196 protein-coding genes, 2 pseudogenes, 1 riboswitch and 1 other annotated feature (2 of these 200 running past the window's edge) are annotated in these 230,686 nt (G+C 35.8%); of the genes and pseudogenes, 30 read left to right on the forward strand and 168 right to left on the reverse strand.

The genetic code is table 11. From position 1 onward, the window contains the following. The 4 genes from PGC35_RS01125 to PGC35_RS01140 form a co-directional block, all read right to left on the reverse strand. Positions 1-818, reverse strand: partial view of an ATP-binding cassette domain-containing protein gene (locus PGC35_RS01125; protein ID WP_053590249.1) — the 5' portion only. It extends 130 nt beyond the left edge of the window; 818 of the gene's 948 nt are visible here — the first part of the coding sequence; the start codon lies at positions 816-818; its stop codon lies beyond the left edge, outside the window. Then, entirely contained in the window at positions 815-1,822 is a 1,008-nt protein-coding gene (locus PGC35_RS01130) for an ABC transporter ATP-binding protein (RefSeq protein WP_269432290.1), read from the reverse strand. Before PGC35_RS01130 ends, PGC35_RS01125 begins: the two co-directional genes overlap by 4 nt. A 524-nt stretch (positions 1,823-2,346) precedes the next feature. Then, the gene (fabF, locus tag PGC35_RS01135; protein WP_053590251.1) at positions 2,347-3,579 is read right to left on the reverse strand and encodes a beta-ketoacyl-ACP synthase II; all 1,233 of its coding nucleotides are present in this window, start codon (positions 3,577-3,579) and stop codon (positions 2,347-2,349) included. A 28-nt stretch (positions 3,580-3,607) separates the two neighbouring features. Then, positions 3,608-4,543 (reverse strand): beta-ketoacyl-ACP synthase III, encoded by a 936-nt coding sequence (locus PGC35_RS01140; protein ID WP_275784490.1) that lies wholly within the window; start codon positions 4,541-4,543, stop codon positions 3,608-3,610. Between the two features lie 162 nt (positions 4,544-4,705). Between PGC35_RS01140 and PGC35_RS01145 the strand changes: the two genes are divergently transcribed. Continuing rightward, entirely contained in the window at positions 4,706-4,897 is a 192-nt protein-coding gene (locus PGC35_RS01145) for a YjzD family protein (RefSeq protein ID WP_053590253.1), read from the forward strand. Positions 4,898-5,191: 294 nt separating this feature from the next. Here PGC35_RS01145 and PGC35_RS01150 read toward each other — a convergent pair whose 3' ends face one another. Further along, positions 5,192-7,318, reverse strand: a complete 2,127-nt coding sequence (locus tag PGC35_RS01150) for an ATP-dependent Clp protease ATP-binding subunit (protein WP_375217849.1) — start codon at positions 7,316-7,318, stop codon at positions 5,192-5,194. 153 nt (positions 7,319-7,471) lie between these two features. Between PGC35_RS01150 and PGC35_RS01155 the strand changes: the two genes are divergently transcribed. Continuing rightward, on the forward strand, positions 7,472-8,167 hold the full coding sequence (locus PGC35_RS01155; RefSeq protein ID WP_375217850.1) for a Crp/Fnr family transcriptional regulator: 696 nt from the start codon (positions 7,472-7,474) through the stop codon (positions 8,165-8,167). 37 nt (positions 8,168-8,204) lie between these two features. Here PGC35_RS01155 and PGC35_RS01160 read toward each other — a convergent pair whose 3' ends face one another. Both PGC35_RS01160 and PGC35_RS01165 read right to left on the reverse strand, forming a co-directional pair. Further along, the gene (locus tag PGC35_RS01160) at positions 8,205-8,513 is read right to left on the reverse strand and encodes a metal-sulfur cluster assembly factor (RefSeq protein WP_053590255.1); all 309 of its coding nucleotides are present in this window, start codon (positions 8,511-8,513) and stop codon (positions 8,205-8,207) included. 50 nt (positions 8,514-8,563) lie between these two features. Beyond that, the gene (locus PGC35_RS01165) at positions 8,564-9,322 is read right to left on the reverse strand and encodes a prolyl oligopeptidase family serine peptidase (protein ID WP_375217851.1); all 759 of its coding nucleotides are present in this window, start codon (positions 9,320-9,322) and stop codon (positions 8,564-8,566) included. 132 nt (positions 9,323-9,454) lie between these two features. Between PGC35_RS01165 and PGC35_RS01170 the strand changes: the two genes are divergently transcribed. From PGC35_RS01170 to PGC35_RS01180, 3 genes are all read left to right on the forward strand, one after another. Further along, a complete protein-coding gene (locus PGC35_RS01170) occupies positions 9,455-10,267 on the forward strand; it encodes a Cof-type HAD-IIB family hydrolase (RefSeq protein ID WP_056827568.1) in 813 nt (270 codons plus the stop codon). Between the two features lie 16 nt (positions 10,268-10,283). Then, positions 10,284-11,135: a DegV family protein gene (locus PGC35_RS01175; RefSeq protein ID WP_056827569.1), complete on the forward strand. Its 852-nt coding sequence runs from the start codon at positions 10,284-10,286 to the stop codon at positions 11,133-11,135. 133 nt (positions 11,136-11,268) lie between these two features. Then, entirely contained in the window at positions 11,269-11,781 is a 513-nt protein-coding gene (locus PGC35_RS01180; RefSeq protein WP_275784804.1) for a DUF3231 family protein, read from the forward strand. Between the two features lie 54 nt (positions 11,782-11,835). On the opposite strand, the gene PGC35_RS01185 is transcribed toward PGC35_RS01180, so the two are convergent. The 9 genes from PGC35_RS01185 to PGC35_RS01225 form a co-directional block, all read right to left on the reverse strand. Next, positions 11,836-13,272 (reverse strand): alpha-amylase family glycosyl hydrolase, encoded by a 1,437-nt coding sequence (locus tag PGC35_RS01185; RefSeq protein WP_375217852.1) that lies wholly within the window; start codon positions 13,270-13,272, stop codon positions 11,836-11,838. A gap of 416 nt (positions 13,273-13,688) precedes the next feature. Further along, complete coding sequence (locus PGC35_RS01190; protein ID WP_375217853.1) at positions 13,689-13,874, reverse strand: hypothetical protein; 186 nt, start codon at positions 13,872-13,874, stop codon at positions 13,689-13,691. Positions 13,875-13,916: 42 nt separating this feature from the next. Then, on the reverse strand, positions 13,917-14,279 hold the full coding sequence (locus PGC35_RS01195; RefSeq protein WP_053590260.1) for a DUF1516 family protein: 363 nt from the start codon (positions 14,277-14,279) through the stop codon (positions 13,917-13,919). A gap of 54 nt (positions 14,280-14,333) precedes the next feature. After that, positions 14,334-15,230, reverse strand: coding sequence for a fumarylacetoacetate hydrolase family protein (locus PGC35_RS01200; RefSeq protein WP_275784501.1), 897 nt, complete (start codon positions 15,228-15,230; stop codon positions 14,334-14,336). Positions 15,231-15,457: 227 nt separating this feature from the next. Beyond that, entirely contained in the window at positions 15,458-16,630 is a 1,173-nt protein-coding gene (locus PGC35_RS01205; protein ID WP_375217854.1) for a DUF418 domain-containing protein, read from the reverse strand. 11 nt (positions 16,631-16,641) lie between these two features. Next, positions 16,642-20,343 (reverse strand): helicase-exonuclease AddAB subunit AddA, encoded by a 3,702-nt coding sequence (gene addA / locus PGC35_RS01210; RefSeq protein ID WP_375218264.1) that lies wholly within the window; start codon positions 20,341-20,343, stop codon positions 16,642-16,644. 1 nt (position 20,344) lies between these two features. Continuing rightward, positions 20,345-23,839, reverse strand: a complete 3,495-nt coding sequence (gene addB, locus PGC35_RS01215) for a helicase-exonuclease AddAB subunit AddB (RefSeq protein WP_375217855.1) — start codon at positions 23,837-23,839, stop codon at positions 20,345-20,347. A gap of 544 nt (positions 23,840-24,383) precedes the next feature. Continuing rightward, complete coding sequence (lepB, locus tag PGC35_RS01220; protein ID WP_375217856.1) at positions 24,384-24,935, reverse strand: signal peptidase I; 552 nt, start codon at positions 24,933-24,935, stop codon at positions 24,384-24,386. After that, a complete protein-coding gene (locus PGC35_RS01225) occupies positions 24,928-25,569 on the reverse strand; it encodes a TVP38/TMEM64 family protein (RefSeq protein WP_375217857.1) in 642 nt (213 codons plus the stop codon). The genes lepB and PGC35_RS01225 overlap by 8 nt, the downstream gene beginning before the upstream one ends. A 114-nt stretch (positions 25,570-25,683) precedes the next feature. Here PGC35_RS01225 and PGC35_RS01230 point away from each other — a divergent pair, with 114 nt between their 5' ends. The 3 genes from PGC35_RS01230 to PGC35_RS01240 all read left to right on the forward strand — a co-directional run bounded on the left by PGC35_RS01230 (position 25,684) and on the right by PGC35_RS01240 (position 28,252). Beyond that, entirely contained in the window at positions 25,684-26,412 is a 729-nt protein-coding gene (locus tag PGC35_RS01230; protein WP_375217858.1) for an AzlC family ABC transporter permease, read from the forward strand. Between the two features lie 4 nt (positions 26,413-26,416). Beyond that, positions 26,417-26,725, forward strand: a complete 309-nt coding sequence (locus PGC35_RS01235; protein ID WP_275784513.1) for an AzlD domain-containing protein — start codon at positions 26,417-26,419, stop codon at positions 26,723-26,725. Positions 26,726-26,799: 74 nt separating this feature from the next. Beyond that, positions 26,800-26,907: riboswitch (SAM riboswitch) on the forward strand. Positions 26,908-27,016: 109 nt separating this feature from the next. Then, positions 27,017-28,252 carry a M20 family metallopeptidase gene (locus PGC35_RS01240; protein ID WP_375217859.1) on the forward strand — a complete coding sequence of 412 codons (1,236 nt, stop codon included), beginning with the start codon at positions 27,017-27,019 and terminating at the stop codon, positions 28,250-28,252. Positions 28,253-28,468: 216 nt separating this feature from the next. On the opposite strand, the pseudogene PGC35_RS01245 reads toward PGC35_RS01240, so the two are convergent. The 18 genes and pseudogenes from PGC35_RS01245 to PGC35_RS01330 all read right to left on the reverse strand — a co-directional run. Next, a pseudogene (locus PGC35_RS01245) lies at positions 28,469-28,722 on the reverse strand (transposase); the annotation flags it as partial. A gap of 350 nt (positions 28,723-29,072) precedes the next feature. Further along, a complete protein-coding gene (locus PGC35_RS01250; protein WP_053590268.1) occupies positions 29,073-29,330 on the reverse strand; it encodes a CsbA family protein in 258 nt (85 codons plus the stop codon). 9 nt (positions 29,331-29,339) lie between these two features. Continuing rightward, entirely contained in the window at positions 29,340-30,512 is a 1,173-nt protein-coding gene (locus PGC35_RS01255) for a PDZ domain-containing protein (protein WP_375217860.1), read from the reverse strand. A 75-nt stretch (positions 30,513-30,587) separates the two neighbouring features. Continuing rightward, positions 30,588-32,015 (reverse strand): S41 family peptidase, encoded by a 1,428-nt coding sequence (locus PGC35_RS01260; RefSeq protein WP_375217861.1) that lies wholly within the window; start codon positions 32,013-32,015, stop codon positions 30,588-30,590. Positions 32,016-32,086: 71 nt separating this feature from the next. Next, on the reverse strand, positions 32,087-32,665 hold the full coding sequence (locus tag PGC35_RS01265) for a peroxiredoxin family protein (RefSeq protein WP_053590270.1): 579 nt from the start codon (positions 32,663-32,665) through the stop codon (positions 32,087-32,089). Positions 32,666-32,890: 225 nt separating this feature from the next. Beyond that, positions 32,891-34,198, reverse strand: coding sequence for a murein hydrolase activator EnvC family protein (locus PGC35_RS01270; protein ID WP_375217862.1), 1,308 nt, complete (start codon positions 34,196-34,198; stop codon positions 32,891-32,893). A gap of 44 nt (positions 34,199-34,242) precedes the next feature. Further along, a complete protein-coding gene (ftsX, locus tag PGC35_RS01275; protein ID WP_375217863.1) occupies positions 34,243-35,130 on the reverse strand; it encodes a permease-like cell division protein FtsX in 888 nt (295 codons plus the stop codon). Continuing rightward, positions 35,120-35,806 carry a cell division ATP-binding protein FtsE gene (gene ftsE / locus PGC35_RS01280; protein WP_053590273.1) on the reverse strand — a complete coding sequence of 229 codons (687 nt, stop codon included), beginning with the start codon at positions 35,804-35,806 and terminating at the stop codon, positions 35,120-35,122. Before ftsE ends, ftsX begins: the two co-directional genes overlap by 11 nt. A gap of 301 nt (positions 35,807-36,107) precedes the next feature. Then, on the reverse strand, positions 36,108-36,452 hold the full coding sequence (gene cccB, locus PGC35_RS01285; RefSeq protein WP_375217864.1) for a cytochrome c551: 345 nt from the start codon (positions 36,450-36,452) through the stop codon (positions 36,108-36,110). Between the two features lie 50 nt (positions 36,453-36,502). Continuing rightward, positions 36,503-37,372: a YitT family protein gene (locus tag PGC35_RS01290; RefSeq protein WP_056827589.1), complete on the reverse strand. Its 870-nt coding sequence runs from the start codon at positions 37,370-37,372 to the stop codon at positions 36,503-36,505. 573 nt (positions 37,373-37,945) lie between these two features. Then, positions 37,946-38,120 (reverse strand): annotated as a pseudogene (locus tag PGC35_RS01295) (transposase); the annotation flags it as partial. Between the two features lie 460 nt (positions 38,121-38,580). Next, entirely contained in the window at positions 38,581-40,044 is a 1,464-nt protein-coding gene (locus PGC35_RS01300) for a methyl-accepting chemotaxis protein (RefSeq protein WP_375217865.1), read from the reverse strand. Positions 40,045-40,129: 85 nt separating this feature from the next. Beyond that, positions 40,130-41,231, reverse strand: a protein-coding gene (gene prfB / locus PGC35_RS01305; protein ID WP_156350728.1) for a peptide chain release factor 2 whose coding sequence is annotated in 2 segments (ribosomal slippage) — positions 40,130-41,158 and positions 41,160-41,231 — 1,101 coding nt in all. Because the reading frame shifts where the segments join, the coding sequence is not laid out codon by codon here. Between the two features lie 109 nt (positions 41,232-41,340). Continuing rightward, on the reverse strand, positions 41,341-43,851 hold the full coding sequence (gene secA / locus PGC35_RS01310; protein ID WP_375217866.1) for a preprotein translocase subunit SecA: 2,511 nt from the start codon (positions 43,849-43,851) through the stop codon (positions 41,341-41,343). A 276-nt stretch (positions 43,852-44,127) separates the two neighbouring features. Continuing rightward, positions 44,128-44,685, reverse strand: a complete 558-nt coding sequence (gene hpf / locus PGC35_RS01315; RefSeq protein ID WP_053590278.1) for a ribosome hibernation-promoting factor, HPF/YfiA family — start codon at positions 44,683-44,685, stop codon at positions 44,128-44,130. Positions 44,686-44,793: 108 nt separating this feature from the next. Next, positions 44,794-45,174, reverse strand: coding sequence for a PilZ domain-containing protein (locus tag PGC35_RS01320; protein WP_375217867.1), 381 nt, complete (start codon positions 45,172-45,174; stop codon positions 44,794-44,796). Positions 45,175-45,321: 147 nt separating this feature from the next. Further along, entirely contained in the window at positions 45,322-45,816 is a 495-nt protein-coding gene (locus PGC35_RS01325; RefSeq protein WP_375217868.1) for a C40 family peptidase, read from the reverse strand. A gap of 219 nt (positions 45,817-46,035) precedes the next feature. Further along, a complete protein-coding gene (locus PGC35_RS01330) occupies positions 46,036-47,724 on the reverse strand; it encodes a methyl-accepting chemotaxis protein (RefSeq protein ID WP_375217869.1) in 1,689 nt (562 codons plus the stop codon). Positions 47,725-47,881: 157 nt separating this feature from the next. Between PGC35_RS01330 and PGC35_RS01335 the strand changes: the two genes are divergently transcribed. Beyond that, positions 47,882-48,673, forward strand: a complete 792-nt coding sequence (locus tag PGC35_RS01335; RefSeq protein ID WP_375217870.1) for an SDR family oxidoreductase — start codon at positions 47,882-47,884, stop codon at positions 48,671-48,673. 154 nt (positions 48,674-48,827) lie between these two features. On the opposite strand, the gene PGC35_RS01340 is transcribed toward PGC35_RS01335, so the two are convergent. The 14 genes from PGC35_RS01340 to PGC35_RS01405 all read right to left on the reverse strand — a co-directional run bounded on the left by PGC35_RS01340 (position 48,828) and on the right by PGC35_RS01405 (position 66,772). Beyond that, entirely contained in the window at positions 48,828-49,676 is an 849-nt protein-coding gene (locus PGC35_RS01340; RefSeq protein ID WP_375217871.1) for a VOC family protein, read from the reverse strand. 273 nt (positions 49,677-49,949) lie between these two features. Further along, positions 49,950-50,846 carry a threonine/serine dehydratase family protein gene (locus PGC35_RS01345; RefSeq protein WP_375217872.1) on the reverse strand — a complete coding sequence of 299 codons (897 nt, stop codon included), beginning with the start codon at positions 50,844-50,846 and terminating at the stop codon, positions 49,950-49,952. A 147-nt stretch (positions 50,847-50,993) separates the two neighbouring features. Beyond that, entirely contained in the window at positions 50,994-51,578 is a 585-nt protein-coding gene (gene leuD / locus PGC35_RS01350) for a 3-isopropylmalate dehydratase small subunit (RefSeq protein ID WP_375217873.1), read from the reverse strand. Between the two features lie 12 nt (positions 51,579-51,590). Next, the gene (leuC, locus tag PGC35_RS01355) at positions 51,591-53,000 is read right to left on the reverse strand and encodes a 3-isopropylmalate dehydratase large subunit (protein ID WP_375217874.1); all 1,410 of its coding nucleotides are present in this window, start codon (positions 52,998-53,000) and stop codon (positions 51,591-51,593) included. 19 nt (positions 53,001-53,019) lie between these two features. Next, positions 53,020-54,120: a 3-isopropylmalate dehydrogenase gene (gene leuB / locus PGC35_RS01360; protein WP_375217875.1), complete on the reverse strand. Its 1,101-nt coding sequence runs from the start codon at positions 54,118-54,120 to the stop codon at positions 53,020-53,022. Between the two features lie 18 nt (positions 54,121-54,138). Further along, positions 54,139-55,683, reverse strand: a complete 1,545-nt coding sequence (locus PGC35_RS01365) for a 2-isopropylmalate synthase (RefSeq protein WP_375217876.1) — start codon at positions 55,681-55,683, stop codon at positions 54,139-54,141. After that, positions 55,670-56,704: a ketol-acid reductoisomerase gene (gene ilvC / locus PGC35_RS01370; RefSeq protein ID WP_056827613.1), complete on the reverse strand. Its 1,035-nt coding sequence runs from the start codon at positions 56,702-56,704 to the stop codon at positions 55,670-55,672. The genes PGC35_RS01365 and ilvC overlap by 14 nt, the downstream gene beginning before the upstream one ends. Before the next feature lie 193 nt (positions 56,705-56,897). Continuing rightward, positions 56,898-57,410, reverse strand: a complete 513-nt coding sequence (ilvN, locus tag PGC35_RS01375) for an acetolactate synthase small subunit (RefSeq protein WP_053590288.1) — start codon at positions 57,408-57,410, stop codon at positions 56,898-56,900. Further along, positions 57,407-59,110, reverse strand: a complete 1,704-nt coding sequence (gene ilvB, locus PGC35_RS01380) for an acetolactate synthase large subunit (RefSeq protein ID WP_375218265.1) — start codon at positions 59,108-59,110, stop codon at positions 57,407-57,409. Before ilvB ends, ilvN begins: the two co-directional genes overlap by 4 nt. A gap of 335 nt (positions 59,111-59,445) precedes the next feature. After that, positions 59,446-59,702 (reverse strand) — a binding site (T-box leader). Between the two features lie 10 nt (positions 59,703-59,712). Beyond that, positions 59,713-61,380, reverse strand: coding sequence for a dihydroxy-acid dehydratase (gene ilvD, locus PGC35_RS01385; protein WP_056827614.1), 1,668 nt, complete (start codon positions 61,378-61,380; stop codon positions 59,713-59,715). A gap of 355 nt (positions 61,381-61,735) precedes the next feature. Then, positions 61,736-62,167 (reverse strand): hypothetical protein, encoded by a 432-nt coding sequence (locus tag PGC35_RS01390; RefSeq protein ID WP_375217877.1) that lies wholly within the window; start codon positions 62,165-62,167, stop codon positions 61,736-61,738. A gap of 303 nt (positions 62,168-62,470) precedes the next feature. Next, positions 62,471-64,153: a methyl-accepting chemotaxis protein gene (locus PGC35_RS01395; RefSeq protein WP_375217878.1), complete on the reverse strand. Its 1,683-nt coding sequence runs from the start codon at positions 64,151-64,153 to the stop codon at positions 62,471-62,473. Between the two features lie 155 nt (positions 64,154-64,308). Next, positions 64,309-66,000, reverse strand: coding sequence for a methyl-accepting chemotaxis protein (locus PGC35_RS01400; RefSeq protein WP_375217879.1), 1,692 nt, complete (start codon positions 65,998-66,000; stop codon positions 64,309-64,311). A 22-nt stretch (positions 66,001-66,022) separates the two neighbouring features. Continuing rightward, positions 66,023-66,772 (reverse strand): NlpC/P60 family protein, encoded by a 750-nt coding sequence (locus tag PGC35_RS01405; RefSeq protein WP_375217880.1) that lies wholly within the window; start codon positions 66,770-66,772, stop codon positions 66,023-66,025. Between the two features lie 280 nt (positions 66,773-67,052). Between PGC35_RS01405 and PGC35_RS01410 the strand changes: the two genes are divergently transcribed. Then, a complete protein-coding gene (locus tag PGC35_RS01410) occupies positions 67,053-68,741 on the forward strand; it encodes a flagellinolysin (protein WP_375217881.1) in 1,689 nt (562 codons plus the stop codon). Between the two features lie 43 nt (positions 68,742-68,784). Here the strand turns inward: PGC35_RS01410 and fliT are convergent, their stop codons facing one another. Genes fliT through PGC35_RS01430 form a run of 4 tightly spaced genes read right to left on the reverse strand, consistent with a single transcriptional unit; the run spans position 68,785 to position 72,043 of the window. After that, on the reverse strand, positions 68,785-69,135 hold the full coding sequence (fliT, locus tag PGC35_RS01415) for a flagellar protein FliT (protein WP_375217882.1): 351 nt from the start codon (positions 69,133-69,135) through the stop codon (positions 68,785-68,787). Then, a complete protein-coding gene (fliS, locus tag PGC35_RS01420; RefSeq protein WP_375217883.1) occupies positions 69,135-69,533 on the reverse strand; it encodes a flagellar export chaperone FliS in 399 nt (132 codons plus the stop codon). The genes fliT and fliS overlap by 1 nt, the downstream gene beginning before the upstream one ends. Positions 69,534-69,576: 43 nt before the next feature. After that, positions 69,577-71,643, reverse strand: coding sequence for a flagellar filament capping protein FliD (gene fliD, locus PGC35_RS01425; RefSeq protein WP_375217884.1), 2,067 nt, complete (start codon positions 71,641-71,643; stop codon positions 69,577-69,579). Positions 71,644-71,662: 19 nt separating this feature from the next. Then, the gene (locus PGC35_RS01430; RefSeq protein ID WP_375217885.1) at positions 71,663-72,043 is read right to left on the reverse strand and encodes a flagellar protein FlaG; all 381 of its coding nucleotides are present in this window, start codon (positions 72,041-72,043) and stop codon (positions 71,663-71,665) included. Between the two features lie 142 nt (positions 72,044-72,185). On the opposite strand from PGC35_RS01430, the gene PGC35_RS01435 reads away from it, so the two are divergent. Beyond that, a complete protein-coding gene (locus tag PGC35_RS01435; protein ID WP_375217886.1) occupies positions 72,186-72,995 on the forward strand; it encodes a flagellin N-terminal helical domain-containing protein in 810 nt (269 codons plus the stop codon). Between the two features lie 53 nt (positions 72,996-73,048). Here PGC35_RS01435 and PGC35_RS01440 read toward each other — a convergent pair whose 3' ends face one another. The 44 genes from PGC35_RS01440 to PGC35_RS01655 form a co-directional block, all read right to left on the reverse strand. Next, on the reverse strand, positions 73,049-74,137 hold the full coding sequence (locus tag PGC35_RS01440) for a DUF2920 family protein (protein ID WP_375217887.1): 1,089 nt from the start codon (positions 74,135-74,137) through the stop codon (positions 73,049-73,051). Between the two features lie 18 nt (positions 74,138-74,155). Continuing rightward, complete coding sequence (gene pseC / locus PGC35_RS01445; RefSeq protein WP_375217888.1) at positions 74,156-75,310, reverse strand: UDP-4-amino-4,6-dideoxy-N-acetyl-beta-L-altrosamine transaminase; 1,155 nt, start codon at positions 75,308-75,310, stop codon at positions 74,156-74,158. Next, on the reverse strand, positions 75,307-76,596 hold the full coding sequence (locus PGC35_RS01450) for a DUF4910 domain-containing protein (RefSeq protein ID WP_375217889.1): 1,290 nt from the start codon (positions 76,594-76,596) through the stop codon (positions 75,307-75,309). The genes pseC and PGC35_RS01450 overlap by 4 nt, the downstream gene beginning before the upstream one ends. A gap of 7 nt (positions 76,597-76,603) precedes the next feature. Continuing rightward, positions 76,604-77,374 carry an AAC(3) family N-acetyltransferase gene (locus PGC35_RS01455; protein ID WP_375217890.1) on the reverse strand — a complete coding sequence of 257 codons (771 nt, stop codon included), beginning with the start codon at positions 77,372-77,374 and terminating at the stop codon, positions 76,604-76,606. Further along, complete coding sequence (gene pseI / locus PGC35_RS01460) at positions 77,371-78,417, reverse strand: pseudaminic acid synthase (protein WP_375217891.1); 1,047 nt, start codon at positions 78,415-78,417, stop codon at positions 77,371-77,373. The genes PGC35_RS01455 and pseI overlap by 4 nt, the downstream gene beginning before the upstream one ends. Beyond that, positions 78,414-79,400, reverse strand: coding sequence for a UDP-2,4-diacetamido-2,4,6-trideoxy-beta-L-altropyranose hydrolase (pseG, locus tag PGC35_RS01465; RefSeq protein WP_375217892.1), 987 nt, complete (start codon positions 79,398-79,400; stop codon positions 78,414-78,416). Before pseG ends, pseI begins: the two co-directional genes overlap by 4 nt. 4 nt (positions 79,401-79,404) lie before the next feature. After that, positions 79,405-80,127 carry a cytidylyltransferase domain-containing protein gene (locus PGC35_RS01470; protein ID WP_375217893.1) on the reverse strand — a complete coding sequence of 241 codons (723 nt, stop codon included), beginning with the start codon at positions 80,125-80,127 and terminating at the stop codon, positions 79,405-79,407. Then, positions 80,124-80,666: a UDP-4-amino-4,6-dideoxy-N-acetyl-beta-L-altrosamine N-acetyltransferase gene (pseH, locus tag PGC35_RS01475; protein ID WP_375217894.1), complete on the reverse strand. Its 543-nt coding sequence runs from the start codon at positions 80,664-80,666 to the stop codon at positions 80,124-80,126. The genes PGC35_RS01470 and pseH overlap by 4 nt, the downstream gene beginning before the upstream one ends. A gap of 1 nt (position 80,667) precedes the next feature. Continuing rightward, positions 80,668-81,864 (reverse strand): acyl-CoA reductase, encoded by a 1,197-nt coding sequence (locus PGC35_RS01480; RefSeq protein ID WP_375217895.1) that lies wholly within the window; start codon positions 81,862-81,864, stop codon positions 80,668-80,670. Beyond that, complete coding sequence (locus PGC35_RS01485) at positions 81,864-82,922, reverse strand: LuxE/PaaK family acyltransferase (protein ID WP_375217896.1); 1,059 nt, start codon at positions 82,920-82,922, stop codon at positions 81,864-81,866. The genes PGC35_RS01480 and PGC35_RS01485 overlap by 1 nt, the downstream gene beginning before the upstream one ends. Continuing rightward, positions 82,919-84,268, reverse strand: coding sequence for an AMP-binding protein (locus PGC35_RS01490; protein WP_375217897.1), 1,350 nt, complete (start codon positions 84,266-84,268; stop codon positions 82,919-82,921). Before PGC35_RS01490 ends, PGC35_RS01485 begins: the two co-directional genes overlap by 4 nt. A gap of 33 nt (positions 84,269-84,301) precedes the next feature. After that, positions 84,302-85,039 (reverse strand): SDR family NAD(P)-dependent oxidoreductase, encoded by a 738-nt coding sequence (locus PGC35_RS01495; protein WP_375217898.1) that lies wholly within the window; start codon positions 85,037-85,039, stop codon positions 84,302-84,304. 9 nt (positions 85,040-85,048) lie between these two features. Next, positions 85,049-85,288 (reverse strand): acyl carrier protein, encoded by a 240-nt coding sequence (locus PGC35_RS01500; RefSeq protein WP_375217899.1) that lies wholly within the window; start codon positions 85,286-85,288, stop codon positions 85,049-85,051. 72 nt (positions 85,289-85,360) lie between these two features. Continuing rightward, positions 85,361-86,716, reverse strand: a complete 1,356-nt coding sequence (locus PGC35_RS01505; protein ID WP_375217900.1) for a sugar phosphate nucleotidyltransferase — start codon at positions 86,714-86,716, stop codon at positions 85,361-85,363. Positions 86,717-86,758: 42 nt separating this feature from the next. After that, entirely contained in the window at positions 86,759-87,913 is a 1,155-nt protein-coding gene (locus PGC35_RS01510) for a glycosyltransferase (protein WP_375217901.1), read from the reverse strand. Positions 87,914-87,934: 21 nt separating this feature from the next. After that, positions 87,935-89,089 carry a glycosyltransferase gene (locus PGC35_RS01515; RefSeq protein ID WP_375217902.1) on the reverse strand — a complete coding sequence of 385 codons (1,155 nt, stop codon included), beginning with the start codon at positions 89,087-89,089 and terminating at the stop codon, positions 87,935-87,937. A 132-nt stretch (positions 89,090-89,221) separates the two neighbouring features. Then, positions 89,222-90,157: an IS30 family transposase gene (locus PGC35_RS01520; protein WP_375217816.1), complete on the reverse strand. Its 936-nt coding sequence runs from the start codon at positions 90,155-90,157 to the stop codon at positions 89,222-89,224. Positions 90,158-90,483: 326 nt separating this feature from the next. Further along, on the reverse strand, positions 90,484-91,500 hold the full coding sequence (locus tag PGC35_RS01525; protein ID WP_375217903.1) for a glycosyltransferase family 2 protein: 1,017 nt from the start codon (positions 91,498-91,500) through the stop codon (positions 90,484-90,486). A gap of 11 nt (positions 91,501-91,511) precedes the next feature. Further along, on the reverse strand, positions 91,512-92,615 hold the full coding sequence (locus PGC35_RS01530; protein WP_375217904.1) for a glycosyltransferase family 2 protein: 1,104 nt from the start codon (positions 92,613-92,615) through the stop codon (positions 91,512-91,514). After that, complete coding sequence (gene fcl, locus PGC35_RS01535) at positions 92,608-93,555, reverse strand: GDP-L-fucose synthase (RefSeq protein WP_375217905.1); 948 nt, start codon at positions 93,553-93,555, stop codon at positions 92,608-92,610. The genes PGC35_RS01530 and fcl overlap by 8 nt, the downstream gene beginning before the upstream one ends. 760 nt (positions 93,556-94,315) lie before the next feature. Beyond that, the gene (gmd, locus tag PGC35_RS01540; RefSeq protein ID WP_375217906.1) at positions 94,316-95,350 is read right to left on the reverse strand and encodes a GDP-mannose 4,6-dehydratase; all 1,035 of its coding nucleotides are present in this window, start codon (positions 95,348-95,350) and stop codon (positions 94,316-94,318) included. A gap of 18 nt (positions 95,351-95,368) precedes the next feature. Beyond that, positions 95,369-97,405 carry a glycosyltransferase gene (locus PGC35_RS01545; protein ID WP_375217907.1) on the reverse strand — a complete coding sequence of 679 codons (2,037 nt, stop codon included), beginning with the start codon at positions 97,403-97,405 and terminating at the stop codon, positions 95,369-95,371. A 59-nt stretch (positions 97,406-97,464) separates the two neighbouring features. Then, entirely contained in the window at positions 97,465-98,709 is a 1,245-nt protein-coding gene (locus PGC35_RS01550) for an FkbM family methyltransferase (protein ID WP_375217908.1), read from the reverse strand. Between the two features lie 248 nt (positions 98,710-98,957). Then, entirely contained in the window at positions 98,958-100,187 is a 1,230-nt protein-coding gene (locus tag PGC35_RS01555) for a glycosyltransferase family 2 protein (protein WP_375217909.1), read from the reverse strand. Positions 100,188-100,367: 180 nt separating this feature from the next. After that, on the reverse strand, positions 100,368-101,267 hold the full coding sequence (locus tag PGC35_RS01560) for a hypothetical protein (RefSeq protein WP_375217910.1): 900 nt from the start codon (positions 101,265-101,267) through the stop codon (positions 100,368-100,370). A gap of 12 nt (positions 101,268-101,279) precedes the next feature. After that, positions 101,280-104,069, reverse strand: coding sequence for a motility associated factor glycosyltransferase family protein (locus PGC35_RS01565; RefSeq protein ID WP_375218266.1), 2,790 nt, complete (start codon positions 104,067-104,069; stop codon positions 101,280-101,282). Then, entirely contained in the window at positions 104,059-105,405 is a 1,347-nt protein-coding gene (locus tag PGC35_RS01570; RefSeq protein ID WP_375217911.1) for a UDP-glucose dehydrogenase family protein, read from the reverse strand. Before PGC35_RS01570 ends, PGC35_RS01565 begins: the two co-directional genes overlap by 11 nt. Then, positions 105,406-106,344 carry a UDP-glucuronic acid decarboxylase family protein gene (locus PGC35_RS01575; protein WP_375217912.1) on the reverse strand — a complete coding sequence of 313 codons (939 nt, stop codon included), beginning with the start codon at positions 106,342-106,344 and terminating at the stop codon, positions 105,406-105,408. Further along, positions 106,341-107,324, reverse strand: a complete 984-nt coding sequence (gene galE / locus PGC35_RS01580) for a UDP-glucose 4-epimerase GalE (protein ID WP_375217913.1) — start codon at positions 107,322-107,324, stop codon at positions 106,341-106,343. The genes PGC35_RS01575 and galE overlap by 4 nt, the downstream gene beginning before the upstream one ends. Before the next feature lie 9 nt (positions 107,325-107,333). Then, positions 107,334-108,308, reverse strand: coding sequence for a UDP-N-acetylglucosamine 4,6-dehydratase (inverting) (gene pseB / locus PGC35_RS01585; RefSeq protein WP_375217914.1), 975 nt, complete (start codon positions 108,306-108,308; stop codon positions 107,334-107,336). Positions 108,309-108,312: 4 nt separating this feature from the next. Further along, positions 108,313-108,675 carry a DUF8042 domain-containing protein gene (locus tag PGC35_RS01590; protein ID WP_375217915.1) on the reverse strand — a complete coding sequence of 121 codons (363 nt, stop codon included), beginning with the start codon at positions 108,673-108,675 and terminating at the stop codon, positions 108,313-108,315. Positions 108,676-108,794: 119 nt separating this feature from the next. Next, positions 108,795-109,685, reverse strand: coding sequence for a flagellin Hag (hag, locus tag PGC35_RS01595; protein WP_375217916.1), 891 nt, complete (start codon positions 109,683-109,685; stop codon positions 108,795-108,797). Between the two features lie 135 nt (positions 109,686-109,820). After that, positions 109,821-110,045 carry a carbon storage regulator CsrA gene (gene csrA, locus PGC35_RS01600; protein WP_375217917.1) on the reverse strand — a complete coding sequence of 75 codons (225 nt, stop codon included), beginning with the start codon at positions 110,043-110,045 and terminating at the stop codon, positions 109,821-109,823. Continuing rightward, on the reverse strand, positions 110,045-110,479 hold the full coding sequence (fliW, locus tag PGC35_RS01605; RefSeq protein WP_375217918.1) for a flagellar assembly protein FliW: 435 nt from the start codon (positions 110,477-110,479) through the stop codon (positions 110,045-110,047). Before fliW ends, csrA begins: the two co-directional genes overlap by 1 nt. Positions 110,480-110,491: 12 nt before the next feature. Beyond that, on the reverse strand, positions 110,492-111,046 hold the full coding sequence (locus PGC35_RS01610; RefSeq protein WP_375217919.1) for a DUF6470 family protein: 555 nt from the start codon (positions 111,044-111,046) through the stop codon (positions 110,492-110,494). A 51-nt stretch (positions 111,047-111,097) separates the two neighbouring features. Then, on the reverse strand, positions 111,098-111,979 hold the full coding sequence (flgL, locus tag PGC35_RS01615; protein WP_375217920.1) for a flagellar hook-associated protein FlgL: 882 nt from the start codon (positions 111,977-111,979) through the stop codon (positions 111,098-111,100). 15 nt (positions 111,980-111,994) lie between these two features. Beyond that, entirely contained in the window at positions 111,995-113,530 is a 1,536-nt protein-coding gene (gene flgK, locus PGC35_RS01620) for a flagellar hook-associated protein FlgK (RefSeq protein WP_375217921.1), read from the reverse strand. A 12-nt stretch (positions 113,531-113,542) separates the two neighbouring features. Beyond that, entirely contained in the window at positions 113,543-114,037 is a 495-nt protein-coding gene (locus tag PGC35_RS01625) for a flagellar protein FlgN (RefSeq protein WP_056827671.1), read from the reverse strand. Between the two features lie 15 nt (positions 114,038-114,052). Then, positions 114,053-114,316 carry a flagellar biosynthesis anti-sigma factor FlgM gene (gene flgM / locus PGC35_RS01630; RefSeq protein ID WP_053590318.1) on the reverse strand — a complete coding sequence of 88 codons (264 nt, stop codon included), beginning with the start codon at positions 114,314-114,316 and terminating at the stop codon, positions 114,053-114,055. Positions 114,317-114,442: 126 nt separating this feature from the next. Next, positions 114,443-114,859, reverse strand: coding sequence for a TIGR03826 family flagellar region protein (locus tag PGC35_RS01635; RefSeq protein ID WP_053590319.1), 417 nt, complete (start codon positions 114,857-114,859; stop codon positions 114,443-114,445). A gap of 267 nt (positions 114,860-115,126) precedes the next feature. Continuing rightward, the gene (locus tag PGC35_RS01640; protein WP_375217922.1) at positions 115,127-115,573 is read right to left on the reverse strand and encodes a ComF family protein; all 447 of its coding nucleotides are present in this window, start codon (positions 115,571-115,573) and stop codon (positions 115,127-115,129) included. Between the two features lie 173 nt (positions 115,574-115,746). Further along, entirely contained in the window at positions 115,747-116,799 is a 1,053-nt protein-coding gene (locus PGC35_RS01645; protein ID WP_375217923.1) for an ATP-dependent helicase ComFA, read from the reverse strand. Positions 116,800-117,206: 407 nt separating this feature from the next. Then, positions 117,207-118,052 carry a DegV family protein gene (locus PGC35_RS01650; protein ID WP_375217924.1) on the reverse strand — a complete coding sequence of 282 codons (846 nt, stop codon included), beginning with the start codon at positions 118,050-118,052 and terminating at the stop codon, positions 117,207-117,209. A gap of 263 nt (positions 118,053-118,315) precedes the next feature. Continuing rightward, entirely contained in the window at positions 118,316-118,894 is a 579-nt protein-coding gene (locus PGC35_RS01655) for a Cif family virulence factor (RefSeq protein ID WP_375217925.1), read from the reverse strand. A 130-nt stretch (positions 118,895-119,024) separates the two neighbouring features. On the opposite strand from PGC35_RS01655, the gene PGC35_RS01660 reads away from it, so the two are divergent. Then, positions 119,025-119,948 carry a nuclease-related domain-containing protein gene (locus tag PGC35_RS01660; protein WP_375217926.1) on the forward strand — a complete coding sequence of 308 codons (924 nt, stop codon included), beginning with the start codon at positions 119,025-119,027 and terminating at the stop codon, positions 119,946-119,948. Positions 119,949-119,962: 14 nt separating this feature from the next. On the opposite strand, the gene PGC35_RS01665 is transcribed toward PGC35_RS01660, so the two are convergent. The 4 genes from PGC35_RS01665 to PGC35_RS01680 form a co-directional block, all read right to left on the reverse strand. Next, on the reverse strand, positions 119,963-120,094 hold the full coding sequence (locus PGC35_RS01665) for a hypothetical protein (protein WP_375217927.1): 132 nt from the start codon (positions 120,092-120,094) through the stop codon (positions 119,963-119,965). 111 nt (positions 120,095-120,205) lie between these two features. Further along, positions 120,206-120,373 (reverse strand): hypothetical protein, encoded by a 168-nt coding sequence (locus PGC35_RS01670; protein WP_375217928.1) that lies wholly within the window; start codon positions 120,371-120,373, stop codon positions 120,206-120,208. A 48-nt stretch (positions 120,374-120,421) separates the two neighbouring features. Beyond that, the gene (locus tag PGC35_RS01675; protein ID WP_053590324.1) at positions 120,422-121,096 is read right to left on the reverse strand and encodes a response regulator; all 675 of its coding nucleotides are present in this window, start codon (positions 121,094-121,096) and stop codon (positions 120,422-120,424) included. A 32-nt stretch (positions 121,097-121,128) separates the two neighbouring features. Further along, a complete protein-coding gene (locus PGC35_RS01680) occupies positions 121,129-122,274 on the reverse strand; it encodes a sensor histidine kinase (protein ID WP_375217929.1) in 1,146 nt (381 codons plus the stop codon). 140 nt (positions 122,275-122,414) lie between these two features. On the opposite strand from PGC35_RS01680, the gene PGC35_RS01685 reads away from it, so the two are divergent. Continuing rightward, positions 122,415-123,050, forward strand: coding sequence for a YigZ family protein (locus tag PGC35_RS01685; protein WP_375217930.1), 636 nt, complete (start codon positions 122,415-122,417; stop codon positions 123,048-123,050). A gap of 30 nt (positions 123,051-123,080) precedes the next feature. Then, positions 123,081-124,250 carry a CAP domain-containing protein gene (locus PGC35_RS01690; RefSeq protein ID WP_375217931.1) on the forward strand — a complete coding sequence of 390 codons (1,170 nt, stop codon included), beginning with the start codon at positions 123,081-123,083 and terminating at the stop codon, positions 124,248-124,250. Between the two features lie 249 nt (positions 124,251-124,499). Here PGC35_RS01690 and PGC35_RS01695 read toward each other — a convergent pair whose 3' ends face one another. From PGC35_RS01695 to PGC35_RS01795, 21 genes are all read right to left on the reverse strand, one after another. Next, entirely contained in the window at positions 124,500-126,035 is a 1,536-nt protein-coding gene (locus PGC35_RS01695; protein ID WP_375217932.1) for a SpoIID/LytB domain-containing protein, read from the reverse strand. Position 126,036: 1 nt separating this feature from the next. Beyond that, on the reverse strand, positions 126,037-126,735 hold the full coding sequence (locus tag PGC35_RS01700; RefSeq protein WP_375217933.1) for an SH3 domain-containing protein: 699 nt from the start codon (positions 126,733-126,735) through the stop codon (positions 126,037-126,039). 17 nt (positions 126,736-126,752) lie between these two features. Then, positions 126,753-129,548 carry an N-acetylmuramoyl-L-alanine amidase gene (locus PGC35_RS01705; RefSeq protein ID WP_375217934.1) on the reverse strand — a complete coding sequence of 932 codons (2,796 nt, stop codon included), beginning with the start codon at positions 129,546-129,548 and terminating at the stop codon, positions 126,753-126,755. Positions 129,549-130,958: 1,410 nt separating this feature from the next. Then, positions 130,959-132,005 (reverse strand): LCP family protein, encoded by a 1,047-nt coding sequence (locus PGC35_RS01710; RefSeq protein WP_275784663.1) that lies wholly within the window; start codon positions 132,003-132,005, stop codon positions 130,959-130,961. Between the two features lie 83 nt (positions 132,006-132,088). Continuing rightward, positions 132,089-133,306 (reverse strand): glycosyltransferase family 4 protein, encoded by a 1,218-nt coding sequence (locus PGC35_RS01715; RefSeq protein ID WP_375217935.1) that lies wholly within the window; start codon positions 133,304-133,306, stop codon positions 132,089-132,091. A 13-nt stretch (positions 133,307-133,319) separates the two neighbouring features. Then, positions 133,320-134,183 (reverse strand): UTP--glucose-1-phosphate uridylyltransferase GalU, encoded by an 864-nt coding sequence (gene galU / locus PGC35_RS01720; protein WP_056827700.1) that lies wholly within the window; start codon positions 134,181-134,183, stop codon positions 133,320-133,322. A gap of 36 nt (positions 134,184-134,219) precedes the next feature. Then, positions 134,220-135,287: a glycosyltransferase gene (locus PGC35_RS01725; RefSeq protein ID WP_375217936.1), complete on the reverse strand. Its 1,068-nt coding sequence runs from the start codon at positions 135,285-135,287 to the stop codon at positions 134,220-134,222. Next, positions 135,284-136,399 (reverse strand): glycosyltransferase, encoded by a 1,116-nt coding sequence (locus PGC35_RS01730; RefSeq protein ID WP_375217937.1) that lies wholly within the window; start codon positions 136,397-136,399, stop codon positions 135,284-135,286. The genes PGC35_RS01725 and PGC35_RS01730 overlap by 4 nt, the downstream gene beginning before the upstream one ends. Further along, complete coding sequence (locus tag PGC35_RS01735) at positions 136,396-137,691, reverse strand: oligosaccharide repeat unit polymerase (protein WP_375217938.1); 1,296 nt, start codon at positions 137,689-137,691, stop codon at positions 136,396-136,398. Before PGC35_RS01735 ends, PGC35_RS01730 begins: the two co-directional genes overlap by 4 nt. Before the next feature lie 234 nt (positions 137,692-137,925). Beyond that, positions 137,926-138,990 (reverse strand): non-hydrolyzing UDP-N-acetylglucosamine 2-epimerase, encoded by a 1,065-nt coding sequence (gene wecB, locus PGC35_RS01740; RefSeq protein ID WP_275784675.1) that lies wholly within the window; start codon positions 138,988-138,990, stop codon positions 137,926-137,928. Then, entirely contained in the window at positions 138,987-140,585 is a 1,599-nt protein-coding gene (locus PGC35_RS01745) for an asparagine synthase-related protein (protein WP_375217939.1), read from the reverse strand. Before PGC35_RS01745 ends, wecB begins: the two co-directional genes overlap by 4 nt. Positions 140,586-140,598: 13 nt before the next feature. Further along, positions 140,599-142,014: a lipopolysaccharide biosynthesis protein gene (locus PGC35_RS01750; protein ID WP_375217940.1), complete on the reverse strand. Its 1,416-nt coding sequence runs from the start codon at positions 142,012-142,014 to the stop codon at positions 140,599-140,601. Then, complete coding sequence (locus tag PGC35_RS01755) at positions 142,015-142,746, reverse strand: acyltransferase (RefSeq protein ID WP_053590339.1); 732 nt, start codon at positions 142,744-142,746, stop codon at positions 142,015-142,017. Positions 142,747-142,758: 12 nt separating this feature from the next. Next, complete coding sequence (locus PGC35_RS01760; protein ID WP_056827714.1) at positions 142,759-144,075, reverse strand: nucleotide sugar dehydrogenase; 1,317 nt, start codon at positions 144,073-144,075, stop codon at positions 142,759-142,761. A gap of 316 nt (positions 144,076-144,391) precedes the next feature. Beyond that, positions 144,392-145,405 carry a Gfo/Idh/MocA family protein gene (locus PGC35_RS01765; RefSeq protein WP_375217941.1) on the reverse strand — a complete coding sequence of 338 codons (1,014 nt, stop codon included), beginning with the start codon at positions 145,403-145,405 and terminating at the stop codon, positions 144,392-144,394. Next, on the reverse strand, positions 145,402-146,139 hold the full coding sequence (locus PGC35_RS01770) for a hypothetical protein (protein WP_375217942.1): 738 nt from the start codon (positions 146,137-146,139) through the stop codon (positions 145,402-145,404). The genes PGC35_RS01765 and PGC35_RS01770 overlap by 4 nt, the downstream gene beginning before the upstream one ends. Before the next feature lie 84 nt (positions 146,140-146,223). Beyond that, positions 146,224-147,336: a DegT/DnrJ/EryC1/StrS family aminotransferase gene (locus tag PGC35_RS01775; RefSeq protein WP_053590343.1), complete on the reverse strand. Its 1,113-nt coding sequence runs from the start codon at positions 147,334-147,336 to the stop codon at positions 146,224-146,226. A 213-nt stretch (positions 147,337-147,549) separates the two neighbouring features. Further along, positions 147,550-148,614, reverse strand: a complete 1,065-nt coding sequence (locus PGC35_RS01780; protein WP_375217943.1) for a glycosyltransferase family 4 protein — start codon at positions 148,612-148,614, stop codon at positions 147,550-147,552. Between the two features lie 258 nt (positions 148,615-148,872). Beyond that, a complete protein-coding gene (locus PGC35_RS01785; RefSeq protein ID WP_053590345.1) occupies positions 148,873-149,286 on the reverse strand; it encodes a hypothetical protein in 414 nt (137 codons plus the stop codon). 117 nt (positions 149,287-149,403) lie between these two features. Next, complete coding sequence (locus PGC35_RS01790) at positions 149,404-151,899, reverse strand: phosphodiester glycosidase family protein (RefSeq protein WP_375217944.1); 2,496 nt, start codon at positions 151,897-151,899, stop codon at positions 149,404-149,406. Between the two features lie 16 nt (positions 151,900-151,915). Next, complete coding sequence (locus PGC35_RS01795) at positions 151,916-154,210, reverse strand: hypothetical protein (protein WP_375217945.1); 2,295 nt, start codon at positions 154,208-154,210, stop codon at positions 151,916-151,918. Positions 154,211-154,375: 165 nt separating this feature from the next. Between PGC35_RS01795 and secA (PGC35_RS01800) the strand changes: the two genes are divergently transcribed. Next, positions 154,376-156,745 (forward strand): preprotein translocase subunit SecA, encoded by a 2,370-nt coding sequence (gene secA, locus PGC35_RS01800; protein WP_375217946.1) that lies wholly within the window; start codon positions 154,376-154,378, stop codon positions 156,743-156,745. A 38-nt stretch (positions 156,746-156,783) separates the two neighbouring features. Here secA (PGC35_RS01800) and PGC35_RS01805 read toward each other — a convergent pair whose 3' ends face one another. Then, positions 156,784-158,727, reverse strand: a complete 1,944-nt coding sequence (locus PGC35_RS01805; protein ID WP_375217947.1) for a hypothetical protein — start codon at positions 158,725-158,727, stop codon at positions 156,784-156,786. Between the two features lie 199 nt (positions 158,728-158,926). Between PGC35_RS01805 and PGC35_RS01810 the strand changes: the two genes are divergently transcribed. Beyond that, on the forward strand, positions 158,927-159,835 hold the full coding sequence (locus PGC35_RS01810; protein ID WP_375217948.1) for an LCP family glycopolymer transferase: 909 nt from the start codon (positions 158,927-158,929) through the stop codon (positions 159,833-159,835). Between the two features lie 83 nt (positions 159,836-159,918). Here the strand turns inward: PGC35_RS01810 and PGC35_RS01815 are convergent, their stop codons facing one another. The 9 genes from PGC35_RS01815 to PGC35_RS01855 form a co-directional block, all read right to left on the reverse strand. Then, positions 159,919-161,559: an acyl-CoA dehydrogenase family protein gene (locus PGC35_RS01815; protein ID WP_375217949.1), complete on the reverse strand. Its 1,641-nt coding sequence runs from the start codon at positions 161,557-161,559 to the stop codon at positions 159,919-159,921. Beyond that, complete coding sequence (locus PGC35_RS01820; RefSeq protein WP_375217950.1) at positions 161,549-163,060, reverse strand: class I adenylate-forming enzyme family protein; 1,512 nt, start codon at positions 163,058-163,060, stop codon at positions 161,549-161,551. The genes PGC35_RS01815 and PGC35_RS01820 overlap by 11 nt, the downstream gene beginning before the upstream one ends. Before the next feature lie 6 nt (positions 163,061-163,066). Further along, the gene (locus PGC35_RS01825) at positions 163,067-163,441 is read right to left on the reverse strand and encodes a MerR family transcriptional regulator (protein WP_375217951.1); all 375 of its coding nucleotides are present in this window, start codon (positions 163,439-163,441) and stop codon (positions 163,067-163,069) included. A gap of 111 nt (positions 163,442-163,552) precedes the next feature. Continuing rightward, the gene (locus tag PGC35_RS01830; protein WP_375217952.1) at positions 163,553-164,626 is read right to left on the reverse strand and encodes a hypothetical protein; all 1,074 of its coding nucleotides are present in this window, start codon (positions 164,624-164,626) and stop codon (positions 163,553-163,555) included. 121 nt (positions 164,627-164,747) lie between these two features. After that, positions 164,748-165,908 carry an aminotransferase class I/II-fold pyridoxal phosphate-dependent enzyme gene (locus tag PGC35_RS01835; RefSeq protein ID WP_056827734.1) on the reverse strand — a complete coding sequence of 387 codons (1,161 nt, stop codon included), beginning with the start codon at positions 165,906-165,908 and terminating at the stop codon, positions 164,748-164,750. Between the two features lie 27 nt (positions 165,909-165,935). Further along, on the reverse strand, positions 165,936-167,219 hold the full coding sequence (locus PGC35_RS01840; RefSeq protein ID WP_375217953.1) for a TRAP transporter large permease: 1,284 nt from the start codon (positions 167,217-167,219) through the stop codon (positions 165,936-165,938). Then, entirely contained in the window at positions 167,216-167,710 is a 495-nt protein-coding gene (locus PGC35_RS01845; RefSeq protein ID WP_375217954.1) for a TRAP transporter small permease, read from the reverse strand. The genes PGC35_RS01840 and PGC35_RS01845 overlap by 4 nt, the downstream gene beginning before the upstream one ends. Before the next feature lie 26 nt (positions 167,711-167,736). Further along, positions 167,737-168,762: a TRAP transporter substrate-binding protein gene (locus PGC35_RS01850; RefSeq protein ID WP_375217955.1), complete on the reverse strand. Its 1,026-nt coding sequence runs from the start codon at positions 168,760-168,762 to the stop codon at positions 167,737-167,739. Next, the gene (locus PGC35_RS01855; RefSeq protein ID WP_053590355.1) at positions 168,759-169,427 is read right to left on the reverse strand and encodes a GntR family transcriptional regulator; all 669 of its coding nucleotides are present in this window, start codon (positions 169,425-169,427) and stop codon (positions 168,759-168,761) included. The genes PGC35_RS01850 and PGC35_RS01855 overlap by 4 nt, the downstream gene beginning before the upstream one ends. A gap of 101 nt (positions 169,428-169,528) precedes the next feature. On the opposite strand from PGC35_RS01855, the gene PGC35_RS01860 reads away from it, so the two are divergent. Then, entirely contained in the window at positions 169,529-170,884 is a 1,356-nt protein-coding gene (locus PGC35_RS01860) for an FAD-binding oxidoreductase (RefSeq protein WP_375217956.1), read from the forward strand. Between the two features lie 399 nt (positions 170,885-171,283). Here the strand turns inward: PGC35_RS01860 and PGC35_RS01865 are convergent, their stop codons facing one another. Both PGC35_RS01865 and guaC read right to left on the reverse strand, forming a co-directional pair. After that, positions 171,284-171,712: a VOC family protein gene (locus PGC35_RS01865; RefSeq protein ID WP_275784717.1), complete on the reverse strand. Its 429-nt coding sequence runs from the start codon at positions 171,710-171,712 to the stop codon at positions 171,284-171,286. Positions 171,713-171,828: 116 nt separating this feature from the next. Continuing rightward, the gene (guaC, locus tag PGC35_RS01870) at positions 171,829-172,812 is read right to left on the reverse strand and encodes a GMP reductase (protein ID WP_375217957.1); all 984 of its coding nucleotides are present in this window, start codon (positions 172,810-172,812) and stop codon (positions 171,829-171,831) included. A 398-nt stretch (positions 172,813-173,210) separates the two neighbouring features. Between guaC and PGC35_RS01875 the strand changes: the two genes are divergently transcribed. Next, on the forward strand, positions 173,211-175,205 hold the full coding sequence (locus tag PGC35_RS01875) for a thioredoxin domain-containing protein (protein WP_375217958.1): 1,995 nt from the start codon (positions 173,211-173,213) through the stop codon (positions 175,203-175,205). 20 nt (positions 175,206-175,225) lie between these two features. Here PGC35_RS01875 and PGC35_RS01880 read toward each other — a convergent pair whose 3' ends face one another. After that, positions 175,226-175,447, reverse strand: a complete 222-nt coding sequence (locus PGC35_RS01880) for a hypothetical protein (protein ID WP_375217959.1) — start codon at positions 175,445-175,447, stop codon at positions 175,226-175,228. 230 nt (positions 175,448-175,677) lie between these two features. Between PGC35_RS01880 and PGC35_RS01885 the strand changes: the two genes are divergently transcribed. The 3 genes from PGC35_RS01885 (at position 175,678) to menC (ending at position 178,252) form a co-directional block, all read left to right on the forward strand. Then, positions 175,678-175,815, forward strand: coding sequence for a hypothetical protein (locus tag PGC35_RS01885; RefSeq protein ID WP_375217960.1), 138 nt, complete (start codon positions 175,678-175,680; stop codon positions 175,813-175,815). A 103-nt stretch (positions 175,816-175,918) separates the two neighbouring features. Further along, the gene (locus PGC35_RS01890) at positions 175,919-177,052 is read left to right on the forward strand and encodes a M20 peptidase aminoacylase family protein (RefSeq protein WP_375217961.1); all 1,134 of its coding nucleotides are present in this window, start codon (positions 175,919-175,921) and stop codon (positions 177,050-177,052) included. Between the two features lie 90 nt (positions 177,053-177,142). Then, positions 177,143-178,252 (forward strand): o-succinylbenzoate synthase, encoded by a 1,110-nt coding sequence (gene menC, locus PGC35_RS01895; protein ID WP_375217962.1) that lies wholly within the window; start codon positions 177,143-177,145, stop codon positions 178,250-178,252. A 49-nt stretch (positions 178,253-178,301) separates the two neighbouring features. Here the strand turns inward: menC and PGC35_RS01900 are convergent, their stop codons facing one another. Together PGC35_RS01900 and PGC35_RS01905 are read right to left on the reverse strand one after the other, a co-directional pair. After that, on the reverse strand, positions 178,302-179,090 hold the full coding sequence (locus PGC35_RS01900; protein WP_375217963.1) for a hypothetical protein: 789 nt from the start codon (positions 179,088-179,090) through the stop codon (positions 178,302-178,304). A gap of 163 nt (positions 179,091-179,253) precedes the next feature. Next, positions 179,254-181,566, reverse strand: a complete 2,313-nt coding sequence (locus PGC35_RS01905; protein WP_375217964.1) for a 5'-nucleotidase C-terminal domain-containing protein — start codon at positions 181,564-181,566, stop codon at positions 179,254-179,256. A gap of 282 nt (positions 181,567-181,848) precedes the next feature. Between PGC35_RS01905 and PGC35_RS01910 the strand changes: the two genes are divergently transcribed. Further along, positions 181,849-182,829 carry a proline dehydrogenase family protein gene (locus PGC35_RS01910; protein ID WP_375217965.1) on the forward strand — a complete coding sequence of 327 codons (981 nt, stop codon included), beginning with the start codon at positions 181,849-181,851 and terminating at the stop codon, positions 182,827-182,829. 420 nt (positions 182,830-183,249) lie between these two features. On the opposite strand, the gene PGC35_RS01915 is transcribed toward PGC35_RS01910, so the two are convergent. Genes PGC35_RS01915 through PGC35_RS01925 form a run of 3 tightly spaced genes read right to left on the reverse strand, consistent with a single transcriptional unit; the run spans position 183,250 to position 186,462 of the window. Then, complete coding sequence (locus PGC35_RS01915) at positions 183,250-184,365, reverse strand: PepSY domain-containing protein (RefSeq protein WP_375217966.1); 1,116 nt, start codon at positions 184,363-184,365, stop codon at positions 183,250-183,252. Between the two features lie 38 nt (positions 184,366-184,403). After that, positions 184,404-185,765, reverse strand: a complete 1,362-nt coding sequence (locus PGC35_RS01920; RefSeq protein ID WP_375217967.1) for a sensor histidine kinase — start codon at positions 185,763-185,765, stop codon at positions 184,404-184,406. Beyond that, on the reverse strand, positions 185,755-186,462 hold the full coding sequence (locus tag PGC35_RS01925; RefSeq protein ID WP_275784743.1) for a response regulator transcription factor: 708 nt from the start codon (positions 186,460-186,462) through the stop codon (positions 185,755-185,757). The genes PGC35_RS01920 and PGC35_RS01925 overlap by 11 nt, the downstream gene beginning before the upstream one ends. Positions 186,463-186,783: 321 nt before the next feature. Here PGC35_RS01925 and PGC35_RS01930 point away from each other — a divergent pair, with 321 nt between their 5' ends. Beyond that, positions 186,784-187,389, forward strand: coding sequence for a transposase (locus PGC35_RS01930; protein WP_375217968.1), 606 nt, complete (start codon positions 186,784-186,786; stop codon positions 187,387-187,389). 14 nt (positions 187,390-187,403) lie between these two features. Here PGC35_RS01930 and PGC35_RS01935 read toward each other — a convergent pair whose 3' ends face one another. Together PGC35_RS01935 and PGC35_RS01940 are read right to left on the reverse strand one after the other, a co-directional pair. Then, on the reverse strand, positions 187,404-188,198 hold the full coding sequence (locus tag PGC35_RS01935) for a gamma-glutamyl-gamma-aminobutyrate hydrolase family protein (RefSeq protein ID WP_375217969.1): 795 nt from the start codon (positions 188,196-188,198) through the stop codon (positions 187,404-187,406). Positions 188,199-188,242: 44 nt separating this feature from the next. Next, the gene (locus PGC35_RS01940; protein WP_375217970.1) at positions 188,243-189,319 is read right to left on the reverse strand and encodes a branched-chain amino acid aminotransferase; all 1,077 of its coding nucleotides are present in this window, start codon (positions 189,317-189,319) and stop codon (positions 188,243-188,245) included. A 265-nt stretch (positions 189,320-189,584) separates the two neighbouring features. Between PGC35_RS01940 and PGC35_RS01945 the strand changes: the two genes are divergently transcribed. The 3 genes from PGC35_RS01945 to PGC35_RS01955 all read left to right on the forward strand — a co-directional run bounded on the left by PGC35_RS01945 (position 189,585) and on the right by PGC35_RS01955 (position 194,206). After that, positions 189,585-191,222: a hypothetical protein gene (locus PGC35_RS01945; protein ID WP_375217971.1), complete on the forward strand. Its 1,638-nt coding sequence runs from the start codon at positions 189,585-189,587 to the stop codon at positions 191,220-191,222. Positions 191,223-191,303: 81 nt separating this feature from the next. Next, the gene (locus PGC35_RS01950; protein WP_375217972.1) at positions 191,304-192,752 is read left to right on the forward strand and encodes an S-layer homology domain-containing protein; all 1,449 of its coding nucleotides are present in this window, start codon (positions 191,304-191,306) and stop codon (positions 192,750-192,752) included. 87 nt (positions 192,753-192,839) lie between these two features. Continuing rightward, positions 192,840-194,206 (forward strand): IS3 family transposase gene (locus PGC35_RS01955; RefSeq protein ID WP_375217973.1). Its coding sequence is split into 2 segments (ribosomal slippage): positions 192,840-193,338 and positions 193,338-194,206, totalling 1,368 coding nucleotides; the frame shifts between segments, so codons are not numbered across the junction. Between the two features lie 97 nt (positions 194,207-194,303). On the opposite strand, the gene PGC35_RS01960 is transcribed toward PGC35_RS01955, so the two are convergent. Next, on the reverse strand, positions 194,304-195,647 hold the full coding sequence (locus PGC35_RS01960; protein WP_375217974.1) for a GntP family permease: 1,344 nt from the start codon (positions 195,645-195,647) through the stop codon (positions 194,304-194,306). 15 nt (positions 195,648-195,662) lie between these two features. Next, a complete protein-coding gene (locus PGC35_RS01965) occupies positions 195,663-196,793 on the reverse strand; it encodes a glycerate kinase (protein WP_375217975.1) in 1,131 nt (376 codons plus the stop codon). A gap of 127 nt (positions 196,794-196,920) precedes the next feature. Between PGC35_RS01965 and PGC35_RS01970 the strand changes: the two genes are divergently transcribed. Beyond that, positions 196,921-198,012, forward strand: coding sequence for a CdaR family transcriptional regulator (locus PGC35_RS01970; RefSeq protein ID WP_375217976.1), 1,092 nt, complete (start codon positions 196,921-196,923; stop codon positions 198,010-198,012). A 49-nt stretch (positions 198,013-198,061) separates the two neighbouring features. Here the strand turns inward: PGC35_RS01970 and PGC35_RS01975 are convergent, their stop codons facing one another. After that, a complete protein-coding gene (locus PGC35_RS01975; RefSeq protein ID WP_053590376.1) occupies positions 198,062-198,547 on the reverse strand; it encodes a C40 family peptidase in 486 nt (161 codons plus the stop codon). 494 nt (positions 198,548-199,041) lie between these two features. Between PGC35_RS01975 and PGC35_RS01980 the strand changes: the two genes are divergently transcribed. Further along, positions 199,042-200,748, forward strand: a complete 1,707-nt coding sequence (locus PGC35_RS01980; RefSeq protein ID WP_375217977.1) for a methyl-accepting chemotaxis protein — start codon at positions 199,042-199,044, stop codon at positions 200,746-200,748. Between the two features lie 209 nt (positions 200,749-200,957). Here PGC35_RS01980 and gdhA read toward each other — a convergent pair whose 3' ends face one another. The 5 genes from gdhA to PGC35_RS02005 all read right to left on the reverse strand — a co-directional run bounded on the left by gdhA (position 200,958) and on the right by PGC35_RS02005 (position 207,376). After that, positions 200,958-202,340 carry an NADP-specific glutamate dehydrogenase gene (gene gdhA, locus PGC35_RS01985; RefSeq protein WP_375217978.1) on the reverse strand — a complete coding sequence of 461 codons (1,383 nt, stop codon included), beginning with the start codon at positions 202,338-202,340 and terminating at the stop codon, positions 200,958-200,960. A gap of 301 nt (positions 202,341-202,641) precedes the next feature. After that, a complete protein-coding gene (locus PGC35_RS01990) occupies positions 202,642-204,240 on the reverse strand; it encodes a M20/M25/M40 family metallo-hydrolase (protein ID WP_375217979.1) in 1,599 nt (532 codons plus the stop codon). 70 nt (positions 204,241-204,310) lie between these two features. After that, a complete protein-coding gene (locus PGC35_RS01995) occupies positions 204,311-205,657 on the reverse strand; it encodes an amino acid permease (RefSeq protein WP_375218267.1) in 1,347 nt (448 codons plus the stop codon). Positions 205,658-205,737: 80 nt separating this feature from the next. Then, entirely contained in the window at positions 205,738-206,505 is a 768-nt protein-coding gene (locus tag PGC35_RS02000) for a dimethylarginine dimethylaminohydrolase family protein (protein WP_375217980.1), read from the reverse strand. A 16-nt stretch (positions 206,506-206,521) separates the two neighbouring features. Then, entirely contained in the window at positions 206,522-207,376 is an 855-nt protein-coding gene (locus PGC35_RS02005; protein ID WP_375218268.1) for a dimethylarginine dimethylaminohydrolase family protein, read from the reverse strand. 156 nt (positions 207,377-207,532) lie between these two features. On the opposite strand from PGC35_RS02005, the gene PGC35_RS02010 reads away from it, so the two are divergent. Continuing rightward, positions 207,533-208,270: an IclR family transcriptional regulator gene (locus PGC35_RS02010; RefSeq protein WP_375217981.1), complete on the forward strand. Its 738-nt coding sequence runs from the start codon at positions 207,533-207,535 to the stop codon at positions 208,268-208,270. A gap of 131 nt (positions 208,271-208,401) precedes the next feature. Here PGC35_RS02010 and PGC35_RS02015 read toward each other — a convergent pair whose 3' ends face one another. The 17 genes from PGC35_RS02015 to PGC35_RS02095 all read right to left on the reverse strand — a co-directional run bounded on the left by PGC35_RS02015 (position 208,402) and on the right by PGC35_RS02095 (position 227,099). After that, positions 208,402-208,854 carry a HEAT repeat domain-containing protein gene (locus tag PGC35_RS02015; RefSeq protein ID WP_375217982.1) on the reverse strand — a complete coding sequence of 151 codons (453 nt, stop codon included), beginning with the start codon at positions 208,852-208,854 and terminating at the stop codon, positions 208,402-208,404. A gap of 115 nt (positions 208,855-208,969) precedes the next feature. Continuing rightward, complete coding sequence (locus PGC35_RS02020) at positions 208,970-209,476, reverse strand: hypothetical protein (RefSeq protein ID WP_375217983.1); 507 nt, start codon at positions 209,474-209,476, stop codon at positions 208,970-208,972. 255 nt (positions 209,477-209,731) lie between these two features. Then, a complete protein-coding gene (locus PGC35_RS02025; protein WP_375217984.1) occupies positions 209,732-210,538 on the reverse strand; it encodes a hypothetical protein in 807 nt (268 codons plus the stop codon). Beyond that, on the reverse strand, positions 210,535-211,233 hold the full coding sequence (locus PGC35_RS02030) for a protein kinase family protein (RefSeq protein ID WP_375217985.1): 699 nt from the start codon (positions 211,231-211,233) through the stop codon (positions 210,535-210,537). Before PGC35_RS02030 ends, PGC35_RS02025 begins: the two co-directional genes overlap by 4 nt. A gap of 46 nt (positions 211,234-211,279) precedes the next feature. Next, entirely contained in the window at positions 211,280-212,731 is a 1,452-nt protein-coding gene (locus tag PGC35_RS02035) for a ribonuclease YeeF family protein (RefSeq protein ID WP_375217986.1), read from the reverse strand. A gap of 117 nt (positions 212,732-212,848) precedes the next feature. Further along, positions 212,849-213,295 carry a DUF5085 family protein gene (locus PGC35_RS02040; RefSeq protein ID WP_375217987.1) on the reverse strand — a complete coding sequence of 149 codons (447 nt, stop codon included), beginning with the start codon at positions 213,293-213,295 and terminating at the stop codon, positions 212,849-212,851. After that, the gene (locus tag PGC35_RS02045; RefSeq protein ID WP_275784768.1) at positions 213,292-213,750 is read right to left on the reverse strand and encodes a DUF5085 family protein; all 459 of its coding nucleotides are present in this window, start codon (positions 213,748-213,750) and stop codon (positions 213,292-213,294) included. The genes PGC35_RS02040 and PGC35_RS02045 overlap by 4 nt, the downstream gene beginning before the upstream one ends. A gap of 340 nt (positions 213,751-214,090) precedes the next feature. Then, on the reverse strand, positions 214,091-214,855 hold the full coding sequence (locus PGC35_RS02050; RefSeq protein WP_375217988.1) for a hypothetical protein: 765 nt from the start codon (positions 214,853-214,855) through the stop codon (positions 214,091-214,093). Between the two features lie 20 nt (positions 214,856-214,875). Beyond that, complete coding sequence (locus PGC35_RS02055; RefSeq protein WP_375217989.1) at positions 214,876-216,447, reverse strand: ribonuclease YeeF family protein; 1,572 nt, start codon at positions 216,445-216,447, stop codon at positions 214,876-214,878. Then, positions 216,444-216,746 (reverse strand): YwqI/YxiC family protein, encoded by a 303-nt coding sequence (locus tag PGC35_RS02060; RefSeq protein ID WP_053590390.1) that lies wholly within the window; start codon positions 216,744-216,746, stop codon positions 216,444-216,446. The genes PGC35_RS02055 and PGC35_RS02060 overlap by 4 nt, the downstream gene beginning before the upstream one ends. An 18-nt stretch (positions 216,747-216,764) precedes the next feature. Then, positions 216,765-217,118, reverse strand: a complete 354-nt coding sequence (locus tag PGC35_RS02065; RefSeq protein ID WP_053590391.1) for a YwqH-like family protein — start codon at positions 217,116-217,118, stop codon at positions 216,765-216,767. Positions 217,119-217,142: 24 nt separating this feature from the next. Next, complete coding sequence (locus PGC35_RS02070) at positions 217,143-217,658, reverse strand: type VII secretion EssA family protein (RefSeq protein WP_375217990.1); 516 nt, start codon at positions 217,656-217,658, stop codon at positions 217,143-217,145. After that, positions 217,648-220,494 (reverse strand): type VII secretion protein EsaA, encoded by a 2,847-nt coding sequence (esaA, locus tag PGC35_RS02075; protein WP_375217991.1) that lies wholly within the window; start codon positions 220,492-220,494, stop codon positions 217,648-217,650. Before esaA ends, PGC35_RS02070 begins: the two co-directional genes overlap by 11 nt. Continuing rightward, on the reverse strand, positions 220,491-224,972 hold the full coding sequence (essC, locus tag PGC35_RS02080; protein ID WP_375217992.1) for a type VII secretion protein EssC: 4,482 nt from the start codon (positions 224,970-224,972) through the stop codon (positions 220,491-220,493). Before essC ends, esaA begins: the two co-directional genes overlap by 4 nt. 37 nt (positions 224,973-225,009) lie before the next feature. Next, entirely contained in the window at positions 225,010-226,185 is a 1,176-nt protein-coding gene (gene essB, locus PGC35_RS02085) for a type VII secretion protein EssB (protein WP_375217993.1), read from the reverse strand. Positions 226,186-226,198: 13 nt separating this feature from the next. Next, complete coding sequence (gene yukD / locus PGC35_RS02090; RefSeq protein ID WP_053590396.1) at positions 226,199-226,438, reverse strand: ESX secretion system protein YukD; 240 nt, start codon at positions 226,436-226,438, stop codon at positions 226,199-226,201. Positions 226,439-226,805: 367 nt separating this feature from the next. Next, positions 226,806-227,099: a WXG100 family type VII secretion target gene (locus PGC35_RS02095; protein WP_053590397.1), complete on the reverse strand. Its 294-nt coding sequence runs from the start codon at positions 227,097-227,099 to the stop codon at positions 226,806-226,808. A gap of 872 nt (positions 227,100-227,971) precedes the next feature. Here PGC35_RS02095 and PGC35_RS02100 point away from each other — a divergent pair. Further along, the gene (locus PGC35_RS02100) at positions 227,972-228,172 is read left to right on the forward strand and encodes a hypothetical protein (RefSeq protein ID WP_053590398.1); all 201 of its coding nucleotides are present in this window, start codon (positions 227,972-227,974) and stop codon (positions 228,170-228,172) included. Between the two features lie 59 nt (positions 228,173-228,231). Here PGC35_RS02100 and PGC35_RS02105 read toward each other — a convergent pair whose 3' ends face one another. Together PGC35_RS02105 and PGC35_RS02110 are read right to left on the reverse strand one after the other, a co-directional pair. Further along, entirely contained in the window at positions 228,232-229,731 is a 1,500-nt protein-coding gene (locus tag PGC35_RS02105) for a class I adenylate-forming enzyme family protein (protein ID WP_375217994.1), read from the reverse strand. A 221-nt stretch (positions 229,732-229,952) separates the two neighbouring features. Next, a protein-coding gene (locus PGC35_RS02110) for a choice-of-anchor I family protein (protein ID WP_375217995.1) crosses the window boundary here: on the reverse strand, positions 229,953-230,686 show its end. The gene runs 961 nt beyond the window's last position; only the last 734 of its 1,695 coding nucleotides appear in the window; its start codon lies beyond the right edge, outside the window; the stop codon is at positions 229,953-229,955.

Consider the following 230,686-nt stretch of genomic DNA (forward strand, 5'->3'; position numbering starts at 1 on the left):
ATTCTTTCTCTTTTTCGTATGTCTCGCCCTATCGGATTTACATCTGGTATGGCAGATAATAAACGCTTTGTATAAATATGTTGAGGATTATTATAAATATCATTTCGATTTCCAGACTCAACAAAACGTCCTTTATACATAATTGATATATGGTCGCACATATGTTTCACTACACCTAAGTCATGTGATATAAACAAATAGCTAAGTCCAAATTCCTGTTGGATATCTTTCATAAAGTTAAGAACTTGAGCCTGCACAGAAAGATCAAGGGCGGAAACTGGTTCATCTGCTATGATCAATTTGGGATTACATGAGATCGCTCGGGCTATACCGATTCTTTGCTTTTGTCCTCCCGAAAACTCATGGGGATATTTTAATTTCACATCTTCACTCATACCAACTATCGCTAGAAGTTCGTTGATTTTACGTTTTTCTTCATCTGGAGATAATTTCAAAAAATTTCGAATTGGTTCCGCAATAATGTCTTGAACTCGTTTCCTAGGATTTAAACTAGAGTGTGCATCTTGAAATATCATTTGAATATCTCGATTATAGGAAGAATTTAGACTTCGACGCTTATGCGTCACGTTCTCTCCCTCATATATAATCTCACCGGAGGTAATTTTTTCTAATCCAATAATCGCTTTACCAGTAGTTGATTTACCACAACCAGATTCACCAACTAATCCATAGGCTTTTCCTTTTTCAAATTCCAAGTTGATCCCATCTACTGCATAGACATTGTCTATTACTGTATTAAAAAATCCACCTCTAATAGGATAATGGACTTGTAAATCATTGATTTTCATAAAGCTCATCTTGCTATACCTCCCTCTTCACCTTCAAAGTGAAAGTGTTTCCAGCAAGTACATCTAACTAAATGACCTGGAGAAATTTCATGAAGTGTTGGATTTTCTTCATGAGCTATCGCTGGAATCCATGGGATTCGTGCAGAAAACCTACATCCATTACGTGGAAGTTTCATAAGAGATGGCACCATTCCTTGAATAACTTGTAGCCTTTCATTTTCACTGTTCATTTGCGGTATTGAGTTGAATAATGATCTTGTGTACGGATGTTGTGGATTTGAGAATAATTCATGCACAGGTGCTTCTTCAATAATTTGACCTGCATACATAACCGCAACGCGATCGGCTACTTCTGCTACAACACCTAAATCATGTGTAATTAAAATAATTCCTGCTTCTGTTTCTGCTTGTAAATCTTTTAAGAGATCCAGTATTTGTGCTTGAATCGTAACATCTAATGCAGTTGTCGGTTCATCGGCAATTATTACTTTTGGTTTACATGAAATGGCAATTGCAATAATAACCCTTTGTCTCATTCCACCAGAAAGCTGATGAGGAAATTGTCTAGCAACACGCTCAGGGTTAGGAATCCCAACTTGGTTAAGTAATTCAATTACTCGTTTATCCCGAACCTCTTTTGTCATTTTTGTATGAAATATTAAACTTTCTTCAATTTGTTCTCCAATTCGCATAAGAGGATTTAATGCTGATAATGGATCTTGGAAGATCATCCCTATCTCTTCGCCTCTTACTTTATTAAATTGTTCTTCATCAAGGGTCGCTAGGTTCACTCCGTTGTAATTAATCTCACCTTGTACTCTAGTTTTTATGTGGTCATGAAGCCCTATAATCGATGTTGCTAATGTACTTTTCCCACATCCGGATTCTCCAACAATTGCAAGAATCTCATTTTTCTTTAATGTAATCGATACGCCATCAACTGCATCATAATATGTATCTTTGATTCTAAAACCAGTGTGTAAGTCATTAATCTTTAAAAGTTCACCAGTCATAATTATCATTAAGCTCCTTTCGATGTAGGCAACCTTCTGCTTTTAGCTCCTGATTTATTCTATGGAATTTTTCGTTAACTAATGAAATGGATTTTTTAACTGTATACACAACCCTAAATTTCAATTTTTCTGTTAATTCAACTCTTAAGTGTAAATTCTATTACAGGTTTGTTACAATCGCAATACATTTTTTTAATTATTTCATTAATTTACTCTTTTTTGAAAATGTAAAATTATCTACTAATTCAATCTTATCAACAGTTTTTATTACATTTTATTAATGTAAAAAATTTTTAAATAGAATAAATAGCAATGTTACATTCTACAAATTTCGACATGGAATTGGTAAAAATAATGAGCTTACTTTAATGATTCAACCTGCTAAACAGTTGAAACAAATGCAATTTCTTTAGTCAAAACAAAAAGAGTATTTTCCATTTTTTCTTGGAAAATACTCTCTTTTTTAGATATTTTTTTGTAAATAAAAACCATTTATTATTATAAATTTTTATTAAATTTAATAATTATTTTTTGAAAAGTATAGATGCATTATGACCACCAAAGCCTAAAGAATTGCTCATTGCATATTGAATATTTGCTTCTCTAGCTTCATTTGGAACATAGTCTAAATCACATTCTGGATCAGGTGTTTCTAAATTCATCGTTGGTGGCAATATTCCTTCTTTTAAAGCTAACACAGTGAATATCGCTTCAACCCCACCAGCTGCCCCAAGCAAATGGCCTGTCATAGATTTAGTAGAACTCATTGCTAATTTATATGCATGTTCACCGAAAACAGATTTCACAGCCATCGTTTCGAATTGATCATTATATGGTGTACTCGTACCATGCGCATTAATATAATCAACTTGTTCAGGAGTAACTCCAGCATCTTCAAGTGCTTGTTGCATAGCACGAGCTGCCCCTTCTCCTTCTGGCGCTGGAGCAGTTATATGATGTGCATCACCAGTTGATCCATAACCAATAATTTCAGCATATATTTTTGCTCCGCGTGCTACTGCATGGTCATACTCTTCTAAAATGATAATCCCAGCACCTTCACCAATAACAAATCCATCACGGTTTGCATCAAATGGTCTAGAAGCAGTTTGTGGATCTGTATTTAATGTAAGTGCCGTGTTTGAACAAAATCCAGCTACAGACATATGTGTAATTGGGGATTCTGCACCGCCTGTTATCATTACATCTGCATCTCCACGTTCTATAACTTTAAATGCATCTCCAATGGAGTTTGTACCCGAAGCACACGCAGTTACAGTACAGGAATTAACAGCTTTTGCTCCAAAATGAATTGAAACTTGACCTGCTGCCATATCCGGAATCATCATAGGTACAAAAAACGGGCTAACACGTCGAGCACCTTTTTCTAAAAATACACGGAACTGTGCTTCGTATGTTTCCATACCACCAATACCAGAACCAATCCAAACCCCAGTTCGAAGGCCTAATTCCTCCGTAATTGTTAAATTAGCATCTTCTACAGCCATGATAGATGCTGCAAGCGCATAGTGTGTAAAGCGATCCATCTTACGTGCATCTTTTTTCTCAATATATTTCTCAATATCAAAGTCTTTTACTTCAGCTGCTACTTTTGCTGGGAACTGACTTGCGTCAAGTCGTGTAAGCATTCCTACACCAGATTTACCTTCTTTAATACCAGACCAAGTTGTTTCTATATCATTTCCAAGCGGAGTAACTGCCCCAATTCCTGTTACTACTACTCTACGTTTCGTCATGAATATTCATCCTTCCGAAGTTCATTTATTATTTTCCCCACTTTAATGTAATAGCACCCCAAGTTAATCCGCCACCAAAACCTACCATCACTATGATATCGTCATCTTTTATTTTCCCATTGTTAACTTCATCTTTTAATGACAGTGGAATAGATGCTGATGATGTATTTCCATACTTATGGATTGTTTTAGACATTTTTTCAACAGGGAGTCCTAATCTTTCTCTTGAAGCATCCATTATACGAATATTTGCTTGGTGTGGTATTAACATATCGATGTCTTCTTTTGTTAAACCGGCTTTCTCTGTTACATTAACTGCAGACTCACCCATTTGTCTAACGGCAAACTTAAATACTTCTCTACCATTCATAGCAAGATAAGGTCCATCTTGGTATAAATGCTTACCACCACTACCATCTGCGCCAAGCTCGAATGACAAGATTCCTCGTCCTTCTGATACTTTACTCACAACTGCAGCTCCTGCTCCATCACCAAATAACACAGCTGTATTACGATCTTCCCAATCTGTTATCTTAGAAAGTTTTTCAACTCCTACTACTAACACATGTGAATATGCATTAGATTCTACGAATTGTTTTGCAGTAACCAACCCATATATAAATCCTGCACAAGCTGCAGACAGATCCATTGCCGCTGCATTTGTTGCACCTAGCTGATATTGCAACATGGAGGAAACACTTGGAAACGGTTGATCAGGTGTAACTGTTGCAACAAGAATAAGACCAATTTGCTCAGGAGATATTCCAGCATTCTCGATTGCTTCTTTTGCTGCTTTATACGCTAAATGAGAAGTGTTTTCTTCCTCTCCTGCAATTCTTCTTTCTTCTATACCAGTTCTAGTTCTAATCCATTCATCGGATGTATCTACTTTTTTCTCAAGGTCTGCATTAGTTAAAATATGCTCAGGTGAATAAGTTCCTAAACCAATTATTCCAGCATTCACGAAAGTTCCCCTTTTCTTATAATCTATTATTAGTACCTGGTAATAATAATACCGAATATATGAACATTTTTCAACAACATAGTTTGAAATCGTAAATATTCTTTTGAATTAGGAAGGGTTATGATATGATTAACGTAGTAAAAATAGCTTGAGGTGAATGAAATGAAATATATTATGACACTTGTATGGTCCGTAATACTAGTTTCTATGTTAAATTACGTTGTTAGCTCTGTACAAAACGTAGAATTTGATCTTAACAACGGCTTAATCATGTCAATCCCGGTTGCAATTTTGGTTATCCTTATTTCTGCAATCCTTCCAAATGATCCAGTAGCAACACCAGAACATCATTAAGAAAAGCACAATAGTGCTTACCGTGTTTTTTTAGAGGAGGCTCGTGACTGTGTCACGAGCCTCCTCTTTTTTCGGTAGTTTTATGGCGATTGTCTATCCGTAACCCTCTTAAAAAACATAAGAATCAGTTAAAGGATATGAATTTCTATTTATTTTGAATGCTTCTGAAGATGCAAATTTGGAGCTATATTGCTACTAGACTATGGTGGCGTGCGGCAGCGCAATTCCAGGTTGTATGCGTTATAATGTCTTTAAACCAATAAAAACAGCTCCCAAAATATGGGAGCTGTTTTCTTATTTAATCATTAATTGATTATCTTCAATGGTTGCTACAATTGTACTTCCTGGAAGAACAGTACCAGCGATTAATAATTTTGCAACAGCAGTTTCTAAATTTCTTTGTATAAAACGTTTCAACGGTCTTGCTCCGAAAGCTGCGTCTGTACCTTCTTCCACGATCCACTTAATCACTTCATGATTTACTTGTAAATTGATCTCTTGTTCTTGAACACGATTTTGTAGCTGTTTTACATATTTTTCAGTGATTTTTTCAAAATGATGAATAGTTAAAGAATGGAACATGATAATGTCATCTAAGCGGTTTAATAACTCAGGTTTAAAATGGTCCCTTAACGCTGCCATTACAAGACTTTCTTCTTCTTCCCCGATGACTCCAGTTGTATTTCCAAGATATTGTGAACCAATATTAGAAGTTAGGATAACTACCGTATTTGTAAAATTAACTATTCTTCCTTGGCTATCTGTAATACGTCCATCATCCATTAGTTGTAATAATATATTCGCTACATCTGGATGAGCTTTTTCTATTTCATCTAATAGTACGACAGAATATGGATTTCGACGAACTGCTTCTGTTAATTGGCCACCTTCTTCGTACCCAATATATCCTGGAGGTGCTCCAACTAAACGAGAAACACTATGTTTCTCCATATATTCAGACATATCGATACGTATAAAATGCTCTTCCGAATCAAACAGGTTCGCAGCCAACGATTTAGCAAGTTCCGTTTTCCCTACACCTGTTGGACCTAAAAATAAGAAGGAACCAATTGGTTTTTTAGGATCCTTTATACCTGCTCTTGCACGCCAAACCGCTTCAGTTACTAATTGCACTGCTTGATCTTGTCCAATAACTCTTTCACCAAGTGTCTCTTTTAAACGAAGGAGTTTTTCTCTTTCTCCTTCGACCAATTTCGTTACTGGAATTCCTGTCCATCTTGATACAATAGAAGCAATTTCTTCTGAAGTGACTTCTTCACGTAACAAGCGAACATCAGATTGATCATTAATTTGTTGTTCATATCGTTGCAATTCTTTTTCTAATGAAGGTATTTTCCCATGCCGTAGCTCAGCTGCCTTGTTTAAATCATATTTATTTTCTGCTTCTTCCAGTTCTCTTCTAAATCGATCTAGTTCTTCTCTTTTTTGTTGAATGACCTGAATAGATTCTTTTTCCTGTTTCCATTTGTTTCGCATGTCACTTGTAGATTGTTCTAATTCCAATAGGTCTTGGCGTAACTGTTCAAGTCTTTTTTGACTGGCAGCATCTTTTTCTTTCATTAAGGCTTGTTCTTCAATTTGAAGCTGCATCATTTTTCGTGTTACTTCATCTAGCTCTTGGGGCATTGAATCAATTTCTGTTCGAATCATTGCACATGCTTCATCTACTAAATCGATTGCTTTGTCGGGTAAAAAACGTTCTGTAATGTATCTATTTGATAATTCCGCAGCTGCTATAATAGCTCTATCATGAATGCGCACACCATGATGTAATTCAAAGCGCTCTTTCAATCCACGTAAAATGGATACTGTATCTTCGACAGAAGGCTCTCGAACAAGCACTTGTTGAAATCTTCTTTCAAGTGCTGGATCCTTTTCAATATACAGGCGGTATTCATCTAAAGTGGTTGCTCCGATACAATGTAATTCTCCACGAGCAAGCATTGGTTTTAGCATGTTCCCCGCATCCATTGCACCGTCAGATTTTCCAGCACCTACTATTGTATGGATTTCATCTATAAATAATATAATTTGTCCATCACTTTCTTTAACTTGCTTCAAAACAGCTTGTAAACGCTCTTCAAATTCTCCGCGATATTTTGCACCTGCTATTAAAGAACTCATATCTAGCTCAAAAATTTCTTTTTCTTTTAGTCCTTCCGGTACATCTTTTCGTACAATTCGTTGCGCCAAACCTTCCACAATTGCAGTTTTTCCAACACCTGGCTCTCCAATTAGGACAGGATTATTTTTTGTTTTTCTAGATAATATACGAATAACATCCCGTATTTCTTGATCTCTTCCGATAACAGGGTCCATTTTTCCTTCTTTTACTGCGGTCACTAAATTGCGTCCATAAGTTTCTAATGGACTTTTTTCATCCTGTTGTTTCATTTGCATACCCAACCATCTCCTTTTGAAATAGTTTGACCTTTTTTGACTAATATAATTATAATATTTTCTTTTATTATTTGTAAAGAAAAGCGATTTTACCTATGTATATAGGGTTAATATGCTATTATTGTTATACAGATGGAAAGGTTGTGATTATTAATGAGCGAGAATACTCCTTTGTTTGAAGGTATAAATTCATTATTTGACCAATTTGGTTCCATTATGAAAATTGAAAAGGATCGCCCTATTTTTAATGAAGGAGAACGATCCGATGAAGTGTATTATATCGTTTCTGGATATGTTAGAATTACGAAGGATTCGGAGAGTGGACGAATATTTACTTTAAAAATTACCGGACCTGAAAGTATTATCGGTGAAACATCCGTTTTTTGTGAAACTGTATATCATGCAGTATCTGCACACGCTATCGAGCCAACGCAAATATATGCTCTTTCAAGAACACAACTGGAAAATTTTTTAACGTCTTCCCCTCCCCTTATGAAAGAATGGATGAAAATTGTACAAATAAATCATTTAAAGAATGAAACGAGATTTAGAGATTTATTGTTACACGGAAAAAAAGGAGCACTCTTTTCTACTTTAATACGACTTACCAATACGTATGGAATTCCTCAAAAAGATGGAAGTATCGTTATTGAACATCACTTAACTAATCAAGAATTAGCAAATTTTTGTGCAACTAGTCGAGAAGTTGTGAATCGAATGTTAAATGATTTAAAAAAATCAGGAATTGTTAATTTTAAAAAAGGTATAATAACCATTCACGATTTGGACTATTTACGTAAAGAAATTGAATGCGATAACTGTCCGTTACACATATGCAGAATAGATTAAAAGCGGAAGACGCCGTAAGGTGCTTCCGCTTTTCTTATTATCTTATTCCCAATGCAATTTTAGCATATCGAGACATATTTTCTTTTGACCATGGTGGATTGAAAACTATATTTACTTCTGTTTCTTTTACTTCAGGTAATTCGCCAAGTGCTGTTTTTACTTGATCCACAATCATTGGACCCATTGGGCATCCAATGGAAGTAAGAGTCATTGTTACGGTTGCAAGCCCCTCATCTGTCAAATCAACATCATATACTAAACCCAAATTGACAATATCAATACCGAGCTCAGGGTCAATAACGTTTTCTAGTGCACCCATCATACTGTCTTTCATATCTTGATCCATTTTTATAAAACCTCCCTGACACTTTATTTCATCATAACAAACTACGTTCTTTAAGCCAAATTGTTTGCTAGCCATTTCGTTACTTCAAGTAATCCTTTTCGGGTAACTGCATGCCCTGCTGATTTATCTTTTATAAATACTAAATTTTCATTTCCAAATTGTTTTACATAAGATTCAATAAAATATGCAGTCGGTTCAAAAGGAACAACCTGGTCTTTTACTCCGTGCCAAAAGAATAGGGGTTTATTTTCTAGATTCTTCATATGTATAGAAGCATCGAAAGTAGATAATGTTTGGAACATATTATCTTTTTCTTCCGAATTCAAAGGAATTTTAAATCCCTTTAGTTCAAATTGTTCGATTTGAGCCTTTGCTAATTGAACATATCCAGGTGTACCCATCATTATTGCTGCAGCATCAATCCATGGATAAGCTGTTAAGCATCCGAGTGTTGTAATACCTCCCATGGACGTGCCAGCAATCCCTATTTTTTGTTCGTTCCCATAGCCTCTATTATTTAATTCCTGTTTTAATTTTCCTACTTCTTCTATAGAAGTCAAAACAGTTTCCCAGAAGCGGAGACTTATTTCTACTTGATCTAAATTTTCATCTCTTTCGCCATGTAAATGTGCATCTGGCAATATCACTCGACAACCTGAATTTACTAGTTGGTAAGCATAATGTAAATTATGTTCCTTTGCACTTTCAAAACCATGTAAAAAGATTATAATTGGAGAATTAATCTTCGTCTGTTCGTTATATATATGAAGTAGAGGTATATTTCCCCAAGTTTCCGATTGTACAATCATTTAAGAACCGCCTCCCCTATTTAATATTATATTAACAAAGTAAATTGGAATTTACAAAAGAGCCGTTATTTCATTTTGACGTTTATTCATGAAAAGGATACACTTTACAATAGAAGGAAAGGAGAATTTTATATGCAACGTCACTTAATTGTGTTGGATTTAGATGGCACTTTACTAACAGATGAAAAAATAATATCAGATAAAACTAAAAAAACGATTTTACAAGCAAAAAACGAAGGTCATGAAGTAATGATTGCTACAGGTAGACCATATAGATCAAGTGAAATGTACTATAAAGAACTAGGATTAAATACTCCAATCGTTAATTTCAATGGTGCATTTGTTCATCATCCGATGGACACTTCTTGGAATACTGTACATAAACCAATTGATTTGAATGTTGTAAAAGAAGTAGTAGAGGCAGTCCAAAACTATTCGATAAAAAATATGCTGGCAGAAGTATTAGACGATGTATACTTACATCATCATGATGAAAAAATGATATCTGCGTTCGCTCTTGGTAATCCACATATTACAACGGGGGATTTACGTACCTTTTTAAAGACTGATCCTACAAGTTTACTTATTCACGCTGAAGACGATTCTGTCGACTTAGTACGTAAACATCTACAAGATGTACACGCAGAGGTAATCGATCAGCGTCGTTGGGGCGCACCTTGGGACGTTATTGAAATTATTCGTAACGGTTTAAACAAGGCTGTTGGATTAAAACATGTTTCTGAGTATTTAAATATTCCAAAAGAAAATATCATCGCATTTGGGGATGAGGACAATGATTTGGAAATGATTGAATATGCAGGGGTTGGTGTTGCGATGGGAAATGCTATATCACCACTTCAGAATATTGCAAATGAAATTACATTAACGAATAATGAAGATGGTATCGCAGAATTTTTAAAAGATAGATTAAAATTAAATATCTAAAATTAGGGGGATGGAAATGAGATTATTTGCTGATAGTGCTAGTGACTTACCAAAATCTTTTTATGAGCTACATAATGTTGTATTAGCACCACTTAGAGTGCATATTGATGATCAAGAATATGAAGATGTGATTGGTATTGATTCGAATGAGGTGTATGCAGCAATTCGCGCTGGGAAACAGCCAAAAACTTCACAAGCCTCACCTGAACTTTTTCTAAGACTATTTGAAGAACTTGCAAAATCGGGTGAAGAAGGATTATACATTGCGTTCTCTTCAGAGTTATCTGGAACATATAGTACAGCAGTTATGATGCGTGAGCAGTTGTTAGAAACATATCCAGAGTTAAAATTAACTATTATTGACTCAAAATGTGCATCTCTCGGTTATGGACTCCTAGTAAAAGAAGCAGTGCGATTGAGAGATGAGGGCTTAGACCTATCAATGGTAGAAGAAAAAATTAGGTTTACAGCTAAACATATGGAGCATCTCTTTACAGTAGAAGACTTAGATTATATGGCACGAGGCGGAAGAGTTTCCAAAGCAAGTGCTTTTATTGGTGGACTTCTTAATATTAAACCTCTTCTTCATGTGGAGGATGGTAAACTTGTACCAATTGAAAAAATTCGCGGACGTAAAAAAGTTATTAAGCGAATGATCGAAGTAATGGGTGAACGTGGTGAGACATTAGCTGCACAAACTATTGCAATTAGTCACTCAGATGACGAAGCAACAGCACTTGAACTAAAACAGTTAATAGAAGAACAGTTCCATCCGAAAAGTATTGAAATTCATCGCATTGGTTCTACTATAGGAGCTCATGTTGGTCCCGGTACATTGGCCTTATTCTTTTTAAATAAACTATCATAATAATTATTTTGACGAGATTCTAATTTATTTGGAATCTTGTCTTTTTCTTTCTTTCGAATAGTTTTACTGATTCTTCACATAATAAATAAACGTGAAGAAATTCATGAATCTTTTTTCAATAAGGAGAGGAACAATGGGTATTTTAAGTGGTAATCCTAAAGATGAACCATTACATTACGGTGAGGTTTTCGGAATTTGGACAAATCTTGCTACCAACAACGGGTTAATAGCAGCCTACCAAACATTTTATAATCATACCGGTGATGATGACCTAAAAAAGTTAGTCGAAGAAGCTATTCAGGGTATGGAAGAGGAAAACAAGCAATTAGATAGAATACTAAAAGTAAATGCAATTGGTCTTCCCCCAGCTCCTCCAGCTCGCCCAGTTGCACGATTGGAAGACATTCCTGTAGGAGCTAGATTCAATGATCCGGAAATAAGTGCTTCATTAGCTATGAATGTTGCTGCTGGATTAGTTGCTTGTAGCCAGGCGATGGGAATGTCTATTAGAGAAGATATAGGAATGATGTATGGACAATTCCATGCAAATAAAGCTCAATTTGGAGCTAAAGTACTTAGACTAAACAAAAGTAAAGGTTGGTTAGTTCCACCTCCTTTACATGTAAACTTCCCAGAAAACAATTAAAGTAGCGAAAAATAAAAGAAGTAGACATCATTAAATCTAGTCTACTTCTTTTTATTATTTGCTATCCAATTTACGTTGTTTTCCTTTTTTCCATACAATAACTAAAAACGCGATAAATAATAAATAGGCGATTGCCATAGCTATTATATAAGAAGTGTTTAAACCTTTACGATCTGTTACTTGGTATAATTCCACAATTTCACGATCCAGCACTAATCGATAATCCCCATTCTTAGCAGGACGAACTAAATCTTTCTCGAAGATACCTCGTAGCTCTACATTTTCTCCAACGACATCACTTGATAAATCAATTCGTTGAGTACTACTTGTATTGTTAACAACTACTATAAATGTTTCTTCATCTGAATATCGCTTAAATACTAAATAACCATCCTCATTTTTTAGTAGCTCTGTTTTTCCTGTCCGAAGTGTTTCTGACTTGTTCCGAATAGAGTTTATATCTTTGAAATACTTCATTATATCTTCATCCACGCGGAAATTCATAATTTGATGACTTTCTTGTTCAGTTTGACCGTTCATAGCGATTTCAGTACCATAGCTCATATATGGAACTCCAGGCATTGTAAGAATTGCCCCAATTGCTGTTTTAATACGAGTTGGCGGAAACATATTTTCAAGGGCACTATAATAAGTGAACCGTTCAGTGTTTAAGTGATCAATCATTAACAAATCGTTATACTCCGTAGAAGCTATTCCTTCTGACGGCATATCCGTATTTTTAAAAGCGTCTCTAAAGTTTATAAGTAAATCTTCCGAGTACTTTGTATCAAAATTTGCATCTGATTCTTCCAATGAAATAGCATAGATCGAACTATCAACTTCCTTTATTGCTGAAATCATATCGTTTATAAAAGAAGTAGGAGCACCATCTAATTGAGAAAACTTCACACCATCAATATTATATTGTTGCGTAAAGTCTACAATCGTATCAATTAATGCCTTCTGAACTTCTGTATTGTTCAAGTCTACTTGCATAACGCCATCTTCTGCTTTTAGAATCCAATCCTTTTTAGCAGGGTCTGCATTCCAAATATGATTCTCACTGAAATTGTTTAAAGGAAATTCAATCATAATTTTCATTTCTTTTTTATGTGCTGACTTTATTAATTGTTGAAATTCCTCTTGGGTACCAAATCTTTGCTCAAGTTCATTGAAATCTAGCACACGCTTACCATCATATCTTTCCGTCGCAAAAACTGGACCAATTGAAATAATGGTAAAACCCATATCTTTAATATGGTCCATTTTTTCCATTACACCAAGAAAGTCTCCACCTGCAAAAGCATTTGGATCTTTTGGATTCACATTTAAATCATTTGTTGAAGTTTTATTAAAATAGCGATCCACATAAAGATCATAAATACTTTCATTATGTATAGAATTTGTTTCTTCAGCATTTATATTTTGAGATGTTGTTACCATTAAACCAAACATTAATATTCCGGTAACAAGCAACTTTTTAACATTCAAGTAAAGTCCTCCTCTGTTTAGAAATCAGTAGACACCTTAAGCAGCAACTAGCATTCAAGATTTATTATTGCAATTTCTCACCAATGCTGTATTTAGCTCATTTGTATCTGAAGCTTGATGATTAAAATATATCAACGTTATTTTATCAAAGCTAAGTTTTAATCGCTATTGTTTATACGTATAAGTCCAAAATTTAAACAATAATTCGTCCAAACTGTGTCTTAAAATAGCAATAACTACTCTACACTATCAAATTATGCTGTGGCATTTAAGGAAGAAATGATTCAGTAACCTAAATTCTGTTACGCTTATTATTCCTCCGCTTTTCACAAATGTACAAGGGACGTGACAAAGTCACGTCCCTCTCATTAAGTAATCTAGATAATTACCACTAATAGCCACTACCAATATGTCATCTACTCTTTATTAACTAAATGAATAATACTTTCGTGAGTGTGATCAAATTCACTTCCTACTTTATCACCCATTTTTTGTTGTTTCGAGATAAAATAGGAAGCGATAACGAATAAAAGCATAAGTAGTATGACAAATAATAGTAAGGACATACCTAGCATTTTTCCGCCCACTTCCTTCTCTTTCATTACATTAAAAGGAGCTTCCTATATATGAAAGCTCCTTCTTTTTTATGCTAGAAAGTTTATGCCCATTGGTAATTTAAATCCTAGGAAAAGCGCGATGAAGAAAAATACAAAGACCAAGACAAGAAACGTTGTGTAAGGTTTTTCTTTTTTCTTTTTCGCTAATGTCATTTCCATCATTCCAATGACAAGTAACCCTGCTATAAATTTTAGTCCATACAGCATTCCTTGACCATAGTCCATACCTTTCATAAATAGCGCAATACCAGTTAATAAAATTAATAAATAATCTAAACGCAAAATCATTTGAACCACTTTTGGATTAGCTACTGCTAATGCAACGAAGAACAAGATTAGTGCTAGTACCCATGTTGTAATGTGTAAGTGTGTTGATGCTAAGAAATCCATTATTTCACCTCTACAATTTATTTACATTTCTATCTTACCATTTTTGCCGATTTTTTACTCGAATTTGTTTACTAGAGTTCCAATTCCTTCGATAGAAATTTTCACAATATCGCCTGATTTTAAAAATTTAGGAGGATTATAACCATTACCAACCCCTGAAGGAGTTCCTGTTAAAATAATATCCCCTGGCTCTAGGGTAACTGTTTTAGAGATGTCAGAAATAATTTGTTCCACTGAATATACCATATCCGAGGTTTTTCCATTTTGACGAATTTCATCATTTACTTTCGTTACAACCGTTAGCTCTTGCGGATTTGGAATTTCATCTTTTGTTACAACATATGGTCCAATCGGGCATGAGCCTTCCAAACTTTTCCCCAAGAAATATTGTTGATGATTTTTTTGAATATCGCGTGCTGTAAGATCGTTGGCAATTGTATAACCAAATATATAATCAAATGCAAGCTTAGTCGGAATATCTTTTCCTTTTTTCCCAATGACAATAGCTAGCTCACCTTCGTAATCATAAGAGGAAGTTTTATCAGCATGTACAGAAAGAGTTTGTTCATCAGCAGCAATTGCCGTTGGCGCTTTAGTGAAAACAACAAACGTATTTGCTTCTCCACCCATTTCTTTTGCATGATCCGCATAGTTTTTACCAACTGCCATAATATTTTTTGGTGTCCGTGGAATAGGAGATAACCACTCGATTTCTGTAAATTGGCGTTTAAAGCCGTCTGGATTTTCATTTTGCATAGCTGCTTCTACTAGCTTTCTAATTTGTTCCATAAAATCTATCCCAAGACTAACACCTTCGACAATTGTCTTAGGGAAACTTGGTAACACTTGAAGGGTCTCTTGAATACTTAGTACATCCCAAACTGCTTCTTCTTTTTTTACTTTTGGTCCGAAGTAAATTTTATCATTTAATCGGTATGATAATAGTTTCATTATGTTGACACTCCTTCAAATAGTTTTGAATCATATACATAGTCTATTACAAATTTACTTTGTTTTCATCTTTTTGTGACAAATTAATAAGAAATGCGCAAGCGCCTATGTCTGCCCCGAAAGGCAAATGCGAAATTGCGAGGAGGCAGTTCCTCAGCCACCGTAGTTATTTAACATTTGATCCGAGGGGCTAGGCGCTGGAGTCTGGACAGTAACAAAATAGAAATTTATTCTTTCTGATTTGATTTATAAGTCAGTTTTCTCCATAATGCTTCCACTGGACCTTGCTTATATTTCATAAACCATAGTTCGGCAAATACAAGCTGTAAGAGATATATGCCAATAGCCATCCAAGTACCTGTTTGAATGTCAATTCTTCCATATAAACCAAACCCATAAGAATAAAATATAGTTGTTGCAATGATCGATTGCATTAAATAGATGGTCATTGACATTCTACCTGCTTTGGCAAAAGGTGAGAATAACCTTTGCATTGCGGGAATTGTGCATAAAAGTGCAAGAATCCCACCATATGCAATTGCTTGCAATGGTCCGCCAAATGTATCTTGTACAGACATAGTAAACAGATTTGCCTCTTTCATAAAAGGTATCCATTTAATAACAGTACCACCTATCAGTGTTATAAGGATGGTCACAATCCAAAATACTTTCAATTCGCTTGCACGTTCAATTAATTTTAGTTTTGCAGCGGCTGCCCCGATTAACAAAAACGGTACAATCGTAAAAAACATAACTAAAATGATTAATCCATATTGTGTCATATATAACCAATCTGCTAAACGTTGATCAAAAATTTCCAACCAAGAGCCTTGTGAGAACGCTTCTATAGAGGATTCAATTTCTTGAATTCCTGTAAAAATAATAAGACTATCCGAATCGAATTTTCCCATCCAATATAACAAACCATTTAATAAGCCATTCGGAATTATGAACAATACTGCACTGATGATAAATAACCAAATAGGCTTTAATCGAATTACCAATAAAAGGACAAATCCTGCAAGTGCGTAGGTGATTAATATATCCCCTGACCAAATAAGGAATGCGTGAATACATCCGATTAAAAGTAGCACAGACAGCCTACGAGCTGCTAACTTTGCAAAGGAAGTTCCACGTTCCTGTGATTTCATAAACTGCATGGATAGTCCGTAACCAAATAACATAGCAAATAACGGATACACACTGCCTTGCACAAAAATATCAATCCATTTATACGTTTCATAATCTCCAGGTAGATGAAACCAAGTATAAGGATTAATGTAGATATATGGAGAATGAAAGAACAACATATTTACAATGAAAATACCAAGTAGCGCAAACCCTCTCATTACATCAATCGAAATTACTCGTTCTTTCACTTCTGTTGGACGAATCAACAATTTTTTTCCCCCTATAAATTAACTGTTTTGTTTATATCAAATAAATAAAGTATTTTTTCCTTTATCTCTATTTTCATGATTGCTTCTATTGCTTGTGCATATAAAGATAATTGGATATTGTAACGATTTTTCATTTCTTCAAGTAAGTTAGTATCATTAGATACTAAGTGCTGGACACGATCTGTCTTATAATCTAATAACACCCAGCGTCCGTCTTCTTCTTGAAAGAGACAGTCTACGACCCCTTGAATAATTTGACTATCGCCATCCTCATCTTTTAATACATAAGTAAAAGGAAACTCGCGCATAATTTCTTTCGCATGTATTAATCTATTTGCTATTTCTGAGTGAAAGAATGGAACCATTTTCTTTGGATTGATGGCAGCTTGCTCAGCTCTTGTAAGAATTTCTCTTTGACCAAGTGTCTCCACAAATTCTTGTATTTGTTCTGCACTTTTTACATTGGTTAAATCTACATTTTGCATAAATGCGTGCACAGCTGTTCCTACTTCTGCTCCCGTCAATTTTTCTTCTTTTTGAAGGAAAAATGGTCTTTTTGCAACTCGATTCGTTTTGCCAAGTGTATTACCCATTTGGAAGTAATCTTCCTCTTCTCTTTCTTCTAAAAGTTGTATCTTTTTAATTTCACTAACTGTTTGTTTAGAACGCTTATGTGTAGAAAGTTCAAAAGGATAAGCAGTTTCAAAACGATGCTGAATTGTCGGCAATATAGATGATATGTCTTTGTTCAAAAGTGTATCCAACGACACTTTTTCGGATGCTTCTACTTCTGAGCGAATCTTTAACTCATCTATACATTTAGTGACAAAGTTCCACTTTGAGTCACTTTCAACTATATTTACTTCATTTATGTCAGCAATTTGATTATAGTCCGCATGCCTTGCTACAGCAGGACCTATCCAGTCTAAATAACTTTTTGCCTTAGCCCGTATATATCCCGGTAGCATTTCTCCAGGTAATATCGATTGAGCATCCTCCCATTTTGTTAGGGTCTTCGCCAAATCTTTTATAGTAGCAATTAGGAATAAATGCTCTTTAGCTCGAGTCATTGCTACATACAATACACGCATCTCTTCAGCTTTTAACTCCATTTGCTTCTTTTCTTTCATCGCCAAGAATGGTAATGAAGTAAAGGAAATACGTTTGTCAGGATCAATTGCTTTTACAGCGAGACCAAACGATTGATCAAATAAATAATTCTCATTAAAGTCCATCTGGTTAAAGGGTCTTCCCATTCCTCCTAAAAAGACAATTGGAAATTCTAATCCTTTTGAAGAATGAATCGTCATCATTCGAACGACATTCTCCTTTTCACTAATAGCTCGAGCTGCTCCTAAGTCATCTCCACGCTTCCTCATTCGATCGATAAAACGTAAAAATCGAAAGAGACCTCTAAATGAAGTCTTTTCATAATCCACTGCACGATCATGAAGGACACGCAAATTCGCTTGCCGCTGCTTTCCATTTGGCATGGAGCCAACAATTTCATAGTAATTGGTATCTAAATAAATGCGCCATATCAAGTCTGCTAGCGATCCTCTTCTACTTAAGTTTCTCCAATCTTCAAACTGGAGTAAAAATCGTTGTAGTTTCTCTTCTGTTTCAATAGAAATACCATCTTTCCCTGTTGACACAAAGTCCTTTAGAGCTTCATAAAAAGGTTCTTTTGGAGCAGCCAACCGAATTAACGCAAGCTCTGTCTCCGTTAATCCTACAAATGGAGAACGAAGTACGGATGCTAGTGAAATATCTTGGTATGGATTATCAATCGTTCGAAGTGTATGTAACATTATCAGCACTTCTATTGCTTCAAAATAACCTTTGGAAAGCTCAGCATATAACGGAATTCCCGCTTCTTTGAATTGATCTGTTACTTCCTGTGACCATGTCATAGAACGCATTAAAATAACAATATCACTATATTGTACGGGACGATTTTTTTTCTTCCAAGGATCAAAAACAGTTGCACCAGAATCCATTAAATCATTAATTTTAGAGATAATATAACGTGCTTCAGCTTGCGATTTCTTTAAATCTTCTTCGGCAATCGCTACTTCGTCTTCTCCATCCTCCTCATCAACTTCCGCGCTTCCATCTTCTACTTCATACAGAAGAGCAAGTTCAACTGCAGCTTCTGCTTCATCATAAGGAGCCTGTGGTTTTAAAGAAGCTGAGTCATCATAATTGATCTCCCCAACACTTTCCCCCATAACTTGCTGGAAAATATAATTCGTTGCATGGAGTACTTCTTTTCTACTTCGGAAATTTGCATTTAAATCTATTTTTACTCCAGAATTAAGAGGAAGTGAATCAAAAGCTAAATATTTCCCTAAAAACAGCATTGGCTCTGCTAATCGGAAGCGGTAGATGGATTGTTTCACATCACCAACCATGAACATATTTCCCGTTTGCTCATTACCGCTTTTTACTAACTGTAAGATTGTTTCTTGAAGTCTATTTGTATCTTGATATTCATCTACCAATACTTCTTTAAAACGGGATTGATACTCTTTTGCAATTGCAGATGGCCCAATCTCCCCATTTTCTTGACGTTCGCTTAATATTTCTAAAGCATAATGCTCTAAATCGGAAAAATCGACAAGTCCTTTGTCATCTTTAGCTGCAGTGTAACGTTCTCCGTATGTGATTGCCAACTCAACGAGCGTTTTTAATTGAGGAGCCATCAATCTCATTTCATCTAATAAACGTTCAGGTGTTCTAGCGAAGTAATCTTCTTTTAAATCATTTACAATTTTCTTCACTTTATTTCGTTTTTCAGCGGCTTGTTTTTTTAATGCTTCGTCACAAGAATCTTTTCTGATAGTTGCAGCTTTTCCCCAGGAAATGTTTTGAAAATAGTAGTACACATCTTTCCATGAGCCAATTTTCATTAATGATATCGCTTCATTTATCATTCCTTGATCATTCATCGCTGTTTCAGCAAGAGGAGCAGGTCCATTTGGCAAATTCGCTAGTTTACGAATTTCTTCCGTTACAGCAATAGCCGATTCTAATTGATGAACAATGGAGAGCTTCAAAGGTTCAATAAAGGATAACTCATCTATCGTAATCAACTCATCTAATGTATATGCTTTTGGTATTTCTTGTAACCATTTTTTTGGTTCTGGATGTACTCTCGCATAGGTATATAACTTCTCAATCATTAATTCAATGGACTGGTCATCTCGGTCAGATGTAAAGCTATCTGATAATCGATACATGGCTTCTGGATTGTCTACATGATATGCCTCTTCCAATACTTCCGCTAGAATGTCATCACGCATTAAGGCTGCTTCTGTTTCGTTAGCAATGCGAAAACCTGGATCAATATCTAGCATATAGGAATATTGACGTACTATATTTAAACAGAACGAATGAAGCGTTGAAATTTGGGCTTTATTTAATAGGCTAAGTTGTTTGCGCAAATGAGTCGATGATGGGTCTTCTGCAATAGCTTTTTCTAAAGCTTCTCCCATTCGATGACGCATTTCCGCAGCTGAAGCATTTGTAAAAGTCACAACAAGTAATTCGTCCACATTAATCGGGTTTTCTTTTGCAATCACTTTTTGAATAAGTCGGTCAATCAACACAGCTGTTTTCCCTGAACCTGCGGCAGCAGAGACAAGCACATCAGAACCACTAGCCCAAATAGCCTTCCATTGCTCCGGTGTCCATGTTAATTCTGCTGGCATATTAGGAATGTTCACTAGTCCCCATCTCCTCTCTAATTTTTTCAGCCACCACGTCAGGTTGCTCTACTTTAAGCAATCGTACTGGTTGTTCTGAATCTTGTGGGTCAAATTGACAAACACTCTGATACGAACAATATTGGCATGGCATTTTATCCTTGAGACGGTATGGATATACACGTGTATCCCCTGCATTCATACCATTTCCAGCCTGTTCATGTTTTTTACGCACAAATGATTGAAGTAGTTTCATATTTTCTGTATCTACTACTTTTGATGAGGATTTGGATAAGTTCCCATCTTTATTTATTCGAACTGGAATAACCTTTGAAAAGCCATCTATTTGCTCATCCATTTCCATAATGACTTCTGAATCGTCTATTAATAAGCCATTCATTTTATAAGATTTATAAATTGCTTCTTCCAACTCAGCTTCTGCCATCTCTTTTTTAGATTGAATAAAAGGATTATGAAGATGTACATATAGCACTCCAGCAGGCTCAGCATCCTCTTGTAACCAACTTGGTGCATTCGCGATTGCAACATCTAAATAGGTTAACATCTGCAGTGATAAACCATGATACACTTCGTTCAAATCAATCCCTTTTTTAGAAGATTTATAATCGACAATTCGCACAAACATATTCCCATTTATGTTTGCAGCATCCACTCGGTCAATTCTGCCTCGTAATTGCATTTTTCGTCTATTTTTTAGTGGTATTTCTAATGCGGGCAATGCTTCTCCAGGACCGAATCCTGCTTCAACAGCTATAGGAACGAAGCTAGAAACATTCGAGTGTTTACTTAATGCAATAAGTGTAGAAGCTACAATTTGCTCTAATTTTCGTTGAATATATCGATATCGATTTGTACTTAACAAAAGCTGATGGACAAATACCGGTACGATGTGATCTACTGCTTGTTTAGCAAGCTTCATACATTGGGATTTTGATAAGTCTCCCCACATAATATTTAAACGGTTTGTTTCATCTGATATCCATTTTAATGCCGCATGAAACAAATCACCCATTGCCGGCGGCTCCAAATGATATTCAGCCCGCTCCTCTAACTTCAATCCATATGATGCATAATGGGCAAATGGACAGCTGTAATATTTTTCTACTCTTGAAACGCTCGAAATAATTGTTTCTCCATAAAGAGCAGATGTCATATCCTGTGAAAGTCTTTCGGTTTTATTCCCATGTATCATAGGCCGTGTTATTCGTCTCATTAGTTTAGACCAATACGGATCATCCATATAATAGCTATACACTGCTTGCCAAACTTCCGATAACTTGCCTGTATTCAGTGCTTCACGCAACTGCATGACAACATACGGTAACGTAGTACGTGGATGACTGATGGTAGATAGATCAACAACAGCATTCGTTGAATCACTTGGATCCATAACTGCTAACTCTACCTCAAGATTATCAATCATTTGCTGAAGCTTCTTAATATACATGGAAGGAAGCAATGCCTTTCCCTCGCTATCTGCTATTGGATACGATACAAATAAATAGTTGGATGCTCCAGTAAAAGCTTTGTAGACTAAGTAATTTTCATCTAGCAAGCGCATTTTAGAACTTGGTGCAAGTTCAAATCCGATATGATTAAACCACTCCCGATCCATATCGGAAAGTAGTCCTTCATGATCCATACGTTTTGGATAGATCCCATCGTTTACACCGATAACAAAGGTAGCCTTCATATTCACAACTCGTCCTATGTCAACACTTGCAACGACTACTTGATCTAAGGTAGGAGGTATCCTTGAAAAGGCTAATTGATCAAAGCCTTCATCTAATATCTTGGAGGCCTCCTCCAGTGACATCTCTTTTTCTCCGAACATTAAAACGAATTGGTCTAACACATCCACCCATTCATTCCACGCCTGCTCATGTTCTGTAGCAAGCAATAATTGACCTTCTTCCTCTTCTGCCTGCTTTAATACTTGTAATTTATCGTAAACTTGTAATGTCTCCATAAAAGTATATAAAGCTGTAGCAATATCGATGCCGGTATTACTAACTGTCAATTGTTCAGAAAGAACCTTCAAAGGATTAACCACTATATCTCTCACAGCATGAATATCTGCTTGAGTACTTAATTCTTCATCTGTTTGTACTTTTGAATAAAATTCAAGACCTCGATACTTTTTATAAATCCAGCGTTTTTCATCAAACCATCTATCTCCGTATATTCCAAAAGATAATACGAAATTCTCTAATCGATCTGCTCGCTCTCTCCATTCCCTTTTAGAAGCATTTAAAGGGAAAAATAAATCAGTTTTAATCGCTCTAAACATAGACTCATATTTCCAATCCGAGCGAATTATCTCCAATGCAGATCTACTAAGTTCAATAAGCGGATGGTGTAGCATTGGTTTCTTACGACTAATAAAAACCGGAATATCATATTGAGCAAAAATAGTTTCTATTAGTCCTTCATAAGTTTCCGAATCTCTATGTAAAATTGCCATCTCTTTATATCGAACATCATTTTGCTGCATGAGAACACGAATATTCCTCGCAATGGCATGAACCTCTGCTCGTCGATTTGCAGCTTCTATTACATGAAGATTTCCTTCTGTCCCTATTACTTGTGGTGGAAGCTGGTCAAAATTTGCTTCTAAATGGGCTAATTCTACCGATTCAAAACGTTTTTGTTCTGTTTGGTGCTCTGTCGGTTCAATTTCTACATTTTCTTTGTATGCGATATCTAACAACTTTTGACAAGTATTAGCCGGTTGGAAAAACAAGGATTGCTCATCAAGAGCATCAGCTAGTGACTCCATTGGTAAAGCAATAGTAAGACGTTTTGTTTTTTTCATCAGCTCTTGGATTATTTCTAGTTCCCTAGGAGTAAACGAAGTGAATCCATCAATATAAATTTCGGAGGTTGCGAGAAGCGAAGAATCTTTAATTTTTTGCGCTAGCAACATCAAGTATCCTTCTCCGTCAATATAGCTCGTGCCTAACTTTTGCTCCATAAGTTCAAGCAACATGACTAGGTCTGATGATTTATCAATCAATGTTTGAGGTGCTTGTACATTTTCTAAATCATTTAACACGTTAGACATTGTGTCATAATTTAAACAATAACGGTTGAATTCCTTTAAAAGCACCTCAATTTGATCGGTAAATCCTCTTTTTGTAGCTGCACGGTTAAACAACTTAAATTGTTCTTTATTTTCCTCTAGTAAACTGCGAATTAGCATACGATAACCAAATCCGCTAATTTCCTCTTTTGCGATTCCACCAGTTTCTTGTAGTACTCGCCAAGCTAATCGTTTAAAAGTCGTTACTTGTGCACGTATTAACCCTGGAAGTCCTGAATCAGCTGCAAGTGAATATTCACTAGAAAAAGACATTTGGTCTGGCACTATATAAAATAATGGTTCTCCGATAGAATCCTTTTGTAATATATCAATGATTTCTTGTTGCATAAACTTTGTTTTACCCGAACCAGTTCGTCCAGTTACAATTCGTAAAGACATAAGTGCACCTTCTTTCTTTAAATAAGGCTGTAGTTGTTAATGATTTATGATGTGCTAAATAGAATGTGTTTCAAAATCTTATAGTGCAGAGACACGGATGTACGCTTGCCGCAGGCTACGCATTAGCCTCCGCAGGATGAGTCGCTCCTTCGTAGCTCCCACATCCTTTACGGGGTCTCATTCTTCGCGCTCCTGCGGCTTGTAAGGAGCACATCCTGGAAATTTCCGTTTATACAGTAAGAAGTATACTTGGATATGCTTTTTTATGGCTGTTCATGATTAAGACGTTCAATAGAACATTTCTTCCTATGAATAAGGAACCACTGGCATTCGCGCCTCCCAGCAGCATGACGTGCCGTATGAAACAGCGAAATTAATTTTGCTACGAATTTTGCGCAGGAGCAGGATGCCTATAGAGAGAAGTTCTTTTAACCTATAACCGCATCAATAACAGAGATTAAAATAAATTACTCCCCGCTCAGAAAATTAAAAAACCGAATAATCTCTTACTACTATTGTACAAAACATACAGTAGAGTGTGAAATTATTCGGAGTCAAAATTTAAAGTTGCTCTGGAAAACGGCCAATATCTTATTTTTACTTCTCCAATGACTTCTTCTTGATCTATAAATTGGAAATAACGACTATCTAAACTGGATATTCGATTATCTCCTAACACAAATAACTTGTTTGGAGGAACTTTATTACTTCCAGTCAACTCTTCTAAATCGAAGTCTTCGGTAAAATTTTCTTCCGGATTCTGATATGCAGGATAAGACGCAAGAAATTTTTCTTCTACTTTTTTATTATTTACGTACAATTTATCATTTTCATACTTAATAGTATCACCTGGTAAACCAATGACACGTTTTACATAGTCTTCTTTTTGGTCGCTATGAAAGATCACAATATCCATGCGGTCTATATCAGAAAGCTTACTCACAAATACTTTATCTTTGTCATGAAGTGTAGGCATCATTGATTCCCCGACTACTTCATAGTTCGTTAAAATGAAAGAACGAACAATAAATACTACTAAAATTCCAATGAAAATGGCCACTAACCATTCCAGCAATTCTTTTTGTGTATTACTCAAATCTTTTCTCCTTTGTATTTCGTCTTTCATCGCGAATTGATCTAAAATCTGCATCTACTTTCTTATCAATTTTTTTCTCCACAGCTTTTCCAACAAACCATAGTATAACCATTATTCCAATCATTATTGCTGTTCTTAAGGGTTGTGTAATGAGTGCTTTAATATCGGAACCAATAAAGCTTACCACTAATATCATAATTAGTTTCCCTAAGACAACTGTCCATAAATACGTATTTTTTTTCATATTAGATAGACCCGCAACTATATTCACAAGTGCGGAGGGTGTAAATGGAAAACAAATAAGTAAAAATAATGGTCCAAAACCGTTTCTCTCTACCCATAATATTAATTTTTGAATCTTTTCATGCCTTGTAATAAAACCTAAAACTCTAGCTCGTCCATATTTTCTAATAACTAAAAATACGGTATAAGCACCTGCAACCGAACCTGCCCAAGATAATAAAAATCCAAACAAAATTCCGTAGGCAGTCACATTCGCCACGATAAAAACTACTAAAGGTAGAAACGGCAAAAATGCTTCAAGAAAAGGTAGTAATAACCCAAATAGTGGTCCAAGTGCTCGGTAATCTTGTGTTAAATTAGATAAAGTTTCGAATGATAACCAACTTGGCATGGTAACTCTCCTCTTCTATGTATATTTATACTCTTCCCAATTTTCAACTATATAAAACTTTATAGATATAGTATAATTTGTTCACTATCATAATTGAAGGTGGTGAAATTCGACATGAATAATAATTCATTCGTAAAGGGTTTAAAAGCCGGTACGAGTATTGCTATCGGCTATTTTCCAGTTGCATTAACATTTGGTTTATTGGCAAAAACCACTGGACTTTCCATTATTGAAGCAACAGCAATGAGTATTTTTGTTTACGCCGGCGCTGCTCAGTATATGTCACTGACGCTTATAGCAAAAGGTGTTGATCCTATTTTAATCGTTTTAAATACATTTGTCGTGAACATTCGACACTTTTTAATGACGGCTGCACTCAATGAAAAGATGCATAGTGAAAAAAGATGGGTCAAAGGAATATATGCATTTGGGATTACAGATGAATCTTTTTCCGTATTAGCAACTCAAAAAGATGAAAAAATACATACTTCTTTTGCATTTGGTGTTGCGCTTATCGCATATGGTAGTTGGGTTGTATTTACAGCGGTTGGACATGTTATAGGTGCCAATCTACCAGCATTTTTACAAGCGGCCATGTCGATTGCTCTATATGCAATGTTCGTTGGTCTTCTAGTACCCTCTATGCGAGGAAACCGCAAAGTAGTCATGCTGGCCCTCATTGCAGCTATTATAAACGGATTTTTTTACTGGACAGAATTATTATCGACAGGATGGGCTATTTTAGTCGCTACCCTAGCATCCTCTATTTTTGTCGAAATTATATATGCCAATCATCAAAAGAGGACTAGACTACGAGGAAAAAACTTAACGAAAGGAGCATAATGGAATGGAAGCATGGTATTGGTGGATGCTATTAGGAATGGCTATTGTTACCTATATTCCCCGAGCATTCCCGTTAACTTTTTTAGAAGGCAAAGAATTACCTCCTGTTGTTTCAGGAGTATTACGTAATATTCCATTTGCAGTATTAGGAGCATTAATTTTCCCAGCTATTTTATATGTTCAAGAAGGTAATCTATTATTTGGAATTATTGGAGCCATTGTGGCATTCGCACTTGCCATTATTTTTTCAAATGTAATGGTTGTAGTATTAGGAACAATTGGTGTTTTAGCTGTATATAGTCTTATCTTTTAAATACTACTTGACTGCTAGGAATAAATTACTTAATATTGGAATTAGTTCTTATAAAATTTACATAGAATATCACTTTCTTATCGAGAGAAACTGAGGGACAGGCCCAACGACGTTTCGGCAGCAGATTCAAAATGAAAACTGTGCCAATTCCTGCAAGCAATTTATTGCTTGAAAGATGAGAAAAGAAGGTTTTTCGATTATACGAAGAGCTCTCTTTTTCTTATCATACAAGATAAGATTAGGAGAGTTCTTTTTTGTTATGAATAATAAATGTAAAAGGAGCAGATACAAGTGAGTTTCCTAGTAGAAAAAAGAGACTATCTCCATAAATTAATAGAAGACAACAAGAATGTATATATTCAAATAAGTCATCAAATACATGAAAACCCTGAGATTGGAAACGAAGAATTTTTTGCTAGTTCTACGCTAATTGATTTATTAGAAAGTGCAAATTTTCAAGTCGAAAAAGGAATAGCAGGTCATGAAACGTCTTTCTATGCGATTAAGGATAGCGGTATCGAGGGACCTACTGTTGCTTTTTTAGCAGAATACGACGCTTTACCTTCAATTGGACATGCCGACGGACATAACATTATTGGTACGGCAAGTGTGGCTGCTAGCATCTCTCTAGCAGAAATGCTGAACGAAACCGGTGGAAGAATAATCGTCCTTGGTACTCCCGCAGAAGAAGGTGGATCAAAAGGAAGTTCAAAAGGAAACTTTGTAAGGCTTGGTTATCTAGAAGATGTAGATGTGGCTTTAATAATTAGCCCTTCAAGCAAAACTACTTTAAGTTGCGAAACACTTGCTCTGGAATCATTAGATTTTCATTTTATTGGACAAGCTACTCACCCAACAGCAGCTTCTAATAAAACAATAAATGCATTGGAAGCTGTCGTTCATTTTTTCAACGGAATCCATGCGCTTCGTTCACAATTACCATCTGATGTTAGCATACATGGAATTATTACGCATGGAGGTGATTCACCGAACATTATCCCTTATTTTGCCTCTGCTCGTATTCATGTCAGCGCAAAGAATTGGAAAAAAACAGAGGAAATCTCCGAAAAAGTTCGATTCCTTGCTAACGGAGCAACACTTGTAACAGGAACTTCTGTAAAAATCGAACGTTTTCAAAATGAGGTGCAAGATTTTGTAGTAAATTCAGTGTTAGATGAGGTTATTCATTCGGAATTTGAAGCTATTGGAGAAGTCGTATACACAGAAAGTAAACATTACAATGACTCTACGGATGCTGGAAATATTAGCTACGTAGTACCAACTGCAAGACCATCCATTAAAATTGGACCAGATGATTTAGTCGCCCATACAATAGAATTCCGTGAAGCTGCCAAATCTAAAGCTGCGGATGAAGCACTAATCAAGGGAGCTAAAGTCTTAGCTACAACCGGTTATCGAATATTAACAGATGCAAAACTACTTCATCAAATCAGAAAAGAATTTAATGCATCCTTAGCTCGTAAAGCAAAAGCAGATGGTATGGGCGTTTGCGATTTGAAAGATTGATATTGTAATTTATATTCTTTATCTTTCGGATTATGAAGTGTGTTTCAACAACATAAAGATTAATCGGATATGCATTTGCTATACAATACACATAAGCTTCCGCTGAATCTGTCTACAGTCTGAATCCACCTCTTAAGAAGAGGTGGATTTTTTTGGAATGTATTGTCTTTCATTGAATTGTTTTATTTTCATTTGGTGTTATCAATGTGCCGGAGTATTCGTTTCAATCTCTTTTATTGTTTGGCGCATCGAACGGATGCCAAATGTATATTGAATAAACGTCATTTTAAATAACACAACGGGATCAATACTTGGTCGCCCAGTAGCAGAGTAAAGATGTTCTACTAATGGATGAAATGGAAATCAATCGTGTCATCCAATTTACGGACCAAATGGTCCTTCGGTACAATCTGCTCAATCGTTAGCATTTCAAGTTGTTCACGTTCATTGATTTGGTTTTTAGTCATCATGATATTCAACACCTCAACGTCTTAGAAGATTTAGAAACTCACCACTTTTTAAATTAGCCAACACTAGTCGATTGGAGTGGAAGGCGCGAAGACTCCTACGGGAACAGCACGAGCCGAAGCACCCGGACTGAGCGTAGCGAAATTAATTTTTGCGACGAGCTTGCGCAGGAGCATTGTTTTTTGCGACGAGCTTTGCGCAGGAGCAAGGGAGAAGGCTGAGGCCGTGCCCGTGGAAAGCGTAGCGCCTGAAACGGAAATCAACGATTTCTTACTATGTATTGTAAATAAAAAAAGACTATAGACAATTTCAAATTTCTTTGAGTTTGTCTATAGTCTGAATCCACCTCTTCTTAAGAGGTGGATTTTTTCTTTTTGTCTCGACTTTTCATATGTGTTGCGTACCAAAAACCTAAAGTCAACGATGCTGCATCAATAATATAAATCCACCATCTATGCGTGTAACCAGCATAGACAGATGCGGCAAATAGAGCAACGGTTAATAATAATGCCACATAATGATTAAAGGTAACACGTGTAAAAAGAATAACAAGCAATGCTGGAGTAAAAATGGCTAATGTAACTTGAGTTGATATTGATAAAGTTTCCATAGTTATCTCCTATCTTACTAATATTAAGCCTAGACGATAGTGATCATGTCTAAACAAAATATGTTGGCGTAAACGAAGTTCTCCGCTAATATCTAGTACTTCTAAGCGACAATGTGCAGCATTTATTTGAACTGCTTCATAAAACTCTTGTTCATTTGTTACTTTTTGTCCGTTTACTTTGACAATTTTCTCACCGATTAATAGACCCATTTTCTCTGCTGGTGAGTCAGCAAGGACTCCGGCTATCATAACACCGTCCGATTGCGGGGAGATAGCAAACGTTCCTGCCATTTCTTTTTTATAAGCTATGTAGGAAATGAATAATCTTACAATGGCTCCGAGAATCAATGCAAGTCCACTTATTAAAGGCATAAAATAGCCAACTGCTGCTACTACAGCCACGATAATTCCTAATTGCCAAACTTTTTTTCCAAGGCTTGGGAAAAATTCTACAGCAAGTGTTTTTCTGCTCTTTTGCTGGAATCCTATGACAATGGGAAATAAAATCAATGAGAATGTCGATCCTCCAAGTGTAAATTGCGGCCAATATGGAATATAAGAAGAAATCGCATCACCTGGAATGACTAACAAAATAGGTAGTATCCACAACCGTTTTGTAACATATTCAATTGCTTCAATTCCTCTTGGTGTTTTTACTAGTTTAGGAGAAGCATTTTGTGCTCCGTGTTTTTGTATAAGAATTCCTTCTATGATTAATAGTAACCCTGCTAAGACAGCGATGGTCACGATAGATTTTTGTAAAAAATCCATACCAGTTAAATTCCACGAAAGGATTTTAAATGACCAATCATACAGATTCATAATATATAACGTAACAGCTCCTAATGCCATTGAATAAATTGCAGAACCAAGCTGGTACATAAATAATATAACAAACAAGATCATCCATGCGCTATAAACAAATAACCAAGAAGTTGGTACGACTAGTCCTATTCCTACACTGATAATGGAAAGAATAATTGCCCAAACATAACCATCAAATAAATGCTTGGCTTCTGTCCACCCCCAGAGAATTCTAGTACGGAAATGCTTTCTCTCTCTCTTCACACGAAAATAACCAATTAATATGGAGAAAAGAAGCGTAATATAAATTGATGGGTGAAGGAAAAAACGTCCAATTCCTTTCGCCAATTCGATAATTATTTCTTCCACGATACGCATCCCCCTCTATTACAATACTCGTTCTATTATTGTAACAAACGAGGAGGTCTTTGCGTATAGGATTTTGGAATAATCTTATTTTTTCATTTCATGAACCAAATAACTGATACCCATTTGTAGCTGCTTATCATTTTCTTTTCTAGTTTTGTATTCCATCAGTGTTTTAGAAAGAGATTGGAATAGTGCATCATCTATATCGGAACTAGGCTCTAAACTTCTCTCTTGTCGATACTTTTCTACTCCATCCATCGTATCTTCATCAAAATAACCATCTTTGCGTCCAATATTATATCCTAAAGCACCTAGTACATTTTGAACATACTTTATTTCCTCTCCGAAATCTCCGACTCGGAATTCTCCGTGAGGATATTTAATATCCATTGTATATAGTTCCTCTGGCTCAACCTCCAAATCAGCTTGAATTCCTTTATGGTGAATCCATTCTTGTTTTGGTGTTAACCATTTATGAGTAGATATTTTTAATTTACCACCATTTGATAATGGATGAGATTCTTGTACAGTTCCCTTCCCGTAGCTTGTTTCACCAACAATCATCGCACGATTATTATCTTTTAAAGCACCAGCTAATACTTCACTAGCAGAGGCACTACCACCATTTTGCAGTAAAACAGCTGGTATTTTATTTAGATAAGGCTTTTCCTTATTTTCTGTATTCAACATTTCTAAAACTCCATTTGCATCTTGCATATAAGCGAATGTTTTTCCATTTTCGAGTAGGGTACTGACAATGGAAGACACACTATATAAATATCCACCTGGGTTTCCTCTTACATCGATTAGAAGACCATCTATTCCCCGATCTACTAATGCCTTTGTTTGTTTAGCCCATTCTTCTCCTGTTTTTTCTCCAAAAATAGAGATTGTCACAATACCAATTGAAAAATCCTCGACTTCATAAACTTCACTAGATACGGTGTGCATCGCAATTACTTCTCGCTTCATATGTAACTCTACATGACGTTCTTCACTTGAACGATAAACAGTCATCTTAAGACTAGTTCCTTTTTCGCCACTTAACAATTTTACAAGTTCAGCCATGGACTTACCATCCAGTCTTTCTCCATTCACTCTAACAATCTCATCCTGTGGCTTTAACCCAGCCCTATAAGCAGGAGAATCTTTGAGAGGGGAAACAACTACGAATTTTCCACCTGATAGTGTTATTTCTACCCCTATTCCAACTCTCTCTTCTGCTAGTGACGACTCTTGAGCTACCGCTTCTTCTTTAGTCAAATAACTGCTATGAGGATCTTCTAATGCCTCTGCCATCCCTCGAATTGCACCTTCCACAAGAATATTTTCTTTTTTGGCGAATACGGCCTCTTTTCTAATTAATTGAAAAGCTTCATCGATGACTTGATTGTTACTAATAGACGTAGTAGTTGTTGATTGATCATTCGCTGGTTTTACAATCCAAAAATAAAAGATTCCTAGTAAGATAACAAACAAAATAACATATAAAAAAATCCGACTTTTGCGCAAGCTATACCTCCTACTTTTCCACTAATATATGTGAGAAAAGAAGAGTTTAATACTTGCCCAAAAATCGGATTTTATTTTAAATTACTTACTAAGTCTGTAAGCATTTGTTCGTCCATTGGACCAACAATTTTATTTTGGATTGTTCCAGTCGTATCAATCATATAAGTAGTAGGAATTGTAATAGCTTGATACGTTTCACCTACTATACCCTCTTCATCAAGAGGTATAGGAAAACTTAGAGCATAATCTTCTTGAAAAGCTTGCACTTTATCAAGTCCAGAATCTGAACTTGTCAAATTAACGGCCAAGATTTCTACATTTTCTTGTTCAGCCTTATCTTCGTAATAGTTTTGCATATGTGGCATTTCAGCTTTACATGGTGGACACCAAGTAGCCCAAAAGTTTAATACTACCTTTTTCCCTTTATAATCGGACAATGTCACTTCTTTACCATCAAGTGTCGTAAGTGTAAAGTCTGGTGCAGCATCCCCTTTTCCGGTACCATCATTTGCTGGATTGGTTGCAAGATCAGAACCTAATTGCTCATTTGAAATTGCTTCAGTTCTATCCGTATTACTTTTTACAAAGGTAATCGTTGCAATAGCCACTAAACTCGCAATTATCAATAACCCAAATATCTTTTTTTTCACTTTTGTTCCTCCACTCAATTTGTTAGACGTACAAGAGTTTAAGAATTCTATCGCTCCTATTATACGCATAAATGAAGTTAAATACTAATTAATTGTTCAAATCGTTCTTAACTATAGAGGAATAAGAAAAACTCAAATTCCATCTTCTAATACTGTTTTCAATCGTTTCCGGAGGTACTTTGGACAGATATTCAATTAAAATAAAAAAACGGCCGAAGCCGTTTTTTATAAGGAAATATATCTAAGTGGGTTAACTGAGTTTGCTGTCATACCTTCCCAGTTCCCTTTATGAATTTCAAAATGTAAATGTGTTCCAGTAACATTCCCAGTTGCTCCCATTCCCCCAATTAGTTGTCCTTTTGAAACCTCTTGTCCCACACTAACTTTAATACTACTTAAATGAGCATATAAAGAAGTATAAATTTGACCATCAATTGAGTGTGTAACCATAATAAGATTCCCGTATGTACTAAGTGGTGATGCATAGGAAACGACTCCATCTGCAGCTGATACCACAGGGGTACCAGTTGAGTTAGCTAAGTCCACTCCGTAATGCATTTTACCTTTACCGTAAATCGGGTGCATGCGATAACCATATCCTGAAGTGAACCTCCCACTTGTGGGTTTTGTCCATTCTCCCGAAGAAACTTCTGGAATCGCTACAGAAGAACCACTTGCCGATTGCTGACGTTTTCTTTCTTCAGCTGCTTTACGTTTCTTTTCTTCTGCAGCCTTTCTAGCAATTTCTGCGATACGTTTTTGTTCAGCCACAATTTTATTTTGAACGTCTGCGCTTAATTCCGATATTTCTTCATATTCCGTTTCCATCACTTGTTTTTGTTCAAGTAATTTCGATTGTTCTGCCTCTAATTGGTCCACTAAAGTTCCTTTAGAAGCTTTTTGTTTATCAAGAGAAGCTTTTAAATTTACGAGCTTATTTTTACTTTCTTCTTGCTCTTCTAACTTTTTCTCTAAACTAGCTCTTTCTTCTTCTAATTGTTTTTTATCATCTGCTTGTTCTTTTAAAATAGTACGATCCGCTTCCATCAATGTATTTACTGCTGAAAAACGGTCGATGAAATCAACGAAGCTATTAGCACCAAGCAATACGTCTAAATAGCTTACAGAACCACCACTAACTTGTACTGCACGGATACGTTCTTTTAAAAGCTTGTCACGTTCTTCAATTTTTCGTTCTAATTCTACAATAGAAGCCTTTAATTTTTCAATTTCATCAGTAGTGAGCTTAATCTCATTCAAAACATTAGAGATGTTCTTTTCAGTATCTAAAATTTCCGTGTCTAATGCCTGAATCTGAGCCATGATTTGGTCGATCTTAGACTCATTTTGATTTATTATACCTTCTGTTTCTTTTATGTTTGAGTTAATAGATTCTTTCTTTTGCTCTAACTCTTTTTGTTGACCTTTTAAATCATTTAAAGAATTCGCTAGTGCACTCGGTCCTGTGAATAAAAGTGCTCCAGATGTTGCTATCGCTAAAACTCGTAGCGTCCACTTAGACTGTTTTCTCAAAACTTCTTGCTCCCTTCAAGCTTCCTTCTTATCTTATCTAACTCTTAAACCCGTAAAAACTTACGAACTGACATAAAACTACCCCAGATTCCGATTAAGACACCCATTAATAATATCAAGGCATTGACTTGATAAATGAATGGTGAAAAATCGAGTAGTTCAAATAAATTACCCTGTGCCAATTTAGGCCCTAGGACATTGTAAATATTATAGTAGAGTATTGTTATCAGTGTAATCGGAATAATAGCTCCTAATATACCAAGCCACATACCCTCTAAAATAAATGGAATTCGAATAAACCAGTTAGTAGCACCTACGAGCTTCATTATTTCAATGTCACGTCGTCTTGCAACAATGGTAATACGAATAGTATTAGAGATTAAGAACATTGCAGTAAATAACAATGCTAAAATTAACACTAATCCTATATTTCTACTTGTATTTAAGAAAGAAAAGAGTTTTTCAATTTTTCCTTCTCCATACTTCACTTCGAATGTGTTATCTAATTTATCAAGTTTCTTCGCAACCGCTGCTGTTTCTTGTGGATTTTCCGCTTTAGCATAAAACACATTATGTAATGGGTTTTGCTGTTCAAATAATCGTAAGTCTTCCCCAAAATCTAACACTAACTTGTTTAGTTCGTCTTCTTTTGGCGAAAAAGCAACTTCAGCTATTCCTGATGTATTTTTAATCTCTTCTTCTAATTTTGTAATAGCAGCTTCATCCGCTGTTAACTCTACGATTACTTTAATTTCAACATCTTTTTCAAGATCATCAGCAACTTTACTTAAATTCATCATAATCATGACGAAAACACCAACAAGTAATAAAGTTACTGTTACTGCACTAACCGAGGCAAAAGTCATCCAACCATTACGGCTTATACTCTTAAGGCTATCTCTGAAGTGTCTTCCTGCTGTTCTAGCTTTCATAACCGTAATCTCCTCCGTATACATCTCGGGTGATTAATCCACCCTCAACTGCGATAACACGGTGTCTTAATGTATTCACAATTTCTCTATTATGAGTTGCCATAATAATTGTAGTTCCACGTGAATTTATTTCTTCAAAAATATTCATAATCTCCCAAGAAGTATCAGGATCTAAATTTCCTGTCGGTTCATCAGCAATTACTAATTTAGGGGTATTCACAATGGAACGAGCAATCGACACACGTTGTTGCTCCCCACCTGAAAGTTCTGTCGGAAACATTCTAGCTTTATGTTTCAAACCAACAAGCTCAAGAACATCCATTACTTTTTTGCGAATAACTTTAGGTGTTTCTTCAATTACTTCTAATGCAAATGCAACATTTTCATACACATTTAAACGAGGTAGTAATTTAAAGTCTTGGAAGACTACCCCAATTTGTCTTCTTAAATATGGGACTTTACTATTTTTTAGAGTAGCTAAGTTAACTCCATTAATAATAATATCCCCTGAAGTTGGTCTTTCTTCTCGATACATCATTTTGATGAATGTCGATTTTCCTGCACCACTTGGCCCGACAACATAAACAAATTCACCTTGCTTAATTTCTACATCAATCCCATTTGCTGCAACAATACCGTTCGGATATTTTTTGTAGACTTTTACCATTTCTATCATTTTTAAACCACCTAATTATTTTGCTTTGTAAAATACGACATGCCTATTATAACATTAGATGCCTTTTCTTTTGTTACAGTTTCATTTCAATTTATAGGTAAATTTATGCAGTTTTGACACATTTCTTTGTTTCCTTTTTACGAATTAGGAGGATTTTCGTACATACAAATTACCTAATGATTTAACATTCTACATTTCTCTTCTCTTTTCCTTCTTTATTAACAAAAAAAATCAATTGCTTAAAAAAGCAATTGATTTTTGTAAAAAACATTAAATTGTTGACAGAAAACAGAACTTATAATTATTTCTTCTCAGCTAACCATGCCGCAACAGCTTCTGCGTCTTCTCCGGTAACAAGACCACCTGGCATTGCACCTCTACCGTTTTCAATTACATTTAAAATTTCATCATTAGATAAACGAGTTCCTACATCATTAAGTGCTGGGAAGTTTCCTTGTCCCTCTAAATTTCCGCCATGACAGCTTGTACATTTTGCATTTACAATTTTTTCGGGATCAACAGTTGCGGTTTCAGTTTCAGTTTCAGTTGTACCTGTATCTGCGGGTTCTGCTTCTTCATCTCCGCCGCCACATGCCGCTAACATTAAACCAGCACCAAGAATTACTGCTAATAATTTTTTATTCATGTTTTTTCCTCCCTTAACTAATATTGCTTTGCATTCTTAGTATACCAAAGTTAGTTCCTTTTAAAACCTTCCCCTAGCACCTCGTATGCACTTGAAACAATCACAAAGGCTTGTGGGTCATGCGTTTTGACAATTTGTTTCAGTTTTGTGAATTCGGTTTGATAGGCAACTACTAACAATATTGGTCGTTCTTCCTCAGTGTATCCCCCAATTGCAGGAAGTTTTGTCACCCCTCTGTCTATTTCTTTATATATAGCATCCCTTATTTCCTCTTGTTTATTCGTAATTATGTAAATCATTTTAGATTGACTAAATCCAAGTTGAACTAAATCAATGGTCTTCGTCGTTACAAACAATCCAATCAATGCATAAAGTGCTTTTTCAATATCAAACACGATGGCAGCACTAAGTACAATTAAACCATCAATTAATAACACACTTGTTCCAAGAGAAAATCCAGTATACTTTGTAATAATTTGAGCTGCTAAATCAGTACCTCCTGTAGATGCACCACCTCGAAACACGATTCCTAATCCAAGACCTACCGTGATTCCTCCAAACAAAGCACCTAACAGTGGATTCGTTGTCCATGGTTCCCAACTAGAAGATAATAAAACAACTGCAGGGAGTGTAAGAGTTCCTACTAAAGATTTGATGCCGAACTTAGCACCAAGAAAAAATAGACCAGCAATAAATAACGGGATATTAAATGAATATTGAACAATTCCTGGCTCCCAGCCAAAAACGCCTTTTAAAATAGTACTTATCCCACTTACTCCACCCGAAGCAACTTGGTTTGGTAATAAAAAAACATTAAATCCAATTGCAATAATCGCCGCACCAATTATGACATATAAATAATCTCTTCCTTGTTCCCATAAAGGCGGAAGCTCTTTGTGTATTCTTTGATTTGTAGACATATTTTATCCTCTTTCGTTTCAAAATACTTATATAGCCCGAACTAGTATAACAACTGATGAGGACTTTGTGAACTTCAGCAAAGTGACGCGATAAATGGATAAAGTGATTGATTGTTTCGATGGAATTATTCAGCATTCTCGTGTTTCTATCATTATCTAAAGTATTAGCACTATGTTAGACGTTATACGGCCGTTTCCTTCTTAACCAAAAAAGATGCCAACCGGCATCCTAAGAGTGTAGACAAAATGTGAGATAGATCATATTTTCCGAAGCTTACCGCTCGCTCTCCGCGGGCGAGGTCCGAGCCGCTTCGTCGCTACGCTCCTGCAGGGTCTCGTCTAACTCGCTTTCCCGCAGGAGTCGAGCGGACGCTTCTCCAAACCAAAAAAGCTTCTATATACTAAGGAAGAATTAATCTTTAGTTAATAGAAAAGGATGATAAAAACATCAAAATAATGAATGAAACAATTAGTCACTTCATTTTTGACATATTTCGCCATTGTGACTAACCCAATTTAAGTGTAAAGCAATATTCATTGTATTTTTCCCCTATATATAAGCTTTTATCCAATTTCAACCGTTTCTTTACGCTTTCTATATATTTGTTTATCTCATCATAGTGGCGAAGATGATCTGCTTCTTCTACATAGTCTTCCAAATTTGACGCTGAATCAGCTTTTGATGATTTCTACTCTCGGTACAGTTGGAGAGAAAATGACAGTTAGCACAGATTCCTGAATCTGATTTTTTATTGGCGTTAGTCCTCCTTGTTCCCCCCTATCTAGATTGAGTTCAATTGGAATCATTTCATATAAGTACTGGTTTCTTTACGAACCACCACTTTCTTATCGTACTTACGCTTATGGGCGCTCGCCTCTATCGTCTTGAAGAAATAATAGATAATGGGCTGTTGTCTGCTGACCTGTATTTGTCTATTCGACTCAACTCTATTTTTGATGCTTAACTTATATCATTATGTAATCATCTAATATATTGATAGGAGCGGAGGCGACGACTCCAGCGGGAAAAGCGGGACAGTCGAGACCCTGGACTGAGCTTTGCGAAGGAAGCGGCTCGGCCCCGCCCGCGGAAAGCGTCCGCCGGGAGCGGAATTTTTATCATTATTTTAATTGAAAAAAAGACTGTAGATAAACTCAAAATCCTTAGAGTTTGTCTACAGCCTACCCAATGTGATGGGCATCTTCTCTCATTTCTTAATTAAATGTGTTTCTTCGTATGTTTCATCGATATATTTTGCAATTGTCTTTTGTTCGTCCGTAATATTAACTAAAGTTGCATTAAGCTCTTCAACTGCAGCGGTGCTTTCTTCTATAATAGCTGCAAATTCGTTCGTACTCGTTTGGATAGCTTCACTATTTTCAGCAATTGCATCCACATCTTTTAAAAATTTTGATAGTTCATTTTGTAAAGATTGCATTGTCTCAAATAACTCGTTGAATGACTTATTCGACTTATCTGCCGTTTGTACTTGGGAATAAATTTGAGTAACACCTATTTCTAGTTTACCCAATGCTGCTTCATTATATTTATTTACTTCGTTTAAGTTTGTATCTATTTTTTCTAGAGACTGATCTGTCACTCCAGCTAATTTCCTTATTTCTTCAGCAACTACTGCAAAACCTTTTCCTTGTTCTCCAGCTCTCGCAGCTTCAATAGATGCGTTTAATGCTAATAAATTGGTTTGCTCGGTTATTTTTCGAATAGTACTCGCAAATTCATTTGTTTCATTGATTTTATTGGAAAGATCATTGAATGTTTTATTCAACTCAACAAAAAATACTGTAAATTGATCTATCTCATTTTTCATCTTATTCATTACTTCGGAGCCATCGGCTGCATTTTTTTCAGCTATTTCTGCTTGACGGACAATTGCGTTTAAATGACCTACCATTTCTTTTACAGAATCTGTTGTAGCCTCTGTATTCTTTACAATATCTACTACATGATCTGCTTGTCGTTGAGAGCCAATGCTTACTTCATCTACTGCCTGAAGCATCTCTTGCTGAGAATAGATAGAAGCATGTGTACTATTGCGTATTTGTTCCAAATTAGTTGTAATGGTTGTCACGGCGGTTTGAAGATGTTGTTTATGTAATTCCTCATCTTTTGCTTTCATTTCCGCATTACCTACTAAATTCTCAACATTAGTAAATAATGCTTTACTTTGCCTAACTTGTAGAAAAATACCTAGAGCCATTATAAATTGTACAAAAAAGACATTAATCGTTTTACCTTCAAAAATACCAGTTGTATCAAATAAAACATTTACGATCATTGCAAGAACAGAAAAAATGTAGCCAAATAAAAATACTCCCTGATTGTTGTGTAAACTGCTTAATATTAGTACAAAAAGTGCTAAAACAATTGAAGCGATACTGACTTCATAAAAATAAGATGTTCCCGTCGCAGTGATTGTACCTGAAATAATGACAATATACGGAAAAATAATTGCTAATTTGTTTGTTAATCTAGTTAGAAAATAAATCGCGACAGTTAAAATTAGTGGTACCCCAATGGAGATAATAACAGCGTTGTCTTGCTTTAACAAAATTTGCGCAAGGAGACCTAAAGTTCCTGCCAGTCCATAAGCTAAAAATAAAATAAAGTTTTTCTTTTGTAAATCCTGTTTCTTAATGTCTACGATATTCATCCCGCTATCCTCCAAAATATTCAAATTAAAGACAAAAAAATACTCCAATGTTACCTAATTATAACATCGAAGTATGATTCGTCTATTAATTTATTTTTGATCGTAAATAGGCATGAATAAATTGGTCTAGTTCTCCGTCCACCACAGCGTGAACGTTACCACTCTCTTCATTTGTACGATGATCTTTTACCATTGAATATGGGTGGAATACATAAGATCGAATTTGACTTCCCCATCCGATTTCCTTTTGTTCACCACGGATTTCAGCAAGTTGTGCTTCTTGCTCTTCAATTTTCAATTGGTACAATTTAGATTTTAATAATTTCATCGCGTGTTCACGGTTTTTAATCTGTGAACGTTCGGTTTGACAAGTAACAACTGTGTTGGTTGGTAGATGGGTAATACGAACTGCAGAATCGGTAGTATTGATATGCTGACCACCGGCACCAGTTGCACGATACGTATCAATTTTCAAATCTTCATTACGAATCTCAATTTCTATTTCGTCGTTAAACTCTGGCATTACTTCACATGAAACAAAAGATGTATGTCTACGGCCTGATGAGTCAAAAGGTGAAATACGTACAAGACGGTGTACACCCTTTTCTGCTTTTAAATAGCCATATGCATTATGTCCTTTTATTAGCAACGTAACCGATTTAATACCTGCTTCATCACCTGGTAAATAATCAATTGTTTCAACTTTAAAGCCATGTTTATCTGCCCAGCGCTGATACATACGAAGTAAAATAGAACCCCAGTCTTGTGACTCTGTTCCACCAGCTCCTGGATGTAACTCTAGAATAGCATTATGCTTATCATATTCTTCACTTAATAGCATTTGCAATTCAAAGTCTCCAAGTTTACTACTGAAATCTTTTAGTTCAACACCAAGCTCTTCTTGTAATTCTTCATCTGGTTCTTCTTTAATTAATTCAAGCGTCATTTCTAGATTTTCTTGTGTGGATACAAGGTCTTTGTATTGCTCTACGATCCCTTTTAATCCATTCATCTCATTGATTACTTTCTGAGCACCTTGGGAGTCATCCCAAAAGTCCGGAAAAGTCATCATTTCTTCTAATTCTTGTATACGAACCTCTTTGTTTTCTAAGTCAAAGAGACCCCCTAAAGTCTTCCAATTTACCTGCTGTTCGATCTAATTCATTTCGTATCGCTGCTATTTCCACCATTTTATATTGCCTCCGACTTTCTTAAATTCTCTTACATTTACTCAGATTTCAAGCGCCTAGTCACTTTACGTAAAAAAGCAGACATAGACGCTTGAGTTATCGTTTATTACTGTACAGCTCCGTGACAGTTTTTAAACTTCTTCCCGCTTCCACAAGGACATAAATCATTTCGCCCGACCGCCGCTTCATTGCGAACAGGTTTTTTCTTTACAGCTTCTCCATCCTCTTTCGGATTCACTGCTTGACCTTTTGCTACTTCTTCGCGCTCGAGGTTATTGCGAATCTCCGCTTTCATTGCATATTTTGCAACGTCCTCTTGAATCGCTTCCACCATTGCCTCAAACATCGCAAAACCTTCACTTTGGTACTCACGTAGTGGATCGTTTTGTCCATAAGCTCGTAAATGAATACCTTGACGAAGCTGATCCATTGCATCGATATGATCGATCCATTTCGAGTCTATCGAACGTAGTAACACTACTTTTTCGAATTCACGCATACGTTCAGCAGATAGATCTTCCTCTTTTGCATCATAGAAACGAATTACTTCTTCTTTAAGTTTATCGATGATTTCTTCCGAAGATAAACCCTCTAAACTTTGTTGTGAAATAATACCTTCTGGCAATAAATTCGCATTGATATAGTCTTCAATTCCTTTTAAATTCCACTCCGCTTTATTTTCAGAGTTTGTAAAGGATCCGACTAAGCGTTCAATTACTCCGAAAATCATGGATTCCACTAGTGCACGCATATTCTCTGTTTCTAATACTTCATTACGCTCTTTGTAGATGATCTCACGTTGCTGACGTAATACGTCATCATATTGCAATAGACGTTTTCGAGAATCAAAGTTATTACCTTCTACACGTTTTTGCGCTGATTCTACTGCGCGAGAAACCATCTTAGATTGGATTGGTTGTGAATCATCCATGCCAAGCTTCGACATCATATTACGCATATTATCTGAACCAAAACGACGCATCAACTCGTCTTCCATTGATAGATAGAACTGCGTAATACCTGGATCTCCTTGACGCCCAGAACGTCCGCGAAGCTGATTATCAATACGTCTAGACTCATGGCGTTCTGTACCGATAACAGCCAATCCACCGACTTCAATAACACCTTCGCCAAGTTTAATATCTGTACCACGACCAGCCATGTTCGTAGCAATTGTTACAGAGCCCATATGACCTGCTGTTGCAATTATTTCTGCTTCATGTTCATGATTTTTCGCATTTAATACATTATGCTTAATACCGTGTTTTGTTAACAAATTGGAAATAATTTCAGATGTTTCAATGGCTACAGTACCAATCAAAACAGGTTGACCATTTTTATTTCTCTCGGCAATATCAGCCGCAACAGCTTCAAACTTGCCATTCATCGATGCGTATATTAAGTCTGCACGGTCGTCTCTCATAATTGGGCGATTCGTTGGAATAGCAATAACATTCATATTGTAAATATTACGGAATTCCTCTTCCTCTGTTTTCGCTGTACCAGTCATACCTGATAATTTGTCGTACATACGGAAGAAATTTTGGAATGTAATGGTTGCCATTGTCATCGATTCATTTTGAATTTCTAAGCCTTCTTTTGCTTCGATTGCTTGATGAAGACCGTCACTATAACGACGTCCTTTCATTAGACGTCCAGTAAATGAGTCAACGATAACAACTTCTTCATCTTGAACTACATAATCTACATCGAGGTGCATGGAGACATGTGCTTTTAATGATTGATTGACTGCGTGATTTAAACGAACATGTGTTAAATCAAACAAGTTTTCAATACCAAATGCTTTTTCTACTTTTTCAACACCAGTATCTGTTAAAGTTACACCTTTTGTTGATTCTTCATAGGTATAGTCTATTTCTTTCGTTAAAGTCCGAACGAAAGCATTAGCTTGTTTATAAAGAAGAGCTGCCTTATTTGCTTGTCCAGAAATAATTAATGGCGTTCTTGCTTCATCAATTAAGATGGAGTCAACTTCATCTATTACTGCATAATGAAGTGGACGTTGAACTTTATCTTCCTTGTACAACACCATATTATCGCGTAAGTAGTCAAAACCTAGTTCATTATTAGTAGAGTATGTTATGTCGCAAGCGTAAGCTTCACGTTTTTCTTCTTTAGACAATGAATTTAAATTTAAGCCAACAGTCATCCCTAAAAACTCAAACAGTTGTCCCATTTCCGTCGCATCACGACTTGATAAGTATTCGTTGACAGTTACAACGTGTGAGCCAAGTCCAGGAATGGCATTTAAGTATACAGACATAGTAGAAGTAAGTGTTTTCCCTTCCCCTGTTTTCATCTCTGCAATATTTCCTTCATGAAGCGCAACAGAACCCATGATTTGCACTCGGAAAGGATACAACCCTAGAACACGTCTTGCCCCTTCACGCACTACTGCAAATGCTTCTGGCAATAATCCATCTAATGTTTCTCCGTTTGCATAGCGTGTACGAAATTCGTCGGTTTTAGCACGTAATTCATCATCAGTCTTTGCTTCCATTTCTGTAGCTAAGGCTTCTACTTTATCAGCGACTTTTTCTAGTCGTTTAAGGTCACGTTTATTTAAATCGAATACTTTATTTAATACACCAAGCATCTATTTTTCACTTCCCATTTAGTCTTACTCCCCATTTTACCATTCGTTACATAGTGGTGCAAACAACATGTCGGTTCACAAAGAGGTTGTTTGCGCTAAAATTGCAGGAGTAAAGATTTTCTTTCACCTTTATATTAACATAAAAAAACTCTCCTCTTGCATGGAGGAGAGTTAGGATATATTATCTAACTGGATGAAATCGCTTGTCGTTCTTGTTTGCGATGAGTAACCGCAGGTGCAAGTAACGAAGCATGAAAACGCTTGTAAACAGTCAGATTAGTTTGTTTCAATTAAACCGTACTTACCATCTTTCCGTTTATACACAATGTTAGTTCCATTGGATTCTGCATCTGTAAAGATATAGAAATTATGGCCTAACATATTCATTTGTAATACAGCTTCTTCATGGTCCATTGGTTTAAGATCAAATTGCTTTGTACGAACAATATTGTATTCATCTTCTTCATTCTGTTCCACTGATGTATCAGGAGAGTCCACGCTAGCAAAATAAGCTGCTACCCCTTCGCGTTCACGGAATTTACGGTTTACTTTTGTTTTGTATTTACGAATTTGACGTTCTAATTTATCAACTATTAAATCAATTGCAGCATACATATCCGCGTTTCGCTCTTCTGCACGAAGAGTTAGATTTTTCATAGGAATAGTTACTTCAACCTTCGTCTGCTTATCATTATACACTTTCAGATTTACATTGGCAGTAGCTTGGATCTCTTCGTTAAAGTATCGGGCAACTTTCTCAACTTTCCCCTCGACATATTCTCGAATTGCAGGAGTCACCTCAATATTTTCTCCACGAATGTTAAAGTTCAACATGTAAACTCCTCCTTTAATATAACGCTTATATTATTTTTCTACATACACCTTAAAATATCCTTCTTTTAAAAAGAAAATTTTAAGTTTTGTCGAACTTTGGAATAAGCTTTACTTCTTAAGTTCCAGTTCTTTTTTACGTCTGCTTTTTAGTTCACTGATGATTAAACTTTCACTAACCTCATCGCCCATTAGCCTTATACCATATTCAAACCCTTCTTTTTGACGACGAGACCATATAAATTCACCAATAATCTGGATCGGCTCCTCATCTAATTGAAATTGAAGTTCTACATGGTTTAATTTATCAATGGCTATTAACAGCTCCGAATACATCTTTACCCCTTTTGGGCTAATATCAATCATTTTACAATTACCTTTTTTAGAAATTTCTTCAGGCGATGTTTCACTTGCGTCTTTTATTAATCGAAAAGTTGCCTCAAATGGTTCTTCGAACGTATACCTAAAATATTCGTTTCGTTTATAGAGCAATTTATTCACCCCTTTGACAAAATCTTATTACAAAATCTTTCCTTTATTATGGCGAAGGAAAAGTATATTTTCAAATAAATGTGATTTTACCCAAAATAAAAAAATACTCTACCGTAAATTATACGATAGAGCAATTATTTATATGTTTTATTTGTTTACAGCTACAGTTACTTCTGCCACTCGTTTAGCACCAACATAGCGTTTTCCCCAATAATATGGGTCACTCAACTTATCAACTTTCACACCTTTTGATGAGGAAGAATGAATAAATTTACCATCTCCTATGTATATACCAACATGTGAAACACCTTTGCCAGAAGTGTTAAAGAATACTAAATCACCCGATTTTAAATCCTCTTTACTAACTTTATCCCCTGAACTATGCATACCAACAGAAGTTCTTGGAAGGTCGATTCCTAAATCATCAAACACGTAATTTACAAATCCGGAACAATCAAATCCAGCTTTAGTTGTCCCACCACCACGATATTTTATTCCTATTAAGTTTTTAGCTGTTGCTACTAGTTCATCTGAATTTACTGCAGTTGAAGCTTCAGTATTTCCTGCGAATGGTGCTGTAACTAAAAGTGTAGATAATAAACATATAGTAATGATCTTTTTAGACGTGGATTTGAAATTCATGTTGTTCCCCCATGTGGCTAAAGTTTTCTGAAAAATTAACTAAATTCATCTTACCACTAAATATTCCATTTTAATTTTACATTTGTGTAACAATTGTGTTACAAAACCTTTTGTTTGTTAGTCCTAAAATCACTACTACAATACCCAAAAGTCCTAAATAATATTGGATTTATCAAATAATAGCCTAAAAAGTCATTTTGATGACCTTTTAGGCTTTTTTTACATTGCAAAACGAGAAGTAGATTCCTCTAATATAGTAGCTTGCTCACTAACTTCATTAATAAGATCCGATAAGGATTCTATCGCTTGGACATTAGAGGTAAGCAGTTGAACCGTTCGCTCCATATGAGCCGTATTTTCTTCAATGGATTCAGTTAGTGCAAAAATTAGCTTCTCTGATGTATTTTTTTCTTGCTCAATTGTAATAATAGAGTCGGCCATATGCTCGTTTTGAATTTTTGATTCGCGAATAAAAGATACTATTTCATCTAATTTCTCATGTAATAATTGAAATGTCGCCGCATTATGCTTAGAGGTGGACAATCCTTCTGAAAATACTTTTTCCATTTCATTTCCTTGTAATGTAATCGAAGTAGAAATTTCATGGATCGTATTTGCTGTAGTAGAGACTTCATCAGCTAGTTTTTTCACTTCTTCAGCAACAACTGCAAATCCTTTACCATGTATCCCTGAACGTGCTGCTTCAATTCCAGCATTCAATGCAAGTAAATTCGTTTGTTTTGAAATGGTTTGTACAATAGTAGTCATACGAGCAATTTCTTCCGTTCTTTCTTGTAATAGCTTTCGCTCTTTATCTGCCGCTTTAAATAAAGCACGTAATCTTCCAGCTTCAATTGCTGCTTTTTTCATTGTATCCGCACTTTCATCCGCTATTTGCACAGCTATTGATGCATGGTTATTCAATTCCACTGCTTTGTCAGTAACTTCTCCAAAAGTACGTGAGAATTCTTCTAAAAATGCTCTTATTCCAATAGAAGCATCTTTTTGTTCTATCATATTGTTAGTAGTTTCATGGATTGCTGTTTGCACAGTGTCAGTACTTGCCACCGTTTCATGCGAATAGTCTTTTAATATTGTACTATCTTTGCTTAGTTTTTCTGCAATTTGTTTAATGATATGTACCATGTCTTTCAAGTTCGTTTGCATTTCATTCATTGCAACAGAAACTTCACCAATCTCATCTTTTGTAGATATAGTGAGTGGTTTTATTTGTAAATTTCCAGTTGCTATTTCTTTCGCAGTGGAAGCTACTTTCACTAATTGTTCTTTTATTTGTCTATTTGTTAAGAATAACAAAGCTGCAGATAATACCCCAGCGATTAAGAAGGATGCGATAACGACTAAAATCATACTTTGTTGGCTTTGGTTCATTTGATGAATAATTGATTGTCGATTTTCCGATTCCAGCCTTCTTGTCTCATTGAGCATTTCTGTTAGTTGTAGTTGTTCCTCATTCATTGCCTTTAGTTGTCTACGCTTTGCTACATTATCCTTCTTTTCAACTGATTTTTTTAAGTTATTTTCATACGTCGTATACATGCCATTTAACGTTTTCGAAAAAGCATCCCAGTCTAAGTGTTGAATTTTTTCACGGCTTGTTTGTGTAAGCTCTTCAAGACTTGCTTTTCTCGTTTCGTAGCCTTCTTCAAATTCTGGTAATGGATCTCCTGCATAATGCGAAATAGCAATATACAAACTCGCTACTTCAGCCTTCATAATATCAGCTTTTTCGACATTATGTGAGGAGATTTCCAACTGGTCTGATAATTCTTGATTATGTATAACTTGTATAATCAAAATCACCGCCATCGTACCAAATAAGAAAAAAGAACTAAAAATAGCTATTAAATACTTCATACGCAATGGAATACTAGACCACTTTTTCACAGGTATTCAGACCTCCTACTGAAAAATATAGCACGGGGATTACCTCAAAAGTATGCAATCTAGCAATCTTTACAATACTTTTACAAAAGAGTTTAGAAGACAAATCTGAATATTCTATGTAGGATAGAGTAATTACACAGTGAAAGGAAGTATGAACATGAATTTAGGACTAACCGATAAACGTGTCATCGTTATGGCATCCAGTAAAGGACTAGGCAAAGCGACGGCACTTCAATTTGCAAGAGAAGGCTCGAAAGTACTCATTTCAAGTCGAAACGAAGATGAACTTAAAAAAGCTTCCGAGGAAATTAAACAGGTAAGTAACAATAATAATGTCTATTTTTCTGTATGCGATGTAACGAAGGAAAACGACATCAATCGTCTCTTTGAGACAGCTAACGCTAAACTTGGCGGGGTGGATATTCTTATAAATAATGCAGGTGGGCCTACTCCTGGTGGCTTTGGTCAAGTAAATGATGACGATTGGAAAGCCTCGTTCGAAAAAAATCTACTAAGCTATATTCGCACTATTCGATTAGCCCTCCCCTTCATGAAAGAACAAAATTTTGGCAGAATCGTCAATATTTCTTCCTCCTCTACAAAAGAAGTGCTAGACGGTCTTATCTTGTCGAATACATTCAGATTAGGGATGGTTGGACTTTCCAAAAGTATTGCTCGTGAATATGCAGTAAACAATATATTAATCAACACTGTCGGACCAGGTCGAATACAAACTGACCGTGTCACAGAGCTAGATCAACTAGCAGCAGACAAGAAAAATGTAACATTGGAGGAGATCCGAGAGGGGAATGAGCAAATAATTCCCATTGGAAGATACGGCGAGCCAGAAGAATTTGCAAAAGTCATCGTATTTTTGTGTTCAGAAGCGAATACATATATGACTGGACAGAACCTAGTGATAGATGGCGGAATGCTGAAGGCGTTGTGAGGGAGAAGATTAGAAATAACAGTTAGTTGCTATTAAGTGGACAATGTTTGCTTTACATGTAAATTGGCTGCCAATTATTTGCTAACTTGAAGGAATAGATTACCTTTATACAGAAAAAGAGTGACTTCATCTAAATGAAGTCACTCTTTTGTTATTATTTAACGATTAATTTGATTTTGTTTTGGGATGGATCTTTTGTGATTAAAATTCCGTTTTCTTCAACTACATCGATATTGTTTGTTTTTAAATTTTCAACGGTTGTATCTAAGACTTCCTTGCTCGGATAAACCAATGAAAATGCTTCAAGACCGACTACGTTTTCTCCAGCTGGCGGTGCACCTACCCCAGCCCATGTGTTTAGTCCGATATGGTGATGGTATTTACCAGTGGACATGAAGAGTGCTCCTGGATAATTAGGTGTAACAACCTCAAATCCTAACAATTTATAAAACTTCTCTGTTTCACCTAATTCACTAACGTGTAAGTGAATATGTCCCATTACAGTACCTTCCGGTAAACCTTCCCACTTAGTACTCGCTCCAGCAGCTAAAATGCCTTGTGCATCTATTTGAAGCGTATCCATCGCTACAAATTCACCGTTCCATGTCCACTCAGTATCTGGACGGTCACTATAAATTTCGATGCCGTTACCATCCGGATCATTTAAATACAATGCTTCACTCACTAAATGATCTCCTGCTCCAACTCGCTCATTAATTTCAATGAAATGCTTTAATACTGCACCCAAATCTGCACGAGAAGGTAATAATAGCGCAAAGTGATACAAACCGGTTGTTTTTTGTGTTTTAGGCAAACTATTTGCTCTTTGTTCAAGAGAAAGAAGAGCCGTTTTACCATCAGCTGTTAATAGTGCTTTATTTTCTTGCTTCTCTAGTATTTTAAAACCAATTATTTCTTGATAATAACTAAGTGAACGCTCTAAATCTGATACTTTTAATTCTACTAGTTCTACGAAAGTGTAAGGTTTATTTTGATATTTCATTTTTATTACTCCTATCATTAGTTACTTATAGTAAGTTATTATATTTTAGTTAGTTAATAAAGTCAAGTAACTTAATCGGTAAATTTTGATATGTAGTGGAAGGATGTTGTTAGTCGCTACTTTCCCATCTTTACTCGCTATATAATCATTAGTATTCGCAACATTGAACTATTTACTCACTAGTTCACAAGTTGAACCACGATATCTCACTCTGGATAGAACTCCAAACCATAAAAAAACCGCTAGATGATTTAACTAGCGGTTTCAATATTTTTATTTTGCCATTGGGACTTGAATGGACATTTGCTGACATTCGGTTAGTTTGCCAATATCGAAATTTCCTCCACTCACGATTACTCCAACGTTCCCAGCGGAAGATGGGATGTGGTGACTCAACACTGCCGCTACAGCTGCGGCTCCTGCACCTTCTATGAGCGTTTTTTCGCGTTCTAGCATAAAGAGAATTGCAGATGCAATCTCCTGCTCGGTCACTGTGATGATGTCGTCCACAAGGGAATGAATAATGTTCATTGTTAGCTTTCCAGGGACTTTCACGTTTATGCCCTCAGCAATCGTTTTACCTTGGTATGGTAGTAAAGCTGCGTTCTTTCCTTTATAAGCAACTGCAATTGCAGCTGAATTGATAGACTGAACACCAATGACACGGATATCTGGGCGAGAGGATTTTACTGCAAGCAATGTGCCTGCAAGTAATCCCCCTCCCCCAGCAGGTACGACAATTGTGTCAAGTTCCGGTCGTTGTTGCAGCATTTCCATTGCTACCGTTGCCTGGCCTTCTATTACGGCTAAATCGTCAAATGGATGAATAAATGTTGCTCCAGTTCGAAGCTGTTCTTCTCTAGCTGCAACATATGCCTCATCAAAATTTTGCCCCACTAGCTTGACCGTCGCCCCATACCCTTTAGTGGCATCCACTTTTGCTACTGGAGTTCCAATTGGCATGAAAATCGTTACAGGCACATTTCGCGCTTTTCCAGCGTAAGCGACACCTTGCGCATGATTTCCTGCGGAAGCTGCGATTAAACCTTTTGAGCATTCGGCTTCCGTAAGCTGTGAAACTTTATTCATTGCTCCTCGAATTTTAAATGAACCCGTTTTTTGCAAGTTTTCCATTTTTAGAAATACTTTTCTTCCACTGATTTCATTCAAAGTAGTCGACTTTTTACATGGTGTCCGATGAACGAACTCTGCTACTTTTTCAGTTGCCCGATATAAACCTACAGTGTCGTATGAATTCCCAACAAAACCATCTCCTAGTTTACTAATTTTAATAAAACAGATTACGCATTGTCAGTCTTAGACCGCCTGATGCTTTTTTAATTCGTAAGCTTTAATATGATCTTCGTATTGGAAGGTCAATGAAATTTCATCCCAACCATTTAAAAGCATTTTCTTTTGGTATGGATCGATATCGAATGAATAAACTACACCGTCTGCACCAGTAACTGTTTGTGCTTCTAAGTTTACTTCTACGTTGTATTCTTCATTACTTAAAAGTGCTTCTACCTCATCTACGGACAATTTTATAGGAAGAAGTCCATTTTTCATGCAGTTATTGTAGAAAATATCCGCGAAACTTGGAGCAATAACTACACGGAAGCCGTAATCTAAAATGGACCAAGGTGCATGCTCACGTGAAGATCCACATCCAAAGTTCTCATGTGCTACTAATATAGTAGATTCTTTATAACGCTCGTCATTTAAAACGAAATTTTGGATTGGATTTCCTTGTGCGTCAAAGCGCCAGTGGTAAAATAAATATTTGCCGAATCCTGTACGTTCAATTCTTTTTAAAAATTCTTTCGAAATGATTTGGTCCGTATCTACATTTTTTTGATTTAAAGGTGTTATAACACTTTTGATTTCATTAATAGGCTCCATGGGTTTTCCTCCTTACGCATTCACTAGTTGAAATTTGCGAATATCTACAATATGACCTTCGATAGCTGCAGCAGCTGCCATTGCAGGACTCATTAGATGAGTTCTCGACCCAGCACCTTGACGACCTTCAAAGTTTCGGTTAGATGTAGATGCACAATGTTCACCAGCTGGTACAACATCGTCATTCATCGCTAGACACATACTGCAACCAGATTCGCGCCATTCAAATCCTGCATCAAGGAATATTTTGTCGATGCCTTCTTGTTCGGCTTGTTTTTTCACTGTTTTTGATCCTGGAACGACGATCGCCTTCACATTCGGATGTACTTGACGGCCTTCGATCACATTGGCTGCTGCACGTAAATCGCTTAGGCGAGCATTTGTACAAGAACCGATAAATACATTGCTTATTTGAATTTCCTCTAAAGGCATTCCCTCTTGGAGACCCATATATGCAAGTGCTTTTTCATGCGCTTGTTGATCGCTTGTTTCCGAAAAATCTTTTGTAAATGGAATGTGCTTAGAAACACCTGAGCCCATCGAAGGATTAGTTCCCCATGTTACAAAAGGTTCGATTTCATCTGCAGAGATTTCTACTGTTTTATCGTAAGTTGCCCCTTCGTCTGTAGCTAGAGCTATCCAACGAGCTGCTTCTTTTTCAAATGCTTCACCTGTTGGAACATGCTCACGTCCTCTAAGGAATTCAACCGTTGTTTCATCTGGGCTAATCAAACCTGCACGTGCTCCTGCTTCAATTGACATATTACAAATGGTCATTCGCTCTTCCATCGACAATTTACGAATTGCCTCACCTGTATATTCCACGATATATCCAGTACCCATATCGATACCGAATTTTGAAATAATCGCTAGAATTATATCTTTAGCAGCTACGCCAAACCCAAGTTCACCTGTTACTTTGATTTCCATCGTTTTCGGCTTCGCTTGCCATAGTGTTTGCGTAGATAGCACATGTTCTACTTCACTTGTACCAATACCAAAGGCAATGGCACCAAAGGCACCATGAGTCGATGTATGACTATCCCCACATACAATTGTTTTACCTGGTTGTGTTAGACCAAGCTCTGGACCAATAATATGGACAATCCCTTGATCGGGATGATCCATATTGGCAAGAGGGACACCAAACTCTTCGCAGTTTTGTTGAAGCGTACTTATTTGTTTACGTGCAATAACATCCTTTATCTGCTCTCTGTTTCGTGTTGGAACGTTATGATCCATCGTTGCGAAGCAAAGATCCGGACGACGAACCTTACGATTATTTAGTCGTAGCCCTTCAAAAGCCTGAGGAGATGTCACTTCATGGAGCAAGTGTAAATCGATATAGAGAAGGTCTGGTTTACCCTCTTCCTCGTATACAATGTGTTCATCCCAAATTTTCTCAATAATCGTTTTTGCCATTTAGTCCCTCTCCTTTTGGTTAGACATAAGAAAACATTATGCTTTCAGATACAAATTCTGAGTCTAACTCTTCTAATACTTTTGCTGTCCATTCTGTTGTAGAAAGCGCTCGTTTTCCTTCTACTTGTAAATCACCTGTAAGATTTCCATCATTTAATACATTAAACACTGCTTCTTCCACTGCTGCTGCTTCTGTTTCAAGTTGGAATGCTTCACGAAGCATCATTGCCACAGAAAGAATCGTTGCCGCTGGATTCGCTTTGTTTTGCCCTGCAATATCAGGAGCTGATCCGTGTACTGGTTCATATAAACCGAAGCCATCCTCACGTGTACTTGCTGATGGTAGCATTCCTAGAGAACCAGTAATTACAGATGCCTCATCACTTAAAATATCACCAAACATATTTTCCGTAACGATGACATCGAAAGCTCCTGGCTTTGTAATTAATTTCATTGCAGTAGAATCAACAAGCATATGCTCTACATCTACGTCTGGATATCCTTGTTTTTTCTCTTCTACGATTTCACGCCATAGTTTACTAGAATCAAGGACATTTGCTTTATCAACGGATGCTAGTTTACCTTTGCGACTTCTAGCAATTTGGAAAGCTGTATCGACGATACGTTCAATTTCCTTTCTTGTATAAACAAGCGTGTCAAACGCATAGTCGTTTGTTTTCTTACGTGGTTCAGCGAAATACAGACCGCCTGTTAATTCACGAACGATTACTAAGTCCACATCCTTTGCAACTTCTTTCTTAAGTGGAGATGCATCAAGTAATGCTGGAATAGCTTTTACAGGACGAATATTTGCATATAAACCGAAATGCTTACGGATTGCTAATAATCCTTTTTCAGGGCGTAAATGAGATGGATTTTGATCCCATTTTGGCCCACCTACTGCGCCTAAAAGGATGGCATCACTTTGACTACATGCATCAATTGTTTCTTGTGGAAGAGGATTTTCCTTCGCATCAATTGCCGCACCACCAATCAGCGCATATTGCAGATTAAACGTATGATTGTAGCGATGAGCAACTGCTTGAAGCACCTTTACGGCTGCTTGCGTTACTTCTGGACCAATTCCATCTCCCGGTAGTACCGTTATCGTTTTTTCCATCCCATTCACTCCCATTTTTTATTGTGGTACTGCTATTTGCTCTTGATAGTGCGATTTAACTAATTGACGGTTTATAGCGTTCAAATATGCTTTTGCAGATGCTTCCAATACATCCTGAGATGCATTGCGCCCCGATGAATTAACACCATTAAAGCTTAAGTTAACGATTGCTTCGCCAAGTGCATCTCTTCCTTTAGAGACAGAAGATACACGATAATCAATAATATGAACTTCTCCGTTCACTAGCTTTTCTAATGTATTGAAAATAGCTTCTACCGAACCAGCTCCAGTGGAAGAAACTACTTCCACTTCACCAGATGGTGTTTTAGCTTGAACCGTAGCGGTTGGAATATTAGAAGTACCGTACTGTACCTGTACGCTTTCTAATTCATAGACTTCCACTTCAGAAGTTTGTACTTGTTGATCTGTCAATAAAACAAATAAATCTTCCTCGGTAATCTCTTTTTTACTATCTGCTAATTTTTTGAATGCAACAAATGCTGCATTTAGCTTATCATCACTTAATTGAAAGCCCATCTGTATTGCACGATCAGAGAATGCATGGCGACCAGAATGTTTACCAAGTACTAGTTCAGTCGCTACATCACCAATCAATTCTGGTGTAATAATTTCATATGTTTCTGGGTTTTTCAGCATACCATCTTGATGAATTCCTGATTCATGTGCAAATGCATTCTTCCCAACAACCGCTTTGTTTGGTTGGATCATAACCCCAGTTAACTTACTTACAAGCTGACTTGTGCGTTTAGTTTCTTTTAAAACAATACCGGAATCTGCTTTGTAGTAATCATTTCGAATATGTAGTGCAACCGCAACTTCTTCAAGCGCTGCATTGCCTGCACGTTCTCCAATTCCGTTGATTGTACCTTCAACTTGTGTAGCGCCATTTTCAATGGCTGCAAGTGTGTTGGCAACTGCTAATCCTAGATCATCATGACAGTGAGCAGAAAGCTTCACTTTTTCAATACCAGTCACGTTTTCACTCAAGTATCTGAATAAAGCCCCATATTCAATTGGAGAAGCATATCCTACAGTATCAGGGATATTAATCGTAGTAGCTCCCGCTTTAATTACTTCATTCATTATTCGTACTAGGAAATCACGGTCTGAACGTGTTGCATCTTCCGCTGACCACTGAACAAGTGGAAAATATTTTCTCGCAAGCTTTACGGATTCTACTGCAATTTCAATAACTTGCTCAGGTGTTTTGTTCAGCTTATATTGCATATGGATTGGGGATGTCGCGATAAATGTGTGTAGATGTGGCTGTACTCCACCTTTTAAAGCCTCCCAAGAAGTTTCAATATCACTTTTAATCGAACGAGCTAATCCTGTTACCGTTGAGTTTTTCACTGTGTCAGCAATTAGTTTAACTGCCTCAAAGTCTCCAGGAGAAGAAGCAGGAAACCCTGCCTCTATGATAGAAACTCCAAATTTCTCAAGCTGACGAGCTATTTCTAACTTTTCTCGCGTGTTTAGGTTAATCCCTGCAGATTGCTCTCCATCACGTAGCGTTGTGTCGAAAATATCAATTTTGACCACTCGTCACCACTTCTTTCTTGACTTGTTTTTTTCCTTCATTGATGAAAGGCATCATTTCACGAAGTTTTGCTCCAACAACTTCAATTTGATGTTCAGATTCTGCTTTTTTGATTGCGTTATATTTTGGACGATCTGTTTCGTTTTCTTTAATCCATTCTCTTGCAAATGTTCCATCTTGAATGTCCGTTAATACGTCTTTCATACGATCTTTTACAGAAGCATCAATGATGCGTGGACCTGAAACGAAGTCTCCCCACTCAGCTGTATCCGAGATGGAAGAACGCATTGTTGCCATTCCACCTTCGTACATTAAATCAACAATCAGTTTTAATTCGTGTAATGTTTCAAAGTAAGCAAGCTCTGGTTGATATCCTGCTTCTACTAAAGTTTCAAAACCAGCTTTTACTATTGCAGTTGTACTACCACAAAGTACTGCTTGTTCTCCGAATAGATCTGTTTCTGTTTCTTCTTTGAATGTTGTTTCCAATACTCCAGCACGAGCAGCTCCAATTCCTTTTGCATATGCTAGAGCTAGATCTTTTGCTTGACCAGTTGCATCTTGATATACAGCGAATAAACCTGGTACCCCTGCTCCTGCTTCGTATGTTCTACGCACTAAATGACCTGGACCTTTTGGTGCTACAAGGAATACATCCACATCAGCTGGAGGTACGATTTGATCAAAATGTACGTTGAATCCGTGAGCGAATACTAATGATTTTCCAGCAGTTAATGCAGGCTGTATCTCTGCTTCATAAACAGCTTTTTGTCTTTCATCTGGTAATAAAATCATGATAACGTCTGCTTTTTCAGCTGCTTCTTTTACAGAATAAACTTCTAATCCGTCTTCTTTTGCTTGATCGAATGATTTTCCTGCACGAATACCAACAACTACGTTAAAACCTGAATCCTTTAAGTTTTGTGCATGTGCATGACCTTGTGATCCGTAACCGATGATTGCAATTGTTTTTTCCTGTAAAAGTCCTTCGTTGATATCTCCGTTGTAATACATTTTAGCCATTATAATTTCCTCCTCGAATTTGGGTTTTTATATTATTTAAAAGTTTTTTAAACTTAATAACTAAGTATCTGTCTAGCTTCTGACGCCAGCTGCTCGAGGTCAAATGTCAGTTTTCTGCGGTGGCTGAAGATCTGCCTCCTCGAAAACTGCCAATTGCTTGTCGCAGCTAAACGGCGTCTTCCGCATTTCGATTTTACAGTATGGATAATTGTGGTGTGTTTGTTTTTTGGGTTTCACGAACAAACGCTGTAACACCTGTTCTTGTAAGCTCTTTAATACCATATGGTTTGAGCAGATCAATGAAAGCATCAATCTTTTCTGGGTTACCGGTTACTTGAAAGGTAACAACGTTTTTCCCCGTGTCGATTGTATAAGCTCGGAATGGTTCAATAATACTGTTTATCTCTGCTCTTACAGCAGGTGGCGCTACGACTTTCACGAGTGCCAACTCTCTCACAACAATCGATTTTTCTGTAATATCATTAACTTTCAACACATCTACTTGTTTTTGAAGCTGTTTTAAAAGCTGTTCTAGTTTTTGTTCATCTTGTACGTTTACGACAAACGTCATTTTAGAGATTTGCGGTTGTTCCGTATGCCCCACTGTAATACTTTCAATATTGAATTGACGCTTCATGAGTAGGCCAGTAACACGGTTTAAAACACCACTTTGATTGATCACTGTTACCGTAATAATTCGTTTCATTCTGGCTTCACTCCAATCATTTCATGTAGCCCTTTACCTGGAGCAACCATTGGATAGACACTTTCTTTTTGAACAACTCGACAATCAATTAGTACTGGCTCATCTGATGCAAGTGCTTCTTTTAATTGAACCTTTGCATCTTCATATGTTTCGATTTTGTAGCCTTTAATATCATAAGCAGCTGCTAATTTTACGAAATCAGGCTGAACTGGGATGAGAGATTGCGAGAAACGCTCTCCATGGAATGTCTCTTGCCATTGGCGTACCATTCCGAGTGCTTGATTGTTTAAGATAATAACTTTTACTGGGATTCTCATCTCTTGTAGTAGAGACAGTTCCTGAAGTGTCATTTGGAAACCTGCATCACCAACGATGGAAATTACTTTTGCTTCTGGTTTAGCAAGCTGTGCACCAATTGCTGCTGGGAAACCAAATCCCATTGTTCCAAGTCCACCAGATGTTACCCAGTTATGCGGATGATTGAATTTATAATACTGTGCAGTCCACATTTGATGCTGTCCTACATCAGTAGTTACAACTGCATCTCCATTTGTATACTCATGTACAAGCTCTAACACTTGCTGTGGTAAGAGCCCTCTTTCCTCACTCGCTTGATAATGAAATGGATATTCTGTTAGTGAAACACGTAAGCTCTCTAACCACGTAGCAGTATTTCCATTTGACACATCTTGTGCAAGCAGTGCCTCCAAAGCTTCCTTTGCATCCGCAACAATTGGGATTTCTGTAGGAACGTTTTTCCCAATTTCCGCTGGATCTATATCGATATGAACCACTTTTGCATTCGGTGCAAAGTAGTTTAAGTTTCCTGTTAGACGGTCATCAAATCTTGCGCCTACATTAATTAGTAAGTCACAAGTTTGAATTGCCATATTGGCTGTGTAAGTCCCGTGCATCCCTGCCATTCCTAAAAACAACTCATGATCGCCTTCTATACTCCCAAGTCCTAGGAGTGTATTGGTTACAGGGATTTGATACTTCTCGGCAAACGCTGCTAGTTGATCTGATGCTTTAGCGAATAATACACCTGCACCTGCAAGAATCAATGGTTGTTTTGCAGTAGAAATAGCTTGGGCTGCCTTCTGTATTTGCAAAAAGTTTGGCGTTGTCGTCGGTTGATATCCTGGAAGATTCACTTCTAGGTTTGCATCCTCCGATGAAACAAACATGCCTGTTGCCATATTTTTTGGAATATCTACGACGACTGGTCCTGGACGACCTGTGGAAGCAATATGAAAAGCTTCGTTAATAATTCTTGGTAAATCTGCTACATCTTTCACTTGGTAATTATGTTTTGTAATTGGTTGTGTAATCCCAATGATGTCCGCTTCTTGAAAAGCATCTGTTCCAATAACAGTAGTAGCAACTTGACCTGTGAAAACAACTAGTGGAATGGAGTCCATCATAGCATCAGCAATGCCTGTCACTAAGTTCGTTGCACCTGGTCCAGAAGTAGCAATAACTACCCCTACTTTCCCTGATACTCTTGCATATCCTTCAGCTGCATGGATTGCACCTTGCTCGTGGCGAGCTAGAATATGTTTGATAGGATTTCTGTATAATGCATCATAAATCGGTAAAACTGCACCACCTGGATAACCAAATACTACTTCAACCTGATGTTTTTTTAGTGTTTCGATTAAAACATCCGCTCCATCTAATTGCTTCGGAGCAGCAGGCATTTGAGCTTCTTCATAGGTTTGTTCTGCTTCTTCTACACTCAACTTCATCATAATTTCCTCCTTTTACTTAAATCGTCCAGTCCAAATCGAAAAGCGTAAGCGCCTGTTTAATAGAGTACAGTCTAATTTCGCGACATCGTGTCGCAACGACTGCATGACCTACATCCTGTATGCCTCCGACAGGCAAATGGGGAATAGCGAGGAGGCAGCTCCTCAGTCACCGCAGCTATTTCACATTTGACCCCGAGGGGCAAGGTGCTGAAGTCTAGACAACACCTTTTTGTTATAAAAAAAGAAAAGAATTCCTCCCACACAAAAAAACTATAGTTCTTTTGTATAGGGATGAAATTCTTTTCATGGTACCACCCTAGTTCGCAGCGCAACCGCTACCTCGCAGACAACCGACAAATCGCCGACCATCCATTTTTAACGAGAGTAGCTAATTTACTACACCCGGAAGTATCTAATTGGTTTCCCGTTCAACACTTCACTCCGAGGGGATGTCGCTAAAGGTTGTATTGCCGGGTCCCAGCACCACCGGCTCTCTGTGAATACAAGATTCCTTTAACTTTTACCTCATCATAGATTTAATCAATATTCGTTTAGATTTTCATTACTCCACCTGTACTCGCAGATGTTACGAGTTTCGAATATCTTGCTAAATAACCTTTTTTAATTTTTGGTTCAAATGGTTGTAAGTTTGATCTTCTTGTAGCTAATTCTTCTTCATTAACCTTTAACTCTATTGTTCTATTTGTTAGATCAATAGCGATAATGTCATCATTTTCAACTAATGCAATCGGTCCGCCTTCTGCTGCTTCTGGAGAAATATGTCCAATGGAAATTCCTCTTGATGCACCTGAGAAACGTCCGTCCGTAATGAGTGCCACTTTAGTTCCTAATCCACGACCTTGAATCGCTGATGTTGGAGCAAGCATTTCTGGCATCCCAGGTCCACCTTTTGGACCTTCGTAGCGGATAACGACTACATGGCCCTCTTGAACAATACCGTTGTCAATCGCTTCTTGTGCCGCTTCTTGCGAATCGAACACAATTGCTTTTCCAGTAAATTCTTTAATGGAAGGATCAACTGCTCCTACTTTAATCACTCCACCATCTGGAGCAATATTTCCAAATAATACGGACAAGCCGCCTACTGGACTATATGGATTTTCTTTTCGGCGTATGACTTGATCATTTTTAATTTCTGCATCCTTCACGTTCTCATAGAGAGATTGACCAGTTATCGTCATTCGATCTGGATGAACAGCTCCAGGAATCTCGCAAAGTTCTTTTATAATTGCACTAACTCCTCCTGCAAGATGTACATCATGCATAGAGTAATCAGAGGCAGGCATAATTTTCGATAAATAAGGAATTCGTTTTGCTACTTCATTTATTTCTTTCACGTCATATTCGATTTCTGCTTCATGCGCGATAGCCAATGTGTGGAGAACTGTATTTGTTGAACCACCCATTGCCATATCTAGTGCAAACGCATCATCGATTGTTTCTTTTGTAATCAAATCTCTTGGCTTTACATCTTCTTTAATCATTCGTACAAGATGTTTAGCCGCTTCCTTAATAAGTCGGTGACGTTCCTCGGAAGTTGCAATAATTGTACCGTTACCTGGAGGAGTCATCCCTAACATTTCCATTAAAGAGTTCATGGAGTTAGCTGTGAACATTCCCGAACAAGACCCACATGTCGGACATGCATTTTGTTCAATATCGAGAAGTTGTTCTGCAGTCATTGCACCAGATTTATAAGAACCAACTCCTTCAAAAACGGATGTTAATGAAAGTTGTTTCCCGTCAGCTGATGTTCCAGCCTCCATTGGTCCACCTGAAACAAAAACAGATGGGACATTTGTTCTGACTGCTGCCATTAACATTCCTGGTGTGATCTTGTCACAGTTTGGAATGTAAAACACTCCATCAAACCAATGCGCGTTAATAACTGTTTCGGCAGAATCCGCGATAAGCTCTCGACTCGGAAGTGAATATCTCATTCCGATGTGACCCATTGCAATCCCATCATCAACACCAATCGTGTTAAATTCAAATGGAATTCCACCTGCTTCGCGAATTGCTTCTTTGACGACCTCAGCAAATTTATTTAAATGCATATGGCCTGGAATAATATCAATATAGGAGTTACAAACACCGATAAACGGTTTATCTAAATCTCTTGTTTTTACCCCAGTAGCATAAAGCAAACTACGATGCGGGGCACGATCAACGCCTTTTTTTATCATGTCACTTCTCAATATAATCGACTCCTATATCACTGCTAATCTAGCAACTAGCATTGAAGCTTTTGCTTTTGTTTGATTGTGAATTTTCTCACAATATTTAATATATTGTTGATATCATAACTCCTTTAAAATGGCGCGTCAACACCCTTTTTAAAAATTGTCAGTTATTTTTGAATATTCATTAATTATGAAATCGCTTACATCTGCGATATATCGCATTTTATATTCAGAAAAAAATATTTGTGAACAATTTGTTAAAATGACGTGGACGTGGAAGTTCTATGCTGAAGTGGTCTCAAGTAGAACCGAGTACGAAAAATTAAAGCAAAATAAAAAAGACCCTCTCTCAATATTGAGAAAGAGTCAATCACCATAAATTAGGTTTTACAACCATAAACCAGAGCATGATTAACAGCAAGAGTATATATTGCCATACAGAACTGTTTAATCTTTTAATAAGAGTACTGGAATCAATAACTCCAGCTTGAAATTGTCGAATCTTTGGCTTAAATGCCTTTGCAAGAAACACGATAGAACTAATCATAACAACAATTGTCATGACTACCCACGATGTCGACCATGGCCAATTTCCTTGCCACATAAGTAGAACTCCAGAAACGACTAAAACATGACCAGCATGCTTAACTATCCGAATCGAAGCTTGAAAAACTTCTATTTGGGAATGAAGGACTTCACCGCTCTTATCATGCATTCGATTTAATAAAGGAAATAAAACAAAAAAAGGACCAATAGAAAGAATTGCACTAAGTACATGGATAAAAACAATGAATTCGTACATATAATCACCTACGTACATTATACTTTATCCACTTACAATAATTTGTGTCTAGATGAGGAATGTTTTATATATGGAATATACTTTTCCTATTCGCTATATTTAAAAGTATCTTCGCAACATTATAGACCTAACTCGAAACTTTTTACTTTCTCGCTATATTTACTCGCTTACTCGCAACATTCTAATCCGTATTAGCAATATTTACTTGCTTACGCGCAACATTCTAGAGCGTATTCGCAATATTGACATATTAGAAAGACTCTATTTCGCATTACGAAATAGAGTCTTTTCTTATTAAATAGTTTATAGTTTAAAATGGCTTACTTCACTTTGTAGTTTTTCTGCGAGATTTGCCAATGATTGTGCACTTGAAGAAATCTCTTCGTTTGCAGCTAGCTGCTCTTCTGTAGCAGCACTTGTATCACTCGCACCATCTGCTGCACTTGCTGCTAGTGCTTGTACCTGTTGCGCGCTTTCCGTTACGGATTCAGCCATTGCTTGAATTTGCTCAATTGCTGCAGAAACAGTTTCAACTTTAAATACAACTTCTCCAACGCTTGACTCTATTTCATTAAAAACATTAAGCGATTCCGTAGTTTTCGAAAGCCCTTCTTCTACTTTTCCTCCACCAGTTGTGATTGCTTTAAGAGCATCACCAGAAGCAGATTGTATCAACTGAACCATCGATTCAATTTCGGAAGCTGAGTTTTTCGATTGCTCAGCAAGTTTACGAACCTCTTCCGCTACCACAGCAAAACCTTTTCCATATTCCCCTGCACGCGCTGCTTCAATTGCAGCATTTAGAGCAAGTAGATTTGTTTGCTCCGATATATCTGTAATTAGCGCAGTAATCGATTGAATTTCATCGGAATGCTTCGCCATGTTTTTCATAATTTCTGTTGTTTCATTAAACGTAGTGTGAATCGTATCCATTTGAGTGGCAACATCTGTTACTACAGATGATCCTTTAGTTACGAGGTTTTTCACCCCATCCGTCGCTTGTAGCATCTCTTTATTGCTTTTCGAAATTTGTCCAACACCTTGTTGCAATTCCATCATAGAATTTACAGAGCTTTCTAAATGCTTTACTTGTTCCTCGCTGGCTACCATTTGCCCTTCAGCTGATTTCGCAACCATTTGTGAAGAAGCAAGACTTTCCTCAGAACTTGCAGATAGCTCTTCAGCGTTCGCAGCCAATTGCATAGAAGAGTCTCGAACACTTGACACAATGCGTTGTAAATCGCTCGACATTTTATTGAAAGTTGTCGCCATAACTCCAACTTCGTCTTTATTTTTAATTTTGATAGGTTCTACTAATAAATTCCCGTTTGCAATTTCCTCTAAACCAGAAGTAACCTTTTGAATTGGTTTAGAAATGCTTTTACTAATGAAATAAGAAAGAAGTAATGCAATAACAACGCTAAGTATTGTAATGATAATTACAAAATTATTAGAGGTTGCTTGATATTGATCTAACTCAGCTCTTGTTTGTTCCATATCAGCAATTTGAATTTGCTTTAATTCAGCTAAGATTGCTAGCACTTCATCGTTTAATTCAGTAGATTGGCTAGCATATTGTTCAAATGGTTGATTGCTCTTTTTCAACGAAATTATCTTATTATTTGATTCAAATAACGCCACTGTTTGCGTGCGAAGATCCTCTAATAGCTTTAATGACTTCTCATCCTTCACACTCTCAATTAGTGTTTTTGCCGCGGCTGACCCATTTATAATTTCCTCATCAAACTTACCAATTGCATCTTCTTTTCCAAACATGACAAACTCTAAAACAGCTGTCGCCATATCTTTTTGGATGATTTCAATCTCTCCTACTAGTTCCACTTTCTTCACATTATTATCAAGCAAAGACTGGTATTTATCAGTAATAATAGATGATGCTAAAATAGATAATACGCTAATTAATACTAATAAAAATAACACTGCTGAAAACCCGAACCACAATTTTTTCGATATTGTTAATTTCATTTCCTTACTCCCTTTTTTCCTATTCTCTCTTTTCCAAATGATTCTTAAGTAACCATATTATTATACATAAATAAAGGTACTTTGTCATAATATAGAATTTTATTGTCGAAAAAAAGCCCTAAATCTAATAAAAGATTTAGGGTAATTGATATACATTAAATTTTAAAATGACTGACATTATTTTGCAAAGCCTCAGCAAGATCTGCTAATGACTGTGCATTTGCAGTGATTTCTTCATTTGCGGCAAGCTGCTCTTCTGTAGCTGCACTTGTATCATTTGCCCCATCCGCAGCAAGTGCTGCTAGACGTTGAACTTCAAGTGAACCTTCTGAAACGGATTTTGCCATTTCCTGAATTTGCTCTATTGCAGTGGAAACTGACTCTACTTTGACTCCAACTTCACCGACAGCAGATTCAATATCTTTAAATACATCTAGTGATTCAGTTGTTTTGGAAATCCCTGCTTCCACTTTACCGCCACCGTCTGTGATTGCTTGAACTGCTTCACTGGATGCCTCTTGAATCATTTGAACCATGGAAGCAATCTCCGTTGCAGAATTCTTTGATTGCTCAGCTAATTTTCTTACTTCTTCGGCAACTACCGCAAATCCTTTTCCATATTCTCCTGCGCGAGCCGCTTCGATTGCTGCATTCAATGCCAATAAATTCGTTTGTTCCGAGATATCTGTTATTAACGCAGTTACATTTTGTATTTCATCTGAATGCTTTGCCATATTATTCATAATAACTGTCGTATCTTTGAAGGTTGTATGAATCGTGTTCATTTGTTCAGCAACATCCGAAACTACATCAGATCCTTTATCAACAAGCACTCTAACTTCGTCTGTTGCTTTTAACATCTCTTCGTTACTTATTGAAATTTGCTCGACCTCTTGAGATAATTCAGCCATCGCGTGAACCGAAGAATCCATATGGCGGACTTGCTGTTCACTAGTGGCCATTTGTTCCTCTGCAGACTTCGCTACCATTTGTGAGGACGCTAAGCTTTCTTCAGCACTTGCAGTCAGCTCCTCAGCATTAGCCGCGAGTTGCATAGATGAATCTCTAACACCTGAAACAATTTCAAGTAAATCTTTCGACATTGTATTGAAGGCTACTGCCATTTCTCCTACTTCGTCCTTGTTTTTAATCACGATTGGCTCTAAACGTAAATTACCATCCGCAATCTGAACAAGTCCTGCAGTTACTTTCTTAACAGGTTTGGAGATACTTCTACTAATGAAATACGCTAGTGCAAGTCCTAAAATAACACTGATAATAGGTATTACTATAGTTAGTATATTAACCATAGATTCAAATTTTTTCAGTTCTGCTCTAGTCTTGTCCATATCATCTTGTAGAAATTGCTCCATTTCCCCCAAGATTTTAATCGTATCATTACTTATCTCTTTAGAATCTGCTGTAAGTTTATTTATTACTGAAGTATCTTTATTTTTCTTTGCAGTAATCAATTCCTCATTTTTATCTATGAAGGTCTTCTCTTTTTTCTTGATATCCTCCATCATTTTTAATGTTTCTGGGGAAAACAATTTACCTTCCAAATCAGTAGTTAAGGAAGCCTGTAATTCTGAATTGGATCTAATATTATTAAGCGATTCATCTGTATTAAATAATAAATAATCCATTACACTACGAGAAATATCCTTTTGCGCAATCTCAATATCTTTTATAAGATCCACTTTTTCTACCCGATCATCTAACAAAAACTGATATTTAGCACTTATTTCATCCATAGAAATATGTAACATAACAGAAACTCCAGTTAGTAATATCAAGACGACAGAAAACCCTAACCACATTTTCTTAGCTATTGTCATTTTCATCATAAAGCTCCTAATCTCTCCAAAATTATTCACTCACCATATGAAATCTATTAAATGAAACAAAATGTTCCTTCCAATAGGTAGAATCTAAACTAGCAATCTCAACACCTTTAGAACCAGCATGTATAAACTCATTGTTGCCTAAATAAATTCCCATATGTGAAATTCCGGCTTTATATGTATTCTCAAAAAACACTAAATCGCCAACTACTGGGTTAGCAATAGCTGAGCTTTTTGCAAAATAACTCTCGCTGCTTTGTCTAGTGATAGTAAGCCCTGCTTGTGAATGAACAAAATAAATAAATCCACTACAATCAAATCCCGCCATCGTATTTCCTGCATACAAATAAGGAGTACCTACCAAAAGTTTTGCAAAGTCTACTACTAAATCATATGTAGCTTGTCCGTCTGAGGAAAGGGATTTTACATCATTAAGTATTGGAGCTGGGTTAGTAATAAGTTCCTCCGCCTTCACCTGGACATCTTTAGCAGGATTTTCTTTGGGAGTTGTTACAGGCTTCGCAGATGCTACCGCTTGAGTAGCTTTAGTAGTTGTATTAGCTACTTTAGGTTTTTGTACGATTAACTTCTGCTTTACATAAATACTGTCTTTCTTAAGCTTGTTCCAAGTACGAAGATCGTTCACTGTCACTTTGTACACTTTAGCAATCTTTGTCAACGAATCACCTTTTTTCACTTCATATAAAGCATTTGCACTTGCAGAAGTCGTAAATGTAAATAATAAGACCGAGACTATTAGCACCTTCTTAAACATATTAACCCTCCTTCTAATTTACTAGTAATTTAATAATACCATTATTTACACATTTACACAGTATTATTTTTGTAAACTAATTGCCCGGGAAATAAATTTATTAAAAGCGATTAAGGAAGGAAAAAATCATGGTGTATCGATTATAATTTTAATTAGCTAGTTAAAGAGAAAATGTTTTTAAGGAAAATTCCTCAAAAAGTTTATCCTCCGTATTTATTTGTTATGATTTTAACCGATATAAACATATGTAAAAAGTCTCATTCAGTAAGAAGGTGATAAATTGAGAATTCAACATAATATTGCTGCTCTAAACACTACAAACAAATTAAACAAACAACAAAACGCGAGCTCAAAACATCTTGAAAAACTTTCCAGTGGTTTGAAAATAAACCGAGCTGGTGATGATGCTGCAGGACTTGCTATCTCTGAAAAAATGCGTGGTCAAATTCGGGGTTTGAATATGGCTGGAAAGAATATTCAAGATGGGATTTCAATGATTCAAACAGCAGAAGGTGCTATGAACGAAATTCATTCCCTATTACAGCGTGGTCGAGAATTATCAGTTCAAGCTGCGAATGATACGAATACCGAAGAGGATCGTGGGGCATTACAGGATGAGGTTGACCAAATCCTGGACGAGATAGATGGTATTTCAAATCGAACTGAATTTAATGGAATGAAGTTACTTCGTGGAGGCGGATCTGTTACTCCACCATCCGGAGGGAATGGAACTGGTTCTTCTGCTTCAGATTCTTTACTAGGTTCTAAACAAGAATTAACAGATTCATTAATTAACTATATGTTGGAGGCATCTGAAAATGCGGTATTTAATGCGTATGGAGTTGGCCCTACCGATGGAACGGAAATTACAGTTTCATATGAGAATCAATCTCCAGGTGGTGCTGTAGCCTGGGTAACAACTTGGACAAATGGAACTGGCAAAGGAGTAAAATGGGAATTAACGATTGATGAGGCAGACTTTTTAACAGATAGTCCTTTATGGATTTCTAAAGACAGAATTGTTGCACACGAAATGGCGCATGCAATGATGTCTGCTTCGGGTATGACTTGGACTTCTATCCCAACATGGTTTAAAGAAGGAAGTGCGGAATATTTAGCAGGTGCAAACGAAAGATTAAAAAATAGCATTTCAATTTTAGGAAGTACACAAAATGTTGTAAATGCAATAAATTCAAGCTCTTCATCATCTCATTTCTATTCAGCTGGCTATGTGGCTACTAAATTTTTAGATAAATTATTGACAGATAGTGGAACTGGTAAAAGCATTAAAACTTTTATGCAACAACTAGCAACGGGTGACACATTTGAAAAGACTATTAATGATCAGTTAGGAATGAGTGAAAGTCAGTTTAAATCTAAATTTATCAGTGAGGGTGCTGCATTTATATCTACGTTAGATTTATCTGGTTCTGGAAGTATTCTTGGAGATTCTTTAGCTGATGAAAATGTTATTCCAGATACTTCAAACCCTATTACAGGTGATCATTTTAAATATGTATGGTCTTCTAGTACTGGACAATCTGGTACAAGTCCACTGATTTCTCCTACCTTAAGTACAAATGGAGATATAACTTTCCATATTGGAGCAAATAAAGATCAAACTATAACATTAAATTTAGCTACTATTTCATCGGATTCTTTAGGATTAGATACAGCAGATGTAAGATTATTTGCATCCCAAACCATTTCAGTTTTTGATTCGGCAATACAAATTATTTCCGGAGAACGAACTAAGCTTGGAGCAATACACAATCGATTAGGACATGCTTATGAAGCAACGATGAATACAGCAGAAAACCTACAATCTGCCGAATCTCGTATTCGAGATATAGATATGGCAAAGGAGATGATGGATTTCACTAAATCCAATATCCTAATGCAATCTGCACAATCCATGCTCTCACAAGCAAATCAGCAGTCTCAAGGAGTGCTACAACTACTGACTTAGAGAAACTAAAACACCGACTTTCTTAAACGAAAGTCGGTGTTTTTCATTTCTTATTATCAAAATACATACCATCAATTGTCTGTGTTGCGGCGTAAGGATTACTGTAAGAACCCTCATGACGTTTTTTTTGTTGGAGATCTTTTAAATCTCCTTTTACAGCATCCATTATTTTCTGTAATCGATCATTTATACCTCTATCTAATTCTACCAAATGCGTATAGAGAGAATTTGTAGATAAATCAGTTTCAGCTAGTGCATGTATTGCTTCTCCACGAGCATCAAGTAACTCATTAACCTGTTCGATAAACTCTGTACGTTCATTCTCTGATGGATTTTTAGCTAAGTGAGCATATAGCTTTTCAGATGCGGCTAGAAAATTTTCTACCTCACCCATTACGCTTGATCCCCAGTGAATTGTTTTTGACGATTAAGTTGTATTACCTGCTTCCAAGTATCACGAAACTCAATTGTATAACCTTCTACTTCTTCAATGATGCTCACATCATTTTTCATATTTGCTTCGATTAAACGGTGATTCATATATTCATACATTTGCATCATGGACTTAGAGATTTCAATATTCATATTCAATGTCACCATAAGTTCCTGAATAATTTTTTGAGCCTTTTGTAAATTAACGTTTTTCTCTTGGATGTTTTTTTCGGTAATGGCTACTTTCGCTTTACCTAAAAATTTTAAACAACCATTATAAAGCATTAGTGTTAGTTCACCCGGCGATGCGGTGCTGACACTATTATTTTTATAAGCTTGGTGAACCGATTGTGCTGACAATACGACACAACTCCTTTTATTAAACCTTTAACTACATTTTATATTATTGGGCTCCAAATTGCGATAGATAGCTAGATTGGGAGTTTGCTTTGTTAATTGCAGTCTCCATTGCTGTAAATTGTTTCCAGTAGCGAGCTTCCATATCTTCTAATCGACGTTTAAAGTTTGTAATACGATCATTTGTGTCAATTAAGCTTTTACCAATCGTATATTGTTGATCTGTAGAAGAAGCCTTACCAGCCTTTGTTTCAATTTTACCCGTAAACTCTTTCATCGAATCACGAAGACGTTGTACTATTCCGCGAGTGTCTCCTGAAGTAGTTTTTTCACCAGATTGGGTTAATGTTTTCACGACTTGATCAGGATTTTCTGTTAGCGCTTTTTTTAATTTATCTTCACTGATAACTAGTTTACCACCGTCTGAATAAATGCTAGATGTTGTTATACCCATTTCTGCAAGCGTATCTATTACATTATCATCTAGTCCGACTTTTCCATAGATAGCATTACGCATATCTGACAATCCACCACTTACAATTGAATCATTTCGATGTAGACCACTTTTCGCTTTTTCGTCCCATAGCTTTTGCTCTGTTTCAGTCATATCTTTTCGTTGCTCGTCTGTTAACGGAGGGAAGTCACGGTATTTTTTTTCCTTTAAGGAATCATTCATACCGGAAATCAGTTCATTGTATTTTTCGACAAATTCTTTTACTTTGTTGACCATTGAATCTATGTCTGAATTTGATTTTAACTGCACTGATGCTACGGTCGTGTCCGCTGGTGTTGCCCCATTTTGAGCAACTGCATCATTATATTCCTTCGTTAGTTGATCACTCCTTGTTTTTCTCGCTGCCAAGTCATTTGTCGTTCTTGTTACTTCGAGCTTAGCAATTGCAAGCTGATTATCAGCTGTGGCTGTTGTCTTTAATGAGGAAAAATCATTGGAGTTTACATTTTTTAATGCTTCTCTTTCTTCCACGGACAAACTTTTAAGTAATTTTTTTGTATCAGCACTCAGTGTTGTATTTGCATCGATATCTGCGTCCGTCGTACCTGAAAGGCCTACAAATTCTGTTAGTTCATTTTCACTAGTATTTGCTAATACATTCTTTAAGTTAGCACTATCTGCAACTGAATTATCATAAAAGTTTTTAGCATTACCTGACAATTTTGCATATTCTGTATCGTATTTAGACTGAGCGACTGGAAGATTATCCTCCGCCGTCTTTTTTGCATTTTCAGCATTCGTAACATCTACAATAGCTTGTTCACTCGCTTTTTTTAATGCAGCAACTTGACCTTCTATTGTATTTTTTACATTAAATGTAGACTTCAATGTAACATTATAGCCAGAAATCATAAATGTATTAGAAGAACGTTCCGTTGAAATCCCATTTACTTGGAAAACTGCGTTTGTTCCACCTGAAGCTAAATTTGTGGAATCGGTCATTCCTAATGCTGTAAACACATTATTCCCCTCGGTAACTTGTACCTCAGCCCCACCTTTTATATCGCCTGTATTTTTGGCAGTAATCGAAAGTTTTCCATTTTCAAATAATGCTGAGACACCCGCATTACTATCATTAATCTTTTTTACTACCTGATCAATAGTGTCAGTAGCTTTGATTTCAATTTTTGTTGCTTCTTTTGCTAACGTACCATCTGCTTGAATAGCCTTTAAAGAAATACTAGTATCTCCTGAGATTCCTGTAAGCTCGCTCATCTTGGTTGAACCTGTTGCAGTCCCTCCAGTTGATGTAGAGACTGTCTTTCCAATTTGCCTAGCAGCAGTCGCTAATTGTGAAACACCTTCAATAGAAAGATTACTTGATGCTGAGCCTGTAGCAGTAGCGCTTACTATATTTGAATTGGAACTTTCAACTGTCTTTTTATTAAAATTACTAGACAAAGAGAAATTATCAAATAAATACGTATCAAATGTTTTTAGTTTCGTATTGATAGAACGATATGAATCACGCTGCCATTCAAATGTTGTTTTCTTTTGTAATAATTTATCAAGCGGTATACGCTGTGCCTTCATCAAATCGCCAACAATTTGGTCGATGTCCATTCCTGATGCTAATCCACCAATTCTCATTCCTGCCATTTATAAAAACCTCCTAGTATTATATCTTTTTGTCTACAATCATACCTACAAATTTCTGCATTGTGTAAAATGCATCCAACAACTTACGAGGTGGTATTTCTCTTATAACTTCTTCCGTTTCAGAATCGACGACTTGTACATAATAGCGCTCCAGCCCTTCATGCATAACAAACTTTGAATTATGGTTTTGTAAAGTCATAAATTCATTTAATGCATCCACAGCTTTTTGTACTTTTTCTTTTGGTATACCGTCATTTTCATTTTCTTTTTGTTCCGCTTTCATTATTTGTTTCAGAGAATCTTCTGCTATATTTGCTTTTGATACATCCACAACTGTTTCCTGTTTTGGCTGGGCAACAACCGCAACATCTTTTGTTTGCGTCTGAGCTGATACACGCATGCCTTGCACTCTCCTTATACTAACAATGTTCTTATCACCTATATCGGTTATTTTTTAGAAGTTTTCAGTTTCTAGCAAAATTTTCATATACTCTGTCGATAATAATAGAGTAATTAAAATAATTCACATGGAGGTGAATGAATTGAAAATACAAAACCAGGCATGGATAGCCTTCTCTACAAACAGATATCAGAAAAATGACAATGCTATTACTAAAACTCTTGAAAAGCTATCGGGTGGAGACAAGCTAACAAGAGCCGCTGATAATGCATCTGGCCTGTCTATATCAGAAACGATGCGGGGGCAAATTCGCGGATTGTCACGAGCACAGCTTAATATGCAAGATGGACTTTCTGTATTAGAATCTACAGATGCAGGACTTCAACACGTGAGTAGTGTTTTACAAAGAATGAGGGAACTAGCTGTTCAAACTTCTACGGATACTGTGACCGATGAAGACAGGAATGCAGCGCAAAAAGAATTAGATCAACTACTGCAATCCATCGATGACACTGCGGAAAAAATGGAATTTAACACTCAAAATATTCTTGGTGAAATAAGACCATTGTACATACATGTCGGAGCAAATGCAGGTCAAACGTTACGTATTGATACGGTCAATGTTAGTACCACTTCCTTAGATATTAATGATTCAAAAATATCTACTAGTGAAGAAGCTGAAGAACTAATTACTAAAGTGGACAATGCATTATCCATAATCTCTATACACTTAGCCAATACTGGTTCTGATTATGAATCGCTTATTCATCATAAAGACAATGTTTCTAATATTGAAATAAGTCTACAAAAGTCAGAATCTCTCATTCGAGATCCTGATATGGCTTTTGAAATGATGGAATTCGTTAAGCAGGGAATTCGTCAAAAAGGTGATGAGTTGCTGATCAAGCATACAAATGAAAATGTTAGTGATGTGTTGAGGTTGTTTGGTTAAAAAATATAAAACAGACTGCTATGGTATTAAAACCAAACAGTCTGTTTTTTAACTCACGATAATTCCCTATTAAATACCGGTAATCCGTAAGAATAATTAACTTGAATTTTTGTATTAGATAATTTTAATTCATATTCTGATGATAATTCTATATCGTTTTCAAAATTTCCTAATTGTTGAATACTGTATTCGAACATATTCAAGAAATCGGCATTTAGTCCATGTTTATTTGAATTATAAATAACATGATCAACTTTACTTTCATCTACTAAAATAAACTCCGCATTAGAGACACCTTGTATTAGTTTTTCTTTATCCACATGATTGACTAGATTATCATCATTTCCTTGAAAAGAAATGATCTTTGCGCAATTATTAAAATCATTGTATAAAGTATATAGGTTAAGGGCCTTTTGATCCTCCACATATTTTTTTGCAAGATAATCAAATTCAATCTGCAAAGTCATCTGTTCATAACTTTGAAATAAGTATCGATTTGTACTTAAATAAACGGGTTCTATCCAGGAAGAGTTATCAATAATATGCGAAAACAGATGAGGGGCTAGTCGATTACTTAAATGTATTAAAAATGCACCATGAGACTGACCATACCCAATCACTTTCTTTTCATTAAACTTTAAGTTATTTTCCTTCAGTAAAATTCGAACAGCTTCAACTGCAGTAATGATATCAATTGACTGCATAAATCCCATATCATTAAAGTATTCACTTGTTTCTTCCTGATTAGCGATAACTGGAAGTATTATTTGTTTTTCAGATAATATCTCTAATAAATTCGAAAAGTTATTATTCAGCCTATTCCTATCAGAAACAGTGAGTGAAGCAATCAATTCATTGGGGTCATCTTTGAGATTAAACGAAGAAGCACTTTGCATAAATTCACTGCCAAAGTATTCACATTGAACCATCACTAAATTATATGTATCAGCAAATGTTTCTCGCATTTTTTTATACACATTCGAGTCAATATTAGCACCAAAACCAGGAACTAAAATAGCGATTCCAGTATTCTCATTTGTTTCATTTTCCGGAAGCGAAAATTCTATTCTAATTTCCCTATTTGAAGAGCCATTATACACATTATGATGTGCTGGGATTTTAATACTCAGATTTTCAGCCATCTTCTCACATCCGTGTTTTTATATTTGTATTCCTAGAGTCATTTTTAGAGCTTTTACTACATCCATAACATCCTCATCTTGCATTCCTGGAAATAGAGGAAGTGTCAATGCTTGTTCATACCAGTACTCTGCTTTTGGACAAATTCCCCTTTTATATCCTAACTCTTGATAATAAGGATGCCAGTATACAGGCATATAATGGACATGCACACCAATATTTAATCCACGCATTTCTTCAAAAATTTCTTTTCTCGGTTTATTTATTACATTTTGGTCTAATTGAATTGAATATAAATGCCATCCCGATTCGGTCTCATTCAATTGTTTAGGTACTTTAATCCCCGGCACATTATTTAATTGCTCATTATACATTATTGCAATTTCCCGACGTCTTTCAATGAATACATCTATTTTATTCAATTGAGACAATCCTAAAGCTGCTTGAATGTCAGTCATCCGGTAATTAAAACCTAGACCCGTAATTTCATAATACCAATCGCCTTGTTCACTAGAGTAAGAAGTTTTAGAAATACCATGACTGCGGAAGAGTTTTAATTTTTCATAATACGCTACTGAGTTTGTAGTGATCATTCCACCTTCTCCTGTTGTGATTGGTTTAACAGGATGAAAACTAAACATGGTCATATCTGCTTGTGAACCAACTTTCTTGCCTTTATAAGTTGCACCTAGAGAATGCGCACCATCTTCAATTACAACTAGTTTATGCTCTTTAGATATCTCCATAATTCCATCCAAATCCACAGGTTGTCCCGTAAAATCTACAGGGATAATAGCTTTTGTTTTAGAAGTTATTTTTGACTCGATTTCTTTTAAATCAATATTGTATGTTACGGGATCGATATCAGCAAAAACAACTGTTCCTCCAACATATCTTACGCAATTTGCGCTCGCTGCAAATGTAATCGGTGTGGTGATAACTTCATCACCTACTTCAATCCCTGCCGCATAACAAGCACCATGTAATGCAGCTGTACCATTAGAAAATGCAACCGCATATTTTGCGCCTACATATTTAGCTACATCATTTTCAAACTCTTCTATTTTAGGACCTTGTGTCAAGTTAGTAGATAATAACGTATCTATCACGGACTGAATATCCGCTTCATCAATCGTTTGCCGACCATAAGATAAAAATGAGGAGCGCTTGCTCATAATATTTCATTCCTTTTAAATAATAAATCGTTATCAACCAACAGTTGGATGATTGGGTATAGCTTTGCTACAGGTACCCCAATAATATTACTAATTTCTATCAAATCATGATTACCATCTGAATAGGCAATAAAGTTCATCATATCCCGCACCAATCGACCAGATTCTTTTGTACTAAGTGTCGGATAAAGACCACGTTTTCCTAGTTGAGGCTCCCCTAAACACTTCACTTGATAATAGGCATTACATTCAATCAATTCAATACAGCTTTTATATACATCATATGAACCCTGAAGACCCTTTGCGGTAACAATATCTAAGTTATCTAATGACGTATGATATTCCGGATATTGACCATATTTAGTGCGCATAACACTGGCTACAGGTAAGTCAATACCGGGACTACAATATTGTCTTTCATCACTTCCACGTTCCAGAAAAGAATAACGCACAAAATCAGGATGCGTATTTTCTAAAACTTTTAGTGCAACTCTGTCAGCCAATGTATTCCCTAGACGTGAAGGTAAATAAGAATAAGCCCTCTCATCACCTACACAGGTAATATTAAATCCAGCTATTACATTTTTTTTCATCTCTTCCAAATTTCTACTTAAGTATGTAATTGAACCAATTGTTTCAGGAATGAATATAATTCTATATGTATATTTTCGATTTTCTTTCATCAACCATTTTGCTAAATATACTGCCAATACTGGTCCTGATAGTTCATTATTTGCCATAGAAGGATGACACAGATAAGTAGACAGGAATACTTCTTTATCAGATTCACCTGGGATAATAAACTCCCCATATGTTAAGTTTCCATTTTTTAATTCACTATCAATAAAAACATGGTAGTTACCTTCTTTTAGTTTTTCTCTTTCATGATGGCTTATACAAAACCCCCAACGTTCTTTATAATAAGATGTAATATACGGAATCGCATTCGGTTGTTCCTCAATCGAGTACAAATGTTTTTGCAGCTCGTCTAAAGACAATATCTTATCAATTGGTGTGGAATAGCCAACAACGTGTAAGTTATGCTTTTTAAAATCAACAATTTTTCTACCTTTTTCATCCATAATGTAGGCATCTTTGATGTTCCATTCCTTTGGTACTTCCCAATCAAATACTTTAGTTCCTGTCTGTACTTCATATAATTGAACTGGTATATGCTCTTTTATTATCTCAAAGGATTCCCGCACCCCATTTCCAGAGATACTACGACAAATTGGAAAAAGACGTTCCATTAACGAAATCATATCATTACCTTCAGTCAAATCCATTATAATTTCACCCCTTTGTTTCTTTGAAATGTAATTTTTCAGCATTATTATACAGAATATCCTGTCTAATAATTTCATACGCTTTTTTCAAATCAATAACCCGATAGCTGACATTATCTTCAATATGACAGATTGCTGCCCCTTGTTTCTCTATAAGATCTCCTATTGGATTTACACGAGTTTGAACGCCTTTATCTATATCTCTTACATACATGGAGTATGTATCTATTCTCTCTACACCATTTACATCGATAATCTGACCTGTAAATTCTTTAGAAAAACGGTATTCAACCTGCTCCATCTCTTCGACGTAATGAACAAAAGTAAAAGAATTCTGGTAATCTACATTGATCATAATCATTTTGGCACCATTTTTATGAAGATATCCAAAGGGAGAATCTTCTCCGAATGAACTTCTATTATTCATCGAATTTAATTTTTCTTGATCTTTTCCCCAAACTGCAAATGAGTAAATTGGATGATTTGTTCTAGTAAAATCATTACGCATCAGTGCCGTTTTACTTAATGAGCCTGTTTTAGAAAAAGTATTTTTATAGTCAAATCCAAGTCCGTTTGAAAAATCCCAATTATATGTCGGAAAAAGAAGCGTCCCCTCGTCTCCTATTTCTTCAATAAGTTTATCAATCCACTCATTCAAATTAAATTTACTTTTTGTTTCCCTTGCTCTTAGGGCTAAACTCATCATATCTGATGCAACAAGGACAATATCTCCTTTTTTTAACTGAAAAAGAGATACTATTTCACTAACATTAATCACAACAATAACTCCCAACTTAAAGGCGTTCCCTTTTTCACATCTTGTTTTATTGTTTTTCCAAGTACTACATCGTAATATTTTGTCGATAATCCAAGACCTGGTCGTACATTACGAAGATTTTCAGTTGTCAACACTTCTCCTGACTTCATATCTTCACCAATATAAAGCGAGCGTCTATGTTCAAGGGATGGCTTTTCCGCTTCAGTTGGTCCGTATTGTATTTGACCTAAGCTCTGCCAAGCACGCTCTGTTTCCTCTACAAGCATCTTTAGCTCATGAGGTTCCATTGAAAAAGTAGAATCTACTCCGCCTTCTGCCCGAGAAGTAGTGAAATGTTTTTCAATTACTGATGCACCGAGGGTTACAGCCGCTATAGAAACACCAACACCCATCGTATGATCAGACAACCCAATTTCTGTAGCGAACAAATCGCGCATATGCGGAATAGTTGCTAAATTGGAGTTTGCAGGTGTAGCTGGGTATGTACTTGTACATTTTAATAAAACGATTTGGTTATTTCCTTCACTACGAGCAGCACGAACCGCCTCATCAATTTCAGCAGCAGAAGCCATACCTGTCGAAATAATTATTGGCTTACCTGTTCGTGCGACTTTTTTTATAAGCGGAATATCTACATTTTCAAAAGATGCAATTTTGTATGCTGGCACATCTAATTTTTCTAGAAAATCAACCGCCGTTTCATCGAATGGAGAACTAAATGCCAATAAACCAAGCTCTTTTGCTCGATTAAAAATCGCCTCATGCCATTCCCAGGGAGTGTATGCTTCTTTATATAGATTATAAAGTGACTGTCCTTTCCATAAATTCGTATCTGAAGAGATGAAAAATTCATCTGTATGTACGTCGAGTGTAATTGTGTCTGGCGTGTATGTTTGTAGTTTCAATGCATCAACACCTGCTTCAGCGGCAAGCTCTACTAAATGCAAAGCTCGTTCTAAGGATTGATTATGATTTCCAGACATTTCTGCAATAATGAAAGGCTTTGTATGACGACCTATTTCTTTATTTCCAATTTGTATCATTTTATCATCTCCAATATTTCATATAGCCATGGATTTGGCTGCCCCTTGCTCGCTGTTAACTGTAAGCCTTTATCACTCATTTGTTTTAAGAAAGAAGTATCTTCTGAAAGTTTGTTTAATAATTCAATATAAGTCGCAACTGTAATATTTTCATGCCAGCCAATATTCCAAACTGCACCTAATCGGGCGGCATATTCCGTTGCAATTCGTTGATTATCAGCAACAATAGTACTAGAAGAAGGTAGCCCTACATAACAGCGTTCCCAAGTTGTACTGCCTCCTGCTCCAATACAAAAATCGACTTGTAACATTAATTCTGCCATATAATCGATTTGACAATGATAGTAAAAACCCCGCTCAGCGCAAATTGCTTGAATATGTTCTTTATGAACGTTTCCATTACCAACCACGATATGAATTGTCTCCAAGTTCATTGTCGTCTCTTGGAGAGCGCTTAAAATTTTTAATGTTTCATCCGTCGGATCTGTTCCGCCCATAAAAATGAGTAAGTTTTTTACTTTTCCTGTTCGATCAGGCATGTTTTGACGTGATTTTATAAATTCATCACGCATGATTAAGTAACTTGGACCCAGTAGCTGGACACAATGAACTGGCACAAGTCCCTCATAACGAGTTTCAAATTGTGGCACTACATTTTGATCAAGCAGTAAATCACAATTGTGAGGACGATTTGCTAAATCATCAATAACCATTATTTTATTTGTATATGCTTGTAATTTTTTTTCCCAAACTTCATCGATACCATAATGGTCGATTATATATAAATCAGCTGACTCAAGAGATGTAATATTACTAAATCCCTGCGTTACAACGTAATCAATTAAATTACCAGGAACTTCTCGCATCATAAAGCAAACGTCAATGTCATGCTTTTTCAACTGATGTGCTATCGTTAGGCAACGCATTACGTGCCCGCTCCCGATTTCAATAGATGCATCAGTACGAATAACAACCTTTTTCATATCTTTATACCACCGGCTTTTGTTCAATATGTGCATTTAAACTCGCCACTTCCGGCGTATTTTTTAAATACTCTATTACAGTTGCACTCGAAATAAGCAGATTATTAAATTGCTTAGCAACTGCTTTGATTAACTCATAATCTTCTTCCGTATCTAACGTAATACGAAGTTCAGGTGCTTTGCGATTATCTGGCACTTTGTATGTAATTGCTTCGAACTGCTCCGCAAATTCATATGCATAGTACGTCACATGCTCACGATGGCGTGGTTCATGTCCTATTTCCTCTATTTTTAACAGTGATGCATAAGAGATTAACTCTACCGCTAAACCACGTGGTAATTCACCGTCTAACACTACTATATCTTTACGCTCTTTATCCATTAAAGAAACCATTTCTGAAGCCATTTCATAGTCTACAAATGGACAATCTGATGTCACGCGCATCACATAATCTGGTTCATACTTCTTCGCACAATCTACATATCTAGAAAGCACATCGTCCTCAGATCCACGGAAATAAGTAACATGATGCTTTTTGCACCAGTCTTCAATCGCATCATCCTGCGCTAATGTAGATGTTGCAACTATTACTTCTTGGACACTATTAATTTTTTTACAGCGACTAGTTACATATGTCAGTACATCCGAATCGCCAAGTTGTTTTAAAATTTTACCTGGTAAACGTGTTGAACCCATTCTTGCTTGAATAATGACGATTGTTTTCATACACTATCACCTACTTGAGGCACGTATTTTTTATACTTTTGTCCAATATCCTGCCAGCTTTTTTTTGTCATCTCAAAAACATATACATCATGCCAAACATCATTTTTTAAGATATGATGTTCATAAACACCAACCTTACGTGCACCTTGTTTTACATGTAGCTTTCGAACACCTTCGTTTATATCCATCACTTCGCCTATTAGCTTTTCTAAACCAAGTTCATTAAACGCGTAATTATACATAAATAGCCCAAGAAAACCCGCAAGCATTGCAAACTTCATCTCACCAATATAAAAATTCCAATGACCATGTTTGTGTTTCCAATCGATATTCGTAATGGAAATAAACCCTATCAATTCATCTTTATATTCCATTAAAAAATATCGACCATTTGCATCTTGTCGAATCACTTCTAACCATTTTGTTTGGTTTTCAAGATTATATTCAATATCTGTATACATAAAACGTGTGATTTGTTCGTTCGTACGCCAATCAAGTATACGCTGTAAATGCTCTTCCTTAACAGAAATCCATTTCATATTAAATAATCACTACTTCCCTCGTAAACGACTTCAAGAAACTTTGACCGTCCCATACATCATCAAAATTTAATGCTTGTCCAATTGGGACAATGCGATCTATACCTCGTGTTTCAATCCCTTCAATAAATACCAGTAAATCTGAACGATTAAAACCAAAATACGCTAATGTCTGATCCTTATCTATTATCATTTTTGCTAAATCTGCTAATCTCTCCACATCGTACTCAAAAAATAGTCCACCGCCACAATGACGTTCTCTCGCTTCCGTCGGCACATCTGTTAATTGAATACGCGAGAAATATTGCTCATTTCGTATATTACTTACTTCGTTCCCTGCCGCAAGCCATAAACTTGTAGTATATTTCAATACTTGTGTTGCTGCCATCAATTCATATTGCTTGCTTTGCACTTTTTTCTCAAATAAAGACCAAAAGCGTATTTTAGCTAAATCAATTTCCTTATTCGTTCCAATCCAACTCACAAGACGTGGGGAAGAACAAGCCATTTGGTCAAACCAAAATACATCATTGTAAAATTGCTCAAGCAGTTTATTCAACTTTTCATCACTTAACTGATTTACTTGTTCAGCCGAAAGGGCTGCAAGTGAAAATCTATCTGGAAATGCTAGTTCATTTGCCATTGGTGCAAGTGAAGTTTGTCGGATTTTTTGAATCGTTGCATCGCCGCCCCAAATTACGCGAGTATGGCATAATCCACTCAATATTTCCGTTGCATTTTCCTCATGGCCATATGTACATATTATCGTCTGATTAGCGATTTTTTGAAATGTTGAATTATCAAGTTCCTCTAAAATTGCTTCCAGCAGATCATTACCTTGCTCCTTACTCGAAACTCGAATGACATTTCGATTTCCCGCAAGTAAAGACAGCATCCAAGAGTAAACAAAGATCGTATCCACATTAGACGGTGCAATATGAAAAACAGTACCACGAGATTTCACAACCTTATCCGTGATTTCTGTTTCCCAAGCTGATTTCATTTCCGTAATATTTGCTCTTCGCAACCAATAACCTAAGGCTACCACTTCGGGCATATTACGCATACGCACAAGACGCTTCGACAAAGCTTGTGTAAATGTTAAAATTTCTTTATCAAATGGTGCCAATGGCTTTACACCCTGTAACAGTGCAAGCGCATCTTCAAATGATTGATTTTTTGGCCAAAACACCTTCATTACTTTGCACCTCCTTGAAACGTATCACTGCATCCTCGAAGCTCCGCTTTTGGAATACGCCCAGCTACACTAAAATATTTCCCATTCCAACCACAAGAACAATCATCTTCTCCTAAAATCGTTCCTAAGTCTTCCGTTAACAGACTATGTCCCGGATAACTTCTCGGCAATTCACTCATCACCTGGATTAACCCTTGCTGTCCATGTGGTAACAGCTCAAATGTTATTGGATCACGTATGAGCACATCTGCATAATTTGGAGAATGTAGATGTCCTTCAGCACACTCCACAAAGATGGAACCAACTTGTTCTACCATTCCGTAGTAATTATGTACACGCCCAATACCAAGCTGTTCTTTAAGCAATCGATTAAACGTGATTGAATCAACCGCTTCATCCTTTAATTTCTTCCATCCACCACCATGGATTAATATACTATCACCAAAATCTAGTTGTAACCCACTTGAAACAGCCATTTTATAAACAAACTCCCAAATCATAAACGTAAAACCAAATAGTAAAATCGTTTGTCCTTTATATTCCTCTAAATACGTATGTAACCCTTCCAAATCCAAGCTCATATCATCATTGAGTGCATAAAAATGCTTACGCCCAAAATTGGAAAACCCTAAAATGCCTGCTCCACGAGCACTAAACGACTTGCGATCTTTTAACACAGATTTTGTATCTAAAATAATCATCGGTAAACGCTTACCACCTAATATAGGCTTCATTATTTCAACTAATGATTTCGTTTGATGAATTGATGTCTCCTTATCTAAATAAATTTTTGACACTTGCTGACCTGTCGTACCGCTAGAAGTTAATACCTTCACAACTTCTTCCTTAGGTACTGACACTAAATCCATTAGCTTAAACAGCTGAACAGGTAAATATGGAACATCCTCTAAATTTATAGCTTTAGTTACCGCTCCACTTTTTTTTATCATTGCACAGTATTCAGCACTATGTTCTAAATGAAATGCTGTCAGCTCATTTAAGGTAGATAATAGTTTCTTTTCCTTTTCAAACTTTTCTAAATCATATGGATAGCTCATAGTACAGCCTCCTTTAATGAACGATAATCCGTTTTTCCATTTGTAAAACGTGGAATAGCTTCTATAACAACAATTTTAAATGCCGACTTATGCAACTTATAAAGTTCTTCAATACTCGTCTTTATTGATTCAACGTGTTCATATGACTCAACAGCTACAATGAGTTTGTCATCATTTCCTGTGCACGCAAGTGCAACTTGAAAATGTGCCTCCAGCTTTTTCTCCACATCATCTAGATTAATACGAAGACCAAATAGTTTTATGAAACGCTTCATACGCCCGGTGATGGTAAAATAGCCATCTCCATCCACTTCCGCAGTATCACCTGTATATAGCACATTCCCGCATTCATCGCCTTTTGCTAAATCTTCCATGCATTCTGCATACCCCATCATAACGTTAGCACCTTTATAAATAAGCTCGCCAGTCTCGTCAGCAATCGATAGCTCGCCCCCCGGAATAGTAATCCCAATGGAACCTGCCTTCTCAAGTATATTCTCTGGCGGAATATAGGACATGCGAGGTGACGCTTCTGTCTGCCCGTACATCACATAAAAACGCTTATCATTTGCATGTGCATATTCACCAAACGTACGGACTAGCTTCTCACTTAAACGACCACCTGCTTGAGTCATCGTTTTTAAATAAGGTAAATCCATCTTCATAAAACCAATTCTCTGCAGCATTTGATAAGTAAAAGGAACACCTGCAATTGAAGTAGCCTGATGTTTCTTCACAAAATCCCAAAAAGATTTTGCCATGATGCTCTCATCTGTCAATAAAACCGTAGCCCCTACTTGTAAATGACTGTTTACAATCGATAGCCCGTATGAATATGATAATGGCAAATTCATCACAGCCCGTTCATCAGCATCTAACTTCAAATATTCTGAAATAGATTCTGCATTCGACTGGATATTCTCATAAGACAAACGCACGAACTTTTGACTACCTGTTGTTCCGGAAGTACTAAGTAATACTGCTAAATCTGGATGAATAGAGATTTCTATATCTGATTCACGCATTGCAAATAACTCACTTTTTCGATAACCTTCAAATGAAATGTTTCCAATAATCCATTTTGGTTGATACTGTTTCACAATATTTTCGAGCAATTCTTTATTCGCATCTGCACTCACCAACATGACTGCGTGATTTGATTGCAAAGCTGCTAAATAAGCTGCTATTATTTCAATTGTATTTTCACAGAGTAATAACACTAGTTCTTTTTTTGTTGAATGAAGGCATATGTGATTGACTTTTTGATACAATTGTTGATACGTATATATTCCATCAACTGTACTGATTGCGACAGCATTAGTTTCTTCCAATTCCCAAAAGCGCAAGTTACTCGCTCCTTTCTATAAAAAAAGACATGGTTAAATCACCATGCCTCCGTCTACTCCAATTACTTGTCCTGTTACATAAGACGACATATCTGATAATAAAAATAATATCACATTTGCCACTTCTTCTGCGTGACCGAATCGGTGCATTTTTATGTTATTTAGAACGGCTTCTTTCTGATCGCCTTTATAATGTGACGTTAAGTCAGTTTCGATAAATCCAGGAGCCACAGCATTCACACGAATGCCCTTAGCTGCCCACTCTTTCGCTGCAGACATAGTTAACCCAACAACTGCAGCCTTGCTCGCAGCATAAGCTGCACTACCTTTTGCACCCTTTTGCCCAATAATGGAACTAATATTAACGATTGAGCTTGTCTCATTTTTCATCATTAACCGAGAAGCAAATTGCATTTGTTGAAGAACAGCCATTACGTTCACATCAAACATACTTTGCATAACTTCAGTTTTCACCATACCAAGTAACCCTTCCTGCATGACTCCGGCATTATTTACAAGCCCGTCTAAACGACCAAATTTCTTTTTAATAGCCATCGTGGCTTGCTTCATCGCGCTTTCATCCGTTACATCATAGATCACTTTAAATGGAGCTAAACCAACTCCGGTAACAGCTGCTTCTGTTTCTTCAATATTTCCATTCGAACGACCATGTATAATTACCTGTGCGCCCGCTTTAGCAAGCAATACAGCTGTGGCCTGTCCAATGCCTCGACTAGCGCCCGTAACTAAAACAACCTTATCCTTTAACATCACGTCACCTTATTCAAATGAAATATCGTATTTCGATAAAATCTCGATAGCTTTTCCGAAAGAACTCATATCTAATACATCATCTGTATCGAGCATAATATCAAACTGATCTTCAATCTCTGCTATTAAAGTCATATGGGCGATGGAATCCCATTCTGGAATTGAGTTGTATGTTAAATCATTTGTAACCTGAGAAGCAGTGATTTCTAATGCTTCTACGAAAATACCTTTTAATTTATCTGTGTTCATTTTTACAACTCCTCTTTTAATATTATTCAAGTCTTTTTGAAAATAATGGTGACAATTAATCAAATATCACTATTAATTGTAACTGCTTAGAGTCTCGTCCCAATCTAACGTAATACGTACAATATCTTCTTCTACAAGTGGGCTACCAATCTGAACTTCTATAAATTCGGTTTCGATTTCAGCATATATAGCATGTTTTGAAAAAGGTGGGATTTGTAATACATCACCAGCCTGCACTAGCTTCTGAACACCATCTTGAATAAAAATGGCCAGACCGGAAATGATTGTCCACGTTTCTTCTCGGTGATAGTGGTATTGATAACTTAAGTTCTTTCCTGTATGTACACATAGACGCTTTGTTAACACTTCTCGCCCTTCTTTTTTTGTTACATCCAGTACTCGATACCAACCCCATCTACGCTCTTCGTACATTGGTCTTGAAAATAATCCTTCATGAAGCATGTCCTTCATACGGGAACTCGCAGGCTTATCTGTCACTAGAATACCATCCGCACTTACAGCAATGACCGCATTAGTAATACCGAGTACTTTTACAGGCAGTTCAAGCTCATTGATAATATGTGTATTCATACTATCATCACTAAGACCACCGTTTCCTATTACCTGTTGAGACATCTCTTCCGTTAATGTATTCCAAGTACCGAGATCTTTCCAATAGTTGTCATATGTTAATGCAGTAATTTCAGTTAAATTTTCTACTATTTCATAATCAAAACTATTTCTCGGCAATGTTGAAAATTGATCTAATAAATCCTCATATTTTATAGCGAATCCCTTTTTACATAATTTATTCAAAATTAGACCCAAAGGAAATGCGAATACGCCACTGTTCCAATAAGCACCTTCTAGTATAAGCTGTTCCGCTGCTTCCTCACTTGGCTTTTCTACAAACTTTTCTATTGTCATATATTCTGCATGATGCTTTGGTATTAAATAGCCATATTTTGAAGAAGGATAAGTAGGTTTTATCCCTAATAACCCAATCTCAGCATTTGTAAGAGTAACAAGTTTTTCTAACTCCTTCACCTTTTGATAAAAGGCAGCATCAACAAAAGCATCAACCGAAACAACCCCAACAATTTCGTTTTCTTTCACCCCTAATGATGATGAAAGATAGGTACATGCAAGTGCAATAGCAGGAAAAGTATCACGCCTTTCTGGCTCTACCACAATTGGAATATTACCTAATTGACTACGTAGCATATCCACTTGAGCTCTGTTTGTCGTAACAATCATATCTTCCGGTGCTACAACCTCAGAAAGCTGTCGATAAACACGCTGCACCATGGATTCAAGTTCCCCTGTTTCTTGATTAAGAAGAACCTTTAAAAATTGTTTTGCCCGCGAATCATTGGATAAGGGCCAAAGTCTAGTTCCAGAGCCACCTGATAGTAATATTAGTTTCATAAACTCTACTCCTTTAATTACTGCACACGTCATTACGTTAGTTTACTGATAATGTAAAAGAGTTTCTCTTAATTCACGTGAAGTAAATTTTAATCTATTATTTTCAACTTGTTCATTCGATAGAATAGCCAAATTATGTTGAGCATCTAAATAGTTAGCATTTTGTCGTAAGGCCTTATTCAATAATTCCTTTGCTAACTCCATATTCCTATCGAAACTATATAACACTGCTAAATTATTCATGGCAGCCCCATGTTGTGGCTTTTTCTTTAAAATTTCTTCATTGAATTTCATGGCTAATTTAAATTCTTTAAAATTTATCGCAATAATCGACTGGAGAAATAAAAAATTAATATATCGATCATTATTGTATTCAATATGAATAGACCTTAATAGCTTATCTGCTTCTTTCCACTTATCACTGCGAATTAACAAATTAGCAAAATCAAGATGATTATCTTCTAAAGGACATTCTCTACTGTATATTTTCTCTCTAATAGTAGGTATTGAAAACTTGTTAAGAAGATTTTTTTCACCAACATTGGTTATCTGGATATTGGCAGTAGTATTAGAATTGTGTCTTCTTATATAAATAAGTGGCTCCGCGATATGCCCTATATTAAAGCCATTGTCCAATAACTGTAACCAGAAATCTACGTCTTCACCATAGTTCAATTTAATATCAAATCCGTTTATCTCTTCAAAGACTGATTTTTTTACCAAACTTCCTGAAGGTGATATTATCGGATTTCGAATCAACATTTTACAAAAACCATCATTCCCGTTCAACTCTTGCCCTGCAAGGACACCCGAAATTATTCCGGAGCTTTCGTTGATTTGAATAAAATCAGTGTAAACTGCGACATAATTATCATCTTGAATTTTTCCTAAATAGTTTTTCACTAAAGTTTCAGCACATTGATCATCTGCATCTAAAAGTAATATCCAATTCCCAGTTGCTTTTGAAATTCCTATATTCCTCGCCGCTGAGGCACCTGCATTTTCTTGTGTATACAAAAAAACTTCTGGATGCTTGTTTTGAATGTTTTTTACAATATCACGAGTTCTATCCATACTACCATCATCTACAACTATTATTTCATTTACTTTAACAGTCTGTTTCAATATGCTTTCTATAGATTCCTCAATATAAGCTTCTGCATTGAATGCTGGGATTACAACGGAAATTTTACACATATAAACCCCTTTCCTGTTCCTTTACATCTGGTGTACAAAATCTAGCTTTTCTACTAATCCAAACTGCTTTAACTGTTCTGCGATACTTTTGTAGTGTCCACTAGAAACTATGACTCCAATATCCCAAAAATTGGTTTCCTTTATTTCATTCAACGAATAAATTAATTTACCGCATCTTTCCATTCCACGTATTGTTAAATCATTATCTATAAATCCTTCAATATTCTTATAGTCCTTGAGAAAATTCATAATTATTTGTCCAGTTTCGCCTGCTCCAAAAATAAAAACTCGTTTTTTGTTATTAAGAATGTTTGTTGTATTATTGTTAAACATAGTGTATTTTTTATACGGGGTCCTTTCTAAAAAGAAGTGATACTTCTCTTTTAGTGGATGTACATTTGTAATATGCCAAGGTTTAGATGCTGTCGTATAATGAATAATACAAGGTTCTTTTAAAGCTACTCTAATCTCATTTTCAAGAACATCTATTTTATAAGCGTTTGTCTGTATATTCCAACAGTAGGGCAAATAATAGAATTTGTCATATAAAATTGCATTAAGAGCATCTTGATCCCAATACTTCAATTTTTCGGGATTAAGTTTTATAAAATCTATTACCTTTTCAGATATATTGTTTTCTCTCCAATATTGTAGATTAATAATTAATACACCTGCATTGAAATAAGAGTAATCATCTGGAATTCTTAGTTCTTCCATTCTGCCCTTACCTTGCAAATCAATAACAGCACCAATAGCTCTTTTTTGTATATCGTATGACCATAGTTCTCTTATATTCTTACAAATCACCATGTCACTATCTAAATAAATAACTTTTTGAATGCTATTATTTAATAGATATGGAATCAAAATTCGATAATATGTTGCTAAACTAATATGTTCACTGATATTAAAGTCCTTCAAATAATTAAGTTCAATTTCATAGAATTCTATTCTCACCTGATTAGAAGAAAAAAATTTTTGAATATTAGTTAACTCCTTTTCTTCAATCGAATGATGGATAAGGTGAAGGTGAATAGTATTAGATTGTAAATCAGTATTTTCTAATAATGATTTAAACATAACATAAAAATGCTGCAAAAAGTTTTGATCTATGGTAACAACTAAATGAATCGAATCTAGTGTATTAATTTCCTCATGTATATTTTTCTGAGCCATATACTTCCCCTCACTTATTGATGCTTTGTAGTTAAATGATGTCAGAAAATCATAAATAAATTAAGGATTATATTGTAGGAATCCTCTTTCCAATATGCTTCGTTCCAAAAAATTAATTCAAATGATACTTTGTCAAATTAAGTGCAACAGTTGCTCATTAAAAGTCTCGCTTGCTGTTTTCCAACTAAGACATTTTCTTGGTCGATCATTAATTAAATTTAGTGCTCTCGTGAGCTCTTCTGGCGAAACCTTATCAAAATTAGTTTTTTTAGGGAAGAACTCTCGAAGTAAGCCGTTACTATTTTCATTACTTCCTCGTTGCCAAGAAGAGTAGGCATCCGCAAAATAAATATCAATTTTCAGATCGTTTTCCAACGCCTTATAACAACTAAACTCTTTCCCTCGATCTGTAGTAGCAGTTTTGATGGCTCCTTCTGGGAGCTTTGAATGTAATTTTCGTACGGCATCTTCCATCGATTGTGCGGAGCGATTTGGGATAAGAATCCCTACATACCAACGTGTCATCCGTTCAACAAACGTAGCTACACAGCCTTTGGCTTGCCCACGGCCGGAAACAACCGTATCTAACTCCCAATGACCAAATGTTTCGCGTTTACGGACCTCTTTGGGACGCTTCGAAATTGGTGTACCGATATTAAAACGCCCTCTTGTCTCACGGGGTTTTTGACGCTTTCCTTTTTGACGGAGAACCGACATAGGTACCTCTACAAGTCCATCGTAAATCCAACGATAAATCGTTTTAAAACTCAGACGCCCCTTATACAAGCGGCCGACAATTTGTTCAGGTGACCAGGTATCCAATAGTTTTTCTTGAACAGCCTCTTTTAGCTCTGGTGTAAATTTGGACTTGGCTCCACAATTAGATTTATTAAGTTGATAGCGTATATGTGCCTCTTCAGCTGTACAATTTTCATGACGTTTTAACTCTCTTGAAATGGTGGAAGGTTGACGATCCAGTAATTTGGCAATCCTTCGAATGGAGTAACCAAGGTCAAGATAAGCTTCTATTTTCGCACGTTCAGATATGGTAAGATGGGTATAGCTCATAATGATTTCCTCCGTTTAAATGTTGTGTGGTAACTACATTTTACACGAGGTTGTTATGGGCTACTTTTATTTACTATAGGTGTTGCACTTAATATTACAATTCATCAAATAAAAAAATCTATCGTAACTGCCAATTTTATTCATATGTGAACTATCAACAAAGAAGTGAAAAAGCAAAAATACCTATCTAATTAGCAACATCGACTTACATTGCAAGTAAATTTGCCGTTGATCGTCGTCTTATTTTTATGTCAACTATTACTAGTGACTAAAAAACTAATATTTAATCTAGGAGAATACTCAAAATGTTATTTATTATTGCATTCCTATAAAATAACGAAATAATCATAAATATCAGAATACCCATATTCGTCTAGTTTCTTAGCTATTTCAAACTTACCTATACTTGAAGCAATAAAAATAAAACCATCTGAATTAAGTGCATCAATAGTAATGACACTTTTTCCCATAAACAAATTCCTATTCTTACTAGGATCGCTATCTACAAATGAATGTATATCTACACCCAAGTTTAGCACTAGATGTTCATACACCTGTTTACCTAAATTACCAGTACCCCATATATAAATTTTTCTTCCTAGCGACAAACAATTCCCTATTTCTTGACTTTTAATTTCTAAAATAGTTTTGGTTAATACTTCTGATTCCAAGACAGTCGTCGAACCATCGGATATTCTAATATAACCTAACGTCTCAGGAATTTTATGAATCTTATAATTAGCTTTGTTTAGGTTATAAAATAATTCATAATCCTCAGAAATTCTTAATTTCTCATTATAAGAAAAGTTTTCGAATATATTTGATCTATACATTATAGTACTATGGGTAATACACGAGAACCAATACAGATATTTTTGAATAGTTTTTTCATTTATTATACTATTAACTTGTTTTTCTAGAATATTCTTAATATAGTTATATCTCTGTGACTCTTCAACCACAACACTATCAGGAAAATAAGAAATAAGTGAGTCTACTATTGCTACTTCAGGATTATTATTTAAATACTCAACTTGCTTTATAAATCTGTCTTTGTCATAAATATCATCAGCATCAACTTTGGCGATATATTCCCCTTTAGCAAATTCTAAAGCTCTACATATTGCCGCTCCAACTCCTTTGTTTTCTTTTAATTCTATATATTTAATTCTTATATCATCTATGTATTTTCGAATTTCATCTCTTGAATTATCCTTAGAACCATCATTAATAATGATTAACTCAAAGTTTGAATATGATTGATTTAAAATTGACTTAATACTATCAGCAACAAATTTTTCACCATTATAGACAGTCATAATTACACTAATTAATTTCACCATAACATCCATCCTTACATAAAAGTAGCTACTAATTGTCGCCAATCATATAAAGTAATTTCCTTTTTCAAGTTAGAAGATTTAATTTGATTTTCAACAACTTTATTGTGATTTCCCTCAAAGGCAAATATTATTGAATCTACGTCCTCAAATTCTTTCAACAAAATTTGCGGATTACATATCTTAATTCCATTAAGCTCCATGCCTTGTCTATTAATATCATTATCTAAGAATCCTTTAACCTTAATTCCACTATCTATAAAATCTTTAGCAATTAAATTAGCTACTAAGCCACTTCCAAATAAATAAACAGTAGTAATATTTTTTTCAAAAAGGTATTTGCCTATAGTAGAGTTCCAAAAATAATTTATCTCTAGCCACTTTTTAAAATAAATATCATTTGATAATTCATGTGTAGACCCAACATTAGGTCCAAAATATTTTTTTAAAATTAAATTTGTTTCTTCATTTGTTTTTGAAGAAGTATTGAAATGAGTTGATATTCCACCCTCTCTAAAAATCACAATTTCAACAGGGTAATATTTAAATTCGTCAGCATATTTACTATAAACCCTTATCATCAAATCTAAATCAGCTGCAATACTATAAATTTTATTAAATCCGTGCAAACTTTCAAGAATTTCTCTTTTTAAAAAAGTTGCTGGATGAGGTGGCATCTTTCCTTGTTGAATATCATCTAGCACTAAACTCTTACCTGATTTTCGTTTAAAATCGGTTATTTCATCAATTATTATTATATTCCCGTAAAAGCATAAAGGATACTGATCGGCTTTAGCACATTCTATAATTTCTTTTATAACATTTTTATTTATGAGGTAATCATCTGCATTTAGATATTGAATATAATCTCCTGTTGAAACTTTTAGTCCTTTATTAAAAGCATCATAAATACCTTGATCTTGCTCTGAAATGACTATATCAATTTGCTTACGATACCTCTCAACTATTTCCATCGTTCTATCTCTAGAAGCACCATCTACAATAATGTACTCAATATTATCATATGTTTGAGTAATAACGCTTTGTATGGTCTGTTCAATCGTTTTCTCAGCATTATAGCATGCTGTAATTATACTAATTTTCGGTCCTTTACTCATATAATGCTACATTTTCAAGATACCATTTATATGCATCTTGAACTCCTTCCTTTAATTCAATTTGATGGTGCCAGCCAAGTTTATGTAATTTTGTTGCATCTGTTAGTTTTCGAGGTGTTCCGTCGGGTTTTGTTTTATCAAAGACAAGCTGTCCATCAAATCCAATAACCTTACATAAAATTTGTGCTAACTTCTTAATCGATACTTCTTTTCCGGTACCAATATTAACAAATTCACCAATTTGATCTGCAGAACAATTTTCCATCAAGTAGACACATGCATTTGCTAAATCATCTGTATGTAAAAACTCTCGCAATGGAGTACCAGTCCCCCATACTGTCACAGTCGATTCATCATTCACTTTTGCTTCATGTATTTTACGCATCAGTGCTGGTAACACATGTGAGTTTTGAAGATCAAAGTTATCATTCGGTCCATACAAATTAGTAGGCATAACACTAATATAATCTGTTCCATACTGTTTATTGTAAGCATTACACATTTTAATGCCAGCAATTTTTGCTATCGCATACGCTTCGTTTGTTGATTCGAGCTTGCCAGTTAGCAAAAACTCTTCCTTTAACGGTTGCGCAGCCATTTTCGGATAGATACACGTACTCCCTAAGAAAAGTAATTTCTTCACACCGTATTGACGTGCAGCTTCAATAATATTTGTTTGGATCATTAAGTTATCATAAAGAAACTGACCTGGGTAGGTGGAATTAGCAAATATTCCTCCAACTTTAGCGGCTGCCAAAAATACATACTCTGGTTTCTCCTCTTTGAAAAATAAGTGAACATCATCTTGTTTTCGCAGGTCTAACACATCACTAGATTTCTTTATAATATTTTCGTAACCATTTACTTCTAATGCACGTACAATAGCTGAACCTACTAATCCGTTATGTCCAGATATATATATTTTAGATTTTTTTTTCATTCCCTATTTCTCCTTCACTCCAATATTTATATCGGTTATTATATTTGTAAATAGAGAAAGGACGAACAATTATTAATATTAGTTAATTGTATCGTCCTGTTAATATATTTTAATGATACCAATAAACCGAATCCTTTTTTATACTTGCTAGATTTCCCGCAAGTATAGAATGTGTATTCTTATACTTTTTATTTATAAGACTACCCGAAGCTACTATATTGGATTTCCCTATATAACTTCCTTTTAATACAGTGACTCTGCATCCTATCCAAATCCTATCATCTATCTTAATTGATACTGGTTTATTAATTACTGTTCCATCATTATTTTCTATTCTATGAAAATCTGTATCTATCAAAAGAATGTCCCAAGAAAAAAGAACGTTTTTCCCAATTATAATTTCTTTACTGCAAATGATAGTACTTTCTGCTGTAATAATAAAATTGTCACCAATTTCAAGATTCCCGGAAACTGATACTTTTGTACCATGTCCTAAATTTGCTTTTCCTTTAAAAATTTATTGTTCCGGTATTTTCCCATATTGACCTTGATTTTTCTTTATCAAATATACCAACATACCAACGTCTCCAAAACCTATTTTCACATTAAATCTTTCAAGATTTGCTACTTCTACCTTACCCGATAAATTACGAAGGTAGACTTTATGTGAAACTAAGACTGGTAGTTTTAAAATACCTCTTATACCAAAATACTTTAAATTAAAAATGAACGTTTTTGCAAAGATCTTATTACATCCATTCTAAATTTCATACTTTCTCTCCATTATATACAAGTCTTCACGAACCATCATCTTCACAAGTTCATCAAAGTCTGTTTTCGGCTTCCAGCCTAGTTTTTCTTTCGCTTTTGCTGGATTTCCAAGCAATAATTCAACCTCCGTAGGACGGTAATACTGAGGATCTACTGCTACTATTACTTTACCGTTAGTTTTATCAATTCCTTTTTCTTTAGCGCCATGACCTTGCCATTCAATTTCAATTCCAGCCTCTGAAAAAGCTTTCTCAACAAACTCACGGACAGAGCGTGTCTGGCCTGAGGCAATAACAAAATCTTCAGGCTGTTCTTGTTGTAAAATTAACCACATTGCCTCTACATAATCTCCTGCAAATCCCCAATCGCGCTTCGCATCAAGATTTCCTAAATATAAACAATCTTGCTTGCCATACTTAATATTTGCAACAGCGATTGTAATCTTTCGAGTTACAAATGTCTCTCCCCTAATCGGTGACTCATGATTAAATAGAATGCCATTACATGCAAAAATATTATATGCTTCGCGATAATTTACTGTAATCCAATAAGCATAAATTTTTGCAGCAGCATATGGGCTACGTGGATAAAATGGCGTCGTTTCAGATTGTGGAGTCTCCTGAACCTTGCCATATAGTTCACTTGTAGATGCTTGGTATACTTTCGTTTTCTTCTCAAGACCTAAAATGCGGATTGCCTCAAGTAAACGTAAAGTTCCAATCCCATCTGCATTTGCCGTATACTCAGGTGTATCAAATGATACCTTTACATGACTCATCGCTGCTAAATTATAAACTTCATCAGGTAATATTTCAGACATAAGACGAATAATATTTGATGAATCTGTCATATCTCCGTAGTGCAGATGAACCCGTTCATCTGCTAAATATTCTTCAATACGATCATAACGTTCTATGGACGCGCGGCGAACTAACCCGTGAACTTCATATCCTTTATCTAAAAGGAACTTTGTTAAGTAGGCACCGTCTTGACCTGTTATTCCAGTTATTAGAGCTATTTTCATCTATGTTACTTCCTATCGTTAATTATAAATTTTAATTAAAGGATTTTTTATATCTTTAACCAATTGCTCATATATATCATTCTCAAAACTAGCGGATGAAATAATAATTGGAATTTCTCTATTAATCTCACTTAAAGAAACAATCTTGCAATGCTCTATAAATTTCGTACCGTGTAATAAAGGATTTCGATCGATTATCGCATGTACAAGAGATTTTAAGGACGGACATTCTTCAAGTAACTCTTTAGTATGCATCCCTGCCCCATAAATGTAAACTGATTGTGTTAGCTTTGAATTTATATAATCATTAAGTGGTATAGATACCAGTTCAGTTTGATATTCTTCTTTAGAAGTACATCTTACAACTTCTCCATTTAAAATAGCTTGACGATGTTCATTAAAGAACGAACTTTTATATAGTATACCGCCAAACGATGAATCAATTGCAAAGCCAAGTCCATCTGTTTTCAAAATACTCGACGCCGATTTAAAGAAACTTTTATCATTTTGTTTTTTTAACACAACAGTACTCATCAATACATCTGAAGATATTCCTTTATACAGCATCGTAGAAAAATAGCTTTCACTCATTTGATATTGTTCACGATCTACAAATACGGCACCATCATTTTCAACTCCATTTAACAAGGCTTCTTCGAATGTGACTAGCAAATATTTGTTAGAAAATTGTTTTTGACGATTTGAAATAATGATTATCTTTTGGGGCATAGCTAAAGGTTTTGTAAATCCCGTCCCCTTAATTTTTTCCACATTTTGGAATTCCTCTTTGTTTTTAATAATTTCTGGAATTTTCTTTCGATCAAAATATAGTACTTGACTTTTATTATTTTTAAAGTTTTTAATACTCTTCTCATAGACATCTAAATATTGTTGTGTGATTGATTTATGATCAAAATGATCAACACTATATTCTCTAGCCTTTTTAGAAAATTCTTCACGGAGAAATGTGCTAGTAACTAAACGCTTCGTATATTCGTACAAAGCATCAACATCTTTAAATGGAGATACAAACCCTGTTTCACCATGTTGGACAAGTTCAGGAATTCCTCCTGTTTCAAATGTTACAATGGGCACACCACACGCCATTGCTTCCGAAATGACTAAAGGACATGTATCAGCAATAGAAGGGAATAAATAGATATCAAAGGTGTTATACACCTCCGCCATTTCTTCTTCACTGGAAATATACCCAACATGGTACAAACTCTCATTTTCATAACCTTTTTTATCACCGCCTACATTAACAAGGAGCACATCATAGCCTTCTTCTACAAGTCTATCCATAACAGCTTGAACATATCGACCACCTTTTCTTTCCTGACCAAATGTACCTCCATTTGCAACCGCACCAATAATAATTCGGTTTGTAGGGATGCCATACTTTTGTCGTAAAATTTTCTTCTTTTTTGGTTTATACAAATCTATATCTACTCCATTAAGGATGATCTCCATTGGATGTCCACTTAAAATCCCATTACTCGCTATATCTCCAATCCATTTAGCTGTTGGTACTATAAATAACTTAGAGTGTCGATAAATCAGATTTTTTTCTATAAAATTATCACTTGTTCGATCCTTTTCAAGCCTTGGATATTCATCAAGTATTGGGCAGTTACCACATCCACTCCTCCAGCGATTACACGCGTATGAATAACTACAATGCCCAGTAACAGAATGCATATCATGGAGTGACCAAACAATCGGTTTAAGATGAGATAAATAAGATAATGAAAACGGATTAAAGTATCCACCATGTAAGTTATGTAAATGAATAACATCTGCTTCTTGCACCAGATGATTTTCATGCAATCTAAAACTACCAGACAAATCATAATACTGATAGCCATCTTTAATACAATCCTTATTATGTTCATTCTCAATATCAAATGAGAATGTACGAATAGAATCTGTTTCTTTAAAACCTACAAGTATATCTGATTGATATCCCATTTCATTTTGTTCAATCATTAATCTTAGAGGTATTCTCGCTGCTCCACCACGTAAGTCATTGGTATTAATGTGAAGTATTTTCATTCTAAAATCTCCACTCCTATCTCTCTAAATCCACTAGAGCAACTATCATAAAAACTACCCTACTTTCTGACAGTAGCAAAGCAAACAGTTCCCCACACAAACATACCATCAGTATGATTGATATAAACTTTGTATTCTGGAAAGTTAGTTTTAATCCATAAAGGTATTTCCCATAAATCTGTTGGTGAATGATAAATACAGATGGCTAAATCTGGCTTATCACGTTTAATTACACCTCTAGCCCCTTTTAAGGCATTTAATTCAGCACCCTCAATATCCATTTTAATAAAGTTAACTTTAGAAATATTATTTCCCTCTACAAAATGATCTAAAGTTACAACCTCTATGTCACTTTCACCTTCTCCAATTCTTGAACTTTCTAGGCTATCGTCTCTTTCATCAAACTTCAATACTGCATTTTCATTCCAAAGTCCTTTTTTAACAGGTTCAATATTTGAAAATGAGTTTTGTAGACTTAAAATTTTTTCAAATCCAGCTTTTGAAGGTTCAAATGAATAAATTTTTCCCTTTACATTCTTAAAAGCAAACAATATAGCAGTATCCCCTATAAATCCGCCTGCATCTATTACTACATTTAGGTTAGCATTGGTTATAATATCCTTGTATTCATACGTTGAATTAATCAATCCTGTAATAAGTAAATCTTGTTCATACTTTTGAAAGTTTTTTTCGAATTTACTAGTTAGTTCATTTTTTAATCTGATTTTCTTAATTCCATTCACTCTATGTATTGTTAAAGGTATTGGTAAATTATTTTTTCCTCTTTTAATAGGATTTAGTGATGTTAATCTATAGTTGATTACCCTCGTATAAATATCCTTTGAATATTCATCTTCTAACATGTCATATACTTCCTCAAATCGTTCTTGATTATTAATCAAAGATTCATAAAACGGTGCACCTACACAATTAGAAAATTGGATTTCATCTATCCAATACAAATTATCATATGCAATAAAATCTTCAAATAATTGTAATCCAATCTTTTGGAGTTGTTTTGCAATTTCATCGCTATGTATAGAAGTTATTATTATTTTACATTCTATAAAATTTATCTCATTAATACTTAGTATTGGAATACCTTTAATAAAATCACCTTTTTTTTTCTTATCATTATCTAAAATGCCTTTTACATATTTCCCACGTTTTTGTAACCATTCGTAACAAAATTCCCCATCTGAATCCGCCCCAAACAAATAAAATTCGTTATTATCGTCAATAAACCGCTTCAAATAGCCAAGACTTTCTATCGGTTTGTAATTTACTATTTCCAAAAAGGTCATCTTCCTTTACTCCAAAAATTAGGTATTAAATCAAAATTTATGAAACTATAGTTTTTTAAGTTAACAATCCTAAATGAAAAAGGTAATTTTCCTTCTACAAATATTTATGATGCCTGCATTTCTATCGTTCACATTAACGTTGTGGGCTTGCATTTGCACTCAAACAAATTGGTCATCACTTATGTCTCGAAATTCATTTTTATAATTAGATTAATATTCTAAGAAAAACTACCATTTCTGGCTGCTAATTAAATTATTTTCTTCCAAGAGAGCACCTTCACAACTGTATTATTATATTTACTTTCCATTTCTTCAATTACTTTTTTATCATGCTCCCCTTCAATTGTAACAATTATGGTAGCAACTTCACTACTATTAACTGCTTCAATAGGTATAACATTTAATCCATTAATAATAGCTTGGCTCTCTTTAGTATTAGTAACTACAAAGTTTGAAACATTAATACCTCTTAACTTTAATAATGCCTGAATATCTCTCCCTAATTTACCTATTCCAAATATATATACATTATTTTGTATTAACTCTAGCACACGACTCTCATCTAATAAAATATGAAATAAATTTGCTTTCATCTTGCTAATTACGGATTCAATTTTCCCCCTCCGTATATTATAAATATATTCCGAAGTATAAAAATCCGCTTCAAAATTTCGGTTAATTTGGTTTGGATGTTTTAACGGAAATTTCATTTTATATCTTGGAAGATTTGCCTGCAATTCATTATTCTCATGTGTATGGGTAGCATTTTCCGTAAAGCCTATATTACTAACGAGATTCTTTTTGGGTATTACTGATAGTCCACCGTTATACCAACATGAAAAAGTCCATGGATAAGCCCATGAGTCAATCTTTCCTTCGTAAACATCATCATAAATTCTTGTCCAATATTCTTGGAAAAACGGGTCATAGCACATTTTATTAAAAATATCTGAATTCCTATATTTTGGCCATTCTTTCATTTTGACATCTATCATTCTCCAAGCTTGTCGCCATGTTGCCCAGCCCCAACAATGAGGATAAATTGAATAATAATAACTTTCTTGTAAATCAAAATCGTTTTTTTGAAAATTATCACCGGAGATTGCCATTATTCGATCATCATTTTTGTAATAATCTAGCATTTCTTCACAAAATCTAAAAAAGTCTTCATGAGGTACACAATCATCCTCTAAAATAATCGCATCTTCTACTTGCTCAAAAACTAAATCTAGCCCTGATGAAATCCTTTTTTGACAACCTAGATTCTCGTTTGAAAAAATGTACCTTATATCACATTCCCAATCCACCTGAATAATTGCTCTTGCCTGAGCACATAACTTTTCTTCCCCTTCTTTATGTAGCCGAGGACCATCACCAATTATGAAAAGTTGCATTGGTTTATACTTCCGAATTTCTTCAAAAACAATTGCTGTTGTTTCCGGGCGGTTGAATATTATAAATACTATCGGTTTTTTCATCTTTCCTCCACAAAATTAAGTTTTATATTTTCTTATGCCCCATGTATTTTTAAAATCAAGCCACTGAAACAATCAAGTCATTATAACTAACTAGATCAAATACATGTTTAGAGTTATTAGTTTTATAGCATCATCTTGGAATGATTTATTTTCATATTTAATAAGAAATTCCCAAAAACTTCACAAACCTAGGCAATTTTCATTCTTATAAAAGATACTAGTCTGTGATTTAAAATCATACATTGGAAACATCCCAATAAAATCTAACCTTTTAAAGCCATTCTCTTTTAAAAAATGATAGCCTTGTTCATATGACTCCCTATCTGAGTTATCCCAAATGATGACACCTTTTTTACTTAAAGAATTTATGCAATTGATTGCACAATTTACTCGATCCCTGCCATCAATAACAACTATATCAATTTCCTTATATTTTGTAATCTCCCTTGAATATTCTCCATCATAAACCAATTCTTTAAAGATTACCTGAACATTAGAACCTTCAGTTTCTTTTACAACCTTTTCAAACCACTCTTGATCGTGTTCAACAGCAAAAACTTTATTCACTCTTTTAGACCACCAAACTGTACTATTTCCTGAACCATATTCAAAAACATTCATATTTTGATTGACTCTACCTGATATAAACTCAATACATGGATATGTAATCCAAGGAATGGGGTTGCCGTTTTGATCTATAGAATTCATTTCATTGATACTTCTGTAAAATCCACTTTCCTCTAAGTAATTATATTTCTTTTGATTTAAATGTGAATAAATCGGATTATATAATTCTTCATGTATCGTCTTTACAGGTTTATTGATTAGTGTAGATAGTTTATTTTGAAGTGATTTAGATTCTACTTTATTTCCAACAGCAATCATTACGAAATCTATATTATTTAAACTTTCTTTTGAAATTTCATATACATTTTTATAAACAATTACATCGTCTAAATTTCTTGAATCTGTTATTTTACCCTTTTTGTCAATATAAAACATAACAGAATAACCTTGAAGTTTTAAAATTTCACTTGCATAATAACCAGAAACACTTGCACCATATATTGCAACTTTCATTTTAACAGCTCCTTATAATGTTAAAGCAGGACGAAACCCAACATGTTCTCCAATTGTATCTTCTCGACGAATATATAAAGTCTTAAAATCTACTTCGCTAGTACCAATGTTACTACCCCTAAATCCAACGTACTGAATTTTATCCTTTATATCACACCACATAGTTCCTTTAATCCAAGTTGATGAATTACTATCATAATTCCACATAATTTTGTTCTTATTTTGATTAATATATGCATTGTCTATTGAAAGAACTTTTTCACAGTCTGTTTCTCTTCCAAATATATTATTACCTGTTGGCAAAGAAATTTTTAACTGGTTCTCCGGTTTATTTTTACACTTTAAACCTGATGTGATTCGTCTCCAACTTACGTAATTTTGTACAACTCTATCAGCAATCAATTTCTTCTTGCCCTCAGATTCATCTACCATAATAAAATAAAAATCCCCATTTGGATTAGGGCATGAATTAACTGGTAAAAAAACAGTTGTTTCATTACCAAGGTTGGAGAATTTTCCTACTGTATTGTAAGAAGCTTCATACCGACAACGAATACGCTTCCCAATTTCAAGTTCTTCAACAGACATTACTTCGTCAATATGATAAGCTCGACCAGTTGAGTAAATCTCAATTCCCTCGAAAACAAAGAATGGATTATTCGACAAAATAGTAATTTTCACGTCGTGTATTTTTTCTTCAAGATCAAAAACTTCCAATAGTTTTTGATGCATAAAAGAACCGTATTTATCTTCCTCGTAACGATTGTTAATTGTAATTATATTTACTTTTTCATCAATCTCAATTTGGAGTTTTAATGCTTTCTGAGAATGAATAGTCCCAAATATTTTTAAGGTTGTACCACAAAATTTAAAAGTTATAGTAGAATTTTTTTCTTTTGTTTCTACACCTACCGTATAAATACTTGGTGCAGATTCTATATTTTCTATTAGCGTATGATATTTTTTTTCCCACTTTCCAACATAATGAAAAATTCCGGAAGTACTTACATAACTTCCCATTCCAGTTTGTTCTTGTAATGCTGGCAATGTACGGCTGGCAACGATTGGTGCAACATCCCGATAAATAGCACGACAATTAGCACGATAAACATTGTACACTTGAATAACTTTTTTTGCTTTTTCTTTCGAAGCACCCATTGTACGTATTAGCTGTGTCTCCGCTTTTAATTTTTCGAATGCAATTTGAGCTATTGGTAAAATGGTCGTTAGGTAAAAAGTATTTTGATGGTATTTTTGGAAAAGTTCATCAAACTTTTCTAATCTTCGTTGAATTTGACTCACTTTTAAATTTTCAAGTGAATGTTGGAAATCATTTAGGTGTTTCTCTAGCTCTTTGTCTTGTTGAACGAATTGTTCAAATGCCTTACTATATTTTTTCATATAGGCTTTATCTAGCGGACTTGATTTTTCTGATAATGTTGTTTTCCACCAATCATCTACCACTACTTTTTCTAGTAATTCTTTTTCCAGTAGCTGTTGAAGAGATAGATAAGTTGTCCCTTCAATAGCTGCCCCACCATTCGTAGTATTGATCACTGGAATAGTGATCTGTTTTAAATAGATTTCCATATTTTCTTTCATCCGGTTAAAGCTACTATTAGTTAGTACTTGATCACCTTGAACATCTTTCACTTCAAATGTTTTAATAAGATCATCTTTTTGTATAGAGTTATCCGTTACTTCCTTTTTCTCTTTGTCGTAGCGATTGATTCCTTTTGCATAAAACTGATTTTTCTTAAATGCAAAGTTTTGACCTACTAGTATAATTTTACTAACTTCCATTATAGTTAGTAATTGAAGCGTCACTATCGCAATTGTCGTAGCATCATTCACCACAATTTGCTTGTCATTGTGAAAATTAGTAGTGAGCCCATCTTGAGATGTTGGGAAATACAACTTTGGTCCTTGATAGAATTCCAATGTTTCAAAACCGACAGTAGATCCGTAAATCATTGGTACAGTATCAATCCCGCGTTCATATAGCTCTTTAAAAACTGTATGGTTATGACTTTGAGGATCGTATGTGCAAACAGCGTCTGGCAATATACCTTCCTGAACTAACGCTTTATTTGCTGAACCGACCGCCAAAATATATGCAAGTCCATTTTCTTTTATCTTTTTAATATTATCTATTTCTTCACTTAGTGATGGACCTGCACTAACTAATAACACTGGTTTTCCTTCGAAATATTTCTTTTTTTCTACTAAGAGGTTTGGGTGTTCGAACGTTTTTGGTAAATTCATTAATGCATTTATTGTCCAACGTCTTGAAAAGATATTCGATGCAACTACATTTACTTGTTTATTGTCCACCTGTTTTTTGAAAGCTTCGATAAATTTTTTTAAATTTTCTGTTTGCCATCTTTCATAGCTTGGAAGAACAATGATTTCAAATCTATGCTGCATTGCTCCTTCAAAAACCAATAAGCTTTCTTCCATTGTCTTTTCCGCAATTTCCACCACATAGTTATTTAGATATTCACTTGGAAATTTTGATTTGGCTTTATTTTGCATACATAAATTAGCAACTTCTTCAAAAGGTTCATAAACGGAAGCTAGTTTGTTAGGATATCGTTCAAAAAAGGCTCGTACAACATACCCCATACCAGCACCATAAAAAAGAATATGATCTGCACTTTCAATTTTGTCTTTAAAAGATTCAATTATTCTTTCTGCCTCTTTTATCGGATCATATTTACTATGAAGCAGGATAGGTTTGCCTTCTACGATTGCTTCAATAATTGGTAACCCATTTTTACTTTCCGTATAGTTAAATTCCATTTTGTCCAATTGGTAACACCTTCTTTTGTACAGGCTTAGCTGCTTGTCCTATTCCTTCTATTTGCCAACCTAAATTTGTTAGCTCTTTAATTGACAACACATTTCTTCCGTCTAAAATTAATGGGCTTTTTGGGTAGTCAATCAATTGCTTCCAATCACTATTAACTATCTCGTCCCATTCCGTGACTAATAGAATGGCATCTGCATTCGTTATACAATCCTGAACTGAGTTCGTATATTCAATGGATGGGTGAGAGAAATCGTTTATTTCATGTACAACTGGATCGTATACTTTTACTTGTGCTTTTGAATCTAGTAGATTCTTTATTATCTTAAGAGATGGTGCTTCTCTCATATCATCCGTGTCTGGTTTAAAAGCAAGTCCTAATATAGCAATTTTCTTACCTATCATATCTCCATTAAAATGGTTTAACACTCTTTCAAGGAAGATTTGACTTTGCTGATGGTTTGCATGTATAGCTGCGTCCACAATACTTAATGAAATGCCATTTTCACACCCTAAATAAGCTAATGCTGCTGTATCCTTTGGAAAACATGACCCACCATAACCAAGTCCAGCATTTAAAAAAGAACGACCTATGCGATGATCTAACCCCATTCCGTCAGCTACATCATTTACTTCTGCTCCAAGCATTTCACAGAGATTGGCGATTTGGTTAATATAACTAATTTTCACTGCTAAAAAAGCATTAGAAGCATATTTAATCATTTCAGCACTACGACGATTTGTACGAACAACAGGGACCTCTAAATTTTCAAACAAAGATTGGATTGTATCACCAGCTCGCTCGTTTTCTGCACCAATTACGATTCGATCTGCATGAAATGTATCATATATTGCATGTCCTTCACGTAAAAATTCTGGATTCGAAACAACTTGTACATTCACTGACGCTCTTAGTTCCTGCTCGATAATTGCTTGTACTAAGTCATTCGTTCCAACAGGTACTGTACTTTTAACTACTACAATTGTATCTCTTACTACTTTGTGTGCAATATCACGAGCTGCCTGTTCTATATGAACTAAATTTGCTGAACCATTTTCACTTTGTGGAGTACCAACAGCGATAAAGATTATTTCAGCCTGGTCAAATGCTTCACTATGGTTTGTAGTAAAGTGCAAACGATTTTCAGCAATATTTTTTTCTAGTAATGCATCTAAGTCTGGTTCGTAAATAGGTGAATTACCTTGACTAAGAGTATTAACTTTATTTTCATCAATATCTATACATGTTACTGTATGACCAATTTCAGATAATACTACCCCCGTAACCAATCCTACATAACCCGTTCCAATTACTGCTACATTCTCCATTTAACATTCCACCCTATTAACAAAATAAGCAATCGTTTTTTGTAGTCCTATATCAAGTGAAACTTTTGGGTGCCAATTCAATATATGGCTTGCCTCATCAATAACTGGCTGACGTTGTTTTGGATCGTCCTGTGGTAATTCATTGAATTGAAGAGGTGATTCATTACCCGTAAAACGAATAACCTTTTTTGCAAGCTCGAGCATAGTAAATTCATTTGGATTCCCCAGATTTATCGGTCCTTGTATTTCCTTTGGTGTTGCCATCATTCGGATAAATCCCTCTATTAAATCATCCACATAACAGAAAGAGCGTGATTGCTTCCCATCTCCATAAACTGTTAAAGATTTATTTTGTAATGACTGCATGATAAAATTGCTTACTACTCGACCATCTTTTGGATCCATTCTTGGCCCATATGTATTAAATATACGTACTATTTTTATCTCTACATTGTACATACGTGCATAATCCGAAAATAACGTTTCTGCACCACGTTTTCCTTCGTCATAACAGCTTCGAATGCCAATCGGATTCACATTACCCCAGTAATCCTCTGGTTGTGGATGTACTAACGGATCTCCATATACTTCTGAAGTAGAAGCTTGGAATATTTTTGCACCCGTTTGCCGAGCAAGTTCGAGCACATTTAAAGCACCTAGTATACTCGTTTTAAACGTATGTACAGGATTTGCCTGATAATGAATCGGACTTGCTGGACATGCTAAATTATAAATTTCATCAAAATCACCTAAATCCGGAAAAGAATTAGTTATGTCATGTTTTACAAATGTAATTCTTTCTTCGAGATGCTTGATGTTTTCTTCGTTTCCAGTTTGGAGATTATCCAGACAAACAACCTCATGTCCATGCTCGACTAATCGGTCAATTAAATGAGAACCTAAAAACCCAGCCCCACCTGTAACTAAAATACGTTTCATACTGTTCCTCCAAATTTCTTTACGTGCCAATCCCAAGCAGTTTTAATGATTTTTTCTAATTTATACTGGGGCTGCCATCCTAAAACTTGCTCAGCTTTTATCGCTGATCCAATGAGTTTTGCTGGATCCCCAGTTCTTTTATCTACCATTACTGTTTTTATTTGTTGGCCTGTAATCTCTTCCGCAGTTTGAATAATTTCCAAGACGGAATATCCTAATCCATTGCCTAAATTTAGCTTTAAGTTTCCTCCATGCTGCTCTAAATAATCAACTGCTCTACTATGCGCATCAGCTAAATCCGTTACATGTATATAATCTCGAATACAAGTACCATCCGGCGTGTCAAAATCACGTCCAAATACACTAATTGAACTTCTATTCCCAATAGCAACGTCTAACACTAATGGAATAAGATGAGATTCTGGTTCGTGCCACTCACCAATTTCACAATCTACATCTGCACCTGCAGCGTTAAAATAACGTAGTGCTACATATTTTAAGCCATAAGCACGTGAATAATCTTCCATCACTTGCTCCATCATGAGTTTTGTTCGTCCATAAGGATTTATCGGGTTTTGCGGATGTTTTTCCGTAATGGGCAATACTTGTGGATTGCCGTAAGTTGCACATGTTGAAGAGAACACAATGTTTTTTACATTATACTCTAGCATCACATCTAAAAGCTGAAGTGTATTGACTACATTATTATGATAATATTTAGCTGGTTTCTCTACAGACTCTCCTACATACGCAGATGCAGCAAAGTGAATAACAGAATTTATGCTTTGGTATTCACTAAATAAGGTATGTAAATCTTTCTTATTATCTAAGTCACCTTTGAAAAAAGGAACTTTGTTTGGCACAAACTCCCTATGACCTGTACTTAGATTATCAAACACCACAATTTCTTTACCTTGCTTCATTAAATACTTCACGGTATGAGAACCAATATATCCTGCACCGCCCACAACTAAAATCATTTAAACACCTCAGTCTATAGAAACAATTACTTTCTTTAATTCTTCAATAGATAGCCATTTACCATTTTGTTCACTAGAATAAATAAATCCTTCAGGTACAGTTTGACCATTCAATATATTTGACTGCCACCATTTAAACTCTGGTGCGATAACATAATAATCATCGTATTCAACCGTATGTCTAGCGTCGTCTTGCGTAATCATCACTTCATGCAACTTTTCCCCTGGTCTAATACCAACAATCTCAATTTCACATTCAGGCCCAATTGCTTTTGCTAAATCAATAATAGACATGCTCGGTATTTTAGGGACAAAGATTTCTCCACCATACATTCTATCTAAACTGTCTAGAACAAACTGGACTCCTTTGTCGAGCGTAATCCAAAAGCGAGTCATTCGCTCGTCCGTTACTGGAAGTACACCAGTCTCTTTCTTTTTCTGAAAGAAAGGAACTACACTTCCCCTACTTCCTACTACGTTTCCATAACGAACAACGGAAAACTTTGTTCTTTTTTCCCCTACATATGAATTAGCTGCTATAAATAATTTATCCGAAGCAAGTTTAGTAGCACCATATAGATTAATTGGTGCTGCAGCTTTATCCGTACTTAAAGCAATAACACGATCAACCCCACGATCAATCGCTGCTTCTATAATATTTTGTGCACCATATATATTTGTTTTAATCGCTTCAAAGGGATTGTATTCACATGCTTCTACATGCTTCATAGCAGCAGCGTGTATCACAATATCCACACCATCAAAAGCTCTTAGTAGTCGTTCTTTATCTCGAACATCACCGATAAAATAACGCAGTCTTTTATCAGTAAATTCCTGAGCCATTTCATATTGTTTTAATTCATCTCTACTAAAAACAATTACTTTTTTTACATTTGTTTCCAGTATTTTTCGGATGAATTTCTTTCCAAAAGAACCGGTTCCACCTGTTACTAGCACTGATTTATCATCTATTGAAAATTGCATTCAATCATCCCTTACTTACATTAATCTTTTCAAACTTCCAATTTTCAGCATCTTCGAAAATCGGACTAATTTCATATTCAAATAAGTCTGCTACAAAAACATAATCTTGGCGTGATAATGCTTCATTAATTTCATTTAAATGTTCTGCTGCGACTTGGGTTGCACTTTTTATCACATAGTTATTTTCTTTCATTGCTTCTTCTACTTGAAGTAACCAAGATAACCCTTCTACTAAATCAATAATAGAAGTTGTTGCTAGAGTAATATTTCCCAATCTTAAGTTATTACTTATATTAAATGATCCTCTACTTATTTGGCTTATATACTCGTAATATGAATTTTGTGTTTCTTCAATTATATTTGTCATTTTCATATCTCCATATTAAAAATTTGTCATTACTCTTTTTATCGACAGATTTTTTAATATATCAATAGAAACTAAAAAAAACCGAACTCCAATAAATGGAATCCGGTTTTTTAAAAAAATTATTGTAATAATTGAAGAACACCTTGTGGTTGTTGGTTAGCTTGAGCAAGCATAGATTGTGCAGCTTGAGTCAAGATATTATTTTTAGTGAACGCCATCATTTCTTTAGCCATATCTACGTCACGGATACGTGATTCAGCAGCAGTTAAGTTTTCTGATGAAGTTCCAAGGTTATTAATTGTGTGCTCTAAACGGTTTTGCATAGCTCCTAGTTTAGAACGTTCAGCTGAAACCGTATCAATTGCAGTTTGGATTGTTGTGATAGCAGTATTAGCAGAAGCTTGACCTGAGATACTAATAGCTTTTGATGTGGTTGCTTGAGTTAAAGTATTACCAGATTTGGTCACTGCGCTGTTACCTGCTGCAGTTCCAGAAGCAACACCAAGTGATACTGCATCCATTGCACCGATATTCAATGTAACAGATTGGCTAGTGTTAGCACCAATATGGAACGTCATTGAAGTACCACTAAATGAACCGTCAGCTAATTTTTTTGTATTAAATTCTGTATTATTCGCAATACGCGTTACTTCTGAAGCTAATTGATTCATTTCTTTTTGTAATTCTTCACGATCTTTATCTGTATTAGTATCATTTGAAGATTGAACAGCTAATTCACGCATACGTTGAAGGATTGAATGAGTTTCGTTAAGAGCACCCTCAGCAGTTTGAATTAAAGAAATTGAATCTTGAGCATTTTTAGAAGCCATATCTAAACCGCGGATTTGTCCACGCATTTTTTCAGAAATAGCAAGACCAGCAGCGTCGTCTCCAGCGCGGTTGATTTTGAAACCTGATGATAATTTTTCTAAGTTTTTAGCAGATGAACCTTGGTTAGCAGTTAAGTTTCTGTGTGTGTTAAGAGCAGAAATATTGTGTTGAATTCTCATTGTGAGATTCCTCCTTGAATTTTGTTTTTTTAGTTCCACGTCCTTGTGGAATTCGTTTGGCAATATAAGGTCGGCCGCCCCATTTTTGCCTTACACTAGTATTATCGTACAAGGCAAAGATAGTTTAATAGTATTTTAAAGATTTTTTTTAGAAATTTGTTCTATTAGTGATTTAGATACATTTAATGCTTCTTTGTTTTGCTGCTGGATGCTTTCGTAAACTTCTGTACGATATACTTTTACGCTTTTCGGGGCTATTATTCCAAGTTTTACTTGGTCGCCATCTACACTTAGTATTTTAAGCTCTATTTGATCGCCAATCATGATAGATTCATCTTTTTTACGAGAGAGAACGAGCATTACATGTTGCCCCCTTCGATCTGGAATCTTAATGGATATGCATTTGCATCCTGCAATACTAGTTGTTTAGCAATTTTTTGCTTGTGGTTAATTAGTAAAGGTGCCTGTAGATTTAATGTTGAACTGCTGAAAGGTTCCTTTAAGGTCACAATTGAATATGTTATTAAGTCTTCTGATGAGTCTATTTGGAGTTCTTCTCTATCTTCTTCTGTCAGATCAAATGCATAGTCTTTCTTAAATACAAACGGAAGTGCTATTACAAATCCGATCTCTTGTTGTTTTATAGATTGTAATATAGCGAAAGGAGAATCTTTTTCTAAAGGTAAAATGACAAATTCTTTGTTGTCTTCAAAACCAGGCAATCCATTTTGAAATTGGATAATTTCTGTTTCTTCGATTGTAACTTGTCCGAGAAATTTTGTTTCAATGTTCATAGTTAGCTCCTTTTAAACAATAAAGTCTATTTCTATCGATGGGTTTTGTAGCATATATCCGGATACACTCCCTGGTGTATATTCGTGGATTGGTTTATTTACTTGTGCACTAATTGTTGGTTTTTGTGTCTGTACATTAATGTCTAACTTTGCAGGTATGTAATCCAATTTTACGGATCCAATAGAAGGGATGAAGTCTATCCCTAAGTTTGATGGAGTAGGGAATGTGTTTTTCTTTGCAATTGATGCGACAGCATTTGAATTATGAGCTAAATCCATCATTTGCCTACCTTCAGTTACGCGCCTTGCAATTCCTTGCATAACTTTTTGACGACCTTCTGAGGCATAATTTTTCGTAGATTCTAATGGACCAATCATTCCAATATCTCTTCTAGCCTGAGAAGAATCTATTTTCATAACTCCTCTAGTTGTATGCATTTCCACGATTGCTGCCGGTTGTTCGATATGCTGGGTTGCTTTTGGTTGCCGGATTATTTGCTTTGGGTCTTCCGTATTTAGTCCTAGTTTAGCATCTATTGTTCGAATTTGTAATTGGGGGAAGTTCATTTATGTCACCTCTAAAGAAAGCGCTTGAACAAGTTGTCCAAACGCTTTTTATTATCTTATAAAATCTACTAAAGTTGCTTGAATAATCTTGGCACCAACTGAAAGGGCTGCTTGGTGAATAGATTCTTGCGTTACCATTTCTGTAATGACTTTTTCATAGTCAATATCTTCGTTGTTTGATAGTTGTTTAGTTACAATGACTTCCTGTGCTCCAAGTCTGTTCTCCATCATTTCTACACGGTTTTGGCGTGCACCGATGTCGGCACGAGCAGCTAAAACAGCTTTTTCGTTATCACTTTTCAATGTTAAATATTGGTCGAAATCCTTACCGGTCTTATTCGGGTCTTTTAAATCCGCCTCTAATCCGGTAATCATCGTATCAATATTTTGAAAAATATCGAGTCCTTTTGTGTTTACAGATATTTCTACGCCATCATAAACTTCTATGTTAACGTCTTTATTTACACCTGGTGCGGTCGTTAAAAATTGGTTTCCATCATGCAAAGGTGAGTTAGTATTTGTTCCAGAGAAGATGTATTTATCTCCGACTTTTGTATTTGCCATATCACGCATTTGCTCTTTAATTTGTGTAATTTCTTTTTCAATTTTTGTTCGGTCATCTGGTGTTAAAGTATCAGTTGAAGCTTGCGTAACAAGTTCCTGTACGCGATGAAGTGCGATACCTACTTTATCAAGGGCATCATCTGAGCTGTCTAACCAGTTGTTAACTTCACCTAGGTTACGTTGATATTGCTCAACTTTGTTTAAATCCGTACGATAACCAATTCCTTTAATTGCTACTACTGGATCTTGTGAAGGACGTGTTATTTTCTTACCTGAGTTGATTTGTTCTTGTAGTTTCGCCATTTTGTTATAACTACCAGATAGGTTACGTAGCATATTATTTGAAAGCATTGATTGTGTTACGCGCATGTGATTGACCTCCTATTATAGTCCTACTCGGCCCATGCCGTTAATGATTTTGTCTAGTGTTTCATCAATTACCGTAATCATTCTTGCAGATGCATTGTATGCCTGTTGGAATGTAATCATATTCGTCATTTCTTCGTCTAACGAAACTGAACTGACGGAAGAACGGTTATTTTCTACAGTTAACTTAATAGTAGCTGAATTATAAGCAAGTCTTGCTGCTTGCTCGCCGTCTACACCAAGTTGTCCAATCATCGATTGATAGAAGGATTGAACAGTTGCTCCATCTAAATTTCCAGTACTGTTTGTTCCATCCAGTATCTTGGATTTCATATTCGCTAATTCAATTGCCCACTTCCCATTTCCTTCTTCACCCTGTGCACTAGACGCAGCTATTAGATTGGGATTATCAATTATATCTTTGCTTACGGCAACATCTGATGCACCCGTACCAGTAAAAAAGATTCCCCCGTTTGTACTAGGCGTTTCCATCGTGTAGCCTTTGGAATGAATATCATTGAATTCTTTCATAAATGCATCAGCCATTTGATCTAACTTTTTCAGCATTTCAGGATAATAACCTTCTGCATTAGTAGGATCCGCCCCATGCCCATATGAGTTTATCAAAGATAACATTTTTCCTTTGTTCAATTCCATGTCATCATATAATATTGGGCCACCCACTACTGCACCACTTCCCGATACAGTAAAACCATTAAATGGTTCAAAATTAGCATTATTGGACATTCCATTTGGAGTAAGCTTTCCTGCATCTTTTCCATTAATAATCTCTATGCTGCCTGATTGTGTCTTTATAGATACTTTTACAGATCCTTCCGCAATAGCTAATGAATTCCCACCTGATTTTGTATATTCAATCTCAATAGGAAAGTATTGCGATAATTCATCAAGCAACTTATCACGAGCATCATATAAATCATTTGGCATATATCCATTTGGTTCAATAGCCTGTATTTGTTCATTCATAGAAGCTATTTGTTTTAAAATAGAGTTTACATCATCTGTGGACGTAAGTATTTCATTTTTAAGATTTCCTTGAATATCCGAAAGTTGCTTATGGATATAGTTGAAGGATTCCGCTACACCAATACCTCGCTGCACAACTACTTTACGTGCTGCTGCATTCTCGGGATTTGTGCTTAGGTCCTGAAGCGATTTCCAAAATTGATCTAACGATGTATTTAATCCGAATTCAGAAGGCTCCGCCATGATGTCTTCCATTTGAGAGATAGCTGTCGAGCGTGATTCCCAATAGCCTAGTTTAGTAGTTTCTTGGCGATATTGACGATCTATGAATTGATCACGAATTCGTTGGACAGATTGTGCTTGTACGCCTGTTCCTAGATGGCCTGGGATTTTTGGTGCGTTTAGGCCTGTCCCTGGATAGCCTAAAGTAGCTTCCATGTTGACACGTTGGCGTGAGTATCCGAGTGTGTTAGCGTTGGAAATGTTATGTCCAGTCGTGTATAGTGCGGATTGCTGTGTGTAAAGTCCGCGTTTACTTGTTTCTAGTCCCATAAATGTAGAGCCCATGGGTTCGCCTCCTTAAGCCTGTGAATCGAAGTATGTTTTGTCTTTTGAGGGACCACGTACTTCAGATTTCGAATAGTTTATTTGATCTGGTTTTGGGCGTAGCATATCCAATGTTAAATTAACAAATTGAAGTGATTGAAGTGTAAGTTTCTGGTTTAGGTCGTTTTGGTATTTTAGAGTCTCTAGCGTAAGAAGTAGTTTGTTTCTCGCTGCTCCTAATTGCTCTTTTTCTTCGTTAGTGTTGGTATTTTCTAAGACATGTGCAACAGTTGGGTTGTCAATCGGAGCAATTCCTTTTGCTCGAAGGTAATCCGTTACCTCTAATTGGCGCTGTTGTTCAAGCTGAGAAATGCCTGCTACGTGTGCCTGCTCGTCCTTGAGCAGTTGGTTTAGACTGTCCATGTCCCCAGTTTTAATTGCTTCTGTTTTTTTATATGCAATTTCTAGTAAACTTTTATGTAGCATTTCAAGTTTCGTTAGAGCTTGCAATATCTTTTCAATGGACATTCCTATTGTCTCCTTTTAGATACGGTAATAATTGAGGATGTTTGATGCAAGTTGTTTTGCATCTACTTTATATGTCCCAGCATCTATTTGCGCTTTTATTGCTTGAACGCGTTCAGCCTGTTCTACCTCTACTGGAGATTTAGTTTGCATGCTTTTCGCTACAGAAGAAATTTCTAATTGATCCGTAGATGCTTTGGAAGCATTTTGTACTTTTTCAGTTTGTTGTTGATTGCGTTTATATGGGTTTACTTGATTTAAACCAATGTTTGATATTTTCATATCTGTGTCCTCCCCTTTTCATTTACGAAGTATATATACCTTATTTCGGTTAGAACAGGGATGTTTTTAGAGTCTTTTGTACGAAATAGCTTAACACCTATAGTTTAGGTATTAATAACTAATACCTTATTTCCTTTTGCCATCCATATGATAGGTACCATTGTCTTGATTGGCAACTTTCTCTCGAAATTCTTTTGCTGCATCAAATTGACGGAGTCCTGATTTAAGTTCTTCCGTACAGCTTTTGCATAGTTTTCCTTGGTTCGTAATTCTACCACAATTGTCACATGGATACCCAAGGTTTGGGAACATCGCTGGTTGCAAGCGATTTTTACGTACCCATTTGTGTAGGAGTGCTTCTTCTACGCCAGTTGCCTCTACTATTCTTTCAATTGTTGCGGCACGGTTTTCACGCTTGCGCAAGAAGCGGTAAACTACCTCATATTGTTTTTCTTCATTCATTGCACAGTTGTTACATACTTCTCTAATTCCTGTATAGTTAAAAAATTCTCCGCAAGTTGGACAATTTTTAAGTTCTCCCATGATGGATTCCCTCCAAGTTCAATTTTTACAAATTAGACAGTTTAACTTCCTTATTTGATTACTGTCTAGTCTTCAGGCGCCAGCCGCTCGAGGTCAAATGCCGTTTTGCTCCTGCGCAAAGCTCGTCGCAGAAAATCATTTCTGCGGTGGCTGAAGAACTGCCTCCTCGTAAATCGACATTTGCTCCTGCGCAAGCTCGTCGCACCAAAGGCGTGTGCTTGTCGCAGCTAAACAGGCGCCTTTCGCTTTTCTTTTTATATCGGCAGATTATCCCTTTATTAAAGTAATTGCTTCTACTCTATCTGCACCGGCTTTCTTCAAAACCTTAGCTGCATGATGCATCGTAGTACCGGTTGTGTAAATATCATCGAATAAAATATAGGTTTTCGCTTCTACCTTGCCAGTTACTTCGAAAAGGGGACTTGCCTCCAGTCTTTCCTTTTTTGATTTCTTTCCTTGTTCAGCTGTTTCAGTTTTAGCAAGTAGGTGCTGAAATGGAAGCCCTGCACTAATTAATAGTTCGTCCACTTGGGCGAAGGTTCTTGTTAGTAGCTTATCTGGATGCATGGGGATTGGTACTACAATTCCTTCCCTTTTCTCGAATAAAAGACGAATCTCTTCAGCAAAAACATTGGCTAATGCAACATCTTGTAAAAATTTATACTGGTGCAAATAGCTTTTCATTGCTTCGGTGTATGAATAAAGAGCTGTCACTGAATTTAGTGCTCCCTCGTAGGGAGTACCTTCAAAATCAGAAAGGTCGAATCGGGCATCGGCTTTTTCAAATTTACTTAAACATCTTTTACAAGAAGTGGCTTCTATTTCATATAGAATCAACTTGCTCCATGTAGGGGGTGATTGAAAAATGCTTCCACATAGTAAACAATTTATGCTTCATTCCACCTTTCGATTGACTCTTTTGCTTTGTCCATTTCATGTGTAATTCCGTGATGGAAAAAGACAATGTCACCATTAGGATATTGAGAAGAACGACCGACTCTTCCACTTATTTGGATAAGTGCACTAGAAGTAAAGATTTGTTGCTCCGCTCCAACTACTGCTACATGTACATTTTCTATTGTTATGCCTCTTTCTAAAATAGTAGTTGTTAATAGTCCGGGTATTTTCTTTTCTCTAAGTTGCATAACAATCTCTTTTCGATCAGGATGTTCTGCATGAACTCTTGGTAAATCTCCTGGGAAATTTTCGAGTATTTCAATTGTTGGTAGGAAGACAAGAAATGGAGTATTATTCTTTGTTTTTTCTTCAATCCATTGTTGCAATTTAGTTGGAACTTTCCCCTTTTTCAATTGTCTTGCGTAGCCCCAGAGTCCGCTGAACCTTGGAACAGGTAAATTATGACCATGATATCTTTTCGAAAGAATGGATTGGTTGGTAGTTTTCAATAATTTGGTAGGAGTGGCTGTTACATAATGAATGGCTGCTTTCCTTTTTGCCGCTTTTGTGACTGCTTGCCTCAGCGTTTCATCAGCGTAATACGGAAAGGCATCTGCTTCATCTACAAACACAACATCGAATGCATCTTCAAAACGGTAAAGTTGATGTGTAGTTGCGAGTATTAAATCGGCAAAGCCTTCTTGGTTTGGGGCTCCACCATATAATGCGTGGATCGTTGTTTTAGGGAAGACTTTTTGAAAACGTGGGAATAATTCTAATATCACATCTGTACGAGGTGCTGCGACGCATACTCGTTTTCCTTCTTGTAAACTAGCAAATATAGATGGAAATAGTAGTTCTGTTTTACCTGCTCCGCAAACTGCATGTAATAAGTGGGATTGGTTTTGACGGACACTTACCAGGAGCTCTTCACTTGCCTTTTGTTGAAGGAATGTAAGTTGTCCGTTCCAGTCAAACTCATGCTCGTTCGCGCCGCGTGCCTGCTCTATACTCCACAGGAGTAACTCAGAACAACTACTCACCCGCCCCATCCGAATACAATGGCGGCAATAGATGCATTTTTTATTACAACGAGCACATTGAAATGTGTGAAATAAGTATTGATTTGAGTTGTGGCATCTATTACATACAAAATTCTTTAATTGCCAAAACAAAAATTTGCTTTGGTTCATGTCGATGCCTGGTTTGAGGTGGATGTGGCCACTGTCGATGTGGGCATCGATGGCTTCGCTTGGAAATGTGGTGTGTTCGCGAAGCCATATGCGTCCAGTGAGAAATTGTTGTAATTGTTCGTTCATGGGCATCTTCCTAACTTTTTGGGCTAGTCAAATATCAAATGCGCCTTGGCGTATTTGCGCCAAGATTTTGAATGAAGCTAGCTTCATTAACTCCTTAGCAAAATCTGTGGCATCCGCCTGGGGCTGTAAACTTATTTAAGTTTACACCATCCTAGACCCATCGAGCCCTCACCAAGGTGAGTACCAATTACAGGTCCAAAGTAGCTGATTATAAATTGAACGTTGGGAAGAAGTGCTTCTAACTCGTTTTTCCAAGTGATGGCTTCTTGTTCGTTGTTTGCGTGGATGATAGTTGCTTGCAGTTTTGCATATTTGTTTGCGTCCTCTTGAAGCATGTCTGCAATACGTTTCATCGCTTTTTTGCGTGTGCGGACTTTTTCATAAGGCACGATGACTTTGTTTTCAAAGTGAAGGATTGGCTTCACTTGAAGAACAGAGCCTATGACACGTTCGAAACCGTTTAAGCGACCACCTCGATGAAGATGGTCGAGGTTGTCCACCATGAAATACGCACGGGTTGTTTCTTTCATTACATTAAGTTCTTTTAGAATTTCATCGGGATGGACACCTACTTGCGCCATTGCAGCAGCACGAAGAACATAAAAACCTTGGACCATGCATGAAATTTCTGAGTCAAATGTGTACACTTCAATTTCTTCAACCATTTCACCAGCTTGCTTTGCTCCTGCAAGCGTACCGCTGATACCGCTCGATAGATGGATGGAAATAACTGCGTCGTATTCTTTCGAAAGTTCTTCAAAGGTTTTGACAAAATCTCCAAGTGCTGGTTGCGACGTTTTGGGAAGCGCACGCTCGTTTCGGATTTTATCATAAAACTCTATTGTATTAATGTCTATTTCTTCTCGATATGTTTCATTTCCGAAGACCACGCTAAGTGGAACCATGCGAATGTTGAGTTTATCGCGAATTTCTTTTGGGATATAGGCTGTGCTGTCCGTTACTACTACCGTTTTCATGTAAAAAATCACACTCCTATTCTTTAGTGTACTGAATGTCAAGGGTAAAAGAAAGCACAAAAATACCCTCGACATGATATTTGTCATATATCTAGTCAAGGGATTAATTATTTTTTGATAGGTCTAAGCCTTACTTTTTGAAAACGTTTGACAGTCGAGGCGCGCAAGCAAGAGGCGTAAGCGAATAGAACTTAAGGTTCATGAGCTTACAACGAGTGCAAGCAACGAAGAATGCGAGCGTTTCTCAAAAGTATGAGGGTGTATTATTCAGATGATTCGCCTATAAAATAGACGCTTGTGACAAGCCATTTGCCATCTTCTTTTGCGAAAACTGTTACTTGACGACCATCACGATCAAGCTTTGCTCCAGTACTTGGTTGTGATAGTGCGATGTTAATGTTCGCAAATACTTGTGCTTGGGATTTATCGTATTTAATGATTGTCGTGTTTTCAGCTTTTCGAATCGTATCATACTCCGTGAATGTTTCTTGTACTACTGTTTTTTCATCTGCATAGTTAAAACCTTCTGGATTTTTGGAAATGGTATTCATGTAGCGGTTAATATCTTCTACATTAAATGCTTCCATGTATTCATTGAATGCTTCGAGGATAGCGGTTTTTTCTTCTTCTGGGACATTTGTCGCTTCTTCTATATTTCCTCCAGCCATTTCAAAACCAACTTTTTCTGCTGCTTTATCTTTTGCACCGTGATCCGTTACCGATTGTGCATCCGTTGGCGCATTATTCGCAGAGCCACTATTTGTTGCTTCTTCCTCATTGCTATTGCATGCAGCTAGCGTGAACACGGTTGCTGCGAGTATAAGTGCGTGCATAAATTTCATCTAGTTCTCTCCTCCTGCTGAGGTTATTTTGTCATATCTAGGACGAAAACTCAATTAATTAGTTCCGTGAGAGATAGGTAGAAAATTATGGTAATGGTATGTATAGTATAGGTACATAGGAGGTGGTTCTTTGGAAAGACATTTAGCATTGTTGAAAAGATTGCGTGTTGATAGTGGAATGAAGGAATTTATTCGTAATGAAATTAGGAAAAAAGAAGCTGGAATCAGAGGTGAGGAACGACTCTTAAGGAAGCTTAAGGAGTTGAGATTACCTGGCCCATTTCGAATATTTTCTGATGTGGGATTGCATATAGATGATTGGAGGGTGCAAATCGATTGTATTGTTGTGACGGACAGTTGCTGTATCGTGATAGAGTCTAAAAATATGAGTGGAAATTTAAATTTTGATATAGACACTGAGGAATTTTATAGAATAGAAGAAGAGAGTATTGAAAAATCTTTTCCGAATCCATATTATCAATTAATGCGTAATATTCGTTTTATGAAAGAATTCTTAAACAAGTCGTTCCCTGAACTTAAAGTATCTGGAGCCATCGTCATGACATCAAAATCATGTCGAATTCGAAATAAGCCATCCCATTATCCTATATTTAAATTAGAAAGCATTATCGAAAAAATCATACACTTGAATAATAATTCCCCTTCCCTTCTGTTAGATCATCATTTGGATATCATCGAAAAACTAATTCAAAAGAAACAATCCGCTTTTGTGTATTCACCCCTCTGCGAGCATTATCATATTTCTCCAAACGACATAATTCTAGGAGTTGAGTGTCCCAATTGTGGTGTTATTGGAATGGAGCGTATTTCTACAACCTGGACATGTTTAGCTTGTAATAAAAATAATCGATATGCCCACATTTCCGCAGTAGAGGAATATTTTTGGCTAATCAAGAAAGAAATTACTAATAAAGATTTTCGCAAATTTTGTGGAGTTAAATCTATTCACTCTGCATCTCGGATGCTTAACAGTATGAATTTGCAGGCATGTGGATTAGGTCCTGCAAGATATTTTAAACGGAAAGAAAGTTGATGAGTGATTAATTATTATTGCGCTACATTAGTTGCGTTACTCGCTATATAGCCGTGATTAGTCGCAACATCTACTTGTTTTCTCGCTTCATTTTGATGCATTCGCGCAATATCTGTATTTAAGGCTACAATGGTTGGATTACTCACTATATAACCTTAATTCTTCGCAACATCTACTTGCTTTCTCGCTTCATTTTGATGCATTCGCGCAATATTATTGTATAGTGCAACATTGTTTGGATTACTCACTATATAACCTTAATTAGTCGCAACATCTACTTGCTTTCTCGCTATATTTTGGTCCATATGCGCAATATTTTGTTTATATGCAACATTAGCAACGTAACTCGCAATATATCCACTGTTAGTCGCAACATTTATTAGCTTACTCGCTACATTCCCATGAATAGGAGCAATATTTTTCACGCAAACAAAAAACCTCTCACTGATTCGCGAGAGGTTTCCCATTTTTTATTATCGTACTTCGACCCAACCGTTTTTGATGCCGGTTACTACGGCTTGGGTACGGTCGTTTACGTTCATTTTTTGTAGAATGCTGGATACATGGTTTTTTACGGTTTTTTCAGAGATGAAAAGTGTTTCACCAATTGTTCGGTTACTTTGTCCATCTGTTAACAGTTGTAGCACTTCGCATTCACGTTTCGTAAGTAAGTGGAATGGACGGCGAATTTCTGTTTGATGGAAGTTTCCTTTATTTTCACGTTCGCTTAGGCGACGGAATTCGGCAACTAGATTGCGAGTTACTTTCGGATGTAAGTATGAACCGCCTTGTGCTACTACTTTGATAGCAGAGACAATTGCGTTAGCATCCATTTCTTTTAGCATGTAACCAAGAGCACCAGTTTTAAGCGCATGCGTTACATAAGATTCGTCGTCATGGATAGATAGCATGATAACTTTAGCTTCCGGATATTTTTCAAGTAATTCAGCAGTTGCATCAACGCCATTTTTAGTTGGCATATTAATATCCATTAATACAACGTCTGGAATATGTTGTTCATATAAACGAAGAACGTCGCTACCGTCATCTCCTTCTGCAATTACGTCAAAAGAATCTTCAAAATCTAAAATACGCTTTACGCCTTCTCTAAAAAGTTGGTGGTCATCTATTATTATAATTTTTGTCATCGTCATTTCCTCCTATAAAAACACTGTAGTTATTATTCCTCATTTATCGGAATACTAAACAAAATGGTTGCTCCCTTTCCTGGAGATGATATTATTTTCATCGTTCCATCGAGTAAATCCACTCGCTCTCGCATACCAATTAATCCAAATGATTTTTCTTTTGCTTCATTTGGATCGAAGCCTTTTCCATTATCTTTGACGATAATATTTATTTTTTGTTTCAACCATTCTACTTTTACCCAAGCCTCTTTAAACTTTCCGTGCTTAATACCGTTAGTTAAGGACTCTTGGATTAGTCGGAAAATGGCTACTTCAAAATTTGGTTGGAGACGTTGTTCTTCTCCATATGATTGAAAATGTATCATACACGTTGGATTGTATTCTTGAATTGTTGATATATACTTTTTAAGCGTAGGAACCAATCCTAAATCATCTAGTGCCATTGGGCGAAGATCATAAATTATTCGACGAACTTCTGAAAGTGCATTTCGAACCATATCTTTCAGTTCATTGATCTCTTTCATCGCTTCGTCTCCGCCACGCTGCTGATATGTAAGATTAATTAAATCTGTTCTAAGTAACACATTCGCAAGCATTTGGGCTGGACCGTCGTGTATTTCACGAGAAAGTCTTTTGCGCTCTTCCTCTTGTGCTTCGATAATTTTCAGGGTGAAATCTTGTTTGATTTTTGCGTTTTCAAGTGCAACTCCCACATCTTTTAAGTCAGAAGTTAAATAATTCATTACTATATTTACTTGATTGACTAGTTGATCCGCACGTTCGATCATTTCCAGTAAGCCCTGTAATCTGCGTTCTAATTCATCTCTTCTAAGACGAAGTTGTCTTTCCTCTGTTCTTTTTATCAGTAGGTTAATTTGAATCTCATTGGCAGTTTCATAAGCATTCCGAATTTGAGGTTCGTCGTACGTTTCAAAGTTTTTAGATACTTCTGCTAGGCGATTTCTAGCTAAACGTGATTTCATTTCTAGTAAATCCCCTTCAATAATAACGGTTTCAATGTTACCTCGAATTATTTCTAATTCAACTTTCATTTCTTCGAAGCTTTGACGACTCTGTTCGCTTATAATGAATATATCCTTTTTTGAATGATCCATTACTTCTACCATTCGATCGAAAATAACATCTAACGATTTTGTATCAAAATTCTTATTCGTCATCTGTTTTTCTCCTTTGTTTTTTGCAAATGAGTCTTCATTCATTACGGGTGACAAACCCTATTATAGCACTAAGTGACTAAAAATAAATTAAAATTAGTTTACAACTATATTTCAAATTACTCAAGGAGGACCCAAAAAACATGAGAAATGATTATCATACAGTCAAAGGCTATGGGGAAAGTGAGATTATCATCCAAAAATCACGCTTCCTTACTTATGTGAATCGAGCTGAGACTGAGGAGGAAGCGCAAGATTTTATTAATTCTATCAAAGTAAAGCATAAAGATGCTACTCATAACTGTTCTGCTTATATTATTGGGGAACACGATCACATCCAAAAAGCCAATGATGATGGGGAACCTAGTGGAACTGCAGGGGTGCCAATGCTCGAAGTGTTAAAGAAGCAAGGAATTAAGGATACTGTTGTAGTTGTTACTCGGTATTTCGGTGGTATTAAACTAGGTGGCGGTGGTCTTATTCGAGCATATGGAAAAGCTACTACAGAGGGAGTTACAGCAGCAAAAGTGGTAGAGCGCAAGCTACATCATCTGATAAAAGTATCAATTGACTACAATTGGTTAGGTAAAGTCGAAAATGAAGTGCGAAATTCTGAATATCCTCTAAAAGATATTAACTATGCAGAGTCTGTAGAAGTCCATGTGTATGTAAAAGCAGAGGATGAATCCAATTTCTCTGATTGGATGACTGAAATGACAAATGGACAATGTAAAATAGAAATTGTCGAAAAAGAATTTTTGGAATTTGAAGTAAATTGATTTATACTTTTTACTAAGGGCGGTGGAAATATGAAGAAATTGATTTTTTTACTAATATTCTTAATTAGTTTAAGTATAGCTCCAATCTCTACTAATGCGGCAAATTGTCCAGGGGTTGTGTATTGGGACGGTGTCGAGCTAAAAGTTGGTCAAATAGGCAGAGTCATCATTCAAAAACCTACTACTATTTATAAAAATAATAATGGAGTTTTCGAAGCTTCACAAAAAGTAAAAAAGGGAGAAGTTTTTCGAATTTATGCAAATAAAGGCTCTTATTATCACCTAGGTGCTGGCCTAGTTATCAAAAACGATGCCACTATTTTGTATCAAACACCATCAAAAGAAAAATTGAGATTACTTAATTGCAAGCAAACTACTCCTACTTCTATGGTCATTGGTGACAGTATTTCTTCTGTAACTTCCAAATTAGGAGGCGCAAAGAAAGCGATAACCAATGAATTTGATGCATCAACGTCTATTTATCACAAAAACTATAATAACTTCTATGCTATTAGTTATTTAAACAATAAAATAGCTTCACTTTATACAAAAGACAAAAACTATCAATTTAATGGTATTTCAATAGCTAGTACTGTTAGTCAACTAGAAAGCAAATTAGGAAAAGCATACGAAACAACTGGTAACACCTATCCAATTGAAATTATTACATATGATTTTCCTAAATATGAAGCCAATTTTTTTATTGATGTGCATAATGACAATAAGATCTCTGCAATCTACTTAATAGATCGCCAGTTAATAAAGCGAAACGCAAATCTCTATCCAAAAAAATCTAGTACACTAGAAAAAAGTTATGAGACACTCTTATACGAAATAACGAATGCTGAAAGAAAGGCAAAAGGCGTTTCAATACTACAATATTCTACCGATATTTCGAATGTTGCTCGTGGCCACAGTGTCGATATGGGTAAACATGATTATTTTAACCATGATAACTTAAATGGGGAATCGCCTTTTGACAGGCTAGCAAATGGTGGAATTCTGTTTAGAAATGCAGGAGAAAATATTGCAATGGGATACACGAACCCATACTTTGCCCATGAAGCATTTATGAATTCATTAGGTCATCGTAAAAATATCGTCAGTACTAACTATACGCAACATGGCGTAGGCGTGTTTTTTGCAGAGTGGACGTACGGATCGATACCTTACTATACGGAAAATTTTATAAAACCTTGAGTAAGAAGCTGTCTCTTTTGGAGGCAGCTTTTTTGTTTGTCGCTTTCAGGTGATGATTGGTCGCTTTCGACGATGCGTTTGTCGCTTTCCATGCATTGTTTGTCGCTTACACTTGTTGATTGGTCTCGTTCAGCCATTTAGTGTTATTTTGTTGCATTTAATTCCAGGTCATGAACAGAACTAATATTAAGCCTCGGGTCAGAGTTTATCCATATAAAAAGGTGACCAATCTATTGGTCACCTGATTACTTAGTATTTTTCTATTGTTACGCCTTGATAATAGTGTTTTAGGATACGATCGTATGTCCAGCCTGCTTCTGCACGGGCTTTCGCACCATATTGGCTCATGCCGATTCGGTGGCCGTAGCCTTTTCCGTTTACAGTAACAGATTGGATTCCAGAACTTGTCGCTGTTGTAGAGACAATTCCTTCATTTGTTTGAACCCCTACTGGACCACTTGAAATCGTTTCTGTTCCTGTTGCAGTTTGTACAGACATACCGTTTAACGATGTTACTGCTGAAGAACCGTTAGCTCCTTGCACAGCAATATCAGTAACTCCGGTTGGTTTAGTAAATGAAATATCAAACCAATTGGATTTTAAAGATGCATTATTTGCATCTAAAAATACGTTACGCATTACTGTTTCATTACCTTCAATTGTTTTTTCACCAGCGGAAGTCACAGCAGTCACAGCGGAAACTTCTCCGTTGGATCCTGTTTTAGCAAGCTTCACATCTAGTAATTGATCAGTAGAAGGATTAAATCCAAATTTCTTAAGAATATTCGATGCTGGTATACTTACAGACCAATTACTATATGGAGATTTTTCAATAGAATCATCTACAGATACAAAGTGCGGTACTTGTGTTGAATTCCATACTTCACCGATATTCGCTGTTCTACCACCGCTTGTAGAGTAAAAATATGCCTGTACTAGTTTACCACCTGATTTAATTACCAATCCGTTAGTTGCTTCTACAGCAGCATTTGTATTTTTATGCTCAGAGGTATATCCTTTGTACATTTGGTCTTTCGTTGTACTACTTAAAATACCAGACTTACTTAATGAGTAACTTCTCGCTGCTACTGATTGAGCTTTTAGGGCTTCGATATGCCATAATGCGGGCGATTCATTTGGAATAACACCTTTTAAATAATTCTCTAAATCAAGCCTATTTGCAATTTGTACATTTGCACCTGATTTAACAACATTAAAACTACCACGGTATTGTGTACCATTAGGCGTCTTACCAAGTGGTTGATTTACGACAGATCCTACAGTTGCATTAGTCGAAGGAATCCAGGAAGAAACGCCTTGATCATCTCTAATAGAGTACCATAGCTCTCCTTTTGCATTTGTAAATTCGTTTACTACATATGCACCTTGGAAGGGTTTATACGCTTTTACTACTTCATAATCTGCAGTAGCACCTTTTCTACCTTCTACATCGGCTGTAAACACAACCATCTTTTCATTGCCCGATAAAGCATGTAAAGCAAATCCATTCACTGAATACATAGCTGATCCAACTTGATAAATGGAAACTTCCCCATTTACTTGAGAAAAAGTAATAGGTGTATTAGGTAGAGCGTAAAACATTTCGTTCGTTGTTAAATTTTGTAGTTTATAAATTCCTGTCAAATTGAGCGAAGTGGAAGATGCATTATGCACTTCTACACGCACTTGCTTAGAATAGCTTTCTTGTGTATACGCGAATGCCGTATTAGATGTAGCTAATGTAAGTAAAGCGATAGATAAAACGGTCAATCCTTTTTTGAACATCTTACTTCACCTCAGTTAGCGTACTTAGCACCCAACCTTTTGTACCTTTTGCGGTTTGCACATTGTACCAAGTTTCACCAGAAGCATTTTTGAAAGAGCCTAAATATTTTAATGACGTACCTTTTGCAACTAGTTCAATAGATGCGTAATTTGTAGTTGCACCTTTTCTTACATTCACAGCTTGTTTAGTTATTACATTTGTGGGTATATAATCAGTAGGCTTTGTTGTTGAAACGTCGCCTGAGAATACCCAGCCTTTTACAGTAGCTGAAATTTCAACACGATACCATACTCCAGAAGCAGATTTATGTTGGTCAATAACTGTTAATCCTTTATTTGCCCCAAAAGTAGCCAAAACTTTATAGTCACGACTTGCTCCGCTATGCACTTTTACACTATTAGTAGTTGTATAGACTACTGATGGTAAATCACCAGGTACTGTAGGAGTAGTCGGTGGTGTCACTACGCCTCCACCTTCTGCAACCGCTTTTTGTAATTGTTCGATTAAAACTTTTTGTTCTGCAACTTGTTTTTCAAGTGATGTTACTTTTGTTTGTATTGGATTTAACTGTGCTTGTACCCATTCAACTGAAGCTAACAATAAGTTAGAGTCCGCTTTTGTTGATGTTGGAATATTGATGGAGATTAGTAAGCTTAAACCAAGTACTGCACCAATAGTTGCTAAAAATTTCTTTTTCATTTTGACCTTCCTCTCAATTACTGATTAAAATAGTTTTCTAATCCTTTACGAATTCCGATTGCCGCATTTTTTTGAAACTTAGCTGTTTTTAATTGTGCTTCTTCAGTTGGATTAGAGATAAATGCTAACTCTACTAAAACGGAAGGTAACTCATTCATACGATTTACATAGAAGGATTGTTGTTTTACGCCTCTATTATATGTTCCGATAGCTTTTACAAGATCGGTTTGAACACTTTTTGCAAGTGTATAACTTTTTGGTCCATTAAAATTTACTGAAGCGTTGTAATATGTCGTTGTTCCTTTAGAAGTAGAAGCAAAGGAGTCTGCATGAATACTAATAAAAGCATCATAATCTGATTTATTAGCAATATCAGTACGTTGTTTCAACTCTAGGAAAACATCCGTACTTCTTGTGAGTACTACTTCAGCACCTGCAGCCTCTAATTCAGCTTTTAAAGCTTTTGCTGTTGCCAATGTAACATCTTTTTCTTTTGTCTTATTCGGACCTACAGCACCAGAATCTTTAGCGCCGTGTCCAGCGTCTAAAATAATTTTCTTCCCAGCTAGTCCTTTAGGAACTACTTTAATCGTTAGTTCTTTATCGTAGTCACGGATTGTGTAAGTATAATTAGGGTTAAAAGTTATTGTTAATACGGATGTACCGCCAGAAACTTTTTCTACTTTCATACTGTCTACGCCAGTAACCTTTGATTTTATCTCATTAATTTGTGATAGATTACCAGATACCTTTAAAACATTTTTAGATGGAATTGAATAAGAAATATTAAATTTAGATGGTTTGGACCATACAAGATAGTTTTGACCATTACGTACTTCTGTTCGTCCATTTGTTAAAGAAATTGGAGATGCATCTGATAATACCGACGCTTGAATCCAACCACGTTTTTGATTTTGTGTTTCAATATTTACCCAGCCATTTAATGTGCGTAATACGCGAACAGGTGAGCTTAAATAAATAGTATCAACTTTTTTTGCAGTAGCACTTGCACCATTATAAACTGTAGATGTTTTAGTGCCGTATTTTGTAGGGATGTTTACATTTACTTCAAAATCTGGGATCCATCCTACTTGTCCACTTGCTGTACTTATCTGAAGCCAAACAGTGCCATCAGTCACTTTCTGACTTAGGATTGTGAAGGATGTATTTTTGGCTAATCCTACGATGACTTTAGAATTGAAAGTGCTATCTGCATAAACTAGGGCATTATAACGCTGAATTACCCCACTATCTCCATAATCCGGTACATCAACAGATGAGTCTTCTAAAGTAATAACAGATTGATGTAACCATGCATCACCACTAGTAGTACTTACTTTAAACCACTTTTCACCTGCAGTATCCACAGCATATTCCGGTGAAAGGAATGAGTCATTCATTTTTGATTGTGTAACAACTTCAAAGTTTAATCCTGGGCCTGAACGCATATTTGCAACCGCAACGGAGACTTTTAAATGCGTGTCTTCTATTACATGTTCATTTCCATCCACTGGTGGAGTTTCATCTTCTCCTGGAGTTGATGAAACACTTTCAAATGCAGATGCTGGAATCCATCCTTTTTTACCTGCTGCATATGTTACTTGATACCATTTTTCTTTTGCTGCATTTGTAAACTCTTGATGTATAGGTAATTTAGTTCCTACATTTATCGTAGCAACTGTTTTATAGCTATTTGTAGCACCAGAATGTACAGTAGATTTTCTAAGAACTGTTTTGTTTGCAATAGATGTATCTTCAAAAGCAGATGAGCTGATCCAACCTTTTTTCCCTGGAGCATAAGTTACCTGCATCCATTTTTCCTTGTAAGCATTTGTGAACTCTTCGTGGATCACTAGTGTCGTTCCTGGTTTCGCAGTAGAGACAACCGTATAATTTTTTGTTGCTCCTTTATGAATTGTCGTTTGATTAACAACTTTCTTCGAAGTAGCAGATTGTCCCGCAGTTGCTTTCAAAGCAAATAAATCAGATATTACCCAACCTTTTTTACCTTTATATTCTACATTGAACCAAACTTCTTTATTCGCATTGGTGAATGCATTAAGTATCTTCAATGAAGTGCCTGCCGGAATAGTTTCTACTACTTTATAAGATGTAGTTGCACCACTTCTCATATTAGAAGCACTTTTCCCAATAACTTGACTTGTTCCTACATAACTAGTTCCATTAGTGATTGAACTACTTTTAACTGCGGTCGTTGGAGCTTGTCCAGCTGCAGTATTCAACGAAAATAAATCGGACTTCACCCAACCTTTTTTACCTTCAAATTCAACATTGAACCAAACTTCCTTTTGAGCATTCGTGAAAGAATCTAATACTTCTAATGAAGTTCCTGTTGGAATCGTAGCAACTACTTTATAAGAAGTTGTGGCACCGCTTCTCATTTCCGAAGCACTATTTCCAATAACTTGAGTTGTTCCTACAAAGTCCGACTCAGTAGTTGTTGTGCTATCTTTTACAGTAGTCGATTCTAATTGTAAATAGTCACTAATAATCCAACCTTCTGTAGAATTAAAAGAAACTTTGTACCAAATCTCGCCTTTACTATTATTTTCAGTTGCAAGAATGGAAACAATTTGGTCAGTATTTACTTTCGTAATACTATTAAACTCGGTTCCCGCTCCAATTCTAATATTGACATTATCTTCGGTAAGTTTTGCTTTTTTCCCGATAAGTTGATTAGATGCGACAATTTCATTCGAAGCAGCATATGTGGAGAGTGGAGTGCTCACGAGAACATTCATTGGCAAAAGGACAGAAGTTGCTAAAACAGAAGATGCAATTACTTTTTTCATTTGTTCCTCCTTGAAACGTGTATTTCTTCCATTTTAATAGACAAAATTAGATAAAACAATCCAACGAATGTAATTAAAACCATTGTAACAAGACTGTAATATAACTTTAGGTAATAAAAATTACCTAAATTATGGTTGTTTAAGACCTATTTGCTAAAAAATAATAAAAAATTGGCGAATAATGTCATGTTCATAAAGAAGAGTAAAGTGGCATAAACAAAGCCCACAGAAAGGTTTTTCAACTTTCTTATAAATAAGTTCCTTCTCAAAACAACTTGGTGTTTTTGAAGAGGGTTTGGTAGTATACACTAATATTCTATCTGCTATTTTTGGATTCTATTTAGAACGGATAAGATTACACTTATCCAACAGAAGGATTTCATTTTTATTACACGACGTATCGTATGATGTATAAACATGGCGTCCTACAAGTGGTAGTCGATGCGTTTTAGAAGAGGTACAATGATCGGCTAAAAGCACCCATAATTGCCCCAATCCAGTAACTGATTTTCCCTTTATTTATTAAGGATGGATTTTGATTGGAAGCAATAGCGATGCGCCTTCCAAGTGGTGCCGAAGCGATAAGACTGGCAGTGCTCTTCTGCTTGGCTTATCGCGGGAGGCATCCACATTGCGCCGAAGTGAAGAAGTAGGAGTTACTTACATAAGTCGCTTTAATAGACGAAGTTATTGTGTTTAAAATGTTATTCTGTTGTTCATATATAATTGGTTGCTTTAAGCACACAATTGATTACCCTAATCCAACATCATGTTTCTCTTTTTATAATAAAGAATTGCTTTTGATAGGTAGCAACAGCGAGGCGCCTTCCAAGTGGTAGCCGAAGTGATAAGACTGGCAGTGCTCTTCTGCCTGGCTTATCGCTGGAGGCATCCACATAGCGCCGAAGCGTTTTAATAGCAGTACCAGTTCTAATGGTTGCTTAATTGATTCCTATAAACAAGCAATTGATTGCCCTTATCCCACATCATGTTCTCTTTTTATAATAAAGAATTGCTTTTGATAGGTAGCAACAGCGAGGCGCCTTCCAAGTGGTAGCCGAAGCGATAAGACTGGCAGTGCTCTTCTGCCCGGCTTATCGCCGAAGGCATCCACATTGCGCCGAAGCGTTTTAGTAGAAGTACCAGCTCTTATGGTTGCTTTCATTTATAAGTGGTTGCTTTCATTTATAAGTGGTTGCTTTCATTTATAAGTGGTCGCTTTAATCATACAATTGATTGCCCTTTTCTAACATTTTTATTATTTATAATTGCTTTTGATAGGTAGCAACAGCGAGCTACGTCTTCCAAGTGGTAGTCGAAGCATGTTAGTAGGAACTTCATGTTTAGCAAATATTAATAAAACATATTATTCTACAACAAAAAAACGAGTGGTCATTACGACCACTCGTTTCATTTGCCTATTGATAAATCATTTACTTGCGTTGTTTTATTATTTGTTTCACTTGATGCATTTTGTCCGAAGTCATCTAAATTAAGTTTGAGTTGATTTTTTACCTCTTCCAGAGAGTCTTCTCTTGGAATGAAATAATAATACCCACTACTTGTATCGTTATCGCCTTCTATTTGTAACTGCTCAATTGGAGAAGACTTAATCTTTTGATACATTTTAATTAGACCGAAGTATTCAGAAGTTGGAATGTTCGTCTTTACATTGTTTCCGACATCACCGATCATGTCGTCAATTTTTGTAATATTACTTATGCTTGTGCCTTTGTTAATGATCTCTTCGATGACCTGTTTCTGACGAAGATTACGTCCCATATCACCTTGAGGATCTTTTTTACGCATACGCACATAAGCAAGTGCTTCATTTCCATTTAAATACATTGGACCTTCTGTGTACGTCTTCCATTTTAAACTACCTGTAAGCTGAGCCTTAAATGTAAATGGAACCTCTACATCTACTCCCCCTACAGTATCAACGATGTCTTCAAACCCCTGGAAGTCGGTTGAAACATAATAATCAATAGGAATATCAAGCAATTCTTCTACTGTATTAACAGTATAGTTTATACCACCATTCGCATACGAATGATTTATTTTATCTTTGTAGCCGAGATCCGGGATATAAACTTTCATATCTCGAGGAAGGCTTACCATAGATATTTTTTCAGTCTTTGGATTGATGGTTGCCACGATGAGTACATCTGCTCGACCATATTTTGCTTCTTCTTGATTTTCAATCCCTGCTAATAAAATTGTAAACGCGGAGTCTTCAGCTTTCGCATTTTCAAATTTCTTTGTTGTATCATCTTTTGCTTCTTTTTCACTATCAAGAGGTTCATACATTTTAGAGGTTGCATTTTTTGTCTCAAGAGATAAATTAATAGCAAAAACGATGACAGACGACAACAATAGCATACAAACGGTTAATACTGTATATAAAACTTTTCTTTTGGTCTTTGATTTACGTTTTGTTCGACGTGAAGTAGCCATTTTCTTTCCCTACTTTACTTATAAAATATAATCTAACCAATTATACATAAATTTCATCGTCATGTATATTGAAAAGACTATTACTATTTAGTAAGGTTGTGCAAAAGATCTTTGACAATAGATGACCAGCTATATTCATTAATTGCTAGTTTCCGACCATTCTCCTGCATTTCCCTTCTTTCTTCTTCTTTTAATTCGACAAACTCAAACATAGTAGTAGCAATAGAATCGACGTTTTCAGGCATTGCAACTAAACCAATACCATTTTTAGATACAATTTCTGCACTTTCCCCTTTACCACAATACAGAACAGGTACACCTGAAGAAGCCGCTGGGAAAATTTTAGACGGGCGAGCACCTTCAAATAACTCTAAATCCCGTAATGGAACTATACTAACGTCTGTAACAGAAAATAGTTTTGGCATTTCTTTTAAAGGAAGATGTCCTAAAAATGTCATATTCAAAAGACCAAGTTCTTCTATAAGCTGATGTAGTTTTTCTTCCTCAGGTCCAGCACCTGCAATTAAGAAATGTACGTCTGGAGCAATATCCTGCATTTTTTTAGCAGCATATAAAATAAACTCCAAACCTTGTGCATATCCTAAGTTTCCACCATAAGAAAATACAAATTTATCTTGTAAATTAAATTTTTCAACATATTCCGCATTTCTTTCTGCAGGTTGAAAGAAGTTTGTATTCACGCCATTTGGCAATACAAAAACTTTGTCCGCAGGCTGCGAATGATTCATAATATACGATCTAATACCATCAGTTGCTGTTGCTATTTTCCAGGAATGTTTATAAAGGAAGGATTCTAAAATCTCCGCAAGTTTGATAAAAAACTTGTTTTTAACGAGTCCTAGCTTCACTGCTGATTCTGGCCAAACATCTGCCACATTAAATACAAACTTCGCACCTTTTAGTTTCGCACTCAATAAACCAGTCAATCCTAAAAAGATGGGAGGAGAGTTTACTATGATGACATCTACTTTTCCAGCTTTCATTAAACCGTAAAATGAGCTAAATGTAAATGAAAAATAAGAAACTAAGCGCTTCCAAAATGTTCCCTTTTTAGATGGATAAATCCATGTGCGATGCACTGGAATACCGTCCCATTTTTCAAATTCATATTTTTTTCCCTTATATTCATCCGGAATTATACCGTGTGGATGATGAGGAAAAGCAGTCACTACTTGGATATCATGCCCTTGAGCTAGCAGTTCTTTACTTACCTCATATACACGGATTTGCGGAGCACCTGTTTCAGGTGGAAAGTGTTGACACAAATATACAATACGCATAGCTATCACCGTTTTATTCTTTCAATTTATTCTTCAAATAAGCAAGTAACGGTTCTTTTAAATCGTCACGCTTCAATGCAAAGTCAAATGTTGCTTGTAAAAATCCAAATTTATCTCCAACGTCATATCGTTTTCCTTCGAATATGTAAGAGTAAATAGATTCTTTTCTTAGTAATGAATCAATTGCATCAGTTAACTGAATTTCACCTTTTGCATCGGGTTGTACTTTTTCCAACTCTTCAAAAATACCTGGTGTTAAAATATATCGTCCAACGATTGCTTGGTTGGATGGTGCATTTTCGATAGCAGGTTTCTCAACTAATCGTTTAACTGAAAATAAATCGTTTTCTGCTTCACTGTAGTCTACAATTCCGTACTTATTAACATCTTCTGTCGGCACTTCATTAACCCCAAGAATACTGCTTTCTACCTGTTCATACTTATTTATCATTTGTTTTAATGCAGGAACTTCTGCATCAATAATGTCATCTGGAAGTAAAACAGCAAATGGTTCATTACCGATAAACTTTTTCGTGCACAGAATAGCATGTCCTAATCCAAGTGGCTCTTTTTGACGCATATAATGAATGTCCACTAAGTTAGAAATGTTTTCTACTGTTTCAAGTAACTCTAGTTTACCTGTTTTTTTCAAAAGCAATTCCAATTCAATCGATTTATCAAAATGATCTTCCATCGATTTTTTATTGCGACCGGTCACTATAATAATATCTTCAATTCCAGAAGCGATTGCTTCTTCAATAATATATTGTAAATTTGGTTTATCTACAATTGGTAGCATTTCTTTTGGCAATGCTTTTGTTGCAGGAAGGAAACGAGTTCCAAATCCTGCTGCAGGAATAACCGCTTTTTTAATCATGTTCATTCCCCTTTTCATTTATCAGTCAGTATTGAATCAAAAATATTTATTATATAAAGAAAGCATATAATGCGCATTATCTATCCAGCTATAATTTTCTTTTACATGTTCCACTCCAGCTTTACCCATTGAAGCTCTTAGGTCACTATTTCTAGCTAGCTTTTTAAATGCTGCTGCTAGCTGATCTGGACTATTTTTATCCGTTACGATCCCAGTTACGTCTTGAACGACTACTTCTGGCAAGCCACCAACATTGGAAACAACAACCGGTACACCACAGGCCATTGCCTCAACTGCTGCTACACCGAAGCTTTCACTATCCTCTGTAGAAGGAACAGCAAAAATAGACATTTTACGAATGACATTAGGTACTTCCGTATTTGGTACTTTTCCAGTGAAGGTTGTAACCTCATCAATACCTAGATCTTTTGCAATTTGCTCATATTCTGGTCTTTGTGGGCCGTCACCTGTAATAATAAGCTCAGAATTCGGAAATTCCTTATGGAACAACGCAAAGCCTCTTACTAAATCGGCAATACCATATTTGTCTTCTAGAGCTTTAACTGTCCCAACGATAATTTTTTCGTCCGCTTCAGCTACTTCATCAGAAGGGTAAAATTGTTCAATATCTACACCAAAAGGAGTTACTTCTACTGGACGATTTGTGTATAGATTAGTTTCTTTCGCCATAACACGACTTGTGGAACAAATAGCAGTTGCTTTACTTAACGTAAATTCGATTAGCATTTTATTTAATCTGCCTTTTTTAGGGAAAACAAAAATATCTTTTCCCCATACGGACACAAAATACTTTTTATAGTTAACCATCGCACCTAATAAGCCGTAGCTTGATACAAAGTGTGAGTGTAAAATATCTGGATTCCAATCTTTTAGCATCTTTTTCAAGGCTGGTGCTGCCGCCAAGTAGGAAGCTTTACCAGGTAATACTTTTGGTAAAATTTCTGTAGGTATTAGTTTAGCATTGTCTTCAGAGTAATGATCTTTAAATGTATACACTTTTACTTCAATACCTTGTGACTGATAAAACAAAGCCCATTTTTGTGTATGAATTGATTTACTTGGAGCTAATAATGCTATTTTCATTTTATGCCTCCTATCAGCGCATGCGCCGCTTGTTCGGCACGTTCATTCCATGCATGCTTCTGTAAAAACGATTGTTGAATATTTCTTTTATATGTTGAAAAATGTGGTTTGATTGATTGCATTCCTTGAACGAGTCCTTCTGCATCGTCAGTCGTAATAACTCCATATGGACCTGACTGGATAAAGTCTTCTTGTGCGGAACAATTTGTTGCGATAATTGGTAGACCTGCAGTTAAATATTCCACTAGTTTTATCGGAACAGCAAAATCATTGTAGATTGATCTTTTTCGAGGAATAAAAGCAAAGTCTACTTCTTCATATACTTGTTGTAGTTCTGCACCACTAACATGCTTTAATGAAATATAATCTTTGTTTATCTTTTCTTTATCTTCTTTACTTAATTGGCTAAACTCATCTTCACGACAAACAATTATTAATTCACCTAATACACTGTCTTTATTTAACAGATTGTAAGCCTCTACTAGAGTTGGCAATCCATAATCATCATTATTAATCCCACCAACATAGATTCCCTTAAACGGTTGTTGAATCTCATTTGTATTTACACGAATTTCAGCAAACCGTCCACCTGGTGGAAGTGCCATTTTTTCAGTGCGTATATTTACATACTGCCCCATTGCATCGCTTGGTAAAAAAATTGTATGCACATATTTTTCGTAAAACTTTTCTTCCATTTTATAAATAGTTTGCATGACGAATTTTTTCAACCCTTTTAATGAATAAAGTTCGTCAAACTTCCAATAGACATCTCGATAAAAAACACCGATCGGTACATTAAGGTTCTTCAATGTTTGAAATACATCTTTATCTATTTTCCAATCCTGTGGTCTATGACCTGGATCGGTTAGCCAAAGAGGTATTGTTTGGTTTTCCGAATAGCAAAACAATGTTTGCTCGTGTTTTTTCTCTTCAACAATCTTGTTCCAAAGCACACGTCTTTCTTTACTAGTTCCAGATATAACAATCATTTCAAGTTCATACTTTTTTGCATAAGCTTCAAATGCCTTCATCATTTCAACTGGTCGTAATGCAGAGCCACTTTTCGGGTTGGAAGCGACTGTAAAAGGATAATAAATAATAATATTCTTCATGCCTTCACTCTTTTCTTCTTCACTTTGCTCATCAGAAAACTCCATATTACCGTAAAGTATTGCTCTAAAATATATAATCCAGCTAAAACAACTGTCGTCATAATCCAAATTGGGTTAAATAAGAAATCGGAAACCCCACCGACAAGAGTTCTTGGAATATTAATTGTAAAATATACAAATAATGCGATGACAACTGGTGTTTTTCTTAATCTCAAAAAGAGCATATAAATGATTTGAATGATTGCCGCAACGTAAATAATTGCAGCGATGACACCAAAATATCCATACATAGCAAAAGCTTCTGCTAAGAATATTGTATTTAATACTCCACCAGTTCCTTTATCCACATTCTCTGGAAAAACGTTTTCCATCATCATTCGAGCAGAACGAACTTGTTCAATATCAAAAAAGCCGATGATAAAAGAAGGAAGTCCTTTTGCTTCTAATAAAGATAGTGAATGAGAGAATGTATCTAAATGCAAAAAGAATGGTGAAATTTGCGCCAAGATTATTCTTCCGATTGGACCAGTATTATAAGCTAAAAAGCTTTCTACCTCTGTCACTCCTTGTATAGCAATATACATAACGACTAACAGTACTGTACCTGCTATTAGGTATCCACTTATCTTTTTCCAATTAAGTTTTAAGCTATTTGAAAAAACTCTCGTAAGTATTAACATGATGACATAAAAGAAGATTGGAGATTTAGCTAAATCATATGTAGAAATTAATACTGAAAATATGAAAAGCGTAAAAAATAGTGTCTTCCAAATTAATTCTCTTGTTTGAATTGCATATACATATGCAATTATCGATAGTATTGGCGTTAAAGCAATAGCAAAAATATTTCGTATATACACGTTTCCACTAAACCCTCTTGATGCATCAATACGCATCTTAGCAAGATCCTCTGTATTTCCCTTTAATAGTTCAAAAATAGGGACTGAATGCGTTTTTAATAAAGTATAAGCAACAGCTAAAACAGATATTGCAGCAAGAGCAGTAAATGCAAGTTGAAATATTCTCTTATTCTTATCTACACTTGTACGAACGGGTTCATGTAGGTATCGTTCAAATTCTAATTGTGCATTAAAACCAAAAAGTCTCCCTACAACTAGCTGCGTAAGTGGGAACAAAATCATTAATATCGTCAATAAAACAAATCCAATGATCCGATATTCCTCATGGTCCATTCTTTTGATCATATAATAATCATCTATTCCTAATGCGATTAATAATCCGCCAATATAACTGGAGATAAGGAATGAATAATAATATATTATAGAAATCATATTTGGCTTTACAAGAGAAAGGCTTCCAGAAACCTTTTGGAAAAGGTATGTGGAAGCCACCACAGTAAAGAGCCATATGCTAAAAATTAACAAAGCTCACACCTACTTTAAATTCATCAATTACTCCTCGGGGCAATTGCGCAAGATTTTTAACGGGCTCGCTCAATAAGTTCCCCATCAAAAATTTGTTGCATCCGCTTGAGGCTATAACTCAATTCAGCTTAGGTTGCTGAATTAAGCTGTATATTCCTTTAGTAAAGCTAACACTTTTTCAGCTGTTTTTCCATCTCCAAAAACAGGGGTGTAAGATGGAGTCACTTGCTTTTGTACAGCTTCAACTATTTTAGTCGTATCTGTACCAGTAAGGATATTCGCGTCTTCTATTAGTGTTTCAACCCACTCAGTTTGATCTCGTACTGTCACACATGGAACTTCGGCAAAATATGCTTCTTTTTGAACACCACCTGAATCAGTTACTATTTTTTTCGCGTTCATTTCTAAAGAAAGCATATCTAAATAACCAACTGGTTCAATTACTTGTAAGTTAGGAATTTGGTCCAATTGGAATCCATAATCCTCAAGTTTTTTCTTCGTGCGCGGATGGATCGGCCAAACTTTATTGTCAGGAATTTGACTAAATGCATCTAAAATTGATTTCATACGATCAACATCATCCGTATTTTCAGCACGGTGAATCGTAATGAGTAAATAATCTTTTGCTTGTAATTTTTCACGCTCTAAAATAGAGGAAGTAGATTCCGCAAGTGTTTTATTGTATAAAACTGCGTCATACATAACATCACCAATATTATAAACGCCATTCGTAATGTTTTCGTTTGTTAAGTTTTGGATAGCAGTATCTGTCGGGCAAAGAAGCAAGCTCGACACATGATCTGTTAAGATACGGTTTACTTCTTCTGGCATTTTCATATTAAAGCTTCTAAGACCTGCTTCGATATGCACGATTGGAATATGAAGTTTTGCCGCAGCAAGTGCACCTGCAAGTGTTGAGTTAGTATCTCCATATACAAGTACAAAATCCGGTGTTTCTGTTAAAATAATATCTTCAATTTTAGCAAGCATTTCGCCAGTCTGCTTTCCGTGATTTCCAGAACCAATACCTAAATGATAATCTGGTTTGGGAATGTTCAACTCGTCAAAGAAGATATCAGACATATTTGCATCATAGTGTTGACCCGTATGCACGATAAGCTCAGTAACCTCTTCTCGTAACACACGCGAAACAGGAGCTGCTTTAATAAATTGTGGTCTTGCCCCTAGAATGGTAAGAACTTTCATTTTGTAATCTCCTTTATCATTTGAATCATATCTTTTACGATAAACGAATTGATATTGTATGGATGCTCGTATTTTTGACCATCTCTTTTAAACGTTAGTGATTTGACGTATTGTTTATACGTTGGATAGATTCCATACCACTCCATTGGTTCATCAAAATATTTTCGATAAAGATTTTTCATTCGATATATTTTGCGCAATAAAGGATAGAGTAATCCATATTTATTTCTCATCGAATTTTCAGGACCCGGCTTTTCTGGTAATGGATAATAATCCGGATACATTTTGTGCAATGTGTAATCGTACAAATATTTTTTATACTTCAAATCAACTGGAACCTTACTGAAAAAGTGAATCAATCGGTCATCCCACAATGGAATCGACCATCCTTGTCCAAAATATTCATAAACTCTAACAGAGTTTATAATAAACTTTGATTGTCTTTCTCTCCAGTTCCACTCATCAATAATAGAAGTCACACGCTCATTCGTGTAATTTGAGTAAACTTCTATATCTTTTATGAGCCCTCTACCAATAGTAGTCGAAGCATAGCTTTTCTCACCTGAAAGCTCCCATAATCGAAAGTGTTTATTCATAATAAAGGTTTGAATTTCACTTACTTCAAAATCTTTATTCACAATCGATTCGTATGGTAAATGTCCACCAGCCAAGTAATCTAATGAGTGCCCTGGTAAAAATACAGCATCCTTTAGATTTTCCTCTTGAACTAGAAGCTTCGTACTTGGAAAATCTTGAAGATGCGCTACAGAAACTCCGTTACTTGAATACACAACATAGTCTTTCCAATCTGGTGATCGATACATTTCTTCCCACATCTTTTTATCATAAGCGAAATATTTCCACTTTAGCCCTAGACGATCCGCAATTTGCTTACTCACTGTGGACTCTCCATTACCGGGTCGACCATATGTAAAGGTAGTAATAGAATCTTTCAACCCTCTTTCCACCAACATAAGAGCGATCAATCTTGAATCATATCCACCACTTAGTGGAATGACAATTTGTTTACCTTGCAATCTATCTGCCAAATCGTCAAACAATGAATGAAACACATGTTCAAGCTCTTCTGCAAATGAATCAATGGATTCTGGCTCTTTCTCCAACACATACGAATAATAATAAGTTTGCTTCGCTTGATCCGTCAATGTGACTGTTGATACAGCAGGCACTTGGTACCATTTTTCATACAATGTCTTATCTCTAAAAACAAAGCCTGTAACAAGAAACTCCTCTTCCGATTCTTTTCTCAATTTCATGCCTTCATGAGGCTCGATAAAGTCTTGGACTATCCAGTTTCCTTCTTTATCTGTTGAATAAAAAAGTGGAATGGATCGTTTCATATCCGTAACAAGCGTTGTTTTGTTTTCATTCGTAAAAGTTAAAGCATATTCTCCGTTCCATCGAGCAAACTCCATGGAAAAAAGATCATCATTGTTAAATAGGCTCGTAAAATTTTCATGGGTGACATATTGATTTTCATAGTAGAAATAACCTCTAAAAAAACCTTCATACCCCACACCTTTAATAGGATAAAAATCTTTATGCCTAAGGTTAGTTATACATTTTTTCGACATGTCTTTTCCCCCATTACTTTCTGTTCACAAAATATTTATCCATTCGAACAAGTAGTATTAAGATAATAAATACTATCCATACTCCTACAATTAACCAGCTATTTAAATCTTCTAATTGTACATATACAATGCTAAGTGTTGCCGCTATTAACCAAAATATTGTCCAAGCCATTTTAAATCCTGAGAATGGAACATAGTAAAGCTTTTGACTTTTGCGGAACACTATAAATAATGCTAAACAATATGATCCTACATATGAAATAACAGTACCCCATATTGAAAAAATAGGTACGAATATAAAATTTAATATTAACGAAACAACTGCCGCGATTCCAAATGCGATAGAAATATGTTTCGTCTGTTTCGTGTAAAATATCCCTGTTGAGACAATCATATAATAAAAACTTAAAAATGTAGCGATAGAGATTGGTGCTACATATTGAAACGCAATTCTAAATTTTTCTGGCATAACCATAATAATCCATGGCATAGCAGTAGCTAATAGTAAAACTCCTAAACTACCTATCAATAAGAATGCGGCATATAAAGTAGAAAATAACTTTGGACTACTTTCTTTATCTTTTAGTGACATTGAAAATGGTCTCCAAGCTAGTTGTATTCCACTAGTCAGTAAAGTAATGAAAGTAGCAAATTTAATAGCTGTACCGTAAATCCCTACATCAGATATTGTTGCATATGCTGTTAAAAAGTAATTATTTGCATTTGCGATTATCCAAAAAGCTAAAGATGCAGGAACCAAAGGAGCGGCATAAACTAAGATTTTCTTTAAAATATTCCAATCAAACAAAGGGCGTAAGTATACTCTTACTGGTCTTATTAAAACTAATACAATTATTCCTACACTTATCAATCGTGCTAATAGTATACCTTCAAGTGAAGTCCAAACGAACATTAAGAAGAGAATAGAAACGATGGCTATCAAAAGCATCTTTCCAACAGTTGTAGCTACCACTCTCTTAGTATGAAATTCATATCTTAAAATCGTTAATACTAGTGTCACTATAGTGTCTAAGCAAAGTGTTCCAAGTGCAATATAGAATAATTGAGAGTATCCATCAGAGTCTAATAATATTGAAGAAAGCCAATCTCCACCAATTAAAAATACGACGAATAATAAGATAACCATCGTTAATCGGAAAGTCATGACGGAACGAACATATTTTTCGCGTGTTTCTTTATCTTTATACTCAAAATAATAATATGCTAAAGCCGAATCGGTACCAAATATCACTAAGAAAGTAAGCATGGATACATTAGTATCGACAAGCTGAAGCAACCCGATTTGCGATGTATCATCTAAATAATGGGCATATAAAGGAAACAATATAAAAGCGATGAGCTTCGTTCCTACATTCATAAATGCGTAAAGGAGCGAATCCGCTCCTAAACGTTTTAGCTGAGAAAACACTTAGAGAAGTTCCTCCTCAGGTACATTTTTCAAGAATTTTGCAGGGAAACCTTTAATGACTGTTTTTTCTTCCGTATCTTTTGTAACAATTGCTCCAGCTGCAACAAATGTTTCTTCTGCAATTGTAATTCCAGGAAGAATAATTGATGCTCCCCCAACGCGAGCTCCTCTTTTTACAGTTGCACCTTTAATTTTATCAAAACGTGCTTCTGTTCTACCCATAAAGTTATCATTTGTTGTCGTCACACATGGTGCGATGAATACTCGATCTTCTAAAGTAGAATGCGCTGTAATATAAGAATTCGATTGAATTTTAGTACGGTCACCAATTTTCACGAAGTTTTCTACTGTAACATTACGACCGATTATAACAAATGAGCCAACTTCAACATCTTCACGTACAGTTGCAAGGTCAGCGATTAGTGTACTTTCACCAATCACTGCACCTCTATATATAATTGTATTAGCTCCAACAGTACATTCTTTTCCAAGTTGTAGAGGCGGAATTTCTTTTGTAATTTGCATCGTGCTAGTTTTAGCAGGTTTCGGTTGTTTTCCTACTACAGCTCCATCATCAATTGTTGTACCATCACCGATAATTGAGCCAGCATGAATCGTTACACGATTACCTACTCGAACGTTGTTACCAATTTTCGCGCCTTCTTCAATGACTGAGAAATAACCAACAGTTGTATTTTCGCCAAGTTCAGCAGTTTCATGTATAAAGTTCATGTTCACAGCTCCTTATAGTTTGATATAACGATTTGGAGTTTCAATACCTTTAAATGCATTACGAGTATCAAAAATTACTTTTGATCTTTTAGCGATGTTTTCATAATCAAAAGCAGTATGATCTGTTGCTAAAACTACGATATCTGCCTCATCTAGAAGTTCATCCGTTAATTCAGTCGTTTCTAAAACTTGACCATTTACTCTGAACTTCCCTACATGCGGGTCAACCGTTTTGAACTCTGCACCATGGTGTAATAACAATTCAACCAATTTTAATGATGGAGATTCGCGCATATCATCGATATCTTTTTTATAAGCAACTCCAAGTAATAATACTTTTGCGTTACGCAGTGCTTTACCTTCATCGTTTAATATTTGCATTGCTCGAGTTATAACATAGTCTGGCATAGAGTTATTAATTTCACCAGCTAATTCGATTAATCTTGTGTGGTAGTTATATTCTCTAGCTTTCCATGTTAAATAGAAAGGATCGATTGGAATACAGTGTCCACCTAGTCCAGGACCTGGGTAAAACGCCATGAAGCCATATGGTTTTGTTTTTGCAGCATCAATAACTTCCCAAACGTCAATTCCCATTTTTTCACATAAAATAGCCATTTCGTTTGCAAGAGCAATATTAATATGACGGAAGGTATTTTCAAAAATCTTTTCCATTTCAGCAATTGCTGGGCTGGATACTTTATGAACATCTCCATCTAAAACACTGCTATAAAGTGCAGCTGCTACATTTGTACATTTTTCCGTTATACCACCAACAACTTTTGGTGTATTTTTTGTATTAAAGCTTTTATTACCTGGATCAATACGTTCTGGAGAATAAGCGATGAAAATATCTTCTCCAACTGTAAATCCTTTTTCTTCTAATGCTTTTCTAATAATTTCTTCTGTTGTACCAGGATACGTTGTTGATTCTAGAACTACTAATGTACCTTTTTTAGCATATTTAGCAATTTCATTCACTGAGCTTTCAACGTAAGAAGTATCAGGTTGTTGGTAAATATCTAATGGAGTTGGTACACAAATTGCTACGGCATCTACCGAGCTAATAGAACCATAATCAGAAGATGCTTTTAAGTGACCTGACTCTACCATATCTTTTAAATCATTATCTACAACGTCTCCAATATAGTTAATACCTTCATTAACTTGTTGTACTTTTGATTCTTGTACATCAAATCCGATTACATTGTAACCAGCTTTTGCTTTTTCAACAGCAAGTGGTAATCCAACGTAACCTAATCCGACAACACCAATTGTAGCTGTGTGATTTTCAATTTTTGTTAATAGTTCTTCATAGTATGTAGACATAATTGTCTCTCCTTTATTATCAATAAGAATGGAAAACTTGTTTTTTCATATGCACCATTATTAATATGGCATCTGCAACATTCTAACGCTTCTTTAACCGATTAGAAAGTAGAAAGTATTCTACTTAGTAACTGTCTAGACTTCAGGCGCCATCAGCTCGAGGTCAAATGCCAATTTTCTCCGGTGGCGGAGGAACTGCCTCCTAGGCCCGCACGATGCGGGTCATGTCTGCTTTGCCACAGGATGTGGCGAATTTGCAGACCTCCCAAAAAACATTAGCTTGTCGCTGATAAGCAGGCGCCTTTCGCTTTTCCTATTAAGAGAAAGTGATACGTTTTCCTGTTTCGGACGATTCAATAATAGCTTCGATTAAACGAACTGGATTATATCCGTCTAAACCACTTACAGCTGGCTCACGATTTTCATTTATTGCAGCTACCATATCCTCAATAATACAATCGTGTCCTTTTTTACCCCAAGGATCGTTTTGTATACGTGATTTTAATGATTCTACTTCCTCATCTTTATAACCTTCTACATCCCACGTTTCAATATATAAAGCATTTTTCCCACTAACTTTCACACTAGCAGTTTCTCCAAAAATGGAAAGGGATTCTTCAAGGTTTTGAGGATAGATGGTTGTAGCAGCTTCTATCACGCCAAGTGCACCACTTTCAAATTCGACAATTCCAGTAGCAACGTCTTCTGTTTCGATATCACGGAATCTTGTTGCGACCAAACCTTGAACCGATTTCACTGGGCCCATAAACCATAAAAGCAAATCCAGATTATGTATTGCTTGATTCATTAGAACGCCACCGTCAAATTTTTTCGTTCCTCTCCACGGAGCTTGATCGTAATATTCTTGTCCTCTGTTCCATCGAACAGTTGCATTTGCATGGCTTATCTTACCAAAACCATTAGCATCCATCAGTTTACGAACTTCCATAATTGCTGGACGGTATCTATTTGGGTGAACAATTGCAAGTTTTACACCCTCAGAGTTTGCTACGTCCATCATCTCTTTCGCATCTGCTGAATTTAAAGCCATCGGTTTTTCTGTAATTATATGTTTTTTATACTTTGCAACAATTTTAGTCAAATTAGCGTGAAGACCAGATGGCACACAAATATTCACAACGTCAATTTGAGGGTTGTCCGCAAGCATTTTATCTAAGTCAGTATATTTTAATACGTTTTCATCATCTATTACTAGTCTATCTGGGTTTGTATCACAAATGGCAAATAAGTTTGCGCCTTCTGTATTGCGAATAGCAGCTATATGTTTATCTGCGATGAAACCCATACCTACAATTGCAAATTGAATCATGCTCTTTTACTCCCTCTTGCTTCTAAAATGTATTTCCATAAAGATAAAATAAAGATTGTCAATAATAACCCTAAGACTAATCCTGCAATCGCACCTTCTAAACCATAAGATTTAGTTTTTACAACGGATGTTTTTGCCAACTCAGGATGTTCGAATGCAATAATATCATTTCTTACACGTTGCTCTGTAGCCATTGCATTTGTTAAATCCATCTCAGCAGCACTCAATAACGTAGTGTAATTATTAATAACTGTTAGATTATCTGTACTCTCCAAGGCAGCTTTATAAGCTTCGATAGTCTTATTTAGAGTCTTAACACGTTCAGATTGAGCAACCGCATAAGCCTCTGTACCAGCAATAATTTTATCATTTTGAGCCATTAATGCTTCTAATAACTGATCATTAAACTGATTGAGCTCTTTTGTTACTGTTTCCTCATTTTCACCGTATACCTCTGTCTTAATATAACTTCTAGTTGGTACAAATACTTCCGCTTTTCCCGAGAAATTTTGACCATACTTAGCCATAATATGGTCTGGATTTGTTAAAGCTTCTAGTTTCACTGAACCAGTGAATACAGTACTTTTACCAACATAATCACCATCTTTTGGAATAAGCATTGAACCAAAATAGCCTAAAATAGCTACAATTAATGGGATAATGATAAACCATACTTTCTTTCTCCAAAAAAATTCTAATGAATCGTATAAACGATAACTTTTATTTTCCGTCATTTCACTTCTCCTTCAAAAAACATCTAAATATAGGCAGGTAGAGGGAAACGTGTTAACGTCCCCCTCTACCAAATTGCCGTTTTATTATTTCGCAAAAAACTCAGCAATCTTCTCTACAACGTATTGTTGTTGTTCCTCTTTTAATTCTGGGAACATCGGTAAAGAAAGTGCTTGATCTGCAGCTTTTTCTGCTTTAGGGAAATCCCCTTTTTTATAGCCTAAGCTTTCAAAAACAGGTTGAACATGCAATGGTAGAGGGTAATAAATCATCGTTGCAACACCGTTTTCTTTTAAGTAAGCTTGTAATTCATCACGGCGTTCAGTCAATATTGTGTATTGGTGAAATACGTGATAGAACCCTTCTGCTATTACAGGTGTTTGAACATGTTCAGACACTTTTTCATTTAGTAAGTTTGTGTAGAATTCTGCATGCTCTCTGCGTTGTTCACCCCATTTATCTAAATGAGGGAATTTCACATTTAATACAGCAGCTTGTATCTCGTCTAAACGGCTATTATACCCAAGAACGCTATGATAGTATTTTGGTTTACTACCATGTACACGAATTACTCTACTTTTTTCAGCGATATCATCGTTATTTGTAACGACCATTCCACCATCACCATATGCACCAAGGTTTTTAGTCGGGAAGAAACTATATGTAGCTGCATCTCCTAATTGACCAACAGAATATTCACCTTGTTTAGCTCCAATTGCTTGAGCTCCATCTTCAACTACAATTAGATTATGTTTATCAGCGATTTCACGAATGCGCACCATATCTGCCATTTGACCATATAAATGTACCGGAATAATCGCTTTTGTTCTATCTGTAATATGTTTTTCAATTTCTGCAGGATCAAGATTAAATGTTACTGGATCAATATCAGCATAAACTGGAGTTGCTCCAGCTCTTACAATTGCTCCACCTGTTGCAAAAAATGTAAAAGGTGTTGTAATTACTTCATCTCCAGCACCAATTCCAGCAGCTTGTAGAGCAATATGTATTGCGTCACTACCATTTCCACAACCTATACCATGAGAAACATTACTATACTTAGCGATATCCGCTTCCAGTTTCTTCACGTTATCACCTAGAATAAATTGTGAACTACTCATAACACTATCTAATGCTTCCAATACTTCACTTTTTAAAGATGCATATTGCTCAGATAAATCTAACATTGGTACTTTCATTTCGTTTACACCAACCTATCATTAAATTAATTATATATGTGAAAAGCACAAAATCCCTTTTATAGGTAATTCTCTTTGTCTGATTGAAAACACTTGTCATTCGAGGCAACCTAAGTTCGCGACATCCCTGTCGCAACGGTTGCATGACCCACATCGTGTGGGCCCGCGCGCTGCCTCAATACAACAATAAAACGCTTCTCATCAGTCAAAAAGCTAGTTGCGCTTATACCCAACAACCTTCCGGAACACAGAAATAATTGGTCGATAATCTTCGTTAACAAGACCAATTTTTTCTGCAATAATTTCAAACGCGATCAAGATAAAGACAAGGATAAAAATTGCCCATCTTAACGTTAACGTTTCAAAAGTAATGGCAGCGATACTAAATATTAAACCAAATCCATATATTACTAATACCGTATCTCGATGTGATAAACCAAGCGCCAATAATCGATGATGCAAATGTGATTTATCTGCAACCGATATCGGCTTTCTATTTACAAGTCTGCGTATGATGGCAAACGATGTATCAAAAATTGGTACTCCTAAAATCATAACTGGTACAACAAAGCTAAACAATGTCACACTTTTGTACAATCCTAATAACGATAGAATAGCAATAGCATATCCTAAAAACATAGATCCTGTATCACCCATAAAGATTTTCGCTGGGTAAAAGTTGTGAAAAAGAAATCCAAGTGTACTACCTAACAATATTAAGGAAAGAGTTAATATTAACATTTTATCTGCTGAAAATGCCAGAAATGCAATACTAGCAAATACAATAGAGGAGATACCTGCTGATAACCCATCTAAACCATCTATTAAGTTGATTGCATTTGTAATTGCCAAAATCCAAAATAATGTAACGACATATGAAAATATCCCAAGATCAAATACACCTAAAAATGGAATATTTAACACTTCAATTGTTAGACCACTTCCCATTACTGCACAAGCAGCAAGAATCTGGCCTAATAATTTTATTTTCGCAGAAATTTCATATTTATCATCTATTATTCCCAAAACAATGATAATCAATGCACCAACCATAATACCAGTTATTTTTGCTTCATATAATCCTGCCACAAAATATCCAACTGTAACTGCAATGAATATTGCGAGTCCACCTAATCTTGGCATCACGTTTTGATGAACCTTCCGTTTGTTAGGTTTATCTACAGCTCCAATTTTATGTGCCAGTTTTATAACGAGTGGAGTAACAGCGATAGCAGTTACCAGGGATACGATAAAAGCAAGAAGTAATTTTATATCCAAAAATATCATCCTTGTCTTTTTATTTAAGTTTCCTTTTTATTTCTACTCAACCAATAGACGAATCAGCAACATGAAAGTTTCCTCAATTAATGATTATACTATAAAAATAGAGTTGTAACCAAGTTTAATATAAATAAAGAAAAGACTGACTTTTCGCTTCATTATAAGCGATAATCAGTCTTTTCTATACACTCCATATAAAGGTGAATCTTTTTACTTACTTACTTTACTCCTCAGTAACTAGCATATTTGCTGTTCTCATGAGAAATCTGGCCAATTTACTTGAAACTCGTCTCCATCAATTTGCTCAAGGGTACGATACTTAAATGGTAGCAATTCATCCATTTCTAATTCTTCCATTGCGTTTTCAAGAGGGTATAATTGAAAACTATCATCATCTTCTACAATTAAATAAGCACCTGCAACTTGTCCCTTTTCTTTAATGTTGATTCGTATGAAAGCAGGAAAATACAAATCATTTTTGGACTGAATAATAGAAGATGCAAGAATTACATTTTTACCATCTTGCACTACATTGTCTTGATCAATTTTTTCAAACACTTTTAGAGCCCATGCTTGGCGTTTGTAATAACCAATTACTTTTGGTGCATGTTCTTCTGCCGATGAACTAGGTGAATTTTTACCCACCTTATTTTTTTCTTCCGAAGCCATGTATTTCCCTCCACAGTTAGCCAAAATCCATACTAATTACGTTAGCACAAATCCAATTTCTTGGCAACAGCTACTACTTTTTACTTATAACCATTGGATAGGTTATTGGTTACAAAGTCAGTCCTTATAAATGGATTGAATATCATCAATAATTATTTCACCATTTGATTTATTTGCATTTTCTGTTTGCATGTATCGAATTGGAAGATCCATTTTTAGTGGATAAGACAAACCTGTCGGTAGGATTGCTTCTACAAATCTCCAGTCTGTCCAATTTACATTTTTATCAAAGTCAAGATGTACTACTTTTCCAGATGCATCTTCAAGTTGTGCTCTCAACCAGTTACCTTTTCCATCACCTTTAACCCACATACCAATTTTTTTAGCAGGAGTACTGATTGTCAATCTAGTTTTTGCATTAACGTATGCTCCGGAAGTTCCTGAAGTATTCGTAAAATCATAAACTAGTTTAATAGCTTTCGTACCGTCTCTATCATTCTTAGCTTCCTGAACAGAAACAGATTTCGCACGGTCTCCTGTTGCTTCATAATTAAAAATACCTTTATTAAAAGATTCTAATATAGTTGGAGCAACATTACCTACAATTACAGGAATGGTAATAGATTTTGTTCCATACTTCACTGTAATTGTACCAACACCATCTTTATTTTGAGCTGTAAACTTTCCATTAGCTTGTACCGTTCCGACAGTCGAAGTCCAGTTAAATGCAGATGCTTCTGTTAAGACTGCTTGTCCATTTTTCATTCCTTTTGCAGAAAGTTGTACCGTTTGTCCTTTTGCTACTTCTAAGAAACTATTAGATGGAACAATACTATCTAGAGTATTTGTTACTTTGATTTTGATGTTCGTTGTTTTTCCATCATAAGTTACTACCCCTGAATAAGTTCCTGGAGCCGCTGACACTACTTGTTTCCCACCACTTGATTTTAAAATGGATGAAGTAACTTTTCCATTCCCAGATACAGCCACCGGATTCATGTATTGATCGATTCCTTTTACAGGAACAGATAATTCTGTGTATGCAGCCCCTTGGAATACCTCCATTACATTGGATGCTGGTGTAATCGTATATAAAGGACCTGTTTTATATTTACTAATAAATAATAAACTGTTTGATACTGCTCGCTCATTTCCATCCGATGGTTTATTATCTACTGTTACTTTGCTATCGCCAAGATTTCTTGTAACCTGAGTAGAAGAACCACCGCCATCAAAGGTCATGGCATAATTTGCACCTAAATCTTTCATCAATTTAGCCGTATTTTGTAATGTTAAACCCTTACTATCAGTTGCTCTTCCATCTATAACTGTTGTAAATATACTTCCGTCTTTTCTGACACCAACAGCAGTTCGTGGTGCTACTCCTGCAACTTTAATCGTTTGGATCGTACCGTTTTTCACTAAATGATAACGTCCACTCACAGCTTCTCTTACTTCGTTCCATTCAGCTGGAGTAAATGCTGTTTGAATCTCAATTTTATCTCCAACTTGCACATTTTGTAAGAATTTGCTTGCAAAGTTATGTCCAGATAAAATGATTTCTCCTTTATTTAAAGGAGCATTTCCTACTCCAGTAACATTCTCAATTACTGTTCCAGTTAATACTTCCTGTCCATTTAATTTACCTGACTCTACTTTCACTCTAACTTCTGTACCAAGCTCATTCGTATTGGTTGTTGCTGCAAAATCTCTTGTATAAACTACTAAATGATTCGCTAATCTTTTTCTATTAACAGAGTTAATAGCATAAGACTGACCGTTTACAGAAACATTCATCGATACTTTGGGAGCACCAATAATTGCTTTATTGTCTTCTTTAATACCTAAAACTGCTAATTCATTTATATTTGTTTGCGGAGTGGAAACAATGGAACCATCCATCATCATCAAATCAATAGGCTGACCTTGCTTATCAAAATAATCGGCGTTCACTCCTGCAACAACATGGTAAGAATCATTTTGTTCCACACTATTTGCTTGGGAAGAAGTTGTTTCAAGACCAATTAATTGGTCTTTAGCAAGTTCTGTTTTAAATCCAATATTAGATGTTTTGCCATCATATTCAATCATAAATACGTTTTGTGCACCAATCGCACCATCTATATCGAAGTACTTTTTACGAATACCTGGTGCAAGTTGAGTTACAGATTGACTCAAGACTTTACCACCTGTAAGGGTAGGTGTAGCTTCAGTTGGGAATAAATTTGATGAATTACCTGGCACTGTATTTCCTTGTGCATTTGCCAACTCTTTTAATTTTGCTTTGGAAGGCGTTTTGTAGTCTACATAGCCCGCCATTTTCGTAATGTACATATTACCGCCAAGTCCGTATTGTCCGCCATATAAGTTATCATAACGGTACACTCGATACTGCTCGCCTACTTTTAAAACTCTTTCAAACACTAAACCATTTGAAGTACGTTTCCAAAGGTTTATCGGTTTTACTACTTTAATTTTCCCGACTTGACCAGGAACCATTAATATACCGTCCCAATAAACTTTGGTAGTTTGTGCTTCTGCTTGGCTTGGTTGGAAAATTGCACCCGTGACGATAGCAAAAATAATAAAAAAGTATAGCATTTTTTGTTTCATTTAATTGGAATTCTCCTTATTCTTGTTGTTTTTTATCGCGATTTTTTTCAATTGTATATTTCCAAAGATTACTGCCATCGTAATAATAAAGGTTTCCGTTCATGTCCTTCTCAAGTCCATAAACCCCTTTGTCTTTCAACCATTCAACTTGTAAATCTTTTGTAACTCTAAAGAGTTTTCCTTCTACACTTCCGTAAATATAGCCATCGTCACCCTCAACAATTTGTGCGTTCCGGAACCGTCCAGAAATTAAAGGTAATAATTCAACATATTTTATATCTGTCCATTCATCCGTATAAACGAAAAGTTTACCGTCTGCCATTCCCCACACTTTATTCTCTTTATCTACTATTAGACTTGTTATCATACTTGAATCGAATGGTAGGTGAATATACTTTTTGTCTTCTGGATTACTTCTATTAAAATAAAATAATCTTGCTCCCCTTGGATTTACTTGTTGATTCGCATGGATAGATGTCCCACCGAACACTTCTGTTCCTCTACTTACGAGCGAAACAATACTCTGGTTATATATATAGTTTTCATGTATTTCCATTTTCTCTGTATCTGTATCGTAAATTGCTAAAGCACCACCACCAACACTTGCATCTGGCAATGTTCCAAATATAATTTCTTTTCCATCTTTATAAGGAGCTACAGCAGTTGTTCTCTCTTGACCATATTGGTTCAAACGAATAACTTCTTTTGGATTTGTTGTATCCCAAGGTTTTGAACGATCATAAACTAGCAATCTAGCAAGTGGATATGCACCGATATAAAGCTTATTATTAATATCAAACATCGATTCAATTTGACTAATATTTCGGTATAATTCTTTGTTCCCTGTTGCTACATCATATACTCCAAGTCCACCTGACATATAACCATTAGCAAATATTTTCGTCCCATCTGAGCTTGAAGCTAATGTATATAATTCTACTGGCTGTTCAGGTAATTCAAATTGAAAATGTTTCATTTCAGACGTCTGTGGATTGTATTCAAATAGCTGACCTAAATTATCAACCATTCCAGATAAAATCCATTCCTTTGGTTCCTCTTCTATTGGTACTTCTTTCACTGGTTCTTCAGTTATTGGTTCTTCATCGACAAGTTTCTCTAAAGAAGAATCGATTACTGAGGGAGTGCTTTTCAGTAATGGCTTATTAGAAGGAAGAACATTAGTATCTTTCTCATCTATATCTTCTTTCTGAGTTTTATCTTCTTTTTGAGTTTCATCTTCTATTACCTCTTCCGATTCTTTTAAGATGAAATCTAAGTTAATAGCTTCTGTACCTTTTGGTAAATATAATCCAAGTTCTGTATGTTCTTTTGTTTCAAAATCGTATTTTATTAATTGTTCTGCTTTTGTATAATATAGTGATTTTCCATCTGGAGATAATGTTGAAACTGTTTTTGATTTTAATTCAAACTCATCTACTATCTTTAGAGTCTTTCTATCAAAAACAACTGCAACATTAGATGGATATAATCTTGCGACTACATAATCATCTGTTAAGATTAAATCTTGTGCATATTTTTCAGACATATATTTTGCTGGTAAAAAGGAAGTGAAATTTTTTGTTTTAGGCTTTTTTACTAATAAATCCATTGGTGAGCCGATCGAAACAAATATCTCGTCTGTTTCTTCATCTGCTACAATTGCTTTAACAAATTCTTTTCTCTTACGAATTTGCCCAAACTCTTCTATTTCTTTTGTCTCCGTGTCATAAGCAACGAGTGATCCACCATAAGCAGATCCTGCATAAACTTTATTTCCAGAAACGATTAGATCTTGAATCGAAGTATCACTTTTATTCGAAAAAATACTTCCATGCTTTTCAAATTCCTCCGTGTTTGGATCATAACTATAAAGAACACTTGAAACAGATCCACCAATCCAAAGCTTTCCTTTCTCATCAATGTCTAATCCCCAGGCGCTTTTTGAATCTTCTAATGTAAATGTATGTACTATTTCTTTCGTTTCATAGTCTACAACTACTAACGCTGCTGGAGATCCGTGCATGATGTAATAAATAAAGTAGTCTCCCTCATTATTTGCTGCAATTTTAGATGAAATTGCGGAAGATTTATAAATTAATGGACCTAAGTTTTCATACCCTTCCTCTACTACTACTTCTTCCACTGGCTCTATCTCTACAACATCTTCTAACCATTCTTCTGAATTATCTACTTCTACAACTTCTTCTGTATTTAATTGTTCTTCTGTCTTCGTAAGCTCTTCTGCACTTACAATATTTCCTGTTGGCGTTGCTATCATAGCGGCAATAATTGGTAAATAAACTTTCTTCAAATTGTAATTCCCCCTTATTTTATATAATAATATTAACATCATTTGGTAACTTTTTAAACTTATTCTTGTAATATAATTGAAATAATAGCAATTCAACTAGAAAATGCTAGCTTCATTTTTTCGTGATATAATAGATGTTGGAATATAAAAGTAGGGAGAATGAAAATGTTACATTCTATTAAAAAAATGATTTCAGGCGAAGTCATTGAACTTAAACAGCTAAAAAAAATAGTTTCTAAAATAAATACTTTAGAAGATTCTTTTACAAATAAAACAGACGCGGAACTGAAAGCTTATTCTGACCTGTTTCGAGAACAATTAAATAAGGGAGTTTCACCTGAAGAATTAATTGTGGAAGCATTCGCGGTTGTTCGAGAGGCATCCAAACGAGTACTAGATAAGCGTCATTATGACTCTCAGCTAATGGGTGGTGCAGTTTTAACTCAATCTCAAATAGCACAAATGCATACAGGAGAAGGAAAAACCTTAGTTGCTACCCTTCCTGCTTATGTTATGGCTCTATTTGGAAAAGGAACTCACATTATTACAGCCAACGAATACTTGGCAAGTCGAGATTACGAACAAATGAAGCCTTTGTTTGAGTTTTTAGGTTTGACCGTTGGACTTAATGTTTCAGGTATAGAAACTGACGAAAAGCAAGCTGCTTACAATTGCGATATTACTTATGGGACTGGAACAGAATTTGGTTTTGATTATTTAAGGGACCATATGGTTCAAGGCGTAGACCAATTAGTTCAAAGACCATTGTTTTATGCTTTGATCGATGAAGTGGATAGTATATTAATAGATGAAGCGAGAACTCCTTTAATTATTGCGGGGAAATCGAATGCAAGTTTAAACTTATTTCCAATAATGCATCTTGTCATCGACTCTTTCCAAGATGATGAAGATTATAAGTATTATCCTGAAACAAAACAAATCGTGTTGCTCGATAATGGCGCAGACCGATTAGAAGCAGCTTTCGGCATTGATAATGTATACGATAGCGAGCACCGTGAATTTATGCATATTGCAATGCAGACCCTTCGAGCTAAAGTTGTTATGCGCAAAGATGTAGATTACATTGTCAAAGATGATAAGATCATGATTGTCGATCCATATACAGGTCGTATTATGGAAGGCCGTACATTTAGTGATGGGTTACACCAAGCAATTGAAGCAAAAGAAAAGGTTACGGTGAAAGAAGAAAATAATACGCAAGCTTCTGTTATGATTCAGCACTACTTTAGATTATATAAACATGTATCTGGTATGACAGGAAGTGCCGTTCCTTCACGTGATGAATTTTGGGAAACGTATAATTTAAGAGTAACTGAAATTCCTACGAATAAACCAAATAAACGTGTAGACATGGATACACTTGTATACTTAACTGCTAAAGATAAAATGAAAAAAATCGTAGAAGAAACACAAAAATACCATGAGACAGGACGTCCAGTATTAATAGGCACTACTTCTATTGAACAATCTGAAAAATATTCTGCTCACCTATATGAATTGGGCATTGAACATTCTATTTTAAATGCAAAAACAGTAGAAGACGAAGCAGAACTAATCGCAAGTGCAGGACAAATGAATAAAATTATGTTAGCGACGAATATGGCTGGACGTGGAACAGACATTATGTTGGGTGAGGGTGTCGCAGAGCTAGGTGGACTACATATTATCGGTACCGAACTCCACAGTAGTGCTCGTATCGACATGCAGCTTCGTGGGCGTGGAGGTCGTCAAGGTGATCCGGGTAGCACTCAATTTATCGTTTCACTTGAAGATGAGCTTTTCCATTACTACGATGAAGAAGAGTTTGATAAGTATAAAGGTAAAGTGAAAACGGATAACACCGGCTTAATCCTTTCACCTAATCCTACGAAGTTTGTATATAATGTACAAAAGGTAATAGAAGGCATGCATTTCTCTAGTCGATCTCATCTATTAAAATTGGATGATATTAATAACGATCAACAAAAGGTAATGTATAACTACCGTGAAAAAGCATTAAAAGTAGAAAATATGCAATCGCTTATTGAAAATGCAATGCAAGAAAGATTTTATGGATTAGTTGAAGAAATCCCAGAATTGAATTTAGATGAAACTACTAATTCAACTATCTTAAATGAAATTATTGATGAAATAAAAATAATAAATATGTTGACTTTAAAAGATGAAACTATTTTTGAATCTATAAAAACTGAAAACAAAGAGCAATTAACAAAAACGCTTGAGGACGTATACAATACTGCTTTAGAAGTCCTTCATAATACAGATAAAGATGACGAGAATTGGAGCGATATTCAATCCATCTATTTAGAAATATTGGATCGATCTTGGATTACTCACTTAGACAATCTGTATCATTTAAGAGAAGGTATTAATATTAGAGGTTATTCCCAAGAGGATCCATATCGACTGTATTCTTTTGATGCTCTTCATATGTTTAATGAAATGCTTCACTCCTTCTTCCGAGATGTTATTCGGTATTATTTACAACTGAATGCAACAAAAGTAGAAGAATAAAGTAAAGGTCAGTACCAATTTTCGGTACTGACCTTTTATTATTTGTTATATCTCCAAATATCTCCTGCCGTTGTAAAATAGATGTTACCGTCAGCCCCTAGTGCTACCCCGTTTGATTGTTGTGTACCCAAAAACTCTAGCTTAAAAGATGTGGAATGAATACGAAATAATTTATTCTCAATAGATCCATAGATGAAGCCGTCTTTTCCATCCACTAAAGATCCATTTCTAATTTGTCCACTTGTACGGCTTACGACAGGTATAGCCTTAGAACTCTTCGTCTTTGAATTATATACAAATACCGTTCCATCTGCCACTCCCCAAATAGTAGATGAGGGGCCAGTGATCATTGCAGAAATAAGTCTAGGCTTTGCGATTGGGGAAGGTAACTCCTCTGGCTTCGCATTAATATTGTTTGCTGGAATTCTAAAAAATTTAGCAATTCCGATTCCACCAGATTTACTATTCGCAAATGTAGAAGTTCCTCCATAAAAATAACCATTTGAATAAGTTAATGCCACAATACTTTGATTTGGAAAAGGTGCTTTTCGATTAACTACTTTTTTTGTATTCAAATTATAATAGCTTAAGCTTCCTGATACTGTTCCTTGTTTTGGATGCGACCCTACCGCAAGGATTTTTTCATTAGGTGCTATCGCTAATGAAATCGGTCTATTTTGTCCCATCTGTGAAACAGAAAAAACCGTTTTTCCATGCTGATTCGTTTCTGGATGATAATACATGACGTCCCCTGCAGGGTAAACACCCAAATACATTCCCCCGTTGTAAGGAGTCATCCCCTCTACTTGTCCAATACTAGTAATTTGTGTTTTATTTTTCGTAACGGGATTTAAGATAGAGACCTGGCCAGAAACATAGCCGCTTGTGAATATACTCCCCTTACCATCTGAACTAATCGTATGAATTGGTACACTTTGTTTTGGTAGATTCAATCTTGTAATTTCAACCTTATTTTTTGTTTGATTATATAAAAGGTGAGTTCCTGTATTTCCTAATAGTCCAGTTAGCATTGTGTCTCCTGAAGGTAATATTACAAAATCCATAGAGACAGCTTCAGTCCCGGCTAAATTAATCTTCATATCTTTTGTAATACTTGATTTCGTATTAAATTGATATAAGCTAGTGGATGAATTAGTCATATACGAATAATAAACATTTCCCTCTAAAGGAGAAGAAACTCCTCGTGACCCAACTGCTAATTCTTTCATAAATTTGTTTGTTGTTGCATCAAAAACTAATACTTTTTTACTTGGACTGAGCTTGGCAAAAATAAGGCCCTCTGCAAAATCTAAGTCATAGACATCACTTTCAGTTCTATATTTAGTAGGTAAAATTTCGGTCTTTTTATTCGTTTTTAAATCCCAAACAATTAAGGAAGCTTTAGAACCAGACCCAACGAATAACCGATTACTTCCTGTTTGGAAAGCTAGACTTCGTGCATTTTTTTGAATTCCTGTTGCTGCTCCTATTGTTGTAAACTTTCCATTTTGAAATTTAAATACTTTTCCATTAGGAGCTGTGCTTCCATAAATCGCATTCCCTACTACTTCTAAATCTAAGATAGATGTATTACTGCTTTCTGGTGTTCCATGATTTATTAATTTCTTGTTCGTTGGATTATAACTATATAAAGCTGCGGTTGGTGTCCCACCAATCCATGCTTGTCCACTTTTGTCCGTCGTAATTGCCCAAGCAGCAGTTGATTTGGGTAATTTAACCTGATCTATTAATTCCTTTGAAGGTAGCTCATACACTGCAAGTACTGCTGGATCACCTTGAAGGATAACATATTGATACGGAACACCATTTACATTTGCCGCTGCTCCACTCATCGCAACCGTTCGCGCAAAAGGAGTATATACTTTCTCAAACCCTCCCTTTGTAGCTGTCACCTCTAAACTTGTTGATAAAAGCAAAAATATTATTCCAATGCTTAGCATAAATTTTCCGATTCTCTTCATAACTTCCCCCGTTTATCTTTCTATTTATCTCGTCCATTTTTATCAAATCTTAATAGGAAGTAGAGAGAGCAAAGGTATTATAAGCATATGTTTAATAAATTTTATGAATATCCATACTAAGCGTATGATTTTATAATAATTTAAGACTCTATTACATACTAATAACAATACATTTACGCCTAAAAGAAACGGGGATTCTATGTCGAAGAAGAAAGTTATCTGGATTTCACTTATTACATGCTTTTTAATAGGAGTAGTCGTCTATGCAAGCAGTATTTATAATGATGTTTCCACAACAATACAAACCATCCACGAGCCAGAAATACGAAAGATTTCCGAGTTAAGAACTACTGAAGTGGAACTAGTTAAAAAGGAACCATTTTCCTTGCTCCTCCTGGGGGTCGATGAAAGAGAGGGAGACAAAGGACGTTCGGATACTATGATCGTTTTAACAGTGAACCCAACGACGAATTCAACGAAGATGATCAGCATTCCACGGGATACATATACCGAAATTATCGGAAAAGATAAGCTGGACAAAATTAACCATGCGTATGCTTTCGGGGGAATTGAAATGTCATTGGATACGATTGAGAACCTTTTAAATATCCCAGTTGACTATATATTACAAGTAAACATGGAGAGTTTTCTAGAAATTGTTGATATCATTGGGGGGGTTAATGTAGATAACCCAATTGCTTTTCAAGAAGGTGGATATACATTCAATGAAGGAATCATTCATTTAGACGGTGAGCAGGCACTTACCTATGTGCGCATGCGAAAGGATGATCCTCAAGGTGATTTTGGAAGACAAGCTAGACAAAAACAAGTACTTCAAGCCATTTTAAAAGAAGGAGCAACTGTTAATAACTTATGGAAATACAAGGAGTTCTTAGCATCCATTCAAGAGAATATTCGGACCAATATGACCTTTGAACAAATGATCGATATACAAAAAGGATACAAAAATGCGTTAAATCAAATCGAAACTTTATCTTTTGAAAAGGGTGAAGGCACACGTATAGATGGTATTTGGTACTATGTGGTGGATGAGCAAGAATTGAATAATGTGACTCACCAGTTAAAGAAGCATTTAGAGATTGAATGATCTAACCTTCAGCATATCCGACAAAAGCCACAAACTTATAAAAATCCCAAAAGTCTAATTGCTGACTTTTGGGATTTCTTTATTCATTTATACTTTTCTTTAAACCAATCACATGTCACCATCGCATCACCTATTTTACGCAAGGACCAAGTGTCTTCTATATAGATTTTACTTAGTAAACCAATATGCGGCTTACTTTCTACTTCCAGTGCAATAACACTCTCATATACACGGGTCATTTTTGTGGCAAGTGACTTGGCTTCAAATGTTTGTAGCGACTCATGGAAGCCGGAAAATGTATTTAACTCCTCTTTTAATTCCGCTAATTTAGCTCGAACGGTTCCTACTAAAGAAGAGTTACCACATGCAACTAAACGCTTCTCTAGGTGCTCTAAAAACAGAGTATGTGCGCTATATTTATTCACTAATCTTATTAGCTCTAAAGCTAAAATATTCGCTGTGCCTTCCCAAACTGTTAATACCTGTGCATCACGAAGCAGTCGTGGTGTGACAAAATCTTCTATATACCCATTTCCTCCGTGCATTTCAATTGCTTCATGTGCGAAGTGAATCGCTTGTTCAGCTGTTTCTCTTTTTAATAAAGAAATTAGTAATCGATTTAAGATAATCTCTTCATCGGACGCTTTTCCACTAACCACTCGATCATATAACTCGATTAAATCAAACGTGGCGTATAATTCAATTTCTAATTTTGCTCGTAAACGGACTAAAGTATCCTGCACCATCGGGAAATCATTTAATTTACTTCCAAAAGCAGTTCGCTTATCCGCGTAATTATAAGCCTCGTTATATGCCCGTCTCATAATTCCAAGTGAGGCAACTGTGTTACAGATTCTTGATAAGTTTAATGCTTCGAGCATATATTTTAGACCGTTTTTAGGTTCACCAACTACATAAGCTTTCGCGTCATCAAATTCTACTTCCCCACTTGGAACAGCTCGAACACCTAATTTATCCTTTAATCGACGAATTTTGATTCCATTCAACGAACCATCTTCATTTTTCCATGGCACCGCAAATAACGTGAGTCCTTTTGAACCATCACTGGCACCTTCTTTGCGAGCCAAAACCATGGCAATTCCAGCCATACCTGCGTTTGATGCAAAATACTTTTCCCCAAATAATCGAAAATGCTCTCCTTCAGCAACAGCTCTTACAACATTTGCACCTACATCGGAGCCTCCCTGGCGCTCCGTTAAAAATGTTGCGCCTTCATACAGTTCGGTATCACCAGTAGCGGCTACATGAGGTAAGAAGCGATTCTTCACATTATCATTTGCATAATGGTCTAATAAGAAACTTGTTGCCATTGTGAGTGTGACAGGACAATAAAAGCCGGCTTCTGATTGAGACAATAAATAGCCCTGTGCAAAGCTATAGATATAATTCCCTTTCCGACCAAGCTCCGGAATGTCTTTATGCAAATAGCCCACAATTCCAGTTTCATACGTTTGTTTAACCGTTTTTTTATAGCCTTCATTCACCCAAATGAATGATTGATCGTCCCCGTATTTATCATATTTTAATAGCTTAGGTTCCCCTTCTCGGTCCGTATGACGTGCACGTTCATCTATTTCATTTGCAACTAAATCACCAAACTCTGTGAGCTCTTTTTCCGCAAACGAATAAAATTCTCTGTCAAGCTTAGATTCCAATATATCTTTTAAAGATGTATCGATTACAAAAAAGTTGTCATGCTCCATTTAATACACCACTTTCTCTTAACGATTGCTTCAGTATTTTACCTGAAGCATTTCGTGGAAGTGCCTCCAGTTGTTCAAACAGCTTCGGTATTTTATAAGAAGCAAGCTTATCAGATAAAAAACCTATTAATTCATCCGGCTTTACTTCTCGATTTGCCGCAAAATATGCTTTGACAGTTTCTCCCCATTCAGCATGGGGAACACCAACAACAGCTACTTCCGAAATCGCTTCATGAGTAATCATAGAATCTTCAATTTCCTTCGGATAAATATTAACGCCTCCAGAAATGATCAAATCTTTTTTCCGGTCGACGATAAATATATATCCGTCTTCATCCAAACGACCAAGATCTCCGGTTTTTAACCAATCTCCGTCGAATGTGGCTTGTGTTGCTTCTTCATTTTTGTAGTACCCTAGCATCGTTCCTTCGCCACGAAGATAGATTTCACCTACCTCCCCAACCTGAACATCTTCTCCTTCCGAATTCACAACTCGGATTTCCGTAAATAAAGCTGCTCTTTTTCCAATGCTTCCTGCTTTTTTCTCATGTTCATTCCCTAAAAGAATAGTTCCGCTTGGGCCAGCTTCTGTCAAACCATACACACATACTAGATTTTCTGTTTGGAATGCCTTCTTCACAAATAATACCTCACCACTAGAGAGCGGTGCTCCTCCGTAAACCCACCACTTCATCGAACTTAAATCGGCTACCTCTATATTTGGATCTTTTCCTGTTAATAAATAGGCAACAGGAGCTCCAAAGAAGTGAGTAGTCTTTTCAGCTTGAACCGTTTTTAAAAGTAGTTCGGGTGTAAATGTTGGTGTTAAAACATGTGCTGCACCTACAATCATTCCTGCCATCATAAATAAATGCAGTGGAGCAGAGTGACTTAATGGCATCATTAAAAGCAATCTACTCTCTGGCTTCATTTCCATTTCAATACAGATCATTTGAGCAACGGTTTGTATATTCCGATGACTGAACAGCACTCCCTTAGGTAGACCAGTTGTCCCGGAAGTATATAAAATGGTGCATGGCTCATCCTCTTTTGCTTTAGAGGAAGGAAGTGCTACCAAATATTCTTCTTGCAGGGTATCAAAAGTCAACCACCCTGGATACTCTGCTCCTGTCTTCACTTGTAATAAGTCACCTTGTAAATGCTCAACTACATTAAATAGTAGTTCATGTACAATGATGGCATTTGCATCTGAATTCTCTAAAATATACTTTATTTCCGCTAGCGTTGATTTTGCATTGATCGGAACAATAATTGCCTCTATGCGGTGCGCAGCAAAATAAGTTACTATGAATTCGGGAACATTCGGCATAAATAAAACAATTTTATCCGCTTTTGAAATACCATGACGCAAGAATCCTTTTGCTAGTTTTTCTACTTTATTATTTAAAGATTTATATGTTAATCGTTGCCCCATACCAATCACAGCTTCATTTTCTGGAAACTTTCTTGCATTTGTTTCTAAAGTATTTGAAAGATTCATATTCACTTAATCCCCTTTATTATTTAATTTTTCAGAAAATAGTTGAAGCAGTTTTTCCATTTCTTCTTTCATTTCTTGGAGTTCCAATATTTTATTCTCTATTTCATTTATACGGTGTTTTCCATATTCTATCGTACGCTCTAACTGCTTTTTACCAGTTCGATCTTTATCAAAAAGTAGAACCATTTCTCTAATTTCGTCCAAATGAAATCCATATTGCTTTCCTCGCATAATCAACTTCAGCTTTGCTAAATCTGCAGATTTGTAAAACCGTCGATTACTTTCATTTCTTATAGGCTTTAATAATCCAATCTCTTCATAATACCGTATCGTTCGTGTCGTCACCCCAAACTCTTCAGCAACCTCTGAAATATTCTTCACCTACATCCCACCCCTTCAGGACTATATATTTAGCATAACATTAACGTTCACGTAAACTTCAACACATAAAATAAAACCCTAAATAAAATATATTTAGGGTTTTTAGTAAACTTAGTAAGCATCATATATATCAAAATACTTCCAAGCATTATTCTCTTTTATCATTAAATAAACACTCGTTAGAGTATCTGTTTCAGTTCCCTCTGTCATTCGATCCGTTACTTCTACATATGCATATCCATCAAGAATAGATAACACGTTTACATCAAGTAATTCAAATTTCATATTAAATTGATCAAATGCATCTTGGATGTCTTTTTTCAAATATTCATAATCTGGATAGGCTTCATTATATAAATTAAATACTCCCTCTACATCTTCTTTATTAATAAGATTAGTAGTAGTTGCGAAAAATTGTTTCAGTTCTTTCTCTTGGGCTAAGAAACTAGCATCTTTTCGAATAGTTAAGCTATATTCTTCAAAAAGAGTATAGTAAATTTCATCCTCAACAATTTTATCTAAACTGTTAAATAATTGATTCACTTGATTTTCAACTACTACTTGATTCGCGTTTTGTTCTACTAATGTATTTAACTTTCTCAAATCACTTTTTGCTGTAATCGTGTATTTCGCATCATCCAGTACTTTTTCAGCAGGTGCCTTAAAAGTAGCAAGGAAAGCATCCCGTGTTGATTTGCCATAAACTTTATATAATAATTTCGCTTGCTTTCTTATTTCTGCTGAAAGTTCATGATATGTTTTTTCAGTAGAATCTGCAATTGGTTCATCTCTGTACTGTTGTTGAAACTTTTTCGTCAAGGCTGAGATTTTATTACCGGATGTAATGGCATCTACATATCCCATTGTACGTTCATAATGAATACCAACGTTATCTTCTAATCTTTGTTCTAGCTTTTGTTTTTCAGAGCCACTAGATGCTGAAATCTCTTTTTTCGCCTGTAAATAAGCAGACTTTGTAGCATTAAACATCTTCATATCCGGTGTTTTTATAACTTTTGTCGTTTCATACGAGATTTGCCATTTAAGCTCACCCGCGTACTTTTCAGCATTTTTTACAGCTGTTTCTGCTTTTGATAGTGAAGCAGCAGAAGCGTTTGAATATGGAATGAACATTGCAGAACCTAATATCCCTAAAGCTAATGAATACGAAAGTATTTTTTTCATAAAAATCTCCATTTCTTTCTTAATTGAAAGGCGTATTTCACTATTACAATTTCATACAATTTATTCTATTTTAACTTAGGGAAAAGTAGAACACAATCCTTCTTCAAGTTTTACACAATAACTACTTTAGAATAGTTTGAATAAATTTTTCTAGACGGTTTAAACCTTCTTCAAGCACAGCCATAGAGTATGCATATGATATACGAATATACCCCTCTCCATAAGGTGTAAATGTACTCCCTGGAACAACTGCAACTCCACCCTCTTGGAGTAACTTAGTTGCAAAATCAAATGAGTTCATACCGAACGCTTCAATAGAAGGGAAAATATAAAATGCTCCATTAGGTTTTTCAACTGGTAACCCAATTTTATTTAAACGTTCATATACATAGTCACGTCTTTTCACATACTCCACATTCATTTCAATTGGTGTGTCTTTTGAATTTGTTAGTGCTTCAATCGCAGCATGTTGAGCAGGTAAAGAAGCGCAAATTGAGTTGTATGCATGCACCAACATTACTTGTTTCATAATTGTAGCTGGTCCCATTAAGAATCCAACCCGCCATCCAGTCATGGAATGAGATTTCGAAACACCATGAATATAAAAAAGTTTATGTTGAAGCTCTTTATATGCCGCAAATGAATGATGTTCACCCGAGAAAGTATTTTCACTATATATTTCATCAGTCAGGATAAAGACTTCTTTTTCCTTCAGCATTTGTACTAATTCATCCATTGTTTCCTTTTGTATGATAACACCAGTAGGATTGGAAGGATTATTAAACAAAATTGCTTTTGTTTTTTCTGTAATAAGTCTCTCTAAATTTTTCGCTGATGGCTGAAACCCCGTTTCCGTCGTATCCAAATAGACTACTTTTGCACCACATAATTCAATTACCGGTACATAACCTGAATAGATTGGGGCTGGTAAAATTACCTCATCACCCTCCTCTAAAATCGTCCGGAAAATCGAGTCAATTGCTTCACTAGCTCCATTTGTAATTACAATTTCATTTTGAGGATCATAAGAGAATCCGTATTTATTCGAGAAAAAGGTATTGACTGCTACTCTAAGTTCTAGTAATCCTGCATTATGAGAATATCCAGTCAAATTCTGTTCAATTGCTCGAATTCCCGCCTCTTTTACTGCGACCGGTGTGGGAAAGTCTGGCTGCCCAATTGTTAAATTAATAGCATTCGGAAAGTTTACCAGTTGATTAGAAAACTGCCGAATTCCTGGTACTGTTAGTGTTTTAGCACGTGGATTTATGCTCAAAGACATACTACTTCATCCTTCTTTCACTTTATATTACTTAAAAAAACTTGGTAGCCATAAAGACAAACTCGGTACAAATGTAATGACGATTAAACAAATAATCATCGAGAATAGAAAAGGGATAATCGCCATGACTATTCTTTCAAACTTTACATTTCCTACACTGGAGGCTACAAATAAGTTTACACCAAGAGGCGGTGTGATAAAACCAATCGCTAAGTTAGAGACTAAAATAACGCCAAAATGTATTGGATCAATGCCCACTGCAACAACAATAGGCAATAATATTGGTGTTAAAATCACAAGCGCAGATATAGTATCAATAAACATACCAACTATTAATAGTATGATATTAATCGCTATTAAAATGACAATTGGATTAGTAGATAATTCTGTTAAGAAAGTAGAAATATCATTTGGAACTTGTTCTAACGTCATAAAGTACGCAAAGGAAACAGAAAGTCCAATAATAATCATTGTTGTTGCATTAATGACAACAGCTTCTCGAAAACATTCATAGACAGTTTTCCATGTAAGTTCTTTATACACATATAATCCTACAATTAAAGAATAAACTACTGCTACTACCGCAGCTTCTGTTGGAGAGAAAAATCCCCCATATATACCGCCTAATATGATAACCGGAATAAGTAATGCCCATTTAGCATCAAAAGTAGCTTTTAATACATCCTTAAAGGAAAAAGTTGCATTTTTTTCTGAAGTATACCCTCTTTTTTTCGCAATTATATAAGCTGTTATCATTAGAGCAATTCCAATTAGAATTCCTGGAAGAATACCCGCTAAGAACATACTTCCTACAGATACACTCCCTATTACACCATATAATACGAAAGGAATAGAAGGTGGAATAATAACACCAATAGAGCCAGCAGATGCAGAAACTGCAGCCGCGAATCCTCCATCGTATCTCTTCTTTTTCATTTCAGGAATCATAAAACCACCTATTGCGGCAACCGTTGCTGGACCTGAACCTGATATTGCCGCAAAAAACATCGAAGCAACAACAGTCACTAAAGAAAGTCCACCTACAATCCAACCTACCATTGCTGCAGCCATATCTAGTAATCGTTTGGAAACCCCGCCTTTACTCATCAACACCCCCGCGAGCATAAAAAAAGGAATTGCCAATAAAGGAAATGAATCAAGAGAAGTAAATGTTTTTTGTGCAATAATCCCAAGGGGTAATGTAGAACCAAAATAAATGGCAACTAGAGCTGAAATCCCAAGAGAGATGGCAATCGGCACACCGACTAATAAGCAAATGAATAACGTACCAAATAATAATGCTACTGTCATGCGATTATCTCCTCATCTGTTGGTTTGTCATAGTTTCCTTTCCATACCTCCACTACTTGTACAATTAATCGAATAGCCATTCCTAGCCCACCAAGTGGAATAGCTAAGTAAGCAATCCAAACTGGAATTTGCATAGCAGGTGCTAGTTGGCCATGCTCAATGCTACTCAACACTAGCTCTGTTCCAAAAACCGCTAAAAAAAGTGCCATGACAAACCATATGAGAATTGAAATTGTTTCTAATACTTGACGAAAAGTTCCATGGAAGCGTGTAACAAACGCTTCCACTCTTATATGTTGTCGTAATTTTACGGAATAGCTTGCGCCGATCCAAACTTGAAAAATATGAATATACCTTGCCATTTCCTCTGTCCAACTAGGAGCAGATTCAAAAACTTTTCTACCAACTACTTGTCCAAAAATTAAGGCAACCATAATAACAAGTGACCAAACAAGGAGGATTTCTTCAAACTTTGCAAATTTCTTTAACATAAGCCTTTCCCCATCCCTTTCCCTTATTATTGATTGTTTGCATCCTCGGCCATTTTAACTAAATCTTCACCGATTTCTGAAACGTATTTATCGTAAACAGATTTCGTCGCTTCTCTAAATTCATTACGCTCCTCTGGTGTTAGTTCATTCACTTCCATACCTGCTTCTTTTAGTCTGTTTAAGAAATCTACGTCTTGTTCTTGAGCAAGCTTACGTTGTTCTGTTCTATATTCTTCAGAAGCTTTTACAACCAACTGTTGAAAATCTTCTGGTAATGAATTGAAAAAGTCATTATTCATCAACAAAATAGTTGCGGCATAAACATGAGAAGTAATCGTTAAATAGTCTTGTACTTCGTAAAACTTGTTAGTGTAATAAAGAGAAATCGGTGATTCCATTGCATCATACGTTTTTTGTTGAAGTGCTGTATAAAGCTCACCAAATGCAAATGGTGATGCGTTTGCACCGAATGCTTTAAATGTATCTGTATGCACTGGGTTTTCAAGTGTACGATATTTCAATCCTTTTAAGTCCGCTACTCCATGAATCGGACCGTTATTGTTAGACATATGACGGAATCCATTCTCAGCAAAAACAAGTCCCTTCAAATCATTGTTTTCCAATTCTCCAAGTAACTGTTCTCCAAGAGCTCCATCCAACGCTCGGTATGCCGCGTCATGATCATTAAACAAAAATGGTAAATCGAATACCATAAATTTTTTATTGAATGATGCAAGAGGTGCTACGGCTGGAATTGTCATTTCAATATTTCCTAGTTGAACTGCCTCAATCGCTTCTCGGTCTGAGGCATATAATTGTCCATTTGGATATAACTCAACTTTTAATCGACCATCTGACTCTTTTTCAAGCTTTTCTTTAAAAGTTTCAGCTGCAATATGAGAGGATTGTTCCTCAGAAACTAAATACGCGATTCGAATTGTGTATGAACCTTCAGACTCCCCTGTACTAGATGTAGTAACTGTTTCTATAGGTCTTCCACATGCGGATAGTGTTATAACAATAATCAGTAATAATGCGAATAATTTTTTCATTTCATTTCCCCCTGAGTACAATATGATAAAAATCTTTTTTCTACATTATCTAGGTGACTTGTCATAAGTTGTTTAGCTAAATCTTTTTGATGATTTTGAAGTGCTTTTACTATCTTTGTATGCTCGTGGTAAGCTTCCTCCGCACTCACTTGTAACGTATTGGAAAGAATCAGAAATGCTCGATTAACTCCAGCATTAGAATCATGTATAAGCTCCACTAGCTTCTTATTGTCTCCAATACTTGCAAGAATTAAATGAAACTCTCGGTCTAAATCGATAAATGAATGAAAATCATTACGATTTATCGATTCTAATTGTTCTTCCAAATTGTTTTGTAAATCATACAGTATTTTTTCAGAGACTTTATCTGTATTTTTATCGATATTGTAAATTTCTAAAAGTCTTCTAATTTCCATATAATGTAGCCCATCAACGATTGAAAAAGTAGCTACAGTTGCTGGCTTTGCTTTATTTAACTGTATAAGCCCTTCTGCTGCTAACCTCTTTAATGCTTCACGAATTGGAGTACGACTGATTCCTAGATCCATTGCCAATTTTTCTTCTGGTAGCTCTTCGTTTTGTTCAAGCTTTCCGGCGATGATTGAATCTTTTATACTCTTAAATGCTTGATCTGCAAGAGTTTCTTTTGGAAGTATCTTTTTCAAATGTCCCCCTCCTTCCTGTATACTGTATACAAGCATAATATATTATGCTACTATTCTTGTAAACAAAAATTTTAGAATTATTAGAAAGTTAGGTGTTTTTAATGATGTTGAATAGTTTGATTGAAAAACTAGGAAACAAAAAAGTGAGTCAAAGTGAATCAGAGTTATATCGCCACAGTAGAGATGAATCTTCACATCCCCGGGTAGAACCAGATTTTGTGTTTTTCCCAGAAAATGTGGAGGATGTTGTGAAAGTACTTCAATTAGCAAATGAATATGATGTTCCAGTAACGCCATATGGTGCTGGTTCTGGCTTAGAGGGCCAAGCTATTCCAATTAATAAAGGGATTTCAGTGAATTTCGATCAAATGAATAAAGTAGTGGAGTTTTTCCCAGAAGATTTGATGATTACAGTAGAACCTGGAATGACACGTCTTCAGCTAAATGAGTATGTAAATAAACATGGACTTTACTTCCCAATTGACCCAGGTGCTGATGCTTCTATAGGAGGTATGGTTGCAACCAATGCAAGTGGTACTACAGCAGTACGTTATGGTTCGATGCGGGACCAAGTATTGGACTTAGAAGTAGTTCTAGCAAATGGAAATATTATACATACTGGTTCAAAAGCGAAAAAATCATCTTCTGGTTATCATTTAAATGGTATTTTCACTGGTTCTGAAGGAACTCTAGGTATCATAACGAAGGTTACAGTTAAACTGCATGGTATTCCCGAAAAAGTTTTAGCTGCACGTTGCACATTTGAAACTCCCGGTGAATGTGCAGAAGCTGCTCAAGCTGTTCTATCAAGTGGTATTCAAATAATGCGTATGGAACTAGTGGACTCTGAAAGCATAAAACAAGTAAATGAATACGGAAATTATACATTTCCAGAAGCACACTCCCTTTTCTTTGAATTTGCTGGCTCACCGAATATCGTGGAAGAAGAAGCTACAGTTGTAGAAGAACTAATGAAAGAATTTGGCTGTAAAAACTGGGAACGCGCAAATTCTTCGAAAGAACGTACAGAACTCTGGAAAGCACGTCATGAAATGGCATATGCATATAAGCATATAAAAGGGAAAGTATCTACGGGATCGGATTCATGTGTTCCTATTTCAAAACTCGCTGAAATGGTTGTATTTGGTCGTAAAATACTAGAAGAAAGCGGACTAATAGGAGGAGTATTTGGACACGTTGGCGATGGTAACTTCCATACGCTTGTTATGTATGATCCACATAATTCAGTAGAAGTTGAAAAAGCAGAATATACAAATTCACAAATTGCGTTGAAAGCGATCGAACTTGGTGGTACATGCACAGGTGAACATGGGGTAGGTCTAGGGAAAATGAAATACCAAGTTGCCGAGCATGGGGAAGCTGTTGAATTAATGAAATCAGTTAAAGCGTTATTTGACCCAAAAGGCATTCTAAATCCTGGAAAAATATTTTATTAATAATAAGAAAAACGCTTATCGAACGCTTTAAAGCAATACGTGTGAGACATTTCATTTGGAAATTTATTAAATTTCCTACTACTGATTAATGCCAGGAAAAATGCGTCCATATAAATTTTTTCCGTCCACATAAAAAGTTTTCTGTCCGTATAAAATCTTTTCTGTCCACATAAAAAGTTTTCTGTCCGTATAAAATCTTTTCTGTCCGTATAAAATCTTTTCTGTCCACATAAAAAGTTTTCTGTCCGTATAAAATCTTTTCTGTCCACATAAAAAGTTTTCTGTCCGTGCAGTAAACTTTTGAACACTAAGTTTACGGTAGTTGAATTATATAAACTTTCATTATCTATTAAAAAAGGACTGTACAACAAATTACGTTGTTGTACAGTCCTTGCTATTCTATTGAGGCATTTGATCGTTTTCAAGGCTTAACTGCCATTCGATACCGAACTTGTCCTTCACGGATCCGTAGCATTTACTCCAGAAAGTTTCTTGGAGCTCCATTCCTACTTTTCCGCCTTCTTTAAGTGCTTCAAATGCTGATCTAATTTCATTTTCATCTCTACTAACAACTGCTAAGCTAATATTATTGCCTTCAATGAAAGGAGAACCAGGAAAAACATCAGAAAACATGACATTGCTTCCACTAATATTTAGTCGAGTATGCATAACTAAATCTTTTGCTTCCTCTGGTAGCGTGTAATCGGGACTTGGTGGCGCTTCACCGAAAGTCATTATTTGTGGCTTTTCTGTTTTAAAAACTTCTGCGTAAAACTCTGCAGCTTCACGACAATTTCCATTAAAATTAAGATATACATCAACAGCCATTTGATACACTCCTCTACTTTTTAATGTTATTCATTTAATAATGAATGACAAGATTATTGTAGCATTTGTCTGTTTGAAAAAATATATACCTCTGTTAATTTTATGAAAAAAATTGTTTAATAAACTTTATCACCATTAAAAATTGAATTTTTAACGATAACATAATCTACATTTCGGATAGCTTCTAGTTTATTTCCACCAGCATATGAAATAGAAGATTGAAGATCTTGCTCCATTTCTTTCAATGTATCCTCAAGTTGCCCTTTGTGTTCTACATACATTTTTTTGCCTTCTACATTTTTCTTTTCGCCTTTTTGGAATTCAGAAGCAGAACCGAAATATTCTTTATAGAGCTTTCCATCTTTTTCGATTGTTTTTCCTGGTGACTCTTCGTGACCAGCAAATAGTGATCCAATCATTACCATAGATGCACCAAAGCGTACAGATTTAGCGATATCACCATGCGTACGGATTCCTCCATCAGCAATAATCGGCTTGCTTGCAGCCTTTGCACACCAACGAAGTGCTGCTAGTTGCCAACCACCCGTCCCAAAGCCTGTTTTAATCTTCGTAATACATACTTTACCTGGACCAATTCCTACTTTAGTTGCGTCGGCACCAGCATTTTCTAATTCTCTAACCGCTTCTGGTGTTCCAACATTACCTGCAATAACAAAGCTAGCTGGTATATGTTTTTTAATATGTTGAATCATATTGATTACTGCATTCGAGTGTCCATGTGCAATATCAATTGTTATAAATTCAGGTACTATTTGTTCCTCTGCTAATTGCTCAATAAATGAATATTCTTCTTCTTTAACACCTACACTAATTGAAGCGATTAGTCCTCGAGATTGCATATCTTTAATAAAAGAAATCCGCTTTTCTGGTTCAAAACGATGCATGATATAGAAATAACCATTTTCCGCTAAATAATTTGCGATTTTATCGTCAATAATAGTCTGCATATTTGCAGGTACGACAGGCAACTTAAATGTATGTCCACCTAAAGTAACAGTTGTATCACATTCAGAACGGCTATTAACAACACATTTCGCCGGAATTAATTGAATATCTTCATAATCAAATACATTATCCATGCTTAACACCCCTAAATACGAATATTAATTATCTGGATGAACTAAAATGTTCGTCCATCGGATAATTTACAGCAAATTCATGTAAATGTCAAAGGTTTTAAATTAATAATGGCCAATTAGTTCAATTCCTTATTAACTTATTACATCCGTGACATAAATTTCTCTTTTAAAGGGTAAAGGTGAAAATAGAAATGAAGGATTCTATTCTTGAAGCAGGCGCTAGCGAACAAGCAGACAAAAAAATTATTCCATTTAATTAATAAGACACTTATAACATACGGTTATTTTCAACCATAAGAATCACATCGTTCAAAGACATTAAGGTGCTTAGGAATACCATACAGTTTTTAGTGGAAACCTATTAGAAAAAAAATCTTCCTAAAGAAGGTGGTTTTAAAATGACTACTAATAAAAACTCTTCCAATCGATTAATTGCCGAAAAATCTCCTTACTTATTACAACACGCACATAACCCTGTTGATTGGTTTCCATGGGGTAAAGAAGCTTTTGATAAAGCGAAACGCGAAAACAAACCAGTATTCGTAAGCATCGGCTATAGTACTTGCCATTGGTGTCACGTGATGGAAAGAGAATCATTTGAAGATCAAGAAGTTGCTAATCTATTGAATAAGTACTTTATTTCCATAAAAGTAGACCGAGAAGAGCGTCCTGATATCGATTCCATCTATATGAATGTATGTCATATGCTTACTGGTCAAGGTGGTTGGCCACTTCATGTGTTTTTGACAGCAGATCAAAAGCCTTTCCATGCTGGAGCTTACTATCCGAAAGAAAGTAAACATGGGCGCACAGGAATGCTCAACCTTTTACCACAAGTTTATAATATTTTTATGAATGAAAAATCCCGAGTTGTTCATATTAGCAATAAACTTACGGAGGCCTTAAATGAAGGTCCTCCATCAAATGAGAGCTCTATTCCACCTAATACAATTGATCAAGCCTATCAACAGTTAACTGGCAATTTTGATACCCAATATGGTGGTTTTGGAAATGAGCCTAAGTTTCCCTCCCCGACCAAGTTATTATTCTTATTGCGATATTATTATGCAAATAAAGATGATAATGCGTTAAATATGGTGGAAGCGACCCTTGATGGAATTGCTCGTGGGGGGATATACGATTATATTGGATATGGATTTGCTCGATATTCCACAGATGAAATGTGGCTTGTTCCGCATTTTGAAAAAATGCTATATGACCAAGCGTTACTGTTGCTTGCCTATACGGAAACCTATCAAATTACGGAAATTCCTCAATATAAAGAAATTGTTTACAACACGATTGAATTTATCGAACGTGAGATGACTCATCCAGATGGAGGTTTTTATTCGGCAATTGATGCGGATAGTGAAGGTGCTGAAGGTACTTATTATATTTGGTCGTTATCAGAAGTATTGGATATATTGGGTGAGCACGAAGGAAATCTTTTTGCGAAAGCTTATGATCTTACTGAGGAAGGGAACTTTGAAGGTAAAAATATCCCAAATTTGATTTATTCTGATGCAAAATCCTTAGTAGAGGAATACGATATTTCTTTGGAGGAGTTAGAAGAGCGTTTGGAAGCATCCCGTCAGTTACTATTTAATAAACGTCAAACTCGGGTATATCCTCATCTGGATGATAAAATACTTACTTCATGGAATGGACTACTTATTGCAGCTCTCGCAAAAGCGGGTGCTACCTTTGCAGAATCAAGATTTATTGACCTTGCAGCTAAGGGATTACATTTTATAGAACAACATTTAATGAAGGAGAATGTGCTATATGCACGCTACAGGGACGGCGAAGCGAAGCATATGGCTTACTTAGATGATTATAGTAATATCATTTGGGCATTAATCGAATTACATCAAGCAACTGAGAACGAAGAATATATTGGGAAAGCAACAAAGTTAGCAACTACCCTTTATACCTATTTTGAAGACAAGGAAAATGGAGGTTTCTATTTCACAAATAAAGAAGCAGAAAAGTTAGTTATACGTGAAAAGTCGGCATTAGATGATGCAACACCTTCAGGAAATGGAACAGCAGCGATGCAACTTTGGCGATTAGCAAAAATTACAGAAGATCTGGAGCTACTGAAAAAAGTGGAACAGATCTTTTCCGCATTTACAGACGATGCTATTCAGTACCCATCTGCTGTTCTTTCCACATTAAGTGCACAACTGGGCTTTATGGTTGAAGCCCGTGAAATAAAATTAAATGGTGGTCCTGCTTCAGAAATACTACATCACTTACACAAAACATTTCGACCGTATGATGTTTGGACACATGATAAGAGTGCTCACTCCCTTTCGGTTCAAATTTGCCAAAATAATATTTGCCACAATCCTCAAACTGATTTGGATCAAATTTTAAAAGATTTATCATAAATAGGTTAAAGGCACTTTAATTAGTGCCTTTTAACTTTTCCGTTATACTCCAAATGGATTTCCTTTCTCCCATCCATATATGCTTCTATCAATTTAATTCGTTCACTTAATTCGAGTATAGCCTGCATAATTTGATGCTGCTCCATTTTGTTAATATTCGAATACAGTTCCATATATTCTACGGATTCTCCTACTCTTCTTATACTCTGATTCATAGCCTGTACAAAATACTCAATTTTCACCTGGTATACCCCCATTCCTATGTATTCGTACTATATTAGATCGTTTTAGAGTTGTTTCAAGTGTCAGAATTATTCGTATTCTTTATCTATGCCATTTTGAATGGTAATAATCAATTACTTTTCATTTTTGCTTATGTTTAATCAACCAAAATTTTATTTTCAGACTATATTAGTAAATAAATAGGCCGTTTCTAAATATACTAGACTTAAAGGGTTGAGGAGGAGAATGGTTGTATCCTAATTATGTTGATTCGGAAGAAATGGCCATGAGACAGAATTTAGATTTAATTGCTTCCCTTAATATGATTGCAGAAGGAAGTCCAGTTCATCTCCTTGATGAACAAGAGTTGGTACAAGAAGACACTTAAGATTTAGTTCCCCACATTTGTGGGGTTTTTTAAATAGATTTATAATCGGTCTTTTCCACCGATAAGTAAATAGACGAATAATTTAGAAGAAAGGAAATTAAACATGAATAACGTGCTAAAAGATATAAGGCCTATTGTGGAATCGGTTTTTCACCATCTGCATAACAATCCGGAGGTTAGTTGGAAAGAAATTGAAACTACAAATTATTTAGTTGATTTGTTAGTTAACGAGGGGTTTGATGTAACGACTTTCGATGATTCCACTGGACTTCTTGTTACTATTGGAAATGGCAAGCCATGCGTAGGACTGAGAACAGATATGGACGCCCTTTGGCAGGAAGTTAATGGTGTATTCCAGGCAAATCATTCTTGTGGTCATGATGCACATATGACGATGGCAGTTGGTACACTGCTATTATTAAAAAAACTAGCTGTACCCCAGCAAGGAACTTTGAAAGTATTGTTTCAACCAGCTGAAGAAAAAGGAACGGGAGCCCTTTCGTTTATTGATAGAGGCTTGGTTGATGATATGGACTTTTTATATGGCGTTCACCTACGGCCTATTCAAGAATTAGAACAAGGTTACTGTTCCCCAGCCATAATCCATGGTGCCGCAAAGCTATTGATTGGGAAAATCCACGGATTAGAAGCACACGCTGCTCGACCGCATCTTGGTATAAATGCTATTGAAGTTGGTGCACAAATTGTACTTGCAATTCAGGCAATCTACTTAGATCCGATGGAGTCTTATTCGGCAAAGCTCACAAGATTTCAATCCGGAGGAGAATCGGGAAATATTATTCCTGGGAATGCTGAATTCAGTATAGACTTAAGAGCGCAATCCAATATAGCAATGGATGAGCTGATTGCAAAAGTGGAGAACGCTATCCTCTCTATTGCAGCACTTCATCAGATTACAATCGACTACCATATAGAAACGGAAATTGTTGCTGCAGAGGTAGATGCAACAGCAGTCGAAATAATGAAAGAGGCAATTATTCATACAATTGGAGAAGATAATTGTGTACCCCCTATTGTGACACCTGGAGGTGAGGATTTTCATTATTATCCCGTGAAAAGACCTACCATAAAGGCTACAATGCTCGGACTGGGCTGTGATTTAGTTCCAGGATTACATCACCCAAATATGAGCTTCAAGCATGAATCAATCTTCACTGGTATTGAAGTCCTTGCCCAAACAATCATTAACACATTTCAAAAGGAAATGAATGAATGAATCCGATGGAGATGATAAATGGATAACAAATGGTACAATATTAATCGTTAATAATATTTACCATGCCACTGATTTCAAAGGAGTAAAAAAATGATCATTAAAGAAATTAATTTACGCAAAATGAACATGACGATGAAGTCACCCTTCACTACTAGTTTTGGTTCGATGCAAGTAAAAGAATTTCTTTTATTAGAAGTAACAGACGAACTTGGAAACACAGGTTGGGGTGAATCGACTGCTTTTTCGGCTCCTTGGTATAACGAAGAAACCGTTGAAACGAATCTTCACATCATTAAGGACTTTTTGATACCTCTTGTATTAAACAGAAACTTTGGTCATCCAGATGAAGTAAGCGAATTATTTGCTCCTCTTCGCAAAAATAATATGGCGAAAGCAGCAGTTGAAGGAGCAATTTGGGATTTGTATGCTAAAAGAAATAAATTAACACTCGCAGAGGCACTTGGTGGCACTGCAGAAAAAATTGAAGTTGGAATTAGTATAGGGATTCAAAAAAGTACAGTCGAATTAGTCGAGCTGGTGGGAACCTATATAAAAAAAGGATATAAACGTATAAAGGTAAAGATTAAACCAGGAAATGATATAGAAATTATTCGTGCATTACGAGGTGCTTATCCAGATGTTCCACTTATGGCAGATGCGAATTCTGCTTACACTTTAAAGGATATAGCGTTATTACAACAGTTAGATGAATTCAATTTAATGATGATTGAGCAACCACTTGCCTCAGACGATATTATTGATCATGCAAAACTACAAAAAGAATTGAAAACGCCTATTTGTCTAGATGAAAGTATTCATTCCATGGAAGATGCACGTAAAGCAATTGAACTTGGAAGCACCAAAATTATTAATATTAAGATTGGACGCGTCGGTGGTTTAACAGAATCGAAAAAAATCCATGATTATTGCATGGATAAAGGGGTTCCTGTATGGTGTGGTGGGATGCTCGAAGCCGGCATAGGACGTGCACATAATATAGCACTTACAACACTTCCAAACTTTCTTCTACCAGGTGACACATCAGGCTCTTCTCGTTATTGGGAGGAAGACATTATTAAGCCGGAAGTAGTAGCAGAGGATGGATATATTAATGTGCCAAAAGCTTATGGCATTGGTTATGAGCCAAATCTAGATGTGATGAATCGTTATACAGTAGAGCAATTTTATTTTAAAGGTTAATTGGGCAGACAAAAAAGTTCAGATTCAATAGAATCTGAACTTTTTGTTGTTAGTTAATTTCTAACCTATTCGTGTTTGTTGCTAATAAATTATTTAATTTGTTTTCAGTGGCATTTACTTGTGCTACTAAATCTTGTAGAAGAGGACTATTTTCTACCCCTTCCAATTTGTTCACTAATACTTTAATTTTCTTCATTTTAAAGCTTAAATTTTTTGTATCTCCTTTATCCAATGAGTCATTCACATTTTCTAAAGCTATATAGATAGTAATCGGCAGAACTAGTTCAGAACGTTTTTCTTGCGCGGGAAGTTTATAAGTTGAAATTAATGCATCACGATTTTGTTTTCCATCAACTTTATAAAATATGGACGTTCCTCTTCTTAACTCTTTAGAAAGTAAATGAAAATATTTTTCAAGTGCTTCCCAATCTTTTGCTGCTTTTGCAGATTCTATTGCTGAAATTAAAGGTAGTATGGTGTTTTTTCCATAAACATTTGCTTGTTCATAGGAAACTAAAGGGATTGACTTCTTTATTTCTTCCTTTCTGCTTACTTTTGTTTTGTCTATTTGGTCGGCTTTTACATTAGTCACTCTATTTATTTTGTTTTCGTTATAATCTTTATTTCTACTTTTATCGTCAGAGTGTCGTTTGTCTCTTTCTAGATTTTTAAATTTTTCCATCATTTGATGTGACTGATTCCAATCTCCTGAATGGTTTCTTTCCCAATCTCTTTCTCTTCCATCGTCTCCTTGAGCATTTCCGACTAATGGACTTCCGAGCAAAGATGCCGATAACAATGCAGTTGCTACAGTAACTATGAATGTATTTTTCTTCATACAAGAATTCCTCCTCTTTCTTTTGGAAAGTAAGTACTGTCTTCTGTATTAAGATTTAATTTTGGTTCCTTATTCTAAATACCCTCTATTCAATAGAACAAACATTTTAAATATACAAAAAAATTCCTCTCCTATTGCTAGAGAGAGGAATTTTTTGATTGATTTATTTTTTTACGTCTACAATACGGCCTTCTACTTCATTCTTAACTGTTTTCATTAATTGAAGTTGTTCTTGAAGATTTTCCCAATCAGAGAGACCTAAATCCGTTACACGGCCTTCTTCATAAGCTTTTTTGAATACATCATAGCCATCTCCGCCTTTTGCAGTGAATGCATTTGTAGCTATGACATATTTTTCATCATCTTTAAGTTCTACAAAAGTGCCGTCAGCAGCTTTATATTTAATAGAAACAACACGTTCTCCAGCAGGTTTAGAGGAGTCAAATTCCACTTTTGCTCCAGAAACATGTAAGAAGCCACCATTTTCTTTTGGATAAGCTTTGAAACTAATTTCAAAAGCCGCTTTTAATTCGGCACCGGTTACTTGCATTGTTGCTAATGTATTACCAAACGGAAGCACTGTAATTACTTCCCCAACTGTAATCGGACCAGCATCAATTGAAGTACGAATTCCTCCACCATTTTGAAGAGCCATAATTACTTTATCATCATACTTCTTCGCTTTTGAAAGCATTCCGTCTGTAATGATATTTCCAAGTGCTGTCTCGTTTTTACGAACGCTCGGATCCGTGTCTTCTTTTACACGTGGATTCGTTAGTTCCACTTCTGCCACAGCACCAATTTCTTTAACTTTAATTTCTTCAATTTTTTCAGAGTATGTTTTTAATAATGCAGCAGCTGCTGGATCTTCTGTTTTATCTTTGATTGGAATTAATCCTCCTGCATGACTAACAACTTTACCCTCTTTATTGAAGTTTACATCAAGTGTTCCTAAAAAATCACTGTACTGATATGCTTGTACAATTACAGTAGGATCTTTTTCTGCACCGCTTTTATCTTTATTTACTACTACAGGTTTATCAAGTTGTGTATGGCTATGTCCACCAACAATTACGTCAATTCCGTTAACAGCCGCCGCTAATAATAAATCGTTATCATATGTCGGATTATCATCATAACCAATATGAGTTACTGCGACAACCTTATTAACACCTTGTTTTTCAAATTCATCTACCATTGTTTGTGCTGCTTTAATGTAATCAGTAAATGTCACATCTTTTGGACTTGAAATATCAGCGGTTTCAGCAGTTGTTAAACCGAATAAACCAACTTTTTGCCCATCAACTTCTTTAATAATACCGCTGTAAATTTGACCATCTTTCGGATCAGAAGATACATTTACATTGAACAATCCTTTTAGATTCACGTCTTTGGAGAAGTCTGCATTTGCACTAACGAATGGGAAGTTAGATTTTTGAATAAATTCGCTAAGTGCTTTATGGCCTTCAGGAGTCGATCCTAAATCAAATTCATGATTACCAAAAGTCATTACATCATAGTCCATTAATTTCATTAGTTCTAAATCAGCTTGTCCTTTGAACTCGTTAAAATAAAGAGTACCAGAGAATGCATCACCAGCATCGATTAATAGTGCAGATGGTTTTTCAGCTCGTACTTCTTTAATTGCAGTTAAGCGCTTTGGAGCCTTGTCAGTGTTTGCATGAGTATCATTTACATGCATAAGAGATAATGTAAATCCAGGATTAACTTCTGCATTTACTTTTTCAACGAACGCAAGTAGTTCTTTTACTGCTGGAAGCTTTTGTTCACTAGGTAATCTCTCTAGTAATGGTTGAATGGATTCAAGAACTTTTGCAGCTGCTTCCTCTTTACCTCCTGCAAAAAGTGCCTGTGCTTGAGTAGCTTTCATATAAACTGTTACCGGAACCATTAATTCTGAACGTTTTAGATCAGCAGGTTCTTTATATTGATCTAATAGTAGATCGCGAGCAGCCTTCCCGGAAAAACGATATAGGATTGCAGTTCTCGTTTTTAATTGAGCTGATAGTTTATGATATTCTTTTTCAAGTTTTGCCCAGTCTTTAGCAGACTCTGCCTTTTTAATTTCGTTCATTATTGGTGTTAAGTATTTATCTGCATAGTTATATGCATCAATATAAGGAACAAGTCCTTTCGTTACTCTTTCTTGGTACAGTTCATCTAAACTTTTCAGTAGTGAAGATTTATTTTTAGCATTGGATTTGATGATTTCATTTCTTGCCTTTTGATAATTTGCTTTTGCAGTGTTTAATGCTTTATATGCATCAGCACTTGCCACTAGTTTACCTGATTGTGCAGGTACCACGTATGAATATGAGGCATTTTTAATGTCTTTTCTTGCATTGTCCACTATATTCTGTAGAGAATTAGCTGCAAATGTAACACTTGAAGATGCGAATAATGATGTTGCTATAACTGCCGCAACTGCTGACTTTTTGACCTTACTGTTTTTCATAACTTACCTCCTAGTTAATGATGAAACAATTAATCTATTAGTAGATTTATATGTACCCACTAGTTCTAAATTAACTTAATTACCAATATATCGCAAGTAAAAATTCTGATAATTTTGAGTGAAGGATTTGTAAAGAAATGAAAGGATTGTTCGGAAATTAAACAAATATCTCCATTTTTCCCTAGGAATTTTTTTCATATGACATTTTCTACTTCCTTTTAATGATTACTCTTATGATTCTGTGGTATAATAAAGCATCAAAACAGAGATGGGAGTATCATTATGTTAAGAGATTTTTTTATCGCATTATCTGAAAATCAACTATTAAATGGAGCAGCAAAAAAATATGGTCTAAAAATGGGTGCACAGCATGTAGTTGCTGGTACAAATGTGGAAGAAACAATTGAGAGCATTAAAAAACTAAATGCAGTCGGAATCTCTTGTACTGTTGATAATTTAGGCGAATTTGTATTTAAAAAAGAAGAAGCTTTAGAAGCAAAAAACCAAATTATTTCTGTTATTGAAGCAATCGAGGAGAACAAAGTAGACGCTCATATTTCATTGAAGCCTTCTCAGCTTGGCTTAGATATTGACTATGATTTCGCTTTAGAAAACTTAAAAGAAATCGTGTCAATTGCGCATAAATATGGAACATTCATCAATATTGATATGGAATCATATAAACACTTGCAACCATCTTTTGACATCTTGGACGAGCTTTCAAAAGAATACGATAATGTAGGTACAGTAATTCAAGCGTATTTCTATCGAGCAGCAGAAGACATTCAAAAGTATAAAAACTTCCGCCTTCGTATTGTAAAAGGTGCATATAAAGAGCCAGAAGAATATGCATACCAAGCAAAAGAAGACATCGACAAAAACTATATTGAATTAATTGAATGGCATTTATTGAACGGTAAATTTACTTCTATCGCAACACACGATCATAATGTAATTAACCATGTAAAACAATTTATTAAAGATAACAATATTCCGAATGACAAATTTGAATTCCAAATGCTTTACGGATTCCGTACAGATATGCAATTAGAACTTGCTAAAGAAGGCTATAACTTCTGCACGTACGTTCCATTCGGTCAAGATTGGTACGGTTACTTCATGCGTCGTTTAGCTGAACGTCCACAAAACTTGAACCTTGTTGTAAAACAAGTATTCAACAAAAACACAAACACGTTGCTCGGAATCGCAGCTGGTGCATTCGCACTTGGAAGAATGACAAAACGCAATAAAAACAGACGCTAATAACCAAAACACTGCACCGCCACAATAATGTGGCAGTGCAGTGTTTTTTATTTTTGGGAAAAATGCTATTTACATGGTTACAGGAGTATTACTGGTGCCTGGCACCAGTAACACTCCTGTAATAAAAAAACACCTCATTCTACGGGGAATGGTAGAATGAGGTGTTTTAGTATATTCCTTGTTATCGCTCAAGGTTTATTTTATTTAAATCGCCGTAAATTTTATGCCTTCTACTTCGTTTTCTTCGCTCTGTGAAAACTGTTTTATCGCTGTTTGTTTCCCCAATTATACTGAAGTTTTTTGAACTTGCTCCTTCTAAACAAGTTCATCAACTTTACTTACTATTCACTTGTTAACTTAATAGTAAACCAATTAAATGAGAATACGCAGAGAGTATTATTAGAAATTGATGAGAATTTCTTATTCCCATGTGACCGTAAGAATTTTCCCTGATATTGCATGTACTTGGATAGTAGCCTTTGTCTGTTTTGCTTTCGTCGTATCTTTTGAATCACTCTCAGGCAAAGTTGCTTTCATTACAATCAAATAATATCCGCCTTCATTTGTTTTTACGAATGAACTACTTTCTACTGTACCCTTCACTTGTTGTTGAGCAGTTTTTATCGCTTGATCCTCAGAAATCAATACAGTAGTTGGTTTTTCCGGCTTTGATTCAACTTCTGGTTTTTTTGTTTCCGTTTGAACTGACTGTGACGGTGGTGCCACTACCTGGGTATCCCCCACTTTTGTCTCTTCAGTCTTAGAAGATTCTGGTTTAGTAGTGGTTTCTTCCTTTGCCACTTCTGTTTTACTTGTTTCTGGTTTAGTTACTTCTGTTTTGATAGATTCCGTTTTTGCAACTTCCTCTTTCTGCTTTTCTTCTTTTGTTTCTTCTGTCTTAGAGGCTTCTGGTTTTAAAACATCTTTTAAAGCATCTTTTATTACTTCTTTTATTGGTTTTTCTTCCTTTACAACAATAGAAGGCTTGTCCTCTATTTTTATTTGAGAAGACAAAACACCCTTCGGAGTAATAGTTTCAGCTAATATTGATTTTTCTTTTGTATCTAAGATTGTACTGGAACTTTTAGGCTTCTCATTAATTATAATTTTCGTAGGTGGCTTTACTATATCCACCTGTGTCAAAGAATTAGTAGTATCATCTATTTTTAATAATGGTTCTTCTAAAATTTCAAGAGTTTTTTCTGATGTAACATCTATCGACTCTTCCTTTTTGTCATTTGCGTTCTCTACGACAAACTCATCTGTTTCCTCAAGGGAATACACATCTCCAGTAACTGCGTTCATTTCCACCACATACACAGAACCGCTTTTTGTAATTAAAGCCTTGTAAACATCTTGTTTCATAGTTACACCCGCAACTTCTGCATCAAACATTTGCTCAAGATGGGAGCGGGCTTCATTTTCAGATATCGACTGTTTATTATTTTCGTTGATTACTAGAAAAACTACGATTCCTCCAGCGACTAAAATTGTACTAAAAACAGGTACGTATCCTTTTCTTTTGAAAAATTTCACTCACACTTCCCCCCTCAAACCATCATACTTCACGAATATTAGAATTCGATGAGAATTTGGCTTTTCGGAATAAAAATATGAATTGTCGTTCCAAATCCTACTACGCTCTCAATTGTTAGCTCCGCAGAAATTCTTGTAGCAATATCTTTTGCAATTGCCATGCCCAGACCAGTTCCACCTGTTTTTCTATTTCTATCTTCATCTACACGGTAAAAACGGTCATATATTCGTTCTAAATCTTTTTTAGGAATTCCATTTCCATAGTCCATAATAGAAATAATGGTTCCTTCTTCATTTTCGGTAATAATCGTTTTAATTTCTTTTTCACTATATTTTCGAGCATTATCTAAAATAATAAAAAGCAGCTGTCTTAATTGTTCTAAATCGGTGTTTGCATAGATAGGACCTTCCCCTTTTAACAAAAACTTCCGATTATATGCAGTACGCATAGAATGCAATGTAGTTTCAACCAATTTAAACACATCAACCGTTTCAAAGTTGCGTACGGATTGCTCATTGCTCTTTGCAAGTAAAAGCATTTGAGAAATCATTTCTTTCATTCTACTCGTCTCATTAATAATTGCTTGAACGGATTCGTTGGCAATTTCTGTGTTATTAAAGCCATGTCGAGAGAGCAGTTTCGCATAGCTCTCAATAACTGTCAATGGCGTTTTCAATTCATGTGACGCATCTGAAACAAATTGTTCCTGTTTGTTATAATTTTGTTCCAACTGCTCCATCATTTCGTTGAATGCAATGCCCATTTGCGTCATTTCATCCTTACCATTTGGAGGAACAATAATTTTTTCGTACTTCCCAGAAAGTCGACTTTGAGACATTGTATTTATTAACTTTTCGATTGGATTTGTTATAATTTTCCCAAGAGTAATACTGGAAATGGTCATTAGAAGCATACCTGTTAACGTAACGCCAAGTAATATTAGTCTTAAAAATTCTAAGTTATTATCAACGTCATCTAACAGTTTTAATGTCTGTACTTCATTTACTTTTCCATCAACCCAAATTACTGGTTTACTTATAGTAAGAACAGGTGTCCCTTTAAAAGTTCCTATCGAGTATCGTTCCCCCGCTTCAAACTCCGGCACATAGTTATTTACATCATCCAGCGTTTGTACAAATAATTTCATTTCACCTTCATTATTTTTCACACTTATAGCACCTTTTACAGGAATAAAAGCACGCAAAATGGTGGCAGCATCATCTTCTTTTTCCATCTTACTTAGTGCAGTAATCAATTCGTCTGCATCCGAATTTAGTTGCTTATATTCAGTATCATATGCCATTTTTTCAAATATAAAATAGATTCCTATATTCATTAAAGTTAAAATTACTAATGTTAAAAACGTGGAAAACAGGTGAATTTTTGTTTTAAGCTTCATGCTTAGACTCCTTCAAAACATAACCAACCCCACGAATAGTTTGAATTAGAGAGGACTTCTGATTCTCTTCGATTTTTTTTCGAACATATCTTATGTATACGTCAACCACATTTGTATCTCCATAGTAATCAAAGCCCCATACCGCATCTAATAGCTGTTCCCTCGTTAACACTTGGTTAGGGTGTTTCATCATATAGAGCAATAGATCATATTCTCGAGGTGTTAAATTAATCGATTGCCCATTTCGAGTGATCTCTCTCGTATGTTCATTTAATATCAGTGACTCAAATATATGTATGTTTTCGTCCTTCAAAGGGAGAACAGGTGCAGTTTTAGAAAAGCGAATAGCAGAGCGAACGCGAGCTAGCAGTTCCTCTATTTCGAACGGCTTTGTCACATAATCATTCGCCCCCAGATCAAGACCCGTCACCTTATCCTCTAAATCACTTTTAGCAGTGAGGAGAATCACAGGTGTATCCGATTCTGTCGCTCGAATTCTTCTAAGAACATCGAGTCCCTTCAATCCTGGCAGCATCAAATCAAGCAGAATCAGATTCCACGCTTTCTCTCGATATTTTATTAACCCATCAGTACCGGTGTAAGCTAATTCTACCGCGTAGCCTTCGAATTCCAGCTCTAGTTGCAAAACACGTGCAATATTCTCTTCATCTTCAATAATCAATATCTGCTCCTTCATTGCTTTCCCTCCCCCACTTTTCTTCCATTTTATCACACTACACGCTTCTCCGGTCATCCTACAATAAGGATGCACAATGAGGAGAATATGTGTTACAGGAGTGTTACTGGTGCCAGGCACTAGTAACACCTCTGTAACAAAAGTACTTTTTTCAACAAGGTTTTAAAATTTTATTTTGGATGTCTATTTATTGGCAAAAATTCATTCTTGGATAATTAACTCTATCAAAATTAAATTGTTGCTGAAAGATGCAAATTATGACAATTGTTCTAATTTTAGTTTTGTTATATGGTGTAGGAAACTTAAGGAGGGTGTTATCCAATGGGCAGAATGAGAAGAATTTGGCAACCAGAGATTTATTATCATGTGACGATGAGAGGGAACAACCGTCAAAATATATTTTTGAATGATGGGGATTTTGCTCTTTTTTTCCGTGCACTTGATTACACTTATGCTAAATATCCTTTTACAATTATTGCGTATTGCTTAATGAACAATCACTATCATTTATTGATTCGGTCTCCAGTCGAGCCGTTGTCCAATGTCATGGCTATATTGAATAAAAGGTACTCGGAATTTTATAAAAGAAAATACAATTATTTTGGGCAACTCTATGAAACGCGTTACTATGCAAGTATGGTATCGGACCCGATTAGTCTGTTAAATGTAAGTAGCTATATTCACCAAAATCCACTAAATACAACAAGAGAACTAGTAGGAAAAATGGAAGACTACAATTATAGTTCATATAAATACTATTATCATCAAATAAAATCGGCACACCCTTTTTTAAATACAGACTTACTTCCTTCATTAATAGCATCTTATCCTGATATACAACCTTCAGATTACTGTACTTATTGTGAGAATTTCAGAATTCATTTAGAAGAAAAAAAATCCCCTCTTCATCAACTAATGCTGACTTAAGAGAGGATGTTTAGTTACGCGATAATTTCAGTTTCTTCTACTACAGACAGTAGAGGATTATTAGCATTACATGCTTGCACAAAAGCTGTGAAAATCGGACGAATCGAGGCTACTTGGCCCTCCATCATTTCAGGATGCCATTGTACAGCAACTACAAAGCGAGAATCTTCCCATTCCATCCCCTCGACAATTCCATCAGGAGCAGTCATCGTTGTTTTAAATCCTTTACCTAATTCTTTCACTGCCTGATGGTGAAAGCTATTAACACCAATTTCTTCAACTTGGTAAATATCGAAAAGCATAGATTCTTTTTCAATTTTCACCGGATGAAAGGCATGATGTCTCACGGCTTTAGGTACAGCGTGATTAATTCCTTCTGGTTTTTGAGATGACAAATCCTGATACAGAGTTCCTCCTGTTGCAACTGTTAATAATTGCATCCCTCGGCAGATTCCTAGAACAGGCAATGTCGTTTCAAATAAAACCTTTTGAGCAAGCCTCACTTCATGAATATCACGTTTCGGCTCAATCATTCCTAATCCGAAGCGTGGATATTCCCCATAGAAGTTTGGATCTATATCTGACCCACCTGAGAATAATACACCATCTAATTTTTCTAAAAGTGGAGTTAGCGTTTCAATATCCTCTGTTATAGGCAATATAACGGGTATTCCACCAGCGCGTTCAATTGCAACGATATAGTCATCCGCAAGTAATTGCCATTCTTGATGTTTAGCACCAATACCTGCTTCCAACCCTGCTGTATCATTTGATAAATAGTTAGCACAAATACCTATTAGTGGTTTCATTTTTATTCCTCCGCCCAATGCACTTGCAAAAAGCAATGTTTATTTTATACGTTTAATTCTACTACCCAACCAAATGGATCTTCCATACTTCCTTTTTGAATAGCAGTTAATGAATCATAAAGTTTTTTAGATAGTTCCCCAGTTTCGCCGTTATTTACATAAAACAGTTCACCTTTCCAACGAAGTTCACCAATTGGAGAAATTACCGCCGCAGTTCCTGTTCCAAACGCTTCATCTAATTTACCATTAAGGTATGCTTCTCGAATTTCTTCCATTGAAACTCGACGTTCAGTTACTGGAACACCCCAATGTTTTAACAGCTGGATAATCGATTTTCGCGTGATTCCATCTAAAATACTACCGTTTAAAGCAGGTGTTACGACTTCTCCATTAATTTTGAAGAACACATTCATGCTTCCTACTTCTTCTATATATTTTCGTTCAATTCCATCTAACCAAAGAACTTGAGAATATCCCTCGCGATCTGCGACTTCTTGTGCTTTTAAACTAGATGCATAGTTTCCTGCAGTTTTCGCAGTTCCAGTTCCTCCTGCAACAGCTCGAACATATTCACTTTCTACTAAAATCTTAACAGGGTGAATCCCCTCTTTATAATAAGAACCTACAGGTGACATGATAATGATGAAGCTATATGTTAGTGCAGCTGATACACCTAAATGAGGCTCTGTTGCAATCATAAAAGGTCGAATGTATAAGGAAGTCCCTGGCTCATTTGGAATCCATTCTTTATCTATCTCAATTAATTGCTTCAACGCTTCAATTGCATCTTCTTCATTAATTTTAGGCATACTTAGTCTTTCACATGAGTGATTCATTCGTTTCATATTCTCTTCCGGACGGAATAAACGAATAATACCATCTTTTGATAAATAAGCTTTCATACCTTCAAAAACAGTTTGACCATAATGCAAAATAGTTGCAGATGGATCTAAAGTTAATGGCTGATAAGGGATAATTCGATGATCATGCCAGCCTACTCCTTCCGTATAATCTGCGATAAACATATGATCAGTAAAGGTTCTACCGAAAAGAAGCTGATCCGCTGGCAACTTTTCTTTCGTGTTCTCATTTAGTGTAATTTGAATTTTTAGATTACTCATGACGTACTTTTCCCCTATCAATTATAAAATTAGTAAATTGCAACTTCTTTCGGTGTGCAATATATTATATGCAATTATACTACTTTTACGAAAATTAGAAATACCTTTTCTTCATTATTTTCAAAAAAATCTTTTAATCTATTGACTATTTGTAACCCTAGGTACTTCAAACTGATAGAAATCTCATATATTTGTAACAATTTCCTAGATATTGCCGATATATTTGGTATGTACACTTACTACCAAATAGATAGGAGGCATCATTTTGCACAAGTTTTCACCATACATATTAACTATTTTTATTTTATTACTTACATGCATGTCATTACCTTCTTTAGCAAATGCATCTACCCTCGTGGATGGAAATTTTGTCGATGCGACTTATGAAGAGGTTGTTTTAGAGGACAAAACAATCGAAAAGAAGTTAACGAAAGTTACTTTAATCAACGATACAGGTAAAACGATTACCTTAAATATCGATAAGTATACACCTCTATTTATCAATTCTACATCAACAACAATGGATGCTTTTAAAGAAGGTATGTGGGTCCAAGCGACTGTTGAATTACGAAAAGTGAAAGAACTCAGAGGCTTTGCTGATATTCCTCAAGGTGAATCTAATGCGATAGGTGAGTTTCTGACAGGTACGGTTAATGAAATTGATAGAAACGGAAAATTTATTGGGATTAATTTAAAGAACAAGCAAACGAAGCGTTTTTATTTGGACCAACACACACAAGTATTTAAAGACACGAAACTTGTTGATTTGAGCGTTCTCTTTGAAGGAGATCGTGTAAAATTAAACCTCTCTGATTATGATGCAGATACACTTTCATCAATCGAAGTAATAGTGGAAGGCATTCAAGTAGAGAATCTTTATAAAGGAACAATTCAACAAATTGATGCGAATCAGAAAAAACTAGTTGTGAAAGAGGAAAAGGTATTTAAAAACTGGAACTGGCAATCTTCAAATATCGCTAATCCTAAAGCAATCTCATCTCGATCTTTTACTGCAAAAACTCCTATATTTGTTGGTAATAAAAAAATAGATCCTTCTCAACTTCGTTACTATGTAAATAATGAAGTTTATTATGTAACAATTAGCCAATTCGGCAAAGAAGTAGTCCAAAAGATAATTATTAAACAATCGAATGAGCGTACAATTCATGAAAACTTATATTCTGTTGATACCGCTTCACAAAAAATTAGACTATCCAGTACCGGAAACATTTCATACCACAACGGGACAATTATCATTCGCAATGGACGTTTAGTGGACGCAAGTGCATTGACTCAAGGCGGTAATGCATATGTAATAACAAACGGTGGTACGTCTCATCAATATGCAAATATTATTCATATGACAAATGACGGCTTCCAAAGTTCTAGCTTGTCCAACCATGAAATTTATTTCGGACAAATTAATAGTGTTGGATCCAATAAGTTATTTGTTACTAACGTAAACCAGTTGTCTAATAATTATTGGTACTCTACTTCTTTAACTAATCTGAGTTTCAGTACTGATACGATAGTCGTGGAAGACTATAATAGTGCAACGAAAGACTTTACAAATAGCTCAAGTAAATATGCTTATTTCTATGTAAAAGATAATCATGTAGTCGCAGCTCATATAATAGGAAGTGGAAGTCCCGCATCATTTGTTACTGTTGGGCGTTACGAGGTAAATTCCTACTCTTATTACAACTATATTGACTTGATTGATGTAAGCCAATGGAACAATGGAAACTGGACAAATGTGAATCCACTTTATAATTTAGACGTTAGCCAAACTACCTTCATTAAAGAAGGAAAAGTTATCTCAGCTAGCGATATAAAAGTAAACAATAGATTATATATCCTTCACGACTCATACTTGAAAGCTCGAATAATTTTAGTCGATTAAGGGATGATAGGACATGTTTTAGAATTTTAAATCATGTCCTTCGTTTCATAAACTACTCGAAAAGAGGTAAGGAATTAAACAATGAAAAAATTTACTATCTACTTACTAGCCTTATTGTTATTACTAACTATGTTAACCCCTTCTGCAAGCGCAAAAGTACCTGACTTTAATGGTGGTGTTCTTGATGAATATGAATATGAAGAGGTATTTTTCTTAGGAAATTCTCCTGTTACTTTTTCTGGAAAAGCGACAGTTACCGAAAAAGAAAATAAAAACCAATTAACTTCTACTTATAAATTTACATTATCAAATATTTATGGAGACAAATTAACACGTAGCGTTGTATATGTTTCCGATTTAAAAAGCTATGAAACAAAAGGCCAAACTACTTCGAATAAGAAAGTAAAAAGTTTTTCAGAAAAAGTTACGATGAACGATTCGAACAAAACAACGTTTACATTGGATGATTATCAATTTTCACAAGGATCTGTCATTGATAATCGACCAGCAACAGATTATTATTCAGGAAATGTTATTGCACGTAAAATTTATATAAGAACTGCTAAAGTCGGTAAAATAACGGAGAAAAAAGAAGTAACAGTATATATGAGCGGTCGTGATGTTGGGTATAAAAATTTCTGGGGGTCTACGGATACTCAATTTATTGACTATGAAATCGTTACTCCTGAGGGAACCTCATTTGTTACTAGCAAAGTTTCTGATAGTAAATCAAGAGTACTAGAGTACGAACCACATACCCCTTCTCTTTCAAGCTTTGTAGGTGGACATTCCGTAATTAGCTCTTCTAATATGGTCTCTGAATACACGTATAATATGCCTTATCGTTTTTCTGGTCCAACTACAGGAACAATCTATTTAAATAAAGAAAAAACACCAAAAGTAGAGCGTTTAATTGTTCCGAAATTTCGCGACATCGCAAAACATTGGTCAAAACCAAACATTGAAAAACTTTATTCATTGGGTATTTTCGACGAATCAAGTAACTTCTTTTCTCCAGATGCAGCAATGAAAAAAGACCAATTTACAGTAAGCGTTGCAAAAGCTGTAGATTTGCGTGTATTAGAAGATAAGCCAACAAAGAAAAACACAGTTAAAAAAGCTTTATTTGAAGACCTTGACCCAAAAGATCCTAACTATTTATATATCGAAAGCGCATTAAACAATGGAATTGTAAGTCCTGCAAACGCTAAAAAATTCGGTGCGAAGAACTCCATCACTCGAGCTGAGGCAGTTACTATTATAGTTCGCTCACTAGGCTTAGAGGGTCGTGCACCTAGCCCAGGATATAAAACAAACTTTATCGATGACCATAAGATACCGAAAGAAGCAAAAGACAGCATCTATGTAGCAAGTGAATTAGGTCTAATCGACCCTGATAGAAAAAATCGCATTAACGCAAATGAAGTATTAACTAGAGGTAAAGCATCCCAACTTTTAGTACGTTATTTAAACTTCTTAGAATCTGACTTAAAACAAAATTATCGCGACGACATGCTTTACTTCGACTAAAAAACAAAAAAATCCCCTCCAAAACCTTAACAGGCTTGAACTGCCCCGTAAATGTTAGACATCAACTAACATTTAGGGGGTGTTTTTATGTCTAAATATACAGTAGAAGTTAAATTAGAAGCGGTGGAACGCTATTTAACTGGAAACCAAAGCTATAAAACTATTGCAGAAAGCATTGGCGCAGCTAAATCTCAAGTCATTACTTGGGTAAAACTATTTGAAGCACAAGGTGAACATGGTTTTCAGAAAGACGACTATACAAGTTACTCATCAGCGTTTAAACTAGACGTACTCAATTTTATGATCAAAACTGGTGCGTCACTTCGAGAAACCGCAAGCACATTTAATATTTCTTCCCCTAGTACCGTGTATAAGTGGGAACAGTTGCTTAAGACAAAAGGAATGGACGCGCTTGAACCAAAGAAAAAGGGGCGTCCATCCATGAAAAAAGAAACGAAGAAAATTATATCACCAACATTCACTCCAGCAGAAGACTCAGTCGAAGCTCTACAAGCGAAAGTCGAGCGTTTAGAAATGGAAAATGCTTATTTAAAAAAGTTAAACGCTTTAGTTCAGACGCAGGAAAAATTACAAACAAAATCAAAGCGCAAGTAATTTTTGAACTAAAGGGACAATATGAGGTCGTGGATTTAGTTGAGGTCGCTGACATTCCACGCAGTACTTATTACTACTGGGAAAAACGATTGGATCAAGTCGATAAATATGAAGCGGGAAAAGAAGCCATTAAGATCATTTATCACGAACATAAGGGTCGTTATGGTTACCGTCGCATCGCGAAAGAATTGCAGAAATACGGTTTTACTCATGACCCGAAGACCATCAACCGCTTGATGAATGAAATTGGTTTAAAATGTGAGGTCCGTATGAAGAAGTATCGCTCTTATAAAGGAAACGTTGGGAAAATCGCTCCTAATGTACTACAACGTGATTTTAAGGCAGAGAAAATGAATCAAAAATGGGTAACAGACGTGACTGAATTCCATCTATTTGGAGAAAAACGTTATCTGTCACCTGTTCTTGATTTGTGTAATGGGGAAATTATCGCATATAAAGTCATGAATCGACCGGTCTACCAACTTGTAGGAGATATGTTAGACGAAGCTGTTCAGCGCCTCCAGCCAGGAGACGAAGTCATCCTTCATTCCGATCAAGGCTGGCATTATCAAATGAAAAAATATCAACAGACATTACAAGCACATCAAATTACACAGAGTATGTCTCGTAAAGGGAACTGTTTAGATAACGCAGTCATTGAAAATTTCTTTGGCCTATTAAAGTCTGAACTGCTTTATTTACAAGAGTTTGAGAGCATGGCGCATTTTGAAAAGGAATTAGAAGAATATATGGATTATTATAATCACAAGCGAATGAAGGCAAAATTAAAAGATCTGAGCCCGGTAGAATACCGAACACAGATCTTAGAAGCTGCCTAAATTATTTGTCTAACTTTATTGGGTCAGTTCAGCTGGAGGGGATTTTTGTTTCAGAATTGTTACTGGTGCCAGGCACTCGTAACAATTTTGTCATTCTTCAGACAAATATTAACCAAAGAATCATTGTTACTATTATTGTGGTGATTCCTTGCAGTAAGGTAGCCATTGTTTGTGCTTTGTATGCATCCGTTACTTTCATTCCACTAAATTGTGTTACTACCCAGAAATAACTGTCGTTTACATGGCTTACCGTCATTGCACCAGCTCCAATTGCCATTACCACTAGCGCTAGTGGAAGTGCTCCTTCAATTCCTAGTGTAGGAAGCATTGGCGCTATTAAGGATGATGTAATAACAAGCGCAGCGGTTGATGAGCCTTGAGCTGTTTTTAGTGCCGCTGCAATAAGGAATGGAACTAATAAGAATAATGCACCATTTGCCAGAGCCCCTAGATCCATTTGTTGTAATTGATCAGCAACACCAGAATTTTTAATTACTGTTCCGAACGATCCACCTGCACCAGTGATTAATAAAATAGGTGCCGCTTCTTTAAGACTTTCTCCAATCCATCCAGATAAAGTTGTTTCACTGATTTCAGGTAGTAATAAAAATGATGCCAATACTCCGAATAATAATGCTACTGTTGGTGCTCCTAAAAACTGGAGAAAATGTGTGAATCCTGAGTCACTGCCGGTTAGTGCAGCTACTGATCCGAATCCTATTAATATAATAGGTAACACGATAGGTAGAAACGATTTAAATGTAGAAGGCATTTTGCCAAAGGATTTAATTACTTCTTCATAATCCAGCGCTTCTTCATGATCCGCTTCTACTTCAATTTTAGATCCTACTTTTATTGCCCAAAAATAACCTACAATTACTGCTGGTATAGCTACTAATAAACCAACTAAAATGATAGTTCCTAAATAATCAGAAGCTCCAATGTTTCCTGCAGCTGCTATCGGTCCAGGAGTTGGTGGAACTAGTGTATGAGTCGCAAATAAACCTGTTGAAAGTGCGATCGCCATCGATGCAACCTTTACTTTTGCACGTTTTGCCAAAGACTTTTTTAAGCTAGAGAGAATAATAAAACCAGAATCACAAAATACCGGAATAGAAACGATATAACCGATAATTGACATTGCTAGCTGTGGACGCTTCTCCCCTAAAATACGAAGCACCACTTCTGCCATACGATAAGCTGCACCTGATTTCTCTAAAATAACCCCAATGATTGTCCCTGCAACAATTACAATACCAATGCTCGTCATCAATCCGCCGAATCCGGTATTTACATTTTCGACTACAGTCAGTAGCGGCATTCCAGAAGCGATTCCTACGAAAAACGCACTCATCAATAAAGCTAAAAATGGATGAAGCTTGAAAACCGCAGTTGCTACTACAACCAATACAACACCAAGTAAAATCACTAAAAATAACATTCTTACACCCCTTTTTTATTTTTCTAAAATGGATTGCATCATTTCTTTAGTTCTCAATCGTAAATAGTGAGCAGCATTACAAATGGATTCTTCTTGTGAAATAGTGCCATCTGCTACACTTGAGAGTTTATAAAAATAAGAACTTAATGCCGAAATGCTTGCTTGTTCAATAAAACCAGAAAGCAAGATTACTGGAATACCCTTTGTCTTAGCGGCATTCGCGATTCCAATTGGTGCCTTGCCTGAAAGCGTTTGAAGATCAGATTTCCCCTCCCCAGTAATGATAAAATCTGCTTCAACAATTTGTTGATAAAAATCAATTGCTTCCATGACTACTTCAATACCTGGTTTTAATTCAATTGGGAAAAATGCTATAAAAGCACCTCCCAATCCTCCAGCTGCACCAGCTCCCTGCTGCTTATGTAGAGAAATTCCCGTTAAATCTTCAATTCTATTTGCTAGATTTAATAAATTCTGATCAAGCTTTTCCACTAAATTAGGTGTAACACCTTTTTGAGGACCGAAAATAGCAGTCGCACCATTAGGTCCAACTAGTGGATTATCTACGTCGCAAGCAAGTATAAAATGCGAATTCTGAATGCGCTTATCAAAATTAGTAGCATCTATTTCAACTAAATCTCTTAGTCCGTCAGCTCCTGGCTTGATTTCTGATCCATCTTTATTCAGAAATCTCATTCCTAGCGCTTGTAGCATACCAGTTCCACCATCGTTTGTTGCACTTCCACCTAAACCCACAACAAATTTTCGAAATCCATTATCTAGTGCATGTAATATTAATTCACCAGTGCCGAATGTGGAAGCAATGAGAGGATTTTTTTCATGTTCCTTTAAAAGCGTTAAGCCCGAAGCTCTAGCCATTTCAATAACACAGGTTTCTCCATCTCCTAGAACGCCGTATTCCACTTGAACAAGACGACCTATTGGATCATGTACTTCCACATGAACGGTTTTTCCGTTTGTTGCTATAATTAGCGGCTCTAATGTACCTTCTCCACCATCTGCAACAGGTAGTAATACAGTTTCAATAGTTGGATCAATTTCTTTAATTCCTTCCGCTATTTCAAAAGCAGCTTGCGTTGCTGTTAAGGAACCTTTGAAAGAATCAGGACTCACGATTACTTTCACGTAAACACCTCCTTTTATTTAAGCGCTTACATAAAATTATAGTGTTCAATTTCTAGTTTTACATTATACTTGAAGTATAAATTTACTGTACTATAACAATTAAAAATTTATACATCACGGAGGTTCTATGATTACTAAACAGCTTGCAAATCAAATAGTTGAGCAAACGATGCTTCGACTACATAGAAATATTAATGTCATGCAAACAAATGGAATCATCCTTGCTTCAGGGGATGAATTACGTGTAGATAGTATTCATGAGGGAGCTGTAATAGTTGCTGAAACGAAGAAGGTACTGTGGATAACGGAAGAGAACAAACACTTATTTCCAAAAACAAAGCCAGGAATTAATTTGCCTATATTTTTTCAGAATGAACTAGTTGGGGTTATAGGGATTACTGGAGATCCTAGTGAAATCGACGAGATTGCAACCCTCGTCCAGCTTACGACGGAAATGATGGTCCATCAAGCACTTATCGTTTCCGAAAGAGAATATAAGCGAAAAATGCAAGAAATGGTATTTGAAGAGCTGATGAGTGGTCAGCCTCTTCAAAAAGTAATTTATGAAAGAATTAACAAAATAGGATTTGTTAATAGTGCCCCTTTTTATGCAATGATGTTAGAAATTAATCCCGAGTCTAAATCCTATCAATCGATCCTCCAAGGAATTGAGTACTACTTTCAAAACGACTCAATCCTTGTAGGCCATTATCAATTAAATGAACATTTTATTCTTATATCTGGTCTTGAAGAAAATTTATTTAAAAAGAAAATATCCGCACTTTCCTCTAAGCTGAAAAAGTATGATGTATTACCAATTGGAGTAGGACAAGTTGCACGCTCTATAGAAGAAGTTCATATTGCATATCAAACAGCCAAAACTGCTCTAAAGCACGGACTTCCGGATAAAAACATCGTCTATTTTGAGGATGTTGAATTATTTTCCTTACTAAAAAAACATGATAGCCGTGAAGCAAAGCAATTTACAACTCGTATATTAAGTGGTTTAAACGAAAAGTTACTCCTAACATTGCAAGAATACCTTAATTGCAATCAACAGCTGACTGTCTGCGCGGATACTCTGGTCATTCATCGTCATACTTTGGCATATCGACTCAAAAAAATTGGCGAACTAACTGGTTACAATCCAACCGTTTTTCAAGACGCCATCATCCTACAAATTGCTTTGTGGTGCCTTGATCCAAATATAAAAAAATAATCAAAAAACCGTTTCAGCATAATTTGCCGAAACGGTACTATTTATATCATTATTTTTTCGCTACTGAAACGTTTGCAACTTTTTTAGCGCCAACGTATTTTTTACCCCAATAATATGGATCATTAATTTTGTCGATTCTAACACCTTTAGAAGAAGAAGCGTGAATAAATTTTCCACTACCTATGTATATCCCTGCATGAGAGACACCTTTTCCAGTTGTGTTAAAGAAAACTAAATCTCCTACTGCTAAATTGGCTTTTTTCACTGCTTTACCTGTACTATACATACCAGCTGCTGTTCTAGGTAACTTAACACCTTGTTGTTTGTACACATAACCAATGAAACCAGAGCAATCAAATCCTGCCTTCGTTGTTCCACCATAACGATATTTAATTCCTATTAGACTTTTCGCACTTGATACGATTTGTGTCGATGCTACAGAGCTTGCTGCTTCTGTATTTCCTGCAAATGTTCCCGCGGCTAAAACTACAGTTAAACTAAAGATAGTGATGATTTTTTTAAACAAAGAAGTCAAAATTTATGTTCCTCCAGAAGATGTATACTCGAAAAAAATTCTAACTAAAACTTTCTGAAAATTTCTCTATACCCATATTATCACGAACTAAACATTTGTGAGTTTACAGTTGTGTAACAAATCTATTACATAGATTTGTTTGAGATTCCTAAATTATATTACTTCTATATTAATTACCATTGTATATAAAGTTTTACGATAAGCTAATTTATTTCACAATTCGTCGAAATATCCCAACTAAATAATGCAAAAAATTCGCTTTTCTCGACAATCCCCCTGTTTTGAACTATCCCCTAGCTTAATTCGAGTTTTATTTCAGGTGCCAGGCACCAGTAATAATTTTGTAACAATTCATTTATTCGTTTTTTTAATAGAATAGTCACATAATCGTTTGAAATCGGTTGAATGACATGTATCTTTTATACCTGTTTATATGGTATAAATAGTTTATATAGGTTGATAGGAATTACCTAGGAACAGGGGAGAATTTAATATTGAAATCGAAGAATACTTTAACAGTACAATTGGGCTCGATTATTGTCGGCATAATTATTGCCGTACTAATAATTACGTCTATCGCTACTTATATTACCGCATACGATAAGTTGTATGAAGCTGCTGGTGTTGAGGCTTATGGTTGTGCCAATATTACAACAGGTTTAATTGATAGCAAAAATGTTGCACTAATGCTAAATGGGGATACTTCAACAATGGATGCTGTCGGGAAACAGTTAAACTGGACTACCGCACACAAAGATATATTCGAATCACAATATATTATTGATTTAGAAGGTAATCTATTAGCTCTCGATGATAACTTAAAAGAAGATGGATTTAAAGTTGGGGATAAGTTTTATATAGACCAAGAGGCAGTAAATAATCTGCTTGAAATGGGTCATCCAACTTATTCTGAAATCTATGACTTTGGAGGAATGAAACGTCTATCCGGGTATGCTCCGATTTATGAAAACCATGATCCGTCTGGCAAGATTGTAGCAATAAGTGTCATTGATTTTGATGGTTCGATTGTAGGTGAGCGCACATGGGATGTTGTGAGCAAAGGAATCTTAATTAGTTTGATCCCAATGATCTTAGCTTCATTATTTACTTTATTTTTGATTAGAAGGAAAACAAAACCACTATCTGCATTAATCGTGCATGCTGGGGAAATTGCAAAAGGAAACCTTTCTGTGAAAGATACAAGCTTTCATAGTAAAGACGAAGTTGGTTATTTAAGTCATACGCTCAATACACTTGCTGGAAATCTTCGGAATATGTTAGGAACAATTCAAGTGACTTCTCTAAACTTAACTAAAAATGCCGAAGACACATCTGCTTCTCTGAATGAAATGAAGGATGCTGCACACCAAATAACTATCAATATGAGCGAAACAGCAGCTTCTGTATCAGATGGAACGATTACGGCAGAGCAATCTTCAAGTATCTTGCAAAAATTAGCGGAAGGATTACAAGATTCAAAAGAAAATGCCGATGCAAGCGTAATGAATTCAAAAACAACGATGAATACGGCCAAAGAAGGCTTAACTCGAGCAAGTGAAATCAGTTATGACATGGATAAAATCAAAACTGCTTCAATTGAAACTGGTGAAACCATTCAACGTTTAAATGAAGCAACAACAAGAATACAACAAATTACCGGTTCTATCGCAGCTATTGCAGCCCAAACAAATTTACTTGCCCTTAATGCTTCAATTGAAGCTGCTCGAGCTGGTGAACAAGGTAAAGGATTCGCAGTTGTTGCAGAGGAAGTGCGAAAACTAGCAGAACAATCGAATGAAGAAGTTAATCAAGTTGAAAAAATTGTAAAAGATATTACAGAAAGTATTCAACAAGTAGTTGCTTCCACGGAAGAAAGCACGAGATTGATTGAAACTGGATCTAATACAGTTAAAGAAACTTCCCAATCATTAAGTGATATTTCGTCAGCAGTCGCTAAAACAGTTGATGAAATTTCTATGATATCCTCAATGACAACAAACGAGGCAGAAAACTCTAAACGTGTTGTCGAATTGATTAATCAATTAACAGAGTCTATTCGAGAAATAGAAGAGGTTACTACTTCGATTTCTGCTGCAACAGAGCAAACTTCCGCATCTATTGATGAAGTTGCAAACCGATCCATGGAGACAAGCCATATGGCACAGGAGCTACAAAAAATAGTCGGTCAGTTTAAATTATAACCAGATTTGGAAGCCGTTCTTTTAACTAGAGCGGCTTCTTTTTTTTATGACAAAGGTGTTACTGGTGCCAGGCACCGAAACAATCATGAATAACATGATTGTTTAAACAAACACGATTGTTCGAACAATGAAGTAAATTTCAATTTAGAGTTTAGGTACCTGGAAAATAAAAACCGCTCCAGGTCTATTACCTGGAACGGTACAATTAATTAGTGGACACCATGCGCTACCATAGCATCTGCTACTTTCAAGAATCCTGCAATATTGGCTCCAACAACTAGGTTACCGGGATAGCCAAAATCGTTAGCAGCATTATGACAGCTTTCGTAAATATTTCTCATTACCACTTTTAACTTTTCATCGACTTCTTCAACTGTCCAAGACAATCGCATGCTATTTTGGGACATTTCCATTGCAGAAACCGCCACACCACCAGCATTTGCTGCTTTTGCTGGTCCAAATAAAACACCTTTTGCCAGGAATGCTAGAACTGCTCCTTCAGTACAAGGCATATTCGCACCTTCTCCAACAGCAACTACACCATTTCCGATGAGAATGTCAGCGTCTTTTTCTTCCATTTCATTTTGCGTGGCACAAGGCAATGCAATATCACAAGGAACTTTCCAAATTTCAGTACAACCTTCAACATAAGTTGCTTTCTTATGAAATTTTATATATTCTTGAATTCTTTTATTATCAAATTCTTTTAACTGCTTTACTGTTTCAACATCAATGCCGTTCGGATCATAGATATAACCATTGGAATCACTACATGCTACTACTTTCGAACCGAGCTCAATTGCTTTTTCCATTGCATATGTAGCAACGTTACCAGAACCCGAAACGATGACGGTCTTCCCATTAAAACTATCGCCTTTTTCTTTCAACATTTCTTCTACAAAATAAACACAGCCGTATCCTGTTGCCTCTTTTCTACCTAGACTACCACCATGATTCGGATCTTTGCCAGTGAAAACTCCAGCCTCGTAACCACCTTTTAACCGATTATATTGACCGAACATATAGCCAATTTCTCTTTTTCCAACACCGATATCCCCTGCTGGAACATCCATGTCAGCCCCAATATATTTACTTAGTTCTGTTATAAAGCTTTGAGTAAACCGCATAATCTCACGGTTGGATTTTCCCTTTGGATCAAAGTCGGAACCACCTTTACCTCCACCAATCGGTTGACCAGTCAATGCATTTTTAAATGTCTGCTCAAAAGCAAGAAACTTCATGATGCTACTATTAACAGTCGGATGAAAACGAATCCCACCTTTATATGGCCCAAGACTATTGTTAAACTGGACACGAAAACCTCTGTTAACTTGAACCTTTCCCGTATCATCTTCCCAGGCAACACGGAAAGAAATAACTCTGTCTGGCTCTGTTATACGTTCTAAAATACCATTATTTATAAACTCAGGGTGCTTTGAAAATACTGGACGAAGAGAATCGAAAATTTCTCTTGTTGCCTGTAAAAATTCTTTTTCACCTGGGTTACGTTTCTTTACTAACTCGTATACTTCATGCACATAATCATTTGATTTACTTTTTAATTCATCCCTTACCTCTCTTACAATTTCCATCACTCATCTTCTCCTATCATCCATTAGCATATGCTTATTATCTCGAAAGCTCATAATATTTTCAATATAATTATAAACGATTTCACATAAATATACATTTTCTTTGCCTCTCCTATCACTAGTATATTCACATTTTTAGTCTCCGATTTGTTACAAAAGTGTTACTGGTGCCAGGCACCAGTAACACCTCCTTAACATTCCAACCTCCAATTTCTCTGCACTCTCGATCTACGCATATTATCCACGACATTTAAAACAAAAAAAATGACTCCATTTTAGAAAAACGGAGTCATTTTCAATATTAGTATAGACTTTTAATAAGTGTTTCTAACATAACAGGCATTTCGACGAATGCGCTGTCTACGTGTAGACGCTCTGTCTTTTGATGTGCATCTTTCCCAAAAGGTCCTAAATTTAAAACAGGTCCATTTAGCTTAGCCATGTCTTCGAATGGGATGCTGTAAGTGTCACCCCAAACAGGTGTATTACTTTCAAAGGCAGTCCATCCATTTCCATCATCTTCATAATTCACATAGCTTAAATCACAAATACCATTGAAATAGTGAATTTGTTCAATTTTATTGTTAAATGATAGTGCCGAGTTTTTCATTAGCTCTACTGCATCTTTTACTAACTGATTGTTAGATGTATTGACTGCTGGATAGTATGGCGGTGTGAATAGGATGACCGTTGCAGGAGCAAGCTCTTGACATTGGATCATCAGGTTGTCGACGATACGTAGTGATTTTTCACGATCGTCCCACTCCTCATGCTGAAGTGCATCCTCTTTTAAACGATTTACTTCTTCTGCACCTAGTTTTTTATTTGCATACGTAAGAAGTTCTTCATAGCGAAGTACCTTTGCTTTCCCTACTCCACTTACTTGTTCACGTTCACAAATTACCTTATAGTCTGTGTTCAATGCCTCCATTGCTTCATTTGCCACTTGTTCGAATAAATCCATAACTTCTGAAGCAGTACGCTTTAACAAAAACACATTATACAATGCTACTGCACGATAAGGCGTTTGTGTCGAATAAGACAGTTTTAAATCTTTTTGTTGCAATGAAACAGGAAGAGGTGTACTTTCTCCGAGATCCGTCTCACGGAACAAAGAATTATACTCCATACGCTGCGTCAAATACGAAGCGATGTAGTTTGCTGTCATTCCTTTCATCGGCTCCCCAACATGCGTCTCTTTTCCGTAAAATAAAGCAGCAGGCATAATTTTTCCAATTGTTCCAGAGTAAATATATTCCTCAATATCAGTTGGCTTTTGAGAAAAACATGGCTCACTATTTAGAAATAGTTTATAAGACAAATCAAATTCTTCTCGAATTGCCACTAACTGTGGAACTACTGCTCGCATTCCTGCAGAGTTTACTTCCTCATCTGGAACCGTAGTTAAAACAAGATTTATTGGCCATTGTTCCACACTTGCTTTTTCAATAAGCTGCATATGAAGAGCTAATCCCATTTTCATATCCATCGTGCCTCGACCAAACAAATACTTTCCTGTCTCCAAATCGATACGAGCAGATTCTGGTAAATCAGCTGGATTTTCCATTAGCTTTTTCGTTAATTCCTCTGGAAAATACGCAAGCGATTCTAAAGCACCATACTCTTCCGTTTGAACCGTGTCGAAGTGACTAATAAGTACTACTGTCTCCGTTGCCTCAGGGTGTTTATATAAAGCAGTAACAGCAAATCTGCCTAAACCGGAGTCGTGCAACTGTAGGTGACTCGGACGCTCTTTAAAATAATCTAATTCTCTCAACTTATCTATCACTTTCGGAGCAAACTTTGTTTCACCTTCCGTCAGCGTTATACTATCCCAGCTTACGAGTTCACATAACAAAGCTCGTAGTGTTTCTGTTGTTTGCCACAATAATTGGTTCATTTCAAATTTCTCCCCCACAAAGTTCTTATGCAAGACACTGATTTATTTACAATACAATGTCATTTTCTTCTTATGCTGACTTTTTATCCTTCTTTTCTAGTCTCAATTTATAGAATACCATACAAGCTATAAAGAAGCCTACACCATAATAAAGTCCTACTCGTTGTGTTGGATCAAATGCCAAAAACGCGAGAATCATTAAACAAAATGCAATACAGAAAATCGGGACAAAAGGATAGAAAGGTACTTTAAAACTCAAGTTCTCTAAAACTCCACCATCTCTCAAATATTTATGTCGGAACATCAATTGAGAGGTCGCAATTCCCATCCAAGAAATAGTAACAGATATCCCTGCTATAGACATTAATAGTACAAACACTGTATCCGCTTCCATAACACTTGTTAATAATGATAATAACGAGAACAATATCGTGAATAAAAGTGCATTAAATGGCACTTTACGTTTTGATAGACGTCCAAATATTTTAGGGGCCATACCTTCATTTGCCATTGACCATAACAGACGTGTAGAAGCATATAAACAAGAATTTCCTACTGATAGAATTGCAGTTAAAATGACAAAGTTCATTATGTCGCCTGCAAATGGAATTCCAGCAATATTCATTAATGTTACGAATGGACTTTCAAGTAGTCCCAATTCTGATGCCGGGAAAATAGCAGACAATACGATAATAGAAGCTATATAAAACACGACAATACGGACAAGGATAGTTCGAATCGCCTTTGGAATATTTTTTTCCGGGTTTTCTGTTTCACCAGCAGCAATTCCAACTAACTCAGACCCTTGGTAAGAGAATATTACATTCATCATCGTTACGAATACGATTGCAATTCCTGCTGGGAATAATCCTGAAGGTGCCAAATTTGTAAACATTGGTGTCGCTCTATCTTCAAGTGGAATTATTCCAAAAATTGCTCCCAACCCAATGATTATAAACAAAATCACTGCAACTACTTTAATACCAGCAAACCAAAACTCTGCTTCGGCAAACGCTTTTGTTGTTAAGGCATTGAGTGCAAATAATAAAACCACAAAAATTGCACACCATATCCATACTGGAACATCAGGGAACCAGTGTTTCATGAGAATCCCTGCTGCGGTAAACTCCACTCCCGCTGTTGCAGCAGAACCTACAAAATACATCCAACCGAGAGAAAACCCCGCAGAAGGACTAATAAAACGAGTTGCATAGGTTTGGAAAGAACCTGTTACTGGCATATAAACGGCAAGTTCACCTAAACAAGTCATTACCATATACAATATTAAACCGCCAAATAAGTAACCAACAATGGCTCCCCCAGGACCTGCTTGATTAATCGTATAACCTGCATTTAAAAATAGACCAGTTCCAATTACTCCCCCAAGTGAAAGCATAAACAAATGGCGGCTCTTCATAGAACGGTTTAATTGATTATGTTGTGATGGATCTCCAATATTTGACACAGTCATCTCCCCACTTCCCCTTATCTATCTATTTAAAATCTTAAAGATAAACAACTAAGCCCACCATCTTGCTTACGAACCTCTGACATATCTAATTCAATTGTTTCGAAACCTGCTTCATTAACTCTACGTTTTGTCTCTTCATATCCCTTTGGAATAATGACATAATCATTTACACGAATACAGTTTGCAGAGTATTCATCTTCTGAGCTAATAACGATTTTTTCATATGAATCAAACGCAGGATGGTCAACAAATTCTCCTGCAACAACCATTTTGTTATTTCCTAAGTAAGCAATCCCTGTTTTCAAGTGGAAGAATTTTTTAAGAGGTATAATTGTTGCTTCAAAACCCTCTCCTTCAAGAATCTCTTTTAATTGTCGAGCCCCTTCTTCATTTGTACGTTCGGAGATTCCGATAAAGAAGCTATTATCTGCTTGAAGAATATCCCCACCATCAAGCGTCCCAGGTGCTTTGATATAATAAAACTTCTCATAAAAATCTTTTAAAACGCTTTCAATTTCAACAATCTCTCCATTCCGAGATTCTGCACCAGGATTTGTAATAACAGCAAAATTAGATGTAAGTACTGCTGCATCTTCTACGAAAGTAGAATCAGGAAATTCTTCACTTGGTGAAAGAAGTGTTACTTCCACTCCGCACTTTTTCAACGTTTCTACATAAGCCTCGTGTTGTACTAATAATTTATCGTAATCTGGTGTTCCTAAATCAGATGTAGTTAATCCCCCTACATAGCTCTTTCCAGGTGTTTTTGCAATTACATTTTTAAAAATACTCATTTTTAATTTCCTCCTTTTAATTTCTGATAACAGGACTAGTTAGACATGTTGGACCACCAGTTCCTAAAACACTAATTTCTTGTCCTTTGTATTCATATACAGTTGCGCCAGCATCTAATAGCTGTTTCTTTGTTGATTGATTACCTTCCACAAGGACACACACGCGAGGTGCAAGTGCCAATACGTTACAACCAAGATTGTCGTATTCCTCTTTTGGTACCTCAATTAATTGAATTCCTCGCTCGATCAATAATTGTCTGAAAAATACGGGCATTAGCGGCGAATATACAACTGCCAAGTCTTTATCGACCATGCTAATAAATGACATAAGATGCAGACACTCTTCAACCCCTAAATCGTGAGGAAGTTGTACAATGATAAACTCATCCACATATGGAGCCGTTATTTCTTTTAATTGGCGTATGGCTTCATCATTTGTACGATAGCCACGTCCAACTACTAGTGTTTTATCATCTAACCAAACGATGTCACCACCATCACATACAGCTTCACCTGTTAACTCTCCAATAATAGGAATCTCTTTATCTGTCAGAAACTCTTTATAAACAGTAGCTTCTGGTTGTCTTAGTTTCTTTCCTGATTTCAATATAATAGCTCCAGCAGGTGTGAATTTTACTGGATCATGTGCATAAATAGAATCGAGACCAACTTTCTCAGATGCTGGTAGATAATCTATTTGCGCTACATGCTTATCTAAAATTTCAATAAAACCTTTATACTCACGTACCGCTTCTTCAAAATCAGGTTCCTGTAAGTAATTGAAGACTTTCCATTGGTTAGCCAAATGCTCTTGACTTATAAAAGCTTCATTCGGATGTTTTACAATTACACGTTCTAATGATTTATACATAGATGAATTATATTGCACAGCTTTTCCTCCTTTTCCGTTGAACGGAAAACTTTTCCGCGTAACGGAAAGTTTTATATTTCAAATATAATTGCTCTATGTTACAATGTCAATATATTTTGAAAACTATTAATCATTAAAATTAGGCGGTGCTTTATTATGCAATCCATTATTCGAGCAATGACCGTAGCACAGGTTTTAGCAACACATACAACAGAAAAAGGCATGACCATTTCAGAACTCTCCAAAGAATGTGAGCTTCCTCTTAGTACTATGCACAGACTACTACAAGCTATGATAAAACAAGGTTTAATTGAACAGGACGAACAATCCAAAATGTACCGACTTGGTATTGTTTGGCTAGAATACGGACTCAAAGTATATGACTCCTTCGATTACGTAAGCAAAATTAGACCAGAGATAGAATGGTTGTCCAAAGAAGTAGAGGAAAGTGTCTACCTTAGTAAGCCACTTGGGACGGAAGCAATGATTGTAGAGAGAATTGATAGCGAAAACAATCCAATCCGTATTTATGATCAATTGGGATTACGAATACCAATGAACATCGGCGCCGCAAATAAATCGATGCTTGCTGCAATGCCTGCAGCCCAAACCGAAAGTATCTTGTCTCAGCTCCTACCAACAGACAAAGTTAACGAAATGCTTATAACACTGGAGCAAATAAAAAAACAAGGCTATGCGACAAGCCATTCAGAAAGAACAGAAGGCACTTCCTCCATCGCCGTATCCATAAAAGACAGCTTTGGACAAGTCATTGGAGCTATTAGCATTGGAGTAGTCAGCTTCAACCTGACCGAAGAAAGACTCGAACTTTTAATAAACAAAGCAATGGAAGCTGGCAAAAGAATCTCCCATCGACTATTTTCCAGCCATTAATAAAAATCCCAAAAGTCATCTCATAGACTTTTGGGATTTCTTTTTATTTTTGCAGCTTAGGATTGTTACAAAAAAAGTGTTACAAGTACGTTACTGGTGCCAGGCACCCGTAACATATTTGTAACACTCTTCTATGATAACTTGTTATTACTCTTTGTGTTAATGTTAGCCCATTCATTTTTCAGCCAGTCCAAACCTTTTTCGCCTTCGTAAGCGTCGTAAACGTCATTACGCATTCTTTTCAGTTTGTCTAGAAATTGTTCAAATGTATGGTCGGCAGGTAAACTTTTCTTCACACGTAAGAAAACTTTATTAGCACCTTTGATCACTTCGAATTTTTTACGTTCTGGTACCTCAACGTCTTCACCAAACTCTAAAAGAATACGGTAAGCCTCTTCTTGAACTTTATAAACAGGATCATTTGCTACTCTAGAGTTTAGTATATCAATAACCTGACTTGTGTGATATTTCCCTAATTCCTCTACAGCATCAAAACGTGCTCTCCAGCTAGAAGTTCTATTTGCTGCCTTTTTAAGCTCCTCATAATTCTCAGGTAACTCATTTTTTATAATTTTTTTACTCAAATACTCCAAACTCCTTCTTTGAATCAGTAGAAATTAATTCTAACTTTCTTTCCCCATTATATACTACAGAAAGCATTTCTCCTATTATGTGAAGAAATCATTTCTTCTACTCCTATCAAATCTGGCGATATATAAACTTGAATTTCCTTTCATTCTTCGGCAATCCAAAATTAGGTTCAACTTTCTTCACAATGTCTAAATTTCTACAAATAAAAAAATAGCGATGTATATTTATTGAGAAAAAAGCAGTTAAAATAGACAAAAGAAATATACACGAAATAAGTATTATATAAGTAGCAAACTCGGTATAGAATATAGATAAAAGAATCTGTCCAATTACATATCCTGCTCCACCGATTCCTACCCATGCTACAGAAATAGTCTTCATTTGTTGTAATTTATAATAAGTTCCTGTATAAAGAGCTTTCAAATTCAACCAGTTTATTCCTACCAATATAGCAACAAACATTCCCCAGATCATAATAAAAGGTAAATAACCTTTTACGCCTATATTTAGATATAAAAACTTTTGGATCACTAAATAAATTATATATGTATTAACTATTCCATATACCCCAAAAAATAAATAATACGATTTTTCATACTTAAAAGGATCTATCAAATAGACAATCGCCCAAACCTGGAGTATTGCAATTGGGATAACCGCTGCTAAAAAATATGCGAAAGAAAATGGATCTGATATGATTGGAAATAATCCCATAAAGTACAGAAAAAGAGAAAAGAAGCAAATAATATTAGACCTATTTTCTTTGGGTGTTTGGAATCTTAAATACGATAAAGTAATTTTATCAATTTCTTTCGTTTCTATTGAAATCTCCTTCTCTCAACAAAATTAATCTATCCAAAATGACATACTTTATGAATTCTTCACAGGTTCCTTCTTTTCTTTTACTCTTCTCAGTACATCCAAAATACTGGCGACTATTTCTATATTCGTGCTTGGTTTACCTTCAAGTAGCTCCATTTCGTTTTTACGAATCATGTTGAAAGTCCAATTTTGATTAGGAGAAGTTAGTACATGTATTCCCTCAAGAGACCATTTATTGTTTTCTCGATGAAAAATCATGAGCCGGTTATTATGTATTTTATTTTGAAAAGATTGTTTCAAAATACTCACTAACGTTCCCACATCCTGATTTTCATTAAGGGAGACTAGTTTTTCCTCATTTATTATTTCTCCATTTTTCACCCATTCACGGTACTCTCTAGTAGGAATAAGGATTTTGTTGTTTGTTTTAGCTTGAATTTTTTTTCCTTCCACTCCCATAAGCATGCGTGGATAAATCACATCATTCCAGGTAGAATCTGGAGTTCCATGAGTATAAAGAGTAAAAGCATTATCTTCATTTCTCGAACATTCGACAACATTTGTATTACCAAAATAAAATAAGCTTTTACTTTCAACATCTCGTAAAATCTCTACGACCATGTTTGTTCTAGACATAATCCAGAGGGCATTGCCAAACCCTTCTTCTAGCTTAATCTCTCCATCTACGAAATCTAAGAGTTTAAGCTTATGGAGCTTTTTATAAGTACTTTCCCATTCCTTTTCAACCTCCTGTTTCGTAAGGTATTGGAAAGGATCAGCAAAACCAATCAATGTTCTAGTATTCAATGTTTGCATCATCACGAAAATATCATTTACTGTAAACGTAGGAATCATCTGCTCTTCACCTTTTTCTTCCGTTTTTTTCTCTCCAAAATTCTTTCACTCTTCGGTAAGCCAAACTGAGGATACACCTGCTTAACCGCATCCATATTCTTACTCATAAAATAATAGCGATGAATATAAACAGAAAAATAAGCTGTGCACAGACTAAAAAAGGACATTCCAACAATTATTAATATATACAGAGCTGATTCCGTGTATATGAAGGATAAAATTAGTTGCCCTAAAATATAACTTCCGCCCGCGATAACCGTCCAAGCAACAGGTATAGTACTTTTCTGTTGTAATTTATAATACTTACCAGAATAAAGTGCCTTCCAATTTAACCAATTCATTCCTAGCAGCAAGGCAACAAGGAATATTAAACCAATTAAGAATGGTAATATGCCCTCGGCTTTCAGGTTAATATATAATAATTTTTGAATACTAACAAAATAAACGTAAGTATTCACTACCCCATAAATTCCAAAAAACAAATAATAAGATTTTTCATACTTATACGGGTCAATTACATAAACAATTGCCCAAATTTGTATAATTATCACTGGTACGATTGCAGCAATAAAAAATGGAAGCGAGAAAGGATCAGCTAATATCGGCAAAATTCCAAAAAAATATAAAAATAGAATAAAGAATCCAATAATATTAGATTTATTTTCTTTTGGTGACTGCAAATTTAAATATGACAATGTAATATTGTCTAGTTCTCTCTTTTCTATTTGAATTCTCTCCTATCTATTTAAACCAAGAAGATACACTATCAATAAGACCCGTCGTCCCTATTTTTATTGCATCACCTATAGAATCTTTTTTTCCATCATTATTAACATCCATGAATTTTAATTCACTTAAAAGTGCCGTTGCGACAACCCCTGCGACAAGCCCTACAACTGCTCCTACCGCTATTCCCACAGGACCACCGCCAGCACCTACAATAGCTCCCATTTTAGCACCAGTCCAAGCTGAAGCAACCATAGATGCACCGGCAACTGCAACATCCCCAGTAACATTACCAGCAATTTGACTAGCTGATTCCTTATTTTGCACCCCATGTACTATGTCTCCACCAACTGTTGCAAAAACACCGATATACCCCAATTTATTATTTGCAAATTTGAATGTTTCCCGTACATTAGTAATAGGATCTACTCGTTTATATAATTTTGCATAATTAGTCGCATTTGCTCCAGAATAAGTTTTCTTATTTACACCCAAAAGATGCGGGTTTGTTACTTTTATGACAGGTTTTGTTACACCTTGTGCAGTTGTTCGATATTTTAATTGGACACCGCCCCCCTGAGCAGCGATTCTTGCATCTTTTCCAGCTTCATAGCCAGCAGCTGCAAATGCACCCAAATTGGCAGTAGCGTTGATTGGCTTTTGCTCCCAATCGTTAATATCCAGACCAACCGTTGTCATTATACCTTCCCAAAGGTTCTTTTCTGTATTACTAGGAGAGGATATTTCCACTTCATTTTCTTTCACTCGCGGGTCATCAGCAAGCAAATTAATTTGATGTTGAAGATAAAACTTCCCAATAGGTGTAGCATCCTGTACATAATTCCACGCTTCACTTGGAAACTGAATATCAGTTAGGCCTTCCGACATTAAGTACTCTATATCTGTTAACCACAATTCCATATTTAAAATTGCAGCCTCGATTATAGCTAAAGCATTTGTTTGCGTACTATCAAACTCATGTAAATCGGTTACTGTATCATCTCTCTTTTTCCGAGCATTTGTTACTCCATCTTGAACACTACTATCATCTAAATGTGGTAGAGCTACGATATCCGCTACTTGGTTCATAATGGCATTTGATTCCTCTGTCAAATTGCTAGTGACTTGTGATATCTCCGTGAGCCCTTCTTCCACTTCGCCTTCCAAAAAGCTTTCTCGAATAAATCCATTCGGATTTGATTCCAATGCAGTAAGCGCATCACCCATTTGCTTAAGTTTACGATTAAACTCTTCTTTAAACGTTAGAAAAAAATGTAGAAAAGGTAAATGAGCATCATTATAAAATGAACAAATTGCATCTCCTCCTTGACCCTTCAAGGAATCTTGCAGCGCAGCAAGTCCATTAACCGCGGTTTGGATTGTTTGCATTTCCCCTTCTAAACGTGAAAGCATTTGAATATTCCTTTGTAACCCTTCATCAAACGGTCTGACATCCAATATTTTCATAGAATCACCATCCTACAATTTTAATATATAATCACTTGACAATATATTTCGTAAATGTTACAAGAATATTACTGGTGCCTGGCACCAGTAATATTCTTGTAAACATCTCGCACTTTTTTATAGTACGCCTAAGCTCATTTCGGCGTAGGTTCGATTGGAGTTTGTTTTTTTGAATTGAACGAATACGGGGGTTTTTTGGGTCAATCTGTGCTCTTTCATATAATCGAAGAGTTCCCAATACTTCACTTGAGACTGTGCATCAAAGTCATCAATGACTCTGGTGCTTAAAAGGTTATTGACGTAAAAATAGCTACGGAAATTTACTTCCTCTTCTTTTGGAATAGAAAATTGACTTTCTGCAATTGGTAAAAATATTTCAGCAGTCATTACTTCAGCTGTAGGATCGCTAATGATTGTAAAAAATATTGGACCAGTTGGATGATAGCCATGATCGGTTAAAATCGTATCAAAGTCTTTTAGTGCAATATCGATTTCTTCAGGTAAAAAGTTATAGAGTTTAGATGCGACATTTCGGTAAGCAATTTGATGGTTTTCAGCAATCATCCTTCATCACCCTGTCCTTTTATCGGTACATACAAATCAATAATATATTCACCGTAAACTTCTAGTAATACGCAATAATATGTATCTTCTACTTCTATTTGATTGGCTCGAGCATAAGATTTCACTTTTTCATAAGCTGCATAAAAATCTATTTCTTGGTCTGCTTGACGTAGTAATAACGCTCTATCCAATACGAATGATTCTTGAAATTTAAAATCCGTTTCATCACTTAAAACGACCGGACTACTGATTGGCAAGTAGTATGTGAAACGTCCAAATTTTTCGTCTGTTCGATTTTGTTCAAATGAAAATAATACAGGGCCGTTTTTGTACACATCTTTATTAAGCGTAAATTCCTCTATCTCATAAACGCCATTTTGCCAATCTTCTTTTTTCTGCTCCACCTCATATGTCAACACATTGTCAAACACTAATGAATACATTCCGATCCCCATCTTTTATCCACCCTTTCTTATAAAGATTCTCTTTTATTTAAATAACCGGGCTCATTAAAAATTAAAGCTTTTGAATCGATACTTGCAATATAAAATAACAAGCTGCTCCGGCAGTATTAAAAGCATGACAAAAAATGTGAGAATTCCACCGCCAATAAGGATACTGCTAATCAGATCATCAATTGCAGACCTACGAGCAATGTATTAAATAATAAAAACAATACCTAAACCTCAAAAGTCATTGCTGGAATATAAGAATTAGTTTCAAAATCGACCTCGTATTTCTAAATTTCCAGGACTTTGTCTACCAGTTTCCCAAGCATGGAAAGCACTCTCCATTTCAATTGAGTTGCTGCTTGTTTATATAACCGCGCTCATTAAAATTAAAGCTTTTAAATCGATGCTTACAATACCAAATAACGAGCTGCTCGGGAAGTATGAAAAGCATGACAAAAAATGTGAGAATACCACCCACAATAAGAATCATCATATTCAAATCATCGATGGCTGAATTTCGAGCAATGTATTGAATAATAAAAACAATACCAATACCTGCAATCGTCGCTGCTGGAATATAAGATGTAGTCTCAAATCGACCTCGTATTTCTCCCTTTTTGGAGCCTTTACGATAATGGCCTTTTTGCAAAAGAATATAAAAACGGATAAAGGTAGCTAAAAACACCAGTAATCCTATAAATAAAATAATAAATGTGAAATTAAGAAGTGAGTCTTGAGTAGCAATTAAACCTTCCCCTTCTTTTCCAATTAAAAATAACGACATTATTAGAAATGGAATAGAAGACATGTTTTGCGTAACGATGATCGATAGCAAATACTGCATTTTCTCACTTCGTTTATATCCCGCAGGAATTGCATAAATCAAAGATAATCCTATTAATACAACCGTTATCCAAAAATGTACTGTAAGTATTTCATCTTTATACGGGTAAATAGTGGAATCAGCGGCCATAAAATATTCAAGGGCATATAGCAATGCTTGTAAAAATATACCGATAATTAGAACAAAAGCTAAATTTCCAGGACTTTGTCTACCGGATTCTATCGGACCTCTTAATACTTCAAAGTCTTCTTCTTTAAGTTTCACTCTAATCACTTCTTTCTTTATTAGTGGAACCATCCTTTTACATGATCCATTACTGATTTGTCTTCTTTACCAAATTTAGTATTTAATGCAACATTCGCAAGTATACCAAGTCCCACACCTACTGCCGTTCCTACACCTGGAATTGGGATGGCAACGGTGAAAGCTGCAGTAAATGCGGTTTGAACCGCTCCTCCAACCGCAACATCAATTGTTGTATCCAAAGCTGCACGAGCATGTGCTTCTCCACCATCTAATCCTGCATCTACTGCAGTTGAATAATTACTGTAATAACTTAATCCTGCTCCTATTGGACCAAGTGCTTTTCCTGCCCCTTTAAGTGGTCCACTTGATACCATTCCTTTGACATCGACAAGATCTGTAAAAGCTTTTCCAGTTCCTTTTAGTGTTGCAGCCCCAACGGTTTTAGCTTTTTGAACATTTGTTGCTTGGTCATTCCAATATGCAAGCGAAGGATGGTTTTTCAATGCCGCATCCCCAGTACCTGACCAACCACTTTGTCCAGGCTTCTTCGAACCATATTTAAGCGTAACTGTATTGTTTGCTGCAATTTCATAATGCTTTGGCGACCACTTTTTATTTCCTTTTGGAACATTACGCATTAATTCTTTAAATGCTTTTGAATCTAAATCTACTCCCAGATGTCTCATTGCTTTGCCTGTTGCATTGATTCTATACGAGTACGTGCCAGTTTTTGGATTAAATACTCTTGAGGTGCTCAATCCACCTTCTTTACCAGCTACATACATTCCAAATGCAGAGACACCACCTGTTATTGCAGTATTTGCTCTTTTGGCCATATCGACTGCAGTTTTCAACTCTTTCACTTGAGGATTTGCTGACGACACATTTCCTGGATCTTCTTCTTTCCCTTCTGCATTTACGTTGTCCGTGTCTCCTAATCGACTCTCAAGCTCAGTTTTTAATGGGTGACTTTGCGTATATTCTGCCCAACGATCAGCCGGGAAGTCAATATCCGTCAAGCCGTCGTTCATCATTCCTTCTAGATCAATTAACCATAGTTCCATCATGAGCAAATCAGCTTCTACCTGCGACAATGCATTTGTTTGAGTCGAATCAAATTCATTTAGATCCGTAACGGTATCATCTCGCTTCTTCCGAGCATTTTTTACGCCGTCTTGGACACCACTATCATTCAAATGTGGAAGAGCAACAATATCAGCTACCTGGTCCATGATGGCATTTGATTCATCTGTCAGATTACTAGTGACCTGAGAAATTTCAGTAAGTCCTTCTTCCACTTCACCTTCTAAAAAGCTTTGACGAATAAAACCGTTTTGATCTGGCTCTAAAGCATCCAGTGCAGACTTCATCTGAGTAAGCGTACTATCGAAGTTAGATTTAAATGTAGTGAAAAACTGTAAGAAAGGGATATGGCAATCATTATAAAATGCTCTAATTGCATTCCCCCCATCTCCCTTTAAAGAATTTTCTAATGCAACAAGACCTTCGATAGAGCTCTTAATAGAATTCATCTCCGTATCAAGTCTAGTGAGGAGTGTAATATTTCGCTGTAAGCCTTCATGAAAGGGGTTAACGTCTAATACTTTCATTGCATCACCTGCTTTGGTCCATCAATTGTACATTGCATAGCCGTTGAGATGTTTTGATCGGTCTCATTCATAAATTCCACAGAACTGGTCGTCGTTTGAATATTGGTAGTTAAAATAGTTTGATATTTTGTCAATAGCTGTTCAAGTTTCGTTGAAAGCTCCGTTAATTTAGTAACAACATCTAGTGTATTACCGGTAATAGGTGGCTCTGCTGTGGGTACAAGCGAATCCTTTGCATTTGTCATTTCACTTAATTGAGCTTCCACTTCTGCATACACAATTTTCACTTCTGTTGACATAAAAAATCCCCCCCTTCTTTATTTAGATGCCTTTTCCCTTGCCTCTTCGGCTAATAAATTCGCAATTATTTGCTCTATAGAAGCTATTTCAGCTTGGAGTGATGCTATTTTAGCAGCAATCGCACTAAATACAGCTGCGAACTGGGCTCCAGCTATCTCTAAAAAAGAAGTATGGATTCCGGCTTCCCGAATTTCATCGAAACTAGTGGCAAGTGTCCCATGCCAAGTAGTTGTTGTAAGCTCTGGTTCAAGACATTTATGTTCATTTTCGTTGAATTGAGCCTGCTTATCTGATAGTGATGACTGACATTCGTTCAGTCTTCTTATCTCCTCTTGTTTCTTGTGAAGAAGTGCATAATAATATCCTAACAAACCTGTTCCCCCTCTCCCGAGTGTTTATGGACGTATCGATTTATTTGTAGTAGGAGTGTTCACCATTTTTGGTATAAACACCATGAATAACGTAACAATACCTACTGCGATGATTGCGAGTAATATCATCGTTCGTGTCTTATTACCTGCTGGTTCCTCCATATTTAACGAGGTGCCAGATTGCTCTTTTTCCCCTTTGCTTTCATTTGAGAAAAGCTTTAAATCAGAAGTTTTTGCTGAAACTGTGCTTACCTCGCCTCGTTCTGAAGTTTGAAATAAATAGGACGTATCCTCTCGTTTTGGAAGTTGACGTCTTCCATCAAAATAAATATTAAATTGCTTTTCAGGAATGGTATTTTTCATTTCTGTCTTTTTACCATCATGCAAATAATCGGTGTTTTTCTTGAACTTCAATTTCTCATAGATAACAGGTTCTAATTCTTTATTAGATTTTTCTTCGTTTGCATGCACAGTTGTTTGTGCTAATAACCAGCTGATCATTAGCACAGAAAACAGTAGGGTAAATTGTTTAAAGCTCATAGGCTTCAGCTGCCTTGGCAGATTCCACTTTTTTATTTTTATTCATAAAATAAGAAACGGTTAACATGATTATTGCAATAACGGCTGTTATGATCGCTCCAGCTATAAAACTTGTTTCAGGCTCATATTTAATGGACATATAAACAGTAGATAGAACATCTGGAAGTTTAATGTCTGGAACAGCAAGGATAAGAAGTGGAATGATGTATAAACACATCAAAGCGACACTTGCTATCCAACCTGCCGATTGACCAAATTCAAGAGCAGCTCGAATAATCGAAGCACCCGCCAACAACAAAAGTATCGTGAATATTGTCCACTCAACTGCTCGTTGATCGTTTAGAATATACATGTTGATGCTGTATAGACTTATAATCAGTCCGACTAGTATAGAAAGTATTGCAGTTAATCCTAATCGTAGACCGATTGGACCATCCTTCATTTGATACGTAAAGTATCCTATCAGTAGACTGCTAATAAGCAAAATGATAAATAGAATAACTGGTGGAACTTTTTTTCCTTCATCTGATAAGGTTGCTTCCCCTTTAACTTCTAACGGATTCACGAAGTGATTGAACACATATCCATTCTCTTGACCATCCACATACGTATTCGCAAGAAATTCTTGAATGTCCCCATCAAAATCGGACATAGCGTCCACGTTTGTTTCCCACTTGTTGCTGAATTCATTGGAAGTATCTTTAATACCATCGGCTTTCACATGTAAATCATTGGCGTAATTCACTAAACTATTTTGTTTCTGTGATAAAGCTTGAATCATCTCACTTAAGCTAAGGAGTTGATTGCTTACATTTTGTTGTCCTGCCACTACTTCTCCTTCCGTAACTGTTGCTGAAGGTTCGGCTGTTCCCATCGTGGAAGGTGTTTGAATTTGCTGAAGAAGCAAATTCGCTTGCTGATCAATAGAATCTAAATCACTCACTAAGGAAGCATGTTGCTGTTCTGCTGTTTCCTTATATCCAGTCATCATCGCAGCAAAAGTAGTACTTAAATCAGTCATACCGAGCTGAGTTGCCGGGATTCCATCACTCACAGAAGTCCAACTTTCAAGCTCTAATTCATTCATATCCACCACATTTTTCAATAGAGCGGTTAATATTTCATCCTTTAGAAGTGCGTCTTTATTCGTACTTCCCCCACCTTCATTAAGCGTAAACTCAAATTGTTCCAAGGTAGCATAATAGGAAAGCAACGAATTCAATTCTGTATTCGCCGCACCCTTTGTAAATAATTCTTCCAATCTCGTTTTCTGATCAGCCGATAAACGATCATGCTTTAGAAGAGACTCTTCCTTTTGCTTAATAATGGCTCCAATTTTTGCAGTATCTGCAGGATAGGAATTTAAAATTTGTTGAACAGATTCATATTCTCTGTACACAGAATTGTAGCTTTCTAGCAAGCTTGCATAATCACTTGATGCTTTTACATAATCAGCTGCTCCTGATTGCTTTGCATTTGTCCAAACTGTTTCCTTTTCGGAAATAACTGTTTGAACAGAAGTTAATTCAGCTTGAAGTTGCTCCAGCTCTCCTAACAATGTAGAGGTTGGGTCTGTTTCAGCTACTTTCGCTTTCAAGGAAGTAAGTGCTGATAATATTTCGTTAACCTTCGCACGTTCCTCTTCCATGTTTGGTAGCACAGTATCAGTTTTTACAGTTGCTTTACGTGCCATTTCCTCTTGAATCGTTGTTAGAAGTTGTGGATTAGTACCGATATTTTCAATACCTAGTACTCCAGTTCCACTTTTTCCTGCTGCAATACCTTTTTCTAGATTGCTTAGAATTGTATTGTTATATCGATCTATTGCTGTACCTTGAACAACTAGGAGGTCTGCAAGCTGTCGATCAACCTCACTCTTACGCAATTCTGATAATGCATTGAATTTTTCTTTATTCTCATCTATAATCCCATTTACTTTTACTATTTCTTCATTCAATCTTTCGTTGTTTTCTTCTAGTTGTTGTACTGATTTATTAAATTGCTCTGTTTGAGCTGCTGCAGCAGCATGAATTTTTGCAAGACTGTCGTTTTGAACTTGCTGAAGTATTTCTTTTTGTGTATCTTGAAATTGTTTATATTGTTGTACATATGTGATAAAACCATTCATTTGCAGACCAAAAGAATCAGCATTTTGAATACGAGAATTATAGCCATTATTGGCAGAACTAATTTGGGAAAGTAGTCCTTGCATTTGCTCTTTTTGTCTTTTCATTTCTTCTGCCAATGTTTCGGACTCAGGTTTATAATAGCCTGCCATTGCAGTTAAAAATTCTGTTTCTTTCCCTAAAATATTCTTAAATTCTTTCTTAATATGATTCATTTCCTGTGCAACATAGCTCCAGTAGAGTGTGGAGATTTTTTCGTTCACTCTATTAGTAGCTGATTCAATTTCATACAGGACCTTTTCTTTACGAACGCCAGTTTTCTGTCGTTGCACTTGATAAGAGAATTCCGCTTTCTTCGGATTTTGCTGATCATAAGACATAATATTTTCAGAGAAATTAGAAGGAATGTATACAATTGCTTCATACTGGTTGGATTTCAATCCATTCTCTGCTGCCCCGCGTCCCATCACTTCCCATTTATATGGGGAACCATCCGCCAAAATGGAAACAACCTCCACTCCCATATCAACATTTTCATCTTCTTTCGATAGACCCTGGTCTTCGTTAACAATTGCGATTACTCGCTTATTTGGCGTATTTAAATCTAAAATATTTACACCCATTAGTTGAAAAAATAAGATGGGAAGAGCTAAGATGAGCAATATTCCCGCAATCAGTTTCCACATTTTACTTTTATCCGTCGTTTTCATTGAACGATCTTCCTCTCAATCTTGCATAACGGGGTTAGAACTTTTGTAGCATTCCCGTTTAAAATATAATGTGCAAATCCTAGCGGAAGTTCCGCTTCTTTTCGTTCGTATGCCAATGTATATAATGTCTGCTCTGATTTCTTCATAAATAGAAGTGCTTGTCGGACTAGCTTCAATTCATTTGTAAATGCATCATATCCTTTCGTGATTTCAGCGTTATTACCAGAAACAATGACATTAAATCCTAAATGTGAATACTTTTTCATCAGCTTAGAGAGTCGATCTTGAATACTAGGATCTGCAAGCTGTAAAAATCTTGTGTAGCCATCGATAATGAAATAAGAAAGCACTATCTTTGGTGTTCCGTTTCCTTGTTGTAAACTTTCTAAATACTCTTTTTCTACATTCACGTAATATTGTTCGATATGTGTAACCCAGTTAACAAGAGCTTCTTTCGTTTCTAAATAATTTACTTTTGATTCCTCTGAAAACATGGACAATCCACGATCGAAACTATCAAATACTGCAATAAAGCCTGTTTCCTGCTCTTCTAAATTTTGAATAATCCATTTCAACGCATTCGTTTTTCCTCTTTGAACTTGCCCGACAAGAAGGCAATGACGATTTTTTTGGAAATTAATTGTCACTGGACGAACCGTTTCTTCATTTAATCCAATTGAAACAATTCCATTTTCTTTTTTACGATCGATATAAATAGGAAAGCTGATGGATGTTAATTCGAAAGGTAGCATCGGTATTGGTTTAGGAAGTTCATACTCGCTATATTTAGCTATTAAAGATTGAACTTTGGATTTAATTGCTTCCAATACGTCAAAATCATCCACACCACTTGCAGGCAAGAAAATTTGTGCAAATTTAACATCCTCTTTTTTAACAATGGCTCTTCCAGGGAATGGTTCCAAATCAAATGGAACTCGACCTACAATTCCATATGCTTCACTCGTATCAAATAAATAATGAATGATTTTTGTTTTTAAGTTATTCATAAGTGACTGTCTAACAGATTGTACTCTTGTTGCCGTAATCAATAAATAAATTCCCAGAGATTGCCCGTCTCGCGCGAATTGGATTAACTGTGCTTCCAATTCTTCCATCTCTTCGCGGACAATATCATAATTATCCACAACGATATAAATTAGCGGTAATGGCTTAGCAATCAGATTATTGTACATATGAATATTACTAACTTCTGCTTGTTGGAACGCTATTTTCCTTTCGGAGATTTCTTTTTTCATTAATTTTATTAACTTTTCACGTTTTAACTCTTCGTCAATCGTGAAATAATCCGCTGTGTGGGGAAGCTGTCGAAGTGGTAGCAACGAACCATTTCCATAATCTAACATATAAAAATGCGCTTCACTCGGAGTTAACCTACTACTAATCCCTAATAGCATCGTTAATAAAGTGTACGACTTTCCATATCCAGAAGAACCAAAAATACCTACGTTTCCATCCTTTTTCCAGTCATAAGCAATTGGTGTTTGACTCTGTTTCTCCGGCTCATCCATCATTCCAATTGGAAAAGCCTGCTTTGTTGTTGATTCTTCATTTGTACTTTCTATTCTTAATGCGAGTGGAGGCAACCAAGGACTAGATAGCTTCTGAATGGACAAATCCTCTTGAATTTTTGCTATTTTTGTAGTGACAGCTTCCATTTCCGTTAGACTGCTCTTTTTCCTGCTCACATTCGTTTCAATACCAGAAAGCGGATATAGACCAAGATCGGTTACTATAGCTACATCGTCTTCTCCTTCAAGCGTTTCTTCCATATAAGGTGACCCGCTCCAGGCAGATTGGAACAATTCATATACTTCGTTATTCCCTACCTGTAAATATCCACGACCTGTAACAGTGATTGTTGCAGCATCCCCATTTTTTAATATTTCTTTACTATCGGATGCATCCTGTACTTTCAATGCAACACGGAAACGTGCATTACTCCAGATCTGTTCATCAATGATTCCACCCGGCTTTTGAGTTGCCAAAATCAGATGGACTCCTAGACTTCGGCCAATACGTGCTGTACTTACCAGCTCACGAATAAATTCAGGTTCCTCGCTTTTCAACTCGGCAAATTCATCTGAAATTAAAAACAGATGTGGCAAGGGCTCATTCGCCTTTCCTTCTTTATAAAGTGTCGTGTAATCATCAATATGTGCGACACTGAACTGATCAAACAGACGCTGTCTACGCTTCAGCTCACTATTAATAGAAGCAAGTGCACGCATACTAAAGTTTTTACTACCCTCAATATTTGTGATCGTACCTAAAAGATGAGGAATATTTTTAAATGGCTGTGCCATCCCCCCACCTTTATAGTCAATCAGTAAAAACGCCACTTCATGCGGATGAAAATGAACGGCCAGCGATAGAATATATGTTTGAAGAAATTCACTTTTACCCGATCCTGTTGTACCAGCTAATAAACCATGAGGTCCATGTGCTTTTTCATGAAGATTTAAATGGACAAGTTCTTTTTTTCCTTTGAAACCAATTGGGACAGCAAGAGATTTAGCTGATTCATTGGTCTTCCAATTTCTGCTTATCGGTACATCTTCTACATCTTTCACTCCGAACATTTCCAAAAAGCTGACGGAGTTTGGTATAGAGTTTTTCATGCCTATTTGATGATTAAGCGTTTTTAGGGTACGAGCAAAACGTTCATTCGTCTCCTGTTCGTATTGATCCAAGTGAAAAGGTTTTTCTAGTGCCTTTCCAGCGTCGATTAAAATATCTCCTTCTCGTTCATTCACATAGCGGACTAGTGTATGAACATTTTCGGTCATTCTCTCTTGTGCAGTTTCGGCAAAAATGACGGATATACCAAGATCCTTATTATTTTTGCGTTCTAAATATTCGAGTATGACATGCTCTGCTAGTAAGGAATAATCCGTAATGATGAAAATGAGATGTGGAGCAAATTTTATTTTCCCTTTCATTTCATCGGCATCACGTTCTCGTATTATTTCATAAAGCGACGACAGCAACTGATCGCGTGTCTCCTCATTATGAATCAAACCCTTTGCATGCATATGAGGTAACGTAAAATGTGGCAACCACTTTATCCACTCGATATCTTTGTATTCTTTATTGTTGAAAACGTAAACGAATCTTACATCGTGGTAACTATGAGAAAATGCGAGTTGCCCAATAATTTGCTGCAGCTCTCGTTTAATAACCGATTCTTTCCCAATCAGACCTAATATCCCCTCTGATAAGTGTGTTGTAATGGGTGCATTCGGGAGTTCTTTATAAACTTTTTCCATTCGTTGCGCCTGTTCGAGAAGGTCATCTACTTCTCTATTCGCTAAATCACCGGATGACAGAGAAATTTCATAGCTTGCAGGAACTTCACCAGTTCCTAGTCTAAATTCCAAAAAGTCATGACTGTCTAATGTTCTTTCCCAGATTCGACCAGACAACTGCTTCGTCATTTGTTTCATTTCTTCAAAAGACGGGAAATGATACTCTAATACAAATTTTTGTTTTTCAGAAAGCTCATAAAGCTCTTGACGCATATTATTCAAGTAAGCAGTATATACTCGTCGCCTTTTCTCCGCATTCAACTTTCGTTTTTTTCGATCTTTAAAGTATTGAACCGTCGATGTGATTAAAACCAATACAAACAAAGTAACGGAAATAATAATATAAGTCCCTCTTGGAATAAAAATTGCAACAACACCCATTACGATTAACATAACGAGTGGCAGAGCGATAATTAGCCAAAGACTTCGACCATTATCATCGCTTTCCTGAGTAGGAAAAGATAAGGAAACCTTTTCTTTTGGTAAATCATATATCATCCGAGGTGTCCGTCTATACTCAGGGTATATATTTAGTATTTCGGATTTAGGTACGTCTATCTCGGGAAGAATAGTTTCATATTTTACCGAAGAAACGACTTCCAACATATCCTTTTCAACAAGTTTCATTTCCATAAACGCCCACTGTATGACGTCACCCATTTGGAGAACATGATTAGATTCGGAACGTTTTCCGTTTACATATAAAGGACAATTAAATTCTTTCTTAACAATCCAACCAGCTTCAATTTTATTTAGCGAAAAATGTCCAAACTCCACTTCTGGAAACTGGACTTCTTGTCTTTGGAAAGTTGCATTCTCTAGTTGACAACTAAACGATATTTCATTTTCATAATCGATAAAGTAGGTCTTAGATGTAATAGGTGAGTAGGATATATATAAACGAAGAACCCGTTCTCGTTGTTCAATGGTGATGCCCTTCGCTATACTTATATCTCCTATTTTTTTATTGCCATCATGGACGTAATACTTATTGTCTTCTTTCTTAACTGTTATTGGCCCATGAGTAAAAGGGTAGGACAATATCGTGAGATCGTGCTCAATACCAGGTCCGATTGTGAGGGATGATAAATCATTTCCCTCCCAATTTAACCGTTGATAATCATCCCCATAAAAAACCCATAACTGCAACAATTAGTACACCTTCTTTCAATCCGTTGTTATTTTCCACTTAGTTATCGGATTCCTCTTCTTCTTCCATCAGTTTTTCATATTCTTCTACTTCTCTATCTATTTCCTCTACAAGTGTTTGAATTTCTTCTCCTGAAAGATCTTGATCTGCTTTTATTTCCTCTCTTCTCTTCAATAATCCATAAGTAATTAGCTCTCCATCTTCCATGGCACGTGCTATATCAACTGCATTCTCCGCTTCTCCTCGACCTATGTAAATCCAATACTTCAAATAATCTACATCAGTTTGAAGAGTTATGTTAGAAAGCACATTCTTTTTCTGTTCCTCGTCTAATCGCTCATTTGTAACGGTAGAATAGGCAAGTTCATAAAGGACGACATAGGGCATGGACTTGACACTATATGGACTCAGTTCGGTAACAACTTGACTGTAATTTTGACCTAGAAAATATTCATGGCCAAGGGTATATGCTTCGTTTTTGGGTTTTTCATGAATGAAATAAATAATAGTAAAAACGATTGCAGGAAGTAATAAAACCCCAAAGCTGATAGATAAGCCCTTTGTTATTTTCCACTTTTTGCGTGGCAACCTAACATTTTCTTTTTCTCTAATTTCTAGCTGGTCAAGCTGTTCACTAATATAGTTCAGTAATGACTGGCTGTCTTTCATCGACATGATGGATGAACCGATTTCTTTTAACTCTAGAATCTCCGAATACTTTAAGTACTCTTCAAATGTGAAGGATCCATCAATAGCAGCTGCTGCAACTGCTTTCGTCTCTAACCAAATGCGTTCTTCATTTTTTTCAAATGGGGGAAGGCTGCCTTGCACTCCATAATAAATGAAGAGAGGCTCCATTCCTCTGCTATATACAGTATTTTCTGGGCAGACAATGAGATTGAGGCGTGGATATGGGTGGGAATGAACCTTCTCAACAAGCTGATAGGCGAACATCCATCGAGATTTTTCATCTTCCTTATGGATTTCACTAAATCGTTTAAAGTTACTAGGAATTTCTGCTTGAATAATCAATTCGTCATCTGTTATGACTATGTCTTTCGTAATTTGCGGATTAACTTCTTTCAGAAATATAATCTCAGAAGTCCTTTTAAAACCAACTCGTTCCTTCTGGAATACAAAAGTGGTTTTATTTTCTTCTTGATTTATTTCTGCTCCTATCCGATTTTTCAAATATGTATGTACGTTAGTCGCCATTTATATTGCTCCTTCAAATGATTTCAATACGATCACCGGTCGTAATTCCACACGCTTCCATCGTCAGATGCCCTGGGTAGATTTTATCCTTATTAACTACTCGAACCCAATGCCCTTCACGCGGAGTACTGGAAATTGAATTTGCTTGCCATGCTATATCAATCATTTTTTTCATCGTATAATAATTGGAAAGCCTTAAATCGATTACATTACTTTCATAATTCGAAAGATCTACCGTAATCTCTATATACATAGTTTGTACCTCCTAAAAAAGCGACTGTCGTTTATTGATGGTGATGTGAAATGAAAATTGGAACAATCTATATTCTTAAGGAAAAAGCGTCTTCCAATGAGGAACACGCTCTCAGACTGTTGACAAACGCTCGCATTCTTCGTTACTTGCTCCTGTGGTTACTCGTCGCAAACAAGAGCGTTTGCACTTCTTTGTAAGCTCATGAACTAATAAGTTCTATTCGCTTCCGCATCGTGCTGCGTGTCTCGAATGACAAGCGTTTTCAAGACAGTCTGAAGTGACACCTTCGAAATTTGATTTTGTCAACGTGAAAGCGTCTTCCAATGAGGAACACGCTCTTTATTTAACCTAACTAAAAAGGAACCACTTATCCGCGAATTTGTCCTGCAATTTGTTGGTCTGCGTCTTGAAGCGCTTGACCAGCACGGCTTAATTGAACTCCAACTTCACTTAAAAGCTCACGCATTTCATTAAAATGCGGTTTTAATCTTTCATATTGCTCAGCAAACGCTGCACTTGAAGCACCTTCCCAAATAGATTGAAGCTCCCCGATCATTCCATCTAGACGACCAATTTGAGAAGCTACTTCACTTGATTCATGGTTGTAACGTCCAGCCATAGCATCAAGCTCAGCGGGTGTTACGCGAATAATTCCTGACATTCCATACATCTCCCTTGTTATATAATTTAGTAAAATTTATAAAATAACTGCCTTCAAAAGTAATCATCCGTTCTCAGATACTAGAACAAATAAATTACCTTTTACTTACAGATATTCCTGACCTTGTGCTTTCTATGAAACCACCAAAATATTAGGAGTAACTTCCGACTATTCTAAAATACTCAATTAGCGAAGTGCCCTCTATATGTGTTGAAAACATTGCACTACTTATGAATTACCAACTTTTGACTTACATCCACATTACTTTCATCCCCCATATAAATAAGAGATAAACCTAAATTGAAAAATAAATTTATTATTTTTGTAATAGTTGTAATGGAAATTACTAGAAATATATTTTCCTAAGTTTTCCTTAATATTATAAATAACACTCTATTTTCTCTCCGTCAAAAAAATTTAAAGAGTCATATTTTTCACATAGAACTATCATCACACAGACTATTGTCACTAAACTTAAAATATTTAATTTATCTATTAAATATTTTTCATTTCTATCTTTTATATATCCAAAAATATCAAATATATATAATTAATAATTACTTTTATTACTTTAGGTTTATTTTTCAAAGGTCTGCACCCAACAAATATCTCATTATAAAGATACTTGGAACTGTAATTTTTTATGAAAAAATAAAGTTACAGAATTATTACTGGTGCCAGGCACCTGTAATAATTCATATTATTGCTTTGCAGTAGGTATTTTATGTTGGGGCAAATTTACTCATAAAATTATTAATTGAATAGTAACAACATCGTTAAATTATTATTTTTTAGGTAATATTAATTAAAAAGGAATCATTGATAATGGTTCAAATTACATGATATACTTCTTTTGTAAAGGAGTGGAAATATTGAGAGAAATAAGTGGACTTAAAAAGTACAAATTCTATCTTGTTTTTCAAGGTGGAAAAGAGTTAGCTTTTGAAACAAATACAGATATTAGAACTGCAAAAAGAGAATTTGTTAACGGGAATATTTTTGTTACTACTGAAAATAAATACACAATCAATATTTCCCAGTTAAAAAGCTTAAAAGTTAAAATTCTGCAATAAAAATAAAGAAAAAGCATTTCATTCATAAAGGAATGAAATGCTTTTTTATTTTCTCGTAACTATCCTTCACTTCTCAATGCATTTTTTAGGACTTTTCCGCTTGCGTTTCTAGGGAGACTATCGATTATAACTACTTCTGCAGGTAATTTAAATTTTGCCAGTTGTTTTGAACTAAAAGATAAAACATCTTCTTCCGTTAATGTTTGACCTTGTTTTATTACAACGAAAGCTTTTGGTACCTCACCATAAATCCTATGGGGCACCCCCACTACTGCTGCTTCAAGAACTTCGGGTATTTGATATAACACTTCTTCTACTTCTACAGGATAAACATTTTCCCCTCCTCGAATGATCATGTCTTTTTTACGATCTACTATATAAAGTAACCCATCCTCATCAAATCTACCTAAGTCTCCACTATATAACCATCCATTTTGAATCGCTTGTCTGGTTTCCTCTTCATTTTTTAAATATCCCTTCATTACTTGTGGACCCTTTACTACAATTTCCCCAACTTGGCCGACAGGGAGCTGTTCGCCAAATTCATTCACTACTTGCACCTCTGTCTGAGGTAATGCCTCTCCAACTGAGCCAACCTTATCTAAAGCAAAATGGTCTTTCAAGGTGGTAGCAGCGGGAGAGTTTTCTGTTTGCCCATAAAGGTTTTGCACCTTGACATTAGGATAGAACGATTTCACTTTTCGAACGAGCTCATACGGCATTGGGGCAGCTCCATATGTAAAGAGTCGTAAATGAGGAAGCTCTAATTCAGACATTTTAGGTGTATTCAATAAAATCATATACATCGCCGGTACCCCAAAGAAAATAGTTATTTCTTCTTTCTCCATTGTATTGAGTGCTTTCTCAGGTGAGAAAGCTTCTTCAATGACAATAGTCCCCCCTGCATAAATGACAGGAATACAGAAAACATGACTAGCCGCACAATGAAATAAAGGAGTTACAATTTGAACACGATCAGTGTCCTTATACCCTACCGCTTCGCCCCAAATCTCTGCTGCCGCTTTTACATTAGCAGCTGTCAACATAACCCCTTTTGGTTTACCGGTTGTTCCTGACGTATAAAAAATAACTGTCGTATCCTCTGGATGAATAGGCGTATCATTAAATGGAATGGTTTCATCCATTAAAACAGCTTGTAAACTATCATCTTCTCCAACTCTTAAATAATCTTCAAATTGTTCAAACGTATCTTTAATTTCCTCTAAAACAGAATTGAAAGAAACATCATATATAAGTACCCTTGCTTCGGAATGTTTAAAAATATAATCCACCTCTGGAGCGGTTAGCTTCGTATTCACTGGCAATACCGTAAATCCCCCAAGCTGACATGCATAGTAACAAGTTAAAAAGTAATCGGAGTTATTCAAATAAACAGCTATAATATCCTCTTTTTTATATCCCTTTTCTTGAAAATACCCTGCTAAACGCTTAGCTTTTTCAAAAAACTTTGCGTATGTCGTTTCTCTTCCTTCAAACTTCGTAATTACTTTTTCAGGCTGATTTAAAGCATGTAGTGCCAACTTTTCAGAAACAAACATTTCCCAAACCCCTTTGTCGTTGAAATGTGAATCGCTTGATAATTATCAGAAAATTAAATCATTTATAGTTATTATACTTCCAACCATGAAAAATTAAAAGTATGGAGATCGAGCCTTTGTTTCGAGAGTATTACTGGTGCCTGGCACCAGTAACACTTCTGCAACATAAAAAAGCCCCAAATATTATAGTTATTTTGGGGCCGTTTTTTCTACTATTCTATTTACTTTTCGCTCTTTTTATCTTTCTTCTCTTTTAATAGAAGATTTTTATTTAGTATATCTGCTTTTAATTCATATACAGCTACGGTGCCCGATACTTCATGGGTAGCAGCAAGAAGTGCGTTTCCTGTTGGACTTTTTTCTGCAGATATAAAACGAAGTCCCTCAGGTGAAACATCCCCTTTAATATCTTCACTGTAATCTCTGCTTGAAATCAGACGAACAAATTCTGGTTCAAACGGATTAGATAAGTCGTACACCATGATACCACTCACACGTTCCAAAGCGATAAAGGCATATTTCGTCCCATTCACTTCACCACTTACTACAGTTTCCGGTTCTGGCCCTTTTGCAGAGCTACGCTTATCGTATGCAATCTCTTCATTATCTGTATTAAATACTTCCGGCATAGCTTTTGCTGTTATTTTTTCAAATTCATTTCCACTATCATATACAAGTTCCATCGATTCAGCGTCGAAAATAGAGAAACTCCGACCACCAAATGAATATAAAGCATCGTATGTTCCATCCGCTACTAATCCATTTTCCATCGTGACTTTTGTTTTTTTCATGTCATTTAAAAGGCCATCTTCTACCATTTTATCTAACTCTTCTTGCGTAAATCCAGCATAATTTTCAGCTCTCAATTTTATCTTATCTGCGATGTCACCAATTTCAGCTTCCTCGGAGTATGCCTCATAGTCTCTTGCATCTCCTTCATTCGGAGTTAAAATAT

It is taken from the genome of Psychrobacillus sp. PGGUH221 (genome assembly GCF_042055255.1).
Lineage (GTDB): Bacteria > Bacillota > Bacilli > Bacillales_A > Planococcaceae > Psychrobacillus.

Excerpts from the sequence above, each read along its gene's own strand:
- PGC35_RS01335 (WP_375217870.1), top strand. The coding sequence starts at position 47,882 with ATGAATTTAGGACTAACCGATAAACGTGTCATCGTTATGGCATCCAGT.
- PGC35_RS01325 (WP_375217868.1), bottom strand. The coding sequence starts at position 45,816 with ATGAATTTCAAATCCACGTCTAAAAAGATCATTACTATATGTTTATTA.
- addB (WP_375217855.1), bottom strand. The coding sequence starts at position 23,839 with ATGTCTTTACGAATTGTAACTGGACGAACTGGTTCGGGTAAAACAAAG.
- PGC35_RS01230 (WP_375217858.1), top strand. The coding sequence starts at position 25,684 with ATGAATAATAATTCATTCGTAAAGGGTTTAAAAGCCGGTACGAGTATT.
- PGC35_RS01820 (WP_375217950.1), bottom strand. The coding sequence starts at position 163,060 with ATGAATCTTTCAAATACTTTAGAAACAAATGCAAGAAAGTTTCCAGAA.
- PGC35_RS01300 (WP_375217865.1), bottom strand. The coding sequence starts at position 40,044 with ATGAATATCGTAGACATTAAGAAACAGGATTTACAAAAGAAAAACTTT.
- PGC35_RS01495 (WP_375217898.1), bottom strand. The coding sequence starts at position 85,039 with ATGTTAAAGGATAAGGTTGTTTTAGTTACGGGCGCTAGTCGAGGCATT.
- PGC35_RS01510 (WP_375217901.1), bottom strand. The coding sequence starts at position 87,913 with ATGTGTAAAATTTCCGTTGTAATCCCAGCATTCAATGCAGAAGCTTAT.
- cccB (WP_375217864.1), bottom strand. The coding sequence starts at position 36,452 with ATGAATAAAAAATTATTAGCAGTAATTCTTGGTGCTGGTTTAATGTTA.
- fcl (WP_375217905.1), bottom strand. The coding sequence starts at position 93,555 with ATGAAAAAAAAATCTAAAATATATATATCTGGACATAACGGATTAGTA.
- PGC35_RS01165 (WP_375217851.1), bottom strand. The coding sequence starts at position 9,322 with ATGATTGTACAATCGGAAACTTGGGGAAATATACCTCTACTTCATATA.
- PGC35_RS01990 (WP_375217979.1), bottom strand. The coding sequence starts at position 204,240 with ATGAACCAATTATTGTGGCAAACAACAGAAACACTACGAGCTTTGTTA.
- pseH (WP_375217894.1), bottom strand. The coding sequence starts at position 80,666 with ATGAAATGGATTTCTGTTAAGGAAGAGCATTTACAGCGTATACTTGAT.
- PGC35_RS02095 (WP_053590397.1), bottom strand. The coding sequence starts at position 227,099 with ATGTCAGGAATTATTCGCGTAACACCCGCTGAGCTTGATGCTATGGCT.
- PGC35_RS02010 (WP_375217981.1), top strand. The coding sequence starts at position 207,533 with ATGCAATCCATTATTCGAGCAATGACCGTAGCACAGGTTTTAGCAACA.
- PGC35_RS01790 (WP_375217944.1), bottom strand. The coding sequence starts at position 151,899 with ATGAAACAAAAAATGCTATACTTTTTTATTATTTTTGCTATCGTCACG.
- PGC35_RS01970 (WP_375217976.1), top strand. The coding sequence starts at position 196,921 with ATGATTACTAAACAGCTTGCAAATCAAATAGTTGAGCAAACGATGCTT.
- PGC35_RS01405 (WP_375217880.1), bottom strand. The coding sequence starts at position 66,772 with ATGTTTAAGAAGGTGCTAATAGTCTCGGTCTTATTATTTACATTTACG.
- PGC35_RS01810 (WP_375217948.1), top strand. The coding sequence starts at position 158,927 with ATGTCGAAGAAGAAAGTTATCTGGATTTCACTTATTACATGCTTTTTA.
- hpf (WP_053590278.1), bottom strand. The coding sequence starts at position 44,685 with ATGTTGAACTTTAACATTCGTGGAGAAAATATTGAGGTGACTCCTGCA.
- PGC35_RS01845 (WP_375217954.1), bottom strand. The coding sequence starts at position 167,710 with ATGTTAAAGAAATTTGCAAAGTTTGAAGAAATCCTCCTTGTTTGGTCA.
- PGC35_RS01635 (WP_053590319.1), bottom strand. The coding sequence starts at position 114,859 with ATGGGAGAACTTAAAAATTGTCCAACTTGCGGAGAATTTTTTAACTAT.
- PGC35_RS01680 (WP_375217929.1), bottom strand. The coding sequence starts at position 122,274 with ATGACGAATAAGAATTTTGATACAAAATCGTTAGATGTTATTTTCGAT.
- yukD (WP_053590396.1), bottom strand. The coding sequence starts at position 226,438 with ATGTATATAGAGATTACGGTAGATCTTTCGAATTATGAAAGTAATGTA.
- flgL (WP_375217920.1), bottom strand. The coding sequence starts at position 111,979 with ATGCGCGTAACACAATCAATGCTTTCAAATAATATGCTACGTAACCTA.
- PGC35_RS01200 (WP_275784501.1), bottom strand. The coding sequence starts at position 15,230 with ATGAAACTATTATCATACCGATTAAATGATAAAATTTACTTCGGACCA.
- pseC (WP_375217888.1), bottom strand. The coding sequence starts at position 75,310 with ATGAGCAAGCGCTCCTCATTTTTATCTTATGGTCGGCAAACGATTGAT.
- gdhA (WP_375217978.1), bottom strand. The coding sequence starts at position 202,340 with ATGGAAATTGTAAGAGAGGTAAGGGATGAATTAAAAAGTAAATCAAAT.
- PGC35_RS01545 (WP_375217907.1), bottom strand. The coding sequence starts at position 97,405 with ATGAAAATACTTCACATTAATACCAATGACTTACGTGGTGGAGCAGCG.
- PGC35_RS01805 (WP_375217947.1), bottom strand. The coding sequence starts at position 158,727 with ATGAAGAGAATCGGAAAATTTATGCTAAGCATTGGAATAATATTTTTG.
- PGC35_RS01505 (WP_375217900.1), bottom strand. The coding sequence starts at position 86,716 with ATGAAACTAATATTACTATCAGGTGGCTCTGGAACTAGACTTTGGCCC.
- PGC35_RS02070 (WP_375217990.1), bottom strand. The coding sequence starts at position 217,658 with ATGAGCTTTAAACAATTTACCCTACTGTTTTCTGTGCTAATGATCAGC.
- PGC35_RS01515 (WP_375217902.1), bottom strand. The coding sequence starts at position 89,089 with ATGGCTCAGAAAAATATACATGAGGAAATTAATACACTAGATTCGATT.
- flgM (WP_053590318.1), bottom strand. The coding sequence starts at position 114,316 with ATGAAAATATCAAACATTGGTTTAAATCAAGTAAACCCATATAAACGC.
- secA (WP_375217866.1), bottom strand. The coding sequence starts at position 43,851 with ATGCTTGGTGTATTAAATAAAGTATTCGATTTAAATAAACGTGACCTT.
- hag (WP_375217916.1), bottom strand. The coding sequence starts at position 109,685 with ATGAGAATTCAACACAATATTTCTGCTCTTAACACACACAGAAACTTA.
- addA (WP_375218264.1), bottom strand. The coding sequence starts at position 20,343 with ATGCCAGCAGAATTAACATGGACACCGGAGCAATGGAAGGCTATTTGG.
- PGC35_RS01755 (WP_053590339.1), bottom strand. The coding sequence starts at position 142,746 with ATGAACTTTATACATGAAACTGCTGAACTTGGCGAAAATACAACTGTT.
- PGC35_RS01400 (WP_375217879.1), bottom strand. The coding sequence starts at position 66,000 with ATGATGAAAATGACAATAGCTAAGAAAATGTGGTTAGGGTTTTCTGTC.
- PGC35_RS01480 (WP_375217895.1), bottom strand. The coding sequence starts at position 81,864 with ATGAAGGTGTTTTGGCCAAAAAATCAATCATTTGAAGATGCGCTTGCA.
- menC (WP_375217962.1), top strand. The coding sequence starts at position 177,143 with ATGATCATTAAAGAAATTAATTTACGCAAAATGAACATGACGATGAAG.
- PGC35_RS01450 (WP_375217889.1), bottom strand. The coding sequence starts at position 76,596 with ATGGATTTGACTGAAGGTAATGATATGATTTCGTTAATGGAACGTCTT.
- PGC35_RS01560 (WP_375217910.1), bottom strand. The coding sequence starts at position 101,267 with ATGAAAGTTGCAATATATGGTGCAAGTGTTTCTGGTTATTATGCAAGT.
- esaA (WP_375217991.1), bottom strand. The coding sequence starts at position 220,494 with ATGAAAACGACGGATAAAAGTAAAATGTGGAAACTGATTGCGGGAATA.
- PGC35_RS01170 (WP_056827568.1), top strand. The coding sequence starts at position 9,455 with ATGCAACGTCACTTAATTGTGTTGGATTTAGATGGCACTTTACTAACA.
- PGC35_RS01130 (WP_269432290.1), bottom strand. The coding sequence starts at position 1,822 with ATGACTGGTGAACTTTTAAAGATTAATGACTTACACACTGGTTTTAGA.
- PGC35_RS02040 (WP_375217987.1), bottom strand. The coding sequence starts at position 213,295 with ATGATTGCTGAAAACCATCAAATTGCTTACCGAAATGTCGCATCTAAA.
- PGC35_RS01150 (WP_375217849.1), bottom strand. The coding sequence starts at position 7,318 with ATGCAAATGAAACAACAGGATGAAAAAAGTCCATTAGAAACTTATGGA.
- PGC35_RS01195 (WP_053590260.1), bottom strand. The coding sequence starts at position 14,279 with ATGGATTTCTTAGCATCAACACACTTACACATTACAACATGGGTACTA.
- ilvB (WP_375218265.1), bottom strand. The coding sequence starts at position 59,110 with ATGCCTGCTGCTCCGAAGCAATTAGATGGAGCGGATGTTTTAATCGAA.
- PGC35_RS01850 (WP_375217955.1), bottom strand. The coding sequence starts at position 168,762 with ATGAAAAAATTATTCGCATTATTACTGATTATTGTTATAACACTATCC.
- PGC35_RS01775 (WP_053590343.1), bottom strand. The coding sequence starts at position 147,336 with ATGAAAGTACCAATGTTAGATTTATCTGAGCAATATGCATCTTTAAAA.
- PGC35_RS01530 (WP_375217904.1), bottom strand. The coding sequence starts at position 92,615 with ATGAGTAAAGGACCGAAAATTAGTATAATTACAGCATGCTATAATGCT.
- PGC35_RS01905 (WP_375217964.1), bottom strand. The coding sequence starts at position 181,566 with ATGAAAAACAGTAAGGTCAAAAAGTCAGCAGTTGCGGCAGTTATAGCA.
- PGC35_RS01920 (WP_375217967.1), bottom strand. The coding sequence starts at position 185,765 with ATGAAGCTTAAAACAAAAATTCACCTGTTTTCCACGTTTTTAACATTA.
- pseI (WP_375217891.1), bottom strand. The coding sequence starts at position 78,417 with ATGATACAAATTGGAAATAAAGAAATAGGTCGTCATACAAAGCCTTTC.
- PGC35_RS01160 (WP_053590255.1), bottom strand. The coding sequence starts at position 8,513 with ATGGATCAAGATATGAAAGACAGTATGATGGGTGCACTAGAAAACGTT.
- PGC35_RS01705 (WP_375217934.1), bottom strand. The coding sequence starts at position 129,548 with ATGAAAAAAGTAATTGCATCTTCTGTTTTAGCAACTTCTGTCCTTTTG.
- PGC35_RS01290 (WP_056827589.1), bottom strand. The coding sequence starts at position 37,372 with ATGTCTACAAATCAAAGAATACACAAAGAGCTTCCGCCTTTATGGGAA.
- PGC35_RS01925 (WP_275784743.1), bottom strand. The coding sequence starts at position 186,462 with ATGAAGGAGCAGATATTGATTATTGAAGATGAAGAGAATATTGCACGT.
- PGC35_RS01440 (WP_375217887.1), bottom strand. The coding sequence starts at position 74,137 with ATGGCTGAAAATCTGAGTATTAAAATCCCAGCACATCATAATGTGTAT.
- PGC35_RS01765 (WP_375217941.1), bottom strand. The coding sequence starts at position 145,405 with ATGATTCAATTTGCAATTGTAGGTATGGGTTTCATCGCAGATAAACAT.
- leuB (WP_375217875.1), bottom strand. The coding sequence starts at position 54,120 with ATGGAAAAAACGATAACGGTACTACCGGGAGATGGAATTGGTCCAGAA.
- PGC35_RS01710 (WP_275784663.1), bottom strand. The coding sequence starts at position 132,005 with ATGGCTACTTCACGTCGAACAAAACGTAAATCAAAGACCAAAAGAAAA.
- PGC35_RS01950 (WP_375217972.1), top strand. The coding sequence starts at position 191,304 with ATGAAAAAATTTACTATCTACTTACTAGCCTTATTGTTATTACTAACT.
- PGC35_RS01395 (WP_375217878.1), bottom strand. The coding sequence starts at position 64,153 with ATGAAATTAACAATATCGAAAAAATTGTGGTTCGGGTTTTCAGCAGTG.
- PGC35_RS01500 (WP_375217899.1), bottom strand. The coding sequence starts at position 85,288 with ATGAACACAGATAAATTAAAAGGTATTTTCGTAGAAGCATTAGAAATC.
- PGC35_RS01525 (WP_375217903.1), bottom strand. The coding sequence starts at position 91,500 with ATGGTGAAATTAATTAGTGTAATTATGACTGTCTATAATGGTGAAAAA.
- PGC35_RS01910 (WP_375217965.1), top strand. The coding sequence starts at position 181,849 with ATGTTAAGAGATTTTTTTATCGCATTATCTGAAAATCAACTATTAAAT.
- ftsX (WP_375217863.1), bottom strand. The coding sequence starts at position 35,130 with ATGAAAGCTAGAACAGCAGGAAGACACTTCAGAGATAGCCTTAAGAGT.
- PGC35_RS01555 (WP_375217909.1), bottom strand. The coding sequence starts at position 100,187 with ATGAAAAAACCGATAGTATTTATAATATTCAACCGCCCGGAAACAACA.
- PGC35_RS01610 (WP_375217919.1), bottom strand. The coding sequence starts at position 111,046 with ATGAACTTCCCCCAATTACAAATTCGAACAATAGATGCTAAACTAGGA.
- ilvN (WP_053590288.1), bottom strand. The coding sequence starts at position 57,410 with ATGAAACGAATTATTACGGTAACAGTGATCAATCAAAGTGGTGTTTTA.
- PGC35_RS01995 (WP_375218267.1), bottom strand. The coding sequence starts at position 205,657 with ATGAAGAGCCGCCATTTGTTTATGCTTTCACTTGGGGGAGTAATTGGA.
- PGC35_RS01255 (WP_375217860.1), bottom strand. The coding sequence starts at position 30,512 with ATGCGTATCGTGGAAGAAATAATTATCGAATTGGCGAAAGGAATTGGA.
- PGC35_RS02005 (WP_375218268.1), bottom strand. The coding sequence starts at position 207,376 with ATGTATAAATCATTAGAACGTGTAATTGTAAAACATCCGAATGAAGCT.
- PGC35_RS01900 (WP_375217963.1), bottom strand. The coding sequence starts at position 179,090 with ATGAAGAAAAATACATTCATAGTTACTGTAGCAACTGCATTGTTATCG.
- PGC35_RS01180 (WP_275784804.1), top strand. The coding sequence starts at position 11,269 with ATGGGTATTTTAAGTGGTAATCCTAAAGATGAACCATTACATTACGGT.
- PGC35_RS01960 (WP_375217974.1), bottom strand. The coding sequence starts at position 195,647 with ATGTTATTTTTAGTGATTTTACTTGGTGTTGTATTGGTTGTAGTAGCA.
- PGC35_RS01520 (WP_375217816.1), bottom strand. The coding sequence starts at position 90,157 with ATGAGCTATACCCATCTTACCATATCTGAACGTGCGAAAATAGAAGCT.
- PGC35_RS01815 (WP_375217949.1), bottom strand. The coding sequence starts at position 161,559 with ATGGAGCATGACAACTTTTTTGTAATCGATACATCTTTAAAAGATATA.
- PGC35_RS01225 (WP_375217857.1), bottom strand. The coding sequence starts at position 25,569 with ATGCCAAGTTGGTTATCATTCGAAACTTTATCTAATTTAACACAAGAT.
- PGC35_RS01235 (WP_275784513.1), top strand. The coding sequence starts at position 26,417 with ATGGAAGCATGGTATTGGTGGATGCTATTAGGAATGGCTATTGTTACC.
- PGC35_RS01550 (WP_375217908.1), bottom strand. The coding sequence starts at position 98,709 with ATGACCTTTTTGGAAATAGTAAATTACAAACCGATAGAAAGTCTTGGC.
- fliW (WP_375217918.1), bottom strand. The coding sequence starts at position 110,479 with ATGAACATTGAAACAAAATTTCTCGGACAAGTTACAATCGAAGAAACA.
- fabF (WP_053590251.1), bottom strand. The coding sequence starts at position 3,579 with ATGACGAAACGTAGAGTAGTAGTAACAGGAATTGGGGCAGTTACTCCG.
- PGC35_RS01570 (WP_375217911.1), bottom strand. The coding sequence starts at position 105,405 with ATGGAGAATGTAGCAGTAATTGGAACGGGTTATGTAGGATTGGTTACG.
- PGC35_RS02035 (WP_375217986.1), bottom strand. The coding sequence starts at position 212,731 with ATGAAAATATTGGATGTCAGACCGTTTGATGAAGGGTTACAAAGGAAT.
- ftsE (WP_053590273.1), bottom strand. The coding sequence starts at position 35,806 with ATGATAGAAATGGTAAAAGTCTACAAAAAATATCCGAACGGTATTGTT.
- PGC35_RS01890 (WP_375217961.1), top strand. The coding sequence starts at position 175,919 with ATGAATAACGTGCTAAAAGATATAAGGCCTATTGTGGAATCGGTTTTT.
- pseG (WP_375217892.1), bottom strand. The coding sequence starts at position 79,400 with ATGAAAAAGGTTGTTATTCGTACTGATGCATCTATTGAAATCGGGAGC.
- pseB (WP_375217914.1), bottom strand. The coding sequence starts at position 108,308 with ATGCAATTTTCAATAGATGATAAATCAGTGCTAGTAACAGGTGGAACC.
- essB (WP_375217993.1), bottom strand. The coding sequence starts at position 226,185 with ATGGCGACTAACGTACATACATATTTGAAAAATCGGATAGGAGCAGAA.
- PGC35_RS01700 (WP_375217933.1), bottom strand. The coding sequence starts at position 126,735 with ATGAAAAAGAAATTTTTAGCAACTATTGGTGCAGTACTTGGTTTAAGC.
- PGC35_RS01145 (WP_053590253.1), top strand. The coding sequence starts at position 4,706 with ATGAAATATATTATGACACTTGTATGGTCCGTAATACTAGTTTCTATG.
- PGC35_RS01935 (WP_375217969.1), bottom strand. The coding sequence starts at position 188,198 with ATGAAACCACTAATAGGTATTTGTGCTAACTATTTATCAAATGATACA.
- flgK (WP_375217921.1), bottom strand. The coding sequence starts at position 113,530 with ATGGGCTCTACATTTATGGGACTAGAAACAAGTAAACGCGGACTTTAC.
- PGC35_RS01430 (WP_375217885.1), bottom strand. The coding sequence starts at position 72,043 with ATGCGTGTATCAGCTCAGACGCAAACAAAAGATGTTGCGGTTGTTGCC.
- PGC35_RS01770 (WP_375217942.1), bottom strand. The coding sequence starts at position 146,139 with ATGACGGAAAATAAAAGTTATCGTTTATACGATTCATTAGAATTTTTT.
- PGC35_RS02105 (WP_375217994.1), bottom strand. The coding sequence starts at position 229,731 with ATGTTTGTTTCTGAAAAGTTGGCACTACATGCTTTAAATCAGCCTGAA.
- PGC35_RS01715 (WP_375217935.1), bottom strand. The coding sequence starts at position 133,306 with ATGCGTATTGTATATTTGTGTCAACACTTTCCACCTGAAACAGGTGCT.
- PGC35_RS01840 (WP_375217953.1), bottom strand. The coding sequence starts at position 167,219 with ATGACAGTAGCATTATTATTTGGTACGTTATTCATTTGCTTATTAGTC.
- PGC35_RS02060 (WP_053590390.1), bottom strand. The coding sequence starts at position 216,746 with ATGTCAACAGAAGTGAAAATTGTGTATGCAGAAGTGGAAGCTCAATTA.
- PGC35_RS01675 (WP_053590324.1), bottom strand. The coding sequence starts at position 121,096 with ATGACAAAAATTATAATAATAGATGACCACCAACTTTTTAGAGAAGGC.
- PGC35_RS01785 (WP_053590345.1), bottom strand. The coding sequence starts at position 149,286 with ATGGCTTCGGAAGAAAAAAATAAGGTGGGTAAAAATTCACCTAGTTCA.
- leuC (WP_375217874.1), bottom strand. The coding sequence starts at position 53,000 with ATGGCAAAAACGATTATTGAGAAAATTTGGGATGAACACATTGTATAC.
- galE (WP_375217913.1), bottom strand. The coding sequence starts at position 107,324 with ATGATTTTAGTTGTGGGCGGTGCAGGATATATTGGTTCTCATACCGTG.
- PGC35_RS01655 (WP_375217925.1), bottom strand. The coding sequence starts at position 118,894 with ATGAAATTTATGCACGCACTTATACTCGCAGCAACCGTGTTCACGCTA.
- PGC35_RS02055 (WP_375217989.1), bottom strand. The coding sequence starts at position 216,447 with ATGAAAGTATTAGACGTTAACCCCTTTCATGAAGGCTTACAGCGAAAT.
- PGC35_RS01725 (WP_375217936.1), bottom strand. The coding sequence starts at position 135,287 with ATGAAAATAGCATTATTAGCTCCAAGTAAATCAATTCATACACAAAAA.
- PGC35_RS02025 (WP_375217984.1), bottom strand. The coding sequence starts at position 210,538 with ATGATTCCTACGTTTACAGTAAATGATATTTTCGTGATGATGCAAACA.
- PGC35_RS01930 (WP_375217968.1), top strand. The coding sequence starts at position 186,784 with ATGGGCAGAATGAGAAGAATTTGGCAACCAGAGATTTATTATCATGTG.
- PGC35_RS01190 (WP_375217853.1), bottom strand. The coding sequence starts at position 13,874 with ATGAAAGAGAAGGAAGTGGGCGGAAAAATGCTAGGTATGTCCTTACTA.
- PGC35_RS01340 (WP_375217871.1), bottom strand. The coding sequence starts at position 49,676 with ATGAAATATCAAAATAAACCTTACACTTTCGTAGAACTAGTAGAATTA.
- PGC35_RS01865 (WP_275784717.1), bottom strand. The coding sequence starts at position 171,712 with ATGGCTGTTGATGTATATCTTAATTTTAATGGAAATTGTCGTGAAGCT.
- PGC35_RS01575 (WP_375217912.1), bottom strand. The coding sequence starts at position 106,344 with ATGAAACGTATTTTAGTTACAGGTGGGGCTGGGTTTTTAGGTTCTCAT.
- PGC35_RS01155 (WP_375217850.1), top strand. The coding sequence starts at position 7,472 with ATGAGCGAGAATACTCCTTTGTTTGAAGGTATAAATTCATTATTTGAC.
- PGC35_RS01735 (WP_375217938.1), bottom strand. The coding sequence starts at position 137,691 with ATGATTTCTATAATATATTATTATTCATTCCTTATCTCCAGTTATATT.
- PGC35_RS01760 (WP_056827714.1), bottom strand. The coding sequence starts at position 144,075 with ATGTCTACATACTATGAAGAACTATTAACAAAAATTGAAAATCACACA.
- PGC35_RS01940 (WP_375217970.1), bottom strand. The coding sequence starts at position 189,319 with ATGAGTAATCTAAAAATTCAAATTACACTAAATGAGAACACGAAAGAA.
- leuD (WP_375217873.1), bottom strand. The coding sequence starts at position 51,578 with ATGGAGCCTATTAATGAAATCAAAAGTGTTATAACACCTTTAAATCAA.
- PGC35_RS01860 (WP_375217956.1), top strand. The coding sequence starts at position 169,529 with ATGATGTTGAATAGTTTGATTGAAAAACTAGGAAACAAAAAAGTGAGT.
- ilvC (WP_056827613.1), bottom strand. The coding sequence starts at position 56,704 with ATGGCTAAAATGTATTACAACGGAGATATCAACGAAGGACTTTTACAG.
- PGC35_RS01175 (WP_056827569.1), top strand. The coding sequence starts at position 10,284 with ATGAGATTATTTGCTGATAGTGCTAGTGACTTACCAAAATCTTTTTAT.
- PGC35_RS01590 (WP_375217915.1), bottom strand. The coding sequence starts at position 108,675 with ATGACAAATATAATTGAAGAAACACAAAATTCATATTACGAGTATATA.
- PGC35_RS01485 (WP_375217896.1), bottom strand. The coding sequence starts at position 82,922 with ATGAGCTATCCATATGATTTAGAAAAGTTTGAAAAGGAAAAGAAACTA.
- PGC35_RS01695 (WP_375217932.1), bottom strand. The coding sequence starts at position 126,035 with ATGTTCAAAAAAGGATTGACCGTTTTATCTATCGCTTTACTTACATTA.
- PGC35_RS01390 (WP_375217877.1), bottom strand. The coding sequence starts at position 62,167 with ATGTACGAATTCATTGTTTTTATCCATGTACTTAGTGCAATTCTTTCT.
- PGC35_RS02000 (WP_375217980.1), bottom strand. The coding sequence starts at position 206,505 with ATGAGTATTTTTAAAAATGTAATTGCAAAAACACCTGGAAAGAGCTAT.
- PGC35_RS01835 (WP_056827734.1), bottom strand. The coding sequence starts at position 165,908 with ATGTCTTTGAGCATAAATCCACGTGCTAAAACACTAACAGTACCAGGA.
- PGC35_RS01470 (WP_375217893.1), bottom strand. The coding sequence starts at position 80,127 with ATGAAAACAATCGTCATTATTCAAGCAAGAATGGGTTCAACACGTTTA.
- PGC35_RS01250 (WP_053590268.1), bottom strand. The coding sequence starts at position 29,330 with ATGGAAACTTTATCAATATCAACTCAAGTTACATTAGCCATTTTTACT.
- PGC35_RS01625 (WP_056827671.1), bottom strand. The coding sequence starts at position 114,037 with ATGTCCATTGAAAAGATATTGCAAGCTCTAACGAAACTTGAAATGCTA.
- guaC (WP_375217957.1), bottom strand. The coding sequence starts at position 172,812 with ATGGATAATGTATTTGATTATGAAGATATTCAATTAATTCCGGCGAAA.
- PGC35_RS02045 (WP_275784768.1), bottom strand. The coding sequence starts at position 213,750 with ATGGGGATCGGAATGTATTCATTAGTGTTTGACAATGTGTTGACATAT.
- PGC35_RS01650 (WP_375217924.1), bottom strand. The coding sequence starts at position 118,052 with ATGAAAACGGTAGTAGTAACGGACAGCACAGCCTATATCCCAAAAGAA.
- PGC35_RS01830 (WP_375217952.1), bottom strand. The coding sequence starts at position 164,626 with ATGAAAAAAATACTTTCGTATTCATTAGCTTTAGGGATATTAGGTTCT.
- PGC35_RS01685 (WP_375217930.1), top strand. The coding sequence starts at position 122,415 with ATGAGAAATGATTATCATACAGTCAAAGGCTATGGGGAAAGTGAGATT.
- wecB (WP_275784675.1), bottom strand. The coding sequence starts at position 138,990 with ATGAAAGTTCTTACCATTCTAGGGGCAAGACCACAATTTATTAAAGCA.
- PGC35_RS01875 (WP_375217958.1), top strand. The coding sequence starts at position 173,211 with ATGACTACTAATAAAAACTCTTCCAATCGATTAATTGCCGAAAAATCT.
- PGC35_RS01730 (WP_375217937.1), bottom strand. The coding sequence starts at position 136,399 with ATGAAGAATATTATTATTTATTATCCTTTTACAGTCGCTTCCAACCCG.
- galU (WP_056827700.1), bottom strand. The coding sequence starts at position 134,183 with ATGATTAAAAAAGCGGTTATTCCTGCAGCAGGATTTGGAACTCGTTTC.
- fliT (WP_375217882.1), bottom strand. The coding sequence starts at position 69,135 with ATGGGTGAGGTAGAAAATTTTCTAGCCGCATCTGAAAAGCTATATGCT.
- PGC35_RS01745 (WP_375217939.1), bottom strand. The coding sequence starts at position 140,585 with ATGTCGAAAAAATGTATAACTAACCTTAGGCATAAAGATTTTTATCCT.
- gmd (WP_375217906.1), bottom strand. The coding sequence starts at position 95,350 with ATGAAAATAGCTCTAATAACTGGAATAACAGGTCAAGACGGTGCCTAC.
- PGC35_RS01565 (WP_375218266.1), bottom strand. The coding sequence starts at position 104,069 with ATGGAATTTAACTATACGGAAAGTAAAAATGGGTTACCAATTATTGAA.
- fliD (WP_375217884.1), bottom strand. The coding sequence starts at position 71,643 with ATGGCAGGAATGAGAATTGGTGGATTAGCATCAGGAATGGACATCGAC.
- PGC35_RS01690 (WP_375217931.1), top strand. The coding sequence starts at position 123,081 with ATGAAGAAATTGATTTTTTTACTAATATTCTTAATTAGTTTAAGTATA.
- csrA (WP_375217917.1), bottom strand. The coding sequence starts at position 110,045 with ATGCTCGTTCTCTCTCGTAAAAAAGATGAATCTATCATGATTGGCGAT.
- secA (WP_375217946.1), top strand. The coding sequence starts at position 154,376 with ATGTTACATTCTATTAAAAAAATGATTTCAGGCGAAGTCATTGAACTT.